Here is a 228,511-nt window from a genome sequence, read left to right on the forward strand (position 1 = left end):
CACGGGCGAGGGCTTTTTTGTTCGTTTTATAATCTAATTTGAGCCGGTTCACACTTTTCAATGAAAATGACTGAAAATTTTCTCGACGAGTTATGTAGACTGGCTGCCATTATTAATGAGGCACGTGTACATGACGACTGAGTTTGAAACCTCTTTTGCTGATCTGGGGCTGTCTGCTCCAATCATTTCCGCCCTGAACGATCTGGGCTATGAAAAACCATCTCCGATCCAGGCTGAGTGTATTCCTCACCTGTTGAACGGCCGCGACGTGCTGGGCATGGCGCAGACCGGTAGTGGTAAAACTGCAGCGTTCTCGCTGCCGCTGCTGCACAACCTGCAGGCAGACCTGAAAGCACCTCAGATCCTGGTGCTGGCGCCGACTCGCGAACTGGCGGTTCAGGTTGCCGAAGCGATGACCGATTTCTCCAAACACATGAACGGCGTCAACGTGGTAGCCCTGTACGGCGGCCAGCGTTACGACGTGCAGCTGCGCGCTCTGCGCCAGGGCCCGCAAATCGTTGTGGGTACCCCAGGCCGCCTGCTGGACCACCTGAAGCGCGGCACTCTGAACCTCTCCAACCTGAGCGGTCTGGTGCTGGATGAAGCCGACGAAATGCTGCGCATGGGCTTTATCGAAGACGTAGAAACCATCATGGCTGAGATCCCGGCTGAACATCAGACCGCGCTGTTCTCCGCCACCATGCCGGAAGCGATCCGTCGCATTACCCGCCGCTTCATGAAAGAGCCGCAGGAAGTGCGCATCCAATCCAGCGTGACCACCCGTCCGGACATTAGCCAGAGCTACTGGTCGGTCTACGGCATGCGTAAAAACGAAGCGCTGGTGCGTTTCCTGGAAGCCGAAGACTTTGACGCGGCGATCATCTTCGTCCGTACCAAGAACGCGACCCTGGAAGTGGCCGAAGCGCTGGAGCGCAGCGGTTACAGCAGCGCCGCGCTGAACGGCGACATGAACCAGGCGCTGCGTGAGCAGACTCTGGAGCGTCTGAAAGACGGTCGTCTGGATATCCTGATCGCGACCGACGTTGCGGCCCGTGGCCTGGACGTTGAGCGCATCAGCCTGGTTGTCAACTACGACATCCCGATGGACTCCGAGTCTTACGTTCACCGTATCGGCCGTACCGGTCGTGCGGGCCGCGCCGGCCGCGCGCTGCTGTTCGTGGAAAACCGCGAACGCCGCCTGCTGCGCAATATCGAACGCACCATGAAGCTGACCATCCCTGAAGTGGAACTGCCGAACGCAGAACTGCTGGGCGAGCGTCGTCTGGCCAAGTTCGCCGCGAAAGTTCAGCAGCAGCTGGAAAGCAGCGATCTGGACCTGTACCGCGCACTGCTGACCAAACTGCAGCCGGAAGAAGAGCTGGATATGGAAACCCTGGCCGCAGCGCTGCTGAAAATGGCTCAGGGCGAACGTCCGCTGATCCTGCCGCCGGATCCGGTCTTCAAACCGCGTCAGCGCCGCGAGTTCAACGACCGTGACGATCGTCGCGGTGACCGTCGTGACAGCCGTGACGGCGATCGTCCGCGTCGCGAACGTCGTGACGTTGGCGAAATGCAGCTGTACCGCATCGAAGTGGGCCGTGACGATGGCGTAGAAGTGCGTCACATCGTTGGCGCTATCGCTAACGAAGGCGACATCAGCAGCCGTTACATCGGTAACATCAAGCTGTTCGCTTCCCACTCCACCATCGAACTGCCAAAAGGCATGCCGGGCGAGATCCTGAATCACTTCACTCGCACTCGCATCCTGAACAAGCCGATGAACATGCAGCTGCTGGGCGATGCACAGCCGTTCGAACGTCGCGAGCGTCGTGACGGCGGCAACGGCGGCGAGCGTCGCGGCAACGGTCGTCCGTTCAACGGCGAACGTCGTGAAGGCGGCCCGCGTCGCTCCTTCGGCGAACGTCGTGAAGGCGGTAACGGCGGCGAGCGTCGCGGCGGCAACTACAACCGCGACGGCAAGCCGGCTCCACGCCGTGATGACGGCGCACCGGCGGCACCACGTCGTCGTTTCGGCGACGCGTAATCGCTGATTCGCCGTTCGCGGTGAAGCGCTCTGAAAAACCAGCCTGCGGGCTGGTTTTTTTATGCCTGAAAGTTGCCGTCAAACGCCCCTGAATGGCGTATCATTCATAAGGTTTTTTCTTACGGATGATATGCACGGGAGATGCCATGAGTTGGCAGCAGTTTAAATCTCAATACCTGGTGCGCTTTTGGGCGCCGCTGCCGGCGGTGATCGCCGCCGGGATCCTTTCTACCTACTACTTCGGCATGACCGGCACCTTCTGGGCGGTGACCGGCGAATTCACTCGCTGGGGCGGCCATGTGCTGCAGTGGTTCGGCCTGCACCCTGAGCAGTGGGGCTATTTCAAGGTTATCGGCCTGCAGGGCACGCCGCTGGAGCGCATCGACGGGCGCATGATCATCGGCATGTTCGCCGGCTGCATCGCCGCCGCGCTGTGGGCCAACAACATCAAACTGCGTCAGCCGCAGCACCGCATTCGCATCGTGCAGGCGCTGCTGGGCGGCATCATCGCCGGCTTCGGCGCACGCCTGGCGATGGGCTGCAACCTGGCGGCATTCTTCACCGGCATTCCGCAGTTCTCGTTGCACGCCTGGTTCTTCGCGCTGGCGACTGCCGCCGGCTCCTACTTCGGCGCCAAATTCACGCTGCTGCCGATGTTCCGCATCCCGGTCAAATTGCAAAAGGTGAAGGCCGCCGCGCCGCTGACGCAGAAGCCTGAGCAGGCGCGCCGCCGCTTCCGGCTGGGCATGGCCGTCTTCGGCCTGGCGGTGGCCTGGTCGCTGTGGACGCTGTTCGATGCGCCGAAGCTTGGCATCGCCATGCTGTTCGGCATCGGCTTTGGCCTGCTGATCGAACGCGCGCAGATCTGCTTCACCTCGGCGTTCCGCGATCTGTGGATCACCGGCCGCACCCACATGGCGAAAGCCATCATCATCGGCATGGCGGTGAGCGCCATCGGCATCTTCAGCTATGTGCAGCTCGGCGTGGCGCCGAAGATCATGTGGGCCGGCCCGAATGCGGTGCTGGGCGGTTTGCTGTTCGGCTTCGGCATCGTGCTGGCCGGCGGCTGCGAGACCGGTTGGATGTACCGTGCGGTGGAAGGACAGGTGCACTACTGGTGGGTGGGGCTGGGCAACATCATCGGCGCTACGCTGCTGGCCTATTACTGGGACGATCTGGCGCCGGCGCTGGCGACCGACTACGACAAAATTAACCTGCTCGACACCTTCGGCCCGATCGGCGGCCTGCTGGTGACTTACCTGCTGCTGGCGCTGGCCTTCGCCGCCATGCTGTGGTGGGAGAAACGCTTTTTCCGCGCCCGGCCTGAGGCGCAAGTGGTGAATTTGAGGAGCATGCCATGAAAGAGACGACGATAGTGCCGGACTACCGGCTGGACATGCTGGGCGAACCTTGCCCGTACCCGGCGGTGGCGACGCTGGAGGCGATGCCGCAGCTGAAGCCGGGGGAGATCCTGGAGGTGATCAGCGATTGCCCGCAGTCGATCAACAACATCCCGCTTGATGCGCGCAACCACGGCTACAAGGTGCTGGATATCCAGCAGGACGGGCCGACCATCCGCTATCTGATCCAGCGTTAACGCTAAGGCGGCGGGGTTCCCACCGCCTTTTCGCTTTTTAGCCCTTCACGATGTCGCCTTTCACCCCGGCGACGATCTCGAACGAACGCAGCCGCGCCTGATGATCGAAGATCTGGCCGTTGACCATGATCTCGTCGGCATCGGTTTCACGCAGCAGCGTTTGCAGCCCGTGACGCACCGTTTTTTCATCGCCGACGATCGACATCCGCAGCGCCTGTTCGACGCCGTACTGCTCGCCGGCGGTCCACAGCGCGTGGATGTTATCCACCGGCGGCGGCAGCGGGCCGGGCGAACCGCGGCGCAGATTGATGAATTGCTGCTGCATCGAGCTGAACAGGAAGCGCGCGTCGCTATCGCTTTCGGCGGCGATCACGTTGACGCACACCATGGCGTGCGGCTGCGCCAGCTGTTTGGAGGGTTTGAAGTTCTCGCGGTACAGCTGCAGCGCCTGGAACAGCATATCCGGAGCGAAGTGCGAAGCGAAGGCGAACGGCAGGCCGAGCTGCGCCGCCAGCTGGGCGCTGTAGAGGCTGGAGCCGAGCAGCCAGAGCGGCACATGCAGCCCCTGGCCCGGCACCGCCTGCACCGGCTGGCCGGGCTGCGCGTCGCAGAAGTAGTTTTGCAGTTCCTGCACGTCGCGCGGGAAGGTATCCACGTCGCCGGACAGGTGGCGACGCAGCGCCATCATGGTGCGTTGATCGGTGCCGGGCGCGCGGCCCAGCCCCAGATCGATGCGGCCGGGGTAGAGCGACTCCAGCGTGCCGAACTGCTCGGCGATCACCAGCGGCGCATGGTTCGGCAGCATCACGCCGCCGGAGCCGAGGCGAATGCTCTGGGTGCCGGCGGCCAGATAGCCCAGCAGCACCGAGGTGGCGGCGCTGCCGATGCCGGTCATATTGTGGTGCTCGGCCAGCCAGTAACGCTGGTAGCCCCAGCGTTCGGCGTGCTGCGCCAGATCCAGCGAACAGTGGAAAGCGTCGCGCGCCTTGGCCCCTTGCGGGATTGGCGATAAATCCAGTACCGAAAGCGGTACGGCAGTGTGTTCAGTCATGACATCGTCCATCAGAGAGTGGATCGCTTAAAGGGCGATTGCAGGAGTCTGCATACTAAAAGGCCGAAAAAAAGATGCTTTTTAGTGTTAAAAGCATAATCCAATTTATAGTTATAAAAGAGGAGATATGTGCTTGTGATATCCTCATGAGTGCAATGGTGTTTTTTGGAGCAATTTGAGACATGGAAATGATGATCCCCGCCCGCCGCTTACCGTTCCGGGAGCTGACATAATGAAAAAAAAGACGCTGTTTACCCTGTTGCTGATGTTGGCGGCGATCGCATTGGCGATCCTGTTCCGCGCGCACAATCAGGATCTGTTACTGCAGGGTGAAGTGGATGCCCCCGAAGTGATCGTCGCATCCAAGGCGAAAGGCCGAGTCGTTGAACGCCTGATCGAACGCGGCGACGACGTGAAAAGCGGCCAACTGATCATCCAACTCGACAGCCCCGAACTGATGGCGCAGCTGCGTTCCGCGCAGGCGACGCGCGACGAGGCCAAAGCGCAGCTCGAGCTGTCGCTGCACGGCACCCGTGAAGAGAGCATCCGCAACCTGCGCGCCAACCTGGCGCAGGCCGAGGCGCAGTACCGCAATGCGCAAAACGACTACAACCGTAACCTGAGCGTGGCCGGCAAGGGCTATATCTCGAAGTCCGAGCTGGACGCTTCGCGCCGGTCGCGCGACACCGCCTTCCAGCAGGTGCAGGCCGCCAAGGCCAACCTGGATGAAGGCATCAACGGCGACCGCGTCGAGCAGCGGCAGCAATATGCGGCGGCGCTGCGGGCGGCGGAAGAGAACCTGCTGCAGATCCAGGCGCAGAGCGACGATCTGCAGGTGAAAGCGCCGGTGGACGGTGAAGTGGGGCCGATCCCGGCCGAAGTGGGCGAATTGCTGAACGCCGGCAGCCCGCTGGTGACGTTGATCCGGGTGCCGGACGCCTACTTCGTGTTTAACCTGCGTGAAGACATCCTGGCCCACGTGCGCAAAGGCGACAAGGTCAAGCTGCGGGTGCCGGCGCTGAAGGACAAAATGATCGACACCGAGGTGCGCTACATCGCGCCGCTGGGGGATTACGCCACCAAACGCGCCACCCGCGCCACCGGCGACTTCGACCTGAAAACCTTCGAAGTGCGCCTGTATCCGTCACAGCCGGTGGACGGCCTGCGTCCGGGGATGAGCACCTTATGGCAATGGAAAGAGTAAGGGCCGGCTGGCGCTGCTTCAGTCACGCGTTCGACAAAGAGTGTCGCGTCGCCTTTCGCAGCCCGGTGGTGCACTGGCTGAGCTGGATCTTTCCGCTGATCCTGTTTGCGCTGATCAGCAGCAACTTCTCCGAAGGCACGCTGCTCGATCTGCCGGTCTCGGTGGTGGACAGCGATCACAGCCCGCTGTCCAAATCGCTGACGCGCCGGCTGGACGCCGGTTCGCACGCCCACGTCGAGGCTTACAGCGGCGGGCTGCCGGAGTCACTGAGCCGCCTGCGCAGCGCGCAGGATTACGCGCTGCTGTATATCCCGCCGGATCTTGAGGCCAACGCGCTATCGGGCAAACAGCCGAGCGTGGTGATGTACTACAATGCGTTGTTCTACGGCGCCGGGCTGTACTCCACTCAGGACTTCGGCGGCCTGATGAACGAAATCAACGCCAGCACCCGCAGCATCATCGCCACCGAGATGGGTAAAACCCTGCCGCCGTTGGCGGACGTGACGCTCTCCTACGGCAGCCTGTTCAACGCCAGCGGCAGCTATATCTATTACCAGCAGTTCGCCGCCACCATCCACCTGCTGCAGCTGTTCGCGGTGACCTGCATGATCTATGTGCTGGCGCGCAGCAAGTCGCTGCTGCAGGCCAAGCCGTTCAGCCTGGCGCTGCTCGGCAAGCTGGCGCCGTACACGCTGTGTTTCACCACCCTGCTGATGGTCGAGATCGCGGCGCTGGTAGGCATCTTTGACGCCCGCGTCAGCGGCAACCCGCTGTTTATGCTGATGATTGGCCTGTTCTACGTGATGGCGGCGCAGAGTATCGGCCTGCTGCTGTACACCTTTACCGGCAGCACCATCACCGCCTACAGCCTGATCGGTATTTTGGTCAGTATCGCGATGACCTTCTCCGGAATGGCGGTGCCTGAGCTGTCGATGCCGCTGCCGGCGCGCATCATTTCCAACATCGAACCGCTGACCCACGCGCTGTACGCGATGTTCGACGTGTTCCTGCGGCAGGTGCACGCCAGCGCCATCTTCAGCGTGTGCGCGCTGCTGGCGGTCTATCCGCTGGTGGCCGCGCTGCTGGTGCGCAATCGCCTGCCGGCGCGGCTGGCAAAAGAGGGGAACGCCGGATGAAGCTCTATTGGCAAACCTTCGTTAAGGTGCTGCTCGGCATGCTGGAGCGGCCGGTGTGGCTGATGCTGATCCTGTCGCTGTGCATCATGAGCCTGGTGTACGCCAACCGCACGGTGTGGGATCTGCCGGTGGGGGTGGTCGATCAGGATCACAGCACCGCCAGCCGCCAGCTGATCCGCCAACTGGACGCCACCTCCAAGATCGCGATTGAAACCTACGACAGCCTGGAACAGGCGCAGCGCGATCTCAGCTGGCGCAAGCTGTTTGCGGTGATCATCATGCCGGTGGATCTGGAGAAGAAAATTCTCAGCGGGCAAAACATCGTGGTACCGGTCTACGGCGACGCCACCAACCGCCTGGCCAACGGCCAGATCCAACAAGACGTGGTGGCGGCCTACCAGCAGCTGCTGACGGAGTACAACAACGGGCTGCTGCTGCGCAGCGGCTTCAGCGAACGGCAGGCGCAGATACTGCTGACGCCGATACTGGGGCAAACGCTGGACGTGTTCAACCCCGGCATCAGCTTCGCGGCGATCATCTTCCCCGGCCTGCTGGTGATGCTGTTGCAGCACTCGCTGCTGATCGCCTGTATCCGCGTCAATATCGCCATGAAGAGCATGCCCGGCGGCAAGGCGCCCCTGGCGGCGCACCTCGGCGGGCTGACGGCGCTGCTGCCGATCTGGCTGTTCCTGTCGATCGTGCTGTTTGTGCTGTGGCCGTGGGTATTGGGCTATCGGCAGACGGCGAACATCGCCGAACTGCTGCTGCTGACCTTCCCGTTCCTGCTGGCGGTATTGGGGCTGGGCAAGCTGGTGACCGAGTGCCTGCGCAGCGTTGAGATGATCTACCTGACGCTGGCGTTCATCACGACGCCGGTATTCTACCTGTCCGGCACCATCTGGCCGCTGCAGTCGATGCCGGCCTGGGTGCGCGCCATCTCGTACAGCATTCCCTCCACCTGGGGCACCAAGGCGATCGCCGGCGTCAACCAGATGGGGCTGTCGCTGAATGAAGTGTGGGGCGATGTGATGATGATGCTGGTGCTCGGCGTGGTCTACACCCTGCTGGGCTTCGGCGTCGGTTTCTTGCGCAACAGCGTGGCGCTGCGCGGGATGTTCAGGAAGCGGCGGGCGTAGGAGATAAATAAAGGCGCCATTTTCGGCGCCTTTATTATTTCGTATTATTGATATGGTTAAGGTGATTTATTTAGTGGGATGTTCACTCTTATTTTAATTTGATTTCTTATTTTGACTTTGGTAATTGTAATTGTCGACCTGCTTAGGGAATTAATGGTTGACGTTAATTTTATCTATAACGTGTTATTTAAAGGATGGAATAATATGTTAACAATAAGAATGCTTACATTTGACGAGATGAAACTGATTGGCGGTTGTGGCGATGGAAATAACGGCGGCGATCGTGATAGGCCAAGCAGAGGTGCGCCAAACTCTTGTGCCAATCAGGTTGGAATGGGCATTATCATTGGCGCATTTACCGGTTTTTCCGGCGGCCCGCCTGGGATGGTCGGCATGGCCGTTGCCGGTGGCTTAATGGGGGCGGTCTCTTGCGCAGATAACAGCCCAGCCGGGAATAATAAGAATAACGGTGGTGCTTTGGGCGGGAATAAAAACGCCAATAGCGTTAATGGGCAATGTCGCTGGTGATGAGTCAATCGCTTTTAGAGTGTCAAAAATAGAGGGTGGGTTATGGTTAACAGGCGTCTTTTAAACCCGCTTTGTAATATGATGGCGCTAACGTTGAGTATGTTACTTATCTCGTTCTCCTCATTGAGTATTATTTCATACGGAGAACATTTGGTAGATGCGGCCATCGCGGTTTTCACGTATTTTGGTATCAGAAGCTGCTGCCTGATGTGTGTAAGTTTATTCCATTGGTTCCACGGTAGAAATGATCGCATTAATCTTGATAAATAAACAGTGCCGGCAGCGTCCGCCGCCGGCACTGTCCTCGCTAAGACACCAACTCCAGTCCCGCCACGCGGCGCCAGTAACCGTTGCAGTCGGCGTGGTCGGTCAAAGTCAGCGGCTGCTCGCCATACTCGTTGGCGCGGAAGGCGTCGATTTGCGCCAGCGTCTCGGCGCCCTGCGGCGATAGCCGCACGATGTCCACCAGCCCTTGCATGCTCGGCAGCTCGTTGCCAAGGTTGTAGCAGTAGCCGCTCATGGTCTGGATGCCGTTGAGCACGAACACCTGCTGTTGCTCCTGCGAACGCATCATGCGGCCCTGCGGATATTTGATGCAGCAGGTTTCGCACTCGTCCTTGCCGCGGTTTTCCGAGCGGGCGGTGAAGCAGCGCGCCGAATAGGCCAGCGGCAGGTGGCCGTAACTCAGCACCTCCACTTCGAAGTCGTGGCGGAAGCCCAGTTCGTCGCACTGCGTCAGCAGGTTGGCCAGCCAGTCGCGCGACAGCTCGACCGGCATGCACCAGCGCATCATGCCCTGGCGGCGCAGCAGGCGCAGGGTATAGGCGTTGTAGCAGTTCAGCGCATGGCCGGCGACGAACGGCAGACCGCGCTCCGCCGCCATGTTGACCGCGCCCAGGTCGTTGGCTTCAAACAGAAACTCGCCGTTCTCCACATAGCGTTTCAGCTCATTCAGTTCGGACGGCGCCTGCAGCAGCGCCAACGTGGAGATCACGACCTGCTTGCCGCTGCGGGCGATTTCACGCGCCAGCGCCAGCCAGTCGCCGACCTTCATCTCGCGCCGCTTGGTGCAGACGCTCTCGCCGAGGTAAATGATGTCGGCGCTGCTCTCCGCCGCCTGTTGATAGAACGCCGCGATGTCGTTTTTCGGCCAGTAGTAGAGCACCGGCCCCAGTGCGTATTTCATGTTTCCTCCGGCTACTGCCATTTGCGGTGATAGGCGCCCAACGTGGTTTGGGTGCCCTCGGACATCGCGCCCAGCGTCTCCATCCAGGCGGCGTCGGCGCGATAGGCAGCCGGATCGGCCTGGCAACGGTCGATCGCCTGGCGCCAGACGCGCGCCACCTGGCTGACGTAAGCCGGGCTGCGCTGGCGGCCTTCGATCTTCACCGAGGCGATGTTGGCGGCCAGCAGCGCCGGCAACAGCTCCAGCGTATTGAGGCTGGTGGGCTCTTCCAGCGCGTGGTAGCGCACGTCGTCCACCAGATAGCGGCCCTTGCACAGCGTCGGGTAACCGGCGTTTTCATGGTCCTGGTAGCGGTCGATCAGCACGTCGTTCAGGCGCGACTCCATGCCCTGCGGGGTTTGCTGCCAGCGCACGAAACGTGCCGGCGAACAGGCGCCGACGGTGTTCGGCGACTCGCCGGTCAGGTAGGAGGAGAGGTAGCAGCGCCCCTCGGCCATGATGCACAGGCTGCCGAAAGCGAACACTTCCAGCGGCACCGGGCTGGTGCGCGCCAGCTGTTTCACCTGGTGCATCGACAGCACGCGCGGCAGCACCACCCGGCCGACCTCGAAGTTGCGTTGGTAGAAACGGATCGCTTCCTCGTTGGTGGCGGAAGCCTGCACCGAAACGTGTCGCTCCAGCTGCGGGTAGCGTTGGGCGGCATATTCCAGCATCGCCAGATCCGCCAGAATCAGGGCGTCGGCGCCCAGTTGGGCCGCCATATCCACCGCGCGCTGCCAGCGGGCGTAGCCGTCGGGATGGGCGAAGGTGTTGATGGCGATATGCAGTTTGCGGCCGTGGCGATGCACGTAATCGACCGCTTCCTGCAGCTTTTTCTCGGTGAAGTTGAGGCCGGCGAAGTGGCGCGCGTTGGTATCGTCTTTCAGACCGATGTAAACGGCGTCGGCGCCGTTATCCACCGCGGCCTTCAGGGCCGGCAGGTTGCCGGCGGGACAAAGCAGCTCCATAGATTTATCCTGGCTTAGCCGTACGCCCGGCCGGGCGCACGCTGTCTTTAAAGGTTGCCGGCGGCGGTGTTCCGCCGGCAAACGCGAATCGGGGAGGCCATTTTAGGCAAAGGGGCGCACACAGGTTTTGATTTGGGGCAGCTTATGGCGTATTGATAAACATGGCGGCGAAATGCACTATTTGTTGATATAGACCGCTGAAGCCGCGCGCCAGTGTGGCAAAATAGCGGTAGTCCGTATTGAAAGGAGTGGATGACCGTGTTGGAACAACTACGAGCACGCCTTGTGCGCCAGGGGCCGTCGCTGCTGCGCATCCCGCTGAAATTCACACCGTTCGCCCTGCAGCGCCAGTTGCTGCAACAGGTGCTGAGCTGGCAGTTCCGCCAGGCATTGGCGGATGGCGAGCTGGAATTTCTCGAATCGCGCTGGTTGAAGATCGAAGTTCGCGATCTGGCGCTACACTGGTTTATGACGGTAGAAAACGACAAACTGGTGGTCAGCCAGCACGCCGAAGCGGACGTCAGTTTCAGCGGCGACGCCAACGATCTGATCCTGATCGCGGCGCGCAAGCAAGATCCGGATACGCTGTTCTTTCAGCGTCGGCTGCAGATTGAAGGGGATACCGAATTGGGCCTGTATGTGAAAAATTTGATGGACGCCATCGAGCTGGAAAGCATGCCTGCGCCGCTGCGCATGGGGCTGCTGCAGTTGGCTGATTTTGTCGAAGCAGGGCTGCAGGAGGGCACGGCGTCGGTTTCCCGTGTGGCGGTATCATGCTGATCCGCGTAGAGATCCCGGTAGACGCGGCGGGCATTGACGCCTTGCTGCGCCGCGCCTTTGGCCGCGACGACGAAGCCGATCTGGTGCAGCAGCTGCGTGAAGACGGCCTGCTGACGCTGGGCGTGGTCGCCACTGACGACGAAGGCGGGGTAGTGGGTTACGCCGCGTTCAGCCCGGTAGACGTGGCCGGCGAAGACCGCCAATGGGTGGCGCTGGCGCCGCTGGCGGTAGACGAAAGCCTGCGTCGCCAGGGGCTGGCTGAAAAGCTGGTGTACGAAGGCCTGGATTCGCTGAACGAATTCAGCTACGTCGCGGTGGTGGTGCTGGGCGATCCGGCCTACTACGGCCGCTTCGGCTTTAAACCGGCCGCCGCCTATGGCCTGCACTGCCGCTGGCCGGAGACGGAAAGCGCATTCCAGGTGTATCCGCTGGCGGAAGACGCCCTGAATGGCGTCAGCGGCGAAGTGGCTTTTTCGGCGCCGTTTAATCGCTTCTAGCGCCCGGCAACAAATACTCCAACGACAGCGGCGGGTGATTCACCAGCCGCTCTTTTTGTATTTTGCTCAGCTGTTTGACGCGGTATTCCAGCTTCAGCGCCGTTGAGCGATCCCCCACCGGGCAGTGAAACGCCAGCGTCAATTCCCCTTTGCCGCGCAGCGCCTTGGCGCCTTTGCCGGCCTGATGCTGCGCCAGGCGGCGCGCCACGTCGGTGGTGATGCCGGTATACAGCATGCCGCTCGGTAAACGCAGCATATAGAGATACCAGTGGGGCAAGTCCATCATTGGGGTCCTGTGCAAGGGTAGAGATGACATCAGGCCGCCATAGCTAAGCGCGGCATCTCTATTTTGTCACGATTTAACGATGGATTTCACCACTGGCGGAACGGTTTGTTTATTCCGTCTTGACGATAAGGGACTATTTTACACCCACGGTAAATTTGTTTTCTTCCCCTTTATGATGCTGAATTGTCCACTCGCCACTGACGCGGAATGAAGCCGCGGAAGCATAGGTGTCTTCCATAAACTGGAAATAAACGATTTTTCCGTCTTTGACCTGCGCTTTTATTGCGAAAGGAGAGGTGAACTGATGGCCTAACGCTACTGAGGTATAGGTGAATTGACCAAATACGGCCACGGTGCCTCCGTCGGCAAGAATGTCACCGATCGTGAAGTCGTTTATCTCCCAGTAAGTGCCGACATTTGAAAAGGTGTCGATGTAAACCTGTCGCCCTTGAGAAGTGCCCGCCCAGGGCTCGATCTGTTTGAGCTCTTTGTTTTCAAAGTTCAGGGAAGTATAAACCGCGTTTTCATCGATAAGACGCATGGCGGCATTGGTGACGTCTTCCTTTGCTGTGTTCATCAAGAATGCATAAACCACATCTTTTGGCAGTTGAGTCTCTTCTGCTTTCACAATGAGTTTTTCATTGTTTTTCATATAAACCTCGTCACGTGACTTCCGGGGTGAATAATTGGCCGTTTATTCCGATGATGAGCCGGTGATTGGTTGTAAATCAACGATGATCATAGCACCGCCGGAAAGCAGAGCAGATGATAGAAAGTGCTTAGGCGTTCGGGAAATAAAGTCCCTCTAAAACGGCATTAATCATCCTAACGCCATATTTAATAAGGTTTTTTATTCATGCTGAAGGCATTGGCGCACATCGGGTGACGAAGCGAGAACGCTGTTTTAAATGGATTTATATAAGCGGTATCAATGATGTTTTGATGCTTTTTATTTATGAATGGCGGTAGTGAACAGGGATTATGCGTGGTGGCTTGGATTTACTGATAATAAAGCCCGAGAGCAAGAAAGAGAGTGAATCATTCCAGTCACTAGAGCGGCGTAGGCGACAGAGAGCGTCGGCTGGCCAGGGTTGTGATGAGGTGATATTGCGCCCCATCACAATCCTATCCCCGGCCGCCGGAGCCTTACCGCTTTACCCCTTTTTTCCCGCCAGCTCGAAGCGCGGCGAAACGATGCCGTACAGCGTCCAGCCGAGGAAGGTGGCGATGGCGCCCCACATCATCGCTTCTTCACCGGAGCTGTAGAGCGCATAGAAGCTGTACAGCGCGCCGATGCCGGCGATGATATTGGCGATGCGCGCCTTGTTGTCCGGCACCTTCGCCACTTTCTGAATAATCACCAGCGCCGCCATCGACAGGATGTAAGGGATGATGTTGGTCACCACCGCCAGGTTCACCAGCACGTTGAACTGCTTGTTCAGCGACGGGCTGATGGTCATCAGCGACAAACCGCTCTGGATGACGACGATGGTCAGCATGCCTTTAACCGGCGCGTCGGCCTTGCTCAGCTTGGAGAAGATTTTCGGGAAGAAGCCGCTGTCGGCGGAGGATTTGAACACCTGAGCGATGGTGAACTGCCAGCCGAGCAGCGAGCCGACGCAGGACATGACCATCAACGCCATGATGATCTTGCCGACCGTCGGGTTGAACATGTGGGAGAACGCCAGCCCGAACGGGGCGGTGGAGTTGGCCAGATCCATGTTCGGCACGATGCCGGCGATCACGTTGGTCGAAATGATATAGATCACCGCCGCGCTGAGGGTGCCGCCCAGTACGGCGATCGGCACGTTGCGCTCCGGGTTTTCCACCACGTCAGTGTTGGCGCAGGCGGATTCCAGCCCCAGGAACGCCCACAGGGTCATTGAGATCGAGGCGCCGATGGCTTCGAAGGTCGGCACCTGATGCGGGTTCCAGGCGGCGACATAGGCGCTGCCGCTGAACCAGTACCAGCCGATGACCGAGATGCCCACCACCGGAATGATCACGCCCCAGACGGTGATGCCGCTGATTTTGCCGGTGATGCGCGCGCCGCCGAAGTTGGCGACGGTCGCCAGCCACAGCACGCCGATGGTGGCGATGCAGATCCCGAGCGGGCTGAGCGTGGTGTCGAACAGCTCGGTGCCGTAGCCGACGGCGGAAATGGCGATGGCGATGTTGGCGATCAACAGCGAAACGCCGTAGGTGTAGTTCGCCATGAAGTTGCCTGATTTACCGAAGGCGTATTCGGCGTAGCCGCCCATGCCGCCGGATTTACGGCTGAACATGCCGCATTTGGCGAAGGCGTAGGCCAGCGCCATCGAGCCGACGGCGGTCACCAGCCAGGAAACGATCGAAATCGTGCCTACTTCGGCCAGCTTGGTCGGCAGCATAATTATGCCGGAACCCATCATATTCACGGCGGTCAGGATCGTTAATTGCACGACCCCCATTTTATTATTGGACTTACTCATGATCATTTTCTCTTTTAGGATGCGATCCGGGCGGCGAGAATAATCGCCGCCCCGTAAGGTGATTAATTTTTCATGACGTAGCCGTAAGCGCGGTTCCAGCCGTCCTCATCCTGTTGGATATAAACGCCCTGCAATTCCGGCGCGAACCCCGGCAATAAATTGATGCCTTCTTCCAGTGCCAGGAAATAACGCTGCGCGGCGCCGCCCCAAATTTCACCGGGAACCACGCACAGCACGCCAGGCGGGTAAGGCAGGGCGCCTTCGGCGGCGATGCGGCCCTCGGCCTTGGCCAGCGACACCAATTCCACATTGCCGCGCACGAACTCGGTATTGGCGTCCTGCGGATTCATTACCACGCGCGGGAAATAACTTTTGCGGAACATCTCTTTTTGCAGTTCTTTAACGTCATAGCTGACGTAAAGATCGTGCATTTCCTGGCACAACTGGCGGATGGTGTAGTTTTTGTAGCGCTGCTGGTGGTTTTTATAGACCGCAGGCAGCACCTCGCTGAGCAGGGAGTTTTGCTCGATGTGCTTCTCGAAGCGGGCGATCAGGGCCACCAGGTGCTGCATCTTGGCGATGTCTTCCGCCGGCGTCAGCAGGAACAGGATCGAGTTGAGATCGCATTTTTCCGGCACGATGCCGTTTTCGCGCAGGTAGTTGGCCAGAATGGTCGCCGGGATGCCGAACTCGCTGTAGCTGCCGGTGGCGGTATCGATGCCCGGCGTGGTGAGCAGCAGCTTGCATGGATCGACGAAGTACTGCGACTCGGCATAGCCCTCAAAGGCGTGCCACTTCTCGCCGGGCACGAAGTTGAAGAAGCGCAGATCGTTGGCCATCGCTGCGGTGTCATAGGCCTGCCACGGCTTGCCGTCGATCTGATCCGGCACGAACGGTTTGATCATCGTGCAGGTATCCAGCAGCATTTTGCGCGCTTCGATGCCCACGCGCACGCACTCTTGCCACAGGCGCTGGCCGCTCTTGCCCTCGTGCATCTTGGCGTTGACGTCCAGCGCGGCGAACAGCGGATAGAACGGGCTGGTGGAGGCGTGCAGCATAAAGGCGTTGTTGAAGCGCTTGTGGTTGCAGTAGCGGCTCTGCCCCTTGATATGCTTGTCTTTTTTGTGGATCTGCGAGGTTTGCGAGAAGCCGGCCTGCTGCTTGTGCACCGACTGGGTGACGATGATGCCGGGATCGTTCTCGTTCAGCTCCAGCAGCAGCGGCGAGCAGTCTTTCATCATCGGAATGAACTGCTCATAGCCCACCCAGGCGGAGTCGAACAGGATGTAATCGCACAGGTGGCCAATCTTGTCGACCACCTGGCGGGCGTTGTAGATGGTGCCGTCGTAGGTGCCGAGCTGGATGATCGCCAGGCGGAACGGGCGGGCTTCGTTGGCGCGTTCCGGCGCCACTTCGCGGATCTGTTGGCGCAGGTAGCGTTCGTCGAAGCAGTGCGCGTCGATGCCGCCGATAAAGCCGAACGGGTTGCGCGCGGTTTCCAGATAAACCGGCGTGGCGCCGGCCTGGATCAACGCGCCGTGGTGGTTGGATTTATGGTTGTTGCGGTCGAACAGCACCAGATCGCCGCGCGTCAGCAGGGCATTGGTCGCCACCTTGTTCGAGGCCGAGGTGCCGTTGAGCACGAAGTAGGTCTTGTCGGCGTTGAACACCTTGGCGGCGTGCTGCTGTGCAGCGCAAGGCGCGCCTTCGTGGATCAACAGATCGCCCAGTTTGACGTCGGCGTTGCACATGTCGGAGCGGAAAAGCGTTTCGCCGTAGAAGTCGAAGAACTGGCGGCCCGCCGGATGTTTGCGGAAGAACTCGCCGCCCTGGTGGCCGGGGCAGGCGAAAGTGGCGTTGCCCATTTCTACGTATTGCGTCAGCGTGTTGAAGAACGGCGGCAGCAGTTCGCTCTCATATTTGGCGGCGGCGGCCTCCAGCTGTTTGCCGTAGAACTGGGTATTCTTGCCGCACAGTTCAAACACACCGTGCAGCGCCGGCAAGACGGCGTTATCCAGCTCTTCTTCGCAGCAGACGGCGACGAACAGCGGAATGTTCAGGCCGTGTTCTTCGATGCGCGCCACCATGCCTTGCGCGACGTCCTCCACCGACAGCACGATGGCGGCGACGTCATTGAAATCGCTGTGATGCACATCGACGATGTCGCGTTCAGTTTCAAAGCAGCCGAGGGTTTGGGTGTTGGCGGCAATTTTTAATTTTTTCATTTTTCTCATTCTTCAGGCAAAGGCAGTCCGCCGGCAAATAATTCCATTTGCCGCTAACGCCTTCACGAAAATAAAGGTGTGCGAGAACCCAGTGATGCCAAAAGGCATTAACCGTGTTCACTGTTTTATTTAGCTTGGGTGCGCTTGGCCGAAATTAAAAATGAATTGCGTGTCCTTCCCGGTTAGCGAGAACGAGATATTATCACCGGGGTGCGGAGAATAAATAAAACGCAATGACACTCTTATCAACGGCGTAAGAGCGAGGGGAGAGGGTTATCTGTAGTTGAAGAATGCGAAACTAAAGCAGCTGCGATGAGCCATCATCATAATATGGGTTGTGCGCCTGATGTGCGCCATTTTTCGGTTATTGTTTTCCATTTTCTAATCCACCTTGCTGAGTGAAAAGATGGCGCTATTTTAACGCAAGGTGGGCTAAAAATCGTGATTAAAGTCACATAAATGCCGGTTTTGATAAATAACTATTCATAAGTTATGCAGTGAATTGCATAAACCGTGTTCAGGGAGTCAACTGGGTATGTAAATAAATTGCTAATCGGTGCCGGACGTGTGCGCTAAATTTGCGTGTCGTCAGGATGAGAACAATAAAATCGCTCGATTAACCGGTTGCATAACGATCAAATAAATCCGTCTTGTATTTTTTATGTTATAAATCCGCTTCGGGATTAAGTTAATAAAAATGCATTTATTGTGTTTTTATATTCAATTTTGTTTTTTGATGATTATCGTTATTTGTGACTCGCTTCAACAACGCAGGGTAAGATGAAGTGAGTGAACAGGGAGGCGAGTAACCTTGAATACCCCAGAACAACGGCAGCAGATTGCGGATTTCATCGGCAAGCAACACGTCTTGACGCTGTGCGCCGGCGACGGCCTCGACATGTGGTGCGCCAACTGTTTTTACGTGTTCGACGCCGCGACGATGGCGCTGTGGCTGATGACCGAACCGCACACCCGCCACGGTGGGCTGATGCTGAACAACGGCCGGGTGGTCGGCACCATCGCGCCGAAGCCGAAAAGCATCGCGCTGATCCGCGGCGTGCAATACCGCGCCGAGGCGGTGCTGCTGAGCGGCGAAGAGGCCGAGGCGGCGCGCGCGCGTTACTGCAAGCGCTTCCCGATCGCCAGGGCGATGAAGGCCTCGGTATGGCGGCTGGATCTGCACGAGGTGAAGATGACCGACAACACCCTTGGTTTCGGCAAGAAGCTGCACTGGGCGCGGTCTATACTTTAAGTCGACGTATTGATTACAACGGGAGATCGCATGGCGCGAGCACTGTTAGTCGGCGCAACCGGGCTGGTGGGGCGCGAATTGTTGCAGCTGTTGCAAAGCGATCCGCAGATTACGGCCATTGTGGCGCCGACGCGCACGCCGCTGCCGCCGCACGGCAAGCTGACCAATCCGGTCGGCGATGCGCTGTTCGAACTGCTGAGCGGCCTGCAGCAGCCGGTCGATCTGGTGTTCTGCTGCCTGGGCACCACCCGCCGGGCGGCGGGCAGCGCCGATGCCTTCCGCTACGTCGATTACCAACTGGTGGTGGAGAGCGCGCTGACCGGCCGCCGGTTGGGGGCGCAGCACTGTCTGGTGGTGAGCGCGTTGGGCGCCAACGCGGATTCCACTTTCCTGTATAACCGCACCAAAGGCGAGATGGAGCAGGCGCTGCGCGAACAGCGCTGGCCGCGCCTGACGCTGGTGCGGCCTTCCATGCTGGTGGGGGATCGCCCGGCGCCGCGCCTGACGGAGCGCCTCACGCTGCCGCTGTTCAGGCTGTTGCCCGGCAAATGGCGGGCGGTCGCCGCCAAAGATGTGGCGCAAACGCTGCTGCAGCAGGCGTTCACGCCGGGCGAAGGGGTCAGGGTGCTGGAATCGGATCGGCTGCATTGTTACCGAGACTGACGCTGAGGTGATCGAACGCCAGCTCCAGGCCGGCGGGCAGTTCATTGTCCAGCAGCCACCGATCGAGATGATGGCTGATGTGCGTCAGCAGCGTGCGTTTGGGCTGCAGTAACCGCTGCGTCTCCTGCGCGCGGGTCAGGTCGTTGTGGTTGCGCGGCGCCTGCGGCTGAGGCGGCAGGCTGCAGTCGAGCACCAGCAGATCCAGCGCCACCTTCTGCAGATAGTCGGCGGTGGCCGGCGGCAGGCCGACGGTGTCGGTCAGGTAGGCCAGTGAAGCGCCCGCCGCCTGGATCAGGTAGCCGTGGGTCAGTTTGGAGTGTTGCAGCGGCAGCGGGGTGATGCGCATGCCGCCCAGCTCGACGGTGGCGAAGGGGGCCAACGGCGGCTGAAACGCCAGAATGCCGGGGTGTTTGAACAGGTCGTCGCAGCCCTGTTCATCCGGCGGACCATACACCGGAATGGAATTTCCGCACCCCCAACGCAAAGGAAATAACCCCTGAACGTGATCCATGTGGTAATGTGTCAGTAAAAAACGTTGAATTTGCCCCGCCGAAAATCGCCGCTCCAAAGCCGGCAATCCCGCATCCAATAAGGTCGTTTCCCCCTGATAGTTAAGCATGGCGCTGCACGCTCGCCGCCGAAATGCCGGCTCGCGCCGCGCCCGTTGGCAGATCGGGCAGTCGCAGCCGAACACCGGCACCTGCTGCGCGCCGCCGGTGCCGAGAAAGGTCAGTTGCATCGTTCCCCCTCCGTTAAAGGTACTTCTGCGCAAAGCGGTTGGTGTCGCGAAAATCCGCCAGCCGCGCCTGCAGCGTGGCGTGATCCCAGTGCCACCACTGGCTGCGTTCGATACGCTCGATCAGCGCATCGTCAAAGCGCATGCCGATCTTTTTGGCCGCCACGCCGGCAACGATGCTGTAAGGCTCCACGTCCTTGGTAACCACCGCCGCGCTGCCGATCACCGCGCCGTTGCCGACGCTGACGCCCGGCATCAGGATGGCGTTATGGCCGATCCACACGTCGTGGCCGACGGTGACGTGGTGCTCGCGCCGCCAGTCGAAGAACGCCGCGTCGTCTTCCCCCAGGCCGTATTCGGAAGCGCGGTAGGTGAAGTGATGCTGCGCGATACGCTGGTAGGTCGGGTGGTTGCCGGGATTGATGCGCGCATAGGAGGCGATGGAGACGAACTTGCCGATAGTGGCGTAAAAGATCTGGTTGTGCCCGGCGGTGTAGGAGTAGTCCCCCATCTCCACCTCTTCCAGGATCGCATCGTCGGCCAGGTGCACATATTGGCCAAGCCGGGTGTGGTTAAGGGTCACGTTGTCGCCGATTTTCGGCTGGGCAAAGTCGTTCATGGCGTCGCATCCTGAGCTTGTCGGGTGGCGGTAGGCAGCAGCGCCAGCAGCGCCGCCAGGGTATCGTCGAGTGGGCCGTCGTTGTGCAGCACCCGGCAGCCGGCGGGCAGACTCTGCTGATATTCCGCCGCCCGCGCCAGCCGCTGCTCGATCTGTTCGGCGCTTTCCCGCCCCCGATCCTGCAGGCGCCGGCGCAGGATCGCGGCGTTGACCTGCAGGCATACCGGCAGCAGCTGCGCACCGTAGCGCTGCTGCGCCTGCGGCAGGTGGGCGCGCGAACCGTTGACCGCCACATCGATCCCCTGCAGCAGCCAAAGATCCACCTCGATCCCGAACGCGTAGCGCTGCTGGTGGGCCTGCCAGTCGAGCGCGAACAGCCCCTTGGCGCGGCGGCGCAGAAATTCGGGTTCGCTCAGCGCGATGTGATTCTCGCAGCCGGCGTCCGCCGGCCGGGTGATGTAACGGTGCGCCACCAGCGGCGCGCGGTCGGCGTCGGCCCGCAGCGCGGCCAGCAGGCTGTCCTTGCCTGCGCCGGAAGGCCCCATCAGATAGATGAGCCGCGCCATCAGAACACCTGCCTGCCCTGACGCCACACGTTCTGCACGTAAACGTGCTCGCCGTGCGGCCGCGCCAGCACCAGATCCGCCCGCAATCCTTCGGCGATGGCGCCGCGATCCTGCAGATCCAGCGCCCGCGCCGGGTTGCGGGTGATCATGCGCACCGCCTGGGGCAGATCGTAGGCGTTGCGCTCGTCCGCCGCGAGGCGAAACGCTGCGTCCAGCAGGCTGGCCGGGTAATAATCGGAAGAGAGAATATCCAGCACCCCCAGCGCCGCCAGGTGGTGCGCCGCCACGTTGCCGGAATGGGAGCCGCCGCGCACGATGTTCGGCGCGCCCATCAGCACCTGCAGGCCCTGCTGGTGCGAAGCGCGGGCGGCCGCCTCGGTGGTGGGGAACTCGGCGATGGCGCTGCCCAGCGCGCAGGATTCGGCCACGTGCGCGGCGGTGGCGTCGTCATGGCTGGCCAGCGAGATGCGGCGCGCGCGGCAGTGGGCGGCGATCGCCTCGCGGTTCGGCGCGGCCCAGCGGGCGGACAGGGCGACCTGCTGCGCCTCGTACTCGCTCATCTGCTGATCGTTGAGGTGGTATTTGCCCTGATAATATTCGCGGTACTTTTCGCGCGAGGCGAACTGGCGCTGGCCCGGCGAGTGGTCCATCAGCGACACCAGCGACACGCCCGGCTTGTCCATCAGCTGTTCGAACAGCGGCAGCGTGCTCTCGTGCGGCAGCTCGCAGCGCAGGTGCAGCCGGTGCTCGGCGCGGTTCACCCCGGCGCGCTGGCTGTGGATCACCGCGTCGATCATCTTCTGCAGGTTTTCCAGCCGGTGGCCGCCGTCGCGCACGTCGCCGATCGCCACCGCGTCCAGCACCGTGGTGATGCCGTTGGCCACCATCAGCGCGTCGTGGCTGCTCATCGCTGAATGGGCCGGCCAGTCGACGTTCGGGCGCGGGGTAAAGAACTTATCCAGGTTGTCGGTATGCAGCTCGATCAGCCCCGGCAGCAGCCAGCCGCCGTCGCCGTCCAGCGCCTGCGGCAGCCGGCTCGGGCCGTCGGCGAAGCTGCGGATCACGCCGTCCTGCATCTCCAGCGAGCCTTGCACCACCTGGTCATCCAGCACCAGCTTAACGTTATTGACGATCATCAGAGGGCCTCCAGCGCCTGCGGCGCCTGCATGTCATAAAGCCGGTCGGCGACCTGTCGGCGGACGCCTTCATCATGGAAAATGCCGACGATCGCCGCGCCGCGCGCCTTGGCGCGTTCGATAAGCTGCACCACCGCCGCGCTGTTGCGGCTGTCGAGCGAAGCGGTCGGTTCGTCCAGCAACAGGATCGGGTAATCGACGATAAAGCCGCGCGCGATGTTCACCCGCTGCTGCTCGCCGCCGGAGAAGGTGGACGGCGCCAGCGGCCACAGGCGCTGCGGCACGTTGAGCGCAGCGAGCAGCGCTTCGGCGCGTTCGCGGCACTCGGCGCGCTCGACGCCCTGTTCCAGCAGCGGCTGCATCACCACCTCCAGCGCGCTGATGCGCGGGATCACCCGCAGGAACTGGCTGACCCAGCCCAGCGTATGGCGGCGCACCGCCAGAATTTGGCGCGCGTCGGCGCTGACCATGTCCAGCCAGTCGCCCTGGTGGTTGATCCAGATATGGCCGCTGTCCGGCAGGTAGTTGGCGTACAGCGAGCGCAGCAGGGTGGATTTGCCGCTGCCGGAGTGGCCGTGCAGCACCACGCATTCGCCGCCGTGGACCGTCAGGTTGGCGTCGTGCAGCACCGGCAGCCGGGTGCCGTACTGCTGATGCAGCACAAAGGTTTTACTGAGATGTTCAACTCGGATTTGCATAGTCATCTGTTATCGCCTTGGGTTACGACAGCACCGAAGAAACCAGCAGCTGGGTGTAAGGATGGTGCGGATCGTCGAGCACCCGATCGGTCAGGCCGCTCTCCACCACTTCGCCCTGTTTCATCACCAGCAGGCGGTGGGCCAGCAGCCGCGCCACGCCGAGATCGTGAGTGACGATCACCGCCGCCAGCTGCATCTCCACCACCAGATTGCGCAGCAGATCGAGCAGGCGCGCCTGCACCGACACGTCCAGCCCGCCGGTCGGCTCATCCATAAACACCAGCCTGGGGTGGGTGACCAGATTGCGGGCGATCTGCAGCCGTTGCTGCATGCCGCCGGAGAAGGTGGTCGGCAGATCGTCGAGGCGCGACAGCGGGATTTCGACGTCTTCCAGCCACTGACCGGCCTGGCGGCGAATGTCGCCATAGTGGCGCTGGCCGATGGCCATCAGCCGCTCGCCGATGTTGCCGCCGGCGGAGACCTGCGGCCGCAGCCCGTCGAGCGGGTGCTGGTGCACCACGCCCCAGTCGGTGCGCAGCAGGCGGCGGCGATCGCTCTCCGCCATGGCGTACAGATCGTGTTCCTGGTCCGCCTGCGGGCGGTAAAGGATCTGCCCGCGTTGCGGCGCCAGCCGCGCCGAGATCGACTTCAGCAGCGTGGTTTTGCCGGAGCCGGATTCGCCGACGATGCCCAGCACTTCACCGGGGTAGATGTCGAACGACACGTCGCTGAAGCCCTTGCCGGGGGCGTACAGGTGGGTGAGCCGGTTCACCGACAGCAGCGGGGTGGTGCTCAAAGGGGTGGAAGTCATCAGTGCTGCGCCTCTTGCGAAGATTGCGCCAGCTGCTGCCGGCAGTAGTCGGTGTCCGAACAGACGAACATGCGGTTGCCCCGATCGTCGAGCACCACCTCGTCCAGGTAGCTGTGGCGCGAGCCGCACAGCGCGCAGGGTTCGTCCCACTGCTGCACGCTGAACGGATGGTCGTCGAAGTCCAGGCTCTCCACCTTGGTGAACGGCGGCAGGGCGTAGATGCGTTTCTCGCGCCCGGCGCCGAACAGCTGCAGCGCCGGCATCATGTGCATTTTCGGGTTGTCGAATTTCGGGATCGGCGACGGATCCATCACGTAGCGATCGTTGACCTTCACCGGGTAGGCATAGGTGGTGGCGATATGGCCGTAGCGCGCGATGTCTTCATACAGCTTCACCTGCATCACGCCGTACTCCTCCAGCGCGTGCATCTTGCGGGTCTCGGTTTCGCGCGGTTCGATAAAGCGCAGCGGCTCCGGGATCGGCACCTGATAGATCAGGATCTGGTCTTCGCGCAGCGCGGTTTCCGGAATGCGGTGACGGGTCTGGATCAGCGAGGCCTCCGGCGTGCGTTCGGTGGTGGCCACCCCGGCGACGCGCTGGAAGAAGCGGCGGATCGACACCGCGTTGGTGGTGTCGTCGGCCCCCTGGTCGATCACCTTCAGCACGTCGGTGCGGCCGATGACGCTGGCGGTGAGCTGAATGCCGCCGGTGCCCCAGCCGTAGGGCATCGGCATCTCGCGGCCGCCGAACGGCACCTGATAGCCGGGGATCGCCACCGCCTTCAGGATCGCGCGGCGGATCATGCGCTTGGTCTGCTCGTCCAGATAACCGAGGTTATAGCCGGTCAATACTTCACTCATCGCGGGCCTCCTGACGCTCGCTGTATTCCTGCCGCAGCCGCTTGAGCAGTTCCAGTTCGGCCTGGAAGTCGACGTAGTGCGGCAGCTTGAGGTGGGAGACGAAGCCGGCGGCCTCGACGTTATCGGCGTGGGCCAGCACGAACTCTTCGTCCTGCGCAGGGCCGGCGACGCCTTCGCCGTAGTCCGGGCTCTGCAATGCGCGATCCACCAACGCCATCGCCATCGCCTTGCGTTCGGCGCGGCCGAACACTAGCCCGTAACCGCGGGTGAAGTGCGGCGGATGGTCCTTTGGATCGACGAAGCCGTTGACCATTTCGCACTCGGTCAGCAGGATTTCGCCGATATCGATGGCGAAACCGAGCTCTTCAGGCACGATCTCCACCGAAACGTGACCGGTGCGGATCTCGCCGGCGAACGGGTGGTTGCGGCCGTAGCCGCGCTGGGTGGCGTAGCCGAGCGCCAGCAGAAAACCTTCGTCGCCGCGCACCAGCTGCTGCAGGCGCCCCGAGCGCGAGCAGGGGTAAACCGGCGGGTTGCGGGTGATGTCGTCCGGCGCGCTGCCGTCGTCCTGTTCCTCCCGCGCCAGCTGTTGGCGGCACAGCAGATCGAACACGTGGCCGCAGTTGTCCGGCAGCGGTTCGTCGGCCTGCGGCGCGCGCGGCGCCTCGCCTTCCGCCAGCAGCGCGAAATCCAGCAGCCGGTGGGTGTAGTCATAGGTCGGCCCCAGCACCTGCCCGCCGGGCAAGTCCTTGTAAACCGCCGAGATGCGCCGCTCCAGCCGCATGTTTTCGCTGGCCAGCGGCTCGCTGACCACCAGGCGCGGCAGGGTGGTGCGATAGGCGCGCAGCAGGAAGATCGCCTCCACCAGATCGCCGCTGGCCTGTTTGATGGCCAGCGCCGCCAGCTCGCGATCGTAGATGCCGCCTTCGGTCATCACCCGATCCACCGCCAGCCCCAGCTGCTGTTCGATTTGTTCCGCGCCGATCGCCGGCAGCGCCTCGTCGCCGCGCCGCAGCTGTTCCTGCAGCTGATGGGCGGCCTCAATGGCTTTTTCGCCCCCTTTTACCGCTACGTACATCAGCACACCTCCACGCGGGTGGTCCGCGGGATCGCCAGCAGGCGATCGCCGCAGGTCAGCAAGATATCCAGCCCGAGCGGGAAGCGCTGCGGGCGGTTGACGAGATAATCCAGCAGCGCCGGCGGCAGGCGCGGCGCAATCAGGCGATGATTCTCGATGCCGGGGCCGGTCAGGCGCAGCGCGGCGCCGTTCTCCAGCTCAGCAAGCTGCACCACCACCGTGGCGCCGCATTCCGGCGAGATTTCCGTGCCGTGCGGTAAGGCCTGCAGATCGGCGGCCTGCAGCTGCTCATCGAACAGGGCAAAACAGACCTCCTGCGCCGTGGCGGCCAGCGGCGCGCCGCTGTGAAAACGAATGTTGGTTAGCACTTGCTCACTTTTGAGCGCAGCGCACAGCTGCAGCGGCGTTTCCTGATCGGCCAGCGTCAGCAGCGCGGCGGTGCTGGCGGCGTTCAGCGGCGCCCAGGCCGGGCCGGACGGCAGCGTCACCCGATGGCCCGGTTCGCTCAAGGCTTTAAGAATCAAACGAAAAGCGTGCTGCGATTGGTCTATCGGTTGTTCAAAACCGGTCAATAAACTCATGGCTTAATCCCCTCGCACCAGCGTAAAGAAGTCCACCCGGCTGGCGGCGATCGCCCGGGCGCGCAGCTGGCGCTGCTCGTGCTGCAGCGCGGCCAGCGGCGCGATCAGCTGTTGTTGCAGGCGTTCGCCGTGTTCCGGCTGTTGCAGCAGCGCATCGGCCAGCGCGCACAGCTCGGCGTGCGCCTTGTCGCGCCCGGCGATATAGCTGTAGCCGTAGCCGCCGTTGTCCAGCTGCACCACCGCGCGGGTGACCGTCATGTCCCCCAATACGAAGCGGCGGCCGGTGGCGCCCATGCGCCCCTGCAGCTGGGCCAGGCCGATCTCCGGCGCGCGGATGCTGCGGTAACCCGGGCTGAGGTTCAGCGCCTGCCAGTGGCTGCGCAGCTGCTCGGGCCGGCTGTGCGCCAGCACCGACATCCAGCGTTGTCTCGACTCTAAGGCTTGCATTCAGTGCTCCATCGTCAGTTCAATCATGTCGGCGCGGGCCAGGCTGACGGAGTATTCCGCCACGTCTTCGCCGCCGCTGCGGACGTTAAGGGTGCGCACGCACAGCAGCGGCGCGTGGGTGGCGATCTCCAGCAGCCGGCTCTCTTTGGCCTGCGCGCGGCGCGCGCTGATGCGCGTCTGGCGGCGGGTCAGCGGCTGCTGCAGGTGCTGTTCGATAAACTGGTGCAGCGAACCGCTGTGGAACTGCTGCAGCGCCGGCCACCAGTCCAGATCGGGCAGATAATGGTCGATCACGCTCATCGGCACGCCGTTGACGCGGCGCAGGGTGCGCAGGTGGATCACCATTTCGCCTTCTTCACGCGAGAGTGCGCTGGCGACATGCCCATTGCACGGGCGCAAGACAGCGAGTAAGCGCTCACTGGTGGGATGGCTGCCCTGTTCGAACAGGTTCTGGCTGAAGCGGGTATTGGCGTGCAGCGGGTAGTCGTAAGGCCGCATCAACACCAGAATGCCGACGCCGTGGCGGCGCTGCAGCCAGCCGCGTTCTACCAGCTGATCCACCGCGCGGCGCAGGGTGTGGCGATTGACCTGATAACGCTCGGCCAGCTGCTGTTCCGAAGGCAGGTAGTCGCCGCAGCGGTACTGCGTGCGCAGCTCCTGTTCCAGCTGCGCGGCGATCTGCTGATAGCGGGTGGGGTAAGTGGTCGGATGTCTAGATAACTCCATCATAATAAAAACCTCGTCATGCCGATGGCGGTGCGATGAAGGCGGAAGCGGTGCGTTTCATCGTGCGTCTACCCTGTGGTTTTCACGTTGGCATCATGGTGACGGGCGCAGATGACAATCGCGTTACGCGTCGGTGGCGAACAGATGAACTATTTAGGACAGCCCGGGCGTGCACGGGCGGCGGCGGCGCGCTATGCTGGCGCCTTTGTTGACTGACTCTGGCCGCTACCATGCCGCAATCTCTGAATGCCCCTGAACCCGCCCCACGCGCCTGGCCGCTGTGGAAACCGATCCTGTTTCTGCTGGTGGTGGCCGTCGGCCTCTACTACGTCAAATGGCAGCCTTACTACGGCAAGGCCTTCGTGGCGGCGGACAGCCACTCGATCGGCAAATCGATCTTGGCCGACGGCGCTGCGAGCCCCTGGCTGGCGGCCTGGCAGTACGCGCTGGTCTACTTCACCGCGGTGTGGAAGGCGGCGCTGCTCGGGGTGCTGTTAGGCTCGCTGGTGCAGGTGCTGATCCCGCGCGACTGGCTGGCGCGCACGCTCGGCCACCGGCGTTTTTCCGGCACCGTGCTGGGGGCGCTGATCGCGCTGCCGGGCATGATGTGCACCTGCTGCGCCGCACCGGTTGCCGCCGGCATGCGCCGCCAGTCGGTGTCCAGCGGCGCTGCGCTGGCCTTTTGGCTCGCTAACCCGGTACTGAACCCGGCGACGCTGGTGTTTATGGGATTTGTGCTCGGCTGGCCGTTTGCCGCTATCCGCCTGGTGGCGGGCGTGGTGATGGTGCTGGGCATCGCCTGGCTGGTACAGCGCGTGACCGCCAACGATCCGCAGCCCGCCGCGCCGCAGCCTTTGGTGCTGACGGCGCAGAGCGAGGAACGGCCGTTCCTTGCCCGCTGGGGCAAAGCGCTGTGGGCGCTGTTTTGGTCGACCATCCCGATCTATGTGCTGGCGGTGCTGGCGCTGGGCGCGGCGCGGGTCTGGCTGTTCCCACACGCTGACGGCACCGTCGACAATAGCCTGCTGTGGATCATCGCGCTGGCGATCGTCGGCTGCCTGTTCGTTATCCCCACCGCGGCGGAGATCCCGATCGTGCAGACCATGATGCTGGCGGGCATGGGCGCCGGCCCGGCGCTGGCGCTGCTGATGACCCTGCCGGCGGTCAGCCTGCCTTCGCTGCTGATGCTCAACAAGGCCTTCTCCGCCCGGGCGCTGTGCCTGACGGCGGCGCTGGTGGCGCTGTGCGGCGCGGTGACCGGCGTGGTGGGGATGGGGTTGGTGTAACGGATTCGTGACTTGACGCTATCTCAATGGAGGAGATGGAAATGGAACAGCGGAATAAACCTGAAATGGACGTAGAGGCGATGTTCGTGGAGCAAGCGCTGCGTGAAAGGGTGGATGCCGCCCTTGAACGCTTAAGAAACGGCACCGCGGTTTATATAAGCCATTCGGAGGCAGAAAAACGAATGGCTTTATTCAGAGCGAAAATCCGGGGGCGTTATCGGCGAGAGTTTTGAGGGGGATTCGTTCAGGGTTGGGCTGGCAGCGTCTACAGATAGAACTGCCAGGCGGCTTTTAGCAGGGAGAATACGTGAATTTTTCATTGGCGCACAAGTCACACTAGAGGTATCTTCTTAATAAGAAGATGTGATAATTGACGGTTTATTTAGTGATATTCAGTTAGGTTTAAAAAGGAGTTTTTGTGGCATTATATAACATTTCCAACAAAATATTGACACCTTTAGAGAGAACCTCATTTTCTATTGAGGGATTGCAAGAACGTTATGATTTGCAAGCGGCAATTAAAAATAACATCACCATATTGGCACCCGATTGTCTTGTCATAGCCGAAGAATTTTCTGATTGGGAAGATAGTCGGAGAAGGATTGACATATTAGCTATTGATAAACAGGCAAACCTTGTAGTAATAGAATTAAAACGTGATGAGTTTGGTGCTCATATGGAACTCCAAGCATTAAGATATGCGGCGATGATATCTACTATGAGTTTTTCTAAAGCATGTGAGTATTATCAGGACTACCTTTCTAAAAATAATATTGATATTGATGCTAAAGAAAAAATACTAGACTTTGTTGAGCTTCAAGATACGGAGCTTGTCGACTTTGGTAAAGATATAAGAGTTATATTAGCATCGGCTGGATTTAGTAAGGAACTTACTACTACGGCGATTTGGTTAAGAGATAAAGGTGTTGATATTAGCTGCGTGAAAATTACACCTTATAATTTTAAAGGTGAGGTTCTAATTAATGCTGAACAGATAATACCGGTCCCCGAGCTGAACGAATACCAAGTTAGATTTAGAGAGAAGCGTATAGAGCAGATTGCCAACTCTAAAAAATCAGAAAAGGATTACTCAAGTTATAGATACAAAGGACTTGTCCTAAATAAAAGGAATCTTGCTTTGGAGATCTTTACTGATTGGATAGAGAAGAATAATCCTGCTAACTTCGAGGAACTGAGGGAAAAATTATTTGGAGTCATAAAAAATCGTACGATAGCTTTAGCTGAATGTATTAGTGATGAGAGAAAGAATAGATACCATATGAATGACGATGATCTTATTGAGCTCGAGTCAGGTGAAATAATAGTCATATCCAATCAATGGGGTATAGGTAACATTGAACGAGTTTTGGATTTTTTCCGCAAAGATGGCTTTGTTGTCGAAAAAGTTGAGGTTGAACAGAAATAATAACTCTTTTATTTTTGTATAAAGCTCTGGGAGCTGTTCTACCTACATTATTAACGTACCACAGTGTTAATAACGTCTGCTTTTGGCACAGATCCGCCTGTCAGATTGGCTCTGTGCCCAAGCTGCGCGAAGTCAAGCTAGAGCTAACACATGTTGAAATATGCACTATCAGCTCATCGCAACCTATGCACCACTTGGTTGCTGCTGCCGCGCCAGATCAGCGCCGGGTCTTTCAAATCCTGCACGAACTTGCCGTCGATCAGCACGTTGATCCTGTCCACTACCTGCATTTGCTGTGCGTCCAGTTCCGCCAGCCGGTAGCCGGTCCACAGCCAGATATCCTTGCCGGGGCATTCGGCGCGCACCCGTTTCACCAACTGCAAGATGCTCGGCACGTTGGCCGGATGCAACGGATCGCCGCCGGAGAGCGACAACCCCTGGCGCGGCACGCGCGCATCGTTCAGATCGGCGATGATGCGGTCTTCCAACTCCGGGGTAAACGGCTGGCCGGAGTTGAGCCGCCAGGTGCTTTTGTTGTAGCAGCCGGGGCACTGGTGCACGCAGCCGGCGGCAAACAGCGTGCAGCGGGTGCCGGGGCCGTTGACGACGTCAATCGGGTAGTACTGGTGATAATTCATGTGAGGCCTGCCCATCAGGCTATTTTACTGGCCATTTTGCCTCCGGGTAGTGCTCCCAATCCTCACGTACTGCGTGTACGGTGCGGTTGGTGCGCGCTGGCCGAAGGCAAACCGGCTGCGACAATCACGCCTGATGAACAGGCTTCTGCCTAGGTTGCACGGCGCTTTTCAGCCGAGCTGCCCGTTGCCGAGGTGTTTCACCCGGCGTTTCACCTCTGCCTGCTTGCCCGCGTTGAACGGCCGGGCATCGGGGCTGCCGAGATAGCCGCACACCCGGCGGGTGACCGAGACCTTGGCCGAGTCGTGGTTGCCGCATTTCGGGCAGGTGAAGCCTTTGCTGGTGCAGGAGAATTCACCGGTGAAGCCGCATTCGTAGCACTCGTCGATCGGCGTGTTGGTGCCGTAGTAAGGCACCCGGGTGTAGCTGTAGTCCCAGACGTCTTCCAGCGCCTTCAGGTTGTGCTGCAGGTTCGGGTACTCGCCATAGCAGATGAAGCCGCCGCTGGCCAACGGCGGGTAGGGCGCTTCGAAGTCCAGCTTGTCGTACGGATTGACCTTCTTCTCCACGTCAAGGTGGAAGCTGTTGGTGTAATAGCCCTTATCGGTGACGCCCGGCACCACGCCGAAATCGGCGGTGTCCAGCCGGCAGAAGCGATCGCACAGGTTTTCGCTCGGCGTGCTGTAGAGGCTGAAGCCGTAGCCGGTCTCGTCTTTCCAGGCGTCGACGGCGGCGCGCAGCCGCGCGACGATCGCCACCGCTTTGGCGCGCAGCGCCTCGTCGTCATACACGTGGTTTTCGCCGCCGAACAGCGCGTTGATGGTCTCGTGCAGGCCGATATAGCCCAGCGAAATTGAAGCGCGGCCGTTCTTGAAGATATCGGCGATATTGTCGTCGGCCTTGAGCCGCACGCCGCAGGCGCCTTCCATGTACAAGATTGGCGCCACCCGCGCCTTGATGCCTTCCAGCCGGGCGATGCGCGTCATCAGGGCCTTTTTCGCCAGCTGTAGGCGCTGATCCAGCAGCGCCCAGAAGCGCGACTCGTCGCCCATCGCCTCCAGCGCGATGCGCGGCAGGTTGAGGCTGATGACGCCGATGTTGTTGCGGCCGTCGTGCACCAGCTCGCCGTCCTGCTCGTAGGTGCCGAGGAAGCTGCGGCAGCCCATCGGCGTTTTGAACGAGCCGGTGACCTTCACCACCTGATCGTAGTTGAGGATGTCCGGGTACATGCGCTTGCTGGCGCACTCCAGCGCCAGTTGCTTGATGTCGTAGTTCGGATCGCCGTACTGGTGGTTGAGGCCGTCGCGGATGGCGAACACCAGTTTGGGGAATACGGCGGTCTTGCGGTTTTTGCCCAGCCCGGCGATGCGGTTTTTCAGGATCGAGCGCTGGATCAGGCGCGATTCCCAGCTGGTGCCGAGGCCGAAGCCGAAGGTGACGAACGGCGTCTGGCCGTTGGCGGTGTGCAGGGTGTTGACCTCGTATTCCAGCGACTGGAAGGCGTCGTAACACTCTTTCTCGGTGCGCGCCATGGCATAGCCTTTGGCGTCCGGGATCTGCCATTCTTCCGCCACCTGCAGGTGTTTGCGGAAGCTCTCGTCGACGAATGGCGCCAGGATTTCATCGATGCGGTTGATGGTGGTGCCGCCATAGATATGGCTGGCGACCTGAGCGATGATCTGCGCGGTCACGGCGGTGGCGGTGGAGATCGACTTCGGCGGCTCAATCTCGGCGTTGCCCATCTTGAAGCCGTTGGTCAGCATGCCTTTCAGATCGATCAGCATGCAGTTGAACATCGGGAAGAACGGCGAGTAGTCGAGATCGTGGTAGTGAATTTCGCCGCGTTCATGGGCCAGCACCACGTCGCGCGGCAGGATGTGCTGTTTGGCGTAGTGTTTGGCGACGATGCCCGCCAGCAGGTCGCGCTGGGTGGGGATCACCTTGCTGTCTTTATTGGCGTTCTCGTTCAGCAGCGCGCGGTTGCTCTGCTCGACCAGGCCGCGAATTTCCTGGTTCAGGCGGCCGCGCAGCTCGCGCGCCACGTCGCGATCGTGGCGGTATTCGATATAGGCGCGCGCCAGCTGTTTGTATTCGCCGGCCATCAGCTGGTTTTCCACCGCCTGCTGGATCTCGTGGATATCGACGCGCGGCTGCTGCTCCATGCGCTGAGCGACCACGCGGGCGACGGTGGCGCAGTAGTCGGCGTCGACCACGCCCACCGCCAGCGCGGCGCGCTCGATGGCCTGCGCAATGCGCGCTTCGTCAAAAGGTACCTGGCAACCGTCCCGCTTAATCACTACTGGTTTCACGTTGTACTCCTTGTTCCCCGAGGGAGCGTTGATACCCGCCTGACGCGGCGAGCAACCGTCAAATTTCGCTTATCCACAGGGCAAAGCCGCAGCGCGCAAGGGCTGTGGCGGCGTGTGGATGATTTTGTGGATGATTTTGTGGATAACTACTATATATAGGTGTTCGCAATTCTTAATGCACTATATATAGATATTGGCGCGATTCTTTTGATGTAGAACAAGGAAAACGGAAGAGCGTGTGCAAGCTGAACAGACGTCAATCGCCCACCGGCCGATCGCGAAAATGTTCCAGCAGAAAATCGACCCAGACGCGCACCCGCGGCGGCAGATCCGCCGAGGCGTAATAGAGCCACAGCTGCACCGGGCGCGGCCAGCATTCCGCCAGCACCGGCCGCAGCGTGCCCTGTTCGAAGTGTTTCTCGACGTACCAGTGCGCCAGGTTGACGATGCCCAGCCCGGCCAGCGCTGCATCCAGCAACATCTCCGGGCGGCTGACCACCAGGCGGCCGTTCAGATCCAGCGCCAGCGTTTCGCCTTTATGGCGCAACTGCCATTTGACGTGGCGGCCGTTGCCCGGGTTACGGTGCAGCAGGCAGTCGTGCCGCAGCAGATCGTGCGGCGTTTGCGGTTCACCGCGCCGCGCCAGATAGTCGGGCGACGCCGCCAGCACCATATGCATCGGGTAGAGTGGGCGGGCCACGAGCCGGCTGTCGGGATCGACCCGGCTGCCGATGCCGACGTCGAAACCTTCGCCCACCAGATTCACCACCCGGGCGTCCAGCGACAGATCGAGATCGATCTGCGGGTAGCGCGCCAGAAATTGCGGGATCAACGGCATCAGCATTTGGCGGCCGAAGCCGGGGATCATCGTGACGCGCACCACCCCGGCCGGCGCCTGGCGTTCACCGCCGGCGCTTTCCAGCGTCGCCGCCAACGCCTGCCACAGCGGCGCCACCTGCGCCAGCAGCGCTTTGCCCTCGTCAGTCAGCAGTACGTTGTGGGTGTTGCGCTGAAACAGCCGCAGCGCCAGCTTCTCTTCCAGCGCGCGGATGTTTTTGCTGACCGCCGCCGGCGTCACGCCCAGCTGGCGAGCGGCGGCGGAGAAATTTTGCGCCTGTGCGGCGGCGAGGAAGGCCGGCAGCAGGCGGTGCACGTCAAAGGGCAGCGACATAGTGGTTGATACTTTCGGTTGAAATTGAAGTGACCTTTAACAGCCTACACCCGCAGCGGCGGAAATGGAAAAATGCCCTCATCTTCTTATGACCGAGGAATCGTTATGTCACGCATTTTAGTGTTAACCGCCCACCGCACCCCCGACGAGTCACGCATCAACAAAGCGCTGATCGCGGCGCTGCGTCCGTTGCCCAACGTGACCGTTCACGAACTGATCCGCGCGTACCCGGATTACCGCATCGACGTGGCGCGCGAGCAGGAACTGCTGCAGAGCCATGATGCGGTAGTGATGTTGTTCCCGTTTTATTGGTACAGCTCGCCGGCGATCCTCAGCGAATGGCAGGATGCGGTATTAACCTACGGTTTCGCCTACGGCAGCGAAGGCACCCAGCTGCATGGCAAGCCGCTGCAGTTGGTGGTGAGCACCGGCGGCAACGCGCAGGCCTATACGGCGGAAGGGTATAACCGTTATCCGGTGCAGGATCTGCTGCTGCCGTTCCACGCAATGGCCAACCTGACCGGCATGGATTATCTGCCGCCGCATCTGGTGCAGGGCGTGAGCGACATGAGCGATGAGCAGTTGGCGCAAGAGGCTGCCGGGGTGGCGGCGCTGCTGGGGAAATGGTAGGGCGCAGCGCTCGCCGCGCCCTGCGGGGTTAGTCTTCGAGTAGCCACCACACCGCTTCGAACGGCCGCAGCGTCAGCGCCTGTGGCTGATCCGCTGAGTCGCTGTAGTTGCTCATCAGCGGGCGCCACTGCGCGGAGGCTTCCACGCCTTCCGCCGCCCAGGCCTGCGGCTCGCGGCTCAGGTTGGCCGCGACCAGCAGGCGCTGGCCGTTCCAGCTGCGCTGATAGCACCACAGCGCCGGGTGTTCCGGTGCCAGATCCTGATAGTCGCCGTGGGTCAGCAGCGGATACTGCTTGCGCAGGGTGATCAGCTGGCGGTAGGCGTAAAACACCGAGTCGAGATCGGCCAGCGCCGCCTCGGCGTTGATCTGCGGGTAGTTCTCGGCGCAGCCGATCCACGGCGTGCCGGTGGTGAAACCGGCGTGCGGCGCGGCGCTCCACTGCATCGGCGTGCGGCCGTTGTCGCGCGATTTGTCGGCCAGGATTGCCAGCAGTTCGGCATCGCTGCGGCCCTGAGCGCGCAGTTCAGCGTACATGTTCAGGCTTTCCACATCGCGATACTGTTCAATGGCGCGGAAGCCGGGGTTGGTCATGCCGAGTTCTTCACCCTGGTAGATATAAGGCGTGCCCTGCATGCCGTGCAGCACCATCGCCAGCATTTTGGCGGCCGGCGCCCGCAGTGCGCCTTCATCGCCGAAGCGCGACACGATGCGCGGCTGATCGTGGTTACACCAGAACAGCGCGTTCCAGGCGCGGTTATGCATCCCTTGCTGCCAGTGGCGGAAGATCTGCTTCAGTTCCACGTAATCCGGCACCGCCCGCGTCCATTTTTCGCCGCCGGCGTAGTCCACCTTCAGGTGGTGGAAGTTGAAGGTCATCGACAGCTCTTCGCCGCTCTGCGCCGCGTACTGCTGGCAATGCTCGAGCGTGGTGGAAGACATCTCGCCCACCGTCATCAGGCCGCGCGGCTGAAACACCTCGCGGCTCATCTCCTGCAGGAACTCGTGGATGCGCGGGCCGTCGGTATAGAAGCGGCGGCCGTCGCCCTGGCTGTCGGACGGGAAGTCCTGCTGTTTGGACACCAGGTTGATCACGTCGAGGCGCAGACCGTCGACGCCTTTGTCCGCCCAGAACTGACACACTTTCTTCAGCTCTTCGCGCACCGGCGGGTATTCCCAGTTGAGATCAGCCTGCTCGGCGGCGAACAGGTGCAGGTAGTACTGGCCGCTGTCGGCGTGCCACTGCCAGGCGTTGCCGCCGAACTTGGAGCGCCAGTTGTTCGGCGGCGTATCGCCTTCGCCGTCGCGCCAGACGTAGAACTGACGATACGGGCTGTGGCGATCCTGCGCGGCCTTGAACCACGGATGCTCGGTCGAGGTGTGGTTGAACACCATGTCCATCACAATGCGGATGCCGCGCTGGTGGGCGGCGGCGACCAGTTGCTCGAAGTCCGCCATCGTGCCGTAAGCCGGATCGATGGCACAGTAGTCCGCCACGTCATAGCCGTTGTCCACCTGCGGCGATACGTAGACCGGCGTCAGCCAGATGGCGTCGACGCCCAGCTCCTGCAGATAGTCCAGCCGCCGGGTCACGCCGGCCAAATCGCCGTAGCCGTTGCCGGTGCTGTCCTGAAAACTCTTCGGATAAATTTGGTAGATGACGCCGTTCTGCCACCAGGGGGTTGGGTTGCTCATAGCTGTATACCTTTGAATCGTGACAACGGGCCCGTACCCTTCATCTTTCAAATTGCAGCGTTGTTGGCTGCTGGCGCTGCACCCCAGTCACTTACTTGAGTAAGCTCCTGGGGATTACGAGCCTCGTCCGGAGGCTCGCCCTTTGGGCCAGCGTAGGCGCTGTTCAAATCGGTTCCCGACCGATTTGTTGCACCCTTGCCGCCTAGCTGCAGCTCGAAAGCTATAGGGTATTTCCAGCCTCTACATTCATGTTGCGTATTTTGCGTCAATTAAACCGGCAGCTCGCCGCGGGCGGCCTTGCGTTTGTAGACCATGATGGTCAGCACTAGCGGGATGACGATCGCCACCAGAATCGCCAGCGAGTAAATCAGCCAGAACTGCGGTTTGATAGACAGGATGCCCGGCAGGCCGCCGACGCCGATGCCGTTGGCCATCACGCCGTCCAGGCCGCAGATAAGGCCCGCGATCGCGGAGCCGATCATCGCGCACAGCATCGGGAAGCGGTATTTGAGGTTGATGCCGTACATCGCCGGTTCGGTCACGCCGAGGTAGGCGGAGATCGCCGCCGGCACCGAGATTTCACGCTCGTTGGCCTTGCGGCTGATGATGATGATGCCGAGCACCGCCGAGGCCTGCGCGATGTTGGACAGCGCAATCAGCGGCCATACCGGGGTGCCGCCCATGCTCTGGATCATCTGCATGTCGATGGCCAGCGTGGTCTGGTGCACGCCGGTGATCACCAGCGGCGCATACAGGAAGCCGAACAGCGCGGCGCCCACCGGCGCGAAGCTGCCGGTCATCACCGCTTTTACCGCCCAGGCGACGCCGTCGCCGATCATGCGGCCGAACGGCCCGATCAGCGCGTGCGCCAGGAACACCGCCAGCAGCAGCGAAACCACCGGCACCACCACCAGATAGAGATAGTCGGGGACGATCTTTTTCAGCCGGGTTTCGATCCAGCCCAGCGCCATGCCCGCCAGGATCGACGGGATCACCTGCGCCTGATAGCCCACTTTCTGGATCACGAACCAGCCGAAGTTCCACACTTCCGGCGTTTGCTGGCCGAGCAGGTAGGAGTTCATCAGCTGCGGCGACACCAGGGTGACGCCCAGCACGATGCCGAGCACCGGCGTGCCGCCCATCTTTTTCACCGTCGACCAGCAGATGGCCACCGGCAGGAACATGAAGATCGCTTCACCGAGCAGCCACAGGAAGTCGTAAACGGTTTTCCACGCCGGGTGCATCTGCGCCAGCGTTTGGCCGCCGGACATCGGGATGTCGCCGATCACGTTGCGGAAGCCGAGGATCAGACCGCCGCTGATCAGCGCCGGCAGCAGCGGGAAGAAGATTTCGGCGAAGTGGGAGATGGTGCGCTCAGACCAGGTCATGTTCTGGCGCGCGGCCACCTTGGCCTGTTCCTTGTCGGCCTCGTTGACGCCGGTGCTGGCGATCAGGGCCTGATAGTAGTCGCCGACGTCGGTGCCGATCACCACCTGGAACTGCCCGGCGTTGGTGAAGCACCCTTTGACCATCGGCAGCGCTTCGATCTCTTTCGGTTTCGCCTTATTGGGATCGTTGAGGACGAAACGCAGCCGGGTAATGCAATGGCTGACGGTGGCGATGTTCTCGCGGCCGCCGACCAAAACAATCAGGCGATCAATATCCTGCTGTTTTACTTTGCTCATTATGGGATACCTGCAGAGGTGTTGACTGAGTAATGATCAAAGCTTAGCCACTCGGCTTTTTGAATGAAATGGGAACGTTCCCGGTTTGGGGCGAGGATCACAAAATGACAAAAAATGGTCAACTTCTAAGCAGGTCGTCAGGAAAGTTTGCTGGGCACCACCAAGCGGCGGATCCCCTGTTCGCCGCTGAGCTGCGCCAGCAGCTGCTGCGCCGCCAGCAGGCCGGCGCTGCCGTAGCCGAACTCCACCGACAGGGTGTCGGGGAACAGGAAGCTGAGCAGCGGGGTGTTGCCGATGGCGCACACTTGAATGGCGCGCGCCGGCTGCTGCTGCAGGTACTTGATCGCCCCCAGGGCGATGCTGTCGGAGGCGCAGATCAGCGCGCTGGTATGCGCATCGATCACTTCGGCGGCGTGCTGGAAACCGCTCTGGTAGCTCAGCTCGCCCAGCGTGGCGCGCGGCGTGAGCGTGAGGCGTTCACAGGCGTCGAGATAGGCCTGATAGCGGCGCTGGCCGGTGGTGGCGTCGCTGAGCTGCACCCCCAGATAGCCAATATGCCGATGCCCTTGTTGATACAGGCGATCCATCAACAGGTTCACCGCGCCGGCGTCGTCATAGCAGACGGACGAGAAGCCGTCGTATTCGCGCACCATCACCACCATTTTTTCCTGCCACGGCTTGAGCATCGCCGCGGTCAGGCCGGTGAAGCCGAACAGGATCACGCCGTCGACGTTGCGCTGATGCAGTACGTGCAGATGCTCCTGCACCAGACGAGTTTCGAACTGGCTCTCCATCACGATCGGATCGAAGCCCTGCTGGTACAGCAACGGCAGCATGGTGCGCACCGCCTGGTTTTCCGACGGCGAATCGAGACGGGAAACGATGATGCCCACCACTTTGTCGCTCTGGCCGCGCATGGCGCGCGCCGACTTGGAGGGGGTAAACCCTTGCTGACGGATCACCGCTTCCACCCGTTCACGGGTTTGCGGGCTCACGCTGCCTTCATTGTTCAACACGCGTGAGACGGTGGATTTGCCTACGCCGCTCAGGCGTGCGATGTCCTTGATGGTCAGCCGGTTTTGCATGGTTTACTTTTCGTTGAAGTGGACAGGCGTAACATAATGGCCTGTAAAACAATGCCCGTCAGCATAGCTCATTTTCCTACGGGGATCTTGATGCAAAACGGGATTGTTGCACTGCGCTGAACGGCCGCTCCTGCCGCTCTGTTTTTCCCTTTACCGGAGGTTATTCCCCATATGGACCCCGACCCGACTGCTTTAGACACTCACTCGGTTCTCCGGTAAAACCTCTCCGCCTGGCGCTGCTGTTTTACCGGTGAAGTACATCACGGTAACCGGTAGCGCGCGCTTCGTCGTTCGCTCCTGCTGCTGAAAAAAATAATAAGGATCTGCGTTGGCAGAGGCTTTTTGGCGCACCCGCCATCCGCTCGGCCGATGACGATCCCCGTTTACCCGCTGCCGTGAGGCACCGGGCGACGAGGTGCGAACCATGAAATTGAAAAAACTCCCCCGTCAGCTGCTGGGCCTGTTCGCCCGCGGCCTCCCGCGCCGTTTGGTGCGCCGCGACAGCCTGCTGGACAGCGTCGGCGGCGCTGCGCGCGATATGCCGGCCGGCCTGGCTCAGCAGCGGCTGGCATGCGCCGCCGCAGAGACGATGCAGCTGTTTGAGCGTTTCCACAGCCACCCGGAAGGCATTACCGCCCATGAGGCGGAGCAGGTGCGCCAGCGCTGCGGCGAGAACGTCATCGACGATCAGCAGAAAGAGGCCTGGTGGCAGCACCTGTGGCACTGCTACCGCAACCCGTTCAACCTGCTGCTGACCGCGCTCGGCATGATCTCTTACGCTACCGAGGATCTCACCGGCGCCTTGGTGATCGCGCTGATGGTGCTGATCTCCACGCTGCTGAACTTCATCCAGGAGGCGCGCTCCAACCGGGCGGCCGATGCGCTGAAGGCGATGGTGAGCAACACCGCCACGGTGATCCGCAGCGACGCGCACACCGGCAAGAGCGAACACGTGGAGCTGCCGATCGCGCAGCTGGTGCCGGGCGACATCATCAAGCTGGCGGCCGGCGACATGATCCCGGCGGATCTGCGCGTGCTGTCGGCCAAGGATCTGTTCATCAGCCAGGCGGCGCTGACCGGCGAATCGCTGCCGGTGGAGAAATCCGCCACGCCGCAATTGCCGGCGGCCGATCCGCTCGACTGCCGGAACCTGTGCTTCATGGGCACCAACGTGGTCAGCGGCACCGCGCTGGCGATGGTGATCGGCACCGGCGGCGGCACCTACTTCGGCCAGTTGGCGCAGCGCGTCACCAGCCAGGATGAACAGCCGAACGCCTTCCAGAGCGGCATCAGCAAGGTCAGTTGGCTGCTGATCCGCTTTATGCTGGTGATGACGCCGATCGTGCTGCTGATCAACGGCTACACCAAGGGCGACTGGTGGGAGGCGGCGCTGTTCGCGCTGTCGGTGGCGGTCGGGCTGACGCCGGAGATGCTGCCGATGATCGTCACCTCGACGCTGGCCAAAGGGGCGGTGAAACTGTCGCGCCAGAAGGTGATCGTCAAACGGCTGGACGCCATCCAGAACTTCGGCGCGATGGACATTCTGTGCACCGACAAGACCGGCACCCTGACCCAGGACAAGATCGTGCTGGAGCGCCATACCGATGCGTTCGGCGCCGGCAGCGAGCGGGTGCTGCGCTACGCCTGGCTGAACAGCTTCTACCAGACCGGGCTGAAAAACCTGCTCGACGTGGCGGTGCTGAGCTGCGCGGAGCAGAACCGGCAGCCGGAGGCGCTGCAAAACTACCGCAAGGTGGATGAGATCCCGTTCGACTTCGTGCGCCGCCGCATGTCGGTGGTGGTGGCCAAAGACAACGAGTATCACGAGCTGGTGTGCAAGGGCGCGCTGGAAGAGATGCTGGCGATTTGCAGCCACGTGCGCCACGAAGACGAGGTGATCCCGCTGAGCGAGGCGCTGCTGGCGCGCATTCGCCGCATCACCGACGATCTCAACCAGCAGGGGCTGCGGGTGGTAGCAGTGGCCAACAAGATCCTGCCGGCGCAAACCCATGAATACGGCGTGGCGGACGAGTCGGATCTGATCCTCGAAGGCTACGTCGCCTTCCTCGATCCGCCGAAGGAAAGCACCGCACCGGCGCTGGCGGCGCTGAAACAGAACGGCGTCACGGTGAAGATCCTCACCGGCGACAACGAGCTGGTGGCCGCCAAAGTGTGCCGGGACGTCGGGCTCGAGGCCGATCATCTGCTGCGCGGCAGCGAGATCGAGCAGATGGACGACGAGCAGCTGGCGCAGGCGGCGGCGCGCACCACGGTGTTCGCCAAGCTGACGCCGCTGCACAAGGAGCGCATCGTCAAACTGCTGCGCCGCCAGGGGCACGTGGTGGGCTTTATGGGCGACGGCATCAATGACGCGCCGGCGCTGCGCGCGGCCGATATCGGCATCTCCGTCGATTCGGCGGTGGACATCGCCAAGGAAGCGGCGGACATCATCCTGCTGGAAAAAAGCCTGATGGTGCTGGAGCAAGGGGTGATCGAAGGGCGCCGCACCTTCGCCAACATGCTGAAATACATCAAGATGACCGCCAGCTCCAACTTCGGCAACGTGTTCAGCGTGCTGATCGCCAGCGCTTTCCTGCCGTTTCTGCCGATGCTGCCGCTGCACCTGTTGATTCAGAACCTGATGTACGACATCTCGCAGATCGCCATCCCGTTCGATAACGTCGACGACGATCAGATCACCCAGCCGCAGCGCTGGAACTCCGCCGATCTGGGGCGGTTTATGGTGTTCTTTGGGCCGATCAGTTCGATCTTCGACGTGCTGACCTTCAGCCTGATGTGGTGGGTATTCAAGGCCAATACGCCGGACATGCAGACGCTGTTCCAGTCCGGCTGGTTCGTGGAAGGGCTGCTGTCGCAGACGCTGATCGTGCACATGATCCGCACGCGCAAAATTCCGTTTATCCAGAGCCGCCCGTCCTGGCCGCTGTGCATCATGACGCTGGCGGTGATCGCCACCGGCATCGGCCTGGTGTTCTCACCGCTGGCCGGCTTCCTGCAGCTGCAGGCGCTGCCGCTCGGCTACTTCCCGTGGCTGGTGCTGATCCTCGCTGGTTACATGGTGCTGACCCAGTGCGTGAAAGGCTGGTTCGTGCGCCGCTACGGCTGGCAATAACCCGTTCGCCCCCTCCGGCCGGGAGGGGGCAACTGTGATCCCGTCCGCTTTTTCACCGCAACGGTTGGACATCTGTTCTGTGCTGAGTCTTTATCTACAGCGTTGGCTGTTTTCCCCTGCGCCTTTCAAGCCACCGCGTTGTTGGCTGTACGCCCGCCCCCCAGTGACTTAGCAGACCTAAGCGCCTGGGGATGCGGGCGCTTGCCGCCTAGCGGTGGTTTGAAATTCATTGGGGATATTTTGTTTTTTTCCTCTGAGGAATTTCCGATGCACAGACCTTTCCGTTATACGCTACTGGCTTCATCGTTATGGTTTTCTTGCGGCGCGCTGGCGCAGCCGGCTGGCGATCTGCCGCTGATGCCCTGGCCGCAGCAGGTGGAAGTGACGCAACCGGCGGGCAAACTGATTTTGGATCACCGGCTGTCGTTAAGCCTCCAGGGTGACGAACTGGGTGACGCGCTGCCGCGCTGGCGCCAGCGCATCGAGTTGCAGACCGGCTGGACGCTGGCGCCGAGGGAGGAAGCAAACGGCGCGGCGATCAAGGTGGTGATCAAGGATCGGGTGGCGGCGCAGCCGCTGCCGGGCAGCGATGAGAGTTACCGGCTGGTGGTCACGCCGCAGGGCGCCACGCTGACCGCCAACACCCGCTTCGGCGCGCTGCGCGGCATGGAGACCCTGCTGCAACTGCTGCAGACCGACGGGCAAAACACCTTCCTGCCGCTGGTGGATATTCGCGACGTGCCGCGTTTTCCGTGGCGCGGCGTGCTGCTGGATTCGGCGCGCCATTTCCTGCCGCTGCCGGACATTTTGCGCCAGCTCGACGGCATGGCGGCGGCCAAGCTCAACGTGTTCCACTGGCACCTGACCGACGATCAGGGCTGGCGCTTTGCCTCCGAGCATTATCCCAAGTTGCAACAGCAGGCCAGCGACGGCCAGTTCTACACCCGCGAGCAGATGCGGCAGGTGGTGGCTTACGCCACGGCGCGCGGCATTCGCGTGGTGCCGGAGATCGACATGCCGGGGCACGCCTCCAGCATCGCGGTGGCCTATCCCGACCTGATGAGCGCGCCGGGGCCGTATCGGATGGAGCGCGAGTGGGGCGTGCATAAGCCGACGCTCGATCCGACCCGCGACGAGGTGTATCAGTTTGTCAATACGATCGTCGGCGAGCTGGCGGCGATCTTCCCCGATCCTTATCTGCACATCGGCGGCGACGAAGTGGACGCCAGCCAGTGGCGGGCGTCGCCGTCGATTCAGGCGTTTATGCAGCAGAACGGGCTGGCGGATACCCATGCGCTGCAGGCCTACTTCAACCAGAAGCTGGAAAAGATCCTCGAGAAGCACCAGCGGCAGATGGTCGGCTGGGACGAGATCTACCATCCGTCGCTGCCGCGCTCGATCGTCATTCAGTCTTGGAAAGGGCAAGACTCGCTGGGCGCCAGCGCGCAGGACGGCTATCAGGGCATCCTCTCCACCGGTTTCTACCTCGATCAGCCGCAAAGCACCGCCTATCACTACCGCAATGAAATTCTGCCGCAGCCGCTGGGGGTTGAGACAGCGGTACAACCCGGCGAGCAGGCGCAAAGCTGGCGTTTCAGCATGCCGCGCCTGAAGGGCAGCGCGGTGGAGGGCAGCTTCACGCTGATCGAGGGCAAGCAGGGCTGGCGCGGCTTTATCGATTTCAACGGCAAGTCGCGCCGCGCGGTGCACGACATCGTCTGGCGCACGCCGCAGCAGGTGACGTTCCGCGTCGATACCTGGATGGGCGACACACGGCCGGTGTTTACGCTGCAACAGGACAAGCTCAGCGGCTATACGTTGGTCGGCAACGTGCGTTACCCCACCCAGGGCGACAAACTGGCGGCGGCGCCGGCGGGCAAGATGCCGGTGGTACCGGATGAGAAGGGGCAGGCCAACATTCTCGGCGGGGAAGCGGCGCTGTGGGCGGAAAACGTGCGCGCGCCGCTGATCGATCTTAAGCTGTGGCCGCGCGCCTTTGCGGTGGCGGAGCGGCTGTGGTCGGCGCAGGACGTCACCGATGAGAACAACATGTACCGGCGGCTGGCGGCGATCGACGCCTGGTCGGTGGTGTCGGTCGGCCTGCAGCAGCACGCGGAAACGGCGCGCGAATTCACCCGGCTGAGCAACAGCGTGCAGATCGTGCCGCTGCAGATCCTGGCCGAGGCGGTGGAACCGGCGCAGTATTACACCCGCCAGCATCTGAAGTTCCAGGCCGGCAACTATCACCAGTTCGAACCGCTGAACCGCTTCGCCGATGCGCTGCCGCCGGAGAGCGAGGCGGTGCGCGCCATGCATGCCCAGGTCGCGGCCTTGCTGAAGGATAAGCGCGATAAGGCGGCGGCGCAGGCGCTGCGCGAACGGCTGCAGCGCTGGCAGGCGAACGGCGCGGCATTGCAAACGGCGATCGCGGGCAACCGCACGCTGCGCGATCTGGCGCCGGTGGCGCAGGACGTGGATGCCCTGGCCGCATTAGGGTTAACGCTGCTGGAACGCCATCAGCAGGGCAAACCGCTGAGCCGAGCCGAGGCCGAACAAGCGCAGCGCCGGCTGGATGCGGCGGCGCAGACGCGCGACGAAGTGGTGATTGCCGCGGTGTACCCGCTGGAGGCGCTGCTGCGGGGGCTTAAAACGGAGTGAGGGTGACGGGGCTCGGCCAGTTGAGCCCCGGTTTTGTTACGCCTGTAGCGACAGCGGCGCATACCCGATGGCGTGCTGCAGGTAATTCAGCAGCAGCTGGCGGGTGAAGCGCGGCTCATCGATACCGCTGCCCTGCAGGAAGCGTTGCAGGTTGCTGCAGTCCCACCGATAGGTGTCTTGATAGAGCTCCACCGTCGATAGCTCGTCCACCATAGGATCCTTGAACAGGCTGAGCAGCGGGTACAGCGGCGCGTCGCTGTCGTTTTCCCATTGTGCCCGCCACTGTGCGAAGGGCACGGGACGAAAACGATAACCGAACTCGCGCTCCAGCAGGCTGAAAAACTCACGCAGCGTCAGATTATTGTCACCTTGATGGATCAGGTTGAATTTCTGCCCCAGCGCCTGCGGATTGCGAGAGACGTGGGCGATGGCCCGGGTCATGTAATCCACCGTGGTCAACCCTTCGCGCATATCCCGTAAATCCGGCACCGTGCCGCTGCTGATGCAGGTTTTCACCAGCCGTCCCCACCATTGATAATCGGCGTTGACGCCGGTACGGCTGTGGCAGGTGGCGTAGCCCAGGCGGAAGGTCATCAGCGGCAGGCCTTGCGCCGCCGCCAAATCGGCGATTTTCTCCATCACCCATTTGCTGCGCACGTAGCCAATATCGCGGCTGACCGCCGGCAGGTTTTGGTCGATATCGTCGCTTTCCCGCATCACCCGCTTGCCGGTGTGCAGATGCCCCCAGCTGTATACGGAGATGGTCGACAGCAGCATCAGCGGCTTGGTGCGGCTATGCGCCGCGAAGCGAATGATTTCCCGCAGGCCCTGCACGTTGTCGCGCTTCATGTAGGCGTAAGGCTGGATAAAATTCACCGCGCTGGCCGAATGGTAAATCAGATCGATATCTCGGCTTAACGCCCTGTAGGCCGCCGGCGTCAGCGAAAAGTCGTGTTTCGCTACGTTGCCAGGCACGATATGAATGCGCGCATGCTGGCTGGCGTTCAGCGCGATCCGGTAGCGCTGCAGCACCGCCTCCAGCCGCTGTCTCGGCGGCAGTTTGGCGCCGTCGCGCACCAGACAGTACAGCTCGGCGTCGGTGGTGCGCAGCAGATCGGCCAACAGATGCGCGCCGACGAAGCCGGTGGCGCCGGTCAGCAAAATGGCGCGCGGCGCGCTGATTTGCCGCGGAGCGAACGTCGGATCGATGACGAGATCCGACGGCAAATACACATCATCCTGCAAGGCACGCGCTTCGCCTTGCCGCTGTGTCGGTTGCCGGTCTCTGCGTTGTGCCAGTGCCTGCGCCAGGGCGCCCAGAGTGGGATATTCATAGATGTCGTGCACCGACGTCTCGACGGCAAATGCCTCGGCCAGCGCTGCCATCAGTTTGGCCGCCAACAGCGAATGGCCGCCCAGCGAGAAAAAATTATCGTCGGTTGCGGGCTGTTCCACTTTCAGCAACGAACGCCAGAGATCGGCGACGATGCGCTGATCGGCGGTCAGCGGCTGCGCAACGCCGGCGCTGACCGGTTGGTAATGCGCCAACAGAGCCGCTTTGTCGATTTTGCCGTTGTTGTTCAGCGGCATGTGTTGCAGTAAACGATAATCGGCGGGCAGAAATGCGGTGGGCAGCGTTTCTTTCAGTTTCTGTCGGACGCGTGCGATCACGTTTTCGCCGTCACACTCCGCGATCAGAAACGCCACGATTTTCTTGCTCAGCGGATCATCTGCCATCGCCACGACGGCCACCGCTTTACGGATGCCCGCAACCTGCAGCATGGCGTTTTCGATTTCGCCCAGTTCAATGCGATTGCCGCGGATTTTGACCTGATCGTCGATACGGCCCAGATATTGAATGCGGCCATCCGCCAGCCAACGAGCCCGATCGCCGCTGCGGTATAGGCGCAATCCGGCGAAGTGAGGCGGGGTGATGAAGCGCTCGGCGGTCAACGCCGGATTGTTCAGGTAGCCGCGGGCCAGACAGCGGCCGCTGATATACAGCTCGCCGGGGCGATCGCCGATCACGGGCTGCAGTCGGTCATCGAGGATGAAGATTTCGGTATCGCCGATGGGCCGCCCAATGCTGGCGGGCGGGTTTTGCGTGGCGCAAGCCACCCGGTTGCAGGTGGCGAATATGGTGGCTTCCGTCGGGCCGTAGTAATCGATCAATGCATAATCGATGCCGCGAAGATCGACCGGATGAAGTTTCTCCCCTGAGCTGAACAGATACCGCAGCGCCAGATTGGCCGGTTGCGGCGCGCCGACCACTTCGGCGACCAGTACGGCGGGCAGGCTGGCGTGGGTAATGCCCTGTTCGGCAAAGTAGGCCAGCAGGACTTCCGGCTGCAGGCGAGCGTCTTCCGGGGGCAGATACAATGTGCCGCCGCTGGTCAGAGGCGACCAGATCTCCCATTGCGCGACGTCGAAACTCAAGCCGGCGATCAGCGTAGAACGACTTTCGGCATCCATGACGAATTGCTTGTTATGCCAGAGAATTAAATGCAGCAGCGACTGATGTTCTATCAGCACACCTTTCGGTTTGCCGGTGGTGCCTGAAGTGAAAATGAGATAAACGATGGCATCGGGAGACGGAGAAATTAACGTTATATTCTCCTGCGGAGAAATTGATATATTATCAATATAAATAATATCCTCGCTGAAGTTATTTTCCGAAAGCGCTATCGTCGCATTGCTGGCGAGTATTAAAGGGGAACCGCTTTGCGTAACGATATCCTGTATTCTTTTTTCCGGGTAACGGGCGTCGATGGGAATATAGCCTGCGCCGGCTTTGACGATCGCCAACAAACCGATCAGCATTTCCGGCGTGCGCAGCGTAACGAGCGGCACATAGCTGCCGGGCGCCACGCCCCGCCGTAGCAACAGCGCGCACAGTGCGCTGCTGGCTTCATCCAATTGACGGTAGGTCAGGCGCTTATTATCGCCGACGACGGCAAGTTTTTCCGGATAACGGGAAACTTGTTGGATAAAATAATCCAATACGCTAGGTGCCATGGTTATCTCCTGTCATTATTCACGAAGTGAACGAAATGAAACAGCAATGACCCGGCCGGGTGAAAAACAATTATAGGCGTATTTTTATTGTGGAATTGTAAATGTGAGCAATATTGCGCTATCGCTATAAATTAATTGGATTAATAAAATTCTTATCAATAAAAACGGCCAGCCGAAGCTGACCGTGATTCGCGTGTGTGTCGATTAACGACGCACGGCGATGGCTTCGATTTCGATCTTCACGTCTTTCGGCAGACGCGCCACTTCTACGCAGGAGCGGGCCGGGAACGGCGCGCTGTGCTCGGTGAAGAAGGCTTCGTACGCGGCGTTGACGGTGGCGAAGTCGTTCAGGTCTTTCACGAATACGGTGGTTTTCACGATGTCGGCAACGATCAGGCCGGCGGCTTCGACGATCGCCTTGACGTTTTCCAGCGACTGGCGCGCCTGTGCGGCGACGTCGTCGGCGACGGCGCCGGTTTTCGGATCGACCGGGATCTGGCCGGAAGTGATGATCATGCTGCCCAGATCAACGCCCTGCACGTAAGGACCAATGGCTGCCGGGGCGAGTTCAGTGCTGATGTTACGTGACATGTTTTCTCCTGATAAACGAGGATTGTTCTATCCAGAAATCCCATTATAGGGCGTCACCGGGAGAATGACAGCGCCATCTCCCGGCGCCCATGCCGGGCTTAGTCCGCCTGCAACACCACCTGATGCTCGAACTCTTTTTCGCAGTAGCGGCATTTCAGGTGCACTTCGCCGCCGCGCGATTTGACGCTGAAGCTCGACGCCACCGGCTCGCTGCGGCTGATGCAGTTGCCGTTCGGGCAGGTCAGCACGCCGTCGATGTGGTCCGGCAGGCTGAGGGTCAGCTTGCGCACCACTTCATAGTTGTCGATGCGGTTTACCGTGGCCTTCGGCGCGTACATCGCCAGTTGGTTGGCCTGCTGCTCGGTCAGGAAGGTGTTCTCGATCTTGATCAGATCCTTGCGGCCCAGTTCGTTGGAGGGCAGGTTCAGGCCGATGGTGATGCGCTGGTCGGTGGCGGTCAGCTTGAACAGCGTCAGCAGTTTGAAACCGATCTGTGCCGGAATGTGGTCGATTACCGTACCGCATTTGATCGCTTCCACCTGCAGTTTGTTGTCATGAGTCATGGCGGTTCCCCCTTAAAGAGCCAAATCTGCGTTGAGCACCAGCGCCAGCAGCGCCTGACGGGCGAAGATGCCGTTGCCCGCCTGCTGGAAGTAGTAAGCGTGCGGCGTTTTATCCACGTCGGTGGCGATCTCGTCGATGCGCGGCAGCGGGTGCAGCACCTTGAGGTTGGCGCGCGCGCCGGCCAGATCCGCGGCGCGCAGCACGAACTGCGCCTTCACGTTGGCGTACTCGGACGGATCGAGGCGCTCTTTCTGCACCCGGGTCATGTAGAGAATATCCAGCTCCGGCACCACTTCTTCAATGCTGCCGTGCAGGCTGTACTCGATGCCTTTCTCTTCCAGCATTTTCAGGATGTAGGCCGGCATCGCCAGCGCGTCCGGGGCGATGAAGTAGAAGCGGTTGCCTTCGAACTTGGCCAGCGCCTGGGTGAGCGAGTGCACGGTGCGGCCGTACTTCAGGTCGCCGACCATGGCGATGCTGAGGTTGCTCAGGCGCCCCTGGGTTTCCTGGATGGTGAACAGATCCAGCAGGGTCTGGGTCGGGTGCTGGTTGGCGCCGTCGCCGGCGTTGAGCACCGGCACGTTGCCGGAGAACTCCGAGGCCATGCGCGCCGCGCCTTCCTGCGGATGGCGCATCACGATGGCGTCCACGTAGGTGCTGATCACCGAGATGGTGTCGGCCAGGGTTTCGCCTTTCTTGCCGAGCGAGGTGTTGCTGCCGTCGGCGAAACCGACCACCGAGGCGCCGAGGCGGTGCATCGAGGTTTCGAACGACAGGCGGGTACGGGTCGAGGCTTCGAAGAAGCAGCTGGCGATCACCTTGTGTTTCAACAGCTCCGGCTGCGGGTTGGCTTTCAGACCGGCGGCGGTGCGCAGCACCAGCTCCAGATCCTCGCGGCTGAGATCGTTAATAGAGATGATGTGTTTGTGATACAGCGGGTTGGCCATTTTTCACTCCTCCTCGACGCGTGCCCGTGGCGCGGGACTTTTTAAGGCAAAAAAAAGCCCCTCAATGAGGGGCTTGAAAAGATCGGTTTAGCAACAGGAGAAACAACGGCAGCTGGCCGCCGATAGGCAGTCGGTTTTGTCGATTGCGGCTAACAAAACAAACGTCGTTTTTCATGCTTTCTCCTGGCAAATTGTGGCGCATTATACTCGCGCTTTTCGCCACTGCAAGCGTTAAAACGCCGTTTTTTGCCGCCCCGCAATCGATTGGCCGGCGATGGCCGCTCGCCGGCTATTTGCTGACGCGATCGTAGTAGACCATGTCGGCGTTCAACCCTTGTTGATAGCCTTTGACGTTGTCGCGCAGCACCACTTCGGTTTTAGCCTGATCGATAAACACGTACGGCGAACTGCGCTGCAGCTCCTGCTGCATGGCGGTGTACAGCGCGCGGCGCTTGGCCGGATCGGCTTCGGCCAGCGCCGCCAGAGTCTGCTTATTCAACTGCGGGATCTGCCAGCCGTTCAGCCCGGCCACCGTGCTGCTCTTGCCGTCGTTGTAAGCGAAGGCGCTGGCGTTGGAGTGGGCGTCGAAGTAATCCGGGATCCACAGCCGGATCGCCGCCTGATGCTGCCTGGCGCGCACGCGCGAGTAAACCTGGCTGCCCGCGGCCGGCAGCAGCTCGATCTTCACGCCGGCGGCGGCGAAGCTGCCCTGCAGCGCCTGCGCGATGGTGATGAACGGCGGTTTGTTCTCCACGTCCAGCGTAATGGCGGCGTGGGTGATGCCCGCCTTGGCCAGAATGGCTTTCGCCTTGGCCGGATCGTAGCTGAACGGGTTGGTCTCCAGCGCGCCCGGCAGCCCGACCGGCAGGAAGCTCTGGTGCACGAAGTATTGGCCCTTCAGCAGATCCTTCGTGATGCCCTGATAATCCACCAGGTAGCGCGCCGCTTCCCAGAAGGCCGGGTTGTTCAACAGCGGATTGGCGCCGTTGCCGGTGTTGAACACCAGATAGTTTTGCTCGGCGGACGGGATCTCCAGCACCTTGACGCCCGGCTGATTCTTTAGCGTGTCGGTCTGGTCGGCGCCCAGTTCGCGGGCGATATCGGCGTCGCCCTGCTGGAGCAGCAGGCGGCGGGTGGCCGGATCCGGCACGTTTTTAATGATGATGTTTTTCAGCTGCGGCTTGTCGCCCGGCGTGGTGGGATTGGCGTCCAGCACGATCGCCTGGTGCGGCTGATAGACGCGCATCTTGAACGGACCGCTGCCGGCGGAGTGCATCTTCAGCCAGGCGTTGCCGAAGTCGCCGTCTTTGACGTTGGCCAGCGCCGCTTTGCTGTCGACGATCGAGGCGATCGGCGTCGAGAGGATATTCAGCGCCACCGCCGGGCTGACGTCCGCCGTCCAGCGCAGCTGCACAGTATGTTCGTCGATCTTCTTGAGCTGCGCGTCGATGTTGTCCGGCTGCCAGCCGAGCACGTTGAGGATAAACGCCGGCGACTTATTCATTTTCACCGCGCGGCTGTAAGAGAAGATCACGTCGTCGGCGGTCAGCGGGTTGCCGGAGGCGAACGCCGCCTGCGGCCGCAGCTTCACCGTCAGCGTTTTGGCCGCCGCATCGCCCCGCCAGCTTTCCGCCAGCACCGGCGCCACCTTGGCCGGATCGTCGCGATCCGCCTGCACCAGCCGCTGATACAGGCTGGGCACCGTCTGGATGCTGGAGAGTTCGTTGGCTTCCGCCGGATCGAGGCTGACGATGTCATCCAGCGATTGCACCACCACCAGCGTATTCGGCGGCGTGGCGGCTAACGCGGCGGCGGGCAGGGCGGCGAGCAGGAACAGCGGCAAGAGTTTGGCTTTCATCGGTGTGTATCCCCTGAAGGCGCCGCAGGGCGGCGCTGCGAACGGTTTGTTATCGTTGGTTTTTACGGCGCGGGCGCCGTCGGCCTGTCACGGTAGAACCTTTGCCGGCGGCGGGCAAAGGTCAATGCGCTATTTGATATTCCTGGAATATATTAGCCGCCCTGGCCGGGGGCGCCAGGGCGGAGGAGGAGGATTGTCAGAGGGTTTCGCTCAGCGTGGCGACCAGCACCGCCTTGATGGTATGCAGCCGGTTTTCCGCCTGATCGAACACCACGCTGTGCGCCGACTCGAACACCTCGTCGGTCACTTCCATGCCGCCGTGCAGATCGTACTGTTGCGCCATCTGCTTGCCGAGCGTGGTTTGGTCGTCGTGGAACGCCGGCAGGCAGTGCAGGAACTTCACGTTCGGGTTGCCGGTCAGTTTCAGCATCGCCATGTTGACCTGATACGGCCGCAGCAGCGCGATACGCTCTTGCCAGGTTTCTTTCGGTTCGCCCATCGACACCCAGACGTCGGTGTAGAGGAAGTCAGCGTCTTGCACCCCTTCGGCGATGTCTTCGGTCAGGGTGAGTTTCGCGCCGGTTTGCTGCGCCAGCGCCTGGCATTCGGCCACCAGCTCCGGCTGCGGCCAGCAGGCCTTCGGCGCCACCAGCCGCAGATCCATGCCCGCCAGTGCGGCGGCTTCCAGCAGCGTGTTGCCCATGTTGTTGCGCGCGTCGCCGACGTACGCCAGCTTCACTTCACTCAGCGCCTTGCCCGGCAGGTGTTCCTGCACGGTGAGCAGATCCGCCAGCAATTGGGTAGGGTGGAACTCGTCGGTCAGGCCGTTCCACACCGGCACGCCGGCATGTTCCGCCAGGGTTTCCACCAGCGCCTGGCCGTAGCCGCGATACTGAATGCCGTCGTACAGGCGGCCCAGCACCCGGGCGGTGTCTTTCATCGACTCTTTATGGCCGATCTGGCTGCCGCTTGGGCCGAGATAGGTCACCTGCGCGCCCTGATCGAATGCGGCAACTTCGAAAGAGCATCGCGTGCGGGTCGAGTCTTTTTCGAAGATGAGCGCAATGTTTTTGCCCTGCAGCCGGCGCGATTCCCGCCCCTGCTTTTTGGCCTGTTTCAGATCGGCCGCCAGCTTCAGCAGCGCCTGCAGCTCGGCGGGGGTGAAATCCATTAACCTCAGAAAGTGACGTTGGTAGAACGCATTGCCGGTGCTCATAGTCCGATTCCCTGATTGCTTAATTGAATTAAAATTCACTTTATATGTATGAATATTCAATTTCAACCCCGACGAGGAAATCTTTCACGTTTATCGTGGAAGCAATGTCGGCGGTGTGTGAAAATAGAAGGAATGAAGGCCATTTGACTTGAGGATATAGGCATGGCAAACCGCGAATTGCTGGAAGAACAACGTGAAGAGACCCGCCTGATCATCGAAGAACTGCTGGAAGACGGCAGCGATCCGGACGCGCTCTACACCATCGAGCACCATCTGTCCGCCGAGAAATTTGAGGTTCTGGAGCAGGCCGCCGTTGAAGCCTTCAAGCTGGGCTACGAAGTGACCGACGCCGAAGAGCTGGAAGTGGAAGACGGTTCGCTGGTGATGTGCTGCGACGTGATCAGCGAAGTCGGCCTGAATGCCGAACTGATCGACGCCCAGGTCGAGCAGCTGGTGGCGCTGGCGGAACGCTGCGGCGTCAACTACGACGGCTGGGGCACCTACTTCGAAGATCCGAACGGTGAAGACGGTGAGGATGACGAAGACGGCGACTACATCGACGAAGACGACGACGGCAAACGCCACTAATTAACCCCGCTTATTCACATGGGCCGGCTCTCGTCGGCCCCTGATATCCCCGTCGTCTTTCAAGCTGCAGCGTTGTTGGCTGCACTCTCTCACCCCAGTCACTTACCTGAGTAAGCTCCTGGGGATGAGTGAGCTGGCCGCCTAGCTGCAACTTGAAATACATAGGGCAATGAAGCCGATGACATACCAATCCCTGTTAGCCCCGATTTTAAGCTTCCTGCACTGTGAAACTCCCGACGCCTGGATCGACGCCGCGCGCCGTCCGGAAAACCTGCAGCTGTTGCTGACCGACCACCTGGTGTGCGAGCTGAAGGCCGCGCAGACCGGCATGTGGCTGATCCGCCGCTACGTGGCGGACAAAGAGAGCGGCGACGCGCTGTTGGCGCTGCTGCGGCCCTACGAGGCGTTTCTGCACGAGGCGCAGGGCGCGCCGGACACGCTGTTCCGCCAGGGCCAGTTCACCCGCAAGATCCTGCCGAAAAACGGCTCGGCCTACGGCCAGGATTTGGCGGATCGCATGGTGCTGTTGATCAAGGAAGAGCTGCATCACTTCTCGCAGGTGCTGGAGATCATGCAGGCGCGCGGGATCCCATATCGCAAGATCACCGCCAGCCGCTACGCTAAGGGGATGATCCGCGAGATCCGCACTCACGATCCGGCGACGCTGATCGACAAACTGATCTGCGGCGCCTACATCGAAGCGCGATCCTGCGAACGCTTCGCCAAGCTGGCGCCGCACCTGGACGACGAGCTGAACCGCTTTTACGTTTCGCTGCTGCGATCCGAAGCGCGGCATTACCAGGACTACCTGACATTGGCCGAGCAGATCGCCGGCGGCGACATCAGCGAACGGGTGGCGCATTTCGGCCGCCTCGAAGCTGAGCTGATCCTGTCGCCGGACAGCGAGCTGCGCTTCCACAGCGGCGTGCCCGCCGCCGCCTGACGTTGAGGCGCGCCCTTACTGCGGCGCGCCCAGCAACAAATCTACCGCTTTTTCCGCCAGCATGATGGTCGGCGCATTGGTGTTGCCGCTGGTGAGCTGCGGCATCACCGAGCAGTCGATCACCCGCAGCCGTTCAAAACCGTGCACCCGCAGCTGCGGATCGGTCACCGCGTCCTGTGGCGACGGCCCCATGCGGCAACTGCCCACCGGGTGATACACCGTCTTGCAGAAGTTGCGCACGAATTCTTCCAGCTGCGCTTCATCGCGCGTCCACTCCGGCTGCGGCATAAGCAGATCTTTGATCAGCGGCTTCAGCGCCGCGGTTTGCAGGAAATCCAGGCCGAACTTCACCGCGCGCACGCTGCCGGCCAGATCGTCCGGGTGGCCGAGGTAGTTGGCGTGCAGCTTGACCGGATCGCGCGGGTTGCTGCTGCGCAGCTGCACTTCGCCGCGCGCCTTCGGCTGCAGGTAGCCGACCTTGAGCGTGAAGCCGTGAATGTTCGGCAGCGGCTCGCCGGGCACGTCGTCCCAGCTGTCCAGCAGCGGCAGGAAGTGGATCTGCACGTCCGGCCGGCCGTCGCCCTGGCTGTCGGTGAAGGCGGCGCCTTCCAGCACGTTGGATGAGAGCACCCCGCTGCGAAACGCCAGCCACTGCGCGCCGTGGCTCAGCGCCTGCAGGCCGCGATCGGCGCCGAACAGGCTGATCGGCTCGCGGGTGCTGACGTTGATCGACATGTGCAGGTGGTCGTGGAAGTTTTTGCCCACCGGCAGATCCGCCCGCACCTCGATGCCCAGTTGCTGCAGGTGGTCGCGCGGGCCGATGCCGGACAGCATCAGCAGCTTCGGCGAACCGACCGCGCCGGCGCTGACGATCACCTCTTTGGTGGCGCGCGCGGTCACTTCGGCGCCGCCGTTCTGGCTGTAGACCACGCCGGTGGCGACGTTGCCCTCGAAGGTCAGCCGGTGCGCCAGGGCGTTCAGTTTCACCACCAGCCGCCGTTCGTCGCGCACCGCCTTCAGGTAGGTGCGGGCGGTGCTGGCGCGTTCGCCGTTGTGGGTGGTGGTTTGGTAGAAACCGACGCCGTGCTGGCTGTCGCCGTTGAAGTCGTTGCGATAGGGCAGGTTCAGCTCCTGGCCGGCGCGGATAAACGCCATGCTGAGCGGGTGGCGATAGCGGTTTTCGCTGACCGGCAGCAGCCCGTCGGCGCCGTGGTAGTCGTCGGACAGGCTTTCATTGGCCTCGGCGCGTTTGAAGTAGGGCAGCACCTCCCGGTAGCTCCAGCCGGTGCAGCCGTAGCGTTCGGCCCAGTCGTCGTAGTCTTGCGGCTGGCCGCGCAGGTAGATCATGCCGTTGACCGAACTGCTGCCGCCCAGCACCTTGCCCTGCGCGATCTGCATGCGGCGGTTGTTGGCGTGCGGTTCCGGCTCCGTCTCGTAGGGCCAGCTTTTTTTGGCGATGATCTTGGCCACCCCGGCCGGCATCTTGATAAACAGGTTATTGTCGTCGCCGCCGGCTTCCAGCAGCAGCACCCGCGCCTGGGTGCGGCGGATCAGCTGCGCCGCCAGCACGCAGCCGGCGGAACCGGCGCCGACAATGATGTAATCAAAGGTATTTTCCGACATGACGGCTCTCCGTGCGCGATTGGGATACTGGCAGAGTAACGCGGGGGAAAAGGCGGTCAATTTGCGATCGTTAATTTATTAACGAACTTCACATTAAATTTACATCGTGGTTTTTAACGTCAGTTTATCTGCTTGAAAAACGGCGTTATAGCGAGTTTTACTGATTGATTGTGATATTAATAAAAAGGCGCAGCAAGCTGCGCCCTGATGGAGAGGCAGGGGAGGATTACAGCGTTTTCAGCATGGTGACTTCACAATCGACGTGGCCGGTGGCGCCCATCGCGTGGTCGATGTGTTCAAAGCCCAGGTGTTCGTACAGCGCGACGGCCTGCGTCAGGCTGGCGGTGGTTTCGAGATAACAACAGCGGAAGCCGTGCTGGCGGGCGAAATCCAGCGCCTGCAGCGCCAGGCGTTTCGCCAATCCCTTGCCGCGCAACACCGGCAGGAAATACATCTTCTGCAATTCGCAAATATCGTCGGCGCCGCCCTGCAGCGGCGCGACGCCGCCGCCGCCGGCGACCTGGCCGTCCACCTCGATCACCCAGTAAGCGCTGCGCGGCAGGCTATAGAGCTGATACAGGGCGTCCAGGTTGGGATCGGAGACGGTATAGCCTTTATCCGCCGTCAGGCCGTGCTCGGCGGAGACTTCGCGAATGACGTGAGCAATGGCGGGATTGTCTTCCGCCGTGATGGGGCGCACCAGCAGGCGCGCCGGGGTTGCTGTTGTCATGTTTACACTCGCCATTGAAAGAGACCACGTTCGTTTTTCATTTTTATCGCAGCGCGAAACGCGCCGGGGGTTATTTCCCGGCGGCGTCCCTGCAGCAGTAATATCTTGTAATAACATCTAACCCGGCCCGGATGCAACGGCGATAAAAAAACAGCGGGGAAGACCCCGCTGTTTTCAGGCGTTGGCGTGAGCCGGTGGATTACAGCGCGGCGATGGTCGCCTGCTGTTCCTGCAGCTTCACTTTGCCTTCTTTGCAGGCCGCCAGACGATCGCGTTCTTTGGCGACCACCGCTTCCGGCGCGCGCGCCACGAAGCCTTCGTTCGCCAGCTTGCCTTCGATCGAAGCGATTTCCGCATCCAGTTTGCCCATCTCTTTGGCCAGACGCGCGATCTCGGCGTCCTTGTCGATGAAACCGGCCATCGGGATCAGCAACTCGGCGCCGTCCACCAGCTTGGTGACGGAGACCGGGCCTTTCTCACCGGCCGGCAGCAGCGCGATGGATCCCAGACGCGCCAGGCGGGCGATAAAGCTCTGGTTCTCCTGCACGCGGCGCTGGGCGTCGGCGCTGCAGTTGCGCAGCAGCACGTCGAGCGCTTTGCTTGGCGCGATGTTCATCTCGGCGCGGATGTTGCGCACGGCGATGATGGTTTGCTTGATCCACTCCAGATCGTTCAGCGCCTGCTCGTCTTCCAGCGCGGCGTCGTAGGCCGGGAACGGCTGCAGCATGATGGTGTCTGCGGCCGTGCCGGTCAGCGGCTTCACGCGCTGCCAGATGGTTTCGGTGATGAACGGAATGATCGGGTGCGCCAGGCGCAGCAGCGCTTCCAGCACGGTGATCAGCGTGTGGCGGGTGCCGCGCTGTTCCGCTTCACTGCCGTTGCTCACGACAGGCTTGGTCAGCTCCAGATACCAGTCGCAGAACTGGTTCCAGGTGAATTCGTACAGGATGTTGGCCGCCAGATCGAAGCGGTAGGTATCCAGCGCTTCGCGGTAGGCTTTCACCGTGCGGTTGAATTCGGCCAGGATCCAGCGATCCGCCAGCGACAGCACTTTCTCGCCGCCGTTGAAGCCGCAGTCGTGCGCTTCGGTGTTCATCAGCACGAAGCGGCTGGCGTTCCACAGCTTGTTACAGAAGTTGCGGTAGCCTTCCAGGCGCTTCATGTCCCAGTTGATGTCGCGGCCGGTCGAGGCCAGCGCCGCCAGGGTGAAGCGCAGGGCGTCGGTGCCGTGCGGCTCGATGCCGTTCGGGAACTGCTTCTCGGTGCGCTTGCGGATTTTCTCCGCCAGCTGCGGCTGCATCATATTGCCGGTGCGTTTTTCCAGCAGGTCTTCCAGCGAGATGCCGTCGACCATGTCCAGCGGGTCGATCACGTTGCCTTTCGACTTGGACATCTTCTGGCCTTCGTCGTCGCGGATAAGACCGGTCATGTAGACGGTCTTGAACGGCACCTGCGGCTTGCCGTTTTCATCCTTGATGAAGTGCATGGTCAGCATGATCATGCGCGCGATCCAGAAGAAGATGATGTCGAAGCCGCTGACCATCACGCTGGTCGGGTGGAAGGTTTTCAGCGCGTCGGTCTGCTCCGGCCAGCCCAGGGTGGAGAAGGTCCACAGGCCGGACGAGAACCAGGTGTCCAGCACGTCTTCGTCCTGGGTCAGCACCACGTCGGCGCCCAGGTTGTTCTCGCTGCGCACTTCTTCTTCGCTGCGGCCCACATAGACTTTGCCGTTCACATCGTACCAGGCCGGGATGCGGTGGCCCCACCACAGCTGACGCGAGATGCACCAGTCCTGAATGTCGCGCATCCAGCTGAAGTACATGTTTTCGTACTGCTTCGGCACGAACTCGATTTGGCCCTGTTCGACCGCTTCCACCGCCACTTTGGCCAGCGGCGCGGTGCGCACGTACCATTGGTCGGTCAGCATCGGCTCGATCACCACGCCGCCGCGGTCGCCGTAAGGCACCGTCAGGTCGTGCGGTTTGATCTCGTCCAGCAGGCCCAGATTTTCGAAGGCGGCAACCACCGCTTTACGCGCCGCGAAGCGCTCCAGGCCGCGGAACTCGGCCGGGATCTCGTTGCAGTAGTCGGAGCAGACTTCGCCCAGGGTGTTGAACACTTCCGCTTCCTGACGGATGTCGCCGTCGAAGGTCAGAATGTTGATCATCGGCAGGCCGTGGCGTTTGCCGACTTCGTAGTCGTTGAAATCGTGCGCCGGGGTGATCTTCACGCAGCCGGTGCCTTTTTCCATATCGGCGTGTTCGTCGCCGACGATGCGGATGCGGCGGCCGACCAGCGGCAGAATGATCTCTTTGCCGATCAGGTCTTTATAGCGCGGATCTTCCGGGTTGACCGCCACGCCGGTATCGCCCAGCACGGTCTCCGGACGGGTGGTGGCGACCACCAGGTAGTCTTTGCCCTCGGCGGTTTTCGCGCCGTCGGCCAGCGGATAGCGCAGGTGCCACATCGAGCCTTTGGATTCGCGGTTTTCCACTTCCAGATCGGAGATGGCGGTGCGCAGCTTCGGATCCCAGTTCACCAGGCGCTTGCCGCGGTAGATCAGATCTTCTTTGTGCAGACGGACAAACACTTCGCGCACCGCGTTCGACAGGCCTTCGTCCATGGTGAAGCGCTCGCGCTCCCAGTCCACGGAGTTGCCCAGACGGCGCATCTGACGGGTGATGGTGCCGCCGGATTCCGCCTTCCACTGCCAGATCTTGTCGATGAACGCGTCACGGCCGTAGTCGTGGCGGGTTTTGCCTTCTTCTGCGGCGATCTTGCGCTCCACCACCATCTGGGTGGCGATGCCGGCGTGGTCGGTGCCCGCCTGCCACAGGGTGTTTTTACCCTGCATGCGCTGATAGCGAATCATGGTGTCCATGATGGTCTGCTGGAACGCGTGGCCCATGTGCAGGCTGCCGGTGACGTTCGGCGGCGGGATCATGATGCAGAAGCTTTCCTGGCTGGTATCGCCGTTCGGCTTGAAGTAACCCTGACTCTCCCAGTGATCGTACAGCTTCTGTTCGATCTGTTTTGGGTCGTATGCGGTGTCGAGCTGACTGTTTGTCTTTTCCATTCTTTATCGTATTCAGTGAGTTGGCGGCGTAGCCGTGGTCAAATGGAAGCCGACGCTGCGATAGGCCTTGTAACGGTCGCGCGCCAACTGTTTCAGAGTGTCTTCGTAAGGAACGAAGTCTACCACTTCATGGAAAGCGGTAGCAAAGTCGGCAAACTGCGGCAGCAGGGCGATCAGCAGATCGCGCGGGGCATTGCCGCGCTTGCCGGGCCAGCACAGTTCCACCGGCGCGCCGTAGTGCGGCCCTTCGCCGGCCAGATTGTGCGGCACGAATTCATGCGGCTCGCGCTGCCACAGCGCTTCGTCCAGCCGCTGGGCCTGCTCCTGGCTCTCGCAGGCGATCAGCACCCGCTTGCCGGAACGCCAGCGTTCGGCGGCAACGGCGCAGGCCACGGCCTCATGGGCGCTGAGCGCGCCTGACGGTTCCGCGTTGTCGAGCAAATAAAACGTCGCCTGTTTCATTAAGGATCCACCGCTGCCGATAAAAAAACAGGGCACAACATGTAGGTTGCGCCCTTTTTGGGAACGGAGCAGATAACTCTACCCCTTCGCTGCTGAGAGGATTATATACCCAATAGATTTCAAGTTGCAGCTAGGCGGCAAGTTCGTTCATCCCCAGGAGCTGACATCAAGTCAGTGACTGGGGTGAACGAATGCGGCCAACAACGCTGCGGCTTGAAAGATGAAGGGTATTTAATCGTCGCCGTTCAGGCCTGCACGGTTGAGCAAGAACTGCGACAGCAGCGCTACCGGGCGGCCGGTCGCGCCCTTGGCTTTACCGGAGCGCCAGGCGGTGCCGGCGATATCCAGGTGCGCCCAGGTGTACTTGCGGGTGAAGCGCGACAGGAAGCAGGCGGCGGTGATGGCGCCGCCTGGGCGGCCACCGATGTTCGCCATGTCGGCGAAGTTGGAGTCCAGCTGCTCGTAATACTCGTCGGCCATCGGCAAACGCCAGGCGCGGTCGCCGGCCTGCTCGGAAGCGCCCAGCAGCTCGTGCGCCAGCGGGTTGTGGTTCGACATCAGGCCGGTGATGTGGTGGCCCAGGGCGATCACGCAGGCGCCGGTCAGGGTGGCGATGTCGATCACCAGCTCCGGCTCGAAGCGCTCGACGTAGGTCAGGGTATCGCACAGCACCAGGCGGCCTTCGGCGTCGGTGTTGAGCACCTCGACGGTCTGGCCGGACATGGTGGTCAGCACGTCGCCCGGACGGTACGCCCGGCCGCCCGGCATGTTTTCACAGCCGGCCAGCACGCCGATCACGTTCAGCGGCAGGTTCAGCTCCGCCACCACGCGCATCACGCCGTACACGGTCGCCGCGCCGCACATGTCGTATTTCATCTCGTCCATGCCGTCGGCCGGTTTGATCGAGATGCCGCCGGAGTCGAAGGTCAGCCCTTTGCCTACCAGCACGATCGGCTTAGCGTCCGGATTTGGGTTGCCCTTATATTCCATCACCGACATCAATGATTCGTTCTGCGAACCGGCGCCGACCGCCAGATAGGCGTTCATGCCCAGCTCTTTCATCTGCTGTTCGCCGATGACGCGGGTGGTGATGTTGGTGCTGAAGGCGTCCGCCAGCTGACGGGCCTGCGAGGCCAGGTAGCCGGCGTTACAGATGTTCGGCGGCATGTTGCCGAGATCTTTGGCCGCCTTGATGCCGGAAGCCACCGCCAGGCCGTGCTGGATGGCGCGCTCGCCGCTGGTGAGCTCACGGCGGGTCGGCACGTTGAACACCATTTTGCGCAGCGGACGACGCGGCTCCACCTTGTTGCTTTTCAGCTGATCGAAGGTGTAGAGCGTCTCTTTGGCGGTTTCCACCGCCTGACGCACTTTCCAATAGGTGTTGCGGCCTTTCACGTGCAGCTCGGTCAGGAAACAGACCGCTTCCATCGAGCCGGTGTCGTTGAGGGTATTGATGGTTTTCTGGATCACCTGCTTGTATTGGCGCTCATCGAGCTCGCGCTCTTTGCCGCAGCCGATCAGCAGGATGCGCTCGGAGAGAATGTTGGGCACATGGTGCAGTAGCAGCGTCTGCCCGACCTTGCCTTCCAGTTCGCCGCGGCGCAGCAATGCGCTGATATAACCATCACTGATTTTGTCGAGTTGTTCTGCGATAGGGGACAGGCGGCGCGGTTCGAAAACGCCGACTACAATACAGGCACTGCGCTGTTTTTCCGGGCTACCGCTTTTTACACTGAACTCCATGCACTCTCCTGAATCTTAAAGACAAAGGCGGACGCTACGGCTAGAATAATCGACTCCGTAACGATCTCCCGCCATTTGAGTTAACGGATTATGTTAACCTGAACGGCGTAAATTGCTCTGTTTTGGCGACTATAAGCAAGTTCCTATAGGACACCCAAACGGCTTGATGTTGTAATACTATTTTAGCTGTGAAGGTTGCCATATGATGAGAATAAATGGCGGATTAGCGATGAAATTATCGATTTTCCTGCAAAAAGACAAGTTTTCACAGGCGTAATAAGCGTGATCATCATAAGATATCTGGTACGGGAAACGCTCAAGAGCCAAATCGCCATCCTGTTCATCCTGCTTCTGATCTTCTTTTGTCAGAACCTGGTCAGGGTGTTGGGCGACGCGGTGGACGGCAATATCCCGACAAACTTAGTACTCTCTCTGCTCGCTCTGGGCGTGCCGAAGATGGCGCAGCTCATCCTGCCTTTGAGCCTGTTTCTCGGCTTGCTGATGACGCTTGGGCGGTTGTATACCGAGAGCGAAATCACCGTCATGCACGCCTGCGGGCTGGGCAAACGCACCCTGATTATCGCCGCCATGATCCTGGCGCTGTTCACCTCTGCGGTCGCGGCGGTGAACGTGTTTTGGGCCGGCCCCTGGGCCTCGCGCTATCAGGACGTGGTGGTGAACGAAGCCAAGGCCAACCCGAGCATCGCCGGGCTGGCGGAAGGGCAGTTCAAACCCTCGCAGGACGGCAACGCGGTGCTGTTTATCGGCAACGTGAAGGGCAGCACCTTTAACGACGTGTTCCTGGCGCAGCTGCGGCCGAACGGCAACCAACGCCCGTCGGTGGTGGTGGCCGAGCACGGCAACATCGTGCAGCAGAAAGACGGCTCGCAGGTGGTGACGCTCGACAAGGGCACCCGTTTTGAAGGCACCGCGCTGCTGCGCGACTTCCGCATTACCGACTTCACCGACTACAAGGCGGTGATTGGCCACCGCACCGTGGCGGCGGACAACACCGAATCCGAACAGATGTCGATGCAGACGCTGTGGGAATCCGACGATCCGGACGCGCGCGCCGAGTTCCACTGGCGCCTGACGCTGGTGGTGTCGGTGGCGCTGATGGCGCTGCTGGTGGTGCCGCTCAGCGTGGTGAACCCGCGCCAGGGCCGCGTGCTGAGCATGCTGCCGGCCATCCTGCTGTATCTGATCTTCTTCCTGCTGCAGACCTCGCTGCGCTCCAACGCCGGCAAGGGCAAGCTGGATCCGATGCTGTGGCTGTGGCTGGTTAACGGCGTTTACTTCGCGATCGCGCTGGCGCTGAACCTGTGGGATACCGTGCCGATGCGCAAGCTGCGCGCACGCCTGAGAGGAGCGGCCTGATGTTTGGCGTATTAGACCGGTATATCGGTAAAACGATTTTCAACACCATCATCATGACGCTGTTCATGCTGGTGTCGCTGTCCGGCATCATCAAGTTCGTCGATCAGCTGCGCAAGGTCGGCCAGGGCGAATACACCGCGCTGAGCGCCGGCATGTATACCCTGCTGAGCGTGCCGAAAGACATCGAGATCTTCTTCCCGATGGCGGCGCTGCTCGGCGCGCTGCTCGGCCTGGGCCAACTGGCGACGCGCAGCGAACTGGTGGTGATGCAGGCTTCCGGCTTCACCCGCCTGCAGATCGCCGGCTCGGTGATGAAAACCGCCATTCCGCTGGTGCTGCTGACCATGGCGATCGGCGAGTGGGTGGCGCCGCAGGGCGAGCAGATGGCACGCAACTATCGCGCCCAGCAGATGTACGGCGGCTCGCTGCTCTCCACCAAAAGCGGGCTGTGGGCGAAGGACGGCAACGACTTCATCTACATCGAGCGCGTCTCCGGCGATAAAGAACTCTCCGGCGTGAACATCTACCACTTCAACGATCAGCGTCGCCTCGAGACGGTGCGCTATGCGGCCACCGCCAGCTTCGAGAACGGCCTGTGGCAGCTTTCGCAGGTGGACACCTCGGATCTGACCAACCCGAAACAGGTGACCGGCACCCAGACGCTGACCGGCGAATGGAAAACCAACCTGACCCCGGACAAACTGGGCGTGGTGGCGCTGGATCCGGATTCGCTCTCCATCAGCGGGCTGCACAACTACGTGAAGTACCTGAAGCAGAGCGGCCAGGAAGCCAGCCGTTACCAGCTCAACATGTGGAGCAAAATCTTCTCGCCGCTGTCGGTGGCGGTGATGATGCTGATGGCGCTGTCGTTCATCTTCGGCCCGCTGCGCAGCGTGCCGATGGGCATCCGCGTGGTGACCGGCATCAGCTTCGGCTTCCTGTTCTACGTGCTGGATCAGATCTTCGGCCCGCTGAGCCTGGTGTACAGCATGCCGCCGGTGCTGGGCGCGTTGTTGCCGAGCATGCTGTTCCTGCTGATTAGCGTGTATATGCTGCTCAAACGCAAGTAGCGGAGCAAGCGGTAGTGAAGAAAGGCGTGGCCGCGGGGCCGCGCCTTTTTTGTGGGGGGGGGCATGCCCCCGCCTGCGGTTTTTGTCGTGCTATAGTCACTTCAGCAGCAATGCAGGAGAGGGAGCAGGCAGCCAATGGAAGACGAATATAATCTCAGCAACATTATCGGCAAGCGCCTGGAGGCGGCATTAGGAGAGTTGGGCGATCTCCTGTGGGCGTATGTGGTCCTATCCAAAAAAGACATTGCCTGCATCTTTGGCGTCACCAACTACCCGAGTGAATGGGTAAAAAAGTACCAAGAGCAGGGATTGCAGTACATTGATCCGGTAGTGCTTACCGCCCGCAACCGCCTGATCCCGTTCGCCTGGGACGAGCAAATCATGGCCGACGCGGGGCTGCACTTTCCTGAGTTGTTTGAACAGGCCCGCGAGTTTGGCGTAACGCACGGCTATACCTTCGTGCTGCACGATTACAACGACAATCTTGTCACGCTTTCCTTTGCCTTCAACCTTGAGCAAAGAGCGGAAGCCATCCAGGCGCTCACCGATCGTAAAGGTGATATTTCGGTATTGCTGGCCTCAATCCATGAGTCCTATCTGGCGCTGTCCCCACTGTCAGCAAAAAACGCCGCAGCCCTGGAGAGAAACGCCCGCTTTACCGACAGGGAAAACGAGATCCTCTATTGGGCCAGCGTAGGTAAAACTTACCAGGAAACGGCGATGATCCTCGGTATAAAGACCGGCACCATCAAGTTTCATATGTCCAACGTCGTCAAAAAGTTGGGGGTCACGAATGCCCGACATGCCGTGCGTCTGGGGATGGAGCTGCGGCTGATTAAGCCGGTGGAGTGACGGGCTAGTTAGCCCGTGGAATACTGAGGCAACGACTGCGCAGAACTCATCAGCCGGGATACGTCTAAAGAGAGAAAATACCGGCTGGCGAGCAGCGTCTTTCGAATCGGGAAATGACGGGCGTTAAATCGGTAGTGATTTGGCACTGAGGCGATTAACGTAAAGGCAGCAATAACGTATCGGCCCCGAACTCTGCGATATGAAATAATCACCTAGCTGAACTTATAAAGGTCTAGTAAGGGACTGTACTTTAGTCTAACTGGTTTCGCACCCCTTGAGGCGATACACTTTCCCGGTAATGTTTTGATAAAAAATACAAAAAAAAACCTGACCGCGTAGGGCCAGGTTGCCAATATTGGCCAACACCAGGGAAAATTTTCTTGCACCATCTTAAAGCTATTAACTCCGCAGAGGCAAGCGATCTCAGCTGGTTTTTAGGCATTAACCAGCCATTGTGTTAGGTATGTGCGCTATTTTATGGTGATTTTAGTTCGAAGCCTATCCAACCGAAAATACCGTCTCTTTTTTGATGGCGTTATTCCTCTCTTTATATTTTCCGTCTGATATTTACCAATGAAAAAATAGTGTTCTCGGAATGTTACGCAACCTCATTCTTTATTGGCTGACACATTGTTATGCAATTATTTGCAGCATTGTCATTGCGGCTGGGGATTATATTGTTTTTGCCAGGCGCAGGGTGAGGCAGTGGTGATGGGGGGCGGGTTGCGACCAACGACGTGCCGGGCTACTGAACGAATCTCGCTAGCGCGGTGAGCAGTGGGAGTGAATGACGTCCGGCACAGGAGCCATCATTGCTCTGTGCAACGACGCTGGAATCTGGAATCGGACGGCATTGCGTGAGCGTGGCGACTGATCCTGGATGCTCGTTGCAACAGCCTGCTCATCATCAACGTGGTTGGGAGGGGGGCACAGCGAGAGGATGGGGCGGGCAAACGCGCGTGGCGGCGGTTTTTTCGACACTTAACTCATTGAACAACGGATAAGTGTTGCGTGCTGGTCGCGGGAAGGTATAATTCACCCGTTTTCCGCATACTACTTCAGTGCCGAAGTGGCGAAATCGGTAGACGCAGTTGATTCAAAATCAACCGTAGAGATACGTGCCGGTTCGAGTCCGGCCTTCGGCACCATTCCACCTTCCGTAGTCGTCCGACGAAGTCCAAAAAATCCTTTAAAATCAATTAGAGTAGCCTTTCTGGCGTCCGCTGTTGTCCGAGACCGTCCGTTGAAATCCAGGGGGCACTGGGGGCATAATTGGGGGCATCTCCACTTCGATAGAAAATGTGCCCCCAAAATGAAGCTAAACGCCCGCCAGGTCGAGACCGCAAAGCCCAAAGAGAAAACCTACAAAATGGCCGATGGTGGCGGTTTGTATCTCGAGGTTACGACGAAAGGTTCCAAATATTGGCGAATGAAGTACCGCCGCCCTAACGATAAAAAAGAGGATCGGCTTGCTTTCGGTGTTTGGCCGACGGTCAGTCTTGCCGAGGCACGTAGCAAAAGAGACGAAGCCAAAAAGCTGTTGGTACAAGGATTGGATCCAAAAGCAGAAGAAAGGGAAGCTCAGGCTGAAACTGCGGGCGCATACACGTTCGAGACCATTGCCCGAGAATGGCACGCCAACAACAAACGTTGGAGTGAAGATCACCGAGCGAGAGTGCTTCGTTATTTGGAACTGTATATTTTCCCGCACATTGGCGCAGCTAATATTCGTGGCCTTAAAACCAGCCATCTCTTAGCACCGATTAAGGCCGTTGACGCCAGCGGTAAGCACGACGTAGCGCAGCGCTTACAGCAACGTGTTACGGCCATTATGCGTTATGCAGTTCAGAACGATTACATTGATTCTAATCCTGCCAGCGACATGGCCGGAGCATTGGCAACAACCAAAGCTCGGCATTATCCGGCATTGCCGCCTCATCGTTTCCCTGAGTTTCTCGCAAGGCTTGCCGCTTATCGGGGACGTCTCATGACACGCATCGCCGTAGAGCTTTCTTTACTCACCTTTGTGCGTTCTAGTGAGCTGCGCTTCGCCCGCTGGGATGAGTTCGATTTTGATAAAGCGTGCTGGCGCATACCGGCGCAGCGTGAAGAAATCAAAGGTGTACGCTACTCACACCGTGGCATGAAGATGAAAGAGGAGCATCTCGTCCCGCTAAGCCGTCAAGCGTTGGTCTTGCTGGAGCGTTTGAAGTCTTTGAGTGGCGATAACAAACGGTTATTTCCCGGCGATCACGATCCCGATAAAGTCATGAGCGAAAACACGGTGAATAATGCACTGCGTGCAATGGGATACGACACTAAAACAGAGGTGTGCGGTCATGGTTTTAGGACTATGGCTCGCGGTGCTTTAGGTGAGTCTGGGTTGTGGAGCGATGATGCGATAGAACGCCAGCTAAGCCATTCTGAGCGAAATAGTGTTCGAGCTGCTTACATCCATACGTCAGAGCATCTTGATGAGCGTAGGTTGATGGTTCAGTGGTGGGCCGATTATTTACATGCAAATCGTTATGGTTATGTAACTGCCTATGATTACGCAAAGAAAAATTAGATAACCCCCCTCAACTAGGAGGGGGGTATGTTATTCATCGCTACCTAATTGGCCTGTAATAATTCGCTCAAATTTCAATATTAATTTACTTATTTCTGGATCGGACGTTCTTTCCTCTGCTTGCTTTAATCTTGTTATTGCGTCATCAAATACTGCTATATCTTTTGACTTTCTGTAAAGTTCAAGCCCAAGTGAACAATAAGAACTCAAAATGTATTTGTGATCTGGATAACGCTGCAGAGCTATAATTGCTACCTTCTCTGCTTCTCGCAAAATTGAAATTCTATCTTCGTTCATTATGCCTGGTGTGTTTGCTGCTCTTGCTGTTAAGAGCGAAACTTTATAACGCATGATTGCACTATCAGATTTGAAATCTTTGTCAAAAATTCTTATTTCTGTTTCAGCTTTATCAAATTCACCTAAGTCAATCATATTTCTTATGAGCCTATGTCTAGGTAAGCGTTCTCCAGGCGCAATTGAAATCATTTTTCTCAGTAGTCGATTTTGAACTGTTTTATCCGAAATTCTTTGTAGTCCGTTTTCGATATTGCAAAGTTCTCTAATAGTACGAATTTCAATATCATATGTTGGTGAAATGCAATCAATAACCTTATCGAAAAGAGATATTATCTGTTCTGCATCTGAATATTTGTATTTTGCGATTATATCTACAATTACAGAATGTCTTCCTCTCCAGCCATAAATACCTTCCCGCTCACTAACGGTATACTCATTAATTATTTCTGATAAGTTAATTAAAATGGCTTGAATGGCATCACTAGGGATGCTTAGTAATCTGATGATTAATTGTCTGTGGACTCTAACCCCTGCACTTTCCATTGCGGCAACAATTTTATATATTTCTTGAAGTTCAGGCGATAAATTAGCATATTCCCGTAAGATAATATCATCAAATTTCTCTGAGGCGAATATATTCTTCAAACAAACAAACATATCAGACTCACATCTGACCGCTAGCCGCCTCTTTCTTTCTGGCCTAGAAAAACCACTGAAGTTTTCTTCAGTTAACCCCCTCATAGTTGGGTTGTTTTCGATTAGGAAAAGAAGTCGGTCTATTTCTTCACTTGACAATTGTGAAAGACTTACATCTTTGCCATGTTTATATATGTTTGGGGTTTTAATGCGCGGATTCCATAGGTTCTTAGATGAGGCGCAAATTATTTTTAAACTGAAAATATTGTCTGAGCGTAGTCTGTCAATTAACTCGTTAATTGCATTTAGTTGAGAGTGAGCCTCATCTATAAACAATACGCCTAACTTATCATTTTTTAAAAGCTCCTTACTTACATCCAACCACGCTAATGCTTCTAAATTGAAATCGTTTTTATGTTCCCAGCATATTATACCTTTATCTATGCATCTAACGAGCATTTGCCTGGCTGCGGTTGTCTTTCCTACACCACTCGCCCCTAGAATGATGAGTGATGTAATGTCCGATGAGTTAATTAACTCATCGCTAAGGCTGATAATATCTCGCTCAAATGTTAGCCCGGATTTAATATCAGAGTATAGGGCTGGCCAACCATTAAACATGGCAATTGCATCGCCATCTCCAGACATTAAGTGATTGACATCCTGGGTTGTTGCACGTAATTGTATAGTATTATAGAAATAATCTTGATCATTCCTTTGTGGCCCTACTTGAGGTTTCGCAGCAGCTAATTCGGCAAAAAAATCATCAATTCCACCAAAGCATACCTTGAAACCTCTTCTCTCATAAAGCATGGCTCTGTTATCATCTCTATTGTAAAGGAATAATGATACCTTACCAACGCCGGAAATAGCATTTATACTAGCTGTTTTTTCAATTAGCTCTTTAATGTGTGCGTCTGCAAGTGAATGCCCTATGATTATTAAGTGAGAGTCACCAATGTCATTTTTAAATCTATCCCAAAGTTTCTCTCTATATTCTACGGTTTGGTCGTAATCACCGTCACTTATGATTATTCGAGATTGAGTTCCGTCAACGATGTCTTTGTCTATGGTTCCGTGTAATTTAAAGTATTTTAGACTGTCAGCACTGCCGGTATTAGAAAAGTCGAAGTTTGAAGAAATGACTCTTATTCTTTTTTGAGATGAGTTGTAAGTCTGTTCTATTAATTCGTCGTAGTTTGTTGTGTATATTGACTTCCAATCATATAGAGGCGTATTTAGTATGCCTCCAGTGGGTTTGAGATCTTCAAATAGCTTCCTTAGCTCAGTTATCATCTCGAGTCTTGTATATTTTGTTTCTAATATGCTGGTAAACTCTCTGAGACTATATCCATTAGAATCTTCTTTGAATCTTCCTGCTAGTTTTTTTATTATCCCATCCACGCTGGGGGCTCTAGATGGTATGGATGATCCTGCGCCGAAAAATAAAACTGTTTTTTCCGGAGTTATATCATGAACTAATTGTTTTATATCTATAGGCATGTTAAATCCATTTTTTGTGAATTGGGGCTATTGTTTCTTCTAATCTTAAATCTCTTCTCGATTCTGTTTGATATTTTATTCCATATTTAATGATATATTCTGCATATTTTTGATATTGATCACAATATGCTCTTCTCATGAAGAGCGCAATACTTCCCCCGCCTCGCCTGCGCGCTTCATGTGTCGCTTTTCATGCAGTTGCATGAACGGCCGCAGGCCGCGCCAGTACTGGTGCGGCAGGGGATGAAAAGTGCATTTTCTTGCATGCAAAATCATGCACCCTATGCATGCACGCGCAATTTGAGGCTGGCTAGCCAGGAAAAAGGCTGTTTTGGGCGAGGCGGAAGGGGAATGCCCCGCGATGCTGTCGAGAGCGGCGGGGCTGAGGAGGGCGCTTAGTGCATGGTTGGATTGCTGCTGTAGCGGCGACAGCGGTTCAATGTCCTTTCCTTCGGCGGCGGTGGGGCGTTCTCGTCGGCCGGTTGTGCCTGTATCGGCTGACACAGGATTTTATCGACGCTTTCCACCGTCTTGAATGTGCAAGAACAAGTCAGGCTCTGACATTGGTAATACGCCTCTTTCGTTCGCTCCGTGATATAGCGGCTGGTGCGAGTATAGGACGCATGGGTGCACAACGGGCAGCGCATCATGATTGGGCTCCTTTTTCTTGCAGCAGACGGCGTTTTTCCGCCAGTTCTCTTGCCACTTGCATCTGGCGCATTGGACTTCTTTGTAGCTCCTGCAATACGCCAGTTTGTTCCGGTATCGTCAGACCAATCTCATTCAGCACCGGATGGTCGATATTTTGCATTGCCGTGGCAACGTTAATATGGCCCCGCAGTGTTCCCAGCAGATGTTGCTCAATCGCTTTCACCGGATCATCCCCATAAACGCTATACGCCTTTTTCGCCAGCGCGCAGGCCTTGACAATCTCAGGGCTGATAAGCGCCTTGCTCAGTGCTTCCACGGCTTGGCCCATTGCATGGTCAGCAAAGGTTGTGAGGGCGTCTTTATGCGCGTTCACCACCTTCGGGGCCGATCCTCCGCAATCAAGATGAAACTCTATTTTGTCCAGTTCCATCTCTTCAATCAGGCCGTCGAATTCCTTCGCCAGCTCCCGCTTGGAAATCCGGCTGTGGTGCTGCGCTTGCAGTTCCGGCGTCATTTCTCCGCGCAATTTGCGAAACAGGGTGCGCCACTGGCTTTCTGCCTCCTGGCTCTGCACTTCGGTGTCTTTCTTCTGTTGGTGGCAGCGGGCAATGCCTGTCACCACGTCGGTCAACGCCTGGTAGTTTTTGTCGTGGGCCGCGCGAGCGTCACGCAGGGCTTGCAGTTTATCGGTGATGTATTTCGGTAAGGCGGTGGTGCTCATGGTCGAGTCTCCGGTGTCAGTCAATGTGAAGCTATTCTGCTGACCGCCGTACAACATCGCCATTCATCCCGGTTGGACTGTCCCCAGGACAACAGCCTTGGGCACTGATGAGAAAACCATCAAGCCGTTTTTAGTTTTACCTAAAACTATTCACTACTGTTCACATAAATAAAAAATATATATAAATCAGTAAATAAGAGGGTGAACACTTCTCGCTAAACTCTTCACCCAGTGTTCACCACTGTTCACCCGGCCAAAACGACCTTTTCCCTGGCTAGCGGTGTTTGGCGGTTTTTCCCTATTAATCAACTGTACATTCATCGTTCAGGCTTTCCGGCCGGTTTGCCAACAACGGTCAATAAATGCCAATAAAGGCCAGTATCGGCCAACGTTGTCCACTTGATTGAAAAGTAAGCATAAAATCTGTTCCACCACACAACAACACCTTGTTGCCACCCTGGTAAATATTCACATAATAGGGCGCTACCGAAGTTCACACAGTCCCGGCCAGCGTTGGCCGGACACAAAGAGGTAGCGTTTTATGTTGACCGTTTCCACCCCCACCCCATCCACCCCGTCGCCGGTTATTCCTGGCAGTTACACCCCGCGCGAGCGCTTTATCCGCCTGCCGGAAGTGCTCTACACCACCGGCCTGTCCCGCTCCACCGTGTACGAGATGATGAGCCGTCGGCAGTTCCCGGCCCAGGTCTCCCTCGGCGGTAAAAACGTCGCCTGGCTGGCCTCCGAGGTCGAGCAGTGGATGGATGAACGTATCGCCAACCGTCACCAGGGGGCCGCCGTATGATGCAGTTAACCTTTGGTCGCCAGCATTTCACCCTCGATGAGCGCGACGCGCTGTTTGTGGCGGAAGCTATTTTGTTGCAGCGTAAAGAGCCTGGCGTCGTCTTGCCGGAGCACCGCAGTGAAAAACACGGCGTTATTCGTCTGGCGAGTCGCCAGGCCGAGCCGCGCCTGTTCCGTGCCGGGCCGGTGCCGCTGACCTGCGCGGCTGCTGATACCCGCAACGACCAGCTTACCGACTGTTGATCACTATGCGATCGATTGAACGTCCGGGGGCGTCTTACGGCTTGCTCCCACGTCCGGCCCTGCGCTATAGTCCTCCCGCTGCCGCAAAATCGGCAGCCGGGCGTGGAAACCCGAGTAACTCTAAGGCGACACAACACGCGCCATGCGTGTTTTTTTATGTCGCAGCCTTTGCTCGCTCATTTTTTGCGCGGTGGATGTTATGCTATCGCAGCAGTCAATCAATGGTGGCTCAGGCGGGGCTGACTTCGGTCAGGCCGGTATTCTTAGAGGCCGGTATTTCCACCCCCGTCTGGGCTACCACCCATAAGCGTGGAAACTTCGGTGGTAGCAATAACCTTTACTCTAAGGAGGCTGCCACCATGGCTACGACCCTCACCCCGACTCACCCTACATTCTGCTTTTTGTTTGCGGCCGTACGCCGTTCTGCGCTGACTGCCGCCCCGCGTATCGTGCGCACCGTGGCGGATTCTGAGCACAACGCTCGCCGCGTGCTGGCCCGTGATTACGTGTTGTCCTTTGCCGGTCGTCTGCCGGTTAAGGCGGTGGCATGAACACCCTGGCCGACCGCTACTACCGCGACACCCATTACCCTATCCCGCACGCCGATTTTCTGCGTCTTCAGCATGCGCACGCCACCGGCGTGCTGTTCCTCGACCTGCTGGACACCCTCGACCTCGGCGGGCAGCGCCCCGACGTCGCGCAACAGGCATCGTTCGCCTCGGTCATTGCCCTGCTGACTGACCAGCTCGGCCACGTCGTCAACACCTGTGAAACCCAAATCCTTGCCCGCATGGAGGCCACCGCCGCATGAACACCTCATCCTGTTTACCGATTGAAGTCCGTACCGCCGTTTTCCGCCGCGCCGTGGCGCAAGCCTATCTGGACACCTGCGCCTTTTACCGGGTGAGCCTCGGGTACACGCTGGACGAGCTGCAGATGACGATTGCCCTGCGTCTGGAAGGGCACTTTGTGCGTCAGTACGGCGCAGAAGACGGCATGGATATGGCGTGCACCATGCTGAGCGATATGGTGCAGCCGGACGTTCTGGTGGCTGCGCCGCGCCTGACCGCGCTCGGGCAAAAGATGATGGACGAGCTGTGCTGTGAGCGCCTGTCGGCATCGCAGAACGCCACCGTACACTGAGGAGAAGAGCATGAGCGCCCAGTTCGTTTCCCAGACCGTACGCACCGCCACCGGCCACTGGCCGGTGATACTCCCGGCCCTCGGCATCGCCTTGCAGCCGAGCGGCAAGCCGCAGCCGTGCCCGACCTGCGGCGGTAAAGACCGCTTCCGTTTCGACAACCAGGACGGACGCGGCACCTGGTTCTGCAATCAGTGCGGGGCCGGTGATGGCCTCAACCTGGTGGAAAAAGCCCTGTCACTGTCTGCCCGGGCCGCCGCTGAACAGGTGGCTGCCGTGATGGGGGATAATGCCAGCACTTTACCACCGGCCGCTAAGGCCGGTCATTCACCACAAGACAAGGCCGAGGCTCAGCGCAAGACCGCGCGACAGGCACAGGCTCTGGTGGCTGTCGCGCAGTCCCAGACCGGCAACGCCTATCTGAGCGCCAAAGGCTGGACGGAGGCAGAAACCCTGACCCTGCACGGCCAGCCGCTGCGCGTCGGGGGTATCACCTTCCAGCCCGGCGACCTGCTGTTGCCGCTGCACAATGCCGGGGGTGAGGTGGTCAACGTGCAGCTGATTAACGCCAGCGGGGACAAGCGCATGCTGGCAGGCGGGCAGGTGAAAGCCGCCTGCCACATTCTGAACGGCCCGGACAACGCGGTTATCTGGCTCACCGAAGGCTACGCCACCGGCCTCACCGTGCATCGCCTGACCGGTGAAACGGTGTGCGTGGCGCTCAGCGTCAACAACCTGGCGGCCGTGGCGGAGCAGGTACGCAGCCATTACCCGGATGCGCGGCTGCTGCTGGCGGCCGATAATGACCGCAGCGGCACCGGGCAGACCCGCGCTGCCGAGGCGGCCACACTCACCGGCGGTATCCCGGCGCTGCCGCCCACGGAAGGCGACTGGAACGACGTTTACTGTCAGCAGGGCGCTGAGGCCACGCGCGCGCAGTTCCAGGCGTTGAGCCAGCCGCCGCAGCCGAGCCCATTTGACACGCTGAGCGATGCCGACCTGAAAGCCATGAGCGCCAGCGAGAAGGCCGAACTGCTGGCTGAGCATTACGGCAACACCCTGGCGGTGCCGCCGGTGGGGGAAGAGCTGTGCCGCTATACACGTGGCGCCTGGCAGGTGCTGCCGCACCGGCAACTGAGCCGGGAGATTGCCGCGCTGTTCCAGAAGGTGCGCGCGCCGTTCTCCGCCGCCGGTATCAACAGCATTTTGGACACCCTCAAGCTGATGGTGCCGCAGATGGGCGAGCCTGCTCGCCGGTTGATTGGTTTTCGTAACGGGGTGTTTGATACCGTCAGCGGCCAGTTCAGCGCTCACCGGCAAGAACACTGGCTGCGCACCGTAAACAGCGTGGACTACACGCCGCCGCGCGCCGGGGAGAACCTGGCCGACCATGCACCGCACTTCTGGCAGTGGCTGACGCGGGCCGCCGGGGGCAACCACGATAAACAGGAGCGTATCCTCGCGGCACTTTTTATGGTGCTGGCCAACCGCTACGACTGGCAGCTGTTCCTCGAAGTGACCGGCCCCGGTGGCAGCGGCAAGAGCGTGATGGCGGCCATCGCCCGGCTGCTGGCCGGGGCTGACAACACCACTTCCGCGACCATCGATAACCTGGAGTCGGCGCGCGAGCGGGCCAGCGTGGTGGGTTACTCGCTGATTATCCTGCCCGACCAGGAAAAATGGAGCGGTGACGGAGCAGGCATCAAGGCTATCACCGGCGGCGATGCGGTCGCCATCGACCCGAAATACCGCGACGCCTACGCGGCGCACATTCCGGCGGTGATTTTGGCGGTGAACAACAATCCGATGCAGTTCAGCGACCGCAGCGGCGGCATCTCGCGCCGCCGCGTTATTTTGCCGTTCCCGGAAGCTATCGCCCCCGAAGAGCGCGACCCGTTGCTATTGGCGAAGATCACCGAAGAGCTGGCCGTGATTGTGCGTCACCTGATGCAACGCTTCGCCAACCCGAATGACGCGCGTGCACTGCTTCAGGCGCAGCAGAGTTCGGCGGAAGCCCTGGAAATCAAACGGCATGCCGATCCGCTGGTCGATTTTTGTGGCTACCTGACGGTGCTGGGTACCCCGGAAGGGATGATGATCGGCAACGCCAACATTACCCCACCGAATCCGCGCCGCTACCTCTACCACGCCTACCTGTCGTTTATGGCCGCTAGGGGTTATCAGCACGTGATGAACCTGACGGCGTTCGGCCAGGCGGTGCCGCAGACGCTCAAAGAGTACGAACACACGCTGCTGAAACGCCGCACCAAGCAGGGAATACAGACCAACCTGATATTGAGTGACGAGTGCGAAGCGGACTGGCTGCCTAAGTGCGGGGCGGTGTGACGGTGAGCGGGTCGATCGGCCGAGCCGATCAATAGGCCTTTATTGATCTGCCGAACCCATTGGACGCTCAATCGCCGCGCCGCCTATAGTGGCAGTGACCCGAATACATGCAGCAACACCAGGGCATCCTATCGGCCGCTGAACGGCCACTATCATAACGACAAGCGCTCCCAAAACCGGCTCAGGCCGGTTTTTTTGTGCCTGCGGTTCAGGCTGTTCACCCTGTAGGTGAACAGGGGTGTACACCGAGAAGGTAGCTATACATCCATCAATGCATTGAAATAAAAGGATAAAATAAAAAGGTGTATAGGGTGAACAGTTTTTCTATAAATCTTTTTTTTGTGGCAGTGAGTCCAAGAAATAAAGCTGCGATCAGAAAATAGCGACAGTAAATTTATGCGTAACAATATTTTTGGTTTGGGTTCGTGACACGGAACCTAACCGAACTCTTTGTATGGTTGAATTTTATGCTATTGTCAGAGCAATAGTCTAATCTTCCAGCGTTTCACGAAATTTATACTGGGGGCACAAAAGGGGGCATAACCGTACTTTGTTTTTAACAATTTCATATTTTTCAATGTATTGCATGGTGATTTGAGTCCGGCCTTCGGCACCAAAAGCATGCAAATGGACCTCAATTGAGGTCTTTTTTTATGCCAAAAATCCGCGCCACACAAGGCTTTACCCGCTTTCCTCCTCAACTAAAGTCAACCTGGGTCAACCCACATCAACAAGCTTGTGAGTATACTAATGAGTATATTTGCCGATTCGATATTGCTTGTATACTCACGATATACCTATGGAAGGAGGCCTATTATGGCCCTAACGGATACTAAAGTTCGTTCTGCAAAACCTGAGGAGAAAGAGTATTCACTTGTTGACGGCGACGGCATGTCCTTACTTGTAAAACCTAACGGCTCAAAGTATTGGCGATTTCGTTTCCGTTTTGGCGGTAAACAGCATTTGATGGCGTTCGGCGTTTACCCGAATGTTTCGCTGGCGGATGCCAGGAGGAAAAGGGAAGAAGCCAGAAAGCTGGTAGCTGCTGGTATCGATCCTCGTGAGCATAAACGTGCTGTGAAAGAAGAGCAGGCGAAAGAGATTATTACTTTCGAGAAGGTTGCCAGAGAGTGGCTCATTACCAATCAGAAATGGTCGGAAGATCATGCTAATCGCGTAAAAAAGAGCCTTGAGGACAATATCTTCCCGGCAATTGGCACTCGCAATATTACTGAACTGGGTACCCGCGATCTGTTAATTCCCATTAAAGCCGTAGAGACATCTGGACGTCTTGAAGTGGCTTCCCGTCTTCAACAGCGCACCACGGCCATCATGCGTTATGCAGTGCAAAGCGGGTTAATTGATTACAACCCGGCGCAGGAGATGGCGGGGGCGGTTGCTTCCAGTAATCGACAGCATCGTCCGGCGCTGGAGTTAAAGCGTATCCCTGAGTTACTCCAGAAAATAGATGGTTACACTGGCAGGCCGCTAACCCGTTGGGCAACGGAACTTACCCTGCTTATCTTTATTCGGTCCAGTGAGCTGCGTTTTGCTCGCTGGTCAGAGATCGATTTTGAAACGTCAATGTGGACCATCCCGCCAGAGCGAGAGCCTATTCCCGGCGTGAAACATTCTCAGCGAGGTTCAAAGATGCGTACACCGCATCTGGTGCCGCTTTCAAAGCAGGCGCTGGCGATTCTGAAGCAGATAAAACAGTTCTGTGGCGAACATGAGCTGATCTTTATTGGCGATCATGATCCGCGTAAGCCAATGAGTGAAAACACGGTAAACAGTGCGCTACGGGTGATGGGCTATGACACTAAAGTTGAGGTTTGCGGTCACGGCTTCCGCACAATGGCCTGTAGCTCGCTAATTGAGTCAGGACTATGGTCGAAGGATGCGGTGGAAAGGCAGATGAGCCATATGGAACGCAATTCGGTGCGGGCTGCATATATCCATAAAGCGGAACATCTGGACGAACGCAAGCTGATGTTGCAGTGGTGGGCGGATTTTCTGGATGCGAACCGGGAAAAAGGGATTACGCCGTTTGACTATGCGAAGATCAACCGGGGGAATGGAGAGTGAGTTGTTTAAAAGTGGACATGCGATCCTAAATTAAAAGCTGCTGATTTATCAAATGAGGAGTTGGTCGGTAGGGTCAAATAGACGAGTTTTCACTGAGGCAATACTTTCCATTGAGCCTAAGCGGCAGGAATGCGCCATGTAAGCCTAAATCTAAAGTCACGATTACTAGAAAACGGGAATGGGCTCTTGATTGGGCCCTACATCGTAACGAAGTTACAACAATTCGGCTATCATCAGGAGTGATAAGCTATTTATCAAGTTTTAATCTGATAACTAATTGAATCTTAAGGATTAGATTTCTTGCGTAAAATTGATAAATGTACTGGTGATGAAAGAAGCAATACCTTAATGTTATCGGTATAAAAAGGTTTGATTTCTTGTAAAGAGAGTATCAGTATGAATTTTAAGAAAAAACTTGAAGAGCATTTTAAGCAGTTCGAAGCATCCCCAGTGTTATTTGTTGGCTCCGGAGTGTCTCGTCGTTACCTTGGTGTGCCATGTTGGCAAGAACTTTTGAAGCATTTTGCTGAGGCTATTGGGGAAAATCATATAAAATTAAAAACAAAATCAAATGGTGACCTGCCCGAATATGCTCAATTATTGGTGTCGGCATATGCTGAGAAATGGTGGGATACTGAAGAAGGAAAATTAGCATTAAGTGAAAAAGAACAGGAGAAAACTTTCATTAACGAACAGTCTCCTTTGAAGTTGTCAATATCTAAATATATTGAGAATGCACATGAAAATATTATAGATAATGATGAGTTAAAACACGAAATTTCTCTTTTTGCGAAAGCAAATATTGATGGGGTTATTACCACAAACTGGGATGTTTTTCTAGAAAGCCTTTTTCCTAAATTTACAACCTTTATAGGCCAGGATGGATTGATTACTGGCAGGAGCCATGGTATTGCCGAAATATATAAAATACATGGTTGCTGCACTGAGCCTAACTCATTGATTTTAACATCAAGTGACTATGATAAATATAGAAAGAAAAACCCTTACCTATCATCTAAGTTACTAACTATGTTTATAGAGAGGCCTGTTATTTTCTTAGGCTACTCTTTAACAGATGAACATATAGCTGAAATCCTGGAAGATATAGTTAGTTGTTTTCCTGATGCCAGTTTGGATTTTTTACAGAATAAATTATTGTTTGTTGAATGGAAACCTGAACTTGCAGAGGCTGACATTAGTGACTCTGTTATTCATAAAAAATACCAGTAAAATATGTTCAAGCACCATCTTATAAAGAAATATTTGAGGTGCTGAGTGAAACTAAAAAAAGGATTCCAGCACATTTATTTCGAATGATAAAAGATGAGCTTTATGAGTTAGTCTTAACTGATGATCCGAAAGGAAAATTATATGTGAGGGATTCAGAGAAAATTGAAGAAGGGGTCAGTACAACGGAGTTTGTTGTGGGATATGGTGCTATTTCGATGGTAAAAAAATCGGAATCGATGGCAGCTAAAGGATTGGTTGGACTGGAACGTGTAGATCTTATCCGAGAAGTTGTATTTGAAAATGGACATTATGATTGGGAATGTGTTGTTAATGATGTTCTGCCAAATATATGTAAAGGCAATGCACGAATACCTGTTTTTCATTTCTTAAATCACGCTAATTTAATTAATCCCGATGGGAGTATAATTAATGAAACGGGACTCTCAGGTGGCGTTTTAACCCGATTACATATCACTCCTGTAAGTTTTCAGTCTCAAGGCTGGGATAAACGACGCTCTGAAACTGTTCCTGAAGTTAGAATTGGTGTCAATGAGTTATATCTTGCTCATGACTTCGGCTTTTTTTTAAGAATGATGCCATATATGGAACCGGGTTTAATCAAGCGTGATATGGACGAATTGCTTAAGATACTGAAAAAACATATTGATGAAGCGATGAGTATTCAAGCGTTATCAAGTAATTTTTGCAAATTAGTGTGTATTTATGATTATATTAAAAATAGTTACAGGTATTGAGTAAAAGACAATCTCCTTAGAGGGAGAGATAATAAGTAATGGCGTTACCTAAGGATAACGCCTTACTTGTCTAAAATATGTTCATTTCATCTAATAAATTGATGTTCATTTCGATATAAAGGGTTTAAAAATCCATTAATCTCTTCTGTAGTGATAAAAATTGAGTTTCTAAATAATTCGATGATATTTCTATTTTTTCTTTAATTTTTTCAATTTTAGCTAATCTAGCAAGTATTTCATCTTGATAGTATAGAGGAGGAAGAGGTACATTAAAATTGTTTAATAGTTCAAGGTTTACGCCGGTTTGCCCCGCTGTTCTTTCAGAGTTTTTTACAACGACATCATGATATTCCGGAAGTTGTAGAAGATAAAATATAAATCCCTTTCTAATATTTTCTTTAGGTGAAGCTTTCATTAAAGCTACATTGTAGCTACCGGATAAACCTCTAAGTATTTGAAACACAGGTGGTCCATAACGGGCAATCATAACATCATCAACTTCGAAAATACGCTTTGCTTTTTCTTGCGGAATATAAGTTGCATATTTATCGGATTTAAAATCTCTAATTTGCACTAACCTAATATAACCCTGTTGAGCTTCAAAAATAAAATCACTTTTAGGTGGTTGATTTCCACCTTTAAATTCAATAATATCTCCCATAAGATGGACAGGCCATTTTTTAGGATTTTTGATAGGATTCCCATACATTGTAGAAAATGTAGATCGAATAAGAGTATTTATAAGTTCAATAACTTTCTTGCGCTTTCGTATTACTGTATTTACTCTTCCAAGAATGGTTGCAATACGTTTTTGTTCTTTCATTGGTGGAACAGGTACTTTTAATCCCCGAAGAAAAGGGAGAGTAATACCTTTGACAGTAGCCCCTTTTCCTTCATTCTCAATAAAACCACTTTGAGATTGTAACCATCCAAAGAGATATTCTCTATCAATGACGTCATGATCTTTAATTAAAAGTGCTTTTATATCTTGATTTATTGCAACATCAATAGTATTGATTGCTACCTTACCTAATGCCATTCGTGTAGGGATTAATATATTACCAGCAGCGATAATATTCGTAGCAGAGTTCTTTAGACCGAGGTGTGTGATTGAATCAATGGTAGAGTCAATAGTATTTTTTTTGAAATCCTTGACTGAAGCCCATGGGATTTCACCGTTCCAATATTCAGAGTTACTTTTCTCAGGAGTACCGCCACCTTTTATATCAACAAGGTCTCCTAATGAAATCATCTGCCAACTCACAGCATATCCTCCAAGTCATCCAAATCCGCCAGAATCTCTTTCTCAAGGTCCTTCAGCCGCTTCAGTATCACCTTCGGATCTTCATACTCCTCCGCCTGATACACCACTTCTTTATAACGATTGATAGAGAGATCGTATTTTTGCGCAGCAATATCTGCTTTCGGCACCACAAACGCCGACTGAGTGCGGTCTTTAAAATCAACGCCAGCATCAATTCCTTCCGGGTACTGCTGCTTCAGCAACGAAGCAAATTTATCGCCCATGAAGTTATCAACGGGTAGTCCGCGTAATGCACGGTACTGCTTCCAGCTTGCCAGCAGATGCGGAAGATCGTTGTCTTTTATCGGGTTACGCTTGTCATCAAGGCTGTAGCCGTCATTTTGTAGATCGTAGAACCAGACCTCATCCGTCTGGCCGCCTTTGGTAAAGATCAGGATCGCCGTTGCCACGCCAGCGTAAGGCTTAAATACACCGGAAGGCAGGTTGATCACCGCTTCCAGTTGGTTATCTTCCACCAGCGTTTTACGCAGCGACTGGTGCGCCTTACTGGAACCAAACAATACGCCCTGCGGCACGATAGTGGCACTGCGTCCGCCAACTTTCAGCATTTGCAGAATGCGCGCCAGGAACAGCAGCTCAGTTTTCTTGGTTTTCACCATCGCCGACAGCGTGGCGTCGATATCTTCCTCATCCAGTGAACCAGTAAACGGCGGGTTCGCCAGAATCAGGTTGAATGCGTTTTTACTGGCCTGAGGGAAATTGGTGCTGAAGCTTTGGCTCATGGTGTCCTGATAGTGAATATCCGGCTCTTCCACTCCGTGCATAATCAGGTTCATGGCGGCAATACGCAGCATGGTGGTATCAAAGTCGTAACCGTGGAACATGTTGTTATCCACATGGTCACGCCACGGCGTCAGCAGATCGCCGGTAAAGATTTTTTGCTCTTCTAATTCGCCGCGTTCGTTGGTGCCAATTTCGGTATGAATGGACTCCAGCGAGCTGTATTTTTCCAGCAGGTACTCATAGCTGGTCGCCAGAAAACCGCCTGTACCACAGGCCGGATCGCAGATCGTTTCACCACGTGCCGGGTTTGGCTCCATCATTTCAACCATTGTGCGGATAATGTGGCGTGGCGTGCGGAACTGACCGTTAATCCCGGCAGTAGTCAGCTTGCTTAACAGGTATTCGTAGAGATCGCCTTTGGTGTCGCCACGATCCAGCGGCAGGTTTTTGATCACCTCGACGGCTTTGGTCAGCAGTGACGGTTTAACAATCTCCAGGCGAGCATCTTTCATAAAGTTGCCCAGCAGCGTCACTTTCGTATCTTCAGCTTGTCCAAGCTGACGGAAATGCTGGAATACGCCGTCGCGCACTACTTCCATCATCTCGTCCGAGCCAAGGTTGCTGTAGTGGCTGAACCGGAACTCCTGCTGCTCAGGTGCAAAGCGTGGTTTAAAATCAACGCCTGCAATTTGCTTACGCTTCTCGTCCCGTTGTTCCTGGGTATCCAGCATCCTGGAGTACATCAGGTAGGTGATTTGTTCGATTACGGTCAGCGGGTTAGTGATGCCACCCACCCAGAAATCTTCCCATAGTCCGTCGATTTTACTTTTTAAGTCACCAGTAATCATTGTTAACGTCTATACCCTGTTATAAATACAAAAGCCCCGCTGCCGGGGCTTGTCATGTGCGTATTATACCGTCGCTACGTCGGTCACAACACCCAACTCTTCGACTATCTTTTGCAACCGGGCGATCTGCTCTATGTCTGGGAAAACACCAGTAACACCTTCGTTGTGGATGTGTGTAAACGGCTGTTCAAAGAGCTGTCGCATTTCAATGGTGCCGTAATCGCGGATGTGGTTTTTCAGCAATGACAGGAAACGCAGTTGCTGGCTAGTCAGACTGTTGTCAGCGGCGAACTGTGCAAAACGTACTTCTACCGCGTCGCTGTCCATCCCGATAATGGTACGCAAAAGTTTATCCAGGCTTGCGGTTGCCTGCGGGTAGAACTCTTTTAGCGCTCGGATATCAACGTTGGGGTTTTGGATCAGTACCAGTTTTGCCAACTCATCCAGTTCACCTTGTGTTACCGGATCGCCGTTGCGGATTTTTTTCAGTACCGGATTTTGCTGAAACAGGGGCTCCAACGCTCCTTGAACCTGCTGACGATAGAGTTTGAAATCAATCGAGCGGATATTGGTTTTGCGGGTCTCCGTCTGGATCAGGTTCGCATCTTCGGTAATATCCACCTGTATCGAACCAAATTTCGGCGTCGCGTCTTTTTCCATCAGGTGCATGATGCCGCGCAAATGAATGCGGATATCCTCCAGTTCTTCCAGGCTGGCTTGCTTCCACCAGCCTAAATCACGAAGTTGATTAATCCGTTGTCCTTGCTGTTGCACCTGAGTCAGATGCGGCGGCAGACGTTCCACTTTCTCGATGATGACCGGCCAGAGCACATCAAGCTCTTCCGGGTTGGTATAACGGGCAGTTTGCGCCGCCAGAATATCCATATCAAAGCGCATGGCATCGCTTTGCCCGCGAACATCCAGCCACTGCGTCAGCGGGGCCAGGACAGATAGCAGATCCTGCTGTGTTTTCGGGGAAAGCTGGCGCAGCACTTTTTCATCGCTGTACTGCGCTTTTTGCTGCCACTTCTCCTGTACGGCAATCGACTTTTCATCCAGCGCGTTGATCTGCTCGCGGAGCTGGTGAGCGACTAAATCCACCGCCTGTTTGTCGAACTTACGCTGTGCAGCAGCCCCCAGCCTAACCCACGCTTCGAAGCGTTTTTGCGCCAGCGATTTTGTCGCTGTGACTTCGGCTTCTTCGGTATGCAGCTCGTGATACTCAAAATTGCCCCAGTGATCGAAGATGCGGAATTTTTGTTTATCCAGCGGTTTGCCGTTGTCATCGTAGCCGTACAGCCCCGCGCAGAGGCGCGTACCACGGCCAATCATCTGCCAGAACTTCACTTTCGATTTGACCGGCTTGGCAAAGACCAGATTCACAATTTCCGGGACATCAATACCGGTATCGAGCATGTCAACAGAGATAGCGATGGTTAGCTCTTTGTTAGTGCTTTCATCCAGCCCTTTAAAATCGTCGATCAGTTGCTCGGCGCGAGGATCGTAGTTGTCGATGACCTGACAGAAGCGTCCAGCAAACTGCGGGTACATGTCGTCGAACAATTCATTCAACAGCAGCGCGTGTTTGTGGTTACGGGCGAAAATGATGGTTTTACCGGGCAACTGGCCGTCCTGATCTTTCAGGCCATTTTCCATCAGGTTACGCAGAATATAGCGGTTAGTATCTTTGTTATAAATTGCTTCATCAAGCGCCTTGCCGTCAAATTCCAGCGTATTGGGATCGATACCCTGTTCTTCCAGCTCGCGGATTTGAGCGTCGCTTAATCTCTCCCGTTTTATGCCTTCGCGCAGGAATTCTGTGGTATGCGTGACAACCTCATAGGGAACCAGATTGTTATCGGCGATGGCATCTTCCAGGCTGTAGTTGGCGGTAGGGATACGTCCTTCACAACCAAACAGGCCGAAAGTAGTTTTACTCACCATGTCGATCGGCGTGGCCGTCAGGCCAATCTGGAGGGCATCAAAATACTTAAACAGATCGCCGTAGACGTTGTAGATAGAGCGGTGGGATTCATCGGCGATGATCAGATCGAAATAACCGACATCGAAATTGTCCATGATTTTCATCATGCCAGGATAGGTAGCGATGTAGATCCTGGCATTCTGCGTGTCTGCTTTCTTCGATTTCCCGACCACATACAGCGGCTCATTGGTGAACTGATTGAAGGCATTTGCTGCCTGTTTACGTAACTCTTTGCGGTCACAAAGAAACAGGACTCGTTTTACCCAGCGAGCATCAATCATCAGTTTGCTTAGCGCAATCGCTACACGGGTTTTGCCTGTACCAGTAGCCTGAACGATTAACGATTGTCGGTACTTGTTAGTAAACCGTTCGCTGACGCGGGCAATGGTTTCAAGCTGATACAAACGTCCAGCAACGGCCTTACCTTCGTTGTCTTTTACATGCGGCACACTGTTCAGTGGCAGACGGGTTTCACGCTGTTGAATAAGATATTGCAGGCTTTCCTTGCTGTAGAAACCAAATACTCGACGCGGGGGATAACCATGAGTTTTATGGTCGTCCCACAGCCAGATATCGTAGCCGTTGGTGTAGAAGATGACCGGACGCTGACCATATTCTTTTTCCAACCAGTCGGCATACAATCGAGCCTGAATTCGTCCTTGCTCGGCATTGAAGCTGGTTTTTTTTGCTTCCACCACCGCCAGCGGTTTATGCGCCTCATCCCACAAGACATAATCCGCATAACCGTCACCGGTTGCAGTAGGTTGTTCTTTAACGGGATGTTCCTGCGTAACCTGATCGGTATTATTAAGCTCTTCCCCTACATTCCAGTCGGCGGCAAGCAGGCGGGAGTCAATCAGGCGACGGCGGGTTTCCGCTTCATCAATAGATAGGATATCGGCAACATGCTGGTTGCGAGCTCTGGCTTCATTCAGGCGCTGAGTAAGGTGTTCGGCCTTTTCCTGCTCTTGCTGTAGTGCGCGTTGTAACGCGAGTTCGCGCTCACGGCTTTCATCTTGAGCCCTGATTGCATCTTCCAGACGTTTATCATCTGCACGACCTGAAGATTGCGTTAACGGAGGAAGAGAAAATTTGGGGCAGTCATCAACATTACCGTGGGCGTAGCGAACATACAGCCAGATCCCTAATAAATAAGCTTCCTTAAGCAGCCAGTAGGTATCTTTGGCTTTGATACGTCCACCGTGCGCGGCGCGGTTGCCGTGGATACGCAGCGCATCCATTTTCATGATGATGGCTTCTGGCATCATGCTGGTGAAGACATCGGCGTTCATTAAATCATACAGATTTGCCTTGATGCCTTCAGGTAGCCGTTCCTGACGATATAACCAACGCACCATCAATTCGGTGTAGTTGCGTAGCTTAACCAGACTGCTTTCCGGGTCGGTGTGAACGTAACGTTCCGCCATACACGCGAGTTCTGCCAGTTCCGGCCACTGGCTGCGCAACATTTCAAAATTGAGAGACTGCTCCATCAATCATCGCCTTATATCGTGGATACAACAGCATTTCTGGAAAGGATATCACATTACTTTTGGCAGCAAAGCGAGAGGGAGTCATAGCTGATGCATCCTAAGACAAATAGATGACTGCTGATCATTTTATTAGTCTCCAAAGCAATTCTTTATTTGAGATTGGACGCACTTACTACTGATCAAAATAATCACTATCTAACTTTGGTACTTTGACCAAAGTCGAACTAACACCCACCTCGTTGTCCATCATTAGATACACCAGTCGGTTACCGTCGATAAGTACCATGCCTTCTACCGATTGCGCGTAAGCAACTGCATGTTTGGTAAAGCCAGATGTCGTGATGAATATCCCTCGTTTAGCCTTTTGTCCCACAAGTGCACCGTAGAAGGCATGCAACTCAGGGCGGCCTACGGTGTTTTGCCAGCGTTTGGCTTGTACATACACTTTTTCTAAGCCGAGCTTGTCTAAAGAAATTACGCCATCAATCCCCGCATCACCGCTGCCTCCGACACGCTTTAAATCATCGCGGTGGCCGCCGTAGCCTAAACGGTGCAGTACATCCAGCACGATAACTTCGAAGCGGCCTGGGGATACCTGGCTAAGGTTCTCCAGCAGTTCCGTTGCTACCGCATCGCGGATCTCTTTGATTGATTGTTCCAGGCGATCGTCTGGGCTATTTGTTAACATCGCTTCGGTGAGAAGGGGTTCTGTAACCGGGTCCAAATCTACCGCATCACTATTTTGTTGAAGTTTGACGTTGGTATAAGCCAAAGCGAGATGCTCGACTTCTGCTGCAGTGAGCGGGTTTGGATGCTGCTTTAACCAGTCGATGCCTTTGGCGGTTAAGCACCATTTGCCTCTGGATAAGCTGTGCGAGAGCCCAGCACGTTTCAAACGATCGTGAGCCCAGCCGGTACGGTTCTTATAAACCAATTGGCCGCTGGCAATGGTCTCTGCCCGTTGTTCTTCGTTTAGGTTGAGTATGTCTGCTGCTGCATCTTGCACATCTCTAGCAAGTGCGCCTTCGGGCTTGGTTGCCAAAAAGCGAAGCACTGGCTCGATGAATTGGTCGTAGGTAGGTACTGACATGCTGAGGTTCCCTGTTATTCTTTATTATTCCTATGATACTGCACAAACCCGGTTTTGAAGTTGACAGGTAGCACGCTGTTGTCGGCAACTTTTAACCGATAGCGGCCTCTTTCATCTCCAACTTCACCATCAGCTGCTTGTTCACCTCTTTCCCATCCACCCCGCTGTGAATCCGCCGATGGCAAGTCGGGCAGATGGCGCCCACCCACTGCGGGTGATCGGGGCCTTCGTCGGCTAAGCGTTTGGTGTGGTGAGGTTCGAGGTAGGGCTCGCCGTTCCTTTTCTTGAACGGTGCCGGCTGGTCGCAGGCTTCGCAGATGCCATTGGCGCGCTTGAGCACGTATTTTTTACGTCTTCGCTGCGTTTGAACCAGGATTTTTTGCTGTCGCTCTGTTGGCGCTGGCCCGATTGCTTTGAGGACTGCAGTGCCTTCTTGCGTAACTGTTCGAGCGTTTCTGTCTGCGTATCGGCTTCATCGGTGTCTGCATCTTCTTCAACCGCGTGCAGTGACGAGACTTTGAACAGGTTAAAGGTAATGCCTTGGCGCATGTTATTTTCTAAGTCTAAGCACTGAATATGATCCCAAGAATCACACTCGAACATGCCAAGATAGCGAACGCCTTTTTCTTTCTTGTTGTCTTCGAACAGGAAGATGTCTTTGCCATCTTTTTTATGGTCGCGGATGGATTTATTACCTCGAATAAATTCCATATCGCCTTTTTGGCCTTCCCCCGTATAAGAGAAGCTGCCTTCGGCTGTCCATCCATCTTTGTAGCCGTAGGTTTCGCCGCTTTCTCCGGTGAAGATAAAGATTACCGGGAATTCCCGCGGGGTCCAGATACCGCCTTGCAACTGCCCGCCGTAGAGCTCGATAAGCGCTTTGCGTGTGTATAGTTTGCCTTCGGTTAAATAGTCAAAAGGATGTGGCGTTTCGACGATCTCAAAACCGAGCTCTTTGAGAAATTGGATGGCTTTTTCTGTTCCGCTATCGGCGTTGATTCCCTTAAACGGATAGCCATGCTGCTCACTGTATGCTCTAGCGGCAATGCCTCGGATGTCGTACTTCTCGCCATTATAATGAAGGGTGTATTTTTTAAATCGTTTTATTTCATGTTGTTTTAAGAATTCATCTCGGCCAAGTTTTTTATATTCTTCGATGGCTTTTAAAACGGATTCTTTTGAAGATAACGCCTCTATTGCAGTTGCCAAAACCACTCCCTCATATTACCGAGTAGGCTCTGGGCAATGTGCTTGCTGACGAGAGCAGTATGCATCAATACCCAGCAGTTAACTCATCGATTTACCGAATGCGTTAACTATGCCAGGTAGGGGAGGAAATGCCTACCTTGATGAATGCTTTTGTTGTGATATGTCAGTCAGATCTATTGGAAATCGTGGGTGGGAAGGGCGATGAGCATCGCCCTGATTGCCATTTACGTTAGCCGCAGGCTTCCATCTCCCGCAACGCCCGCCCATAAAGGTTACACAACGCAGGAACCAGATGCGCTGTAGCGTTGAGGTAGCGATTCAGCTTTTCCCAGCCTTCAGCGTCCAGTTGTGGGTGCTTTTGTAGTAAATGGCCGAACAGCATCAGCCCGTGGCACAGCCCTTCAGCCTGCTCGGCAGAGAGGGCGGCCAGGTCTAAGAGTTCTGAAGGGTTAAAAGCGCTGAGATCGAGGTGGTTAAACAGTTGGCGATAAAGGGTGAGGGTACTTGTGGTGAACTCGGTGGTAATGACATTTTCCATGTGTCTTTATCCTTAGTGTGTAGTATGTGTACTACCACATGAGACGCTAAACCCATGGTGGTAGCCCAAGCGGAGTTAGCGTTACCGGACACGAAGGAAACCGGCGCTTCTTGCGAAGCCCCCACTTGGGCCACCATAATTCTGGATGTTTAAAGCCCCAACATTATATACATAATGCTGCCTTGTGTAAGTGTTCGGAACGCTAACTCCGGCTGCGGATTTTTCCGCAGCAGAAAAACTATAGCGTTATCAGTAAAAGTAAAAAATAAGCTGTATGGAATTACAGTTTGTTTGCTTTCAGCATTGGAATACAGATCGCAGTTATTTATGGTGCTCTTTTATATTTGTAATGTTGTCTATATATAGTGAATATAATTCATGACATTCCATTCTCTAAATGAATGTTATGCTCAGTAATCCTCTATTCGCGCTACGAAGTGTTAACCGTTCCAGTATTTATCCTTTCTAGAGCTTATGCTAATCATACGGCTTTGCTAATTCACGGATGAACGAACATGGCGAATGAAGATGAGTTGCGTATTGCCTTGTCGCCAGTGCAGCTTGCGGCGGTACTGTCTGATGAAAGCGTCACTGAAGGTGAAACGTTCAGTAACCGTCTGCTTGGCGGTTTGGGGCTTGCCGGTGGTGTCGTTGAGCTGATGGGGGCGGGGGTGTTGTGCTATGCGCCGGATCCGACGTTTATCACCAAAGTCGGGTGTGTGGTGGTGGGAACGCATAGCCTGGACAGCATCAAAGCCGCTTCCAATCAGATGATTACCGGGCATCCAACAACTACCGATACTTATCAGTCTGCCGTTTTATTGGCGCAAACATTAGGTGCCGATCGGGAAACGGCCTATAACGTCGGTTTAACGGTCGATATTGCCGTGCCTTTAGTCTTTGCCGGAGCGGTTGGCGCTGCCAGAGTCGCATCCGTGCGCATGGGGCGGGTAAAGCTGGTTGAGCATGAGTCCGTTAGCGGTAAATATCCGGGCGGGCACACATTGGCTCGGCATATAAACATAGCTCCGGAAGCGCTTATTGCCAGGCTAGCCAGGCGCCCGAAACTGATCGCAGCAAGCACCTTCAGATCGGTAAAGGAGGCCGAAAAGTATGTATCTGTCACGCTAAAGGCGAACCGTGCAGATATTATGAATTGGGTAAAGTACGCATCTCCCGGCAGCCGTTTGAGCGTGTATCATAATTTTTCAGAGTCAGTAGGTTACGGCGTATTGCGCGGCAACACTGACGTTTATCAATGTCATCGGGTTGGCGTCGTGATTGAGTTTACCCGCTATAATGGCAAACCTTACTTTATCCTTAGCGCTTTCCCTGCGAGATAAGCCGATGAAAACCAGCGAACTTGATAACCTGATCGTTGTTTATTTTGGTCAAGATTATGACTTGATAAATGCAGAGGGCGATATTACTGCGCTGATAGCAGAGTACATTCGTCTGGCGACTCATCAGCAGCGCGAGGCTTTGATCGAGGAGATAGATGCGTTATTGGCGCAGGATAATGTGGAGTCCTTATTCAACCAACGTTTCGGCTTTACCTTCAGCCCGGAGCTATGGGGAACCACCGTTCCCGCATTCCTGCAACAGGCCAGAAACGCTGCGGTTAAAGCGCTTTGAGCACTATCGTGATTCGCAATCACTTCAGCGAGCTCAGTAGCTTATTCAGTATCTACTTCGGTCAGGATTATGATCTGTTTACTGATGCCGAAACGGCCGAAGGTGTGATTGACGGCTTCCTGGAGCAAAACGGCACTCAAGTCATCCGCGATATCCTCGAGGAGACTAAAGAGTTTCAGGCTACTTATGCAGGGCGTATAAACGAAGGTATGGCGGAGCATTTTTCAGATGAATTTATGCCGGAGAGCTGGGGTACTACAGCGGTAGCGTTCTTTACCATGTTGCAACGAAAAGCAGAGCAAAAGCTGGGGCAGCTTAAACGAATTTAAGCCCCCCAACCCCACCGCCCAAACCTACCCCAAATCCCCCCCATTGCTGGCGATCACCTTCTTATACCACCAGAACGATTTCTTGCGGGTGCGGGCGAGGGTGCCGTTGCCCTGGTCGTCGCGGTCGACGTAGACAAAGCCGTAGCGCTTGCTCATTTCGCCGGTTGAGGCGGCCACCAGGTCGATGCAGCCCCAGGTGGTGTAACCCAGCACCGGCACGCCGTCGGCGATGGCGTCGGCCATGGCGCGGATGTGTTCGCGCAGGTAGCTGATGCGGTAGTCGTCTTCTATCTCGCCTGCTGCATTGAACTCGTCGTGTGCGCCCAGGCCGTTTTCCACCAGGAACAGCGGCTTTTGGTAGCGGTCGTACATCATGTTCATGGTGATGCGCAGCCCCAGCGGATCGATGCCCCAGCCCCAGTCGCTGCGCGGAACGTGCGGGTTCGCCAGCGATTTCACCACGTTGGCGGCGCTGCTGTTGTTGTCGTTCATATCGGCGGAGGCGCAGCGCGAGGCGTAGTAGCTAAAGGAGACGAAGTCGACGGTGTGCTTCAGGATGTCGGCGTCTTCCGGCGCCATCGCGATGCTCACGCCTTTCTCGCGGAAGACGCGGGCGGCGTAGGAGGGATAAGCGCCGCGCGCCTGCACGTCGATAAAGAACAGGTTCTCGCGGTCTTTCTCCAGCGCGGCCCACACGTCTTCCGGCTTGCTGGACCACGGGTAGAAGTTGCCGCCGGCCAGCATGCAGCCCACCTGGTTGGCGGGGTTCACTTCGTGGGCGATGCGCGTCGCCAGCGCGCTGGCCACCAGTTCGTGGTGCGCGGCCTGGTATTTCACCTGTTCGGGGTTTTCGTCCGTTTCAAACACCAGCCCGGCGCCGGAGAACGGGCTGTGCAGCAGGATGTTGATCTCGTTGAAGGTCAGCCAGTATTTAACCAGTCCGTCGAAGGCTTCGAAGCAGGTGCGGGCGTAGCGGGTGAAAAACTCCACCATCTTGCGGCTGCGCCAGGAGCCGTATTCGGTCACCAGGTGCATCGGCACGTCGAAGTGGCACAGGGTGACCAGCGGCTCGATGCCGTATTGGCGGCACTCTTCGAACAGGCTGCGGTAGAAGGCGATGCCCTCGGGGTTGGGCGCCAGCTCGTCGCCGTTGGGGTAGATGCGGCTCCAGGCGATGGAGGTGCGGAACACGGTAAAGCCCATCTCCGCCATCAGCGCGATGTCGTTGCGGTAGCGATGGTAGAAATCGATGGCGTCGTGGCTGGGGTAAAACTCGTCGTCGCGCAGGCTAAAGCGCTTCTCCAGCCCGAGTTTGACCGCCATGCGGTTGGCGCCGTGCGGGATCATATCGACGGTGGTCAGCCCTTTGCCGCCCTCGCGATAGCCGCCTTCCGCCTGGTTGGCGGCCAAAGCGCCGCCCCATAAAAATCCTTTAGGGAATGTTGAGTCAGACATGCAATCCTCTGGTGTCTCAATGCGTTGCGCTGGCGGCGTTCGCCGCCGGTGCGATTTGGCCGGGCGCGGCGGCGTTTTCCGGCAGATCCTCGAAGCCCAGCATCAGCGTGAGCGCGAACGACAGCACCACCGAGAGCGCCATCACCGCCACCACCCACACGATGCTCATCGGGTTGGCCGGATCGAAGAACTGCACGCTGGTGAACAGCCCGGGCGAGGCCATCGAATGGCTGGCCAACCCGCCGATGCCGGCGACCGCGCCGCAGACGAAGCCGCTGATCAAGCTGGCGACCAGCGGCCGCTTCAGGCGCACCGCCACGCCGTACAGCGCCGGTTCGGAAATCCCCGCCACGATGGCGGAGGCCGCGGCGGCTAGCGCGGTCTGGCGCAGTTCGCGGTTCTTGGTTTTCAGCGCCACCGCCAGCGAAGCGCCGCCCAGCGACAGGTTGGCGCCGATCTCCGAAGGCATCACCATGCCCTCTTTGCCGGTCTCGGCGATGGTCTGGATGATGGTCGGGGTGAATACCCGGTGCATGCCGGTGATCACCAGCAGCGGCCAAATCGCCCCCATAATGGCCACGGAGAGCCAGCCCAGGTAGCCGTGCACGGTGTAGACCAGCGCAGAGATGCCGCTGCCGATCCAGATGCCGAGCGGCCCGATAAGCAGAATGGCGATCGGCGCGGCGATCAGCACGATCAGCATCGGCTTGAGGAAGTTCTTGGTCACCGCCGGGGTGATGCGATCCACTCCGCGTTCGATGTGCGACAGGATCCAGGTCATCACCAGCGCCGGGATCACCGTGTAGGTGTATTTCACCGCCGTCACCGGGATGAAGGCGAATTCCACCGCCTGGCCCTGCGCCGCCTTGGCCATCAGATCGATAAAGTTGGGATGCACCAGCACCCCGGCGATGGCGATCGCCAATGACATGTTGGTTTTGAACTTCAGCGCCGCCGAGGCGGCGACCATCACCGGCAGGAAGAAGAACGCGCCGTCGCCGATCACGTTGAGGATGACGAGGGTCGAGGAGCCTTTCTCGAATACCCCGGCCATATCCAGGATCATCGCCAGCAGCTTCACCATCGAGCCGCCGATGATGGCGGGGATCAGGGGCGACATGGTGCCCACCAGCGCGTCGAGAATGCCGGCGCCGATGCCCTTCAGGGTGAGCTGGCGTTTCACCGGGGGGGCGGGGGCCGCCGCGCCCGGCATGCCGAGCGCCAGCACCGCCTGATAGGCCTTGGCCACCTCGTTGCCGATGATCACCTGGCACTGCTCGCCGCTGTGCACCACGCCCAGCACGCCGTCGATGGCCTTCAGCGCCGGGGTGTCGATCCGCGCTTTGTCTTTCACCACGAATCTCAGGCGGGTCATGCAGTGGGTCACGGCCTCGATATTGCCCGTGCCGCCCAGGGCGGCCACGATGGCGTGCGAGATCTCTGCGTAGTTCTTCGGCATGGCGTGTCGTCTCTCAGATAGCAATTCGGATAGCCCAAAGGCGAATATTTACTGCCTGGGCGATCCGTCGTTCCATTCGTATGAAACGCCCATAAGAAACCGGTTTCACAAAATCATGTATTGGTGTTTTGTTGTTGGCAAGAACTATGGTTTTTGGCGTTTCGTTTTCGTGATCTGGATCGTCAGGGATAAGTGAGTGCCGACGCGCAGGGGCGCGAAAGCGTTCCAAACGCCGGGCGTCTTGGGTAGACTGCGCTGAACCCATGGATTTTGGCGGCGCACAGATGGCAACGATACTCGAGGTGGCGAAAAAGGCCGGCGTTTCAAAGGCGACGGTGTCGCGCGTTTTGTCCGGCAGCGGCTATGTCAGCGAGGAGAAACGCGCGTTGGTGGATAAAGCCATCGCGGAAACCGGCTATCGGCCCAACCTGCTGGCGCGCAGTCTGGCGACCAACACCACCCAAACCCTCGGCCTGGTGGTCACCAATACCCTCTACAGCGGCAACTATTTCAGCGAACTGATGGCGCAGTCGGCGCGCATCATGGAGGCGAACGGCCGTCAACTGATCCTGGCGGACGGCAAGCACACCGCCGAAGAGGAGCGGGCCGCCATTCAGTTTTTGCTGGATCTGCGCTGCGACGGGGTGATCATCTATCCGCGTTTTCTGTCGATCGCGGAAATGGACGAGATCGTCTCCCAACACCGCCAGCCGATTCTGGTGATCAACCGGCGGCTGCGGCTGAACGACAGCTACTGCATCTTCAGCGATCAGCACGCCGCCGGCGCGGCGGCGGTGGCGCACCTGATCGCGCGCGGCCATCGCGACATCGCCTTTATCACCGGCTCGCTCGATTCCCCCACCGGGTTGGAGCGGCTTTCCGGCTACAAATCCGCGCTGGCGCAGCAGGGCATCGCGGTTAACGAGGCGTTGATCGTCGAGGGGAAATGGCACGCGCAAAGCGGCGTGGCGGCGGTCGATGCGCTGCTGGCCGGCGGGCAACCGTTCAGCGCCATCGTCGCCGGCAACGACGAAATGGCCATCGGCGCGATGAAGCGGCTGACAGAGCGCGGCGTGGCGGTGCCGGAGGCGGTATCGGTCATCGGCTTCGACGACATCCCGCTGGCGCCCTATACCGTGCCGTCGCTGTCGAGCATGAAGATGCCGGTCACCGAGATGATCCAGGAGACCATCAACCGCCTGCTGTCGATGCTGGACGGCGGTGAACTCAGCAAGCGCCCCAGTTTCCCGGCCAGCCTGATCGAGCGCGAGTCGGTGGCGGCGGGGCCGTACGAGCGGGATTGAACCCGGAAATGCGTCCGGGGGGGTTAAGGTCCAGGCTGGCCGCCTAAGCCCTCGTCACTCGGCGCCGCGATGTCATCCTGCCACCATGCTTTTCCGCGGCGGCGTTTCAGCCGTTTCCCCTTACCACCCTGAGTAATAATCTGAAAGAGCGCCCCAAGACTGCTCTTTCGAGCCGCTATACGTTATGTTATCCCCCGAAAGTTTGGCCGTTCCCACCCGCCTTTAGCAGTTGAAAGCATCGCGCTTTCTTCTGTCTCGGCATGGCTTCCGGCGTTGCGTCGGTGAACGGTTTCACTGGCCAGCCTTGCGGCCCTGCGGATGAATGGCCTGAGCATGTCGCCGTCCGGCGGCAATACCCGAGCGACCACCAGAGATTGGCGTCTGTGAGCCAAGGGCGGTAGCGTAGCCATCCGACGTTTCCGGCGACAATATCCGAACACGACGGTTGCGTGCCGACCTAAAACCAACAGAGCTGCGATGCAGCTCTGTTGGTTTTAGGGGCTTGCTCGCGGCGGCGTGGCGGGAGTGTTGTTATTCGATTACCGGCAGGGTGTTTACCCAGGAAAAAGCCTTTAGCCGTTTTATGCGCATGTAAAACAATGTGGCGATGAAATGACCACGGCGTATTTTAGAGGATTCTATGAAAATTATCGTTACCGGCGGTGCCGGGTTTATTGGCTCGGCCGTTGCCCGCCATATTATCAATGATACCGCTGATCACATTTTGGTGCTGGATAGCCTGACCTATGCCGGTAACCTCGAATCCCTGGCGCCGATCGCCGATAGCGATCGTTACTCCTTCGAGCAGGTCGATATTTGCGACCGTCAGGCGTTGGATCGCGTGTTCGTCGCCTTCCAGCCCGATGCGGTGATGCACCTGGCCGCCGAAAGTCACGTCGATCGTTCTATTGACGGCCCGGCCGCCTTTATCGAAACCAACATCGTCGGCACCTACACCTTACTGGAGGCGGCTCGCCAGTATTGGCACGCCTTGGACGCCGAGCGCAAGCAGGCGTTCCGTTTCCATCACATCTCCACCGACGAGGTGTACGGCGATCTGCACGGCACCGACGATCTGTTTACCGAAACAACGCCTTATGCGCCAAGCAGCCCATATTCCGCCTCCAAAGCGGCCAGCGATCACCTGGTGCGCGCCTGGTTGCGCACCTACGGTTTACCGACCATTGTCACCAATTGTTCGAACAACTATGGCCCTTACCATTTCCCGGAAAAGCTGATCCCGCTGACGATCCTGAACGCGCTGGAAGGCAAGTCGCTGCCGGTATACGGCAACGGTGCGCAGGTGCGCGATTGGTTATATGTAGAAGATCACGCGCGGGCGCTGTATAAGGTGGTCACCGAAGGTGCGGTGGGTGAAACCTATAATATCGGTGGTCACAACGAGCGCAAAAATATCGAAGTGGTGCAAACGATTTGTGCACTGCTGGATGAGCTGGTGCCGCACAAACCGGGTGATATCGCGCATTATGCGGATCTCATCACCTTTGTGACCGACCGTCCGGGCCACGATATGCGCTATGCGATCGACGCCGCCAAGATCGATGCGGAGTTGGGGTGGAAGCCGCAAGAGACCTTTGAAAGCGGCATTCGCAAAACCGTGGAATGGTATCTAGCGAACGAAGCCTGGTGGAGCCGGGTGAAAGACGGCTCCTATGCCGGCGAGCGTCTGGGTTTGACCCGTTAATCGAGTTTTAAGGAAGAAGAATGAAAGGCATTGTTTTAGCGGGCGGTTCCGGCACGCGTCTCTATCCCATCACGCGTGGCGTTTCCAAGCAGTTGCTGCCGATTTACGATAAGCCGATGGTCTATTACCCGATCTCGGTGCTGATGTTGGCGGGTATTCGGGATATCCTGATCATCTCCACTCCGGAAGATATGCCCTCCTTCAAGCGCTTGCTGGGCGACGGCAGCCGTTTCGGCATCAATCTGAGTTATGAAATTCAGCCGAGCCCGGACGGCCTGGCGCAGGCCTTCCTCATTGGCGAAGCGTTCATCGGTGGTGACAGCTGCGCGCTGGTGCTTGGCGACAACATTCACTTCGGCCAGGGCTTCGGCAATAAGCTGGAGTCGGTGGTGAAGCGCAGCGAAGGGGCGACGGTTTTCGGCTATCAGGTGATGGACCCTGAACGTTTCGGCGTGGTGGAGTTCGACGATAACTTCCGCGCGTTGTCGCTGGAAGAAAAACCGGCCGTGCCGAAGTCCAACTGGGCGGTCACCGGGCTTTATTTCTATGACCATCACGTGGTTGAGATGGCCAAGCAGGTGAAGCCGTCGGCGCGCGGTGAGCTGGAAATCACCACGCTCAACCAGATGTATCTGGAGCGCGGCACGCTGAACGTCGAGCTGCTGGGGCGCGGTTTCGCCTGGCTGGACACCGGCACGCACGACAGTTTGATCGAGGCCTCTCAGTTTATACACACTATTGAGAAGCGTCAGGGCTTCAAGGTCGCTTGTCTGGAAGAGATCGCCTACCGAAAAGGCTGGTTGACGCGCGAGCAACTGGCCACCGAAGCCAAGCTGCTCGGCAAAACGCTGTATGGCCAGTATCTGTCGCAGCTGATCGCGGAAAAATAACCCCGGCTCGCCGTGCTTTGAACACCCGGAGCGCGGCGGGGCACTGGACGAACCTGAATATAGAGCGGATATGAGCACTGTACATATTTGTCCTCTGGATAAATTTATTCCTTCATTCATTGAATTTGTGAATGAGAAATTCGATCCCTATGAACACACGTTTTGGGTCTATGGCGATAAGGTGCGTTTCGCTTTGCCGCCGGCGGACAACGTTCACTATCTCGGGGCGGATCTGTTTGGTAACGTCAAGCCGACGTTGAAGTTGATGAAGGCCATTCAACGTCACGATCGGGTGATTCTGCACAGCTTCCACGGCATCAAGATGGCGCTGTTGCTACTGTTGACCCCCTGGGTATTAAAAAAATGCTATTGGTTCATATGGGGTGGTGACCTTTACCAATACCAAATCGGCAAGCGTAACTTCAAATGGCGCCTGACAGAGCTTCTCCGCCGCTTGGCCATTAAGCGTATAGGCAACTTTGTCACTTACATCAAGGGCGATTACGAGTTGGCTAAAAAGTGGTACGGCTGCGCCGGCCAGTGGCATGAGTGCCTGCTGTATACCAGCAACGTATACAAGAAAAACGTCATCGATGAACGTGCGGCGGGCGAGGACGGTAAAACCACCATTCTGCTGGGTAACTCTGCCGATCCAACTAATAATCATTTTTCCGCGTTTGATATATTGGAAACGTACAAAAACGAGAATATTGAGCTCGTCGTACCGCTTTCCTACGGTAATAAACGCTATGCGGCAGAAGTAGTGGCCGAAGGCACGCGGCGCTTTGGTGAGAAATTTGTACCATTAACCGACTTTATGCCTTTCCAGCATTACCTGACGCTGCTGGGGAAAGTGGATATCGCGGTGTTCAACCATCATCGCCAACAGGCGATGGGTAACACCATTTCCCTGCTAGGGCTGAAAAAAACGGTGTTTTTGAATCCAGGCACCACGCAGTGGGACTTCTTTCAAGAAAAGGATATCCAGGTATTGGATCTTCAAACGTTTTCGCTACGCAGCCTGAGCGCGGCGGAAAAGCATGACAACGAGCAAAAAATCGAAGCCTATTTCTCCGCTGAGAACCTTACCGCGCAGTTAAAGGCCGTCTTTACTTCCTGATGCCGCACGGCACATCGCCCCGGCATGCATTCAGAATCGACAACAAGGGATAACATGATACCGTTCAACAAACCACCGGTAACCGGCAACGAAATTCAATATATCAATGCGGCGTTGGAGAATGGGAAATTGTCGGGCGACGGCCCGTTCGGCAAACAGTGCCAGAAATGGTTTGAAAACAAGCTGGGGTGCAAACACGCACTATTGACCCCGTCTTGCACCGCCGCGCTGGAGATCGCCGCGCTGCTGGTCGATATCCAGCCGGGCGACGAAGTTATCATGCCAAGCTACACCTTCGTCAGTACCGCCAATGCCTTCGTGTTGCGCGGCGCGAAAATCAAATTCGTCGATATCCACCCTGAAACCATGAATATGGATGCAGCGCTGGTGGCTGCGGCGATCACCGATAAAACCAAAGCCATCGTGCCCGTACATTACGCCGGCGTCTCCTGCGATATGGATGCGATCATGCGCCTGGCCGACCAGCATAACCTGCTGGTGGTCGAAGACGCCGCTCAGGGTGTCATGAGTAAATACAAGGGCGATTTCGTTGGCGTTAAAGGTCACTTGGCGGCTTTCAGCTTCCATGAAACCAAAAACTACACCAGCGGCGGTGAAGGAGGCGCGCTGGTGATCAATGATGAGCGTTTTATCAAACGCGCCGAAATTTTGCGTGAGAAGGGCACCGACCGCAGCCAGTTCCTGCGCGGCCAGGTGGACAAATATACCTGGGTCGATTTCGGCAGCAGCTTCCTGCCGGGTGAACTGCAGTCGGCTTGCCTGTGGGGGCAACTGGAACTGGCGGATGAGATCAACGATAACCGCCTGGCGACTTGGCACAAGTACTACGCGAGCTTTGCGCCGCTGGCGGTGAAAGGACTGCTGACGTTGCCGACTATTCCGGCGGATTGTGAGCATAATGCGCATATGTTCTATGTGAAGCTGAAGGATATTGAGCAAAGAACGCAGTTCATCGCTCACCTGAAGGCCTGTGGCGTGATGGCGGTATTCCATTATATTCCGCTGCACTCGGCGCCGGCGGGCAAGGTCTTCGGCACCTTCATTGGCGAAGACAACTACACCACCCGCGAAAGCGAGAGATTGGTTCGCCTGCCGCTGTACTACAAAATGACCGATGCCGATCAGAATAAAGTTATTGAAAGCGTAGTGAGGTTCTTTGAGTGAACGCCCGCAAGATCCTGGCGTTCGCCATCGGGCCGATCGGTAATGCCGCGCTGGGGTTGTTGACCCTGCCGGTCATTACCTGGCTGTTTTCGGCGGACGACGTAGGCCGAATCAGCATGCTGAACGTGGCCGTGTCTTTCTGCGTGCTGTTTTTCAGTTTGGGGCTTGATCAGGCTTACGTTCGGGAATACCACGGTGAAACCGATCGCGGGCAGCTGTTGAAGAACGTCGCTTTCCCCGGCTTGCTGATGATTGTAGTCATCAGTGCGGTGTTCCTGCTGTTCCCCGGCAGTTTGTCCGCGTTGCTGTTCGAACAGAAAGACACGGCGATAAGCTGGCTTATCATGTTGATTCTTTTGGCGTCGTTCATCAACCGTTTCTTGTCCCTGATACTCAGGATGCAGGAGAAGGGGATGGCGTTTTCGCTCAGTCAACTGATGCCCAAGCTGATGACGCTGATCGTCATCGGCCTGTGCTATGTTCTGTTTACCCAGCATACGCTGATGCAGCTGGTGGTGGCGAACGCCGTCGGTTTTATCGCCGTATCGCTGATGCTGATGTGGTCTTCCCGGGCGGATTGGATAGCCGCGCTGCGCAGTTCGCTGGACTACGGCAAACTGAAAGCGATGCTCAAGTTCGGCTATCCGCTGATCTTGGGCGGGTTGGCGTTTTGGGGGTTAACCACTGTCGATAGGATGTTCGTGCGAGCCTATTCCGGCTTTGAACAGCTGGCGATCTTCTCGGTGGCGGTTAGCTTCGCCGGCGTGGCGAGCATCCTGCAAAGTGTGTTCTCTACCGTTTGGGCGCCGATGGTGTACAAGCTGGCGGAGTCTAACGAAGGCGGCGAACAGCAGATGGTAACCAAGGTCACGCAGTGTATGCTGATTGCCGTGGTTTGCCTGTTCAGCCTGGGTGGGCTTTTTTCTTGGATTACGGATTATGTTTTGCCCAAAGAATACATTGACGTTAAGTATGTTCTTATTGCTTGTCTGGGCGCTCCATTGCTTTATACGCTTTCCGAGACCACGGCGGTGGGGATCGGTTTAAGTCGAAAAACGCTCTATTCTATGTTTGTTTCATTAGTTGCTTTGGTCGTCAATATCACCTCAAACGCATTGCTGGTGCCACGTTTCGGCGCCGGTGGCGCGGCGGTAAGCACCTGTCTGGCCTTCTGGGCATTTCTGATCTTGAGAACGGAGTTCTCGATTATCAGCTGGAAGACCATGCCACGTTTTGAAATGTATTTCTTCACTTTCCTCTGTCTGGCGGGGGCGTCGGTTTCAGCGCTGGCAGGCGAGAAAATGAAATACGAGCTGTTTGTCTATTGGGGTGTCTTACTGGCCGTGGTGCTGGTGAGGAACCTCAGGTTCCTTAAGTCGTTCGCCAAACGATAACGCTTTCGGTCAGGCAACCCATTGCGGGTTGCCGCCGTTTTCCCCATTTCTCCTTCTCATCATGACAGCGCGATCTCGCTGACGTCTCCTCTTGCTCAACGCAGCCGCTCCCGAATCTCCTCCTCCGGCAGATCCACACCAATAAATACCAAGGTGCTCTTGCGCTCTTCCTCCGGCAGCCATTCCCGATCCCAGTCGGCGTTATACAGCCGTTGCACGCCCTGGAACAGCAGGCGGCGCGGCTCGTCTTCGATAGACAGAATGCCTTTGTAGCGCAGCAGGTTGTCGGCGTATTCCAGCAGCAGGCCTTCCATCACCTCGGAGATTTGCATCAGCGGCAGCGGGCGCTCCAGCGTCACCACGATCGAGCGGATGTCGCTCTGCGGCTGCGGGATGAGGCGGAACAGCGGGGCGGGCGGCGTCAGGTTCAGCTTGTCGTTCAGCGTAAAGCCTTCGATGTCGAACAGCACGCTCAGATCGATATCGCCGTGCGTCACCTTGTAGACCGGCGCGCGGGCGTTCATCCGCTGCAGCCGCTGGATCAGCGCTTCGCAGTCCGGCGCCACGTCGGTTTTGGTCAGCAGGAGGCGGTCGGCGTAGCCCACCTGCGCCTGGGCGATGCTGAACTGGCTCAGCTGCTGCTCGGCGTGCGCCGCGTCCACCAGGGTGATGATGCCGTCCAGCAGGAAACGCTCGCACAGGATCTCGTGCGAGAAGAAGGTCTGGGTAATCGGGCCGGGATCGGCCATGCCGGTGCATTCGATGATCAGCCGGTCGAACGCCAGCTGGCCGCTGTCGACGCCGTCCAGCAGATCCAGCAGCGCGTCCGCCAGTTCGTTGGACTTGCTGCAGCAGATGCAGCCGTTGCTCAACGTGGTGATGCGGCTGGCGCGATCGCCGATCAGCGCATCGTCGATCGGCACTTCGCCGAACTCATTCTCGATGACCGCGATTTTATAGCCGTGTTCGGCGTTCAGGATGTGGCGCAGCAGGGTGGTTTTGCCGGCGCCCAAAAAGCCGGTCAGGATGGTGACTGCAATGGGTTTCATACGGGTCCTTGTGACTGCGGGTTAACAGCAGCGCATGCCGCCTTTGCCGTCGCCGCCGTAGCGCGCTTGCTGGCGCTCGCGGAAAAATTCTTTATAGGTCATCACCGGCTTGTCCGGGTGGTTGTCTTTCATGTGCTGGACGTAGGTATCGTAGTCAGGCACGCCCACCAACATGCGCGCCGCCTGCCCGAGATATTTCCCCGCCTGGCCGAGATTTCCGAACATAAGCCTTCTCCAACTTTACCCTGCATCACTACAGCGCTTGCTTAAGCCTGATATTAGGGGAAGCCGGGGGATGGGGTTCCCGCAGGGATGCCCCACCTCCGGGTCGCCCCGGGTATCTCGATTGCATCGCGCCGCACGCCTGGTATCTTGCGATACGTAGGCCGTGCGGCTTTGGGTACTACTTAACGTTCATTATGCAGGGTATCCGTTAAATCACATCAATGCTGGGTCGAAACTTTGACCTCCCCCTCAGTTACGCCGTCGGCGGGCGCGGCCTGCGGCACCGGCACGTAAGGCGTTTCCTGGTCGGTGCGTTTCGGGTTCTTGTGCGCCGCCATCGCGGTTTTCACCCCGTAGAAGATGATGCTGTACACCACCAGCAGGAACAGAATGCTCAGCCCGGCGTTGGTGTAGTTGTTCACCACGATGTGGTTCATGTTGGCGATCTGCTGGGCGCTCAGCTCGGCGCCGCCCTCGGCGATTTTGCGTTTGTATTCGCCGGCCAGGAAGAAGAAGCCTTCCAGCTGCGGGTTGTCGCTGAACAGCTTCAGGCCCAGCGCGTAGGTGGTGCAGATCAGCAGCCACACCGCCGGCAGCACGGTCACCCAGATGTATTGCGCGCGCTTCATCTTAATCAGCACCACGGTGCCCAGCACCAGCGCCACGGCGGCCAGCATCTGGTTGGAGATGCCGAACAGCGGCCACAGGCTCTTCACGCCGCCGAGCGGATCCACCACGCCCTGATACAGCAGGTAGCCCCATAGCCCGACGCAGCCGGCGGTGCCGACGATGCCGGCCACCAGCGAGTCGGTTTTCTTCAGGAACGGCACGAAGTTGCCCAGTAGATCCTGCAGCATAAAGCGGCCGGAGCGGGTGCCGGCGTCCAGCGCGGTCAGGATGAACAGCGCCTCGAACAGAATGCCGAAGTGATACCAGAAGCCCATATTGGCGCCCGGAATGATCTGGTGGAACACGTGGGCGATGCCCACCGCCAGCGTTGGCGCGCCGCCGGCGCGGTTCAGCACCGAAGGTTCGCCGATGTCGGTGGCGGTCTGCAGGATCTGTTCCGGGCTGATGACGAAGCCCCAGGAGCTGACCGCCGCCGCCGCGTGCACGGTGACGTCCTTCAGCGAAGCCATGATCATCGGCGCGTCTTCGGTGCCCAGGCGGTGCAGATCCGGCATGGTGATGCCCAGCGCCGCCGGCGGGGTGTTCATGGCGAAGTACAGGCCCGGCTCGATGATGGAAGCCGCCACCAACGCCATGATGGCGACGAAGGACTCCATCAGCATCGCGCCGTAACCGATAAAGCGCGCGTCGGTCTCATTGGCCAACAGCTTCGGCGTGGTGCCGGAGGCGATCAGCGCATGGAAGCCGGAGACCGCGCCGCAGGCGATGGTGATGAACAGGAACGGGAACAGGGTGCCTTTCCACACCGGGCCGGTGCCGTCGACGAACTGGGTCACCGCCGGCATTTTCAGCTCAGGGTTGAGGATCACGATGCCGATCGCCAGCCCGACGATCACGCCGATTTTCAGGAAGGTGGCCAGGTAGTCGCGCGGCGCCAGGATCAGCCACACCGGCAGCAGGGCGGAGACAAAGGCGTAGCCGATTAGCGTGAAGGTGATGGTGGTGTCTTTAAAGGTCAACGCCGGGCCCCAGTACGGGTCGTGCGCCACCACGCCGCCGAACCAGATGGCGGCCACCAGCAGCACGATGCCGATGATCGACACTTCACCCACGCGGCCGGGGCGCAGATAGCGCATGTAGATGCCCATAAACAGCGCGATCGGCACGGTGGAGCAGACGGTGAACACCCCCCACGGGCTTTCCGCCAACGCTTTCACCACGATCAGCGCCAGCACCGCCAGGATGATGATCATGATCAGGAAGCAGCCGAACAGCGCGATGGTGCCCGGTATCGGCCCCATCTCTTTTTTGATGATCTCACCGAGCGAGGCGCCGTTGCGGCGCGAGGAGATGAACAGCACCATAAAGTCCTGCACCGCCCCCGCCAGCACCACGCCGCCCAGCAGCCACAGCGTGCCGGGCAGGTAGCCGACCTGCGCGGCCAGCACCGGCCCCACCAGCGGCCCGGCGCCGGCAATGGCGGCGAAGTGGTGGCCGAACAGCACGTTCTTGTTGGTCGGCACGTAGTTGAGGCCATCGTTGTTGACCACCGCCGGGGTGGCGCGGCCGGCATCCAGCTTCATCACCCTGGTGGCGATGTACAGGCTGTAGTAGCGGTAGGCCACCAGATACACCGCCACCGAAGCGACGACGATCCACAGCGCGCTGATGTGTTCGCCGCGGCGCAGCGCCACCACGCCGAGGCAGGCTGCGCCGAGTATCCCCAGCAGCATCCACGGAATGTGCTTTAAAATCCCCTCTCGTTTCATGAGGTATCCTTAATTCCAGTCTGCAAAATATGAATGAACTCATCCGCTTGTAAGAGATGTCAGAGTGGCGCGGCGAGCCGTAGCGTCTTTCCCGAGGTAAGGCGGGTTTAGGAACAGCTCATCATCGCCGGGGGTAAGGGGGGAAGACAGGCGTATTTCGCTCAGCGGTCAGATCCGCCGGGTGAACGGTTGGATTGGCGGGGTGAGCGGTTTGCTGCATAACCAACAGCCGCCTGCCAGCCGCTGTTGCCAATGCAGCACTCGCTTTAACCCGCCGACTTTAAACCCTCGGTTTATCAGCCGGATGCCTTAACGCGGCGGTTGGCACGCATTCTGCTATCGGATTTATAACCAAAACAAGATTTTCAATATTTGTAAATCAATAATGGTTATATGCGCGCCGCATCACGGCGCCAACGAGCAGAGGGAGAGAAGCATGTCAGCAACAAACCACTCGCAGCAGCCTATTCAGTTCGCCTACTGGGTGCCGAACGTCTCCGGCGGCCTGGTGATCAGCAACATCCCGCAGCGCACCGGTTGGGACATCGGCTACAACCGCAAGTTGGCGCAGATTGCCGAGCGCGCCGGTTTCGACTACGCGCTCACCCAGATCCGTTTCACCGCCGGTTACGGCGCCGACAACCAGCACGAGTCGGTGTCGTTTTCGCAGGCGCTGCTGGATTCCACCGAGAAGCTGAAGGTGATCGCCGCGCTGCTGCCGGGGCCGTGGAACCCCACGCTGGCGGCCAAGCAGATCGCCACCATCAGCCACCTTTCGCAGGCGCGCATCGCGGTCAATATCGTCAGCGGCTGGTTCCGCGGCGAGTTCAAGGCCATCGGCGAGCCGTGGCTGGACCACGAAGAGCGCTACCTGCGTTCGGAAGAGTTTATCCGTTGCCTGCGCGGCATCTGGGCCGAGCCCAGCTTCAGCTTCGCCGGCGATTTTTATCGCTATCGCGACTACTCGCTAAAGCCCAAGCCGCTGGATCCGCTGCCGGAGATCTTCCAGGGCGGCAGCTCGCGGGCGGCGCGCGACATGGCGGCGCGGGTCTCGGACTGGTATTTCACCAACGGCAATAGCGTGGAGGGCATTCGCCAGCAGGTGGACGATCTGCAGACCAAGGCCAGGGCCAACCAGCACCGGGTCAAGGTGGGGGTGAACGGCTTCGTCATTGCCCGCGATACCGAGCAGGAGGCGCAGGCGGTGCTGCAGGAGATTATCGATCACGCCAACCCGGAGGCGGTGCAAGGATTCGGCCACGAGGTGAAGAACGCCGGGGCGGCTTCGCCGGAGGGTGAGGGAAACTGGGCCAAATCCTCGTTTGAGGATCTGGTGCAGTACAACGACGGCTTTAAAACCAACCTGATCGGCACGCCGCAGCAGATCGCCGAGCGCATCATCGCGCTGAAAGACGCCGGGGTGGATCTGATGCTGTTGGCGTTCCTGCACTTCCAGGAAGAGGTGGCGTTCTTCGGCCGCGAGGTGATCCCGCTGGTGCGCGAACTGGAGCGCCAGCGGGCGGCGGCCTGAGTTCAGTAAACCTGCCTGCCGTTGATGCCGGCGGGGAAAATGCCGGTGGCGAAGAGATGCCCGTTGGCCTGGATCTGGTCGTCGGGCAGCATCTCCAGCGGGAACTCGCCTGACAGGCAGCTGAGAAAGGCGTTGCGATCGTCCGTGGTGGTAAAGCCGATCAGATCGTAGAACAGCAGCGAAGCGATCAGCTGGCGATGTTCCGGGATGCGCCGCAGCAGCGCCGCCGACGGGAACGGCAGGTGGAAGAAGAACGCGCAGGCATTCAGCAGCCCCTGCTCCTTCAACGCCTGGGCGCAGGGCAGCAGCTGGTAGTCGTCGATACAGACGATGTCGCCCGGGCACAGGTGCTCGCAGGCGATATCGGCGAAACGGCAGTTCAGCTGCCGGTAAGCGCGGTAGTTTTCCGGCGTGAAGTGCGCCTTCTCCGGCTGGTTGTGGAACACCGGCCACAGGCCGTCGTGGTAGTAGCCCTGATAGTGGTGGCGAAACTCCTCGATCGACAGCGGGAAGGTCACCTGATCGTAACCGGCGCGTTGGCGGCAACTGATCGGGCGCTGCGCGAAATTCTGCACGTCGCCGTTCCAGCCGAGCCACAGCCCCGGTTCGGCGTCGGCCGCCAACGTCCGGCCGGCGCAGGCCAGATCCTTGCCGTCGCACTGTTTGTTGGAAATCAGCACCAAACGAGACATCGGGTTCTCCTTATCAGTGCAGGGCGCGCGGGGCGTGCGCCGCGCAGTCGGCGCGCCAGGGCGCTTGCAGCGCGGGCAGCGTGACGCGCAGGCCGCGCAATGCCGGATGCGCCAGGCAGCAGCGCGTCAGCCAGCTTCCCAGCCCGACGCCGCGGTATTCGGCGCTGACGAACAGCTCGCTCACCGAGGCGAAGGTGGCGTAATCGGTCACCATACGGGCGAAGCCGAGCTGGTGGCGTTTGCGGTACAGGCCAAAGCACAGGCCGTGGCGCGCCAGGCGCTCCGCCGCCGCCCGATCCGGCAGGCTGAGGAAACGCTGGATCGCCTCGAGATCCAATAACTGCCGATCGGTGCTGATATGAAAAACGCCTTTGCGCCAGCAGAGCAGCGGCTGTACGGGGGCAAATTGCGGTTGCATGTTCATGATTATCCTTAGGTTAACGAATCAGTGGACGGTTACAGCATCCAGCCGAGTTCGGCGGCGGTGACCTGTTCCTCGAAGCGGCGCAGTTCGGCGCTTTTGCAGGTGTGCCACAGGGTGCAGAACGCCGGGCCGAGCAGCTCGCGCAGCGGATCGCTGTGGCGGAACAGCGCCAGCGCCTCCTGCTGGCCGAGCGGCAAGGGGGCGGCGTTGTCGCTTTCGCAGCCGTGGGCGGCGGGCGGCAGCGGCAGCGGGTGTTCCAGCCCGTGCAGCAGGCCGCCGAGCATCACCGCCAGCGCCAGATAGGGGTTGGCGTCGGCGCCGGCCAGGCGGTATTCGATACGCTGATTGGCGCTGTCGGCGCAGGGCAGGCGCAGCGCCACCGTGCGATTGTTGTGGCCCCAGGAGGCGCGCAGCGGCACGTGCATGCCGGGGCGGAAGCGGCGAAACGCGTTGATGTTGGGCGCCAGGATCGCCATCGACGCGGGCATCAGCGCCAGCATGCCCGCCATCGCCTGCTGCATGTTGTCGCTCAGTTCGCCCGGCGCGCCGGTCAGCAGGTTCTCGCCGTGCTCGTTCTGCAGGCTGATGTGAAAGTGCAGTCCGCTGCCGGCGGCATTGGCGCAGGGTTTGGCCATAAAGCAGGCGTGCTGGTGATGCTGCTCGGCAATCTGCCGCGTCAGGCGTTTCAGCGCCATGATCTGGTCGCAGGCTTCCAGCACGCGCCGGGTGTGATGCAGGTTCAGCTCGTACTGGCCGGAGGCGGCTTCGGCCACCACGCCGGTCAGCGGCAGGTTTTGCAGCCGCGCGTGCCGTTCGATGTCGCTCAGCAGCGCATGGTGGCGCTCGGGCGCATCCACCGCGAAGCTCTGCGTCGGGCAGGCTTCCGCCTCGGCGGGGCGCAGCGGATCCTGCAGGTAGAACTCCAGCTCGGCCGCCACCACCGGGAAGCAGTTGCGCTCGTGCAGGCGCTTCAGCACCCGTTGCAGCACCACACGCGGCTCCAGCTCGCAGGCGTCGCCGTCGGCGTTTTGCATCGTCAGCAGCAGCTGGGCGTGGCGTTCGGGATCGCGCGCGCAGGGGCGCAGCGTGCCGGGCACCGGCAGGCACAAGCGGTCCGGCTCGCCCGCCCGTTGCCCCAGCCCGCTTTCTTCAATCACCCGGCCGTGCAGATCCAGGGCGTAGATCGACAGCGGGAAGTAGCAGCCTTTTTCCAGCCCAAAGGCTTCGGCGATCGGCAACCGCTTGCCGCGCAGCTGGCCGTTCAGATCGTGCAGATAAATATCCAGCTGTTCGGTATCCGGATAGCGCTGCAGGTAGTGTTCCAGCTCTTTGCGGAAGGTGCGCGTCGGCGAAGCGGGCAGCTCCGCCAGCAAAGGATTGAACCCGATGATATTAGCATGCATGGCGCGCTCCAGAATGAAGACCGGTCACGGCCAGAGGCAGGGATAAACGCATGAGACAACTCTCTTGTGAGGCCATAGCGGCGATGTGGAAAGGGTATCTGCGGCGGCAAAAACTGTCTGTAAAAACGCCGTAACGTTAACGGGGCGCGGAATAAAAATGCCGTAAAGAGCGCGGCGGGTTGGCCGGGGCGGCACGGTCTATACTGGCGAGACGGGCCGTAGAAGGAGAGATAACGATGAAGAGAATAGGGCTGCTTATCGCCGCGCTGGCCGCGTTCCACGCCACCGCGTCTTCCCCACAGGCGTGGGCCGAGAGCGAACGGGCGATGCGCGCCGCCTGCCTGAAAGCCAGCGGGCTAAAAAACGCCAGGGTGGAAGGGGAGATTATTCACTACGGTGATGACGTCGGCTATTCGGCGCTGTTTATCGGCGGGCGCTACCCGCAGCCGTTTATGAAAAACCAGCCGGGCAGGGAGCTGTGTTTATATCAGCGCGCCACGCAGAAGGCGGCGGTGCAGGCGGTGGAGGGGAGCAACGCGTCTGCTCAACCTTGATGTTTGATGAGATAAATAAAAATATAACCCACCGTGATAATAATGGCCTCTATGAGCAAGAGTATAAAATCCATCGCCAGCCACTTTTGTAGCTCAGGAGAGGCGGTTTTTTGCACGAAATCGTAGGTTTTCGCATCGAGCCAAACCTGATCCCTAATCTTGATTTTTTTCCTCTTCAGGATCCAAAGAAACCACTGTGCCTTCAATGAGGTACCTGGCATGCCAAGGCCATCGGCAATTGCGACGTGAGCAGGGACAAAGTGGCCCTGTTGGGTATAGCGTTGATAAAAACATCAAACTCGCGTTTATAGCGACGAGAGTAAATATATTGAGCAAGCCAACAAACTAAGAGCAGCGCAGCTGCAATAAGTGATGCTGTTTTCATAAGCCCCCGGCTAAGGTTCAAGGGGCGTTATGCCTTACTCAAAAAAGCAAAAATACACATCAACGCCAAACACCCCATTTTCAGCACGCTTAAGATGAAGTCTTTTCGAATCCAGCTCTTCAGATGTTGAGATGTGTTTTCATTCACGAATTCGTAGGTTTTAGGGCTCAGAAAAGCGTTTTTCCCTATCTTTATTTTTCTGCCATTCAATACCCAACGGAACCATTGTGCTTTGATAGATACACCGAGCAAACCAAGGTTATCCGCGAAGATGACAAATGGAGGCAATGGATGGGCGCTTTGCACATAACGTTGATAGAATTCAGTAAATTCGTCTTTATAGCGCTGATAGTAAAGGTACTGCACTAGGGCGCTAATCAATGTCAGAGTGAAGAACAGGGTTGTGTTCATTTAAATGCTAACTGTATGCTTTATTAATGCAATAAATCATAATGCACATGAATATCAGGATCGCACCTTGCAGCATTAATAGCCAAAAGTCATTACGGAGCCAACGTTGTAATCTTTTCGATGCAGTGTTCTGTACAAATTCGTAGGTTTTTCTGTCCAGATAGGTATTACGACCCACCTTTATCTTACGATTGTTTAATAGCCAGAGAAACCACTGAGCTTTGAGTGAGACGCCAATAAAGCCGAGATTATCAGCAAAAACAACAAAAGGGGGAACGAGAAATTTGCTAACAACATAATTTTGATAGAAATTATCAAACTCTGTACGAATTCGGCGATAGTAAAGGTACTGAATCAATACACAAAGCAGCAATAGTAGAAAACATATGATGACAATAAGCTTCATCATTCACCTAAAATGTAGTTGGTTAAGTAATCAGAAGTGGCACCGCCAGCGGTTGAGCCAAGAGCTCCCCCGATTGCCGCGCCAGCCACGCCACATGCCAAGGCACCAATGCCTGCGGTTACGGGGCCAAGTACTATTGCGCATGCCCCCATACCTAGCGCGGTCCCAAACCTTCCGCCAATGATCCCCGCCGCAGTACTTGCCGCAAAATGACTGTATCCCTTCACCGCGATCTTGGCGCACTCCTGTTCGCGGCCGGTGGTGCAGGCGTTGTAGACGTCGTTGGTGGTATTCAGCCCACTCAACCCGATGCCAATCCAGCCGCCGGCTTTCATAAACTTGGCCGCCCGGCTGGCGCTGTCGACGTAGTTCGAATAACCCTTGATGGCGCCGACGCCGGCGGTGCTCCATTCATGCACCAGCGATTTACTGGAGAGCCCCAGCGCGTGTTTGATTTGCGCATACTCTTTCATATTGAGTTGAGCACGAGTAAGGCGATTCAGTAACGGTTTTAATGTACCGAACAGCCGCGCTCGTTCCACCTGAAACTGGGTGCCAATCAACGCGCCACTCGTGCGGAACTGATTTTGGTAGGTTTTTTCAATCTCGACTAGGATATTTTTGATCTGGCTGAAGTAGCGTTCTCCGGCATCCGAAGCCAGCCCGACGACCGTTTCCCCATAGCTGGTGAAGGCGGCGATAGCGGCGTAATTGCGGTGCAAGAAGGTGGAGAAATCGCTGTCACCGGCTTTCACCGCTTTGCTGGTGCGGCTCTTGGCCTGCATCAGGGCGGCGATCTGCGTAGATTGATTATGATTGCGCGGATCGGCGACGATCAGCATTTGCCCCGGTTGAACCAGCGGCGTATCGGCATTGAGCTGCATAAAAAAGCGTGCCGCTTCCGATGGCTTGCCACCGAACAGGTAGTTGGCGTGGAAGGCGAGCGGGCCGGGTTGTTGGGCGATGCAATAGCCCGGTGCGATGCTGTTGGACTTCTGTTCCATGTCGAAAAGCCTCCTTATTTTTAGGAAACTTAACATTTTCTACAGGGTGGTAACAGGTTCTGGCTCACGCTCTCGATCGGAGAATCATCTGAAAATGCTGGTGCCGCCTTACCCGCCACTCCCCGCCATCTCCCGTTCGATCACCGTCGCCAGCGCCTGCGCGGCGGAAGAGAGCTGGTGCTGCGCCAGGCGGATCAGGCCCACGCGCCGTTCGATGATCGGGCCGATCAGCGGCACGCAGACCGCCCCCAGCTCATCCATCTGTCGCTCGCACAGCGCCGGCACCGCGCTGGCGCCGAGGCCGTTGGCCACCATGCGCCCGACCGTCACCAACTGGTGGCTCTCAAACGCCACCTCCAGCGTTCGCCCGCTGCGGGCCAGCTCCTGCTCCAGCAGCAGCCGCACCGCCGATGGCCGCTGCAGGGTGATGAAATCCAGCGTCAGCAGCTCCTTCCAGCTGATCTGCGCCTTGCGCGCCAGCGCCGAATCCTTCGGCACCACCGCCATAAAGCGATCGCGGCACAGCGGGGTAAAGTGCAGGGTGTCGCTCGGCTCCGGCTCGAAGGCGATGCCCATCTCCACCCGGCCTTCGCGGATCATTTCAAATACCTGCTCGTTGATGACGTCGTGCACCGCCACGTTGATGCCGGCGTAACGATCGCGAAACGCCTTGAGGATCGGCGGCAGCGGGTTGCCGGCGAACGACGGCATGGCGGCGATCGCCACCTTGCCCATCTGCAGGGTGAAGCGCTGGCGCATCGCCTCTTCCGCGTTGTCCCAATCCGCCAGCAGCTGGCGCGCCATCGGAAAGAAGGTTTCCCCCTCCGGCGTCAGCGTCACCCGACGGGTGGTGCGCAGCAGCAGCGGCCCGCCCAGTGCGTCTTCCAGCCCACGGATCGCCAGGCTGAGCGCCGGCTGAGAAATATTCAGCCGCTCGCTGGCCTGGGCGAAATTCAGAGTGTGAGCTACCGCTAAAAACGCGCGTAACTGTTTGATGCTCATTTTCATTTTGGTTGGCGTTAACTCTTTGTTAATTGTCGGTTAACGGCTGATTAATAAAAATTCTAAATGAATGCGGCATAAAAACAAAATTAACAAATCATTTTTGTGACCTGAAGATGCCCTCACGCAAGCCAGGGCATTTCGCCCTGCGCCGCAACATGCAGGGGCAACGATATGGCAGGGCTCGACAAACGCGTCGGCAGCTACCAGGAAGCGCTGGCAGGCCTGACGGACAACATGACGGTGCTGGCGGGCGGCTTCGGCCTGTGCGGCATCCCGGAAAACCTGATCGAAGAGATCCGCCGGCGCGGCGTGCGCGGGTTGACGGTGGTCTCCAACAACTGCGGCGTCGACGGGTTCGGCCTCGGGCGGCTGCTGGAAACCCATCAGATCCGCAAGGTGGTGGGATCTTACGTCGGTGAAAACGCGCTGTTCGAGCAGCAGGCGCTTAGCGGCGAGCTGGAGGTGGATCTCACGCCGCAGGGCACGCTGGCGGAGAAGATCCGCGCCGGCGGCGCCGGCATCCCGGCGTTCTTCACCGCCACCGGTTACGGCACGCCGATCGCCGAAGGCAAAGAGGTGCGCGAGTTCAACGGCCGCCCCTACATCATGGAAACCGCCATCACCGGCGATTTCGCCATCGTGAAAGGCTGGAAGGCCGATCACTTCGGCAACGTCATCTACCGCCACACCGCGCAGAACTTCAATCCGCTGATGGCGACCGCCGGGCGCATCACGGTGGTGGAAGTGGAAGAGATCGTGGCGCCGGGCGAGCTGGATCCGGCGGCGATCCACACCCCCGGCATTTACGTCGATCGGCTGATCCAGGGCACCTTCGAGAAGCGTATCGAACAACGCACCCTGCGGGCATAAGGAGAATTCGCATGCTTACCCGTGAACAAATGGCGCAGCGCGTGGCGCAAGAGTTGAGGGACGGTTACTACGTCAACCTGGGCATCGGCATCCCGACGCTGGTGGCCAACTACGTGCCGGCGGGCATGGACGTGATGCTGCAGTCGGAAAACGGCCTGCTGGGGATGGGCGAGTTCCCGACCGAGCAGCAGCTGGACGCCGACATGATCAACGCCGGCAAGCAGACGGTCACCGCGCGCCTCGGCGCGTCTATTTTCGATTCGGCGCAGTCGTTCGCCATGATCCGCGGCGGCCATGTCGATCTGACCGTGCTGGGGGCGTTTGAAGTGGACGTCGAGGGCAACATCGCCTCGTGGATGATCCCCGGCAAGATGGTCAAGGGCATGGGCGGCGCGATGGATCTGGTGGCGGGGGCGGAGAACATCATCGTGGTGATGACCCACGCCTCGAAGGGCGGCGAGTCCAAGCTGCTGCCGCGCTGCACGCTGCCGCTGACCGGCGCCCGCTGCATTCGCAAGGTATTGACCGATCTGGCCTACCTGGAAATTGAAGACGGCGCCTTCGTGCTGCGCGAACGCGCGCCGGGCGTCAGCGTGGCGGAGATTGTCGCCAAAACCGCCGGCCGGCTGATCGTGCCGGAGCAAGTGCCGGAAATGCGTTTCTGAAACGGGAGGTGAATGTGCAACAACGTGAAGTGGTGATCGTGGCGGCGACGCGCACGCCGGTCGGCAGTTTTCACGGCGCGCTGGCGCCGCTGACGGCGGTGGAACTGGGCGCGGCGGCGGTGCAGGGGCTGCTGGCGCAAAGCGGCGTGCCGCCGCAGCAGATCGATGAAGTGATCCTCGGCCAGGTGCTGACCGCCGGCTGCGGGCAGAATCCGGCGCGCCAGACCGCGCTCAACGCCGGGCTGCCCGTTACGACGCCGGCGCTGACCATCAACAAGGTGTGCGGCTCCGGTTTGAAGGCGGTGCATCTGGCGGCGCAGGCGATCCGCAGCGGCGACGCCGAGGCGGTGATCGCCGGCGGCCAGGAAAGCATGAGCCAGTCGCCTTACCTGATGGCCGGCGCGCGCGCCGGTCTGCGCCTCGGTCACGCGCAGATGGTGGACAGCGTGATCCACGATGGCCTGTGGGACGCGTTCAACGACTACCACATGGGCATCACCGCCGAGAACCTGGCGGAGAAATACGCCATCAGCAGAGAAGAACAAGACAGGTTCGCGCTGCGTTCGCAGCAGAAGGCGCAGGCGGCGCAGCAGGCCGGGCGTTTCGCGCAGGAGATCACGCCGGTGACGGTGCCGCAGCCGAAGGGGGAGGCGCTGAGAGTTGAGCGCGACGAACAGCCGCGCGACACCAGCCTGGAGGCGCTGGCGCGGCTGCGTCCGGCGTTTCGCAAGGAGGGCTCGGTGACCGCCGGCAACGCCTCGTCGCTCAACGACGGCGCCGCCGTGGTGTTGCTGATGAGCGCGGAAAAAGCCGCTGAGCTGCGCTTGCCGGTGCTGGCGCGCATTGCCGGTTACGCCTCGTCGGGCGTCGATCCGGCGATCATGGGCATCGGCCCGGCGCCGGCCGCGCGCCGCTGCCTGGAAAAAGCCGGTTGGCGGCTGGAGGAAGTCGATCTGATCGAAGCCAACGAAGCCTTCGCCGCGCAGGCGCTGGCGGTGGGTAAAGAACTGGGCTGGGAGGCGGAGCGGGTCAACGTCAACGGCGGAGCGATCGCGCTGGGGCATCCGATCGGCGCCTCCGGCTGTCGCATTTTGGTGTCGCTGCTGTACGAAATGCAGCGCCGCGGGGTGAACAAGGGGCTGGCGATGCTGTGCATCGGCGGCGGGCAGGGGGTGGCGCTGGCGGTAGAGCGCCCGTAAACAACCGAGGAGGGCACCATGCAGTCATCTGACTATGCGGTATTGGGCGCCGGGCTGATGGGGGTGGGCATCGCCACCCACTTTATTCGCCACGGCCATGAGGTGCTGCTGTATGACCCGGATCCGCAGCGCCTGGCGGAAGCGCCGGCGGTAGCAAGCGGCATTCTGGCTGAGCTGAGCGACGTCGGGCAGTTTGATCGCGGTGAGCGCGACGTGGCGCTGGCGCGCCTGCGCGTGACCGGCAATCTGAACGACGTGGCGCGCGCCCGGCTGCTTATCGAGGCGATCCCGGAACGGCTCGAGCTGAAGCACGCGCTGTATGAGCAACTGGAGGGGCTGATCGCCGACGACGCGGTGATTGCCAGCAACACCAGCGGCCTGCCGCCGGACGAGCTGGCGGCGCGCATGACCCATCCGCAGCGGCTGCTGATCGCCCACTTCTGGCACCCGCCGCACCTGATCCCGCTGGTGGAGATCGTGCCCGGCCGCGCCACCGATCCGCGCCATCTGGCGGCGGTGCAGGCGCTGCTCGGCGGGATGGCGCTGGAGGCGGTGCTGCTGGAGCGCGCCGCGCCGGGGTTTGTCGGCAACCGGCTGCAGTTTGCGGTGCTGCGCGAGGCGCTGCACATCGTCCACAGCGGCATCGCCAGCGCCGAGGTGGTGGATCAGGTGATGCGCGCCTCGCTGGGGCGACGCTACGCCATGGTCGGCCCGCTGGAGGCCGCCGACATGACCGGGCTGGCGACGGTGGCGGACATCGCCCGCCACCTGTTCCCGGAACTGGCGACCGGCGACGAGATGATGGCGCTGGTGGAACAGCGGCTGCAGCGCGGCGATAGCGGCCAGCGCAGCGGCCGGGGATTTTATCTGTGGGATGAAGCGCGCAGGGAACGCATTCAACGGCGGCGGGCGCATCAGCTGCGCTTTGCGCTGAAACCGTAATTTCGCACGCCGTACCTGACAATAACAACGATAGCGAGGTGCCCGATGAGCGTTTTGATTGCCCTGGCAGCACTGGGATTACTGATGCTGGCCGCCTACCGCGGCTACAGCGTGATTTTGTTCGCCCCGATCGCCGCGCTGGGCGCGGTGCTGTTGACCGATCCCGGCGCGGTGGCGCCGACCTTCACCGGGCTGTTTATGGAGAAGATGGTCGGCTTCGTGAAGCTCTACTTCCCGGTGTTCCTGCTGGGGGCGGTATTCGGCAAACTGATCGAGCTGTCCGGCTTTTCCCGATCGATCGTCGCGGCGGCGATCCGCATTCTCGGCCGACGCCACGCCATTCCGGTGATTGTGCTGGTATGCGCGCTGCTGACCTACGGCGGGGTGTCGCTGTTCGTGGTGGCGTTCGCGGTCTATCCGTTCGCCGCCGAGCTGTTCCGCCAGAGCGGCATCCCCAAGCGGCTGATCCCGGCCACCGTAGCGCTCGGCGCCTTCTCCTTCACCATGGACGCCTTGCCCGGCACGCCGCAGATCCAAAACATCATCCCGACCAGCTTCTTCGGCACCAACGCCTGGGCCGCGCCCTGGCTGGGGCTGATCGGCTCGCTGTTCATCATCGCAGTCGGTTTGCTGTATCTTGAACGCCAGCGGCGCAACGCGCAGTTGAAGGGGGAGGGTTACGGCACCGAGCTGCTGAACGAACCGGAAACCCCGGACGACATCAACCTGCCTAACCCGCTGATCGCCATCTTGCCGTTGATTTTGGTCGGAGTATTCAACCTTGGCTTCACCCATTGGATCCCGCAGTGGTACGGCGCCAGCCACGATCTGACGCTGCCGGGGCTGGCCAAGCCCATCACCACCGATGTGGCGAAGATCACCGCCATCTGGGCGGTGGAAGCGGCGCTGGTGTCGGGTATTCTGCTGGTGGTGGTGTTCGGCTTTCGCAATATTCGCGGCCGGCTGGCGGAAGGCAGCAAGACGGCGGTCGGCGGCGCAATTCTGGCGGCGATGAACACCGCCTCCGAATACGGCTTCGGCGCGGTGATCGCCGCGCTGCCGGGCTTTTTGGTGCTGTCGCAGGCGCTGTCGGCGATCCCCAACCCGCTGCTGAACGAAGCGATCAGCGTCACCCTGCTGGCCGGCATCACCGGTTCGGCCTCCGGCGGTATGAGCATCGCGCTGGCGGCGATGGCCGATAACTTCGTGGCCGCCGCCCATGCGGCACACATTCCGCTGGAGGTGCTGCACCGGGTGGCCTCGATGGCCAGCGGCGGCATGGACACCTTGCCGCACAACGGCGCGGTGATCACCCTGCTGGCGATCACCGGCCTCAGCCACCGGCAGGCCTATGGCGGCATCTTCGCCATCACCCTGATCAAAAGCGCTGCGGTGCTGTTCGTGATCGGCGTGTTCTACCTGACCGGCATTGTTTAAAGGAGCGATACCATGAGTGTACAAGGCAAAACCGCGCTGGTGACCGGCTCGACCAGCGGCATCGGCCTCGGGATAGCGTCCGCGCTGGCCGCCGCCGGCGCGCGCGTGATCCTCAACGGCTTCGGCGACGTGGAGCAGGCGCAAATGCAGGTCGCGCGGCTGGGCGCCGCGCCGGGGTATCACGGCGCCGATCTCGGCGATGCGGCCCAGATAGCGGACATGATGCAGTATGCCGAGCGTGAGTTCGGCGGCGTGGACATTCTGGTGAACAACGCCGGCATTCAGCATGTGGCGCCGCTGGATCAGTTCCCGGTGGAGAAATGGAACGCCATCCTCGCCATCAACCTGTCGGCGGTATTCCACACCTGCCGATTGGCGCTGCCGGGGATGCGCGAGCGCAACTGGGGGCGCATCATCAACGTGGCGTCGGTGCACGGGCTGGTGGCGTCGAAAGACAAGTCGGCCTATGTGGCGGCCAAGCACGGCGTGGTGGGGCTGACCAAGACGCTGGCGCTGGAGACCGCGCGCACGCCCGTCACCTGCAACGCCATCTGCCCCGGCTGGGTGCTGACGCCGCTGGTGCAGCAGCAGATCGACAAACGCATTGCCGCCGGGACCGATCCGCAGCAGGCGCGCGATGAGCTGTTGGCGGAGAAGCAGCCTTCGCAAGCGTTCGTCACGCCAGAGCAACTCGGCGAGCTGGCGCTGTTCCTGTGCAGCGATGCGGCGGCGCAGGTGCGCGGCGCCGCCTGGAACATGGACGGCGGCTGGCTGGCGCAGTAGTGAGATTTTACCCGGAGCGCGCAACGCGCTCCGTCGTTATTTCCCGCCTTTAATTAATTCCCTCGCGTGACGGTTTACCTGCGGCAATAATATTTATTTGTTATTTGCTATCTTTATTTCCAGATAATCACGAAGGGTTATTTTGGGTGAAGCGTGCGGATTGGTTTATTTCGTGCTGCGATTATTACATTGTTTTTCTTTGTGTTACAGGTGAACATGTTTTTGCTGAAATTAAATCCAACCTGAAATAATGGCAGGTTATGGCGTGAATTTTTATATCTTGCGTGCGATGTTCACATCGGTTAATTATTTCTGCGTGGCTTAAGACCACCGCGTTTATAACAATAATTTTTTCGGGCAGGGGTAATAATGAGAAAAAATACAACGCCAATATTCATTGGCGGCGTCTTGCTGTCGGCGTTATCCGCCGGCGCACAGGCCGAGATCACCATTCTGGATAAAAACCCGCAGAGCAATGTGTTGCTGGCGCCGCTCAGTTTAAAGGTGGGCGGCAGCATTCGCCCCGAGTGGATCTTCAATAACGGCCCGGAGCCGGGCTATGACAAAAACGGCCACGACGGCGGCACGCGTTTTCGCTTCAGCGGCGATTATGCGCTGACGCAGGACACTTCGATCATCGGCTATTACGAGTGGGGCGTCGATCTGGCGCACGCGCTCAGCTGGGACGGGCATTATAACGAAGACGGCAAGCGCGACTATCAGCGCCAACTGTACGCCGGTTTCAAGGACGATCGTTACGGCACCCTGACCTATGGCCATCAATACGGCATCTATTATTCGGTGGTCGGCATTAAAAGCGACGTCTGGGATAACGATGGCCATGCGGGCGGCACCGGCATCGGCATTTCCGGCGACTATGACGGCGGCAATAAACCGAAAAACAGCATCAAATACACCAATGATTTCGGGCCGGTCACGCTGTACGCCAACTATTTATTGCCGGAAGACGATCTGCACACCGCGGATAATCTGATTTACCGCCGCAAGGGCGGTGGCGGGCTGGGCTTCGATTACAAGGTGACGAAGGATTTCACCTTCAGCGCGGCCTACAGTTATACCGACGCGAAGATCAAAGACAATCTGTACCACGAACAGGATTATCACCAGCAGCTGTCCGGCACCGCGTTGACCTGGCAGCCGAACAACTGGTACATCGTCGGCACCGCCAGCTATTACAAAGATTATGTGCCGAGCACCCGCCAGCGCACGCTGTCGCACTTCTTCGCCGGTGACGGCTACGGGCTGGAAGGCTTCGTCGGTTATACCTTCAATATCGACAAGCCGTTCCTCAAATCCGTCCAGCCTTATGTGGCGGCGGACTCGCTGCGGCTGAAGGGAGACGAGGCGTATCACGCCAACCACGTCTATCTTGGCGCGGGCACCACCATCGGTTACGGTCTGTCGGTGTATGTGGAGCGCACGCTGGCCAACAGCAGCGACAACGAGCCGGATTCCACCTGGATAACGGTGTTCTACGATTTCTGATTTTCACCTGCTCCAAGCCGGCGCTTGCGCCGGCTTTTTCACATGGTGATCGCGCCGCCCAGGGTTTCTCCAGAGGCGTTGCGCTCCGCCAGGTAGCGCGCCGGCGGTTTGCCCACCGCCTTTCTGAACATGGTGACGAAGCCGCTGGCGCTCTCGTAGCCCAGATCCAGCGCCACCGTCTGTACGCTCTCGCCCTGCGTCAAGCGCTGCAGCGCCAGCATCACGTGCAGCTGGCGCCGCCAGTGGCCGAAGCTCATGCCCATCTGCTGTTGCAGCGTGCGGCTGAGGGAGCGTTCGCTCATGCCGATGCGCTGCGCCCACTGCCCGAGGGTGGATTTGTCCGCCGGGCTGCTCAGCATGCCTTCGGTCAACTGCCGGATGCGCGCGTCGTCGGACACCGGCAGATGCAGATTCTCGATCGGCGCGGCCGCCAGCTGATCCAGCAATACCGCCGTCAGACGCCCTTCGGCGCCCTGTTCGTCGTAAAGCGGCTCGAAGGTGCTGGCCTGCAGCAGCAGCTCGCGCAGCAGCGGCGAGACCGACAGCGTGCAGCAGCTTTGCGGCAGGCCGGCGGCGGCATGTTGATCGACGAACAGGCAGTAGGCCTCGGTGGAGCCGGCGCCCTGGGCGTTGTGCAATACGTTGCCCGGCATCCACAGCGCGCACTGCGGCGGCACCAGCCACAGCCCGTTTTCCACTTCGCAGCGGATCATGCCGCGCACGGTGTAGATCAGTTGCGCCTTCCGGTGGCGGTGCGGCTCGACTTCCCAATCCTGTTCGAGGGTCGACCCCTGCAGGGCAAACAGCGGGCGTGGCACTTGATCGATATCCAGACAGTGGCGGGGGATCTGTACTTTCATGAGAATAGTTCTCAATTTGGCGGAATTGAAAAGTATTATGTCCTGATTGCGCAATGCGGTCTAGCGCCGGTGCCGATAAAGTAAGCGCCAGTCCTAAACCCTTTCGCGAGGAAACTGATTATGTCATTGGATACCACCGATTTTCCGCTGGTGTGGATGCGCCGAAACGGGCGCGATACCCAGGCCGAGCTGGCCGAATTCAGCGCGCTGCTGGCGCGCGCCGAACCTTTTGTTCTGATCACCGACCGCAGCGTCGGCGATGAAGAAGAAGAACATGACCGCGATGCTCGCACCCAGGTGGCGCTGTGGAAACGCGATAACCGCGAGGCGCTGAAGCGGTGGGTGAAAGGCATGATCATGCTGGAGCCGGACGACGCCAAACGCGCGGCGGCGGAAGAATTCGCCGAATACGGCGCCAAATTCTGGGGCTATCCGGTGCTGGTGGCCGCCAATGAAGCCGCAGGCCGGGTATTGGCGCAGACGTTATTGATCAAATAAGGGGAACACCATGCACCAGCAACAGGTGATTGAACAGCTGCTGGCCTGGATCGAGCAGAGCCTGGATCAGCCGCTGACGCTGGACGACATCGCCGCCAAGTCCGGCTACTCCAAATGGCATTTGCAGCGGATGTTCAAGCAGCATACCGGCCATATTCTCGGCACCTACGCGCGCCGCAGAAGGCTGACCGCCGCCGCGCGTGAACTGCGCCTGACCGGCACCAGCGTGGCCTGCATCGCCGATACTTACCAGTTCGATTCGCAGCAGACCTTCACCCGTTGCTTCCGCAAGCAGTTCGGTCTGCCGCCGGCCAGCTATCGTCGCAGCCAGGATTGGTCGAGCTATGGCCTGCAGCCGCCGCTGCGCCTGACCGAAGCGCCATTGCCGCAGGCCGATATCGTGACGCTGCCCGCCATGCAGTTGGTGGGCCATACCCAGCGCCGCAGTTTTACCCTGGGGCAACTGGCGGCCTCCAAGTGTGAGCTGCGCCGCCACGCCTGGCGGCAGTTGCTGCAGCCGCAGGCGCTGCCGGAGGTAGTATACGGCCTTACCAGTCTGGAAGTTGACCGGCGCCGCCGGGGCAGCCCGCGCATGGCCTACACCGCCGCTCTGCCGGACGAAGGGGCGCCGGGAGAGCGGGTGACTATCGAGCAGGGCGAGTATGCCCGTTTCACCTACCAGGGACAGGCGGAGGGGTTACAAAACTTTATTGTCCGGCTGTATGACACCGCCATGCCGCAGATGAACGCCATCCGCCGGCCGGGGCAGGATATCGAGCGTTTCTACCCGGCGCAGGAGGGCAGTTGCCCGCTCGGCGGCGCGGCGATCCGCTGTGAATACCTGATCCCGATACGGCGGGTGGAAGCGTTGGCCGCCGCCAGCTAGGCGGCGGTTCTCGCAAAAAATCGCCTTCGTGGCGCGTCAGGTTACAAAAAATTGCGATATTACATCGGTAATGGTTCACACTTTGATTGATGTGCACATATAATGCGCATCCGGTCCAATCCCCCTGTTTTTCAGGCCGCAGCGAGTGGCTGCCGGCTGAAACTCATCGGGGCGAAGTGGCCGTAGAAACCGATATCCCTAATCGCCAGTGGCCTTGACCAACACGAAGATGAAAATGAGCATTCGCGCGTTATTAACCCTGTTTACGGCACTGGTTGCATTCAGCCAGGCTGCCTTCGCCGTCGTTTACCCGCTGCCGCCAAAAGACAGCCGTTTGGTGGGCGAGAATATCCAAATCACCGTACCGGAAGACAGCAAACTGCCGCTGGAGAGCTTCGCCGCCCAGTATCAGATGGGGCTGAGCAACATGCTGGAGGCCAACCCGGGCGTGGATCCGTTCCTGCCGAAGGCCGGCAGCACCCTGACTATCCCGCAGCAGCTGATCCTGCCGGACGCGCCGCGTGAAGGCATCATCATCAACAGCGCCGAAATGCGTCTGTACTATTACCCGAAAGGCTCCAACACCGTGGTGGTGCTGCCGATCGGCATCGGCCAGCTGGGTAAAGACACCCCGCTGAACTGGACCACCACCGTGCAGCGCAAGAAAGACGGCCCGACCTGGACGCCGACCGCCAAGATGCGCGCCGAATACGCGGCTGACGGCGAGATCCTGCCTGCGGTGTTCCCGGCCGGCCCGGACAACCCGATGGGGCTGTATGCGCTGTATGTCGGCCGCCTGTATGCCATCCACGGCACCAACGCCAACTTCGGCATCGGCCTGCGCGTGAGCCACGGCTGCGTGCGTCTGCGCGCCGACGACATCAAGTATCTGTTCGAAAACGTGCCGGTCGGCACCCGCGTGCAGTTCATCAACGAACCGATGAAAGCCTCCGTCGAACCGGACGGCTCGCGCTACGTGGAAGTGCACAACCCGCTGTCGGCCAACGAAGAGCAGCTGCAATCGAAAGATCCGGTGCCGTTGACCATCTCCGCGCCGGTCGGCAAAGTGCTGATGGACGCCGGCGTCAACCAGAGCGAAGTGGACGCGGCGATCAAGGCCCGTTCCGGTATGCCGGTGAAAGTGAACTGATCGCCTCGGGCTCAGTGACAATGCCAAGAAGACGCCTGCGGGCGTCTTTTTTTGTGCTTGTAAAACATGTTGTTGCGTGTGCGTTCGCAATGATGCCCTCAGCGTTGCACAGAAAGAAGTCATGATGCGCGCCATCATGCAAATCGGGTTTCCCATGGTGGCCATCATCGACGTTTGAGGTGATGCTGGCGAGAAGGAATGCTCTGGAAAAGTGTTTCACTCAGTGCTATGTTTTATGGGGGAGTCATTGCAATGCGTACATTTAAAACTCGTTGGTTTAGCAAGAAGGCTCAGGCGCACGGCATTACCGATAAGGCATTATGTCGGGCGGTACACGATGTACAACGGGGTTTGGCTGTGGATTTAGGCGGTGGTGTATTTAAAAAACGTCTTAATCATAATCGCGACCGTGCGTTGGTATTAGCGAAAAACGGTCGGCATTGGGTGTATGTTTTTTTGTTTGCCAAGCAGGTCCAGGCCAATATCTCTGGGGCGGAATTGCAAGCTTTTCGCAAGTTGGCGGTGCATTTTGGCGCGTTGAGCGACGAAATGCTCCAATCCTTGGTCGTAAAGAACGAATGGATGGAGATTTGCCATGAAGAAGGAAAAAACGTTTCGGAGTCCGGCCTTTGAGGCGATTCACAGCGCGGCTGAAGGATTGCATCGTACTGGCGCCATTTCTCTGGAAACCCTACGCAGTTTCGACGAGTCTTGCCTTGCTCCGGTCGAGATGTTGCAGCCCCAAGAGATCAAAGCCTTGCGTGAGCATTTACGTTTAAGCCAACCGGTTTTTGCCCGTTATCTGAATACCAGCGTGTCGACCATACAGAAGTGGGAGACGGGGGTGAAACGGCCCGGCGGCGTGTCGCTCAAGCTGCTTTCGATCGTACGTAAGCACGGGCTTGAGGTCTTGTTGTAGTGACCGTATGGGCTGTCACTATTCTCACATTATCCTCTCTGGCTTTGGCTCTCTGAAATACCCCATCGCAATTATTCCAATAAAAACTATCGCTAATTAATAAGTTATATCTACTCCCTTATCGCCTGCCATTGAAAAAATTCTCGCAAAAAATCCGTACTGTGAAAATAAGATCACACAAGCGTAACAAAAGGTAAACAAACCCCTCCTATATTGGCTGCTTCGCTTTTGGAGGGAGTGTCATGCGTAACTGGAACGAACCGAAAAAGAACAAAGCGCACATCGAACTGATCCCGATGATCGACGTGATGATGTTTTTATTGGTGTTTTTCGTCTTGATCAGCCTGAACGTCATCCCGGCGCTCGGGCTGAAAACGCAGTTGCCGTCCGCCGGCAGCGCGCAACAGCTGAAACCGCAGAAGAAAGCGATCATCACGCTGGGGGCCGACGAACAGCTGCAGCTGGATGGCCAGCCGATCGCGCTCGACGCGTTGGTCAACACGCTGAAACAACAGCAGCAGGCCAACCAGACCACCACCATCATCGTCAACAGCGATAAAGGCGTGGCGGTCGAGCGGCTGGTGGCGGTCATGGACAACCTGCGCCAGGGCGGCTTCTTCTCCGTCTCCATCGCGACACGGAAGCTGTGACATGTATCTGCTCTATCGCTCACGTCATCTTTTCAGCTGGTTGCCGGCGCTGATTGTCGCCGGTTGCCTGCTGTTCGCCAGCCAACAGGCGGCGCTGAAGATCCAGCCGCGCTACGACGAAACCGCCATTGAACTGGCGCTGGTGGAACCTGAACCGGCGCCGGAACCCCAACCGGAAACACCGCCGGAACCTCAGCCCGAACCGCCGCCGCCCGAGCCGGAGCCGATCCCCGAACCGGTGGTGCCGGCGCCGGAACCGATCGTGGAAGCCAAGCCGGTGCCGAAGCCACAGCCGAAGCCCAAACCCAAACCGGTGAAAGAGAAAGCCAAACCGGTAGAGAAACCCAAACCGACGCCGGCGCCCGCCGTACCGCGCGCGCTGGCCAGCAAACCGGCGGCGCAGCCCGCACCGGCCGCTCCCGCGGCGCCGAAGGTGAACGCGCAGGCGATAGAAAACGGCTACCTGCTGGCCTTGCGCCGTGAGTTGGAACAGCGCAAGCGCTACCCGAGCGGGCGGCAGGCCTCGCTCGAGCGCCCGCAGGGCAACGTCGAGGTGTGGTTGGAGGTCGATCGCAGCGGGCGGGTGCTCTCTTCCGGCATCGCCAACAAAGCCGCCAGCATGCTGCTGAATCGCGCGGCGATGAGCAGCCTGCAAAGCATCAGTTCAGTGAAGCCGTTCCCGAGCGAGGCGTTCGCCGGGCAAACAACCAAAAGATTTACCGCGACGTTCAATTATCAGGCGCCTTAGCGCAAGGGTTAATCGTTTGATTTTTATGGGATGCACACAATGAAATCGTTTAATCGTTCTGGGATCTATCTGGCGGTGATGCTGCCGGGCGCCGCGCTGGCGGCCGACGCCACCGATGTCGGCACCATCAGCGTCAAGGGGCAGTCGCTCGGCGGCGGCATGATGGTGCAGGATGACAGCGCCAAGGCGCGCTCCACCGTCACCAAAGAAGCGATGGACAAAATGCCGTCGGCGGCCAACGCCATCGATAAACTGAAATACACGCCGGGCCTGAACGTCAACAGCAACGACGCCAGCGGCCTGAGCGGCGTGGACTACACCATGCGCGGCATGAACTCGGATCAGATCGGCCTGTCGATGGACGGCATCCCGATCAATGACTCCGGCAACTACGCGGTCTACCCGAACCTGCTCGGCGATGCGGAGAACCTGGAAGAGGTGTTCGTCACCCAGGGGTCTTCCGAAGCGGACGGCCCGCACATCGGCTCCAGCGGCGGCAACATCGGCCTGGTGACGCGCCGCCCGGCGAAAGACTTCGGCGGTTTCGTCAAGCAGACGCTGGGCAGCAACAGCCTGAGCAAAACCTTCGCCCGCCTGGAAACCGGCGAGTACAACGGCTTCAGCAACTGGCTCTCCTATTCGCACACCGAGGCGAAGAAATGGCGCGGCGAGGGGCGGCTGTACTCCGACAAGTTCGAGATGAACTCGCTGTATGAAGACGGCAACGGCAACAGCAGCAATCTGGTGATGAAGTACAACCGCCAGAACAACACCAACTACAACACCCTGAGCAAGGCGCAGTTCCAAAACGACGGTCGTGACACCGATTATGTCACCTCGCCGGAGTACAACAGCAAAGGGCAGTTGAACAAGTATTACAAGATTGAACGCAACCCGTTCGAGAACTTTACGCTGTCGTTCACCCAGAAACTGCAGCTGCGCGACAACCTGTCGCTGACTCTGCAGCCCTATTACTACTGGGGCAACGGCGGCAGTTTCAACGGCCAGACGGCGTCGGTATTGTCCAGCACGTCAGACAGAGCCGGGCAGTATGACCTCAGCAACCTGCAGTCCAACACCTATTACCGCCCGTCGTGGACCCAAACCTGGCGGCCGGGCATCACCACCAAGCTGAAGTGGGACATCAACGAGCAGCACAGCCTGGACGTCGGTTATTGGTACGAGCGCGCGCGCCAGTTGCAGACTCAGCCGTTCATCAGCATCAAGGGCGACGGCAACCCGTCACAGATTTGGGGGAAACCTGGCGGTTCCGATCAGGTGAAGGACGCCAACGGCAACACCGTGCAGGGACGCAACCAGTACACCATCACCCCGGCGCAGAAAGTGTGGCTGCAGGACACCTGGTTCGCCACGCCGGACTGGACCTTCGTCGGCGGCCTGGCCTATCAGTATGTGGAGCGCAAAGGGGACAACCGCGGCAGCCTGTACAACGTGCCGGAGAAGCGCAAAGCCACCTATCACGAATTCCTGCCGAACTTCAGCGCCAGCTATAAGGTGAACCAGGAAAACCAGGTGTTCTACAACCTGACGCGCAACATGCGCACGCCGCCAAACTACGTGCTGTACAACGTCGGCGACTCGCTCAGCACCAAGCCGGAACTGAGCTGGAACCACGAGCTGGGCTGGCGTTTCCAGCAAGAGGACATGCTGCTGAGCGCCACGCTGTTCTACATGCGCTACAGCGATCGCCAAATCTCCACCACCAACGCGGCCGGCGACTACGAGATGATGAACATCGGCAACGTGGAGAACAAAGGGCTGGAGCTGGAGTGGAGCGGCCAACTGCCGCATAACTTCAACTACTACACCTCTTATACCTATACCCAATCGAAGCAGAAGAGCGACATCGTCAGCAATGGCGGGCAGCCGCTGCCGACCTCCGGCAAAGAAGTGCCGAACGTGCCGAAAAACCTGCTGAACATGACGTTGGGTTATGACGACGGGCTGTATTACGGCAGCGTCAGCGGCAAGTACGTCAGCGCGTTCTACGGCGATCTGACCAACGACGAGAAGATCGGCGGCCGCACGGTGTTCGATCTGGCGGCGGGGGTGCATCTGCCGGTGGACAAGAAAATCGTCAAAAGCGCCGCGCTGCGCTTTGGCATCAGCAACCTGTTTGACAAGGAATACCTGACCTCGGTGCGCACCACCACCTTCAACGCGGCGCCCTACGGCGGTGTGAAGGCCAGCACGCCGTATTACAACGTCGGCGAAGAACGCACCTTCAGCGTCTCGCTGGAAGCCACCTTTTAACTGAATACCCCGCTGCCTGCCGTGCGGCGGGGAAGAGGAAACCTGTATGGACGCCAATCTGTTGCACGACATTATTTTCTACGTGATGTACGCCGCGCTGGCGATTGCGCTGGTGATCATCATCGAACGCACGCTGTACTTCGCCTATACCCAGCGCCAGGCGCGCCGGCTGGAGCAGGCGCTGACGCCGGAGGTGCGCCGCGCCGCCGATTTGCCCGACGCGCTGACCCAGCGCAACAGCCTGCCGATGGCGGTGATCGCGCCGGTATTGGCGCAGAAGCACCGCGCCGGCGACCGCGAGGCGATCGGCGATCTGATCGACGCCCAGTACCTGCTGAGCAAGCCGCCGATGGCGCGCGGCCTGTGGCTGCTGGAAACCGTGGTCACCGCCGCGCCGTTGCTGGGGCTGCTGGGTACGGTGATGGGGATCATCGAAACCTTCAAGGCGCTGGCCGCCTCGGGGGTGTCCGAGCCGAGTCTGGTGTCGGCCGGCATGGGCACCGCGCTGTACGCCACCGGGCTGGGCATCGCCATCGCGCTGCTGTGCCTGGTGGCCAACAACTTCCTGCAGAGCCGCATGGAGCGCATCAACGAACTGCTGAAGGTGCTGCTGATCCGCGCCGGTCAACCGGCCAGCCGCCCGGAGAGCGGCAGCGGCGAACAATGGGTTGACAGCGGAGCGCCGCGCTATGCCTAATGGCCATCCAGCACGGCGGCCGAGAGGCCGCCTTTATACGGCATTGTGGAGCGGTTGTTTGTTGATGTTGAGCCAGAGCGCTGCGGCGCGTTTTGCGATTCCCGGTTACGAGCTGGTGTACACCGCGCCGGTGGAAACCGCGCTGCAGGCCGACGACCTGCGCAACACCGCCGAGGTGTGGCGCGAGATGTTCGACGCGGCGAAAACCCGCATCGACCTGGGGCAGTTCTACGTAGCGAATCAGGACGGTTCGCTGTTGGACGGCGTGCTGCAGCACCTGAAGGCGGCCGGCGAGCGCGGGGTGAAAATCCGCTTTTTGGTCGAAGAGAAGGGCCTTCGCATTTCTACCGCCGAAACGCTGGAACAGCTGAAGGCGATCCCCAATCTGGAGCTGCGCATCATTCCTTATCAGAAGCTGAGCGGCGGCATCCTGCACGCCAAGTATCTGCTGGTGGACGGCGAGCAGGCGTTCGTCGGCAGCCAGAACTTCGACTGGCGCGCGCTGGAACACATTCACGAAACCGGGCTGCGCATCAGCGACGCCAGGGTGGTGGGGCAGATCCAGGCGATCTTCGAACAGGACTGGCGGGCGCAGGCGCTGCTGGCGCAGGATAAGCCGGTGCCGGCGCTGCCCGACTCGCCGCCGACCGCGCCCCCGCAGGGCAACTATCTGGTGGCCAGCCCGCGCGCCTACAATCCGGCAGGGGTGATCGACTCACAGGCCGAGCTGCCGCGCCTGCTGGCCGACGCCAAACGGCGGGTGCGGGTGCAGGTGATGGACTACGCGCCGCTGTCGTTCGGCCCGGAACGCAGTCGCCCCTTCTACGCGGTGATCGACAACGCGCTGCGCAGCGCGGCGGCGCGCGGCGTGCAGATCGAGCTGATGGTGGCCAACTGGAACACCAAAAAGCCGGATATCGCCTGGCTGAAGAGCCTGGCGCTGGTGCCGAACGTGCAGATCAAGGTGGTGACCATTCCGCCGGCCAGCAGCGGCTTCATCCCGTTTGCCCGGGTGATCCACAGCAAGCTGATGACCATTGATGATGAGATCGCCTGGGTGGGCACCAGCAACTGGACCGGTGGCTATCTTGACAACTCGCGCAATCTGGAGCTGGTGCTGCACAGCGCGGCAATGAGCGGGCGGTTGGACCAGCTGTACCAACAGCTGTGGAACAGCGTCTACGCCGAACCGTTGCGGCTGGATTACGACTACCCGACGCCCAAGCCGGGCGGCGAATCTTGATAATCAGGGCGCGGTTAACCCCCGCGCCCTGTGTTTTTTTACCGCCGCCAGCCGGCTTTCTCCAGCGCCGTCACCAGCTGTTCGGCGCTCAACCCTTCCGCCCGATGGCCGTTACCGCTGACGGTATTGGCCGCCAGCAACGCATTGACGATCGCTTCTTCCACCGCTTCCGCCGCCGCGGCGAACAGCGCCGAAATGTAGTCGTTGTTCACCATGCGCAGCGGCGTGGTGAAATCGCCTTTATTGGCGTAGTCGGCGGGCGGCAGGCCGTCGTTGCCGGTGGCGAAGGCGATGAAAATGTCGCCGCTCGAATCCTCGGTGCCGCCGCCGGTGCGGGCGATGCCGATGCTGGCGCGCTGCGCCAGCCGCGCGCACTGGTGCGGCAGCAGCGGCGCGTCGGTCGCCAGCGCCACCACGATGGAGCCCATGCCGGGATGCGGCAACTGCGGCGTGAACGGCGAGGGGAGATGCCCCAGGTGGCGGCCCACCGGGTAGCCGCCCACCAACAGCGACTCGCGCTTGCCGTGGTTGGCCTGCACGATGGCGCCCACCGTCCAGCCGCCCTGATCGGCGGGCAAGCGGCGCGATGCGGTGCCGCTGCCGCCTTTGAATTCATGGCAGATCATGCCGCTGCCGCCGCCGACCGCGCCTTCCTGCGGCAAGCCGCTCCGGGCCGCCTGCTGCGCTTCGCGCACGTGTTCGGCTTTGACGTGAAAGCCGTTGATGTCGTTGAGCAGGCCATCGAAGGTTTCCATCACCACCGGCATATTCCAGTACACCGCGTTGTCGCTCGCGGGCAGCGCTTCACGTTCCAGCGCGATCAGCGCATCGCGCACTACCCCCACGCTATGGGTATTGGTGAAGGCGATTGGGCTGGTCAGCAGGCCCGCTTCGCGCACCCATTCCAGGCCGGTGGCGTCGCCGTTGCCGTTCAGCACGTGCACGCCGGCGAAGCAGGGCGCGTGGCGGGCGGAGCCGGGGCGCGGTTCGATCACCGTCACGCCGGTGCGCACGCTGCGCCCGTCCGCCAAATCGGCATGCAGGCTGGCATGGCCGACGCGCACGCCGGGCACGTCGGTGATGGCGTTCAGCGGGCCGGGCGTGCCCTGGCCGATGATGATGCCCAGATCCTGAGCGCGCTGCGTCATGGTTATTCTCCTTCTATTGAGGGGGCGGCGAGGGGCGCCGTCTGGCGGCCGCGCAGATGGTTCAGCGCCAGCCCGAAGCCGATGATGCCGGCAATGATGATAAAGTCTTTCAGGCTGCTGGCGATCAAAATCGTCCACAGTACGTACAGGCAGCACAGCAGCGCCGCCACCACCGGCAGCGGCCACAGCGGCATCAGATACGGGTGGGGGAAGTGGCGGCGACGGCGGCTGATCAGCGCCGCGACCGCCATGATGATGTACACCAGCAGCAGCAGGATCACGGTGAACGAGGTCAGCGATTCGAGGTCGGAGCAAAACGCCAGCAGCGCCGAGGGCACGCCGAACAGCAGGGTGGCGATCCAGGGGGTGCCGAAGCGCGGATGGATGATTTTCAGCGCCCGGTTGAACGCCGGCAGCCAGAAGCCGTCGCGTCCGCTGGCGAACATCATGCGGCTGAACTGCGCCACGATGGCGATGATGGCGTTGAACACCGACAGATAAATCGCGCCGCTCACCACCCGCGCCAGCGTCGGGCCGCCGAGCTCGGTGACCACATAGCCGACCGGATCGGCCTGTTTGGCCATCTCCGTCAGCGACGGCGAGCCGATCAGCAGGGCGGTGAACGGCACCAGCTCCACCAGCACCACGATGGCCAGCGTCAGCATGATCGCGATCGCCATCGGCCTGCCCTGTTCGCGCATGTCTTCCGCCATGTACACCGCCGCGCCGTAGCCGTTGTAGGAGAACAACGCGACCCCGACCATGGCGACGATCAGCGGCAGCGATACCGGCGCCAGGCTGCCTTGCGCGTCCAGCATCACCGGCGCGGTGAGGATCTCCGCGCTTTGATGCGGGTGGCTGAAGCCGAGCCAGGCGATCAGCGCCAGCACCGCCACTTCCACCACCAGAAAGGCGCCGGTCAGCAGGGCGTTGGCCTTGATGTTGAAAATGGCGCAGATACCGCCGACCAGCACGGTGAGCATGCCGGCGGTCGAGGCGTCGAATTGGGTGCCCAGCGCGGTATTCAGGTAGGGCACTGCGCCGGTGGCCAGCACCGCCGGCACGAACAGCGAGGCGCTGAGGATAAACAGGTAGGTCTGCAACCCGCATAGGGTGCCGAACAGGCGCTTGATGATGCTGTATTCGCCGCCGGCGCTGGGGTGTGCGGCGCCGAGCTCGGCATAGCACAGCGCGATGGCGGCGGCGACGCAGGCGGCGATCAGAAACGACAGAAAGGCGCCGCTGCCGGCGTTGGCGATCGCCAGCGGCGCGATGACGAAGATCGAACTGGCCGGCGTCACGCCGGACGCGGTGATCATCACCACGTCGAGGACGCTGAGATTGCCTTTGAAGGTGTGTTCAGGGGCGGACTCTTTCATTGGGAACTACTCCATTAACGCTTGGGTGAATTGTTGTTGCCGCCAGAAGGGCGACTCTGTTGTCCTGCGTAAAGATGAAATGGAGCGCGTGGAAATACCGGGGAAGTGAACTTCCCCGGAAAGGACTTTTCGTTATTCTGGGATTACCCCTGCCCCGACGGGAAGCTGAAGCTGGCGAGCCGGGCGTCGCCGGAGGCCGGCCAGCGCTGGGTCACGGTCTTGCGTTTGGTGTAGAACCTGACGGCGTCCGGGCCGTAGGCGTGCAGATCGCCAAACAGCGAGCGCTTCCAGCCGCCGAACGAGTGGTAGGCCACCGGCACAGGCAGCGCCACGTTGATACCCACCATGCCGACCTGAATGCGGCTGGAGAAGTAACGCGCCGCTTCGCCGTCGCGGGTGAACAGGCAGGTGCCGTTGCCGTATTCGTGGGCGTCGATCAAGGCCATCGCCTCCGGCAGCGAGGCCGCGCGCACCACGCCGAGCACCGGGCCGAAGATCTCCTCCTGATAGATGCGCATGCCGGGCGTCACGCGATCGAACAGCGTCGGGCCGAGGAAATACCCCTGGCTGGGGCGGCCGTCGGCGCCGATCACGCTCAGTTCGCGGCCGTCCACCAGCAGCTCGGCGCCTTCGGCCACGCCCTGCTCGATATAGCCTTTCACCTTCTGATAATGCTGCTGGGTCACCAGCGGCCCCATGTCGTTGCGGTTGTCGCTGCCGGGGCCGACGCGCATGGCGGCCATTTGTTGCCGCAGCCCGGCGATCAGCGCGTCGGCGGTGCCGTCGCCCACCGCCACCACCAGCGGGATGGCCATGCAGCGCTGGCCGCAGGAACCGAAGGCCGCGCCCATCAGCGCGCCGACCGCGCCGGGGATATCGGCGTCCGGCAGCACCACCGCGTGGTTTTTGGCGCCGCCCAGCGCCTGCACCCGTTTGTTCTGGCCGCAGCCGGTGTGATAGATGTGCTCCGCCACCGGCGTCGAACCGACGAAGCTTATCGCTTTGACGCGCCCGTCATGCAGCAGCGTCTCCACCGCTTCGCGGTCGCCGTTGACCACGTTGAGCACCCCCGGTGGCAGCCCGGCCTCCGCCGCCAGCCGCGCGATATACAGCGCGGCGGAAGGCACGCGCTCGGAAGGCTTCAGCACGAAGGTATTGCCGCAGGCGACCGCCATTGGCCACATCCACAGCGGCACCATCGCCGGGAAGTTGAACGGGGTGATGCCCGCCACCACTCCCAGCGGCTGAAACTCGCTCCAGCTGTCGATGCCCGGGCCGGCCTCTTTGCTGTGTTCGCCTTTCAGCAGTTCCGGCACATAGCCGGCGTATTCGATATTCTCGATGCCGCGCTGCAGTTCGCCCAGGGCGTCGCTGAGCACTTTGCCGTGCTCGGCGGTGATCAATTGGCAGACGGCGTCGGCATGTTGCTCCAGCAGATCCTTGAGCTTCATCATGATGCGCGCGCGTTTCAGCGGCGGGGTATCGCGCCAGGCGGGATAGGCCTGTTCGGCGGCGGCGATGGCGCGCTCCACCGTGGCGCGGTCGGCCAGCTGCACCTCCTGCGCCGATTGGCCGGTGGCCGGGTCGTAAACCGGCTGGCTGCGTTCGCCCCCGGCGGCGGGCTCGCCGTTGATCCAATGGGTGATGGTCATGATTCTCTCCTTATTCGGTGGCGTTGAGGGCGTCGCCGACGGCGTTGATCAGCGCATCGATCTGCGCCTCGCTGCTGATGAACGGCGGCGCCAGCTGCAGGGTGTCGCCGCCGTAGCGCACGTAAAATCCGCTTTCCCAGCAGCGCATCGCCGCCTCGAAGGGGCGCCGCGCCGGTTCGCCGGGCCGCGCCGCCAGAGTGATGCCGGCCGCCAGGCCGATATTGCGAATGTCGGCGACGTGTTTGGCTCCTTGCAGGCTGTGCACCGCGCGTTCGAAATAGGGCGCCAGCGCCTGTACGCGCTCCACCATCTGTTCGCGCTGCAGGATGTCCAGCGTCGCCAGCGCGACAGCGCAGCTGACCGGATGGGCGGAGTAGGTGTAGCCGTGCGGGAATTCGAGCTGGTAGTCCGGCTCGCCGCCGTTCATGAAGGTGTGGTAGATCTCCGGCCGCACCACCACCGCGCCCATCGGCTGCGCGCCGTTGGTCACCTGTTTGGCGATGTTCATGATGTCCGGCGTGACGCCGAACGCCTCGGCGCCGGTCATCGCGCCGCAGCGGCCGAAGGCGGTGATCACTTCGTCGAAGATCAGCAGAATGTCATGCTGGGTGCAGATCTCGCGCAGGCGCTGCAGATAGCCGACCGGCGGCACAATCACGCCGGCGGAGCCGGAGAACGGTTCGACGATCACCGCGGCGATCGTCGAGGCGTCGCGCAGCGCGATGATGCGGTTGAGCTCTTCCGCCAGCTCCGCCCCCTGTTGCGGCATGCCGCGCGAAAAGGCGTTGCCGGCCAGCAGGGTGTGCGGCAGGTGATCCGCCTCGGCGCCGGCGCCGAACGCCTTGCGGTTGCCGGCGATGCCGCCGACCGAGATACCGCCGAAGTTAACGCCGTGGTAGCCCTTTTCCCGGCCGATAAAGCAGGTTTTGCCCGCCTGACCTTTGGCGCGCCAGTAAGCGCGCGCCATTTTCAGCGAGGTGTCCGCCGCTTCCGAGCCGGAGCCGGTGAAGAACACGTAATCCAGCCCCGCCGGCGTCATCGCTTTGATCTGGTTGGCTAGCTCGAACGACAGCGGGTGGCCGAACTGAAACGCCGGCGAGTAATCCAGCGTCGCCAGCTGGCGCTGGGCGGCGTCGGTGATTTCCTGCCGGCCGTGCCCCAATCCGCAGCACCACAATCCGGACAGGCCGTCGAAAATCTTTCTGCCGTCGTGGCTGGTGTAATACGCCCCCGCGGCTTGAGTAATGATGCGCGGCTGCGCTTTAAAATTGCGGTTGCCGGTAAAAGGCATCCAATGGGCCTCTAATCCTGCGGCATCGAGGTTATTTAGCGGGTGATTTTCAGCGGCCATGTTTTCCTCCGAACAGGAAAATAAGAGCGATTAATGAAATAAACTGAGTTGTTAACGAATTGTTGTGCGAAATTGACTATGTACCGCTTGTTCTCTACTGTGAATAATCATATGTCGAAACTTACTTAAGGTTTTATGCAAGTAAAAAAGCGCGCGCTGTTAGGACAATTGTCGGATATGGATCTGCGTTTGCTGCGGGTATTCAAGGCCGTGGTCGACTGCGGCGGCATGAGCGCCGCCGAACTGGAGCTGAACATCAGCCTGTCGACCATCAGCAAGCACATCAAGGATCTGGAGCAGCGGCTGGGCCTGACGCTGTGCCAGCGCGGGCGCGAGGGCTTTGCGGTCACCGACGAGGGGCTGATTATCTACCAGGAAACCGTCAACCTGCTGGCGGCCACCGAGGCGTTCCGGCGCGGGGTGGACGAGGTGCACCAGCGCATGGGCGGGCAGCTGCACGTGGCGATATTCGACCATACGGTCAGCAATCCGCAGGCGCAGATCGGCCGGGCCATCGCATTATTCAGCGAGCGCGCGCCGGAGGTTTCTTTGCAAATGTACGTGGAGCCGATTAATACCATTGAACGCGGCGTCATTGACGGGCAATTTCAGGTTGGCGTTATTCCCATGCACCGCAGCGCGGAAAGTTTATCTTATCATTCGTTATTCAGTGAGAGGATGTTCTTATATTGCGGCGCGCAGCATGAATTATTTTCCGGCCCCCATGAAACATTAAATTGGGATCTGCTGCACAATTATGCCTTCGCCGGATTAGGCTATCATTCGCCGAATATGGAACTGAGCCTGCAGCAACATTTGCATCGCAAGGCGACGGGGTTTGCGCAGGAGTCGATAGCGACGTTAATTCTGTCCGGCAAATACGTCGGCTTTTTGCCTGATCACTACGCGGCGTTTTTCGTGGCGCAGAATATGATGCGGGCGATCAAACCGGCGCTATTCCGCTATCACTGCGAATACTCCAGCGTGCTGCGCCGCTCGCCGGTGCCGCAGCGGGTGGTGAAGCTGTTCCATGAGTGCCTGCTGGCGGCCCACGGAACAGCGTGACGCTTACTGTTCTTTCTTCTTGCCGAAGATTCTGATCAGCGCGCCGACCAGGATGCCGACCGCGATGCCGGCAAAGATCCAGCCGATGATGCCCATTTCCTTAACTCCTGCTAGTGCGTTGATCTGATTATATAATCATTCGACGCGAAACGCCTCTTCGATCATCCGTTGCCGCTGCGCCGGTGCATAATCAATCCAGGAATTCTTGCTGTTGGATTTCTCCAGCGCCACCGCCAGCTCCTGGCCGGAAATCGGCAAATCGTCCTGCCAGAACGGCGCGATGGCGTGGCGGGTGATGAAGTCGGTCAGGTAGCTCTCCGGGCTGCCCTGCCAGTGCGGGTACAGGCGCGCGGCCAGCTCGGCCATCAGCGCGCGTTGCTGCGGCTGTTCGCTGTTTTCCAACAGGGCGAGGAACGGCAGGAGCAGGCGGCCGCAGACCTGCCCGTGGTGGTAGTCGCGCAGTGCGCCGATCTCGCCGGCGATGCCGTGAATGACCCCCAGCCCGGCGGCGCTCAGCGTCAGCCCGCCGAGGTAGGAAGCCTGCATGATCGCCTCGCGCGCCGCGTCGCTGCGGTTGAGCGCCGGCCAGGCGGCGAGGAAGTGGCGGATGCCGCTCAGCGACATGTCGCGCGTCATGGCGCCGGCGGTTTTCGACAGATAGGCCTCGAACAGGTGGGTGAAGGCGTCGATGGCGCAGTAGGCCAGCACCTTGTCCGGGGCGCCCGCCAGCAGCTGCGGATCGAGAATGGCAGTGTGCGGCACGAAGTTGTTATGGCGCAGCGAAGCTTTCACCTTGCTGATCTGGGTATCGGTGATCACCGCGTTCTGCGTCACCTCGCTGCCGGTACCGGCGGTGGTGGGAATAGCGATCAGCGGCAGGGTGGCGCCGCTGATTTTGCTGTCGCCCACCTTTTCCATATAGCGCAGCGTCGGCAGCGGATGCTCCACCAGCGCGGAGAACGCCTTGGCGGCGTCCAGCACGCTGCCGCCGCCGATGGCCACCACGCGCCGCACCTGTCCGCGCCAGCGCGCCACCCAGGCGTCGATTTCCTGCGGCGACGCCTCGTGGCTGACGATCTCGGTGCCGATGAACAGCGGCGCCAGCGATTCGCGCAGGCCGGCGTACACCGGGCCGTTGAGAAAAGATCGGCAGCTGAACAGCAGCGTCGGCTGCGGATCGGCAAGCAGCAGCGGCGACAGCTGTTGGATGCTGCCGTGGCCGAACCAGGTCTGGCGGTTGGCGATGATGTGGCTGACGGACATGAGGTCTCCTTGACGGCGTTGCAGATCGCGATGCCACAGCATAAGCCAGCGGGCGCGGAGCGGCCACCGCTTTCCCCGCCGCGGCAACCTGTGAGTTGTTTAACATGTAAACGATCGCGTTCTTGCATTTCGGCGCTGCGGATGCTTTTTTTAACAGTACCGGCCGCCATGCGGCCAACCCCATCCGGAATCGGTAGATTGTTAATGTATTAATAATGGCGAGGCGGGTATGGAAATTCAGGTTGAACGCTTGTCTGCGGTGATCGATGCGGTGGCCAGCCCGCGCTTTTATCCCAGCCTGTTGAATTGGCTGGAAGGGTTCTTCGCCTTCGACAACGCCATCGTCTATGCCTTCGAACGCGGTCGGCCGCCGCATTGCCTGATCAAAACCGAGCGGGAAAACAGCGATGCGGTCAACCAGCTCTACCAACAGGGCGCCTACCTGCAGGATCCGTTTTACCGCGCACTGAGCGACGGCGGCGAAGGTGAGGTGCTCACGCTGCGCCAGCTGGCGCCCTGCGGGTTTTATCACAGCGACTATTACCGCAATTTTTATCGCAAGACCGGCTGGCACGACGAGGCCGGCGTGCTGCTGCAGCTGACGCCGGAGCGCGGGCTGGGGGTGTTCTTCGGCTCGGCGCGCCGCACGGTGGCGGTGCGCTACCCGCAACGGGCGGATCTGCGCAGCGCGTTGACGCTGGTGAAAAGCGTGGCGCGGCTGCACGGTGAGGTGGTGGCGGCGCCGGCCGAGGCCGCGACGGTGAACAGCGACGGCGCGCAGGCGCGTTATCTGCTGACGCCGCGCGAGCGCGAGATTGTCGATCTGATCCTCGCCGGCTGCAGTTCGCAGCAGATTGCCGACCGGCTGTTCATCAGCCTCGGCACGGTAAAAAACCACCGCAAGAACATCTACGGCAAGCTGAACATCGGTTCGCAGGCCGAACTGTTCAGCCTGCTGCTGACCGTCCCGCAGCGACGCAGCGCGTGAATGTTAATTTTTTGTAGCGAATGTCCCTAAGGGGACATAGCGAACGATCCCACTGCTCCCGATAATCCGATGTCATGGCATAGGCAATCGGGAGTGCGGCAGTGAACAACGAAATCGAGTCCTTAACCTACTACGCGGCGACCAAAAAATACGATCTGCGCTTCCCGACGCTGGAAGAGGATCTGGACGTCGACGTGGTGATCATCGGCGGCGGCTTCTCCGGCATCAACACCGCGCTGGAGCTGGCGGAGAAGGGCATCACCAACATCGCCATTCTCGAAGGCCGCTATCTGGGTTACGGCGGCACCGGGCGCAACGGCGGCCAGGTGATGGCCGGCATCGGCCACGATCTGGAGAAGATCAAGCGCCACGTCGGCCCGGCCGGGCTGGAAACCATCTTCAAAATCAGCAATCTCGGCGCTGGCATTATCCGCGAGCGCATCAAGAAATATGACATCGACGCCGACTTCTGCTTCGGCTACGGCTATCTCGGCAGCAACGCGCGCCAGGAGAAGACCCTGCGCGGCTGGCTGAAGGAGTTCAAGGCGGTAGCGCCGCAGGAGGAGATTGAGCTCTACACCGGGGCGGAGGTGAAGCAGGTGGTGGGCTCCGACGCCTACACCTGCGCGCTGAAACACATGGGCGGCGGCCACGTGCATTCGCTCAACCTGTTGCTGGGCGAGGCTAAGGCGCTGAGCGGCTACGGGGTGAAAATTTTCGAGAACAGCAGCGTGCTCGACGTGGAGTATGGCCCGCGCATCACGGTGCGCACCGCCATGGGCTCGGTGCGCGCCAACAAGATGTTGTGGGCCTGCAACGGCTTTCTCAACGGCATGGAGCCGCAGATCTACCGCAAGACCATCAATACCTACGCCTTCCAGCTGGCCACCGAGCCGCTGTCTGACGATCTGATCCGCCAGATCAGTCCGATCCGCGGCGCTTACAGCGACATCCGCCCGGTGATCGACTATTACCGGGTGACCAACGAAAACCGGCTGCTGTTCGGCAGCGCCACCCGCCTGATCGAATATTTCCCGTCGGATCTCAAGGCCTGGAACCGCAACCTGATGCTGAAGGTGTTCCCGTACCTGAAAGACGTGAAGATCGATCTGGCCTGGGGCGGCCCGCTGTGCTGCAGCGCGAACCTGTTCCCGCAGATCGGCACGCTGCCGGATCGCGACAATGTGTTTTACGTGCAGGGCTACTCCGGCTTCGGCGTGACGCCGAGCCACATCGTGTGCAAGGTGCTGGCGGAGGGCATGAGCGAAGGATCCGATCGGTACGATCTGATGAGCTCGATCCCGCACGTCAACATCTTCGGCAAGGACAAGCTGCGGCGGGTGATGACCACCGCCGGTAAGGTTTGGCACCAGACATCCGGCTACTGGAAAGGCCGCCGTTAACCCTCAGAGGAGAATGACATGAAACCGTTACTGCTTAAACAACCACTGCCGGAACTGCTGGAGATCGGCAGCGTCAGCAACCTGGGCGCCACGGTGATCGCTGGCACGCCAAACGTCGGCGTGGCCAGCATCTTCGGCGAACCGACCGACAACCTGAACTGCGGCGTGTTCAGCTGCACCCGCGGCAGCTTCGTGATGGAGTATCCGTTCGCCGAGCACGCCACGGTGTGGGAAGGTAGCGCGACCCTGACCAACGAACGCACCGGCGAATCGGTGCAGTATCAGGCCGGCGACTCCTGGTTCGTCGAGAAGGGCACTCCGGTGCGTTGGGACATCACCTCGGATCGCTTCGTCAAACACTACCTCGCCATCGTCGAGGGCTGACGCCGTCATGCCCCCCTCAGCAGGCTGAATGCCGAGGGGGAGCGCCTTAGCCTAACGCCCGCGTAATAAAATCGGTCACCCGCTTGAGGATTTGATCCTTATTGGTTTCGTTAAAGCTCTCGTGCCGCCCGCCCGCATTGATCATCCGTTCGAAATCGTCGCCGCGCAGACGATCGAGCGCGGTTTGCGTTTCGCTCATCAGCACCAGCCGATCGTCGTCGCCGTGGATCCACAGCGTGGGCAGCGCGCCGAAGCCCGGCCCGGCGTTGATGGCGGCGAGGATCCGCTGCATGGCGCGCAGGGTGGGGCGCTTGAACGGCCCGTGCCACACCAGCGGATCTTCCTGATACGCTGCGCCGACCGCCGGATCGCGCGCCAGGGTGGCGGTATCCAGCGGCGCGTCGGGGATCGTCGGCAGTTCGGCCAGATCGGAGATCGCCGTTCTGTCGCCGAGCAGCGGGCCGGACAGCACCAGCGCGCGCACTTCCTCGCCATGGCGCTGCACGTAGCGGGTGGCGATCATGCCGCCCATCGAGTGGCCGATCGCCACCAGCGGCAAGGTGGGGTATTGCTGCCGGAAATGGCTGACCACGCGCTGCACGTCGTCGACCACGGCGTCATAATCTTCGATCAGCACGCGCTCGCCCTGCGACAGGCCGTGGCCGAGATGGTCGGGGCCGAACACCCGCGCGCCCTGCGCCTGCAGCGTGCGCGCCACGTATTGATAGCGGCCGAGGTGCTCGCCGTAGCCGTGTATCAGCAGCGCCAGATAGCGCGGCTTGTCGTTTCCCCAGTCGTGCACGGCGATGTCGCCGTGACGGCCTTTGATAAAGCTGACGGTTTGTTCGGACATGTTATTGTTCTCATGGTGGTAGGGTTGCCCTTCAGCGTAGCGGCTGGCGGCGAGCTTGTCAGGGGCGCCGGATGCGGCGCCCGCAGAGAGGGGATTACAGGTCGAACTGGCGCGCCAGTTCGTCGAGCGCTTCGCGCTGGAAGCGGTTGAAGGCGTCGCGCGGCTGCTGCTGCTGGATGAACGCCAGCAGCGGATCCTGCACTTCCGTGCGCACGCCGCTCAGCTGTTCCATTACCGCCAGCCCGCAGAACGGCACGTAGGATTCGGCGTAGCCGCCTTCGTGCACCATCACCAGCTTGCCGCCGCACAGCCGGTCGGCGGCGTCCTGCACCAGCGCGGTCATGGCGCGGAAGCTGTCGCTGTGCAGCTGCATGCGCGCCAGCGGATCGAGGGCGTTGGCGTCGTAGCCGCAGGCGACGATGATCAGCTCCGGCTCGAATTTTTCCAGCGCCGGGATGATGATGCGCCGCATGGCGTGCAGGTAGCCGTCGTCGCCGGCGCCGGCCAGCATCGGCACGTTAACGTTGCAGCCCGCCCCGTCGCCTTCACCGCGATCCTGCTCGCCGGAATAGCCCGCCGGGAAGCAGCCGTCCTGATGCAGCGACAGCGTCAGCACGTCGCCGCGCTGCCAATAGATGTGCTGGGTGCCGTTGCCGTGGTGCACGTCCCAGTCGAGCACCGCCACTTTTCCGAGGCCGTAACGGGCCTTGGCGCGCTCGATGGCGATGGGAATATTGGCCAGGAAGCAGAAGCCCATCGATTGATCCGGCAGGCAGTGGTGGCCCGGCGGGCGCGACAGCGCATAGGCATTATCCAGTTCGCCCTGCAGCACCGCCTCCACCGCCGCGCAGGCCAGCCCGGCAGAGAGTTTGGCGATTTCATAGCTGCCCGGCCCCAGCGGCGCTTCCTCCCCCAGCAGGCCGCCGCCGCTGTCGCTCACCTGTTTGAAGCGCTGCAGGTAGTGGGCGGGGTGGATGCGCAGCAGGTCTTCTTCCGTCGCCGGTTCGGCGCTCAGCAGGGTGAGCCGGCGCGACAGGCCGGATACGTCCATCAGGTTCTTCATGCGCCGTTTGGTTTCCGGCGATTCGGCATGGCCGGCGCCTGAGGGCGGTTGCACCCAGCCGCCGACCGGCAGGGTGGTGGCGTGCAGGCCGGTGCTGTGCCAGAAACAGCGTTCATCAAACAAGAAACCGGTTGTTCTTTTCACCTTTCTCCTCCTGTTATACGGCGCGGTGCGCGCGGTGAAGCCAGCGAAATCAACAGCAGCGACAGCAGCGCGCAGCCCAGCGCGCCGAGCAGCAAGGCGTTGAAACCGCCGGAAGATTCGATCAGAGAGCCGGCCAGCGTCGGGCCGATGGCCATGCCGCCGCCGATCACCAGGTTGATGCCGTTCATCAGCTTGCCGTCGTTATCCAGCCCGGCGACCCGCGCCAGAATGAACGGCAGCACGAAGGTCCAGGTGAATTTGAACAGCAGGGCGGCCAGGGCGAAGCGCAGCAGCAAGGGTTGGCCCGTCAGCAGCGCCACGCTGGCCAGCAGCAGGGCGTACCCCAGCACGATCAGGCGCCCGCCGCCGAAGCGCGCGCCGATCAGCGCCGCGGCGCCGGCGCCGACGATGCCGAGCAAGGTGGCGACGGCCAGCACCTGACCACTGTGAGCCGGCGACAGCCCGGCGCCGGCGGCGATGCCGCCGATAAAGGTCCAGACCGCGCTCAGGCTAATGTAAAAGGTCAGCACCGCCAGCACGGCGCACAGCTTGCGCGCCAGCGAGGCGGCGGGGCCGCTGCGGGCGGCGCGGGCGGCGGTGAAACCGTTGGGGAACGCCGGGATGAGCGGCAGGCAGCACAGCATGATGGCCGCCAAAATCAGGTAGACCGCCATCAGGCCGAAGTGCGCGAATAGCGGCGGCAGCACCAGCAGCCCGACCGCGCCCAGCACCAGCTGGCCGAGCACCCAGAAGGCATAGACGCGGCTGGGATTGGCGGTGCCGGCGGCGCAGGTGATGCACAGGATCATCAGGGTGCCGCCCGCCAGCGAGGCGATAAAGCGCAGTGGCAGCAGCAGGGTGAAATCCTGCACCAGCGCCGAAGCCAGGTTGCCGGCGATAAACACCAGCGCCGACAGCGTAGCGACCCGCCGCCAGTTGATGCGCCCGATCCACCACCACGCCGGCAGCGTGGCCAGGCTCATGGCGCCGAGTTCGGTGGAGAACAGGTGGCCAATCTGCGCCGGACCGAGCTGCCACTGCGCGGCGAGCTGGGCGGCCACGGCGGGGGCGGTCATCAGAATGCCCGGCGCGATGGCGGCGAAGACGATAATGGCGGTCAGCAGCCGCGGCGGGCAGGGGAGCGCCGCGCCGACGGCGGGCGCGGAAACCGAATCACTGGACATAAACCTTATTCCCCAAGCGTTAAGTGACGATGAAATATCCCGCTCGGCCCGATTGCGGGCAGGGGGAAGCCGCGCCATAAATGGCGAATACGTTCTGGCGTTATTTTCCGGCCGTCGGCAGCGGCGGCCGCTATCGGGCGTTAACCGTGGGCGAGAAAACCGCCGGCGACCAGTTCAGTGCGGTTCACCACGTCGGTTTTGGCGAAAATATTGCGCATATGGGTTTTCACCGTGGACAGCGAAATGCCCAGCTTCAGGGCGATGCGCTTATTGCTGGCACCTTCGCGCACCAGGTTGACGATCTCTTGCTCTTTGGCGGTCAGCAGCTGCGCCTCGCTGTCGGGCAGCAGATCGCGCGTCGCCAGCTCGATCAGCGGCAGCACCGCGCGCAGTCGGCCGCGCTCCGCTTCGGTAAACGGCGTATCGCGGATCAGCGATACCCCGGCGACGATGCGCTTGCGCTGGCGGATGAAGATCTCCGTCATGTCGCGCATGTCGTTCGGCAGCATAAAGTCGTGGTAATAGCGGCGGTTGCCGGCGATCGCCGCCGGGCTCATGCCGACCATGGTGATGTCCTGGCGATGGAAATTGGCCGGCTGCAGCGGGTCTATCTGCTGGAAGTGGTTCAGGTACTGCTGATGCGTTTTATCGGGCATGCCGTGCAGGATGTAGTGATCCGGCCGCAGGTCGCGATCGACCAGATAAAACACCCCGGCGGACACCGGGATCAGGTGCGTAATGGTCGCCAAACAACTGTTGATAAAGGCATCGGATGCGGTGCTGTGCATGATTCGTGTTCCTCCCTTTATCGTTCAACTGGAGAATGTTGGCGGTCAATATATGAACGATACAAGCATAGTTGTAGCAATTTGGCAACACAATAAAAACATATTAACAACGTGAGGCCGATTGCAATAAAACACATAAATAACAAGATGACACTGCGTTAGTCAGGGCTTTTCAGGCTGTATTCATCGCGATTTTCATTAATAGGTTAATGAAATAATTCACCGCTTTTCCCGCTGAATTTACAGCGCTTTTCAATGCTTGCCTGGGCGAAGCCCTCGCCGCTCTGCGCGTGCTACAACCGGCGCGACCGTCGCCGTCCCTCGTTCTTAAGAACGATAGCCAGGCTTTTCCACCGCTTCCTACACTGCGAATTGAAGATAGCGCCAGGCGGCGCCAAACGTATAAGACGAAAAAATGATGACCTTTCTCGGGCTGAGGCGTCGGGTTGTTCAGTCCACATGACCATACGGGGAACGAACGATGCAGAAAAAAACGCTGGCGGTGGCGTTGAGCGGCGCCTTATCGGGCCTGGCTCAGGGGGCGGACGCCGATCGCCCCAATGTGCTGATCATTCTGGTGGACGACATGGGCTACTCCGACATCAGCCCGTTCGGCGGCGAGATACCGACCCCCAACCTGCAGGCGCTGGCCGAGCGGGGCGTGCGCATGAGCCAGTACTACACCTCGCCGATGTCGGCGCCGGCGCGGTCGATGTTGATGACCGGCAACACCAACCAGCAGGCCGGCATGGGCGGCATGTGGTGGTATGAGAGCACTGCCGCGCAGCCGGGCTATGAAATGCGGCTGACCGACCGCGTGACCACATTGCCGGAGCGCTTTCGCGACGCGGGTTACGCCACCATGATGGCGGGCAAATGGCACCTGGGCTATGTCGACGGCGCCAAACCGACCGATCGCGGCTTCGAGCGCGCCTTCGCTTTCATGGGCGGCGGCACCAGCCATTTCGACGATGCGAAACCGCTGGGCACCGTGGAGGCGTTCCACACCTTCTACACCCTGAACGGCAAACGCGTGTCGTTGCCCAAAGATTTCTACTCCAGCAAGGCCTATGCCGATCAGCTGGAACAGTGGATCCGCGAGACGCCGCAGAATAAGCCCGTCTTCGCTTATCTGGCGTTCACCGCGCCGCACGATCCGCTGCAGGCGCCGGATGACTGGATCGCCAAATTCGACGGCAAATACGACGCCGGCTACCAGCAGGCCTATCAGCAGCGCATTCAACGCCTGAAAGCGCTGGGGTTGATTTCCGATCGCACGCCGATGCCGACGCTGGCGCTGGATAAGGCCTGGAACGCGCTGACGCCCGAGCAGCAAAAATATGAAGCCAAGACCATGCAGGTGTACGCGGCGATGATTGCCTATATGGACGATCAGGTCGGCGCGGTGCTGAACACCCTGAAGCAGACCGGTCGCGATAAAAATACGGTGATCGTGTTCGCCACCGACAACGGCGCCAACCCGGCCAGCGGCTTCTACTACGGCTCGAAGCCGGAGTATTGGCGGCAGTTCGACAACAGCTACGCCAACCTCGGCCGCAAGGGATCGTTCATCTCCTACGGGCCGCACTGGGCCAACGTCAGCAATGCGCCGTATGCCAACTACCACAAAACCACCAGCGCGCAGGGCGGCATCAATACCGATTTCATCATCTCCGCGCCACAGCTGAAAGGGCGCGGCGGCATCGACCGCACGCCGATGGCGGTGTATGACATCGCGCCGACGCTGTACGACTATGCCGGCATCGACGCCAACAAACCGCTGAAGGCGAAACCGACGCTGCCGATGGTCGGTGTCAGCTTCAAGCGCTATTTCAGCGGCGAGGCCAACGGCGTGCCGCGCGCGGCCTACGGCGTGGAGCTGCATAACCAGGCCGCCTATGTAGACGGCATCTGGAAGCTGCGGCGGTTGGTGAAGGCCGGGCCGACGGCGCAGATGGCGCCGTGGGGGCTGTTCAACCTGCATGACGATCCGCTGGAAACGCGCGATCTGGCCGCCGCTAACCCGGATCAAGTCAAACGCCTAAGCGAGGCGTATCGCCGCTTTGCGCAGCAGGGCATGGTCATTGAAGCCAAAGGCGCAGCGATCGACTATCTCGGCGTAGACGCCAGCACCGGCGACTACATCGGCCTGGATCCGCAGACCCACAAACCGTTGCCGCAGGCGGCGCCATGAACCTGGCCCAGCTGCGCGCGCAGCAGATCCCGGTAGAGAGCGAACCGCGCGCGGCGGCGCCTTTTCATTTGCTGGTGAAGCCGATCGGCGCCGGCTGCAACCTGGGTTGCCGCTACTGTTACTACCCGCAGCGCCAGCAAGAGCGGACGCGCAAGATGGACGACGACCTGCTGGCGGAGTTTATCCGCGGCTACATCGCCGCCCAGCCGCGTTACAGCCGCGAGATCAACTTCGTCTGGCAGGGCGGTGAGCCGCTGCTGGCGGGGATCGGTTTTTACAAGCGGGCGCTGGCGTTGCAGCGCCGCTATGCGCCGCCGGGCGTGCGGATCAGCAACAGCCTGCAGACCAATGGCACACTGCTGAACGACGCCTGGTGCCGGCTGTTCCGGCAGCATCACTTTATCCTCGGCGTCAGCCTGGACGGCGATCGCGAGGTGCAGGACGCCCACCGGCCGGACAAGCGCGGCGGCGCCAGCTATGACGCCGCGCTGCGCGGCATTGCGTTGTTGCAGCGTCATCAGATCGACTTCAACCTGCTGATGGTGGTGCACGACGGCGTCGCGGATCGCGCCGAGGCGATCTACGATCATGCGGTGGCGATCGGGGCGCGTTATTTGCAGTTCCAGCCGCTGATGCTGGAAGGGGATGCGCCCACCGCCGGTTACGGACTGAGCGCCGCCAACTGGGGGCGCTTCATGCTGGCGGTATACCGCCGCTGGCGCAGCCGCGGGCACGTTGGCCAGGTCTTTGTAATGAACATCGAACAGGTCTACGCGCAGTATTTCACCCATGTCAGCCCCAGCTGCGTGCACGCCGAACGCTGCGGAGGCAATCTGGTGATGGAGCCGGACGGGCGGCTTTACGCCTGCGATCATCTGATCAATGCGCAGCATCTGCTCGGCCATGCCGATCGCCACACGCCCCTCGCCACCCTGGCGGCAAGGGCGGCAGAGATGCCGTTCGGTAAAAACAAAAGCCTGCGCCGCGAGTGCCAACGCTGCAGCGTGAAAAGCGTCTGCCAGGGCGGTTGCCCGGCGCATGTGGGCGAAGATCGCTACAACCGGCTGTGCGCCGGCTATTACGCCTTCTTTTCCGCGTTGCTGGCGCCGCTGCGCGCCTACCCGCGCAGCCCGCAGGGGGCAATGCAGTGGCGCGCCGCCGTGAGCGCCACCGCAGGTTGAAACCGTCTCGTCCTTAAGGACGATAGTCAGCATTTTCCTTTCCTCTCTATAGTGAGATGACCGCCGCTGGCGGTGAAAAACCTGCAAGCACCTGCATGCATCAGGCCAAAACTATAAGAGGAAATAACCATGAACCTGTCGTCGCGGTTGCACGCCCACCTGGCTCGAGGCAAGGTCGGCTTTCCCACCACCCTGGCCAGTTCGGTCGGGGTGATCATGGCTAGCCCGGTGATCCTGACGGTCACCAGCGGCTTTGGCATCGGCGGCGACACCTTCGCGCTGGCGATGCTGATCGCTTTCGTCATGATGCAGGCGCAGCTCACCACCTTCTCCGAAGCGGCGGCGCTGCTGCCGACCTCCGGTTCCGTTTACGACTACATTTCCTGCGGCATGGGGCGCTTTTTCGCCATCACCGGCGCGCTGTCGGCCTACCTGATCGTGCATATCTTCGCCGGCACCGCCGAGACCATTCTCTCCGGCATTATGGCGCTGGTGAACTTCGAACACCTCAACACCCTGATGGAAAGCCACAACGCCTCCTGGATGGTCGGCGTCGGGCTGGTTGTCGTGTTCGGCATGCTCAACGCGTTCGGCATCGAGGCCTTCGGCAAGGCGGAGATCGTGCTGACCTTCGCCATGTGGAGCACGCTGGTGATTTTCGGCATCGTCGGGCTGCTGTCGCCGCATGCGGTGCCGCTCGAGGGCTGGTTCGGCAGCACGTTGAACCTGAACGATCCCTTCTCAGTGTTCAGCCTGATTGGCATGGCGATGTTCATGTTCGTCGGCTGCGAACTGGTGACGCCGATGGCGCCGGAGATCAAACGCTGCGATCGGGTGATCCCGCGGGCGATGGCGCTCGGGCTGTGCGGCGTGGCGGTGTGCATGGCGCTGTACGGCGCGGCGCTCAGCCACCAGGTGGAAAACGTGGTGATCGACGCCGCCAGCGGCACGCGCCTGCTGGAAACGCCGATGGCCATCCCGGCCTTCGCCGGCCAGGTGATGGGCCAGTTCGGCAAATACTGGCTGGGCGTCGGCCTGCTGCTGGCGGGCGCGGCGACCATCAACACGCTGATGGCGGCGGTGCCGCGCATTCTGTACGGCATGGCGCTGGACGGCGCGTTGCCGCGCATGTTCGCCTATCTGCACCCGCGCTTTAAGACGCCGGTGGTCGGCATTCTGGTGGCGGTCCTGATCCCCTGCGTACACGCCTTCGCCATTCAGGGCAACCTCGACAAGATCATTCCGTTGGTGCTGGCGGCGGTGTGCGCCTGGGGCGTGGCCTACCTGCTGGTGACCTGCTCGGTGGTGCTGCTGCGCCTGCGCCGCCCCGATCTGCCGCGCGCCTATAAATCGCCGTGGTTCCCGCTGCCGCAGATCGTCTCCAGCGTCGGCATCGTGCTGGCCATCGTTTACATCACGCCGCCGGGGATGAATCCGCGCGACGTCTACATTCCCTTCGGCTGGATGATCGGCCTGACCGCCGCCTATGCGCTGTTCTGGACGCTGTGCGTGCAGAAAGTGAACCCGTTCAAGCCGGTGCCGGTCGAGCAGGTGCTGGAGAACGCCTTCGCCAAGGGCGAAAACGAGGAGGCGCAGTTTGATCGGCTTACTTCCCTCACTTAATCGCGCCTGGCGGCGAGCGCCGTCGGGCTATCGGCCGGGCGCCGCGTTGGATCGTCTGGCGCGCAACCTGGAACCCTACGCGTGCGAACGCCTGGCGCCGGGCCTGCTGCGGCTGACGCTGCCGCAGGGGCCGCAGATCGAGGTCAGCGAACAGGTGCAGGGGCTGTTTATGGCGCATATCGTCAGCCACCGTTTTCGGCTGCAGGGCGCATGCGCAGCGCAGCCTCCGCTGACGCTGGACGTGGTGGCCGGCGGTTGGCTGCGGCGACGCGGGGTACGCTATCTGCTGCGTCAGCGCCATACGGCCGCGCAGCGGTTGCTGGCCGGCCTGCAGCGCTACCCGCAGATCGGCGAGACGCTGGCGCAGCTGGATTTTCGCCGCGTGCGGCTGACGGTGAACGACGGGCGCTGGCAGGCGGATATCGAGCATTTCGCCGCCTCGGAGGTGGTCAGCCGCGTGCCGGCCGGCCGCCGCTATCTGCGGCTGGATGCCGAACAGCGGCGGCTGCTGTTGAGCAGTCTGCTGATGATCGGCCAACTGATGGAGAAGCTGAATCATGAATAGAGTGGTTGTGATTACCGGCGGCGGCACCGGCGTCGGCGCCGCCTGCGCCCGTCTGCTGGCGGCGCAGGGCGATCGGGTGTTCATCATCGGCCGCCGTCCGGAACCGCTGACGGCGCTGGCGCAAGAGATCGGCGCGCAGGCGCTGGTGGGCGACGCCGCCAGCGGCGAGAGCTGGGCCCACACGCTGCTGCCGGCCATTCTGCGCGACGCCGGGCGCATCGACTGCCTGATCTGCAGCGCCGGCGGCATGGGCTTCAAGCGCATTACCGAGATGACCGACGCGCAGTGGCAAGGGGCGATGGACAGCAACCTCAACAGCGCTTTCGCCAGTGCGCGCGCCTGCCTGCCGGAGCTGATCAAGAGCGGCGGCAACCTGCTGTTCGTGGCCTCGATCGCCTCGCTGGCCGCCGGGCCGGAGGTTTGCGGCTACGTTACCGCCAAGCACGCGCTGATCGGGCTGATGCGTTCCATCGCCCGCGACTATGGCCCGCTGGGCGTGCGCGCCAACGCGGTGTGCCCGGGCTGGGTGACCACGCCGATGGCGGACGAAGAGATGCAACTGCTGATGGACGCCCATCAGATTTCGCTGGAGCAGGCCTACCAAATGGTCTGTCGCGACGTACCGCTGCGCCGGCCGGCCAGCGCCGAGGAGATCGCCCGCGTCTGCCGTTTCCTCTGTTCCAGCGAAGCTTCCATCATTACCGGCGCGGCGCTGGTGGCCGACGGCGGCTCCACTATCGTCGATGTGCCGACCCTGGCTTTCACTTCCCTGTAAGGAGCATTTCCATGAGTTCAGAAGCGGTATTCATTCAGGTTGGCGCGCTGGCGGAAGGTTTTGCGCCGCACAGCAACACGCTGGAACGGCAGCACGGCCTGGCGGGCGCCACGTTGACGCTGCGCTTTAGCGACGGCGCGACGCAGCGCTGTCGGTTTACCGATGAGCAGACGCTGGAGTGGGGTGAGCGGCGCGGTATCGCCTATCGCGCCACCAGCATTCGCCCCGGCGTGTTGTTCATCGATTTTCTCGATCCCGCCCGCGCCAACGCCAGCATTACGCTGGTGTGCGACCGCAATCAGGGCAACTTCAGCGCGGTGTACGGCCAACTGCCGGACGAAGCGCAGACGCGGCTCGACGCCTTCAGCCGGGTGGAACAGGGGCTGCCGCTGACCGCGGTCGAGGCCGAATTCCGCTTCGGCACGCTGGATGACGCCGACGTGGCGCCGCCGGGCTTTACCGATGAGCTGATCGGCATGCGCAATATGTACACCTACAGCCCGACCGAACGGTACGAGCACATCTACCTGAACGACAACTTCTACGCCTGGCAGTGTCTGGACGGGGTGGAGAAAGGGCTGGCGGATGTCGATCGCTGCCACTACGTGAAGGTGGCGGAGCAGCTTTATCTGTTCGTCTGGCGCGAGAAGATCATTCCGACGCTGGGGGTGGTGATGATCGATCTGCAGGGCATGCGCACCGACGGCAAGATCCTCGGTTATCAGGGCAGCGATTTCAGCGCGTTGAGCAACTTTGCGGTGGGTGCCCATGCGCAGGTGCTGAACACCACGCGCCACCCGCGAGGATAGGCCGATGAGCGCAACCTATGCGGCCGATGCCTTTGCAGGGCAGGTGGTGCTGGTGACCGGCGGCGCGCAGGGCATTGGGCTGGCGATCGTCAGCGCCTTTGCCCGGCTGGGCGCCGAGGTGACGATCGCGGACGTGCAGTTGCCGCAGGCGCAGGCGGCGGCGCAAACGCTGCGGGACGAAGGGTTGAACGTGCAGGCGCTGGCCTGCGATCTGGCCGAGCCGGGGCAGATAGCCGAGTTGGTGGCGGCGGTGGGCGAGCGGCATCAACGGCTGGATGTGGTGATCCACAACGCCGCCTATTTTCCGCTGACGCCGTTCGCTGCCATCGACGCGGCCCTGTTGCAACGCACGCTGAGCGTCAATCTGATGGCGCCGTTCTTTCTGGCGCAAACGGCGCTGCCGTGGATGCGCCGCGCCGGCGGCGGCAGCCTGCTGGTGACCTCGTCGGTGACCGGCCCGCGGGTGGCGTATCCGGGGCTGGCGCACTACGCCGCCTCCAAGGCCGGGGTGAACGGGTTTATTCGCGCGGCGGCGCTGGAGCTGGCGGCGGAGAATATTCGCGTCAACGGCGTGGAGCCGGGGATGATCCGCACGCCGGCGATGGCCAACCTGGGCGATGCGCAGGTGAATCAGGCGATCGCCGCTGCGGTGCCGCTCGGGCGGCTGGGGGAACCGGAAGACATCGCCGCGGCGATGGTGTTTCTCGCCTCGCCGGCGGCGGCCTATATCACTGGCCAGACGCTGGTGGTGGACGGCGGCGCGCTGTTGCCGGAAACGAATTCTCTGCTTACTTGACGCTGCAGCGTTGTTGGCTGCAACGCCAATTAATTTGAGAATTCCGGTTGGTTAAATCACTGCTTGGCGGGATGCGCGGTGACGTTGGCGGGCAGGCTGTCGCCCAGGGTGATCAGCTCGTCCAGCAACGTCATCAGTTGGTCCATTTTCTGCCGCGAGAAAGCGGCTTCAATCTCGGCGTAGCCCTGTTCCACCTGGTGGCGCGCCACTTCATACAGATCCTGGCCCTGTTGGGTCAGCGACACGTACAGCTTGCGCTGATCGTTAACCGGCTTGAGGCGGAAGATCAGCTTATCACGCTCCATGCGCGACAGAATGCCGGTCAGGCTGGGACGCAGGATGCAGGTTTCCGCCGCCAGTTCGTGGAATTCGATCGAACGGCTGTTGGCCAGCACGCGGATGATGCGCCACTGCTGTTCGGTCAGGTTGTGGCTTTTCAGGATCGGGCGGAAGAACCCCATGGCGGTTTCACGCGCCTGCAGCAGGGCGATGGTTAACGATTCATGCATAAGTTTGGCCTTAGCTATCAAGGTGTTCGCTGTTACGGCGCTCGTCATGGGGGCGCCTGCCCCGCAAAGCCCGATTTTGTTAATAACTTAATAGTAGCCAAAGTTACCCGTAGGGATAAAGCAAAAATGCGCGGCGCAGCGAAAAATGGCGAGAAAAATGATTAATGCGTTGAATAATCACGCCAATGTTCGTTGTTTGTGAATATTTTGTTATCACGATCACAAATCATTCCAAGCGCGTTGCGTAAAAGCTGCACAGCGTATAAAAGTAATCATTAATATGTTAATGAATGCCGGTTGTCATGTTTTGCCATTGGAGGAGTTCGCATGAAAGGCACCGTATTTTCCGTTGCGCTGAACCACCGCAGCCAACTGGACGCCTGGGATCAGGCGTTTCACCAGCCGCCGTATCAAACCCCGCCCAAAACCCCGGTGTGGTTTATCAAACCGCGCAACACCCACCTCGCCAACGGCGGGGCGATCCCGTTTCCGGCCGGTGAAACCGTGCAGAGCGGCGGCACGCTGGCGGTGATCATCGGCGATACCGCGCGCAAGGTGCCGGCGGCGCAGGTGGGCCGTTATCTGGCCGGGTATGCGTTGGCCAACGACGTCAGCCTGCCGGAAAGCAGCTTCTACCGCCCGGCGATCAAGGCCAAATGCCGCGACGGGTTCTGCCCGCTGGGAGAGATCGGCCAGCTGGAGAATGCCGATCGGCTGGAGATCGTCACCGAGATCAACGGCGTGGAGCAGGATCGCTGGTCCACCGCCGATCTGGTGCGCTCGGTGCCGGAACTGATCGCCGCCATCAGCGATTTCATCACCCTGCAGCCGGGCGATGCGGTGCTGATCGGCACCCCGCACCAGCGGGTGGAGATCAAACCGGGGGATGAGGTGACGGTGCGCGCCGCCGGCCTGCCCACTCTCACCAACCGCGTCACCCAGGCAGGAGCTGCATCATGAAACATGCCCGTATTCGCCATCATGGCCAGATCGTCAACGTTCAGGTGGACGACCAGCTGCGCGTCACGCTGCCGAACGGCGAGGTGCTGCAGGAGCGCGAAGTGGAATGGCTGCCGCCGGCGCAGGGCACGGTGTTCGCCCTGGGGCTGAACTATGCCGACCACGCCAGCGAGCTGGAATTCAAGGCGCCGGAAGAGCCGCTGGTGTTCCTTAAGGCGCCGAACACCCTGACCGGCCACCGTCAGGTGTCGGTACGCCCGGCCGGCGTGGAGTACATGCATTACGAAGCCGAGCTGGTGGCGGTGATCGGCAAGACCGCGCGCAACGTCAGCCGCGAGCGCGCCATGGAGTATGTGGCGGGTTACACCCTGTGCAACGACTACGCCATCCGCGACTACCTGGAGAACTACTACCGGCCGAATCTGCGGGTGAAGAGCCGCGATACCCTGACGCCGATCGGGCCGTACATTGTCGATCGCGACGACGTCGCCGATCCGCACCGGCTGGCGCTCAGCACCTACGTCAACGGCGAGCTGCGCCAGCGCGGCAGCACCGCCGACATGATTTTCGACATTCCGTTCCTGATCGCCTACCTGAGCGAATTCATGACGCTGCAGCCGGGCGACATGATCGCCACCGGCACGCCGAAAGGGCTGGCCGACGTGCAGCCGGGCGATGAAGTGGTGGTGGAGATCGAGGGCATCGGCCGTCTGGTTAACCACATTATCAGTGAAAAAGATTACGAGGAGAGCCTGCGATGAAAACCATCAACCACTGGATCAACGGCAAGAACGTCGCCAGCAAAGAGTATTTCACCACCACCAACCCGGCGAACGGCGAGGTGCTGGCAGAAGTGGCCTCCGGCGGTCAGCTGGAGATCGACCAGGCGGTGGCGGCCGCGAAAGAGGCTTTCCCCAAATGGGCCAACACGCCGATGAAAGAGCGCGCGCGCCTGATGCGCCGTCTGGGTGAACTGATCGACCAGAACGTGCCGCAGATCGCCGAAATGGAAACCGCCGACACCGGCCTGCCGATCCATCAGACCAAAAACGTGCTGATCCCGCGCGCTTCGCACAACTTCGAGTTCTTCGCCGAGGTGTGCCAGCAGATGAACGGCAAGACCTACCCGGTGGACGACAAGATGCTCAACTACACGCTGGTGCAGCCGGTGGGGGTGTGCGCGCTGGTGTCGCCGTGGAACGTGCCGTTCATGACCGCCACCTGGAAAACCGCGCCTTGCCTGGCGCTGGGCAACACGGCGGTGCTGAAGATGTCCGAACTGTCGCCGCTGAGCGCCGATCGCCTGGGCGAGCTGGCGCTGGAGGCCGGCATTCCGGCCGGGGTGCTGAACGTGGTGCAGGGCTACGGCGCCACCGCCGGCGACGCGCTGGTGCGCCATAAAGACGTGCGCGCGGTCTCCTTCACCGGCGGCACCGCCACCGGCCGCCGCATCATCGAAAGTGCCGGGCTGAAGAAATTCTCCATGGAGCTGGGCGGCAAGTCGCCGGTGCTGATCTTTGAAGACGCCGACATCGAGCGAGCGCTCGACGCCGCGCTGTTCACCATCTTCTCGATCAACGGCGAACGCTGCACCGCCGGCTCGCGCATCTTCATTCAGGAGAGCATCTACCCGGAATTCGTCAAACGCTTCGCCGAGCGCGCCAACCGTCTGCGCGTGGGCGATCCGCAAGATCCCAACACCCAGGTGGGGGCGCTGATCAGCCCGCAGCACTGGGAAAAAGTCTCCGGCTATATCCGCCTCGGGGTGGAAGAAGGGGCGACCCTGCTGGCCGGCGGCCCGGATAAACCGGCCGGTTTGAGCCACGGCAACTTCCTGCGCCCGACGGTGCTGGCGGATGTCGACAACCGGATGCGCGTGGCGCAGGAGGAGATCTTCGGGCCGGTGGCCTGCCTGTTGCCGTTCAAGTCGGAAGAAGACGGCCTGCGCATGGCCAACGACGTGGAGTACGGCCTGGCGTCGTACATCTGGACGCAGGATGTGAGCAAGGTTCTGCGCCTGGCCCGCGGCATTGAAGCCGGCATGGTTTTCGTCAACACCCAAAACGTGCGCGATCTGCGCCAGCCGTTCGGCGGCGTGAAAGCCTCCGGCACCGGCCGCGAAGGCGGCGAATACAGCTTCGAAGTGTTCGCCGAAATGAAGAACGTGTGCATTTCCATGGGCGACCACCCGATCCCGAAATGGGGCGTTTGAGCCTCAGGCCACAATAATAACGAAAGAGATGAGAACAATGACGACAAAACTGACCACTGATGCTGTCCCTGCTCCCGACGTCGTGCGCTGTGCCTACATGGAAATTCAGGTCACGAACCTTCAAGCCGCACGCGAATTTTACGTCGATATCCTCGGCCTGGTCGTGACCGCCGAAGAGGATAAAACCCTCTACCTGCGTTCGATGGAGGAGTTCATTCACCATAACCTGGTGCTGCGCGAAGGCCCGGTCGCCGCCGTGGCGGCGTTTGCTTTCCGCGTGCGCACGCCGGAAGACGTCGATCGCGCCGAAGCGTATTTCAAGGCGCTTGGTTGCCGCACCGAGCGGCGGGTGAACGGGTTCGCCAAAGGCATCGGCGATGCGGTGCGGGTAGAGGACCCGCTCGGTTTCCCGTATGAGTTTTTCTACGACGTGCAGCACGTCGAGCGTCTGGCCTGGCGCTACGATCTGTATACGCCGGGCGCGCTGGTGCGCCTCGACCACTTTAACCAAATCACCCCTGACGTGCCGCGCGCCGTGGAATACATCCAGGGGCTGGGCTTCCGCGTGACGGAAGACATCCGCGATGAAGACGGCGTGGTTTACGCCGCCTGGATGCGCCGCAAGGCGACGGTGCACGATACCGCGATGACCGGCGGCGCCGGGCCGCGCATGCACCACATCGCCTTCGCCACCCATGAAAAGCACAACATTTTGGCCATCTGCGACAAGCTCGGCGCGCTGCGAAAATCCGATGTGATCGAACGCGGCCCCGGCCGTCACGGCGTCTCCAACGCGTTTTATCTCTACCTGCGCGATCCCGATGGCCACCGCGTGGAAATCTACACGCAGGATTACTATACCGGCGATCCGGACAACCCGACCGTGACTTGGGACGTGCATGACAACCAGCGCCGCGACTGGTGGGGCAATCCGGTGGTGCCGAGCTGGTACACCGAAGGCTCGTTGGTGCTGGATCTCGATGGGCAGCCGCAGCCGGTCATCGAGCGCAGTGCGCCCAGCGAAATGGCCGTCACCATCGGCGCAGACGGTTTTTCCTATACCCGCGAGGGCGATACGGAAAAAGGTTTCAAACTTGGCAATACGCTGTAAATGCCGCTGCGCGGGCCGCGCCCGCGCCTATGCGCCGTCTGGAGAACGCTATGCCCCATTTTTACGCTGAATGCACCGACAACATCCGCCGTGAGGCGGATTTGCCCACCCTGTTCGCCAAGGTCAACGAGGCGCTGGCGGCGACCGGCATCTTCCCGCTGGCCGGCGTGCGCAGCCGCGCCATCTGGCTCGACACCTGGCAGATGGCCGACGGCAAACAGGATTACGCCTTCGTGCACATGACGCTGAAGATCGGCCACGGCCGCAGTCTGGAAAGCCGGCAGCAGGTGGGCGAGATGCTGTTTACGCTGATCAAGGAACACTTCGCCGCGCTGATGGCGCAGCGTTACCTGGCGCTCTCTTTCACCATGGAAGAGCTGGATCCGGTGCTGAATTACAAACAGAACAATGTCCACGCGCTGTTCAACAAGGCGTGAATAAGGGGTCGTAAATGCTGGATAAAGAGCAGGTTAACCGCGCCGTGCAGCGCCTGCATCAGGCGGAAAAGAGTCGTGAGCAGATCCGCGCCCTGTCGCTCGATCATCCCGAGATCACCATTGAAGACGCCTATGCCATTCAGCGGCAGTGGGTGGAGCTGAAGATCGCCGAGGGGCGCACGCTCAAAGGCCACAAGATCGGCCTGACCTCACGGGCCATGCAGGTGAGTTCGCAGATCACCGAGCCGGATTACGGCGCGTTGCTGGACGACATGTTCTTCAACGACGGCAGCGACATTCCGATCGATCGCTTTATCGTGCCGCGGGTGGAGGTGGAACTGGCGTTCGTGCTGGCCAAGCCGCTGCGCGGGCCGAACTGCACGCTGTTCGACGTCTACAACGCCACCGACTACGTCATTCCGGCGCTGGAGATCATCGATGCGCGCAGCCACAACGTCGATCCCGAGACGCAGCGGCCGCGCAAGGTGTTCGACACCATCTCCGACAACGCCGCCAACGCCGGGGTGGTGATGGGGGGGCGGCCGATCAAGCCGGATGCGCTGGATCTGCGTTGGATCTCCGCGCTGCTGTACCGCAACGGCGTGATTGAAGAGTCCGGCGTGGCGGCCGCGGTGCTCAACCACCCGGCCAACGGCGTGGCCTGGCTGGCCAACAAGCTGGCGCCGTATGAGGTTGAGCTGGAAGCGGGGCAGGTGATCCTCGGCGGTTCCTTCACCCGGCCGGTGCCGGCGCGGCGCGGCGATACTTTCCACGTCGACTACGGCCCGATGGGCTGCATCAGCTGCCGCTTCGTCTAATAAGCCGGCTCGGCGAACCGGGCCGCAATAACCGGGCGGGGGCCACGCGGCGCACCCGCTTGTCAGGGAGAATGCGATGTTAACCAACCACTTCAAGCGAGCGCTGCAGGAAAAACGCCCGCAGATCGGGCTGTGGCTCGGCCTGTGCAGCAGCTACAGCGCCGAGCTGCTGGCCGGCGCCGGTTTCGACTGGCTGCTGATCGACGGCGAACATGCGCCCAACAACGTGCAAACGGTGCTGGGGCAGCTGCAGGCGGTCGCGCCTTACCCGAGCCAGCCGGTGGTGCGGCCGCCGTGGAACGACGCGGTGATCATCAAGCAGCTGCTGGACGTCGGCGCGCAAACCTTATTGATCCCGATGATTCAAAACGCCGAACAGGCGCACGACGCGGTGCGCGCCACGCGCTATCCGCCGCACGGCGTGCGCGGCGTCGGCAGCGCTCTGGCGCGCGCCTCGCGCTGGAACCGGGTGCCCGATTACCTGCAGCAGGCCGATGAGCAGATGTGCGTGCTGGTGCAGATTGAAACCCGCGAAGCGGTGAAAAACCTCGACGCCATTTTGCAGGTGGAAGGGGTGGACGGCGTGTTTATCGGCCCGGCTGATCTCAGCGCCGACATGGGCTTTGCCGGCAATCCGCAGCACCCGGAGGTGCAGCGCACCATCGACGACGCGATTGCCCGCATCCGCGCCGCCGGCAAGGCGCCGGGCATTTTGATGGCCAACAAGGCGCTGGCGCAGCGCTATCTGGAAGCCGGCGCGCTGTTCGTCGCGGTAGGGGTGGATACCACTCTGCTGGCGCGGGCGGCGGAAGCCCTGGCGAACGAGTTCAAACAGGGCGGGGCGCAAGCGCCTTCATCGGGAGTCTACTGAACCATGAACCACGTCGATTCGCTGCCGCCGGCCAACCCGGCGCAGCAACATAAAGCGTTAACCGCCGCCGAGCAATCGGTGATTAAAAAGTTGTTTCGGCGCCTGATCATTTTCCTGTTCGTGTTGTTTGTTTTCTCTTTCCTCGATCGTATCAACATCGGCTTCGCCGGGCTGACGATGGGCAAAGATCTCGGCCTCAGCTCGACCATGTTCGGGCTGGCGGCGACGTTGTTCTATGTCACCTACGTGATCTTCGGCATTCCCAGCAACATGATGCTGAGCCGGGTCGGCGCGCGGCGCTGGATCGCCACCATCATGGTGCTGTGGGGCATCGCTTCCACCTGCACCATGTTCGCCACCGGGCCGACCAGCCTGTACGTGCTGCGCATGATCGTCGGCATCACCGAGGCCGGCTTCCTGCCGGGCATTTTGGTGTACCTCACCTACTGGTTCCCGGCGTTTTATCGCGCTCGCGCCAACGCCTTGTTCATGATCGCCATGCCGGTGACCATGGCGATCGGTTCGCTGGTCTCCGGCTATATTCTGGCGCTGGATGGGGTGATGAACCTGAAGGGCTGGCAGTGGCTGTTCCTGCTGGAAGGCATTCCGTCGGTGCTGCTGGGCGTGGTGGTGTGGTTCTATCTCGACGACACGCCGGCCAAAGCCAAGTGGCTGACCGACGAGGAAAAAACCAGCCTGAAGGCGATGATGGAGGCCGACAAGCTGCAGCTGGTGCAGCCCAACGGGCCGAGCAGCCACCGCGCGCTGCAGCAGCGCAGCCTGTGGCGTGAGATCTGCACGCCGATTGTGCTGATGTACACGCTGGCCTATTTCTGCCTGACCAACACCCTGAGCGCGATCAACATCTGGACGCCGCAGATCCTGCAGAGCTTTAACCAGGGCAGCAGCAACGTGACGATCGGCATCCTGGCGGCGATCCCGCAGATCTGCACTATCGCCGGCATGGTGTGGTGGAGCAAACGATCCGACAGGCTGCAGGAGCGCAAGCATCACACCGCGCTGCCGTACCTGTTCGCCGCCGCCGGCTGGCTATTGGCGTCCGCCACCGATCACAGCCTGATCCAGCTGCTGGGGATCGTGATGGCGTCGGTCGGTTCCTTTACCGCCATGGCGATCTTCTGGACCACGCCGGATCAGTCGATCAGCCTGGAAGCGCGAGCGGTGGGGATCGCCGTGATCAACGCCACCGGCAACATCGGATCGGCGCTCAGCCCGCTGCTGATCGGCTGGTTCAAGGATCTGACCGGCAGCTTCAACTCCGGGCTGTATTTCGTCTCGGCGCTGTTGATCGTTGGCGCCGTGCTGGTGTGGCGCATCCCGATGAAGGATTCGCGCCCGAGAGCGACGCCTTGATACGCAGATAGTCAGGATTGCAGGAGGTCATGAGGTGCGGAAAAGTACCGGCTTTATCGCCAACATCGATATTTGCAAAGAGTATGACGCGCGCTACGCCGCCGACGAGGTGCACTACGAAACCTTCGCCGGGCTGGCGGCATTCTTCGGCCGCGACATGCAGGTGCACTGGCACGACTGCTTCTTCCAGGTGCATTTCCTGGAGACCGGCAAGATAGAGCTGCAGCTCGACGATCAGCACTATTCGGTGCAGGCGCCGCTGTTCATCCTCACGCCGCCGTCGGTGCCGCATGCGTTCTTCACCGAACCGGACAGCGACGGCCACGTGCTGACGGTGCGCCAGGAGCTGATTTGGCCGCTGCTGGAGCGCCTGTACCCCGGCAGCAACCTGGCGCTGGACATGCCGGGCATCTGCCTGTCGCTGGCCGATGCGCCGCAGGAACTGACGGCGCTCAGCCACTACTGGGCGCTGATCCGCCGCGAGTTCGCGCAGAACCTGGCCGGGCGCGAACAGACGTTGGCGCTGTTGGCGCAGGCGGTGTTCACGCTGCTGCTGCGCAACACCGCGCTGGAAGACAGCGCCAACAGCGGCGTGCGCGGCGAACTGCAGCTGTTCCAGCGCTTCAACAAGATGGTGGACGAGCGTTTTCGCGAGCACCTGCCGGTGCCGGAGTATGCGCAGGCGTTGGGGGTGACTGAATCGCGGCTCAACGATCTGTGTCGGCGCTTCGCCAACCGGCCGCCCAAGCGGCTGATCTTCGATCGGCTGCTGCGCGAGGCCAAGCGCATGCTGCTGTTCAGCGCCTGCACGGTGCATGAAACCGCCTACAGCCTCGGCTTCAAGGATCCGGCCTATTTCGCCCGTTTTTTCAATCGGCTGGAAGGCTGTTCCCCCTCGACCTACCGCGCGGCGCAACACGCCCTTTCGTAACCGCGATCACAGTTTGCCGCGAAAGCGGCAAACTGACCTGAAAAGTACCGGCGATTGCCGCAAAAGTCTCTTCTCGAAACCGGCTTTGGCAGCTTCAATTAAGCAACCAAAAGAAAACATTATTTTAACAAATGGCCGACTCCACGGCCTGAAAAATGCCGATGACGAGGAAGACCCGATGAAACCAGAAGACTTTCGTGCCGACAGCAAACGCCCGTTCACCGGCGCCGAATACCTGAAAAGTTTGCAGGACAGCCGCGAAATCTACATTTACGGCGAGCGCGTAAAAGACGTCACCACCCACCCGGCGTTCCGCAACGCGGCGGCGTCTGTCGGCCAGCTGTACGACGCGCTGCACGATCCGGCCAGCCAGGATCGCCTGTGCTGGAATACCGACACCGGCAACGGCGGCTATACCCACAAATTCTTCCGCTACGCCCGCAGCCCGGAAGAGATGCGTCAGCAGCGTGACGCCATCGCCGACTGGTCGCGTCAAAGCTACGGCTGGATGGGGCGCACGCCGGATTATAAAGCGGCCTTCGGCTGCGCGCTGGGCGCTTATCCGGAGTTCTACGGTCAATTCGCCGATAACGCGCGCCACTGGTACAAACGCATTCAGGAAACCGGGCTCTATTTCAACCACGCCATCGTCAACCCGCCGATCGATCGCCATAAGCCGGTCAACGAGGTGAAGGACGTCTACATTCAGGTGGAGAAAGAGACCGACGCCGGCATCATCGTCAGCGGCGCCAAAGTGGTGGCCACCAACTCGGCGTTGACCCACTACAACTTCATCGGCTTCGGTTCAGCGCAGGTGATGGGCGATAACCCGGACTTTGCGCTGATGTTCGTGGCGCCGATGGACGCCGAAGGGGTGAAGCTGATTTCACGCGCCTCCTACGAGCTGGTGGCCGGCGCGACCGGTTCGCCGTTCGACTACCCGCTGACCAGCCGCTTCGACGAGAACGACGCGATCCTGATCATGGATCATGTGCTGATCCCGTGGGAAAACGTGCTGATCTACCGCGATTTCGACCGCTGTCGCCGCTGGAGCACCCAGGGCGGTTTCGCCCGGCTGTTCCCGCTGCAGGCCTGCGTGCGCCTGGCGGTGAAGATGGATTTCATCACCGCGCTGCTGCAAAAGAGCCTCTCGTGCACCGGCGTGCTGGAGTTCCGCGGCGTGCAGGCCGATCTGGGCGAAGTGGTGGCCTGGCGCAACCTGTTCTGGTCGCTGAGCGACGCGATGTGCGCCGAAGCCACTCAATGGGAAAACGGCGCTTACCTGCCGGATTCCGCCGCGCTGCAAACCTACCGCGTGATGGCGCCGATGGCCTACACCAAGGTGAAACACATCATCGAGAAGAACGTCACCAGCGGCCTGATCTACCTGCCGTCCAGCGTGCGCGACATGAACAACCCGGAGATTGACAAGTACCTGGCGCGCTACGTGCGCGGATCGGACGGCATGGATCACGTCGAGCGCATCAAGATCCTCAAGCTGATGTGGGACGCGATCGGCAGCGAATTCGGCGGGCGCCACGAGCTGTATGAGATCAACTACGCCGGCAGCCAGGATGAGATCCGCCTGCAGTGCCTGCGCCATGCGCAGGGATCCGGCAACATGGATCGCATGATGCAGATGGTCGACAAGTGCCTGGCCGATTACGATCAGCACGGCTGGAAGGTGCCGCACCTGCGGAACAATGACGATATTAATCAGTTGGATAATCTGCTGAAGTAATTCAGGAGGAGGTTGTATGTCTCAGGAAAATGAACAGCGGCTGCGCTTTCGCGACGCGATGGCCAGCCTGTCGGCGGCGGTGAATATCGTCACCACCGACGGCCCGGCGGGGCGCTGCGGCATCACCGCCACGGCGGTGTGCTCGGTGACCGATACGCCGCCGACGCTGCTGGTGTGCATCAACCGCAACAGCGCGATGAACCCGGTGTTTCAGGAAAACCGCAGGCTGTGCGTCAACGTGCTCAACCATGAGCAGGAGCTGATGGCGCGCCACTTCGCCGGCATGACCGGCGTCAGCATGGAAGATCGTTTCCGGCTGGAAGAGTGGCAGCTCGGCGCGCTGGGGCAGCCGGTGCTGCGCAATACCCTGGCCAGCCTGGAAGGGGAGATCGAGCAGATCCAGAGCATCGGCACCCACCAGATGTATCTGGTGCAGATCAAGCAGATCGCGCTGAGCGAAGCCGGCAACGGCCTGATCTACTTCAAGCGCAACTTCCATCCGGTGATCCATCAGATGGCGGTGCCGGCCTGAGGCGTTGGGGCGCAGCAGGCTGCGCCCCGCATATCAGCTCTTGTTGGCCGCCAGATCGCTCACCAGGCGGTTGACCGGATCGCTCATGTTGGTGAACTTGCTCAGCTCCGAGCGGGTCACCACCACGAACACCCCGACGTTTTTCGCCGGGATCATCGCCATGTAGGTAATGAATCCGCCGCCGCCGCCGGTCTTCTGAATGATGCCCGGCAGCCCGTCCTTCGGCGCCATATACACCCAGCCCAATCCCAATGCATCCGCTTGCCCCGGCACGTCCATGCCCTTCAGCGACACCAGATCGTGGCGCTGGAAGTACATGGTTTGCTCGCTGGCGGCGGTGGCTTTGCGCGGGCCGCTGGCGCTGGAAGAGAGGAACTGCTGCATCCAGCGCTGCATGTCACGCGGGGTGGAGTAGACCCCGCCGCTGCCGGCCGCGGCGGTGGTGTCGCGGCAGGCGCTCGGGCCGGCCGCCGCCACCATCAGGCGCGAGCACTGTTCGGGGCTCGGCGTCAACGTGGTGTCCACCATGCCGAGCGGCGCGGTGATTTTCTCTTTCAGCAGCGCGCTGTAAGGCTTGCCCGCGGCGCGCGACAGCGCGTCGGCCAGCAGATCGTACGCCAGGTTGGAATAAGCGGCGCGCACACCCGGCGGCACCGTGACGTTGGCGTGCGCCAGCCACTGCCAGCGCTGGGCCTTGGTCGGCCAGGTGAACACTGGCGTTTTCGGCGGCTTCTTGCCCGGCTGCTCGCGCGGCAGCGCGCTGGTGTGGGTCGCCAGGTTCAATAACGTGATCGGCTGGCCGGCGTTGTAAGACGGCACATAGGCGCCCTTGGGAGCGTACTTGCGCAGCGGATCGGTCAGCTTGACCTGACCTGCCGCCGCCATTTTCACCATCACTTCGCTGGTCATCAGCTTGGTGATCGAGGCTATGCGGATCAGCGAATCCGGGCGCGGGCGCAGGTTATTGCCGGGCTTGGTGTCGCCGAAGCTGCGGTTAACCACCTGATTGCCGTCGATCACCACCAGCGCCATGCCGGTGGCGCCGCTGTTGTAGAAAATATGTTCGGCATACTGGTCGACGATTTGCGAAGCCAGCTGCGGGGGCGCGGCCTGCACGGCCAGCGGCGCGGCGCACAGGCCCAGCGCCAGCAATAAAGCGGAGACAGAGTTCTTCAACGGTCGTTATCCATTTAACAATGCAGCGGGAAAGGGCGTAATCCATCGCCCAGTGTAATGTGCCCGCCCCTCCGCTGCATGTAGAAAAAAGAGCGGTGGCGATAAAATTTTTTCACCGCCGGCGGCTTACTGCGCGCGGGCGAAAATGGCGATCACTTCATCCAGGTGCGCCTTCATCGCTTTGCGGGCGCCGCGCACATCGCGCGCTTCGATCGCCGCCAGGATCGCCCGGTGTTCCAGCTCGGAGCGGTGCGGCATGTCGTCCGGCGTATAGTGGCGCTGCAGCACGCGGAACATGCTGCCGTAGCGGTGGCCGAGCAGATGGCCGATGATGAACGCGTAAGCCGGGTTGCCGCTGGCCTGGGCGATGCGGATGTGGAACAGTCGATCGCCGGGGTGGGTGGCGGAGCCGGCGCGGTTATCGCGGCAGTTCTGCTCATAGGCGGCGCGGATGCCCGCCAGCTCCTCGTCGGTGGCGTGGCGCGCGGCCAGCGCGGCGGTCTCCGGTTCGATCAGCAGGCGGGTTTGCAGCAGTGAAAACGGCGGCAGCTCGGCGTTGAAATCCAGCTCGATATTCAGTTCGTCGTCGATCTCCGCCCACTGGTTGCGGCCGGCCTGGACCATCACCGATTCCTGCGACGCCGCCGGCGGCGTTTGCGAACGCACGATCACCCCGTTGCCCACTTTGACGTCCACCAGGCCGATCACTTCCAACGCGATCAGCGCCTCGCGCACCGACGCGCGGCTGACCTGCAACTGCTGGGCGAGATCGCGCTCCGAGGGCAGGCGGCTGCCAGGCGGAAATTCGTTATTCTCGATAAGACGTTTGAGCTGGTCGGCTATCTGTCTGTAAATCCTTGGGTTTTCCAGTCGGGTAATCGGCATTTTTGACCTTTGACGATTCGGCGTTCAGTGATTTGGCGCACAATTATGCGACAAGGCGCTTGAGTAATCGTTATTCAAGTGTAAAAAAATGGTTAATTGAAATGTGGTTTCAAGGCTGTTTTATTAACTTCTTCCCCCAACGATAACGCGTAAAGCGTCTTTTGTCATGTTAGAGGCCTGACCTTTAATCGCCCTTAGTGGCCTGACCATTAGACCTTTAGGCCGAGGAGTCAAGATGGATTTAACCGGGAAACGCGTACTGATCACCGCCGCCGGGCAAGGGATCGGATTCACCACCGCCAGGCTGTTCGCCGCCGCCGGCGCCGAAGTGATCGCCAGCGATATCAACCTCGAGCGCCTGCAGGGCTGCGCCGGGATCCGCGCGCTGACGCTGAACGTCACCGATCCGGCCGCCATCGCGGCGGCGGCGGAAGCGATCGGCCCGATCGACGTGTTGTTCAACTGCGCCGGCGTAGTGCACAGCGGATCGATCCTCGATTGCAGCGAAGATCAGTGGGCGTTCGCGCTCGATCTCAACGTGACCGCGATGTTCCGCATGATCCGCGCCTTCCTGCCGGGCATGTTGGCGCGCGGCAAAGGCTCGATCATCAACATGTCTTCGGTGGCCTCGAGCGTGAAAGGGGTGCCGAACCGCTTCGCCTACAGCGCCAGCAAGGCGGCGGTGATCGGCCTGACGCGCTCGGTGGCGGCGGATTACGTCACCCAGGGCATCCGCTGCAACGCCATTTGCCCCGGCACGGTCGAATCGCCGTCGCTGCGCCAGCGCATCGCCGAGCAGGCGCGCGAACAGGGGCGCAGCGAGCAAGAGGTGTATCAGGCGTTTGTCGCCCGTCAGCCGATCGGGCGCATCGGCACCACCGAGGAAATCGCCCAATTGGCGCTGTATCTGGCCTCCGACGCCAGTTCGTACACCACCGGCACGGTGCAGATCATCGACGGCGGCTGGAGCAACTGATCCGCCATTTTTGAGAGAGGAACGCATGAAACTTTTACGTTATGGGCAACCTGGGCAAGAGCGCCCCGGCATGTTGGATGCACAGGGCCGCCTGCGCGATCTGTCGCAGCATATCGTCGACGTGGGCGGCGCCGCGTTATCGCCGGCGTCGCTCGCCAAACTGCGCGCGCTGGACAGCGCCGCATTGCCGCTGGTCGAGGGGGAGCCGCGCCTCGGCGCCTGCGTTGGCGGCATCGGCAAGTTCATCTGCATCGGCCTGAACTACGCCGATCACGCGGCGGAAACCGGCGCGGCCATTCCTGAAGAACCGGTGGTGTTCAACAAATGGACCAGCGCGGTGGTCGGCCCCTACGACCGGGTGGAGATCCCGCGCGGCTCGCAGAAAACCGACTGGGAAGTGGAGCTGGGCGTGGTGATCGGCCTGGGCGGGCGCTACATCAGCGAAGCGGATGCGATGCGCCACGTCGCCGGTTATTGCGTGATCAACGACGTCTCAGAACGCGAATATCAAATTGAGCGCGGCGGCACCTGGGACAAGGGCAAAGGCTGCGACACCTTCGGGCCGATCGGGCCCTGGCTGGTGACCGCCGACGAGATCGCCGATCCGCACAGCCTGAATTTGTGGCTGGAGGTGGACGGCAAACGCTATCAGGACGGCAACACCAGCACCATGATCTTCCGCATTCCGCAGATCGTCAGCTACCTCAGCCGCTTTATGAGCCTGCAGCCGGGCGACGTGATCTCCACCGGCACGCCGCCGGGCGTCGGCATGGGGCAGAAACCGCAGCCCATCTACCTGCGGGCGGGCCAGACGATGCGTCTGGGCATTGAAGGGCTGGGCGAACAGCGCCAGCAAACCGTACAGGCTTAACCGGGAGCGCCGCCATGACCACCATTACCGCACTGCGGGTTGAAGACATTCGTTTCCCCACCTCGCTGGGGCTGGACGGATCCGACGCCATGAATCCGGATCCCGACTATTCCGCCGCCTACGTGATCCTGGAGACCGATCGCGCGGATCTCAGCGGCCACGGACTGACGTTCACCATCGGCCGCGGCAACGAGATCTGCTGCGCGGCGATCCGTGCGCTGGAGCATCAGATCGTCGGTGAGCGGCTGGAGACGATCGCCGCCGATATGGGCGCCTTCTGGCGGCGCTTCACCAGCGACAGCCAGCTGCGCTGGATCGGGCCGGACAAAGGCGCCATTCACCTGGCGACCGGCGCGGTGGTCAACGCGGTGTGGGATCTGTGGGCCAAATCGGTCGGCAAACCGGTGTGGCGGCTGGTGGCGGAGATGACGCCGGAGGAACTGGTGCGCTGCATCGACTTCCGTTACATCACCGACTGCATCACGCCGCAGGAAGCGCTGGCGCTGCTGAAACAGCGGGCCGAGGGCAAAGAACGGCGCCTGGAGCGGCTGCTGCAGGAAGGTTACCCCTGCTACACCACTTCGGCAGGTTGGCTGGGGTATCCGGACGACAAGCTGCGCCGCCTGTGCCAGGAAGCGGTCGACGCCGGTTTCTCCTACCTCAAACTGAAGGTCGGGCGCGATCTGGAAGATGACATTCGCCGGGTGCGCATCGCCCGTGAGGTGATCGGCCCGGATCGCCGGCTGATGATCGACGCCAACCAGGTGTGGGAGGTGGACGAAGCCATTCCGTGGGTGAAACATCTGGCGTTTGCCAACCCCTGGTTTATCGAAGAGCCGACCAGCCCGGACGACGTCGAAGGGCATCGCCGCATCCGCGAAGGGGTGGCGCCGGTCAAGGTGGCCACCGGTGAGATGTGCCAGAACCGCATCATGTTCAAGCAGTTCATCATGCGCGGCGCGGTGGACGTGGTGCAGATCGACGCCTGCCGTCTCGGCGGCGTCAACGAAGTGCTGGCGGTGATGCTGATGGCGGCCAAATACCAACTGCCGGTCTGCCCGCACGCCGGCGGCGTCGGGCTGTGCGAATACGTGCAGCACCTGTCGATGATCGACTACCTGTGCATCGCCGGCACCCACGAAGGCCGGGTGATCGAGTACGTCGATCATTTGCATGAACACTTTGTCGATCCCTGCGTGATCAACGGCGCGGCCTACATGCCGCCGAGCCGGCCCGGTTACTCGATCGAGATGCACCCGTCGTCGATCGAGCAGTATCGGTACCGCGGGTGAGGCGGGAGGATCGCATGCCGCGCATCGACGCTCACCAGCACTACTGGCGCTACCACCCGCAGCACTACCCGTGGATCGACGAGCGGATGCGCGTGCTGCGGCAGGATTTCGATCCGCCCCGGCTGCGGCCGCTGTTGCAGGAACACGGTTTCGACAGCGCGCTGGCGGTGCAGGCGCGCCCCAGCGAGGAAGAGACGCTGGCCTTGCTGGCGCTGGCTGAGCGGAGCGAAGGCGTATGCGGCGTGGTGGGCTGGTTGGATATCGCCGCGCCGCAGCTGGCGCAGCGTCTGGAGGCCCTGAGGCCGCGCGCTGCGCTGCGCGGGGTGCGCCATCAGGTGCAGGACGAAGCGGATCCGGCGGCCTGGTTGGCGCGGCCGGAGGTGGAACGCGGCATGCAAACGCTGCAGCGCGCCGGGTATGTGTACGAGATCCTGGTGACGCATCGGCATCTGGCGGCCGCGGCGTCGTTCGCCGCCCGCCATGACGAGCACTGGCTGGTGCTGAATCACCTCGGCAAGCCGGACATCGCGCGCGGCGTGCGGCACTGGGCGCAGCAAATCCGGCCGCTGGCGGCGCTGCCGCACGTGGCCTGCAAGCTTTCGGGCCTGATCACCGAGGCGCCGGGCGGCCGGTGGCGGGCGGAGGAACTGCTGCCGTTCTTCGACGCCGCGCTGGAGGCGTTCGGCCCGCAGCGGCTGATGTTCGGCTCCGACTGGCCGGTGTGCCTGCTGGCCGGCGACTACCGCCAGGTGGTGCAACTGTGCGAACGGGCGCTGTCGACGCTGGGGGCTGCCGAGCAGGCGGCGATTTGGGGCGACACCGCCTGGCGAATTTACGGTTTAACGGAGTCTGGTTATGGATCTGTATCTGCAAGATAAGGTGGTGCTGGTCACCGGCGGCGGTGCCGGCATCGGCGCGGCGATTTCTCATGTGCTGGCTGAAGAGGGGGCGATCCCGGTGCTGGTCACCAACGCCGCGCCGGAGGCGGCGCTGCTGGCCGATTTGCAGCGGCTGCAGCCGCGCACCGAGGTGATCCTCACCGAATTGTGCGATGAGGCGGCCTGCCGCCGCGCGGTCAGCCAGACGCTGGCGACCTTCGGCCGCATCGACGGACTGGTGAATAACGCCGGGGTCAATGACGGCGTCGGGCTGGAGGCGGGGCGTGAAGCGTTCGTCGGTTCGCTGGAAAAGAACCTGGTGCACTACTACCTGATGGCGCACCTGTGCCAGGCGGCGCTGCGGGAGAGCCGGGGCGCCATCGTCAACATCGCCTCAAAGACCGCGCTCAGCGGCCAGGGCGGCACCAGCGGCTACACCGCCGCCAAGGGCGCGGTGCTGGCGCTGACGCGCGAATGGGCGGTATCGCTGCGCCATGACGGGGTGCGGGTGAACGCGGTGGTGCCGGCGGAGGTGATCACCCCGCAGTACCAGCGTTGGCTCAACACCTTCGCCGAGCCGCAGCGGCAGATGGAGAAAATCACCGCGCGCATTCCGCTCGGGCAGCGCATGACCACGCCGCAAGAAATCGCCGATACCGTGGCGTTTCTGCTGTCGTCGCGGTCATCGCATACCACCGGGCAGTGGCTGTCGGTGGACGGCGGCTACCTGCATCTCGATCGGGCGCTGACGTGAGCGGCGCGGCGGCAGGGCGGCGCCGTTTCTGCCAGGCGCTCGATCTGATTGACTCACCGGCGCTGATTGCGGAGTACCAGCAGCGTCATCAGCGCATTTGGCCGGGCATCGCCGCGCATTTGCGCGAGCACGGCATTCTGGACATGGAAATTTACCGGTTGGGCACCCGGCTGTTCATGATCGTGGAGGTCAGCGCCGATTTCGACGCCGCGCGCTTTGACGCCGCCAGCCTGAACAACCCCGAAGTACAGCGATGGGAAGCGCTGATGTGGCACTACCAGGCCGCCACCCCCTGGACGCCGCAGGGCGAAAAATGGGTGGAAATGGCGCGGATTTTCTCTCTGCAACAGCAATAACGCCAACATCATCATCGCCAGACGATACGAGGGTATCACCATGCTTGCTGAAAAAAGTGCGGCCTCCGCGCAGCCGGGCGTCCCCGTGACCGCCAATCTGCGCTGGGCCTTTATCCTGGTCACCAGCCTGTTCTTCATGTGGGGGCTGTCCTATGGCCTGCTGGACGTATTGAACAAACATTTTCAGGAGACGTTGCACGTCACCAAGGCGCAGTCGGGGCTGCTGCAGGCGGCCTACTTCGGCGCCTACTTCCTGGTGGCGCTGCCCGCCGGGTACTTTATGGATCGCAAGGGCTATAAGGCGGGCATTCTGGTCGGGCTGTGCCTGTACGCGCTGGGGGCGTTGCTGTTCGTGCCGGCGGCGTCGGCCAACAGCTTCGGCGTATTCCTGTTCGCGCTGTTCGTCATCGCCAGCGGCCTGGGGTGCCTGGAAACGGCGGCCAACCCGTACGCCACGGTGCTGGGCGACGCGCAGGGCGCCGAACGGCGGCTCAACCTGGCGCAGTCGTTCAACGGCCTCGGGCAGTTTATCGGCCCGCTGATCGGCGGCACGCTGTTCTTCTCCGCCAGTCAGTCCGCCGGCGACGGCGATCAGAGCGCGGTGAAGATGACCTATGTGGCGATCGCCGCGCTGGTGCTGCTGATCGCGCTGTTGTTCAGCCGCACCCGGCTGCCGGCGATCCGCGAAGAGGAAAAGCCGGTGCACGGCGTGATAGCGCAGGGATTATGGCAGCATCCGCATTTCGTCGGCGGGGTTATCACACAGTTCTTCTACGTGGCGGCGCAGGTGGGCGTCGGGGCGTTCTTCATCAACTACGCTACCGAGCACTGGCGCGAGGTGTCTAACCAGAGCGCCTCTTACCTGCTGTCGATCGCCATGATCTGCTTTATGGTCGGGCGCTTCTTCAGCACCTGGCTGATGGGGCGAGTCAAACCGGCGACGCTGCTGGCGGTCTATGCGCTGATCAACATCGCGCTGTGCGGCGTGGTGATGCTGAGCGTCGACGGCGTATCGGTGGTGGCGCTGATCGCAGTGTTCTTCTTTATGTCGATCATGTTCCCGACCATTTTCGCCCTGGGGGTGAAAAATCTGGGCAAGCACACCAAGCGCGCCAGCTCGTTCATGATCATGGCGATCGTCGGCGGCGCCATCATGCCGTACTTTATGGGGGCGCTGGCCGACCGTTACAGCACCGCGCTCTCTTATCTGCTGCCGCTGCTGTGCTTCGCGGTGGTGCTGGTTTACGGCCTGCGGCAGCGCCGCGGCTGATTCAACCCGGCGGCGAATCGGCCTTCGCCGCCGTTGTCAGCGCCTGCGGGCGGGTTCGCATCAGGATCGCCAACGCCAGCAGCAGCACCATTCCGGACAGCACGCCGTTTATCGTCAGGCCTCCGGCGTCCACCACCAGCCCGCCCGCCAGCGAACCGCAGGAAATCGCCAGATTAAACAGCGCGATATACAGCGAAGAGGCGACCTCGACCGCATTGGGCGCCGCCTTGAGCATCCACGCCATCAACGCAACGGAAACGCCGCCGTAGGCGATGCCCCACAGCAGGAGGAAGGCGCCGCCGCTCAGCGGCGCGTGGCCCAGCAGCGGCAGCAGCAGGACGGCGAGCGCCAGCCCGAGGGCGATCAGCGCCAGGGTGCGGCGCAGCCGTTTGGCGGCGGCCTGGCCGGCGATGAAATTCCCGAAGATGCCGGCGACGCCGTAGGCGAACAGCAGCGGCCCCACCCAGCGGCTCTCGATGCCGGCGACCGTCTGCAACAGCGGGCGGACAAAGGTGTAAGCCATAAAGTGGCCGGCGACCAGCAGAAACGTCAGCAGCAGCCCGGTCAGCAGCCGGCGATTCGCGCGCTGCGCGGTGAACGACCGCCAGCTTATCGCCTGCGTGACCGGCAGCGGCGGCAGCACGCACACCAGCAAGAGCAGGGTCAGCGCCGCCAGAACGGCGACCGCCAGAAACGCCATGCGCCAGCCCAGCGTTTCGCCGAGGAATACCCCGAGCGGCACGCCGAACACCGAGGCCGCCGCTACGCCGCCGAAGATGACGGACAGCGCCAATCCGACGGAGGCCGGCGGCACCAGACGTTCCGCCAACCCGCCGGCGATGGCCCAGATACCGCCGATGCAAAAACCCAGCAGGATGCGCGCGGCGAACAGCAGCGCCAGGGAGGTGGCGGCGGCGGCCAGCAGGTTGGCGGCGATCAGCAGCAGCAGAAAGCCCGCCAGCAGGCTGCGGCGATCCGTGCGCCGGGCGCCCAGCACCACCAGCGGGGCAAACAGCGCGGCGAACAGGGCCGGCAGGGAAATCAGCAGCCCGGCGCGGCCGATCGTCGCGTTCAGAGTATTGACGATCGGGGTCAGCAGCCCGACGGGCAGCATTTCTGCCGTGACGACGGTAAAGGTGGACAGGCCGATGGCGAAGGTCGCCAGCCAAGACTTTGCGCCGCCGCCGGCGTGTAAGGCACTCATAAGGATCCTCCCAACAGATGAAGAACCTCAGTGTATCCGCGCCAAAATGGCTGATAAACTGGCATAAATGCGCAACATTGGGGACGAATCGTGGCTAATTTACCGTCTATGCCGTTGGATAACCTGACCGACCTGCTGGTGTTCATTCGCGTCGCCGACGCCTGCAGTTTCACGCTGGCGGCCGAGAGGCTGGGCATCTCCCGTTCGGCGGCGGGCAAATGCGTGACCCGATTGGAGGCGCGATTGGCGACCCGGCTGCTGCAGCGCACCACGCGCAGCGTCAGCCTGACCGAAGACGGCGCGGTGTTTTACGAGTATGCGCAGCGCATCCTGTCGCAGGCCGAAGAGGCGGAAACGGCGCTCAATACGCGGCGGCAAACCCCGCGCGGGCGGCTGCGGCTGGATGTGCCGGTCTCGCTGGGGCGGTTGCACATTTTGCCGATTTTGCGGGAGTTTTTGACTCAGTGGCCGGAGGTGGACGCCGACGTCAGCTTTTCCGACGATTACAGCGATTTGGTGCGCGACGGCATCGACGTGGCGATCCGCGTCGGCGGCAGCGACGACAGCCGACTGGTGCGGCGGGTGCTCGCGCCGCATCGCCTGATCACCTGCGCGGCGCCGGATTATCTGGCGCGGCACGGCGCGCCTGCGAAACCGGAGGCGTTGGGCGATCACGAAACACTGGTCTTCAGCCATCAGGGGCTGCCGGCGCCCTGGCGCTATCGGGTTAACGGTCAACTGCACGAACAGCCGGTGCGCGGCCGGATGCGTTTCAACAACGTCGAGGCCTTGCGGGATGCCGCCATCGCCGGGGCCGGTCTGTGTCAGGTGGGGGCATTTCTGGTCGGCAAGCAGATTGCGGCCGGCACGCTGGTGCCGGTGCTGGAACGCTATTGTCGCCCTGGGCCGCCGATCTGCGCCGTCTATCCCAGCCGGCGCCATCTCTCCCCCAAGGTGAAACTGTTCCTGGCGGCGATCGAACGGCGCTGGCAGGGCAAGGCGATTTGGGAAAGCGCCTAGTGTGTCAATTCCTGCGGTTGCAGCAGAGCGGGCTCGACGTTTTGCGCCAGCTGAATATTGTTGCGGCCGCTGTGCTTCGCCAGATAGAGCGCGGCGTCGGCCGCGCCGATCGCTGACTCGACGTCCAGCCTTTCCAATGCCGAGATGCCCGCGCTGAGCGTCAGCGTGCCGCTGTGCTGCGGGCTGGCGCCGTGCGGGATATTCAGTTCCGCCACGCGTTGACGCACCCGTTCGGCCAGCTGCGCCGCATAGCCTTCGTGCACGTTGGTCAACAGCACCAAAAACTCTTCCCCGCCGTAGCGCACCACGATGTCGCGCGAACGCACCGCATCGCGGATGGCGATCGCCACCTGCACCAGCGCCCGGTCGCCCATGGCGTGGCCGTAGCTGTCGTTGTAGACCTTGAAGTGGTCGATATCCAGCAGCAGCACGTAGTGGCGGCCGGTTTGCGGTTCCAGCAGCATAGTGATCTTATTCTCCAGCCCTCGACGGTTATAAAGGCCGGTCAGGGGATCAAGCATGCTCAAATTATTGAATTTGTCCCGCTCGTTATACAGGTTGGCCACCAGCGCGTGGGTAAAGATTTCACTGCGTTTCAACATCAGGTGATGAATGGAGAAAGCGATAATAGGTAATAGCGTGGTGAATAATATCCGCAGGGTATTATGCATGCCGTCTAAAGCCAGGATCATCATTGCGGAAGGTACGGCGTGTAAACAAAAGGCGGTAAAGTTATCCGTCAGAGAAATAGCGCTGATAAAAAAGATGCTAAACAAACTAATTAATAAAAAATCTTGGTTATTCGGTAGGCAATATTGACTTTTAACGTAAATATGTGCGGCCCAGAGCAGGCCGAGCACGCTGGCGAACAGGTTGAGTTTGCACAAATATTTACGTGGCGTTTGCAGAGAAAATAGCGCTGCTACCAGACAAAATAGCGGTATACATAATAAAGGTAGGGTAAATGCGGGCGTATCCCTAAAAGGGAACAATAATGTAAATACGGAAGAGGCGGCATTCATTATCAGAAAAAGAAATAATGCCAGGCGCTGCTTGCTGTTCAGTAATTCCTGATAAGAACGGGCGTTCATACGGAGGTCACTCTTTGCAAAGTCGTTCTGTCGAATAATTAAGGTTGAGAAGCATTCCCTTGGCGCGAATATCCACTTGAATTGCATGGTTGAGGGTTGTGATTATTATCATGCAAACAGGACTAGGAATTTTCTTATGTCAAATTATCATTTTTTCCTGCTGGTGTCATCTGAGTTTGGTCAGCGCAGTGAAAATGATGCGGCGGCCAAAAAAGTGTTATATGATATTGGTTATCATTATCACTTAAGGAGGTTGTCATGCTCACTGCCATGATTGCCGCGTGCGGGCTGTGGGGCGTCAGTTGGTGCCTCGGGGATCGCCTGGCCAGCGCCTGGGGCGTCTTGCTGCCTTGTGCTTTGATGCCGCTGCTGGCCCTGATCAACCTGGATATGCTCCAGTTGCGCACCCTGATCGTGATAGCGATGTTGGCCACGCTGGTGATGCTGTTCAACAGCCGGCTGCGCCACTATCTGCTGTTGCCTTCCTGCATGGCGCTGGCGGGCGGCCTGGCGGCAGTCAGCCTCAACTTCAGCTTTGGGTGAAACGCCAGAAACGGCAAAACCACGCTTAAGCGTGTTTATCATCAATGCGTTGGGATTTTTTCGAAGGAACCGCCGGAGAGATCATCAATTGGTGCGAAGAGAGGGACTTGAACCCTCACGTCCGTAAGGACACTAACACCTGAAGCTAGCGCGTCTACCAATTCCGCCACCTTCGCACAGTCGATGTTGTTGCTTTGATTTATATTACGTCGCCAGCTTGGTGCGAAGAGAGGGACTTGAACCCTCACGTCCGTAAGAACACTAACACCTGAAGCTAGCGCGTCTACCAATTCCGCCACCTTCGCATCGATGCTGAGTGCAATATAAATCATGTGGTTATTTGGTGCGAAGAGAGGGACTTGAACCCTCACGTCCGTAAGGACACTAACACCTGAAGCTAGCGCGTCTACCAATTCCGCCACCTTCGCGTACCAGAAACATTACCGGAGTAACGTTACCACGGAGGCGAATTCTAGAGATTTTGGCGGGCACGTCAACAGTTATTTCCCCGCTTTGCGGGCGTTTGCTGGAAAAACAGCCATATCGCCGCTTTTCTGCTGGTCAAACAGCCAAATCAGCCAATCAATCAACACCCTGACCCGTGGCGCCAGGAAACGGCCGGGTGGATACATGATGTAAATCGGCATCGGCGGGGGCGGCGTGTCCGCCAGCACTTCCACCAGTTCGCCCTGTTCCAGCCAGGGGGCAAGCGAATAGCGCGCCGCCTGAATCAATCCCATGCCGGCCCGCGCGCCGGCGATGTAGGCGTCGGCGCCGCTGACGCTGAGCCGCGCGGGTAGCTCGCGCAGTTCCAGCTTGCCGCCGCGGCAGAATTCCAGCGGGTAATCGCGGTTGTTGGCCAGGGAAAAATACCCCACCGCGCGATGCGGTTCCAGGCGATCGATGTCGAGCGGCGTGCCGTGGGCCTGCAGATAAGCGGGGGAAGCGCAGGTGACCTGCGGCAGCTGGGCGATGCGCCGCGCTACCAGACTGTCGTCTTCGGTTTCCCAGGCGCGCAGCACGCAGTCCACGCCTTCGCGCAACAGATCGACGTGGGTGTCGTTGGCGCCCAGTGCCAGGGTGATGTCGGGATAACGCCGGTAAAAGTCGTCCAACGCCGGAATGACGATCTGGCGCGCCAGCGAATGGGGCATATCGATGCGCACCTTGCCGGACGGCTGCAGCTTATGGTGACTGAACAGCGTGTCCGCCTCCTCCAAGGCCCCCAGCAACTGCACGCAGCGTTGATAGTAGAGGCTGCCTTCACTGGTCACCTGCACCTGGCGGGTGGTGCGGATCAGCAGGCGCACGCCCAGCCGTTGTTCCAGCCGTTTCAACGCGTTGCTGACCGTGGCGCGCGGCAGCTGCAGGCGTTCGGCCGCCCGACTGAAGCTGCCCAGTTCGACGATGCGGGTAAAAATGCGCATGGCTTGAACCTGATCCATGTCCACTCCGGATTGTTGGTGATTTTTGAACAGTGATGTGCAATCTGCATTATTTATCTTTGTCGCGTAAACAACCAGACTTTGCTGCGTTATCCATTCACCGCATGAGGGCAGCACAATGCAACAACGTAAACTCGGTTCCAACGGTCCCGTCGTCTCCGCCCTGGGGCTGGGGTGCATGGGCATGAGCGACTTCTACTCCACCGGCGCCGATCGGCAGGAAGCCATCGCCACGCTGCACCGGGCGCTGGAGTTGGGCGTCACGCTGCTCGACACCGCCGACATGTACGGGCCGCACACCAACGAAGAGCTGGTGGGGGAGGCGATCAAGGGCAAGCGGCAACAGGTGTTCCTGGCCACCAAGTTCGGCATTCTGCGCGATCCGGCGGATCCGTCGGCGCGCGGCGTCAGCAGCCGGCCCGAGTATATCCGGCGCTCGGTGGAAGGCAGCCTGCGGCGCTTGGGCGTGGAGGAGATCGATCTCTATTATCGGCACCATCCTCTCTTCCTGTAACGTCCGAAATAGTCCAATAACTCACTGAGTAACAATGAATTAGCTGGTGTAGTTGTTCGTAATTGTCCGGTGCTGTCCGGTAGAATCCGGTATCAGGTGTGTGTAGAATTGCGTGTACCCGAGTTCGATCTTAAATTCCTATACACATGCGACTTAACAACTTACAAATCCGTAATGCCAAACCTGCCCCTAAACCTTACACGCTGAGCGATGGATTAGGATTGTCTCTTCTGGTTGAACCCAACGACAGTAAAAGCTGGCGCTTTCGTTATCGCTTTGCCGGTAAGCCCAAGATGATTTCACTTGGTGTTTACCCTGCCGTTTCGTTGGCCGACGCCCGGTCAAAACGCGATGAAGCCAGAAGGCAGGTTGCCGAGGGGCAGAACCCCAGTGCACTCCGCAAAGAGAAAAAGCTGGCACAGTTATATGGGGATGCGAATACCTTTGAAGCGATCGCCAGGGAGTGGCACCGGTCAAAATTGGCGACATGGTCGACGGGTTATGCTGCGGAGGTTTTGCGTGCCTTCTGCCTCGATATTTTCCCCTACTTGGGGCAACGTTCTATATCGACGATAAAGCCACTTGAGCTGCTCACTGTGCTGCGTAAGATTGAGGCGCGTGGCGCGCTGGATAAAATGCGTAAGGTCAGGCAGCGCTGCGGTGAGGTTTTTCGCTATGCCATCGCGACGGGGCGTGCTGAATACAACCCGGCCGCAGATCTTTCCAGTGTGTTACCTGGACCCAATACGACCCACTATCCGTTCTTGACTGTCGATGAACTCCCCGATTTCTTATCAGCCCTTGAGGGATACTCTGGCAGCTTGTTGGGGAAGTTGGCGACGAAGCTACTGATGTTTACCGGGGTTAGGGGCGTCGAGCTGCGTATGGCGCAGTGGCAGGAGATTGACCTGGATAATGCGCTTTGGGAGATCCCGTTGGCGCGTATGAAGATGCGCCGGGCTCATCTCGTGCCGCTATCGACGCAGGTGGTGGCCATCCTGAACGAGTTAAAAGCTTACACGGGCCATTATCGCTATGTCTTCCCGGGACGGGCGGATGTGAACAAGCCGATGAGTGATGCGTGTATCAACCAGCTCCTTAAGCGTATCGGTTATCACGGTCGACTCACTGGCCACGGCTTCAGGCACATGATGTCCACGATTTTGCATGAGCAGGACTTCAATACCGCCTGGATAGAGATGCAGCTCGCCCACGTGGACAAGAACGCCATTCGCGGTACCTACAACCATGCGCAGTACCTTGAGAAGCGTCGTGACATGTTGCAGTGGTACGCCGATTTTATCGCGGGCCTTGCTCGTCAGTCCCACCGCCAATAAATCGTTAAAACCCCCTGGCGCGCAATGCTACCCCCGCCTCGCCTGCGCGCTTTGTGTGTCGCTTTTCATGCACCTGCATGAGAGGCCGCAGGCCGCGCCACTGCTGGTGCGGCAGGGGATAAAACTTGCATTTATCCGCATGCAAAATCATGCACCCTATGCATGCACGCGCCACTTGACACCCGCTAGCCAGAAAAAAAACCTTTTTTGATGACGGGGCGAGAGGCTGTTGCACCTGGCGTTGTCGTACGTCACCGCAAACCGGTGACCGAGGATGATTTCTGACGCGGGGGAGATGTACCGAGCACTGACGATAATCACATCTGAAGTTTTTATTTTTATTACTCACTCTTCATACTGTTCACCAAAATAAAAAAATAGAGATAAATCAGTAGGTAGTGGGTGAAGAGTGGTCGCTGTATCCGTTCACCCGGTGTTCACGCCTGTTCACCGGCTCTCGCAAGGCCTTTTCCCTGGCGAGCGGTGTTTGGCGGTTTTTCCCTATTAATTAACCGCCCATTCATCGCTCAGGCTTTTCGGCCAGTTTGCCAACAAAGGTCAATAAAGGTCAATAAAGGCCAATGTAGGTCAATATGTCCACTTGATTGAAAAATAAGCATAAAATCTGTTCCACCACACAACAACGCCTTGTTGCCACCTCGATAAATAGCCACATAATAGGGCGCTACTGAAGTTCACACCGTTCCGGCCAGCGTTGGCCGGACACAAAGAGGTAGCGTTTTTATGTTGACCGTTTCCACCCCCACCCAATCCACTCCGTCGCCGGTGCTTCAAAACGGCTATACCCCACGCGAGCGCTTTATCCGCCTGCCGGAAGTGCTCTACACCACCGGCCTGTCCCGCTCCACCGTGTACGAGATGATGAGCCGCCGGCAGTTCCCGGCCCAGGTCTCCCTCGGCGGTAAAAACGTCGCCTGGCTGGCCTCTGAGGTCGAGCAGTGGATGGACGAACGTATCGCCAACCGTCACCAGGGGGCTGCCGTATGATGCAGCTAACCTTGGGTCGCCAGCGTTTCACCCTTGATGAACGCGACGCCTTGTTTGTGGCCGAAGCCATCTTGTTGCAGCGCAAGCACCCGGATATCGTCTTGCCTGAACATCGCAGTGAAAAACACGGTGTGATTTGCCTGACGAACCGGCAGGCAAAGTTGCGTCGTATCTGTGCTGACGAAGTGGTTGAGCACAATGCGATCGATTGAACGTCCGGGGGCGTCTTACGGCTTGCCCCCACGTCCGGCCCTGCGCTATAGTCCTCCCGTTGCCGCACAATCGGCAGCCGGGCGTGAGAACCCGAGTTACTTCAAGGCGACACAACACGCGCCAGGCGTGTTTTTTTATGTCGTAGCCTTAGTGCGCTCATTTTTTGCGCGGTGGATGTTATACTATCGCAGCAGTCAATCAATGGTGACTCAGGCGGGGCAGCCTTCGGGCTGGCCGGTTCCCTTGAAGGCCGGTTTCTCACCCCCGTCTGGGCTACCACCCTTGCGTGAGAACTTCGGTGGTAGCAATAACCTTTACTTCAAGGAGGCTGCCACCATGGCTACGACCCTCACCCCGACTCACCCGACATTCTGCTTTTTGTTTGCGGCCGTGCGCCGTTCTGCGCTGACGGCGTCACCGCGTATGGTGCGCACCGTGGCGGATTCTGAGCACAACGCCCGCCGCCTGCTGGCCCGTGATTATGTGTTGTCCTTTGCCGGTCGTCTGCCGGTTAAGGCGGCAGCATGAACACCCTGGCTGACCGTTATTACCGCGACACCCATTACCCTATTCCGCACGCCGATTTTCTGCGTCTCCAGCATGCGCACGCCACCGGCGTGCTGTTCCTCGACCTGCTGGATACCCTCGACCTCGGCGGGCAGCGCCCCGACGCTGAGCAACAGGCATCGTTTGCTTCGGTCATTGCCTTGCTGACCGACCAGCTCGGCCACGTCGTCAACACCTGTGAATCCCAAATCCTTGCCCGCATGGAGGCCACCGCCGCATGAACACCTCATCCTGTTTACCGATTGAAGTCCGCACCGCCGTTTTCCGTCGCGCCGTGGCGCAAGCCTATCTGGACACCTGCGCCTTTTACCGGGTGAGCCTGGGGTACACGCTGGACGAGCTTCAGATGACGATTGCCGTGCGCCTGGAAGGGCACTTTGTGCGTCAGTACGGCGCAGAGGACGGCATGGACATGGCGTGCACCATGCTGAGTGACATGGTGCAGCCGGACGTTCTGGTGGCCGCACCGCGCTTGACCGCGCTGGGGCAAAAGATGATGGACGAGCTGTGCTGCGAGCGCCTGTCGGCATCGCAGAACGCCACCGTACACTGAGGAGAAGAGCATGAGCGCCCACTTCGTATCTCAGACCGTACGCACCGCCACCGGCCACTGGCCGGTGATACTCCCGGCCCTCGGCATTACCTTGCAGCCGAACGGCAAGCCGCAGCCGTGTCCGACCTGCGGCGGTAAAGACCGCTTCCGCTTCGATAACCAGGACGGGCGCGGCACCTGGTTCTGCAATCAGTGCGGGGCCGGTGACGGCCTCAACCTGGTGGAAAAGGCCCTGTCACTGTCTGCCCGGGCTGCCGCCGAACAGGTGGCTGCCGTGATGGGAGAAAACACCAACACCCTGCCACCGGCCGCTGAAGCCCGCCATGCCTCACTGAAGGGCGGTGGGCAAGACAAGGCCGAGGCTCAGCGCAAGGCCGCGCGACAGGCACAGGCTCTGGTGGCCGCTGCCCGCCTCCAAACCGGCAACGCCTACCTGAGCGCCAAAGGCTGGCCGGAGGTGGACACCCTGACCCTGCACGGCCAGTCGCTGCGCGTCGGCGGTATCACCTTCCACCCCGGCGACCTGCTGCTGCCGCTGCACAATGACGGGGGCGAGGTGGTCAACGTGCAGCTGATTAACGCCCACGGCGACAAACGCATGCTGGCAGGCGGGCAGGTGAAAGCCGCCTGCCACACCCTAAGCGGCCCGGACAACGCGGTTATCTGGCTCACCGAGGGCTACGCCACCGGCCTCACCGTGCACCGTCTCACCGGTGAGACGGTGTGCGTGGCGCTCAGCGCCAACAACTTGGCGGCGGTGGCAGAGCAGCTGCGCAGCCATTACCCGGATGCGCGGCTGCTGCTGGCGGCCGACAATGACCGCAGCGGCACCGGGCAGACCCGCGCCGCCGAGGCGGCCACACGCACCGGCGGCACTCCGGCGCTGCCGCCCACGGAAGGCGACTGGAACGACGTTTATGGCCGGGAAGGGGCAGACGCTACGCGTGCCCAGCTCCAGGCGTTTAGCCAGTCGCCACAGCCGAGCCCGTTCGACACGCTGAGCGATGCCGATTTGAAAGCCATGAGCGCCAGCGAGAAGGCCGAACTGCTGGCCGAGCACTACGGCAACACCCTGGCGGTGCCGCCGGTGGGCGAAGAGCTGTGCCGCTATACGCGCGGCGCCTGGCAGGTGCTGCCGCACCGACAGCTGAGCCGGGAGATTGCCGCGCTGTTCCAGAAGGTGCGTGCACCGTTCTCTGCCGCCGGTATCAACAGCATTTTGGACACCCTCAAGCTGATGGTGCCGCAGATGGGCGACCCGGCCCGCCGGTTGATAGGCTTTCGTAACGGGGTGTTTGATACCGTCAGCGGGCAGTTCAGCGTCCACCGGCAAGCGCACTGGCTGCGCACCGTCAACAGCGTGGACTACACGCCACCGCGTGCCGGGGAGAACCTGGCCGACCATGCGCCGCACTTCTGGCAGTGGCTGACGCGGGCCGCCGGGGGCAAGCACGACAAGCAAGAACGTATCCTCGCGGCGCTCTTTATGGTGCTGGCCAACCGCTACGACTGGCAGCTGTTCCTCGAAGTGACCGGCCCCGGCGGCAGCGGCAAGAGCGTAATGGCGGCCATCGCCCGGCTGCTGGCGGGAGCCGATAACACCACCTCCGCCACCATCGATAACCTGGAGTCGGCGCGCGAGCGGGCCAGCGTGGTCGGCTTCTCGCTGATACTCCTGCCTGACCAGGAGAAGTGGAGCGGTGACGGCGCGGGTATCAAGGCCATCACCGGTGGCGATGCGGTCGCCATCGACCCCAAATACCGCGACGCCTACGCGGCGCACATCCCGGCGGTGATACTGGCGGTGAACAACAACCCGATGCAGTTCAGTGACCGCAGCGGTGGCGTATCACGGCGGCGGGTGATACTCACCTTTCCGGAGACGATACCGCTGGCCGAGCGCGACCCGCAGTTGCTGGACAAAATCACCCAGGAGCTGGCGGTGATTGTGCGCCACCTGATGCAGCGCTTCGCCAACCCGAACGAGGCCCGCACCCTGCTTCAGGCGCAGCAAAGCTCGGACGAGGCGCTGACCATCAAACGCCAGGCGGACCCGCTGGTCGATTTTTGCGGTTACCTGACGGTGCTGGGCACCCCGGAAGGGATGATGATAGGCAATGCCAACATCACCCCGCCGAACCCGCGCCGCTATTTGTACCACGCCTACCTGTCGTTTATGGCGGCACGGGGCTATCAGCACGTGATGAACCTGACGGCGTTCGGGCTGGCGGTGCCGCAGACGCTGAAAGAATATGAGCATACGTTGCTCAAACGCCGCACCAAACTGGGTATCCAAACCAACCTGCGGCTGAATGATGACTGCGACGTGGACTGGCTGCCAAAATGCGAGGCATAACAGACGCAACAAAGGAGGCGACGATCGGCCGTGCCGATCAATGTGACTTTATTGATCTGCCTAACCCATTGGACGGTCAATCATCACGCAGCCTATAGTGGTGGCGAACAAACATTCCGCCACACCAGGGTATTTCTTCGGGCAGTGTTTATCAGCCCCCTCATAACAACACGTGCGCTCCCAACCGGCTTCGGCCGGTTTTTTGTTTTGCGGGGCATCAGTGTGTGTGCCGGTCGTGGTGGGCGCTGGTCCTCCCTCAGACGCATTCCATGCGCGGCGTTCGCGCCGAACGGTGACGCGAAAGGCACGTCTGGCGACTTACATTTTTATAATTCAGATTTATCCTTTCTATTTCGCTTATCTTATAGTGAAAAATGCTAATGTGTTTGGGGTTTTATTCATTTTTTGATGAGGTGGCATGAGCCAGCGGAAGTATTTGACGCAGTCCGAAGTGGAGCGTCTGTTGCAACAGGCCTTGGCAGGGGGAAATGCCGAGCGTGACTATTGCCTGATTTACATGAGTTTTATCCACGGCTTTCGCGTCAGCGAAGTGTGCCATTTGCGGTTGTCCGATTTGGATTTGCGGGGGCACAGTTTGTATATCCGGCGAATAAAGAGCGGGTTTTCGACCAGCCACCCCTTGCTGAAGGATGAATTGCGGGCCATCAGGGCCTGGCTGGCGGTGCGGGCGGGACTGCCGGGGGCGGACAGCGACTGGGTGTTTTTGTCGCGCCAGGGGAACGCGTTGACGCGTCAGCGGGTGTACCAAATCATCAGCCAGTTGGGTCAGGCGGCAGACATTTCCGTCGTGCCGCATCCGCATATGCTGCGTCATGCCTGTGGATTTGCGCTGGCGGACCGGGGAATTGATACGCGGCTGATACAAGATTACCTGGGGCATAAAAACATCCGTCATACCGTGCGGTATACGGCGAGTAATGCAGAACGGTTTGAAGGGGTCTGGCATCGCCCAAAAAACAAGCGAAAGAGTAGACAGTTAGGACCAAACTGTAAAGTAGTATACGCAACGCGTTGAAATAAAGTACAGCCTCGCAAGAAAAAAATCACCGAAAAATTATTATCCGATTGAATAATAATGAAATCCACTCCTCTTTAGGCACTCTCCCCCCTTTTGCCCTTTCGGGCATGTTGCACCGTATCAACGGTTATTCCCGCATCTCCCCTCGGCAAGGAAACAGTTTTTTATTCCACTCTTCAGGGGTATTGGCCCATCTATTAAGCATTAAATAGATTTTATATCTAAATAAGCCCTTTTTTTGTTGTTTTTACCAACTGGTCAAAATGGTCCTAATTGTTAAGTTCGACGCGTGCGGCGCCCGCGCTCAGGGCGGGCCCGTGATGTCCGTGTATTGCCCACGACGCTGGTGACTCCGCGTCGTGCGGTAGCCATGGCGACGCGCCGTCAGGGATTGGGGCTTTATGTCGGTGTCGTGTGATTGGGGGCGCTACCGTCAGGTTTGCGGATGACCAGGGAGGAGATGTTTGCGCAGTGGTGTCGCCGACCCCAGCGGCGTGATCGACGTTGCGCACGTTACACAGCAAAGCAAAGAGCCGCGGGGTTTCAGGAGAACGGAAACCCCGGACGATTTTTGACTCATCATCGGTGAAAACAATGAAAAACAAACACACAGGCCATGCTGGCGTCTTTTCGCGCCGACTCAGGGCGCTGACCTGGGTAAACATTGGCATACAAGCGTGCTTTCCGCTGGCGGTGGCGTTTACGCCAACAATCGCGGCGGCCGGCGGTTTCCTGCGGGATAATGGCAGTAAAACGGTGGCGAAGACCCAGATATATACCTTGGCGGCCGGAGAAACGACAGCCTCGGTGGCCCGAAAATTCGGTATCAGCATTGCAGAATTACGCAAGATGAACCAGTTTCGTACGTTTGCGCATGGCTTTGACCATCTGCAACCGGGAGACGAACTGGATGTGCCGGCGGTGCGCGCAACGGGTGATGCGTCCGGCAAGAAAACGGCTGCGCCGCACGAGGATGCACAGGCGGTGAAGGTGGCCGGCATTGCCTCGCAGGCCGGCTCTTTCCTGGCCAATAACCCCAACGGGGAGGCGGCGGCGTCGATAGCACGCGGCATGGCGATGGGGGAAGCCACGAAGGAAGTGCAGGACTGGTTGGGCCAATTTGGCACGGCGCGTGTGCGATTGGACGCGGACCAGCATTTCTCGCTGAAAAACTCCCAACTGGATCTGTTGGTTCCGGTGTTTGACCGGGACGATACCCTGGTCTTCACGCAGGGCAGTCTGCACCGTACGGATGACCGGACGCAAGCCAACCTGGGGGCTGGCGTGCGCTGGTTCAACGATGGCTGGATGCTGGGGGGGAACACTTTCCTGGATTACGACCTGTCACGCCAGCATACTCGCCTCGGGATAGGGGTAGAGTATTGGCGCGACTTCATGAAATTGGGTGCCAACAGCTATTTGCAACTGAGCAACTGGAAAGATTCTCCGGACTTCAGTGATTATAAAGAGCGCCCTGCCAATGGGTGGGATATTCGCGCGCAAGGGTGGTTGCCGGCGTTGCCGCAACTGGGCGGCAAACTGACGTATGAGCAGTACTACGGTGATGAGGTCGGGCTGTTTGGTAAGGACCATCGCCAGAAGGATCCGCACGCGTTCACTGCGGGCATCGAGTATACGCCGGTGCCGCTGGTGACGTTACGTGCTGAGCAGCGGCAGGGGAAAGACGGCGAGAACGACACCCGTTTTGGCGTGGACTTCCGCTATCAATTGGGGGCACCTTGGCAACAACAGGTTGACCCAGGCGCGGTACAGGCGATGCGTAGCCTGGCGGGCAGCCGTCATGACCTGGTGGAGCGTAACAACAATATCGTCCTGGAGTACCGCAAGAAAGAGACCATCCGCTTGCATGCCGCGTCGCTGGTGACCGGGTATGCCGGGGAGAAAAAGTCCCTGGGCGTCTCCGTCAACAGTACCCATGGCCTGGACCGCATTGACTGGTCGGCACCGGCGTTGCTGGCTGCGGGCGGGAAAATCGTCCAGGATGGTCCGCAGGCTTACAGCGTGGTGCTGCCAACCTACCAGTATGCCCCGGGCATCAACAATTACACCGTCAGCGGCGTGGCCGTGGACAAGAAGGGGAACCGGTCAAACACCAGTGAGACGCAGGTGAGTGTGCGCGCACCGGAAATTAATAAGGGGAACAGCACATTTACACCACTTGATAGCATGCTGGTCGCTGATGGCAAGAGCACTCAACATCTGACCTTGAGCGTCAGGGATGCGCAAGGCAATGCGGTGGATGTGCCTGTCTCGGAAATCAGTATCGATACGGGGAATCTGAAGTCAGCATCCGTCTCTTCGCCGGTGAAAAAAGCGATCGGGGAGTTTGAGGTAACGGTGACGGCCGGGGTGGATGAAGAAATCGTCACCCTGACGCCAAGCGTAAGTGGCGTGAAGCTTGATACAGCGCGTGTGGCGATAAACAAGGCGTTTCCAAGCAGCGTCAACTCGACGTTTGCGGCATCGCCGAAGAGTATCGCGGCGGACAACACCGCGACCTCGACGCTGACGTTCACGGCGAAGGACGCGGACGGCAACCTGATCACCACGCTGAACGCCGGTGACGTGAGCTTCGGTATCACGGCAGCGGGGGGCGACGCCAGCAAGGTGACGCTGGGTGCGGTGACCAAGGTGAGCGATGGCGTGTTCACGGCGACCCTGAAGGGGACGCTGGCGGACACCTACACCATCGTGCCGGCGGCGAACGGGACGCCGGTGAGCGGCCTGAGCGACACGGTGACGCTGACGGCGGGCACCACGCCGGATGCCGGCGAGGGCAACTCGACGTTTGCGGCATCGCCGAAGAGTATCGCGGCGGACAACACCGCGACCTCGACGCTGACGTTCACGGCGAAGGACGCGAACGGCAACCTGATCACCACGCTGAACGCCGGTGACGTGAGCTTCGGTATCACGGCGGCGGGTGGCGACACCAGCAAGGTGACGCTGGGTGCGGTGACCAAGGTGAGCGATGGCGTGTTCACGGCGACCCTGAAGGGGACGCTGGCGGACACCTACACCATCGTGCCGGCGGCGAACGGGACGCCGGTGAGCGGCCTGAGCGACACGGTGACGCTGACGGCGGGCACCACGCCGGATGCCGGCGAGGGCAACTCGACGTTTGCGGCATCGCCGAAGAGTATCGCGGCGGATGACACCGCGACCTCGACGCTGACGTTCACGGCGAAGGACGCGAACGGCAACCTGATCACCACGCTGAACGCCGGTGACGTGAGCTTCGGTATCACGGCGGCGGGTGGCGACACCAGCAAGGTGACGCTGGGTGCGGTGACCAAGGTGAGCGATGGCGTGTTCACGGCGACCCTGAAGGGGACGCTGGCGGACACCTACACCATCGTGCCGGCGGCGAACGGGACGCCGGTGAGCGGCCTGAGCGACACGGTGACGCTGACGGCGGGCACCACGCCGGATGCCGGCGAGGGCAACTCGACGTTTGCGGCATCGCCGAAGAGTATCGCGGCGGATGACACCGCGACCTCGACGCTGACGTTCACGGCGAAGGACGCGAACGGCAACCTGATCACCACGCTGAACGCCGGTGACGTGAGCTTCGGTATCACGGCGGCGGGTGGCGACACCAGCAAGGTGACGCTGGGTACGGTGACCAAGGTGAGCGATGGCGTGTTCACGGCGACCCTGAAGGGGACGCTGGCGGACACCTACACCATCGTGCCGGCGGCGAACGGGACGCCGGTGAGCGGCCTGAGCGACACGGTGACGCTGACGGCGGGCACCACGCCGGATGCCGGCGAGGGCAACTCGACGTTTGCGGCATCGCCGAAGAGTATCGCGGCGGACAACACCGCGACCTCGACGCTGACGTTCACGGCGAAGGACGCGAACGGCAACCTGATCACCACGCTGAACGCCGGTGACGTGAGCTTCGGTATCACGGCGGCGGGTGGCGACACCAGCAAGGTGACGCTGGGTGCGGTGACGAAGGTGAGCGATGGCGTGTTCACGGCGACCCTGAAGGGGACGCTGGCGGACACCTACACCATCGTGCCGGCGGCGAACGGGACGCCGGTGAGCGGCCTGAGCGACACGGTGACGCTGACGGCGGGCACCACGCCGGATGCCGGCGAGGGCAACTCGACGTTTGCGGCATCGCCGAAGAGTATCGTGGCGGACAACACCGCGACCTCGACGCTGACGTTCACGGCGAAGGACGCGAACGGCAACCTGATCACCACGCTGAACGCCGGTGACGTGAGCTTCGGTATCACGGCGGCGGGTGGCGACACCAGCAAGGTGACGCTGGGTGCGGTGACCAAGGTGAGCGATGGCGTGTTCACGGCGACCCTGAAGGGGACGCTGGCGGACACCTACACCATCGTGCCGGCGGCGAACGGGACGCCGGTGAGCGGCCTGAGCGACACGGTGACGCTGACGGCGGGCACCACGCCGGATGCCGGCGAGGGCAACTCGACGTTTGCGGCATCGCCGAAGAGTATCGCGGCGGACAACACCGCGACCTCGACGCTGACGTTCACGGCGAAGGACGCGAACGGCAACCTGATCACCACGCTGAACGCCGGTGACGTGAGCTTCGGTATCACGGCGGCGGGTGGCGACACCAGCAAGGTGACGCTGGGTGCGGTGACCAAGGTGAGCGATGGCGTGTTCACGGCGACCCTGAAGGGGACGCTGGCGGACACCTACACCATCGTGCCGGCGGCGAACGGGACGCCGGTGAGCGGCCTGAGCGACACGGTGACGCTGACGGCGGGCACCACGCCGGATGCCGGCGAGGGCAACTCGACGTTTGCGGCATCGCCGAAGAGTATCGCGGCGGATGACACCGCGACCTCGACGCTGACGTTCACGGCGAAGGACGCGAACGGCAACCTGATCACCACGCTGAACGCCGGTGACGTGAGCTTCGGTATCACGGCGGCGGGTGGCGACACCAGCAAGGTGACGCTGGGTACGGTGACCAAGGTGAGCGATGGCGTGTTCACGGCGACCCTGAAGGGGACGCTGGCGGACACCTACACCATCGTGCCGGCGGCGAACGGGACGCCGGTGAGCGGCCTGAGCGACACGGTGACGCTGACGGCGGGCACCACGCCGGATGCCGGCGAGGGCAACTCGACGTTTGCGGCATCGCCGAAGAGTATCGCGGCGGACAACACCGCGACCTCGACGCTGACGTTCACGGCGAAGGACGCGAACGGCAACCTGATCACCACGCTGAACGCCGGTGACGTGAGCTTCGGTATCACGGCGGCGGGTGGCGACACCAGCAAGGTGACGCTGGGTGCGGTGACGAAGGTGAGCGATGGCGTGTTCACGGCGACCCTGAAGGGGACGCTGGCGGACACCTACACCATCGTGCCGGCGGCGAACGGGACGCCGGTGAGCGGCCTGAGCGACACGGTGACGCTGACGGCGGGCACCACGCCGGATGCCGGCGAGGGCAACTCGACGTTTGCGGCATCGCCGAAGAGTATCGTGGCGGACAACACCGCGACCTCGACGCTGACGTTCACGGCGAAGGACGCGAACGGCAACCTGATCACCACGCTGAACGCCGGTGACGTGAGCTTCGGTATCACGGCGGCGGGTGGCGACACCAGCAAGGTGACGCTGGGTGCGGTGACCAAGGTGAGCGATGGCGTGTTCACGGCGACCCTGAAGGGGACGCTGGCGGACACCTACACCATCGTGCCGGCGGCGAACGGGACGCCGGTGAGCGGCCTGAGCGACACGGTGACGCTGACGGCGGGCACCACGCCGGATGCCGGCGAGGGCAACTCGACGTTTGCGGCATCGCCGAAGAGTATCGCGGCGGACAACACCGCGACCTCGACGCTGACGTTCACGGCGAAGGACGCGAACGGCAACCTGATCACCACGCTGAACGCCGGTGACGTGAGCTTCGGTATCACGGCGGCGGGTGGCGACACCAGCAAGGTGACGCTGGGTGCGGTGACCAAGGTGAGCGATGGCGTGTTCACGGCGACCCTGAAGGGGACGCTGGCGGACACCTACACCATCGTGCCGGCGGCGAACGGGACGCCGGTGAGCGGCCTGAGCGACACGGTGACGCTGACGGCGGGCACCACGCCGGATGCCGGCGAGGGCAACTCGACGTTTGCGGCATCGCCGAAGAGTATCGCGGCGGATGACACCGCGACCTCGACGCTGACGTTCACGGCGAAGGACGCGAACGGCAACCTGATCACCACGCTGAACGCCGGTGACGTGAGCTTCGGTATCACGGCGGCGGGTGGCGACACCAGCAAGGTGACGCTGGGTGCGGTGACCAAGGTGAGCGATGGCGTGTTCACGGCGACCCTGAAGGGGACGCTGGCGGACACCTACACCATCGTGCCGGCGGCGAACGGGACGCCGGTGAGCGGCCTGAGCGACACGGTGACGCTGACGGCGGGCACCACGCCGGATGGCACGCGGTCGACGTTCAGCTCGGATGTCGGAGCCATTATCCCGGACGGCACGGACACGGCGACCCTGAGCTTTGTCGCGAAAGATGCGTATGATAATGCCATCAGTGGTCTGGCTGGGTTGACCTTTGTTGCGACGCCGTCCGGCGCAACACTGAGTGCTGTCACGGAGGTTGGTAATGGTATCTACACGGCGACGATGACCAGCACCCAGACCGGTAGTTACACGGTCGTACCGCAACTGAATGGCAGTCAGGTTGGTAGCCTGGGCGAGACGATATCCGTCGCGACGGTCGCTACGGCGGTGCAGGACATCCTGGTGAATGGTTACACGTACGCTGTGGACGCGGGTTTCCCGAAAACCGGGTTTGCGGGGGCGAAGTTCACCGTACAATTGAATGGCGGTGAGCCGACGGACTACACCTGGACGTCGAGTGCGTCCTGGGCGTCGGTTTCCGCAGGCGGGGAAGTGACCTTCACAGGCAAGGGTGACAGCACGCCGGTCACCGTCACAGCCACGTCAAAACTCGACCCGACCAAGGCATTTGAATATACCTTCACGCTGAACGACTGGTACATCAATAACGGGTCAACGATCATGACATGGTCTGCGGCCAACACGTACTGCACGAATCAGGGCGCGTCTCTGGCGACCCGTCTGCAACTGGGCGGCCCACAACTGACCACTTATCAGTACAACGTTCGCGGTACGGTTGGTTCGCTGTGGAGTGAGTGGGGGGATGTGAGTACGTACACCGGCTCGGGCTTCCCGAGTAGCTCCGGCACCTGGACGTCCGAGGTCTTCAGCAGTGGTCTCCACTACTCCGTCGGCGTGGCCACGGGCTTCGTCGACTACTACCCCGACAGCAACAGCAGCTACGTTGCGTGTCGGCAGGGTCTTTAACCTTTAGCGTTTAGATTTTAACCTTGGTTTTTATTGTTCCTTGACCGGCACCTTTGGGTGCCGGTCCGAAATAAAGGAGACGGCATGAATATTGAAGAAAAATTAGGCTTAAGTGCAAGAAAGGGGAAAATAACCCTATTGAGGGAGGGATTGTTCTTGCGGTGTTATGAGGAGTCTCTTTATGCAGTGATTAATGGTCCATACCCCACGTTAAGCGTGATAAGTCGAGCATTCAAAAATCTCAATGGTCGTCGTGTATTATACGGCGGATTTCCGGAGCCTCAACTTCGCAAAATCCTTCCTGACGCCATTGAAATGGAGTGGGGATATGAATGCGGCTGTCATGATATAGACACCGAGAAATATCGTGCCTGGTGGGACAATATTGTACATCACATGGACATGGCAAATAATGAGAAGGTGCAGGAGCAAAACGGTGTACAGATTTTATTGGATGGTGAGTGCTGTCGATTTTTGGCATCATGGCAACCAGAGGCCTTTCCGTCTGCTGTTGATGCGGGATTTATTGCCGCCGTAAAGAAAAAAGCGGGGGTGTAGTCATTACAATGACTCGTTGCAAAAGGCGGGATTGAGCAGTGGTGCAGGCGGTGCGTAAGGACTGTATCGCCAAGGCGTAACAGGAATATGCTATAAAAGAAGACCGACCCACCCCACGACCTCCCTATTGGCGAGGGCGTTATAAAGGGGCAAACTTCGAAAGAGGGTAAGCTGAAATAAAGAGGGAGGGTAAGTGAGCGCCGGGTGTGAGTTCGGCTCGGGCTTCCCGAGTAGCAACAACACCTGGACGTCCGAGGTCAACAGCAGTGGTAACCACTACAACGTCAACTTGACCACGGGCAACGTCAACAACAACAACGACAGCAACAGCAACTACGTTGCGTGTCGGCAGGGTGTTCTTACCCTCTGTACTGCTGCACAATCCAGTCTTGTTTACAGTATTGTTTGATACGTATGGCGCCGTAGTTTGCGTCAGCGGGGATAAACCATGTTTTAAGTAAACCTGCATAACGGTGCCATATTTGCTTGCGAAGGCGCCAGTGTTGCGTGTGTTGCATCATGCCCAAATAACTATTGATGACTGACTGAATTTGAGTGAGTAGTTCATAGTGGGGTGTAATGGGGGTACCGTTGAGATAGGCTGCCCACTTGTGGACAAAGGCGTCTGAGTTATTATGCGTGTGCCTCGGGGGATGCCCCGATAGTACTTGATTAAAGAAATGCAGTCGGTAAATGAACCGGCGAATGTTACGGTTTCTCATGTGGAGATGATGAGGATAAACGCGATACCCCAAATAATCTGCACCTTGACTGCATTTTTGAATGCTTTGTTTTTTCGGGTGTAAAGTGAGGCTTAATTCGCTCGCGCAGAACGAGGCGATAAGTTCTCGCCATTGAGACATTTTTTTTGATGAGCTGCCGAGTAGAAACAAGTCATCCATATACCGAACGTACCCTCGGGCTTTAAGTGAATGTTTAATGAAGTGGTCCAAGGGGCTTAGCCATAAATTAGCGAACATTTGACTTGCTGAAGAACCTAGTGGGAGTCCTTTGTCACTTCCTGCACCGAGTAGGGTTTTGTGTGGGGGGATGGTGTTCAGTAATCGCCTGTCGCCAGAAACAGTCCATGTGCATCGCGCTACTGGGTGGAGAATGCATCGCTCTAAAATGAAATCCAGTGTTTCATAGAGCGGGCTTTCTGATAGATAACGTTGTGTAATGGATTGGCATTGAGTCAGCAATGGGGTGCGCGGTATAGCGTTAAAAAAATTCTGGATATCTAACTGAAGATAATATGTGTGGTCAGGTTGGCGCATGAAGCGCTGGACTCGCTGTACCGCAGCCAGCGTGCCTTTGTTTTTCCTGTTTGCAAACGTGTCATCGATTAGCACACGTTCAACATACGGGTTTATGTGATAAACCAGCCAGCATTGCACCAACCTGTCACGAAAGGAAGGGGCATAGATTTCTCTCAGCTTTGGATCTGTGACGGCAAAGCGTGAATAAATCGACGGTTGATAACGTTGCGAACTGATTTCATCTGCCAACGTTCGACATGTTTGGGAAATTGATTCTGTGTTTAACGATTTATGTATGCTTCTGCCCATTTTAACGACGCACTGTAAAAGTTCATAATTAATTTGCTTGGCGAGTGATACCTTGAAATCCATATTTAAGCATCCAAAGGTGTATGATGATTTACTGCGATTATATAAGGCATATTGGAATGTGCATAAGCACTTGCCGCGTACGTTCAGAATAACGACAGGTGATGTTATATTGCAAACTATAACGGCATGTATAGCAGAGGTCATTTCAGCCAACCACCTGGATAAGCATGTGGCGGAGCAGCGAGCTTTGTCGGGCGAGTGCCTGGGGAGAGGTCGAACGCAGCTCGTTATTATTAGGGGGCTGCTCACGGTGGGGTGGGATATGCGTTTCATTCCCCATGGTTCATTCATGCATTTAACGTTTCAACTCGATGAAATCGAAAAACAGGTAACGAAATGGCAAGCCTGGTTTATGAATGGCTCAGCAGGCATGTAACATCATTTATCATTACCTCTCGCTTCACGTTGCATATTTCATTGGCAGAACGATGGTTATTGCATGGCGATAAAGGCCGTCGGTATTAAATAGTCGGTATTAATACGGTGTTTTGATTGCGGATGCACCTGATGTCACTACGGTGAGCAGGGCAACAGGTTGTCAAAAAGGAGCGTGAATATGACACATAATACCCTCTCCCCAAAAGATTTGCCTTCTTCTGACGGGGGCGGTACAGGTCGGTATGTTACACCGCGTCAGTCCAATCATGAGGTGTATACGTTGCCTGAATGCCTGGCCAATTTTCCACCCATGCCCCTCTATTTAGCGGTGGCGCATTTTGGTCTGCTGAGCGGGCGACCGCTGTCACGAGAAGACATTTCCCAGGCTTTTCATATCGACAGGCGTCGCGCATTGGAGGTTATGCGCTATTTGGTTAATAACGCTCCACGGGTCACCTGCAAGTGCCTGTCCCTGATGAAAGGGCGAGGATATTGCCTGCACATTATCGATATTGCTTCACCTGAGCAGGGGACTGGCGAGCCTCCCTCATGTTCAGCGCGCCCGCGTGGCAGCGCGGCTAAGCGTGAGCGAGCACAGCAGCAGATGCGGCAGTGGTTTTTGCAACGTCCCAATCCTTAGGCGGCAGTCACGGGCATCAGGGTACTCTCCTCTGGAAATAACTCCTCTATAGCGTGATGTTTGGTGTTTTGCTTACCGGTGGAATGGTGCGCATTTTGCAGCAGTAACGGCATGCTCTGGTTTGTTGCGATGCGCAACCACGGATATCCATGGTCTTGTTATGGCAGATGGAATAATGAAAGAAAGTGAAAGAATGATGAGGTTAGACGTTGGCGATTTTTTGCCTGGTGTCCACACCATGTCGACACCCAGGGCGCGTTTTCGTGTGGCAATGCGCCAGGCCGCCATGCTGGAGCGTAAGGGGTGTTTCAACGAGGCCGTGTCCTATTGGCAGGAGGCGTTGACGTTGGCGGTATCGGAGCGCGAGCGTCATTGGTGTGAGTCACGAGCGCACCTGTGCCAAAAACGCAGTATGCAGGGGGAATAACAGAATGCGTTGACTTCCCGGCAGAAAAAAAGGAGGGAAGCACAGCATCGCTTGTCAAACATAGTGGTTACATGAAGGCGAAGGTAATGAGATGAATGTGGAAAAAAGCAGTTTGCGCAGTCCGGATCGAGGAAAAGAAATGAGGCATAGCCTGTGGTGTCGGATAAGTCGTCGATGGATGTGGTTTGGGGTGGGGGCGGTGAGTGTGATGATATGGGGGATGTTGTTGGGACTTATTGTGGTGCTGGCATAAGCTCTTGCCGTACTCAGATAGTCTGCCCATTCTGAATGATGATTTGCTTCGACATTCTTGCGACCCCTTTCCGTTCGTGTCGCTTGCTCTGGCCGGAGAAGAGGACAGGAGCTTAACCGATACGGTGCGAGAATGGCCGCATAAAACACGAACGTCTTGTCTGTCTGAATAATGCAAGGGAGGAAGGTTTGAGTTTGCTGCTCAGTAATATTTACTCGCTTGATGGCTGATTATTATCGCGAACATTGTGAGATGCTATGTGCTAATAAATTAATTTGACATCGAATACCTCCCGTCAGGAGTCTTGCTCCGATCTTCTGGTGAATTATGGGGTAGGTGCCCTTTTTCTGTTTATATCGACTTTTGTGTAAAAGAGGATGTGTCGCGTCTGGCGGTGTTGTTTTTGTGTGTTAAAGATATGAAGGTGACATGATAAGACGCGTTGTTTTTATTACTCGAATTGAAAGCGCATAAAAATAGGGATTGGATTAATTGTGGAAACAAGATAGCGATTATTGCTCGTTTATATTCCCCCTTATTATTGAAGGTGCGAAAAATGGAAGGTGCGACGGCGGGAGCCTGGATATGGCTGTGGGTACTGTGGCTGAGCCTCAGTGTGTTGTTGTTGGGCGGGATGCTGTCGCTGCCCCCCAAAGACGTGGTAACTCCCCTGCCTGCCCGGCTTCCTCCCTGGGTTTTGCGGTTTGTGCAAGGGGAGATGGCGGTGGGCGGCACGGTGCGCATTGGCCTGGGGCTGGGCGGGGCCGGGTGGTGGTGCGGTGCGGCGGGCTTGTTGGTGTCGGACCTGTCTCGCAGCCTGTTGGTGGTCGGGGGTGGTACTCTGGTGCTGATAGCGCTGTTTAATGCCGGGCGTCGGGGGGTGCAGTCCCTCGTTGGGTTGGTCGTGCTGTCTGGCTTTCAGGGGGCGGGATGGGTCGTACTTCTGCTGATTGTGCTTCAGCTCTACGGGTTGTCGGTGCGATGAGAATAAGAGGGGCGGGACAATGGCAGTGAGTACAGGCAGTGAGTGTTTCAGTGGGCAGATTGCAACCGCTTCCCGCGGTCGTGTCTCGGCCCCTCTGTCGATAGCGGTGGTTGATGCATGTCAGTTCGGGCTTATTGGGTTGCACGGCTTGTTGACCCTTCCCGCGCTTTCACCGACAGCGATAGCTGTCAGTGCTCATGAGCAGGTAGAAAGCGCGCTGGTTGCTGTACACCTTGGGCAGGCAGGCATGGGGTATGGCGGTGGGGAACGGTGTCTGGTTTTGCGGCTGTCGGCGCACCCGGCGCAGGCCTTGCAACAGTTGTTGTATCTGGAACATGAACTGATGGTGCGAGCGGGTTTTCGGCGCTTGGTTGTTCTTTCACCCTTCGGGGTCAATAACGCCGTCCGGCAGGTGCTGGTCTGTGGCGGGGTGCGCCTACCGGTACGCATTGTGGATGCACGCAGCCCGGTAATGTGGTTGCGTCGCGTGGTGTTGTCGCAGGCCGGGGAGGATGAATTGCTGCCCCAGATGCCAGCGTTGATATTGTCCGCCCCCGAGCGTTGGGTTCTTGTCAGGACATTAATGGAAATCTCCATTCACCAGCAGGCGCGATTACAGCACCGCAACAACAAGACGTTGTACGCACAGCGGCACAATGCGTTGCGAAAACTCCACGCATCCGGGGTGGCAGACCTGTTGCGGCGATTTGTTTCGATGTGAAGGCATGAGGCGTTCAGTGATGTGGAGGTGGGTAATGCGAAGAAGGCAGCGAGGGCGGCGACATTATGTACTTGAACAAACGGACTATTTTCGGGAGCGGATATTGAAACGCGTGGTGTTGTGGGTGCTTTTGCCACTTCTGGCTGCGCTGTTGGTGGTGTTATGGAGGACAGGGTGATGTGGAAGCGTGCTGGGGAAGAGAAAAATGACGGCGGGCATTGGCCTGAGTTGCATGTCATGTCGACACCTGGCGAGCGCTTGCGTGCGACGTTGCAGCAGGCGGCGGCGTTGGAACGGGCCGGGTGTTTTGATGATGCGGCAAATTACTGGCTGGCGGGCCTTGAATTGGCCCGGCACGGGAATGAGCAGCACTGGTGTGAGGTGCGGGCGCTGCTGTGTCAAAAGCGAAGCGCGGAACCACGACGTTAATCGTGCTGACCCGTCAGCGTGTGCGGCGGGCTAATCATTTCGCCTGGACAGCTGTGGTTATCTGGTTGTTTCTCGGGGCTGTGGTGGTGATGTTTTGGTCTGGGCGTGGTGTGGGGCGCTGGTTGTCCCGGCTGGGGCATGGCGTGATAAGTGGATTGATGTAGGTGGCAGAGTCTTCGGTAAGGGGGAAAGATGCAAAGATGTCGGCAACGGCATGTCTATGTCCGAAGGTTGCGAATGATGGGGCGTCGTATGGTGTGGCTGGGTGTGGTGACGGTAATCATGGTGATATGGGGGCTGTTGCTGGGGCTTATCGTATGGCTGGAGTGGTGAGACGTGGTCCTTCCGGCAGTGACGCCAGTAGGCCAGCGCAATCAAAGTAATAAACAGCGCATTGAACGACAGCCAGATAAACACGATGACCATCACTGTTCCCATGAAATCATTTCCTCAACGTTAAACGGGGGAGTCCATCAGGTGCGAGGCGGGCTCGGTGTGATGGTGTTCATGGAGTGACATTATTATCGGGAGAATTGATAAGTAAAGTTTATGTTTTTGGTGTGTTGTGGATAGTGATAGAGCGCACGTTAATTGATGGAAAAATACAGGGTGGTGCTATTTTGGCGAGTTGGCGATTGAAAAGGCATCGCTAGAAAAGGTATTCAACGCGAGGTGGCAAAATGAAATCAGTAATATTGTTAAGTTTTTTTTGTTGTTTTTTCGGGGGCGGTCTCGCCCATGAGCTATGCACAAGATGAGGGTGCAGCGTTTCATGTGGCTGCGGGGGTGGCGACAGAACCGGCCTATGTCGGGTCATCGCATTATGTCGCGCAGCCGGTATATGACGCAGGCGGCAGTTATCGCAACGCCACATGGGGCACGTTTGAGCTCGGTGTTTTACAGGGAGCCCGCTGGCAATTGCCGTTGTCGTCGCCACTGGGTGTGGCGTTACTGATGGCTTACGATGCCGGTCGTGACGAGCGCATACGTACGCTTGGCGGCCACAATACGCAGTTGCGCGGTATGGGGGACTTAGGGGGAGCATTGGAGGCCGGTGCCGAGTTGAGTTATCAGTTTGCGCCGGCACGGGTTTATGTCAAGGGGATGCAGGCACTGCGTTCGCGCGACTACGGCGATGAGGCGCTTGGGCATACGGCCTAGTAGACCTGGGGGGCGACGGTGAACATGACCTTGACGCGCAATGGACGCTGAGCAGCAAGTTTTACGCGACCTGGGCCAATGGCGGTTATCAGCGCGGGTATTTTGGCGTGACGCCGGCGCAAGCGGCACGAACGGACTTTGCGGCTTATCATCCTAAATCCGGCATCAGGCAGGTGACGGCAGAAGCGGCATTGAACTACCAGTGGACATCCAGCGTGGCATTACAAGGGGGCGTGGAAGTGTATCGGCTGACCGGTGATGCGGCGGACAGCCCATTGGTGGAGAAGAGCCTGGCCGGTATGGCGTTTCTGAGTGCCAGTTATCAATTTTAAGCGAGAAGCCACATGTCCCGTGCTTCGATAACGGTCGATGCCACGGGTAACGTAATAAGGTATGGCGTTGCAACTGACGTCAACGCCAAATCCCGGTGGCCATTTCCAATAGGAGGCGTAAATGTCGGTGTGATGGCCAAAGACTGCTTGCGAGGTGTGTTATGCGTATATTTTGGGGTTTTATGATGGCGGGCTCAATCCTGCTTTTGTCGGCTTGTGCTGAGAAACCGCAGGTGACCGCCGATTACGATCATGGCGTCAATTTCAGTCAGTATCACACCTACGGTTTTGCTGCCAAAGAAGAAAAGTACCAAACGCTGACGGATGAGTACATTCGTCTGTCTGTTGCTCAGGAAATGCAGCGACGAGGTTATACATTCAGCGCCCGTCCCGACCTCTTGATTTATTGGCATGCTTCTACACAGAACAAAGTGCAGATGGATGATGAGCCCTCTCTAATTGGCCGTGTCGGGTACGCTGGCTGGGCAGGGTATAATCAAAGCCTATGGACGTATACCGAGGGCATGTTGACAGTGGATCTGGTTGACAGGAATAAGCGCCAACTGGTGTGGCGCGCGACAGCCAGCCATGTCCTGGATGCGGATAAGGCGGTGAGTCAGGAAGATATCGGGCAAACGGTTACGGCTTTATTTTCGGCCTATCCAGTTCCGGGGGCTGAGTAAACGCCGTTATAGCGAGGGCTAAATGCTGCGAATAAGGTTTATTGATGTGATGGGCATTATTGTTTGTGGCGAATGTTTTCCGAAAGACAGGGGTATCATTAAAAATATTTGACTTTGCACGCCTCCCGTGAGGAGGATTAATGCATCCCTTGGGGATGATGTGAAATGTGTATTCCTTTTGCCAGACTTCCCTGTTGGTCACCCCACAATGTCGGGGTGACATTTTTTCTACTTCCTCGCTGATGCTTTTTGCTGTTTCAATAATGTATAAATGGAATGGGTGAATGACCAAAGTAATGATAATCGGATTACTGTTGTTTTCTGCGGTTTTTATTGGCCTGTGTATTTATTTTCAGGATAAAGAGGGCGCCATGTTTGATAAATTGAGTCAACAACGCCAATCTGTCGGTGGTGGTGTGTTTACCGCGGGCGACTATAAGCCTGGGCTTTTAAAGCATATCGTGCTGTTTAAATATAAAAAGACCATCACGCAAGCCCAGCGGGATGCAGTGACGAGTCGGTTTTTATCGCTCAAGCGCTCAATGCGACCGGGGGCGGATGCGCCTTATATTCTCTCTATTGTTGAAGGTGTGCAAAACAGTGGGGAAGGGGTGGATGGCGGATTTGAACAGGGATTTATTGTGACGTTCAAGTCTGAAGGTGACCGCAATTATTACGTGGGAAAACCTCTGGTAGATACAGAGGGGGATTACGATGAGGCCCATGACGCGTTCAAGCAATTTGTGGCCCCCCTGCTCAGTGACGATAACGGCGTGCTGGTGTTTGATTTTTCACTGAGGTGATGACGTCAGTGATGTGAGAGTTTTATGGAGAAAACACGATGAACAGAATGATAACGGTCCATACCTCGCTTGATGATACCCCCTTTTTTTTTCAATCATTGACCGGCAAGGAAGCCCTGTCATCACTGTACACCTTCCATGTCGACGTGCTTTGCGAAGCGCAACCTGTCGACCCTAAAAAACTGCTGGGGCAAACGCTGACGGTGGGATGTTACCAAACCCCGCTGACCCCACCACGCTATTTGTCGGGCATCATGACGCGGGTTGAGGTCAAGGGGCGGGACAGCAATGACCGCTATGACCGTTATACCCTTACCGTCAAACCCGCCTTGTGGTATCTGGGGCAGGGACGGGATTGCCGGATATGGCAAGAGAAAAGCGTGCCGGACATCATCACCACACTGTTGCGTGAGCAGAATATTGCGTTTGAGAACCGCCTGAGCTGGGATTATCGGTGTTGGGAGTATTGCGTGCAATATCAGGAAAGCGACTTCGATTTTATCAGCCGCCTGATGGAGCATGAAGGTATCTATTACTACTTCCTGCACGATAACGGGAAACACACGCTGGTGCTGGCTGATGCACCCGAGCAGCACGAGGTGCTCAGTGGTTTCGCCACCTTCCCGTGTATTGACGAGACGGCGAGTGATGTCTCCGAGCTGGGGATTGCACACTGGCGGGTGTCCGAGACGATGTCCGCGTCGCTGTATCTGACTGACGACTATGATTTTCGCCGGCCGCGTGCCAACCTGCTGCAAGCGAGACAAAATCCCGCCCCTGACGGCCAGCAAGAGGCCGTCGTGTTTGACTGGCCGGGGCGGTATACCCGGCATGACGACGGGGCATTTTACGGTCGAATTCGCCAGCAGGAGCTTGCGTGTGCACAGGCACAGATGTCGGGGGAAACCCCGTCGCTGGGCATGGCACCAGGGCATGCCTTTACCCTGACGCGGGCGGCGCGCCCGGAAGATAACCGGACCTATATCGTCAGCGGTGCAGAGTATTTTTTCAGTGAGGCCGGTTATTACAGTCAGGATGACGAAGAGGCGACACCGGTACATCGCACGGTCTTTACCGCCCACCCGGCGGCCCTGAGCTGGCGTCCAGCCCGGCAAACTGCCTGGCCGCGGACATACGGCCCGCAAACAGCGGAGGTGGTGGGGCCACAGGGGCAGACCATCTGGACCGATGAATACGGGCGCATCAAACTCAGGTTCCGTTGGGACCGCCATAACGCCCCCGGTAATGACCAGGCAGCCTGCTGGGTGCGTGTGTCCAGCGCCTGGGCCGGATGGGGCTATGGCAGTCTCCAGGTGCCTCGTGTCGGGGAGGAGGTTATCGTCGATTTTATCAACGGTGACCCGGACCGTCCCATCGTCACCGGCCGCGTGTATAACCAGGACAGCATGCCGCCGTGGGATTTGCCGGCGGATGCGACCAAAATGGGCTTCATGACGCGTTCTGCGGGCGGAACCCCCGAGAACGGCAGCTTTTTGGTGTTTGACGATGCACCGGGGCGTGAGACGTTTGACATGCACGCCGAACGTGACATGAGCATGAGCACTGAACGTGACCTGACGGTGAATATCGAGGGGGCACGGACCACGCGGGTGAAGGGCGAAGACCGCTACACGTTCGATGATAGCCAGCGTGTACGTATCGCCAAGGGGCGGCAGGTTGATATCGCGGCGGGCGGTGATAACCGAGAGGTCACGGGGGACAGCACGACTACCTTGCACGGCAAGCAGACGGTTATCATTGACGGCGAGCTGGTTGAGGAATACCGGGACGGGCAAACAACCACCCTCACCGCCGGTGGCCAAACGCTGAAGATACACGCCGGTGGCCAAACGATAATCATCAGCGAGGGTGGTCGGTCCATTGACATCGTTGGCGATGCAAAAAAAAAGATAACCGGCAACGAGCGCGAGGACACGACGGGGGAATGGACGAAGTCGGTGACGGGTACCATTAACATCCTGTCCGATGCGGATGTGAACATTAAAAGCGCCACGAAAATCACGCTGGATGCGCCCAATCAAAAGGCCACTACCGGCAAGGGGCACAGCGAAAGCTTTACCGGCCACTCTTTCAGCATGACGGGTGCATCGGAAAGCTTTACCGGCAGTTCGGTCAGTTTTACCAACTCATCGGTCAGTTTTACGGCGTCGAGTGTTTCGATGGGCATGTTCTCCATCAGTAACACGCCGTTTAAATTATCAAAACATGATAACCATCTTGAATTTGTCAGCGGTAATAAAACGCTCACCAGTACTCTTCTCTCTTTCAAGAGTGATTACAGTGCGTTTGTGAGCGCCCTGACGACGATTGCGTGAAGGGGAATGGTGTGGGTATGGTCAATGTTGCGTTCTGGTCAAATGTGGCCCTTATCCTGGCGCTATTGCTGCTGGTCATGGTGGGGATTTGGAACGCTTGCCGAGCGGCCCGAAAAAATCGGGTCATTATGAAGCATGGAAAGGAAACCCGTGCGCTGATTGTGAATGCTACGCCACATAAGAGACAGGTTGTGGTGGGGAAGGTGTCGGTGAAATTACAACTGACTTATACGGTAGATAGGGTGGGGTATTATGTTCTGAAGGATGTCATTGTATCGCCCTATTATGTGAACGCATTTAAGGCCGGAGAGGAAGTACTTATTCGCTATAGCGAGAGATGTTCGGGCGATATTATTATAGTAGGCGAAGTGGATAATTAGCGTTGCTGTGTTGTGAAGTTAGCGGTGGAGGTTTTTGTCTTTTTAAAATTGGCTTGGTGTCGCCAGGCATTAATGGCGCTTAATAAATAAGCAGGTGTAACTATTCATTAGTTGTGGAGTGCGAGTTTTTGTGACTGGCAGGGGCTGCCTGTGTTTCTATAAGTGGATTGATTTATCATGGTGCATTATAGTGCTGTGACTGAAATTGTTGATATTATTGTCTTAATTATATCAAATAAAACAAAATCCCTTTTCAAGTCAGGCGTTGCTGCTACCTTCAATACCGAACCGATATAAGACTACTCCTAAATGGTGAGGGTGTGATGAAGCGCAAATATCTAACTGGGGAAGAAATAACAAGGCTACTTAAGACTATTTCTATGAATATGGTTTCTGTTCGTGATTATTGTATGACAAGCATGGCGTTTTTGCACGGCCTCAGGGTCAGTGAGTTGACGGCTTTACGACTGGCGGATTACGACCCGTTGTCCAGGAAGATTTATATCGCCAGACTCAAAGGCGGGATGAGTACCAGTCATCCCTTGCTGCCGGAGGAGAATGCGGCCTTGCAGGTGTGGCTTGCTGAACGACAGGCGTTGACGGGGCAATGCCAGCCCTGGTTATTTTTGTCGCGTAGGGGCAATCGATTGTCACGGCAAGGGTTTTACCAGTTACTGCGGCGTTATGGTGAACGTGCCAATTTATCGCTTCCAGTTCATCCTCATATGCTCAGGCACGCCTGTGGATATAATCTCGCAGAGCGGGGGAATGATACGCGGTTGATACAGGATTACCTTGGGCATCGCAATATTCGACATACCGTGCTGTATACGGCGGCGAATGCCGCACGCTTTAATCACGTTTGGTTGAAAGATGCGGGGTTACCGCTGATGTCGCCATTACAGGAATCGTTGCCCCGCAATGTGCTCCATAACACCAATTAATCGAAACAGCTTGTTTAAGGTATTGTTAAACGGGTGCGAGGCTTCTTGATGAACAGGAGGGGAGGCAGGAATGAAAAAGAAACAGGAAGCCCCTTGTGTTCAGGAGGCATCACCACCATTGGGCGAAGCGGGCGTTATCGTGATGCGGGGGAGTGAGCACACTCCTCTTTATCAGCGGGTGGCGCTGCTGGCGTCTGGGAAAGCCTTTTAGTCGTCATGATGTGGCGAAAACGTTTGGAATAAATCTCGACAGTGCAGGAAATGTGATGTCTTACTTGCGCCGGGCGTGCCCTGACGTGGTGAAAAGTTGGCAATGGTATGAGCGGGGAGCAAGAGGGGCGCGCAAGCGTTATATGCAGATACTTTCAGCGCCAAATGTTGACGGAAAGCCGGTCAGGATGATGCCGGTTCATTTGTTGGGTGGAAAGAAAGAGGGCTCTCTGCAGGATATGCGTCGCCGATTTATTCGAGGAACAGCCGCAGGATTGGGGGAGGACTGAATGCAGGTCTGTACATGAGGAGAGTCTGTTGGCATGGTCGGCTTGCGTGTTGATTCAGACTTTTTTTTCGCAAGAGACAATGGCCCTGCATCGAAAGGTGTAGGGCAGTGAATGGTGACTACAGGAGTATTAATCACTTATCATATTGATTTAAATAAATAAAAATGTTTGGTGTAGAGGGTGCATAGTTTTACCTAAAATCTTTTTTTTCAGGAAATCGGTTTAGATAATAACGGGTGAGTACGATTTTTAGTCGTTTGTTTCAATGAGCTATTAGTTCGAGTAAGTGTGTATATCTATGTGTGTAATTTTTATTTTTGTTTTTATTTTATCTAATATTATCAATATTTTTGTGGTGTAGTTTTATTCCTATTATCAGCACCGGGTCGATCCGCAAGTGCCGATCGAGGACGTCGTGGGCACGATGGCGGATCTGATCCGCGAAGGCAAGATCCGCCACATCGGCCTGAGCGAGGCGTCGGTCGCCACGCTGGAGCGGGCGCACAAGGTACATCCGATCACCGCGCTGCAGACCGAGTATTCGCTGTGGACGCGCGACGCCGAGCAGGGCGTACTGGCGGCCTGCGAGCGCCTGGGCATCGGCTTTGTGCCCTACAGCCCGTTAGGACGCGGTTTCCTCACCGGCGCTATCCGGCGGCCGGAGGATCTGGCCGAGGACGATTTCCGCCGTGGCAACCCGCGCTTCCAGGGGGAAAACTTCGCCCGCAACCTGGCGCTGGTGGAGAAGGTGAGCGAGCTGGCGGCGCAGAAGGGCGTCAAACCTTCACAGCTGGCGCTGGCCTGGGTATTGGCGCAGGGGGAACACATCGTGCCGATCCCCGGCACCAAGCGCCGTCGCTATCTGGAAGAGAACGTCGCTGCGGCGGAGATCGCGCTGAGCGCGGCTGAACTGGCGGCGATAGAAGCGGTGTTTCCGCTGAGCGCGGCGGCCGGCGATCGCTACGGCGCGGAGTCGATGACCTACATCAACGGTTAAAAAAAAGCGCGGCCTGCAGGCCGCGCTCTGTCGTTTTCCGCCAACGGCGAATTATTTCTTCTTCGGCGCGCGCGGCGGACGGCCGACGGTCGCTTGGTACACCTTGAAGCGGCCGTTTTGCGCCAGCACTTCGTGGCTGCCGAAGGTGGCGTCCAGAATGTCCGGGTAGGGCAGGAAGGCGTTGGCGACGATGCGCAGCTGACCGCCGATCGGCAGGTGCTTCACCGCGCCGCGGATCAGGGTTTCGGCAGCGGTCAGGCTGGTCTGCAGCCCGTCGTGGAACGGCGGGTTGGAGATGATCATGTCGAAACGGCCGGTGATGTCGGAGTAAACGTTGCTGACGATCACTTCGCCTTCGATGCCGTTGGCGGCCAGCGTCGCGCGGCTGGACTCCACCGCGGCGGCGTTGACGTCGCTGAGGGTCAGTTTCACCTTCGGCGACAGCTTGGCCATCACCGAGGCCATCACGCCGGCGCCGCAGCCGATGTCCAGCACCTTGCCTTTCATGTGTTTTTCCAGCGTCGATAGCAGCAGTGAGCTGCCGACGTCCAGGCCGTCGCGGCTGAACACGCCCGGCAGCGTTTTCACTTCCAGATCGTGCAGCTGATAGCTGTCCCACCAGTCGTTCAGGTCGAACTCGGTCTGCGCGTCCAGGCGGCCGTGATACAGGCCGCAGCGGCGCGCGCTGTCGATTTTCACCAGCGTGACGTGGCCTTCCAGCGTCGGCTCGGCGCTGCGCACGCCGCTGCGGTTTTCACCGACCACGAACACGTCCGCGCCCACCGGCAGCAGCGCCAGGAGGTTGCACAGCTGGAATTGCGCTTCCTGTTTGCTCTTCGGCCAGTAGTACACCAGCGTGTCGCAGTCGGCGACGAAAGCGGGATCGACGGTCAAACCGAACTGCACGTTATCGCCCATCGTCCGGTTCAGTAACTGCCAGTGATGGTATTGCTGTGTGTGGACGCGCACGTCCGCGGCCTCGAATTGGGCCGGCAGGCTGTCCTGCAGGTCGCCGGCAAACAGCACGCGGCGTTCGATAAATTCATCACTGTGGCGCAGCATGACTTCACTGGCGGGGGTTAATGCAGACATCAGATATTGGCTCCTGGAAATGAGACCGGGGATTATAGAGCTTTGTGGCGATATGTTCGACGGGTTTGTTGGCGCGGGCTGCACGGGTTTGTTAGCATAGCGCGGCGCATGGCAGGCATGGCGCACCACAACGGGTAGGAATCGGCATGGCATCAAAACGCGACTGGCTGTTACAACAACTGGGTATTACGCAGTGGACATTGCGCCGCCCGGGCGTGTTGCAGGGCGAAGTGGCGGTCAGTCTGCCGCCCGAGACGCGCCTGCTGGTGGTGGCGCAGACGCTGCCGGCGCCCGACGATCCGCTGTTTTGCGACGTGCTGCGCAGCCTGGGGCTGACGCCGGCGCAAACTTACAGCCTGACGCCGGAACAGGTGGCGATGCTGCCTGCAGAGACCGCATGTAACAGTTGGCGGCTGGGCGTGGCGGAGCCGCTTGCGGTCGCCGGCGCGCAGCTACACAGCCCGGCGCTGGCCGAGCTTTCTCAAGACGCGGGGGCCAAACGCGCCCTCTGGCAGCAGATTTGTCATCATGAACACGATTTCTACCCTGACGGCGGCCGACCTGGCCACGGCCTTCACCATTGAGCAAGCCAGCCACGCTTTCCCCTGGACGGAAACCACCTTTGCCAGCAATCAGGGCGATCGCTACCTTAACCTGAAGCTGAGCGCCGATGGGGAGATGGCGGGGTTCGCCATCACGCAGATCGTGCTGGACGAAGCCACGCTGTTCAACATCGCCATTCATCCGCAGCACCAGCGCCGGGGCTTTGGCCGCCTGCTGCTCAACGCGTTGATCGAACAGCTGGAGAGCCGCGGCGTGGTCACGCTGTGGCTGGAAGTCCGCGCCTCCAACCAGGCGGCGATCGCGCTGTATGAAGATCTCGGTTTCAACGAAGTCACCGTGCGCCGCAATTATTACCCGAGCGCCCACGGCCGCGAAGACGCGATCGTGATGGCGATGCCGCTGGGGTAATCAGCCCGGTCGGAAAAAGCATTGATTGTCACCGGTTGGCAAATCGGCGAAAATGCCCGGCTGTTATCTTTTATTCACCGCTTTGCCCGGCGCCGCGATCGGCGCGTTCTGATGATGTCGCAGGGCGGACTAACCGTAGAACCTGAAAACCATGTCTCCTAGTGAATTTGCCCGCGAAGTCTCCAAAAGAAGAACTTTCGCCATCATCTCGCACCCCGATGCCGGTAAAACCACCATTACCGAAAAAGTGCTGCTGTTCGGACAGGCGATCCAGACCGCCGGTACGGTAAAAGGCCGCGGCTCCAGCCAGCACGCCAAATCCGACTGGATGGAAATGGAAAAGCAGCGTGGGATCTCGATCACCACCTCGGTGATGCAGTTCCCGTATCGCGACAGCCTGGTCAACCTGCTGGACACCCCGGGGCACGAAGACTTCTCCGAAGATACGTATCGCACCCTGACCGCGGTCGACTGCTGTCTGATGGTGATCGACGCCGCCAAGGGCGTTGAGGATCGCACCCGCAAGCTGATGGAAGTCACCCGCCTGCGCGACACGCCGATCCTGACCTTCATGAACAAGCTGGACCGCGACATCCGCGATCCGATGGAGGTGATGGATGAAGTCGAACGCGAACTGAAGATCGCCTGTTCGCCCATCACCTGGCCGATCGGCTGCGGCAAGCTGTTCAAGGGCGTTTACCACCTGTACAAGGATGAAACCTACCTGTACCAGACCGGTAAAGGCCACACCATTCAGGAAGTGCGCATCGTCAAGGGCCTGAACAACCCTGAGCTGGATGCGGCGGTGGGCGAAGATCTGGCGGCGCAGCTGCGCGATGAGCTGGAATTGGTGCAGGGCGCTTCTCACGAGTTCGATCAGGAGGCTTTCCTGAGTGGCGAGCTGACGCCGGTGTTCTTCGGTACCGCACTCGGCAACTTCGGCGTGGATCATATGCTGGACGGCCTGGTGGCCTGGGCGCCGGCGCCGATGCCGCGCAAAACCGACACCCGCGAAGTGACGGCGGCGGAAGAGAAATTCACCGGCTTTGTGTTCAAGATCCAGGCCAACATGGATCCGAAGCACCGCGACCGCGTGGCCTTTATGCGCGTGGTTTCCGGCCGTTATGAGAAGGGCATGAAGCTGCGCCAGGTGCGCACCGGCAAAGACGTGGTGATCTCCGACGCGCTGACCTTTATGGCCGGCGACCGTTCGCACGTGGAAGAAGCCTACCCGGGCGACATCATCGGTCTGCACAACCATGGCACCATTCAGATCGGCGATACCTTCACCCAGGGTGAAGACATGAAGTTCACCGGCATCCCGAACTTCGCGCCGGAACTGTTCCGCCGCATCCGCCTGCGCGATCCGCTGAAGCAGAAACAGCTGTTGAAGGGGTTGGTGCAGTTGTCCGAAGAGGGCGCGGTGCAGGTGTTCCGCCCGATCGCCAACAACGATCTGATCGTCGGTGCGGTCGGCGTGCTGCAGTTCGACGTGGTCGTGGCGCGTTTGAAGAGCGAGTACAACGTGGAAGCGCTGTATGAGTCGGTCAACGTGTCGACGGCGCGCTGGGTTGAGTGCGACGACGTGAAGAAGTTCGAAGAGTTCAAGCGCAAGAACGAGATCAACCTGGCGCTGGACGGTGGGGACAACCTGTCCTACATCGCGCCGACCATGGTGAACCTCAACCTGACGCAGGAACGTTATCCTGACGTGACCTTCCGCAAAACCCGCGAACACTGATCAATCGGCAGGGCGCCCGGTGCGCCCTGCACGCTCCTCCCACCCTAACTGCGCTAATTAATAAACCTTACTCATATTTTACCCTGCGAACAGATGTCGCCAGGCGGCGTTCGTTCGGCCTGCATTTTCCGTCTGATGGTCTATCTTTAACAGGATGTTCGCACATTGCTTGAGAGTAAATCACTGCAATACGTTGCTTGTTTGGTGAGTTATTCTGATGTGTTGCCGATAGGAGACAGTCAGTATCTTTAAATATCAATGAGATAGGCATATTTCAGTTTTGTGTGGCTTAGTCTGTCGTCAATAGACGACAGTTTGTTGATTAAAAATCCAACTGAAGAATTTTTCTCTTTGATAAATAAGGTATTTATTGGATTGGCACGGCCGTTGCAATACTCCTGTCGTGAACGCTTAATCGTATAGCGATGATGAAGTATTTACCGAGAGGCCGCGTGAAGGCGGCTGAAGGGTTCCGGCGCTTTGGCGCTGCGGGCCCCCAACAAAAGGAAGAGATCGATGAAAAAGACCAAATTTGCACACTCGCTGATGGCTGTTGTTTTGGGTTCTGCTTTGGTGAGCGGCACTGCACTGGCCGAAGACAGCCTGTTAAACAAGGCGTCTAACGCCGCGGATAGTGCCGGTGCCAAAATCGATAGCTCCATGAAAAAAGTTGACGGTTACATGGATGACAGCGCGATAACGGCTAAAGTTAAAAGTGCGTTGGTGGAAGATAAGACCATCAAAAGCGCTGACATTTCGGTGAAAACCGAAAAAGGCGCCGTGATCCTGAGCGGGTTTGTCGGCAGCCAGGCGCAGGCGGAACATGCGGTCGCGGTTGCCGGTAAGGTGGAAGGCGTCAAGACCGTCAGCGACAAGCTGCATGTGAAGGACGAAGCCAACCAGTCGATCAAATCGTATGCCGGCGACACCGCCACCACCAGCGAGCTGAAAGCCAAGCTGCTGGCCGATGACATCGTGCCGTCGCGCAATGTGAAAGTGGAAACCACCGATGGCGTGGTGCAGCTTTCCGGTGAGGTGAAAACGCAGGCGCAGTCTGAGCGTGCCGAAAGCATCGCCAAGGCCATCGACGGCGTGAAAAGCGTGAAAAACGACCTGGTGGTCAAGCCGTAATCCCGCCAGGCGCCCGTAACAAGTAACAACAAGCCGCATCTGTCGGGCCGTGAAGGCGGCCCGACATGTACCACCAAAAAAAGAAACTGATTTGCCGTCGACGTCCCGTTGTCGGGGCGGCAGACAGCAGCGAATTTTTTCACAATGGTAAGGAGAAGCTTATGTTTCGTTGGGGCATTATCTTTTTAGTCATCGCGCTTATCGCTGCGGCACTGGGATTCGGTTCGCTGGCGGGCACCGCCGCCTGGGCCGCCAAGGTGGTGTTCGTTGTCGGCATCATCCTGTTCCTGGTCAGCCTGTTCACCGGCCGTCGGCGCCCTTAGCCGGTCGGCATTTTCCCGTAAACTGTAACAAAGCTTAATTCCTTTTCTCACCTCGGGGAGGGCCGGCCATGAACAGCGACATCATCGTTGGGCGCTGGAAACAGCTGAAAGGCCAGGTATGGCAGGCGTGGGCCGAATGGTCCGGCAGCGATTGCGCCTGGCTGGCCGGCAGCAACGATTTCCTCGCCGGTGTACTGCAAGAGGATTACGGAAGAGAGCGAGACGCGGTATCCTCGGAGAAAACGTCTCACTGAGGATGCCAAGTTGGGATACAGAATACCCATCACGCTCGGCAATATAGAACCGCTGGCGTCTAAACCCTTTCGGCCAGGCAAGATGGCGCTGGTCTGCGAAGGCGGCGGCCAGCGCGGCATTTTCACCGCCGGCGTGCTGGACGAGTTTCAGCGCGCGGGCTTTAACCCTTTCGATCTGCTGATCGGCACATCGGCCGGCGCTCAGAATCTGTCTGCCTATATCTGCGGGCAGATGGGCTACGCGCGCCGGGTGATCACCCGTTACACCACTTCGGCACAGTTCTTCAATCCGCTGCGCTTCGTGCGCGGCGGGCATCTGATCGATCTCGATTGGCTGGTTGATACGGCGGCGGCGCAGATGCCGCTGGCGATGGACGTGGCGGAACAGCACTTTACCGACGGGCGCGAATTCCTGCTGTGCGCCTGCCGCAGCGACGATTTCGAACCGGCCTATCTGCCGGCGCAGCGCGAACGCTGGCTGCCGGCCATCAAGGCGTCCAGCGCCATTCCCGGCTTCTACCGTCAGGGCGTGGAGTTGGACGGCGTCAGCTATCAGGACGGCGGCATCAGCGATGCGATTCCGGTGGAAGAGGCCTATCGCCGCGGCGCCGACACCATCGTGGTGATCCGCACCGTGCCTTCGCAAATGTACTACACCCCGCAGTGGATGAAGCGTATGGAGCATTGGCTGAGCGACAGCAGCCTGCAGCAGATGGTGCGCATCCTGCAGCATCATGAGCAAAGCTATCACCGCATCCAGCGCTTTATCGAGAAGCCGCCGGGCAAGCTGCGCATCTTCGAGATCTTCCCGCCTAAGCCGCTGGCCAGCAATGCGCTGGGCAGCCGACTGGGGGCGCTCAATCAGGATTATCACCTGGGGCGCCGCTGCGGCCGCTACTTCCTGGCCACCGTCGGCCAGTGGATGGCGCAGCAGGAACCGGACGGCATCAAGGTGCGAAAATCGTTGTCGCGCCGCCTGATCCAGCCCGAGAATGTCAGAATGCCTTCGCCGATCGTGACCGACATCGCCATGTCGCCCGATCTCGCGGCGCAGCCGGAGGCTGCGGTGGCGGCGCCGAAACTCATTCTGCCGGGCGATCTGCCGCCGGGTGAAGGGGGCGCGCTGTGAGCTACGCCTTTACCGACACCCACTGCCATTTCGATTTCCCACCCTTTACCGGACACGAGGCCGAAAGCCTGACGCGGGCGGCAAGCGCTGGCGTGCAGCGCATCATCGTCCCGACGGTCACTGCCGATCGCTTTGCGCGGGTGCTGCGGCTGGCGCAGGATCACGCGCCGCTGTTCGCCGCGCTGGGGCTGCACCCGCTGTATATCGCGCAGCATCATGAGCCGCAGCTGGAACAGTTGGCGGCGCTGTTGGCCGAACGGCCGCGCAAGCTGGTGGCGGTGGGGGAGATTGGGCTCGATCTGTATATGGACAACCCGCAGTTCGAGCGCCAGCAAAGCGTGCTGCTGGCCCAACTGAGGCTGGCGAAACAGCATGACCTGCCGGTGATCCTGCACTCGCGCCGCACCCACGATCAGCTGACCGCGGCGCTGCGGCGCATGCAACTGCCGCGCCGCGGCGTGGTGCACGGCTTCGCCGGCAGCCTGTCGCAGGCGCAGGCGTTTATCCGCCTCGGCTATTACATCGGCGTGGGCGGCACCATCACCTATGAGCGGGCGCAGAAAACGCGCGGCGTGATGGCGCAGCTGCCGCTTGAGGCGCTGCTGCTGGAGACGGATGCGCCGGACATGCCGCTGGCCGGCTATCAGGGGCAGCCGAATCGCCCCGAGCGCGCCGCCGAGGTGTTTCACACGCTGTGCGAGCTGCGGCCGGAACCGGCCGACGAGATCGCCGCTCACCTGCAACGCAATACCCAGTCACTGTTTGCCATGCCGGATTGACGAGCTTATAACGTGACCTGCGTCACGTTATAAGATTTTCATTTGCGTCTCGTTGTATACATTTGTGACATAAATCGGTGCGAGGGTGACCTCGCTCAGTATAATCCCCCCGAAACTCTCCAATAGCAGACCTCTCTTCATGAGCAGGGATGTATTTTATTTTTTGCAACAGGGAAACTTTGCATGCAACTCATCATGAGTCTGGTCGGTATGGCGGTGCTGATCGCCATTGCGGTGCTGCTCTCCAGCAACCGTCGGGCCATCAAATTGCGCACCGTCGTGTGGGCGTTCATCATTCAGGTCGGCATCGGCGCGCTGGTGCTGTACGTGCCGCTGGGCCGCAGCATCCTCGGCAGTATGTCTAACGGCGTGGCAAACGTTATCGCCTACGGCAATCAGGGCATTTCGTTCATTTTCGGCGGGCTGGTGTCCGACAAGATGTTCGAGGTGTTCGGCGGCGGCGGCTTCGTGTTCGCGCTGCGCGTCCTGCCGGTGATCGTGTTCTTCTCCTCGCTGATTGCGGTGCTGTACTACCTCGGCATCATGCAGTTGGTGATCCGCGTGCTGGGCGGCGGCCTGCACAAGCTGCTGGGCACCTCGCGCACCGAATCGCTGTCGGCGACCGCCAACATTTTCGTCGGCCAGACCGAAGCGCCGCTGGTGGTGCGCCCCTATATCGCCACCATGAGCCAGTCAGAACTGTTCGCCGTGATGTGCGGCGGCCTGGCTTCGGTAGCCGGTTCGGTGTTGGCGGGGTACGCGCAGATGGGCGTGCCGCTGGAATACCTGATCGCCGCATCCTTCATGGCCGCGCCGGGCGGGCTGCTGTTCGCCAAGCTGATGGTGCCGGAAACCGAGCAGACCCACGATAAAGACGATGCGATGAAGCTGATCGCCGAAGAGGATCGTCCGGCCAACGTGATCGATGCGGCGGCTTCCGGCGCGGCTTCCGGCATGCAGCTGGCGCTGAACGTCGGTGCGATGCTGCTGGCGTTTATCGCGCTGATCGCCTTGCTTAACGGCATTCTCGGCGGTATCGGCGGCTGGTTCGACTATCCGCAGCTGTCGCTTGAGCTGATCCTCGGCTGGGTGTTCTCACCGATCGCCTTCCTGATCGGCGTGCCGTGGAGCGAAGCGATGACCGCCGGTTCGTTCATCGGGCAGAAGATCATCGTCAACGAGTTCGTCGCCTACATGAACTTCGGCGCCTATCTGCGCCCGGACGACGTGGTGGCGGCGGAAGGCCTGCAGGTGCTGTCGACGCACACCAAGGCGATCATCTCCTTCGCGTTGTGCGGCTTCGCCAACCTCTCCTCGGTGGCGATCCTGCTGGGCGGTCTGGGCAGCATGGCGCCCAACCGTCGCCACGACATCGCGCGCTTCGGTCTGAAGGCCGTGGCGGCGGGCACGCTGTCCAACTTGATGAGTGCCACCATCGCCGGCTTCTTCCTGGCGCTGTAAGCCATCACGGAGCCCGCGACGGCGCGACCGATCGCGGGACTCCGCCTATACTCTAAGCAACGCGGGTGCTTGCCGCATCCGCGATCTTCAGCCGCTTCTTTAGCGAATTTGTGAACGATATCGCGTTATTTTGTGATGTTCTTCACATATAATTCCGGTCTGTTACAGTGCTATTTCATATAGTGTGACGATGAACGCGAATCGCCTTCGGCATTCGTGTTCAAATAGCTATTACTGGCCGGCCGCAAGGCGGGTGGCCATGTGCGGTGAGAAGGATCTCAGTTGCCGCCGCGGGAACGCCGTTCCCCAGCGCTATCTTCATGGAACCAAGTCCGCTCGCCAACACCCAGGTACTCAGTTGGAGAGTTTTATGACCGAATTAACCGCAGCAGCGCAACGTGCGCTGAACTTGATGGATTTAACCACGCTGAATGATGATGACACCGACGAGAAAGTGATCGCGCTCTGTCGTCAGGCCAACAGCCCGGCCGGCCACACGGCGGCCATCTGCATCTACCCGCGTTTTATCCCGGTGGCGCGTAAGGCGCTGCGCGAGCAAGGCACGCCGGACATCCGCATCGCCACCGTGACCAACTTCCCGCATGGCAATGACGATATCGACATCGCGCTGGCGGAAACCCGCGCGGCGATCGCCTATGGCGCGGATGAAGTGGACGTGGTGTTCCCATACCGCGCGCTGATCGCCGGCAACGAACAGGTCGGCTTCGAGCTGGTGAAACAGTGCAAGCAGGCTTGCCAGGCGGCCAACGTGCTGCTGAAAGTGATCATCGAAACCGGTGAGCTGAAACAGGCCGATTTGATCCGCAAGGCGTCCGAGATCGCCATCAAGGCCGGGGCGGACTTTATCAAGACCTCCACCGGCAAGGTGCCGGTCAACGCCACCCTGGAGAGCGCCGAGCTGATGATGTCGGTGATCCGCGATATGGGCGTGGCGAAGACGGTGGGCTTCAAGCCGGCCGGCGGCGTGCGCACCGCGGAAGACGCGCTGCATTATCTGCAACTTGCCGATCGTATTCTGGGCGAAGGGTGGGCCGATGCGCGGCATTTCCGCTTTGGCGCTTCCAGCCTGCTGGCCAGCTTGCTGACCGCGCTGGGCCACCAGACCCAGACCGCCGGCGGCGGCTACTGATCGATTTCGTTGGCGGGCGCCAGGCGCGCCCGTCTGCACCGACTCTCGGCGACACAGGGGGATGCCTTGTTCCTGGCTCAAGAAATTATTCGTAAGAAACGCGACGGCCAGCCGTTAAGCGAAGCGGAAATCCGCTTTTTCATCAACGGCATTCGCGACAACGTAGTGTCGGAAGGGCAGATCGCCGCGCTGGCGATGACCATTTATTTCCATGACATGAGCATGCCGGAGCGCGTGGCGCTCACCATGGCGATGCGCGATTCTGGCACCGTGCTGGACTGGAAGAGTTTGGCGCTGAATGGCCCGATCGTCGACAAGCATTCGACCGGCGGCGTGGGCGACGTGACCTCGCTGATGCTCGGCCCGATGGTGGCGGCCTGCGGCGGCTATGTGCCGATGATCTCCGGCCGCGGCCTGGGGCATACCGGCGGCACGCTGGACAAACTGGAAGCCATTCCGGGCTTCAATATTTTCCCGGACGATAACGCCTTCCGCAAAATCATTCAGGACGTCGGCGTGGCGATCATCGGCCAGACCAGCTCGCTGGCGCCGGCGGACAAGCGTTTTTACGCCACCCGCGACATCACCGCCACCGTGGATTCGATCCCGCTGATCACCGCCTCCATTCTGGCCAAGAAACTGGCGGAAGGGCTGGATGCGCTGGTGATGGACGTGAAGGTTGGCTCGGGCGCCTTTATGCCGACCTATGCCCTGTCGCAAGATTTGGCGCAGGCGATCGTCGGCGTGGCCAACGGCGCGGGCTGCAAGACCACCGCGCTGCTGACCGACATGAACCAGGTGCTGGCTTCCAGCGCCGGCAACGCGGTGGAAGTGCGCGAAGCGGTGCGCTTCCTGACCGGCGAATACCGCAACCCGCGCCTGCTGGAAGTGACGCTGGCGCTGTGCGTGGAGATGCTGCTGTCCGGCGGCCTGGCGCAAGACGAGGCCGATGCGCGCGCCAAGCTGCAGGCGGTGCTGGACAACGGCAAAGCGGCTGAGGTGTTTGGCCGCATGGTGGCGGCGCAGCAAGGGCCGATAGACTTCGTCGAACGTTATGATAGCTATCTGCCGGCGGCAACGCTGAGCAAGCCGGTGTATGCTGAAAAGCCGGGTATCATCAGCGCCATGGATACCCGCGCGCTGGGTATGGCGGTGGTGTCGCTGGGCGGCGGCCGCCGCCGGGCGAGCGACGCCATCGATTACAGCGTTGGCCTGACCGAGGTAGCGCGTCTGGGCGATAAGGTGGATACCCAGCAACCGCTGGCGATGATCCACGCCAACGATGAAGAGAGCTGGCAACTGGCGGCCGATGCGGTGCGCAGCGCAATGACGCTGAGCGACAAGGTGCCGGAGGCGACGCCGGTGGTGTATAAGCGCATCACTCAAGCGTGATGACCCTCGTCTTTCAAGCCGTAGCGTTGTTGGCTGCACGCGTGCACCCCAGTCACTTACTTGAGTAAGCTCCTGGGGATACACACGCTAGCCGCCTAGCTACAACTTGAGATCCATTGGGTATAAATTTAGAGAATAAGGGCGATTGCAGTTTTGCGGTCGCAATAGCGTGAGAACACGCAGGAGAGCACAGATGAAACGCACATTTATTATGGTATTGGACTCCTTCGGCATCGGCGCCAGCGAAGACGCCGAACGTTTTGGCGACCAGGGTTCCGACACCCTGGGCCACATCGCCGAGGTTTGCGCGCGCGGTGAAGCCAACGTGGGCCGCCAGGGCCCGCTGACGCTGCCTAACCTGAGCCGTCTGGGCCTCGGCAAAGCGGCGGAAGAGTCCACCGGCAACTTCCCGCAGGGGCTGGATCGCAACGCCGACATCATCGGTGCTTACGCTTACGCCAGCGAGCTCTCTTCCGGTAAAGACACGCCGTCGGGCCACTGGGAAATCGCCGGCGTGCCGGTGCTGTTCGACTGGGGCTACTTCAAGGACGAGCACAACAGCTTCCCGCAGGCGCTTCTGGACAAACTGGTCGAACGCGCCAATCTGCCGGGCTACCTGGGCAACTGCCACTCATCCGGCACCGTGATCCTCGATCAGCTGGGCGAAGAGCACATGAAAACCGGCAAGCCGATTTTCTACACCTCCGCTGACTCGGTGTTCCAGATCGCCTGCCATGAAGAAACCTTCGGCCTGGATCGTCTGTATGAGCTGTGCGAAATCGCGCGTGAAGAGCTGACCGAAGGCGGTTACAACATCGGTCGCGTGATCGCGCGTCCGTTCGTCGGCGATAAGCCGGGCCACTTCCAGCGCACCGGCAACCGCCACGATCTGGCGGTAGAGCCGCCGGCGCCGACCGTGCTGAAAAAGCTGGTGGACGAGAAGGGCGGCGAAGTGGTGTCGATCGGTAAAATCGCCGACATCTACGCCAACGTCGGCATCACCAAGAAGGTGAAGGCGACCGGCATCGATGCTCTGTTTGACGCGACCCTGATTGAAATGGAAAAGGCCGGCGACAACACCATCGTGTTCACCAACTTCGTGGACTTCGACTCCTCTTACGGCCACCGCCGCGACGTGGCGGGGTACGCCGCCGCGCTGGAGCTGTTCGACCGCCGCCTGCCGGAGCTGCTGAAGCTGGTGAAAGACGAAGACATCATCATCTTCACCGCCGACCACGGCTGCGATCCGACCTGGGCGGGCACCGACCACACCCGCGAGCACATCCCGGTGCTGGTTTACGGCCCGAAAGTGAAGCCGGGCTCGCTGGGCCACCGCGAGACCTTCGCCGACATCGGCCAGACCGTCGCCAATTATTTTGGCCTGTCGCCGATGGATTACGGTAAGACCATGTTCTAAGCCCTGTCTTTCAAGCCGCAGCGTTGTTAGCTTCACGCGTGAACCCCAGTCGCTTACTCAAGTAAGTTCCTGGGGATTCACCCGCTAGCTGCCTGGCTGCAACTCGAAATTCAAGGCTTAGATGTTTGACGTTTTTATTAAATAAGATTTCTAAAGGAAGAAAATTATGGCTACGCCGCACATTAATGCTGAGATGGGTGATTTCGCTGATGTAGTACTGATGCCGGGCGACCCGCTGCGCGCAAAATACATCGCCGAAACCTTCCTGGAAGGCGCGGTGGAAGTGAACAACGTGCGCGGCATGTTGGGCTTCACCGGCACCTACAAAGGCCGCCGCATCTCCGTAATGGGCCACGGCATGGGCATCCCGTCCTGCTCCATCTATGCGCGCGAGCTGATTGCCGAATTCGGCGTGAAGAAGATCATTCGCGTCGGTTCCTGCGGCGCGGTGCGTGACGATATCAAACTGCGTGACGTGGTGATCGGCATGGGCGCGTGCACCGACTCCAAGGTGAACCGTCTGCGCTTCAAGGATAACGACTACGCGGCGATCGCCGACTTCGACATGGTGCGCAACGCGGTCGACGCGGCTGCTGCGCAGGGCATCCCGGCGCGCGTGGGCAACATCTTCTCCGCCGATCTGTTCTACACCCCGGATCCGGACATGTTCCAGGTGATGAAGAAGTACGGCATCCTGGGCGTGGAAATGGAAGCGGCCGGCATCTACGGCGTGGCGGCGGAGCTGTACGAAGAGTTCGGCTGTAAGGCGCTGACCATCTGCACCGTGTCCGACCACATCCTGCGTCACGAAGCGACCACGGCGGCGGAACGCCAGACCACCTTTAACGAAATGATCGTTATCGCGCTGGAATCCGTGCTGCTGGGCGACAAAGCGTAATACCGCGGCGGGCGTCGTCATGGCGCCCGCCCGTCAATCTATTCATTCCGCTTGGCCAGTTTTGGCTAACGCTTTACCTTTCAATTGGTTGTGGATCCCGTTGTTACGGACAATCTATTCACCGAAAGGACAAGAAATCGGCACGAACGCATTCAACGCCTGGCCTGAGTTATTCCTTCTTCGGCGCCTCCTGCTTTGTTTCCGGCGCATCCTCTTCGTCGTCTTCCACTGTATTGCCTTCTTCCAGTGGCGTGTTGGCGGTCAACAGGTACGGCGACTGCTGCCAGCGGCTGCGGCGGTGTTGCAGCAGGGTACGCGCCAGAATGATGCCGATCGCCAGCGCCAGCAGGATCATCAGGCGCAGCAGGTTGGTGGTGTTGTCCACCTGCTTGGATTCGGTCGCCAGCACGTGGGTGTCGAGGGTGATGCGGATAAAGCCGATCGGGCCGTCTTTGCCCTGAATGGATTCGACCAACTGGTGGTTGAAGTAGCTGCCGGCGCGTTTGCCGTCGAGCGACAGGCGATCGCGTATACTTATCTGTTCCCCGGCGTGGGAGACCAGCGTGCCATCCAACTGATACACGCTGACGTCGAGAATGCGGCTGTGATCGGTGAGCTGCTTGAGGATGGCGTCGATGCGCGGGTTGTTGCCGTCGTCGTCCAGCAGCGGCGCCAGGCTGTAGGCGACCTGTTTGGTCAGCGTCTGCGCCAACTCTTCCACCTGCTCGGATCGCGCCATTTGGTGACTCAGGCTAAAATAAGAGGCGCCCTGCATCAGCAGCACCAGCAAAGCCAGGCAAATCAGGATAATAGCGGTGCGGTGCAGGCGAAATTTCAGTTTAGCGCGAGCCATGCAGGTTCCTTGGGCATCGGGGACACTTTATGTTGCCAGAACCGCTGGCGATAGGATAGCTTGATGCGTCGTTTTATCATGCAGCGTTTTTGTCCATTCAGGAGTCAATGATGTCAAACAGTCTGACCTATTGCGATCTTCCGGCGGAGATCTCTCAATGGCCGGGTCTTCCCCTTTCGCTCAGCGGCGACGAAGTGATGCCGCTGGACTACCGGGCGGGCAATACCGGGTGGCTGTTATACGGCAGAAAGCTGGACAAGGCGCGCATTACGCAATTCCAACGCAAGCTGGGCGCGGCGATGGTGATCGTCACCGCCTGGGGCGTGGACGACTATCAGGTCGTGCGCCTGGCGGGCACCTTGACGCCGCGCGCCAAGCTGCTGGCGGCGGAGAGCGGGCTGGACGTGGCGCCGCTCGGCAAGATCCCGCACCTGCGCACGCCGGGGCTGCTGGTGATGGATATGGATTCGACGGCGATCGAGATCGAATGCATCGATGAGATCGCCAAGCTGGCGGGCGTCGGCGAACAGGTGGCGGAAGTCACCGAACGCGCGATGCGCGGCGAGCTGGACTTTACCGCCAGCCTGCGCCAGCGCGTCGGCACGCTGAAAGGGGCCGACGCCAACATCCTCAAGCAGGTGCGCGACGAGCTGCCGCTGATGCCGGGGCTGACCAGCCTGGTGGGCAAGCTGCAGGCGATGGGTTGGCATGTGGCGATCGCCTCCGGCGGTTTCACCTACTACGCCGAATACCTGCGTAACCGGCTGCGGCTGGTGGCGGCGGCGGCCAACGAGCTGGAGATCCGCGACGGCAAGCTGACCGGCGAAGTGCTGGGGCCGGTGGTGGACGCGCAGTTCAAAGCCGATACGCTGCTGCGGCTGGCGGAGAAGCTGGAGATCCCGCTGGCGCAGACCGTGGCCATCGGCGACGGCGCCAACGATTTGAAAATGATGCAGGCGGCGGGGTTGGGCATCGCCTACCATGCCAAGCCGAAAGTGTATGAAAAAGCGCAGGTGGCGATCCGGCATGCGGATCTGATGGGCGTGCTGTGTATTCTCACCGGCAGCCTGAAACACGAAGTGCGATAACGAAAGATTGAGGTAAGACGTGGCAAAAGCGGCAAAACGGGCATTTGTGTGCAATGAGTGCGGGGCGGACTATCCGCGTTGGCAGGGGCAGTGCAGCGCCTGTCAGGCCTGGAACACCATCACGGAAGTGCGTTTGGCCGCGTCGCCCGCAGCGGCGCGCAACGATCGCCTCAGCGGCTATGCCGGCGACGCCGGCGTCAGCAAGGTGCAGAAGCTGTCGGAAATCAGCCTGGAGGCGCTGCCGCGCTTCACCACCGGCTTTCTCGAATTCGACCGCGTGCTGGGCGGCGGCGTGGTGCCCGGCAGCGCCATTCTGATCGGCGGCAACCCCGGCGCCGGCAAGAGCACCTTGTTGCTGCAGGTGCTGTGCAAACTGTCTGAACAGATGAAAACCCTGTACGTCACCGGCGAGGAATCGCTGCAGCAGGTGGCGATGCGCGCCCACCGTCTGGGGCTGCCGACCGGCGGCCTGAACATGCTGTCGGAAACCAGCATCGAGCAGATCTGCCTGATCGCCGAGCAGGAACAGCCGAAGCTGATGGTGATCGACTCGATTCAGGTGATGCACATGGCGGACATTCAGTCTTCGCCGGGCAGCGTGGCGCAGGTGCGGGAAACCGCCGCCTACCTGACGCGCTTCGCCAAGACGCGCGGCGTGGCGATCGTGATGGTCGGCCACGTCACCAAAGACGGCTCGCTGGCCGGGCCGAAAGTGCTGGAACACTGCATCGACTGTTCGGTGCTGCTGGACGGCGACGCCGATTCCCGCTTCCGCACCCTGCGCAGCCACAAGAACCGCTTTGGCGCGGTCAACGAGCTGGGGGTGTTCGCCATGACCGAACAGGGGCTGCGCGAAGTCAGCAACCCGTCGGCGATCTTCCTTAGCCGCGGCGATGAAGTCACTTCCGGCAGCTCGGTGATGGTGGTGTGGGAAGGCACCCGGCCGCTGTTGGTGGAGATCCAGGCGCTGGTGGATCACTCGATGATGTCCAACCCGCGCCGCGTGGCGGTGGGCCTGGAGCAGAACCGGTTGGCGATCCTGCTGGCGGTGCTGCACCGGCACGGCGGGCTGCAGATGTCGGATCAGGACGTGTTCGTCAACGTGGTCGGCGGGGTGAAGGTCAGCGAGACCAGCGCCGACCTGGCGCTGCTGATGTCGCTGGTCTCAAGCCTGCGCGATCGGCCGCTGCCGAACGATCTGGTGGTGTTCGGCGAAGTGGGGCTGGCGGGGGAGATCCGCCCGGTGCCGAGCGGCCAGGAGCGCATCTCTGAAGCGGCCAAGCACGGCTTCAAGCGCGCCATCGTGCCGCACGGCAATATGCCGAAAAAGCCGCCGGCCAACATGCAGGTGTTCGGGGTCAAGAAGCTGGCGGACGCGCTGGACGTGCTGGAAGGGTTTTATTAATGTCGCCGACGGCGAGCAAGATATGCTATTTTGTTTAGCATATTAAACGGAGGTGGCCATGCCGCAATTTGATTACCTGAAGACGTCCATCAAGCAAAAGGGCTGCACGCTGCAGCAGGTGGCGGATGCCAGCGGCATGACCAAGGGCTATCTGAGCCAGCTGTTGAACGACAAAATCAAAAGCCCGAGCGCACAAAAACTTGAGGCGCTGCACCGTTTTCTCGGGCTGGAGTTCCCGCGCAAAGAGGTTAAAGTCGGCGTGGTGTTTGGTAAATTTTACCCGCTGCATACCGGCCACATCTATCTGATCCAGCGCGCCTGCAGCCAGGTGGACGAGTTGCACGTTATTTTGTGCCACGACGAACCTCGCGACCGCGAGCTGTTCGAGAACAGTTCAATGTCGCAACAGCCGACGGTCAGCGATCGCCTGCGCTGGCTGCTGCAGACCTTCAAGTATCAGAAAAACATCCATATCCACTCGTTCGACGAGCAGGGCATCGAACCCTATCCGCACGGCTGGAACGTGTGGAGCGACGGCATGAAGGCCTTTATGGAACAGAAGGGGATCGTGCCGAGCTTCATTTATTCCAGCGAAGCGCAGGATGCGCCGCGCTACCGCGAGCATCTGGGCATCGAAACCATTTTGGTCGATCCCGAGCGTTCGTTCATGAACATCAGCGGCAATCAGATCCGCCAGGATCCATTCCGCTATTGGGATTACATCCCGACCGAGGTGAAGCCGTTCTTCGTGCGCACCGTGGCGATCCTCGGCGGCGAGTCGAGCGGAAAATCGACGCTGGTCAACAAGCTGGCCAACATCTTCAACACCACCAGCGCCTGGGAATATGGCCGCGATTACGTGTTCTCGCACCTGGGCGGCGACGAGATGGCGCTGCAATACTCCGACTACGACAAAATTGCCCTCGGGCAGGCGCAATATGTGGATTTCGCGGTCAAGTACGCCAACAAGGTGGCGTTTATCGATACCGATTTCGTCACCACCCAGGCGTTTTGCAAAAAGTACGAGGGGCGTGAACACCCCTTTGTGCAGGCGCTGATCGACGAATACCGTTTCGATCTGGTGATCCTGCTGGAAAACAACACGCCGTGGGTGGCGGACGGCCTGCGCAGCCTCGGCAGCACCGCCGATCGTCTGGCGTTCCAGCGCCTGCTGGAGGAAATGCTGCGCGCCAACGACATCGAGTATGTGCACGTTGAGTCCAGCGATTACGAAGAGCGTTTTCTGCGCTGCGTCGAGCTGGTGCAACAGTTGCTGGCGGCGGACGCCGGCCGGTTGGCGAACGCGCCCGCCCAGCATCACGCCGCAGGCTGAGAAAATTAGCGGAATGTGCGGTCGCGGCGGCAGAAACGGCCGCCCGGGCGCACATTTAACGGCTTGTTTAAACATGGTTCATTCGACAGCGACTACGGTAAGATTTTCTTTACCATAACGCTCAGAAGAAGACATGTCTTATCGCTTGCTCGCTCTTTGGTTGGTCTGCTATGCCGCAGCCTGGACGCTGCTGACTGTTCATCTCGATCCTACCCTGCCTTACGACGCCGTCGAGGCGCTCAACTGGGGCCTCAACGGTGAGTGGGGCTCACCGAAAAACCCGTGGCTGGTCGGGGCGGCGATGCAGCCGGCGATCGGGTTCTCGTGGCTGCCGCTGAACCTGTACTGGTATGGCGGGCACTTCATCGCCATCGCCATCGGCATGTTGGGCGTCTGGCTGTTGGCGCGCCGGCTGAGCGGCAGCACCTCGCTGGCCTGGATGGCGCTGTTGACGCTCAACCTGTCCGGCATCATCAATTTCGACATCATTCCCTACAACGACAATTACCTGTTGGTGATGCTGTGGCCGTGGATGGCGCTGTTTTTCCACCTGGCTATTTCGCGTTCGGCCAACTGGTGGCCGGCCTTCGCGTTGGCCGCCGGGCTGGCGATGATGGCGAAGTACTCGACCTTCGCCTTTGTCTATTTCGCGGCGCTGTCGACGCTGTTCGTGCCGCAGATCCGCCGCTGCTATCGCCAGCCGCAGTTCTATCTGGCGGTGGCGATCTGGTTGGCGCTGGTGCTGCCGAACGTGTTCTGGTTGTGGAACCACGACTTTGCCGCCTTCAAGTGGGTGGATTCGCAGATCAAGATGCAGCTCAACCTCGATATGCTGCAGTCGCTGCTGCTGGTGTTCTATCCGTCGCTGGTGCTGTGGGGGATCCTGCGGCGCAGCGGGGCGGTGCTGGCCTGGCCACCGGCGTTGCCGATGCGGGTGTTGCTGTGGGTCTATCTGTTGCCGCTCGGCATCATTACCTTCTGGTTCTCTTTCAACGTCGGCGGCCGGCTGACCGAATGGCTGCAGCCTTTCTTCATGCTGGCGCCCGCGCTGCTGGTCGGTTGCGTGCGCCAGCCGCCGGTGCGTTCGCTGCGCGCGGCAACCATTGGGCTGATGTGTGCGGCGCTGGCGGTCTATCTGGGGTATGCCGCGGTGATGCTGGGCAACGTGCGCAACGCCGGTCAGAAAATGGTGGGTATCAAGGCGTTCAGCGCCGGGGTGGAGCGGCAGTGGCAAGAGCGGTATGGCGTTGAACTGCGCTACGTCGGCGGCGAATACCTGTCGCAGTGGATGACGGTGTACGCCGGTTCCCGGCCGCGGACCATTACGCGTTGGTCCAATCATGCGCGGCCGAATATCTACAACGTCAACATCAGCTATCCGCAGATTGCGCAGCACGGCGTCGCCCTGTTCGGGCGGTTGGGTGAAGACTGCGCGCACAGCGACTTTGGCGGCGAGTTGGCCCACTGGCCGAAGATGCGCCTTGATTGGCAGCAGACGCTGAGCTTCCGCGCCGATCCGCATAGTGACGAGCAGATGCTGTGCGTCGGCTTCGTTCGCCCGCAGTAACGGCGGCGCGCTGCGCCGCCGCGATTCAGGCTCAGTAAGCGATGACCAGCTTGCCTTGCATATGGCCGCCGAGCAGCTGTTGATGCGCGGCGGTCAGCGTGTCTACCGACAGCCCGTGCAGGGTTTCGCTCAGCGTGGTGCTCAGCTTGCCCTCGTCCAGCAGCTGCGCCACCTGCTGCAGGATCTGGCCCTGCTGCGCGATGTCCGGGGTGGTGAACATGCTGCGGGTGAACATGAACTCCCAGTGCAGCGCGGCGCTTTTCAGCTTCAGCGCGTTTTGATCCAACGGCTGCGCGTTCTCGACGATGGTGCAGATATGGCCGAGCGGCGCGATCAGTTCGGCCATCGCCGGCCAGTGGCCGTCGGTATCGTTCAGACACAGGATGTAATCCAC

211 protein-coding genes, 4 tRNA genes and 3 pseudogenes (1 of these 218 cut by a window edge) are annotated in these 228,511 nt (G+C 59.6%); 136 read left to right on the plus strand and 82 right to left on the minus strand.

Going from position 1 to position 228,511, the window contains the following annotated elements; translation table 11 throughout:
• Positions 1 to 66 precede the first annotated feature (66 nt).
• The 4 genes from yrbN to yedF all read left to right on the plus strand — a co-directional run bounded on the left by yrbN (position 67) and on the right by yedF (position 3,641).
• Entirely contained in the window at positions 67 to 141 is a 75-nt protein-coding gene (yrbN, locus tag J0F90_RS24860) for a protein YrbN (RefSeq protein WP_223182019.1), read from the plus strand.
• Entirely contained in the window at positions 131 to 2,044 is a 1,914-nt protein-coding gene (locus tag J0F90_RS02130; RefSeq protein ID WP_033638901.1) for a DEAD/DEAH family ATP-dependent RNA helicase, read from the plus strand. Before yrbN ends, J0F90_RS02130 begins: the two co-directional genes overlap by 11 nt.
• 146 nt (positions 2,045 to 2,190) lie before the next feature.
• Positions 2,191 to 3,405 (plus strand): selenium metabolism membrane protein YedE/FdhT, encoded by a 1,215-nt coding sequence (gene yedE, locus J0F90_RS02135; protein WP_016929320.1) that lies wholly within the window; start codon positions 2,191 to 2,193, stop codon positions 3,403 to 3,405.
• Entirely contained in the window at positions 3,402 to 3,641 is a 240-nt protein-coding gene (gene yedF / locus J0F90_RS02140) for a sulfurtransferase-like selenium metabolism protein YedF (protein WP_004933486.1), read from the plus strand. The genes yedE and yedF overlap by 4 nt, the downstream gene beginning before the upstream one ends.
• Positions 3,642 to 3,678: 37 nt before the next feature.
• On the opposite strand, the gene J0F90_RS02145 is transcribed toward yedF, so the two are convergent.
• Positions 3,679 to 4,692, minus strand: a complete 1,014-nt coding sequence (locus J0F90_RS02145; protein WP_025305059.1) for a luciferase-like monooxygenase — start codon at positions 4,690 to 4,692, stop codon at positions 3,679 to 3,681.
• Positions 4,693 to 4,924: 232 nt separating this feature from the next.
• Here J0F90_RS02145 and J0F90_RS02150 point away from each other — a divergent pair, with 232 nt between their 5' ends.
• From J0F90_RS02150 to J0F90_RS02165, 4 genes are all read left to right on the plus strand, one after another.
• Positions 4,925 to 5,896, plus strand: coding sequence for an HlyD family secretion protein (locus J0F90_RS02150; RefSeq protein ID WP_033638900.1), 972 nt, complete (start codon positions 4,925 to 4,927; stop codon positions 5,894 to 5,896).
• Complete coding sequence (locus J0F90_RS02155; protein WP_033638899.1) at positions 5,878 to 7,032, plus strand: ABC transporter permease; 1,155 nt, start codon at positions 5,878 to 5,880, stop codon at positions 7,030 to 7,032. The genes J0F90_RS02150 and J0F90_RS02155 overlap by 19 nt, the downstream gene beginning before the upstream one ends.
• Positions 7,029 to 8,168 carry an ABC transporter permease gene (locus J0F90_RS02160; RefSeq protein WP_025305062.1) on the plus strand — a complete coding sequence of 380 codons (1,140 nt, stop codon included), beginning with the start codon at positions 7,029 to 7,031 and terminating at the stop codon, positions 8,166 to 8,168. Before J0F90_RS02155 ends, J0F90_RS02160 begins: the two co-directional genes overlap by 4 nt.
• A 153-nt stretch (positions 8,169 to 8,321) precedes the next feature.
• The gene (locus J0F90_RS02165) at positions 8,322 to 8,696 is read left to right on the plus strand and encodes a hypothetical protein (protein WP_126186726.1); all 375 of its coding nucleotides are present in this window, start codon (positions 8,322 to 8,324) and stop codon (positions 8,694 to 8,696) included.
• Positions 8,697 to 9,003: 307 nt separating this feature from the next.
• Here the strand turns inward: J0F90_RS02165 and J0F90_RS02170 are convergent, their stop codons facing one another.
• Complete coding sequence (locus tag J0F90_RS02170) at positions 9,004 to 9,882, minus strand: U32 family peptidase (RefSeq protein WP_033638898.1); 879 nt, start codon at positions 9,880 to 9,882, stop codon at positions 9,004 to 9,006.
• A gap of 11 nt (positions 9,883 to 9,893) precedes the next feature.
• Positions 9,894 to 10,889, minus strand: a complete 996-nt coding sequence (gene ubiU / locus J0F90_RS02175) for a ubiquinone anaerobic biosynthesis protein UbiU (RefSeq protein WP_033638895.1) — start codon at positions 10,887 to 10,889, stop codon at positions 9,894 to 9,896.
• A gap of 258 nt (positions 10,890 to 11,147) precedes the next feature.
• Between ubiU and ubiT the strand changes: the two genes are divergently transcribed.
• Positions 11,148 to 11,669 (plus strand): ubiquinone anaerobic biosynthesis accessory factor UbiT, encoded by a 522-nt coding sequence (gene ubiT / locus J0F90_RS02180; protein WP_028127577.1) that lies wholly within the window; start codon positions 11,148 to 11,150, stop codon positions 11,667 to 11,669.
• A complete protein-coding gene (locus J0F90_RS02185) occupies positions 11,663 to 12,166 on the plus strand; it encodes a GNAT family N-acetyltransferase (RefSeq protein ID WP_033638893.1) in 504 nt (167 codons plus the stop codon). The genes ubiT and J0F90_RS02185 overlap by 7 nt, the downstream gene beginning before the upstream one ends.
• On the opposite strand, the gene J0F90_RS02190 is transcribed toward J0F90_RS02185, so the two are convergent.
• The 5 genes from J0F90_RS02190 to speFL all read right to left on the minus strand — a co-directional run bounded on the left by J0F90_RS02190 (position 12,153) and on the right by speFL (position 17,526).
• Positions 12,153 to 12,449: a GIY-YIG nuclease family protein gene (locus tag J0F90_RS02190; protein ID WP_033634297.1), complete on the minus strand. Its 297-nt coding sequence runs from the start codon at positions 12,447 to 12,449 to the stop codon at positions 12,153 to 12,155. The two genes, J0F90_RS02185 and J0F90_RS02190, sit on opposite strands and share 14 nt — an antisense overlap.
• Positions 12,450 to 12,585: 136 nt before the next feature.
• Positions 12,586 to 13,104: a nuclear transport factor 2 family protein gene (locus tag J0F90_RS02195; RefSeq protein ID WP_004933453.1), complete on the minus strand. Its 519-nt coding sequence runs from the start codon at positions 13,102 to 13,104 to the stop codon at positions 12,586 to 12,588.
• A 502-nt stretch (positions 13,105 to 13,606) separates the two neighbouring features.
• Positions 13,607 to 14,923: a putrescine-ornithine antiporter gene (gene potE, locus J0F90_RS02200; RefSeq protein ID WP_025305085.1), complete on the minus strand. Its 1,317-nt coding sequence runs from the start codon at positions 14,921 to 14,923 to the stop codon at positions 13,607 to 13,609.
• 62 nt (positions 14,924 to 14,985) lie between these two features.
• Positions 14,986 to 17,148, minus strand: a complete 2,163-nt coding sequence (gene speF, locus J0F90_RS02205; RefSeq protein WP_016929309.1) for an ornithine decarboxylase SpeF — start codon at positions 17,146 to 17,148, stop codon at positions 14,986 to 14,988.
• A 273-nt stretch (positions 17,149 to 17,421) separates the two neighbouring features.
• Complete coding sequence (speFL, locus tag J0F90_RS02210; protein ID WP_004933443.1) at positions 17,422 to 17,526, minus strand: leader peptide SpeFL; 105 nt, start codon at positions 17,524 to 17,526, stop codon at positions 17,422 to 17,424.
• Positions 17,527 to 17,959: 433 nt separating this feature from the next.
• Between speFL and J0F90_RS02215 the strand changes: the two genes are divergently transcribed.
• Positions 17,960 to 18,400: a YhbP family protein gene (locus J0F90_RS02215; protein ID WP_015376428.1), complete on the plus strand. Its 441-nt coding sequence runs from the start codon at positions 17,960 to 17,962 to the stop codon at positions 18,398 to 18,400.
• Between the two features lie 30 nt (positions 18,401 to 18,430).
• Positions 18,431 to 19,063: an NAD(P)H-binding protein gene (locus J0F90_RS02220; protein WP_033638891.1), complete on the plus strand. Its 633-nt coding sequence runs from the start codon at positions 18,431 to 18,433 to the stop codon at positions 19,061 to 19,063.
• Here the strand turns inward: J0F90_RS02220 and phnP are convergent.
• Genes phnP through phnF form a run of 11 tightly spaced genes read right to left on the minus strand, consistent with a single transcriptional unit; the run spans position 19,020 to position 27,324 of the window.
• Positions 19,020 to 19,802, minus strand: coding sequence for a phosphonate metabolism protein PhnP (gene phnP / locus J0F90_RS02225; RefSeq protein ID WP_033638890.1), 783 nt, complete (start codon positions 19,800 to 19,802; stop codon positions 19,020 to 19,022). The genes J0F90_RS02220 and phnP overlap by 44 nt on opposite strands.
• A gap of 13 nt (positions 19,803 to 19,815) precedes the next feature.
• Positions 19,816 to 20,418, minus strand: a complete 603-nt coding sequence (locus J0F90_RS02230) for a DapH/DapD/GlmU-related protein (protein ID WP_033638889.1) — start codon at positions 20,416 to 20,418, stop codon at positions 19,816 to 19,818.
• The gene (gene phnN, locus J0F90_RS02235) at positions 20,415 to 20,984 is read right to left on the minus strand and encodes a ribose 1,5-bisphosphokinase (protein WP_016929305.1); all 570 of its coding nucleotides are present in this window, start codon (positions 20,982 to 20,984) and stop codon (positions 20,415 to 20,417) included. Before phnN ends, J0F90_RS02230 begins: the two co-directional genes overlap by 4 nt.
• Positions 20,984 to 22,120 (minus strand): alpha-D-ribose 1-methylphosphonate 5-triphosphate diphosphatase, encoded by a 1,137-nt coding sequence (gene phnM / locus J0F90_RS02240; protein WP_033638888.1) that lies wholly within the window; start codon positions 22,118 to 22,120, stop codon positions 20,984 to 20,986. The genes phnN and phnM overlap by 1 nt, the downstream gene beginning before the upstream one ends.
• Positions 22,120 to 22,824, minus strand: coding sequence for a phosphonate C-P lyase system protein PhnL (gene phnL / locus J0F90_RS02245; RefSeq protein ID WP_019453319.1), 705 nt, complete (start codon positions 22,822 to 22,824; stop codon positions 22,120 to 22,122). The genes phnM and phnL overlap by 1 nt, the downstream gene beginning before the upstream one ends.
• Before the next feature lie 16 nt (positions 22,825 to 22,840).
• Complete coding sequence (gene phnK / locus J0F90_RS02250; protein ID WP_015376435.1) at positions 22,841 to 23,629, minus strand: phosphonate C-P lyase system protein PhnK; 789 nt, start codon at positions 23,627 to 23,629, stop codon at positions 22,841 to 22,843.
• Positions 23,629 to 24,489, minus strand: coding sequence for an alpha-D-ribose 1-methylphosphonate 5-phosphate C-P-lyase PhnJ (locus tag J0F90_RS02255; protein WP_033638886.1), 861 nt, complete (start codon positions 24,487 to 24,489; stop codon positions 23,629 to 23,631). Before J0F90_RS02255 ends, phnK begins: the two co-directional genes overlap by 1 nt.
• Positions 24,482 to 25,567, minus strand: coding sequence for a carbon-phosphorus lyase complex subunit (locus J0F90_RS02260; RefSeq protein WP_033638885.1), 1,086 nt, complete (start codon positions 25,565 to 25,567; stop codon positions 24,482 to 24,484). Before J0F90_RS02260 ends, J0F90_RS02255 begins: the two co-directional genes overlap by 8 nt.
• The gene (gene phnH / locus J0F90_RS02265) at positions 25,567 to 26,148 is read right to left on the minus strand and encodes a phosphonate C-P lyase system protein PhnH (RefSeq protein ID WP_033638884.1); all 582 of its coding nucleotides are present in this window, start codon (positions 26,146 to 26,148) and stop codon (positions 25,567 to 25,569) included. The genes J0F90_RS02260 and phnH overlap by 1 nt, the downstream gene beginning before the upstream one ends.
• 3 nt (positions 26,149 to 26,151) lie before the next feature.
• A complete protein-coding gene (phnG, locus tag J0F90_RS02270; protein ID WP_019453314.1) occupies positions 26,152 to 26,595 on the minus strand; it encodes a phosphonate C-P lyase system protein PhnG in 444 nt (147 codons plus the stop codon).
• Complete coding sequence (gene phnF / locus J0F90_RS02275) at positions 26,596 to 27,324, minus strand: phosphonate metabolism transcriptional regulator PhnF (RefSeq protein WP_015376439.1); 729 nt, start codon at positions 27,322 to 27,324, stop codon at positions 26,596 to 26,598.
• A 227-nt stretch (positions 27,325 to 27,551) separates the two neighbouring features.
• Between phnF and J0F90_RS02280 the strand changes: the two genes are divergently transcribed.
• From J0F90_RS02280 to J0F90_RS02290, 3 genes are all read left to right on the plus strand, one after another.
• Positions 27,552 to 28,607, plus strand: coding sequence for a permease (locus J0F90_RS02280; RefSeq protein ID WP_033638882.1), 1,056 nt, complete (start codon positions 27,552 to 27,554; stop codon positions 28,605 to 28,607).
• A gap of 41 nt (positions 28,608 to 28,648) precedes the next feature.
• A complete protein-coding gene (locus J0F90_RS02285) occupies positions 28,649 to 28,840 on the plus strand; it encodes a hypothetical protein (protein ID WP_033641321.1) in 192 nt (63 codons plus the stop codon).
• Between the two features lie 185 nt (positions 28,841 to 29,025).
• Positions 29,026 to 30,033, plus strand: coding sequence for a PDDEXK family nuclease (locus J0F90_RS02290; protein ID WP_033638881.1), 1,008 nt, complete (start codon positions 29,026 to 29,028; stop codon positions 30,031 to 30,033).
• 173 nt (positions 30,034 to 30,206) lie between these two features.
• Here J0F90_RS02290 and nrdG read toward each other — a convergent pair whose 3' ends face one another.
• From nrdG to J0F90_RS02305, 3 genes are all read right to left on the minus strand, one after another.
• Entirely contained in the window at positions 30,207 to 30,671 is a 465-nt protein-coding gene (gene nrdG, locus J0F90_RS02295; RefSeq protein ID WP_033638880.1) for an anaerobic ribonucleoside-triphosphate reductase-activating protein, read from the minus strand.
• A 168-nt stretch (positions 30,672 to 30,839) separates the two neighbouring features.
• Entirely contained in the window at positions 30,840 to 32,978 is a 2,139-nt protein-coding gene (gene nrdD, locus J0F90_RS02300; RefSeq protein ID WP_033638879.1) for an anaerobic ribonucleoside-triphosphate reductase, read from the minus strand.
• A 256-nt stretch (positions 32,979 to 33,234) separates the two neighbouring features.
• Positions 33,235 to 34,149, minus strand: coding sequence for a LysR family transcriptional regulator (locus tag J0F90_RS02305; protein ID WP_033638878.1), 915 nt, complete (start codon positions 34,147 to 34,149; stop codon positions 33,235 to 33,237).
• A 105-nt stretch (positions 34,150 to 34,254) separates the two neighbouring features.
• Here J0F90_RS02305 and J0F90_RS02310 point away from each other — a divergent pair, with 105 nt between their 5' ends.
• The gene (locus J0F90_RS02310; protein WP_033638877.1) at positions 34,255 to 34,779 is read left to right on the plus strand and encodes an NAD(P)H-dependent oxidoreductase; all 525 of its coding nucleotides are present in this window, start codon (positions 34,255 to 34,257) and stop codon (positions 34,777 to 34,779) included.
• A gap of 28 nt (positions 34,780 to 34,807) precedes the next feature.
• Here J0F90_RS02310 and treC read toward each other — a convergent pair whose 3' ends face one another.
• The 3 genes from treC to treR all read right to left on the minus strand — a co-directional run bounded on the left by treC (position 34,808) and on the right by treR (position 39,242).
• Positions 34,808 to 36,472, minus strand: coding sequence for an alpha,alpha-phosphotrehalase (treC, locus tag J0F90_RS02315; protein WP_033638876.1), 1,665 nt, complete (start codon positions 36,470 to 36,472; stop codon positions 34,808 to 34,810).
• A gap of 269 nt (positions 36,473 to 36,741) precedes the next feature.
• The gene (gene treB, locus J0F90_RS02320) at positions 36,742 to 38,157 is read right to left on the minus strand and encodes a PTS trehalose transporter subunit IIBC (RefSeq protein ID WP_033638875.1); all 1,416 of its coding nucleotides are present in this window, start codon (positions 38,155 to 38,157) and stop codon (positions 36,742 to 36,744) included.
• A 137-nt stretch (positions 38,158 to 38,294) separates the two neighbouring features.
• Positions 38,295 to 39,242, minus strand: a complete 948-nt coding sequence (gene treR, locus J0F90_RS02325; RefSeq protein ID WP_016929286.1) for a trehalose operon repressor TreR — start codon at positions 39,240 to 39,242, stop codon at positions 38,295 to 38,297.
• 424 nt (positions 39,243 to 39,666) lie between these two features.
• Here treR and mgtA point away from each other — a divergent pair, with 424 nt between their 5' ends.
• Together mgtA and J0F90_RS02335 are read left to right on the plus strand one after the other, a co-directional pair.
• Positions 39,667 to 42,375: a magnesium-translocating P-type ATPase gene (gene mgtA / locus J0F90_RS02330; protein WP_033638874.1), complete on the plus strand. Its 2,709-nt coding sequence runs from the start codon at positions 39,667 to 39,669 to the stop codon at positions 42,373 to 42,375.
• A gap of 267 nt (positions 42,376 to 42,642) precedes the next feature.
• On the plus strand, positions 42,643 to 45,033 hold the full coding sequence (locus J0F90_RS02335) for a beta-N-acetylhexosaminidase (RefSeq protein ID WP_033638873.1): 2,391 nt from the start codon (positions 42,643 to 42,645) through the stop codon (positions 45,031 to 45,033).
• Between the two features lie 36 nt (positions 45,034 to 45,069).
• On the opposite strand, the gene J0F90_RS02340 is transcribed toward J0F90_RS02335, so the two are convergent.
• From J0F90_RS02340 to argF, 6 genes are all read right to left on the minus strand, one after another.
• On the minus strand, positions 45,070 to 48,048 hold the full coding sequence (locus J0F90_RS02340) for a non-ribosomal peptide synthetase (RefSeq protein WP_033638872.1): 2,979 nt from the start codon (positions 48,046 to 48,048) through the stop codon (positions 45,070 to 45,072).
• Between the two features lie 204 nt (positions 48,049 to 48,252).
• Positions 48,253 to 48,639: a 2-iminobutanoate/2-iminopropanoate deaminase gene (gene ridA, locus J0F90_RS02345; protein WP_004933379.1), complete on the minus strand. Its 387-nt coding sequence runs from the start codon at positions 48,637 to 48,639 to the stop codon at positions 48,253 to 48,255.
• Between the two features lie 98 nt (positions 48,640 to 48,737).
• Complete coding sequence (pyrI, locus tag J0F90_RS02350) at positions 48,738 to 49,202, minus strand: aspartate carbamoyltransferase regulatory subunit (protein WP_004933377.1); 465 nt, start codon at positions 49,200 to 49,202, stop codon at positions 48,738 to 48,740.
• A gap of 12 nt (positions 49,203 to 49,214) precedes the next feature.
• Complete coding sequence (gene pyrB / locus J0F90_RS02355; protein WP_004933375.1) at positions 49,215 to 50,150, minus strand: aspartate carbamoyltransferase; 936 nt, start codon at positions 50,148 to 50,150, stop codon at positions 49,215 to 49,217.
• A gap of 289 nt (positions 50,151 to 50,439) precedes the next feature.
• Complete coding sequence (locus J0F90_RS02360; protein WP_033638871.1) at positions 50,440 to 52,008, minus strand: ABC transporter substrate-binding protein; 1,569 nt, start codon at positions 52,006 to 52,008, stop codon at positions 50,440 to 50,442.
• 196 nt (positions 52,009 to 52,204) lie between these two features.
• Complete coding sequence (gene argF / locus J0F90_RS02365) at positions 52,205 to 53,224, minus strand: ornithine carbamoyltransferase (protein ID WP_033638870.1); 1,020 nt, start codon at positions 53,222 to 53,224, stop codon at positions 52,205 to 52,207.
• A 162-nt stretch (positions 53,225 to 53,386) separates the two neighbouring features.
• On the opposite strand from argF, the gene rraB reads away from it, so the two are divergent.
• Complete coding sequence (gene rraB / locus J0F90_RS02370; RefSeq protein WP_004933365.1) at positions 53,387 to 53,812, plus strand: ribonuclease E inhibitor RraB; 426 nt, start codon at positions 53,387 to 53,389, stop codon at positions 53,810 to 53,812.
• A gap of 178 nt (positions 53,813 to 53,990) precedes the next feature.
• Positions 53,991 to 54,755 (plus strand): tRNA isopentenyl-2-thiomethyl-A-37 hydroxylase MiaE, encoded by a 765-nt coding sequence (gene miaE, locus J0F90_RS02375; RefSeq protein ID WP_015376459.1) that lies wholly within the window; start codon positions 53,991 to 53,993, stop codon positions 54,753 to 54,755.
• A 15-nt stretch (positions 54,756 to 54,770) separates the two neighbouring features.
• Here miaE and J0F90_RS02380 read toward each other — a convergent pair whose 3' ends face one another.
• From J0F90_RS02380 to pepA, 5 genes are all read right to left on the minus strand, one after another.
• Entirely contained in the window at positions 54,771 to 56,378 is a 1,608-nt protein-coding gene (locus tag J0F90_RS02380; RefSeq protein WP_033638869.1) for a GMC family oxidoreductase, read from the minus strand.
• Positions 56,379 to 56,604: 226 nt separating this feature from the next.
• On the minus strand, positions 56,605 to 57,108 hold the full coding sequence (locus J0F90_RS02385) for a GNAT family N-acetyltransferase (protein WP_033638868.1): 504 nt from the start codon (positions 57,106 to 57,108) through the stop codon (positions 56,605 to 56,607).
• Positions 57,109 to 57,307: 199 nt separating this feature from the next.
• Positions 57,308 to 60,184: a valine--tRNA ligase gene (locus tag J0F90_RS02390; protein WP_033638867.1), complete on the minus strand. Its 2,877-nt coding sequence runs from the start codon at positions 60,182 to 60,184 to the stop codon at positions 57,308 to 57,310.
• A gap of 12 nt (positions 60,185 to 60,196) precedes the next feature.
• Entirely contained in the window at positions 60,197 to 60,646 is a 450-nt protein-coding gene (locus J0F90_RS02395; protein WP_016929275.1) for a DNA polymerase III subunit chi, read from the minus strand.
• Between the two features lie 231 nt (positions 60,647 to 60,877).
• Positions 60,878 to 62,389 (minus strand): leucyl aminopeptidase, encoded by a 1,512-nt coding sequence (pepA, locus tag J0F90_RS02400; protein WP_004933352.1) that lies wholly within the window; start codon positions 62,387 to 62,389, stop codon positions 60,878 to 60,880.
• Between the two features lie 282 nt (positions 62,390 to 62,671).
• Between pepA and lptF the strand changes: the two genes are divergently transcribed.
• From lptF to J0F90_RS02425, 5 genes are all read left to right on the plus strand, one after another.
• Entirely contained in the window at positions 62,672 to 63,766 is a 1,095-nt protein-coding gene (gene lptF, locus J0F90_RS02405) for an LPS export ABC transporter permease LptF (protein ID WP_004933351.1), read from the plus strand.
• Positions 63,766 to 64,836, plus strand: coding sequence for an LPS export ABC transporter permease LptG (lptG, locus tag J0F90_RS02410; RefSeq protein ID WP_004933350.1), 1,071 nt, complete (start codon positions 63,766 to 63,768; stop codon positions 64,834 to 64,836). The genes lptF and lptG overlap by 1 nt, the downstream gene beginning before the upstream one ends.
• 135 nt (positions 64,837 to 64,971) lie before the next feature.
• Positions 64,972 to 65,688 carry a LuxR family transcriptional regulator gene (locus tag J0F90_RS02415; protein WP_033638865.1) on the plus strand — a complete coding sequence of 239 codons (717 nt, stop codon included), beginning with the start codon at positions 64,972 to 64,974 and terminating at the stop codon, positions 65,686 to 65,688.
• 1,063 nt (positions 65,689 to 66,751) lie between these two features.
• Positions 66,752 to 66,836 (plus strand) — tRNA-Leu (locus J0F90_RS02420).
• Positions 66,837 to 67,000: 164 nt separating this feature from the next.
• Complete coding sequence (locus J0F90_RS02425; protein ID WP_033638864.1) at positions 67,001 to 68,257, plus strand: tyrosine-type recombinase/integrase; 1,257 nt, start codon at positions 67,001 to 67,003, stop codon at positions 68,255 to 68,257.
• A 30-nt stretch (positions 68,258 to 68,287) separates the two neighbouring features.
• On the opposite strand, the gene J0F90_RS02430 is transcribed toward J0F90_RS02425, so the two are convergent.
• The 3 genes from J0F90_RS02430 to J0F90_RS02440 form a co-directional block, all read right to left on the minus strand.
• Entirely contained in the window at positions 68,288 to 70,693 is a 2,406-nt protein-coding gene (locus J0F90_RS02430) for an SIR2 family protein (RefSeq protein WP_072009637.1), read from the minus strand.
• Positions 70,694 to 71,088: 395 nt separating this feature from the next.
• Positions 71,089 to 71,343 carry an ogr/Delta-like zinc finger family protein gene (locus J0F90_RS02435; protein WP_072009635.1) on the minus strand — a complete coding sequence of 85 codons (255 nt, stop codon included), beginning with the start codon at positions 71,341 to 71,343 and terminating at the stop codon, positions 71,089 to 71,091.
• Positions 71,340 to 72,065 (minus strand): hypothetical protein, encoded by a 726-nt coding sequence (locus tag J0F90_RS02440; protein ID WP_033641320.1) that lies wholly within the window; start codon positions 72,063 to 72,065, stop codon positions 71,340 to 71,342. The genes J0F90_RS02435 and J0F90_RS02440 overlap by 4 nt, the downstream gene beginning before the upstream one ends.
• A gap of 541 nt (positions 72,066 to 72,606) precedes the next feature.
• Here J0F90_RS02440 and J0F90_RS02445 point away from each other — a divergent pair.
• From J0F90_RS02445 to J0F90_RS24650, 10 genes and pseudogenes are all read left to right on the plus strand, one after another.
• Positions 72,607 to 72,870: a helix-turn-helix transcriptional regulator gene (locus tag J0F90_RS02445; protein ID WP_033638863.1), complete on the plus strand. Its 264-nt coding sequence runs from the start codon at positions 72,607 to 72,609 to the stop codon at positions 72,868 to 72,870.
• Complete coding sequence (locus J0F90_RS02450; protein ID WP_033638862.1) at positions 72,867 to 73,112, plus strand: hypothetical protein; 246 nt, start codon at positions 72,867 to 72,869, stop codon at positions 73,110 to 73,112. Before J0F90_RS02445 ends, J0F90_RS02450 begins: the two co-directional genes overlap by 4 nt.
• 5 nt (positions 73,113 to 73,117) lie before the next feature.
• Positions 73,118 to 73,447: pseudogene (locus J0F90_RS24865) on the plus strand (ash family protein); the annotation flags it as partial.
• 24 nt (positions 73,448 to 73,471) lie between these two features.
• Positions 73,472 to 73,663: a host cell division inhibitor Icd-like protein gene (locus J0F90_RS24870; RefSeq protein ID WP_412103733.1), complete on the plus strand. Its 192-nt coding sequence runs from the start codon at positions 73,472 to 73,474 to the stop codon at positions 73,661 to 73,663.
• Positions 73,660 to 73,923, plus strand: coding sequence for a hypothetical protein (locus J0F90_RS02460; protein ID WP_033638860.1), 264 nt, complete (start codon positions 73,660 to 73,662; stop codon positions 73,921 to 73,923). Before J0F90_RS24870 ends, J0F90_RS02460 begins: the two co-directional genes overlap by 4 nt.
• A complete protein-coding gene (locus tag J0F90_RS02465; RefSeq protein WP_033638859.1) occupies positions 73,920 to 74,255 on the plus strand; it encodes a DUF5375 family protein in 336 nt (111 codons plus the stop codon). Before J0F90_RS02460 ends, J0F90_RS02465 begins: the two co-directional genes overlap by 4 nt.
• A gap of 10 nt (positions 74,256 to 74,265) precedes the next feature.
• A complete protein-coding gene (locus J0F90_RS02470) occupies positions 74,266 to 76,599 on the plus strand; it encodes a primase-helicase zinc-binding domain-containing protein (protein WP_033638858.1) in 2,334 nt (777 codons plus the stop codon).
• An 816-nt stretch (positions 76,600 to 77,415) separates the two neighbouring features.
• Complete coding sequence (locus J0F90_RS02475; RefSeq protein WP_033638857.1) at positions 77,416 to 78,684, plus strand: tyrosine-type recombinase/integrase; 1,269 nt, start codon at positions 77,416 to 77,418, stop codon at positions 78,682 to 78,684.
• Between the two features lie 396 nt (positions 78,685 to 79,080).
• Positions 79,081 to 79,914 carry an SIR2 family protein gene (locus J0F90_RS24645; protein WP_080286899.1) on the plus strand — a complete coding sequence of 278 codons (834 nt, stop codon included), beginning with the start codon at positions 79,081 to 79,083 and terminating at the stop codon, positions 79,912 to 79,914.
• Between the two features lie 38 nt (positions 79,915 to 79,952).
• Positions 79,953 to 80,669 carry a hypothetical protein gene (locus tag J0F90_RS24650; protein ID WP_080286898.1) on the plus strand — a complete coding sequence of 239 codons (717 nt, stop codon included), beginning with the start codon at positions 79,953 to 79,955 and terminating at the stop codon, positions 80,667 to 80,669.
• Positions 80,670 to 80,793: 124 nt separating this feature from the next.
• Here the strand turns inward: J0F90_RS24650 and J0F90_RS02485 are convergent, their stop codons facing one another.
• From J0F90_RS02485 to J0F90_RS02515, 8 genes are all read right to left on the minus strand, one after another.
• Positions 80,794 to 81,933, minus strand: a complete 1,140-nt coding sequence (locus tag J0F90_RS02485) for a restriction endonuclease subunit S (RefSeq protein WP_206640390.1) — start codon at positions 81,931 to 81,933, stop codon at positions 80,794 to 80,796.
• Entirely contained in the window at positions 81,930 to 83,564 is a 1,635-nt protein-coding gene (locus tag J0F90_RS02490) for a type I restriction-modification system subunit M (protein WP_033638856.1), read from the minus strand. Before J0F90_RS02490 ends, J0F90_RS02485 begins: the two co-directional genes overlap by 4 nt.
• Before the next feature lie 63 nt (positions 83,565 to 83,627).
• Positions 83,628 to 87,041: a DEAD/DEAH box helicase family protein gene (locus J0F90_RS02495; RefSeq protein ID WP_033638854.1), complete on the minus strand. Its 3,414-nt coding sequence runs from the start codon at positions 87,039 to 87,041 to the stop codon at positions 83,628 to 83,630.
• 172 nt (positions 87,042 to 87,213) lie between these two features.
• Positions 87,214 to 88,131, minus strand: a complete 918-nt coding sequence (locus J0F90_RS02500; RefSeq protein WP_033638853.1) for a restriction endonuclease — start codon at positions 88,129 to 88,131, stop codon at positions 87,214 to 87,216.
• 91 nt (positions 88,132 to 88,222) lie between these two features.
• Positions 88,223 to 88,471: an HNH endonuclease signature motif containing protein gene (locus J0F90_RS24655; RefSeq protein WP_227944648.1), complete on the minus strand. Its 249-nt coding sequence runs from the start codon at positions 88,469 to 88,471 to the stop codon at positions 88,223 to 88,225.
• Positions 88,366 to 89,340 (minus strand): SRA domain-containing endonuclease, encoded by a 975-nt coding sequence (locus J0F90_RS02505; protein WP_227944649.1) that lies wholly within the window; start codon positions 89,338 to 89,340, stop codon positions 88,366 to 88,368. Before J0F90_RS02505 ends, J0F90_RS24655 begins: the two co-directional genes overlap by 106 nt.
• Before the next feature lie 229 nt (positions 89,341 to 89,569).
• Complete coding sequence (locus J0F90_RS02510) at positions 89,570 to 89,878, minus strand: hypothetical protein (protein ID WP_033638852.1); 309 nt, start codon at positions 89,876 to 89,878, stop codon at positions 89,570 to 89,572.
• Entirely contained in the window at positions 89,773 to 90,015 is a 243-nt protein-coding gene (locus J0F90_RS02515) for an ash family protein (protein WP_072009633.1), read from the minus strand. The genes J0F90_RS02510 and J0F90_RS02515 overlap by 106 nt, the downstream gene beginning before the upstream one ends.
• A gap of 378 nt (positions 90,016 to 90,393) precedes the next feature.
• Between J0F90_RS02515 and J0F90_RS02520 the strand changes: the two genes are divergently transcribed.
• The 3 genes from J0F90_RS02520 to J0F90_RS02530 are packed head-to-tail and all read left to right on the plus strand — an operon-like array spanning position 90,394 to position 91,842.
• Complete coding sequence (locus J0F90_RS02520; protein ID WP_033638851.1) at positions 90,394 to 91,221, plus strand: RNase A-like domain-containing protein; 828 nt, start codon at positions 90,394 to 90,396, stop codon at positions 91,219 to 91,221.
• A 4-nt stretch (positions 91,222 to 91,225) separates the two neighbouring features.
• Positions 91,226 to 91,513 (plus strand): contact-dependent growth inhibition system immunity protein, encoded by a 288-nt coding sequence (locus J0F90_RS02525; RefSeq protein ID WP_033638850.1) that lies wholly within the window; start codon positions 91,226 to 91,228, stop codon positions 91,511 to 91,513.
• Entirely contained in the window at positions 91,510 to 91,842 is a 333-nt protein-coding gene (locus J0F90_RS02530; RefSeq protein ID WP_033638849.1) for a contact-dependent growth inhibition system immunity protein, read from the plus strand. Before J0F90_RS02525 ends, J0F90_RS02530 begins: the two co-directional genes overlap by 4 nt.
• 24 nt (positions 91,843 to 91,866) lie before the next feature.
• Here J0F90_RS02530 and J0F90_RS02535 read toward each other — a convergent pair whose 3' ends face one another.
• Together J0F90_RS02535 and ascF are read right to left on the minus strand one after the other, a co-directional pair.
• On the minus strand, positions 91,867 to 93,297 hold the full coding sequence (locus tag J0F90_RS02535) for a 6-phospho-beta-glucosidase (protein WP_033638848.1): 1,431 nt from the start codon (positions 93,295 to 93,297) through the stop codon (positions 91,867 to 91,869).
• 16 nt (positions 93,298 to 93,313) lie between these two features.
• Positions 93,314 to 94,756, minus strand: a complete 1,443-nt coding sequence (gene ascF, locus J0F90_RS02540) for a PTS cellobiose/arbutin/salicin transporter subunit IIBC (RefSeq protein WP_033638847.1) — start codon at positions 94,754 to 94,756, stop codon at positions 93,314 to 93,316.
• A gap of 284 nt (positions 94,757 to 95,040) precedes the next feature.
• Between ascF and J0F90_RS02545 the strand changes: the two genes are divergently transcribed.
• The 6 genes from J0F90_RS02545 to J0F90_RS02570 all read left to right on the plus strand — a co-directional run bounded on the left by J0F90_RS02545 (position 95,041) and on the right by J0F90_RS02570 (position 102,354).
• A complete protein-coding gene (locus tag J0F90_RS02545) occupies positions 95,041 to 96,060 on the plus strand; it encodes a LacI family DNA-binding transcriptional regulator (RefSeq protein WP_126186439.1) in 1,020 nt (339 codons plus the stop codon).
• A gap of 640 nt (positions 96,061 to 96,700) precedes the next feature.
• Positions 96,701 to 97,765, plus strand: coding sequence for a dTDP-glucose 4,6-dehydratase (gene rffG, locus J0F90_RS02550; RefSeq protein ID WP_033638845.1), 1,065 nt, complete (start codon positions 96,701 to 96,703; stop codon positions 97,763 to 97,765).
• Between the two features lie 20 nt (positions 97,766 to 97,785).
• Positions 97,786 to 98,655, plus strand: a complete 870-nt coding sequence (gene rfbA, locus J0F90_RS02555; RefSeq protein ID WP_015376482.1) for a glucose-1-phosphate thymidylyltransferase RfbA — start codon at positions 97,786 to 97,788, stop codon at positions 98,653 to 98,655.
• A gap of 70 nt (positions 98,656 to 98,725) precedes the next feature.
• A complete protein-coding gene (locus tag J0F90_RS02560) occupies positions 98,726 to 99,775 on the plus strand; it encodes a TDP-N-acetylfucosamine:lipid II N-acetylfucosaminyltransferase family protein (RefSeq protein WP_033638843.1) in 1,050 nt (349 codons plus the stop codon).
• Positions 99,776 to 99,829: 54 nt separating this feature from the next.
• Positions 99,830 to 100,960, plus strand: coding sequence for a dTDP-4-amino-4,6-dideoxygalactose transaminase (gene rffA / locus J0F90_RS02565; protein WP_033638842.1), 1,131 nt, complete (start codon positions 99,830 to 99,832; stop codon positions 100,958 to 100,960).
• Positions 100,957 to 102,354: a lipopolysaccharide biosynthesis protein gene (locus J0F90_RS02570; protein ID WP_033638841.1), complete on the plus strand. Its 1,398-nt coding sequence runs from the start codon at positions 100,957 to 100,959 to the stop codon at positions 102,352 to 102,354. The genes rffA and J0F90_RS02570 overlap by 4 nt, the downstream gene beginning before the upstream one ends.
• A 95-nt stretch (positions 102,355 to 102,449) precedes the next feature.
• Here J0F90_RS02570 and yjiA read toward each other — a convergent pair whose 3' ends face one another.
• From yjiA to J0F90_RS02585, 3 genes are all read right to left on the minus strand, one after another.
• Positions 102,450 to 103,403, minus strand: a complete 954-nt coding sequence (gene yjiA, locus J0F90_RS02575; RefSeq protein WP_033638840.1) for a GTPase — start codon at positions 103,401 to 103,403, stop codon at positions 102,450 to 102,452.
• A gap of 21 nt (positions 103,404 to 103,424) precedes the next feature.
• On the minus strand, positions 103,425 to 103,628 hold the full coding sequence (locus tag J0F90_RS02580; protein WP_004953088.1) for a YbdD/YjiX family protein: 204 nt from the start codon (positions 103,626 to 103,628) through the stop codon (positions 103,425 to 103,427).
• Between the two features lie 218 nt (positions 103,629 to 103,846).
• Positions 103,847 to 106,027: a carbon starvation CstA family protein gene (locus J0F90_RS02585; protein ID WP_033638839.1), complete on the minus strand. Its 2,181-nt coding sequence runs from the start codon at positions 106,025 to 106,027 to the stop codon at positions 103,847 to 103,849.
• A gap of 436 nt (positions 106,028 to 106,463) precedes the next feature.
• On the opposite strand from J0F90_RS02585, the gene sfnG reads away from it, so the two are divergent.
• Positions 106,464 to 107,558: a dimethylsulfone monooxygenase SfnG gene (gene sfnG / locus J0F90_RS02590; protein ID WP_033638838.1), complete on the plus strand. Its 1,095-nt coding sequence runs from the start codon at positions 106,464 to 106,466 to the stop codon at positions 107,556 to 107,558.
• Positions 107,559 to 107,560: 2 nt separating this feature from the next.
• Here sfnG and J0F90_RS02595 read toward each other — a convergent pair whose 3' ends face one another.
• From J0F90_RS02595 to J0F90_RS02605, 3 genes are read right to left on the minus strand one after another with little or no spacing between them, the layout of a single operon-like run.
• Positions 107,561 to 108,250: a trehalose-6-phosphate synthase gene (locus J0F90_RS02595; protein ID WP_033638837.1), complete on the minus strand. Its 690-nt coding sequence runs from the start codon at positions 108,248 to 108,250 to the stop codon at positions 107,561 to 107,563.
• A gap of 13 nt (positions 108,251 to 108,263) precedes the next feature.
• Positions 108,264 to 108,674, minus strand: a complete 411-nt coding sequence (locus tag J0F90_RS02600) for a GNAT family N-acetyltransferase (protein ID WP_033638836.1) — start codon at positions 108,672 to 108,674, stop codon at positions 108,264 to 108,266.
• A 32-nt stretch (positions 108,675 to 108,706) separates the two neighbouring features.
• Entirely contained in the window at positions 108,707 to 110,077 is a 1,371-nt protein-coding gene (locus J0F90_RS02605) for a glutamine synthetase family protein (RefSeq protein WP_033638834.1), read from the minus strand.
• A gap of 236 nt (positions 110,078 to 110,313) precedes the next feature.
• Between J0F90_RS02605 and J0F90_RS02610 the strand changes: the two genes are divergently transcribed.
• Entirely contained in the window at positions 110,314 to 110,631 is a 318-nt protein-coding gene (locus tag J0F90_RS02610) for a hypothetical protein (protein WP_033638833.1), read from the plus strand.
• Here the strand turns inward: J0F90_RS02610 and J0F90_RS24825 are convergent.
• From J0F90_RS24825 to J0F90_RS02630, 4 genes are all read right to left on the minus strand, one after another.
• Positions 110,622 to 110,852 carry a hypothetical protein gene (locus J0F90_RS24825; protein ID WP_314725499.1) on the minus strand — a complete coding sequence of 77 codons (231 nt, stop codon included), beginning with the start codon at positions 110,850 to 110,852 and terminating at the stop codon, positions 110,622 to 110,624. The two genes, J0F90_RS02610 and J0F90_RS24825, sit on opposite strands and share 10 nt — an antisense overlap.
• A gap of 191 nt (positions 110,853 to 111,043) precedes the next feature.
• Positions 111,044 to 111,427, minus strand: coding sequence for a hypothetical protein (locus tag J0F90_RS02620; protein ID WP_033638832.1), 384 nt, complete (start codon positions 111,425 to 111,427; stop codon positions 111,044 to 111,046).
• A 405-nt stretch (positions 111,428 to 111,832) separates the two neighbouring features.
• The gene (locus tag J0F90_RS02625) at positions 111,833 to 112,837 is read right to left on the minus strand and encodes a hypothetical protein (RefSeq protein ID WP_033638828.1); all 1,005 of its coding nucleotides are present in this window, start codon (positions 112,835 to 112,837) and stop codon (positions 111,833 to 111,835) included.
• A gap of 108 nt (positions 112,838 to 112,945) precedes the next feature.
• Complete coding sequence (locus J0F90_RS02630) at positions 112,946 to 113,845, minus strand: LysR family transcriptional regulator (protein WP_033638827.1); 900 nt, start codon at positions 113,843 to 113,845, stop codon at positions 112,946 to 112,948.
• Positions 113,846 to 114,013: 168 nt separating this feature from the next.
• Between J0F90_RS02630 and J0F90_RS02635 the strand changes: the two genes are divergently transcribed.
• The 7 genes from J0F90_RS02635 (at position 114,014) to J0F90_RS02665 (ending at position 121,244) form a co-directional block, all read left to right on the plus strand.
• Entirely contained in the window at positions 114,014 to 114,712 is a 699-nt protein-coding gene (locus tag J0F90_RS02635) for a CoA transferase subunit A (RefSeq protein ID WP_004933280.1), read from the plus strand.
• 11 nt (positions 114,713 to 114,723) lie between these two features.
• Entirely contained in the window at positions 114,724 to 115,377 is a 654-nt protein-coding gene (locus J0F90_RS02640; RefSeq protein WP_016929227.1) for a CoA transferase subunit B, read from the plus strand.
• Positions 115,378 to 115,391: 14 nt separating this feature from the next.
• Positions 115,392 to 116,576: an acetyl-CoA C-acetyltransferase gene (locus J0F90_RS02645; protein ID WP_033638826.1), complete on the plus strand. Its 1,185-nt coding sequence runs from the start codon at positions 115,392 to 115,394 to the stop codon at positions 116,574 to 116,576.
• A gap of 18 nt (positions 116,577 to 116,594) precedes the next feature.
• Positions 116,595 to 117,518, plus strand: a complete 924-nt coding sequence (locus J0F90_RS02650) for a 3-hydroxyacyl-CoA dehydrogenase family protein (protein ID WP_033638825.1) — start codon at positions 116,595 to 116,597, stop codon at positions 117,516 to 117,518.
• Positions 117,519 to 117,563: 45 nt separating this feature from the next.
• Positions 117,564 to 118,955, plus strand: a complete 1,392-nt coding sequence (locus J0F90_RS02655; protein WP_033638824.1) for a GntP family permease — start codon at positions 117,564 to 117,566, stop codon at positions 118,953 to 118,955.
• Positions 118,956 to 118,967: 12 nt separating this feature from the next.
• Positions 118,968 to 119,738, plus strand: coding sequence for a 3-hydroxybutyrate dehydrogenase (locus J0F90_RS02660; protein ID WP_033638823.1), 771 nt, complete (start codon positions 118,968 to 118,970; stop codon positions 119,736 to 119,738).
• 369 nt (positions 119,739 to 120,107) lie between these two features.
• A complete protein-coding gene (locus tag J0F90_RS02665) occupies positions 120,108 to 121,244 on the plus strand; it encodes a porin (protein ID WP_033638822.1) in 1,137 nt (378 codons plus the stop codon).
• A 38-nt stretch (positions 121,245 to 121,282) separates the two neighbouring features.
• On the opposite strand, the gene J0F90_RS02670 is transcribed toward J0F90_RS02665, so the two are convergent.
• A complete protein-coding gene (locus J0F90_RS02670; RefSeq protein ID WP_004933266.1) occupies positions 121,283 to 122,104 on the minus strand; it encodes an AraC family transcriptional regulator in 822 nt (273 codons plus the stop codon).
• A gap of 120 nt (positions 122,105 to 122,224) precedes the next feature.
• On the opposite strand from J0F90_RS02670, the gene J0F90_RS02675 reads away from it, so the two are divergent.
• From J0F90_RS02675 to J0F90_RS02720, 10 genes are all read left to right on the plus strand, one after another.
• On the plus strand, positions 122,225 to 122,602 hold the full coding sequence (locus tag J0F90_RS02675) for a hypothetical protein (RefSeq protein WP_033638821.1): 378 nt from the start codon (positions 122,225 to 122,227) through the stop codon (positions 122,600 to 122,602).
• A gap of 10 nt (positions 122,603 to 122,612) precedes the next feature.
• Entirely contained in the window at positions 122,613 to 123,488 is an 876-nt protein-coding gene (locus tag J0F90_RS02680) for a helix-turn-helix domain-containing protein (protein WP_033638820.1), read from the plus strand.
• 229 nt (positions 123,489 to 123,717) lie between these two features.
• A complete protein-coding gene (locus J0F90_RS02685; protein ID WP_033638819.1) occupies positions 123,718 to 124,638 on the plus strand; it encodes a L,D-transpeptidase family protein in 921 nt (306 codons plus the stop codon).
• Between the two features lie 252 nt (positions 124,639 to 124,890).
• A complete protein-coding gene (locus J0F90_RS02690; RefSeq protein ID WP_033641319.1) occupies positions 124,891 to 125,271 on the plus strand; it encodes a type II toxin-antitoxin system RelE/ParE family toxin in 381 nt (126 codons plus the stop codon).
• On the plus strand, positions 125,234 to 125,557 hold the full coding sequence (locus tag J0F90_RS02695) for a helix-turn-helix domain-containing protein (protein ID WP_033638818.1): 324 nt from the start codon (positions 125,234 to 125,236) through the stop codon (positions 125,555 to 125,557). Before J0F90_RS02690 ends, J0F90_RS02695 begins: the two co-directional genes overlap by 38 nt.
• Before the next feature lie 242 nt (positions 125,558 to 125,799).
• Entirely contained in the window at positions 125,800 to 126,207 is a 408-nt protein-coding gene (locus J0F90_RS02700; protein WP_004933244.1) for an ExbD/TolR family protein, read from the plus strand.
• Between the two features lies 1 nt (position 126,208).
• Positions 126,209 to 126,955 (plus strand): energy transducer TonB family protein, encoded by a 747-nt coding sequence (locus tag J0F90_RS02705; RefSeq protein WP_033638815.1) that lies wholly within the window; start codon positions 126,209 to 126,211, stop codon positions 126,953 to 126,955.
• A gap of 39 nt (positions 126,956 to 126,994) precedes the next feature.
• The gene (locus tag J0F90_RS02710; protein ID WP_016929216.1) at positions 126,995 to 129,229 is read left to right on the plus strand and encodes a TonB-dependent receptor family protein; all 2,235 of its coding nucleotides are present in this window, start codon (positions 126,995 to 126,997) and stop codon (positions 129,227 to 129,229) included.
• 46 nt (positions 129,230 to 129,275) lie between these two features.
• Positions 129,276 to 129,926 (plus strand): MotA/TolQ/ExbB proton channel family protein, encoded by a 651-nt coding sequence (locus tag J0F90_RS02715; protein ID WP_016929215.1) that lies wholly within the window; start codon positions 129,276 to 129,278, stop codon positions 129,924 to 129,926.
• A complete protein-coding gene (locus J0F90_RS02720) occupies positions 129,919 to 131,169 on the plus strand; it encodes a phospholipase D-like domain-containing protein (RefSeq protein WP_033638814.1) in 1,251 nt (416 codons plus the stop codon). The genes J0F90_RS02715 and J0F90_RS02720 overlap by 8 nt, the downstream gene beginning before the upstream one ends.
• A gap of 38 nt (positions 131,170 to 131,207) precedes the next feature.
• On the opposite strand, the gene J0F90_RS02725 is transcribed toward J0F90_RS02720, so the two are convergent.
• The 4 genes from J0F90_RS02725 to aptA all read right to left on the minus strand — a co-directional run bounded on the left by J0F90_RS02725 (position 131,208) and on the right by aptA (position 136,699).
• Entirely contained in the window at positions 131,208 to 132,317 is a 1,110-nt protein-coding gene (locus J0F90_RS02725; RefSeq protein ID WP_033638813.1) for a DmpA family aminopeptidase, read from the minus strand.
• Between the two features lie 2 nt (positions 132,318 to 132,319).
• The gene (locus J0F90_RS02730; RefSeq protein WP_033638812.1) at positions 132,320 to 133,696 is read right to left on the minus strand and encodes an APC family permease; all 1,377 of its coding nucleotides are present in this window, start codon (positions 133,694 to 133,696) and stop codon (positions 132,320 to 132,322) included.
• A gap of 143 nt (positions 133,697 to 133,839) precedes the next feature.
• Entirely contained in the window at positions 133,840 to 135,348 is a 1,509-nt protein-coding gene (locus tag J0F90_RS02735; RefSeq protein WP_033638811.1) for a CoA-acylating methylmalonate-semialdehyde dehydrogenase, read from the minus strand.
• A gap of 10 nt (positions 135,349 to 135,358) precedes the next feature.
• Positions 135,359 to 136,699: an omega-aminotransferase AptA gene (aptA, locus tag J0F90_RS02740; protein ID WP_033638810.1), complete on the minus strand. Its 1,341-nt coding sequence runs from the start codon at positions 136,697 to 136,699 to the stop codon at positions 135,359 to 135,361.
• Between the two features lie 135 nt (positions 136,700 to 136,834).
• On the opposite strand from aptA, the gene J0F90_RS02745 reads away from it, so the two are divergent.
• The gene (locus tag J0F90_RS02745) at positions 136,835 to 137,764 is read left to right on the plus strand and encodes a LysR family transcriptional regulator (protein WP_016929209.1); all 930 of its coding nucleotides are present in this window, start codon (positions 136,835 to 136,837) and stop codon (positions 137,762 to 137,764) included.
• 135 nt (positions 137,765 to 137,899) lie between these two features.
• Here the strand turns inward: J0F90_RS02745 and J0F90_RS02750 are convergent, their stop codons facing one another.
• Positions 137,900 to 139,027: an iron-containing alcohol dehydrogenase gene (locus J0F90_RS02750; protein ID WP_033638809.1), complete on the minus strand. Its 1,128-nt coding sequence runs from the start codon at positions 139,025 to 139,027 to the stop codon at positions 137,900 to 137,902.
• A 229-nt stretch (positions 139,028 to 139,256) separates the two neighbouring features.
• Here J0F90_RS02750 and J0F90_RS02755 point away from each other — a divergent pair, with 229 nt between their 5' ends.
• The 3 genes from J0F90_RS02755 to J0F90_RS02765 all read left to right on the plus strand — a co-directional run bounded on the left by J0F90_RS02755 (position 139,257) and on the right by J0F90_RS02765 (position 141,802).
• Positions 139,257 to 140,015 carry a helix-turn-helix transcriptional regulator gene (locus J0F90_RS02755; protein ID WP_033638808.1) on the plus strand — a complete coding sequence of 253 codons (759 nt, stop codon included), beginning with the start codon at positions 139,257 to 139,259 and terminating at the stop codon, positions 140,013 to 140,015.
• 101 nt (positions 140,016 to 140,116) lie between these two features.
• On the plus strand, positions 140,117 to 141,418 hold the full coding sequence (locus tag J0F90_RS02760) for an NAD(P)/FAD-dependent oxidoreductase (protein WP_033638807.1): 1,302 nt from the start codon (positions 140,117 to 140,119) through the stop codon (positions 141,416 to 141,418).
• An 18-nt stretch (positions 141,419 to 141,436) separates the two neighbouring features.
• Entirely contained in the window at positions 141,437 to 141,802 is a 366-nt protein-coding gene (locus J0F90_RS02765; protein ID WP_015376517.1) for a cupin domain-containing protein, read from the plus strand.
• Positions 141,803 to 141,848: 46 nt separating this feature from the next.
• On the opposite strand, the gene J0F90_RS02770 is transcribed toward J0F90_RS02765, so the two are convergent.
• The 4 genes from J0F90_RS02770 to J0F90_RS02785 form a co-directional block, all read right to left on the minus strand.
• A complete protein-coding gene (locus J0F90_RS02770) occupies positions 141,849 to 142,655 on the minus strand; it encodes an alpha/beta hydrolase (RefSeq protein WP_033638806.1) in 807 nt (268 codons plus the stop codon).
• A gap of 94 nt (positions 142,656 to 142,749) precedes the next feature.
• Positions 142,750 to 143,862 (minus strand): class II histone deacetylase, encoded by a 1,113-nt coding sequence (locus J0F90_RS02775; RefSeq protein ID WP_033638805.1) that lies wholly within the window; start codon positions 143,860 to 143,862, stop codon positions 142,750 to 142,752.
• Complete coding sequence (locus J0F90_RS02780; RefSeq protein ID WP_025305177.1) at positions 143,859 to 145,046, minus strand: MFS transporter; 1,188 nt, start codon at positions 145,044 to 145,046, stop codon at positions 143,859 to 143,861. The genes J0F90_RS02775 and J0F90_RS02780 overlap by 4 nt, the downstream gene beginning before the upstream one ends.
• 140 nt (positions 145,047 to 145,186) lie before the next feature.
• On the minus strand, positions 145,187 to 145,834 hold the full coding sequence (locus J0F90_RS02785) for a helix-turn-helix transcriptional regulator (RefSeq protein WP_033638804.1): 648 nt from the start codon (positions 145,832 to 145,834) through the stop codon (positions 145,187 to 145,189).
• Positions 145,835 to 146,315: 481 nt separating this feature from the next.
• Between J0F90_RS02785 and J0F90_RS02790 the strand changes: the two genes are divergently transcribed.
• The 7 genes from J0F90_RS02790 to J0F90_RS02820 all read left to right on the plus strand — a co-directional run bounded on the left by J0F90_RS02790 (position 146,316) and on the right by J0F90_RS02820 (position 153,777).
• A complete protein-coding gene (locus tag J0F90_RS02790) occupies positions 146,316 to 148,028 on the plus strand; it encodes an arylsulfatase (protein WP_033638803.1) in 1,713 nt (570 codons plus the stop codon).
• A complete protein-coding gene (locus J0F90_RS02795; protein WP_033638802.1) occupies positions 148,025 to 149,209 on the plus strand; it encodes an anaerobic sulfatase maturase in 1,185 nt (394 codons plus the stop codon). The genes J0F90_RS02790 and J0F90_RS02795 overlap by 4 nt, the downstream gene beginning before the upstream one ends.
• A gap of 129 nt (positions 149,210 to 149,338) precedes the next feature.
• Positions 149,339 to 150,832, plus strand: coding sequence for an APC family permease (locus J0F90_RS02800; protein ID WP_033638801.1), 1,494 nt, complete (start codon positions 149,339 to 149,341; stop codon positions 150,830 to 150,832).
• Entirely contained in the window at positions 150,807 to 151,397 is a 591-nt protein-coding gene (locus J0F90_RS02805) for a DUF3156 family protein (protein WP_033638800.1), read from the plus strand. Before J0F90_RS02800 ends, J0F90_RS02805 begins: the two co-directional genes overlap by 26 nt.
• A complete protein-coding gene (locus J0F90_RS02810; RefSeq protein ID WP_033638799.1) occupies positions 151,390 to 152,172 on the plus strand; it encodes an SDR family NAD(P)-dependent oxidoreductase in 783 nt (260 codons plus the stop codon). The genes J0F90_RS02805 and J0F90_RS02810 overlap by 8 nt, the downstream gene beginning before the upstream one ends.
• Before the next feature lie 11 nt (positions 152,173 to 152,183).
• Positions 152,184 to 152,981 (plus strand): MoaF C-terminal domain-containing protein, encoded by a 798-nt coding sequence (locus J0F90_RS02815; protein WP_016929195.1) that lies wholly within the window; start codon positions 152,184 to 152,186, stop codon positions 152,979 to 152,981.
• Positions 152,982 to 152,985: 4 nt separating this feature from the next.
• Positions 152,986 to 153,777 carry an SDR family oxidoreductase gene (locus tag J0F90_RS02820; protein WP_033638798.1) on the plus strand — a complete coding sequence of 264 codons (792 nt, stop codon included), beginning with the start codon at positions 152,986 to 152,988 and terminating at the stop codon, positions 153,775 to 153,777.
• A gap of 56 nt (positions 153,778 to 153,833) precedes the next feature.
• On the opposite strand, the gene hpaR is transcribed toward J0F90_RS02820, so the two are convergent.
• Positions 153,834 to 154,286, minus strand: a complete 453-nt coding sequence (gene hpaR, locus J0F90_RS02825; RefSeq protein WP_004933183.1) for a homoprotocatechuate degradation operon regulator HpaR — start codon at positions 154,284 to 154,286, stop codon at positions 153,834 to 153,836.
• A gap of 327 nt (positions 154,287 to 154,613) precedes the next feature.
• On the opposite strand from hpaR, the gene J0F90_RS02830 reads away from it, so the two are divergent.
• From J0F90_RS02830 to hpaC, 11 genes are all read left to right on the plus strand, one after another.
• The gene (locus tag J0F90_RS02830; protein WP_025305184.1) at positions 154,614 to 155,246 is read left to right on the plus strand and encodes a fumarylacetoacetate hydrolase family protein; all 633 of its coding nucleotides are present in this window, start codon (positions 154,614 to 154,616) and stop codon (positions 155,244 to 155,246) included.
• On the plus strand, positions 155,243 to 156,007 hold the full coding sequence (locus J0F90_RS02835; protein ID WP_016929192.1) for a fumarylacetoacetate hydrolase family protein: 765 nt from the start codon (positions 155,243 to 155,245) through the stop codon (positions 156,005 to 156,007). Before J0F90_RS02830 ends, J0F90_RS02835 begins: the two co-directional genes overlap by 4 nt.
• Positions 156,004 to 157,458, plus strand: a complete 1,455-nt coding sequence (hpaE, locus tag J0F90_RS02840) for a 5-carboxymethyl-2-hydroxymuconate semialdehyde dehydrogenase (RefSeq protein ID WP_033631722.1) — start codon at positions 156,004 to 156,006, stop codon at positions 157,456 to 157,458. The genes J0F90_RS02835 and hpaE overlap by 4 nt, the downstream gene beginning before the upstream one ends.
• Before the next feature lie 37 nt (positions 157,459 to 157,495).
• On the plus strand, positions 157,496 to 158,569 hold the full coding sequence (hpaD, locus tag J0F90_RS02845; RefSeq protein ID WP_025305186.1) for a 3,4-dihydroxyphenylacetate 2,3-dioxygenase: 1,074 nt from the start codon (positions 157,496 to 157,498) through the stop codon (positions 158,567 to 158,569).
• A 50-nt stretch (positions 158,570 to 158,619) separates the two neighbouring features.
• Positions 158,620 to 159,006, plus strand: coding sequence for a 5-carboxymethyl-2-hydroxymuconate Delta-isomerase (locus J0F90_RS02850; protein WP_033638797.1), 387 nt, complete (start codon positions 158,620 to 158,622; stop codon positions 159,004 to 159,006).
• Between the two features lie 14 nt (positions 159,007 to 159,020).
• Positions 159,021 to 159,824, plus strand: coding sequence for a 2-oxo-hept-4-ene-1,7-dioate hydratase (gene hpaH, locus J0F90_RS02855; protein WP_004933170.1), 804 nt, complete (start codon positions 159,021 to 159,023; stop codon positions 159,822 to 159,824).
• A gap of 76 nt (positions 159,825 to 159,900) precedes the next feature.
• Positions 159,901 to 160,695, plus strand: coding sequence for a 4-hydroxy-2-oxoheptanedioate aldolase (gene hpaI / locus J0F90_RS02860; protein WP_033638796.1), 795 nt, complete (start codon positions 159,901 to 159,903; stop codon positions 160,693 to 160,695).
• A 3-nt stretch (positions 160,696 to 160,698) separates the two neighbouring features.
• Entirely contained in the window at positions 160,699 to 162,069 is a 1,371-nt protein-coding gene (gene hpaX, locus J0F90_RS02865; protein WP_016929187.1) for a 4-hydroxyphenylacetate permease, read from the plus strand.
• 34 nt (positions 162,070 to 162,103) lie between these two features.
• Positions 162,104 to 163,000, plus strand: coding sequence for a 4-hydroxyphenylacetate catabolism regulatory protein HpaA (gene hpaA, locus J0F90_RS02870; protein WP_004933161.1), 897 nt, complete (start codon positions 162,104 to 162,106; stop codon positions 162,998 to 163,000).
• Between the two features lie 178 nt (positions 163,001 to 163,178).
• Complete coding sequence (hpaB, locus tag J0F90_RS02875) at positions 163,179 to 164,741, plus strand: 4-hydroxyphenylacetate 3-monooxygenase, oxygenase component (protein WP_004933158.1); 1,563 nt, start codon at positions 163,179 to 163,181, stop codon at positions 164,739 to 164,741.
• A 16-nt stretch (positions 164,742 to 164,757) separates the two neighbouring features.
• Positions 164,758 to 165,273: a 4-hydroxyphenylacetate 3-monooxygenase, reductase component gene (gene hpaC, locus J0F90_RS02880; RefSeq protein WP_016929186.1), complete on the plus strand. Its 516-nt coding sequence runs from the start codon at positions 164,758 to 164,760 to the stop codon at positions 165,271 to 165,273.
• Between the two features lie 33 nt (positions 165,274 to 165,306).
• Here hpaC and ampH read toward each other — a convergent pair whose 3' ends face one another.
• Both ampH and J0F90_RS02890 read right to left on the minus strand, forming a co-directional pair.
• Positions 165,307 to 166,449, minus strand: a complete 1,143-nt coding sequence (gene ampH, locus J0F90_RS02885; protein ID WP_015376541.1) for a D-alanyl-D-alanine-carboxypeptidase/endopeptidase AmpH — start codon at positions 166,447 to 166,449, stop codon at positions 165,307 to 165,309.
• Positions 166,450 to 166,575: 126 nt separating this feature from the next.
• Entirely contained in the window at positions 166,576 to 167,334 is a 759-nt protein-coding gene (locus tag J0F90_RS02890) for a FadR/GntR family transcriptional regulator (RefSeq protein WP_033638795.1), read from the minus strand.
• Between the two features lie 235 nt (positions 167,335 to 167,569).
• On the opposite strand from J0F90_RS02890, the gene J0F90_RS02895 reads away from it, so the two are divergent.
• Genes J0F90_RS02895 through fucP form a run of 7 tightly spaced genes read left to right on the plus strand, consistent with a single transcriptional unit; the run spans position 167,570 to position 173,731 of the window.
• Positions 167,570 to 168,310, plus strand: a complete 741-nt coding sequence (locus J0F90_RS02895) for an SDR family oxidoreductase (protein ID WP_016929185.1) — start codon at positions 167,570 to 167,572, stop codon at positions 168,308 to 168,310.
• Between the two features lie 25 nt (positions 168,311 to 168,335).
• The gene (locus J0F90_RS02900; RefSeq protein WP_033638794.1) at positions 168,336 to 169,181 is read left to right on the plus strand and encodes a fumarylacetoacetate hydrolase family protein; all 846 of its coding nucleotides are present in this window, start codon (positions 168,336 to 168,338) and stop codon (positions 169,179 to 169,181) included.
• 14 nt (positions 169,182 to 169,195) lie between these two features.
• Positions 169,196 to 170,473: an L-fuconate dehydratase gene (locus J0F90_RS02905; protein WP_033638793.1), complete on the plus strand. Its 1,278-nt coding sequence runs from the start codon at positions 169,196 to 169,198 to the stop codon at positions 170,471 to 170,473.
• Between the two features lie 14 nt (positions 170,474 to 170,487).
• Positions 170,488 to 171,351: an amidohydrolase family protein gene (locus J0F90_RS02910; protein ID WP_033638792.1), complete on the plus strand. Its 864-nt coding sequence runs from the start codon at positions 170,488 to 170,490 to the stop codon at positions 171,349 to 171,351.
• Positions 171,329 to 172,105, plus strand: a complete 777-nt coding sequence (locus tag J0F90_RS02915; protein ID WP_033638791.1) for an L-fucose dehydrogenase — start codon at positions 171,329 to 171,331, stop codon at positions 172,103 to 172,105. Before J0F90_RS02910 ends, J0F90_RS02915 begins: the two co-directional genes overlap by 23 nt.
• Positions 172,102 to 172,461 (plus strand): L-rhamnose mutarotase, encoded by a 360-nt coding sequence (locus J0F90_RS02920; RefSeq protein ID WP_033638790.1) that lies wholly within the window; start codon positions 172,102 to 172,104, stop codon positions 172,459 to 172,461. The genes J0F90_RS02915 and J0F90_RS02920 overlap by 4 nt, the downstream gene beginning before the upstream one ends.
• Before the next feature lie 40 nt (positions 172,462 to 172,501).
• Positions 172,502 to 173,731 carry an L-fucose:H+ symporter permease gene (fucP, locus tag J0F90_RS02925; protein WP_016929180.1) on the plus strand — a complete coding sequence of 410 codons (1,230 nt, stop codon included), beginning with the start codon at positions 172,502 to 172,504 and terminating at the stop codon, positions 173,729 to 173,731.
• Position 173,732: 1 nt separating this feature from the next.
• On the opposite strand, the gene J0F90_RS02930 is transcribed toward fucP, so the two are convergent.
• Positions 173,733 to 174,935, minus strand: a complete 1,203-nt coding sequence (locus tag J0F90_RS02930; protein WP_033638789.1) for an MFS transporter — start codon at positions 174,933 to 174,935, stop codon at positions 173,733 to 173,735.
• A gap of 108 nt (positions 174,936 to 175,043) precedes the next feature.
• Between J0F90_RS02930 and J0F90_RS02935 the strand changes: the two genes are divergently transcribed.
• Positions 175,044 to 175,955 carry a LysR family transcriptional regulator gene (locus tag J0F90_RS02935; RefSeq protein WP_033638788.1) on the plus strand — a complete coding sequence of 304 codons (912 nt, stop codon included), beginning with the start codon at positions 175,044 to 175,046 and terminating at the stop codon, positions 175,953 to 175,955.
• Here the strand turns inward: J0F90_RS02935 and J0F90_RS02940 are convergent.
• Entirely contained in the window at positions 175,952 to 177,046 is a 1,095-nt protein-coding gene (locus J0F90_RS02940; RefSeq protein WP_033638787.1) for a GGDEF domain-containing protein, read from the minus strand. The genes J0F90_RS02935 and J0F90_RS02940 overlap by 4 nt on opposite strands.
• Positions 177,047 to 177,304: 258 nt before the next feature.
• On the opposite strand from J0F90_RS02940, the gene J0F90_RS02945 reads away from it, so the two are divergent.
• Positions 177,305 to 177,589: a DUF1435 domain-containing protein gene (locus J0F90_RS02945; RefSeq protein WP_004933115.1), complete on the plus strand. Its 285-nt coding sequence runs from the start codon at positions 177,305 to 177,307 to the stop codon at positions 177,587 to 177,589.
• Positions 177,590 to 177,678: 89 nt separating this feature from the next.
• On the opposite strand, the gene J0F90_RS02950 is transcribed toward J0F90_RS02945, so the two are convergent.
• The 4 genes from J0F90_RS02950 to J0F90_RS02965 form a co-directional block, all read right to left on the minus strand.
• Positions 177,679 to 177,765, minus strand: a tRNA-Leu gene (locus J0F90_RS02950).
• A 42-nt stretch (positions 177,766 to 177,807) separates the two neighbouring features.
• A tRNA-Leu gene (locus tag J0F90_RS02955) sits at positions 177,808 to 177,894 on the minus strand.
• 36 nt (positions 177,895 to 177,930) lie between these two features.
• A tRNA-Leu gene (locus J0F90_RS02960) sits at positions 177,931 to 178,017 on the minus strand.
• A gap of 72 nt (positions 178,018 to 178,089) precedes the next feature.
• Positions 178,090 to 179,034: a LysR family transcriptional regulator gene (locus J0F90_RS02965; RefSeq protein WP_033638786.1), complete on the minus strand. Its 945-nt coding sequence runs from the start codon at positions 179,032 to 179,034 to the stop codon at positions 178,090 to 178,092.
• Between the two features lie 118 nt (positions 179,035 to 179,152).
• Between J0F90_RS02965 and J0F90_RS02970 the strand changes: the two are divergent.
• From J0F90_RS02970 to J0F90_RS03020, 11 genes and pseudogenes are all read left to right on the plus strand, one after another.
• Positions 179,153 to 179,530: pseudogene (locus J0F90_RS02970) on the plus strand (aldo/keto reductase); the annotation flags it as partial.
• Between the two features lie 164 nt (positions 179,531 to 179,694).
• Positions 179,695 to 180,885, plus strand: a complete 1,191-nt coding sequence (locus tag J0F90_RS02975; protein ID WP_033638785.1) for a tyrosine-type recombinase/integrase — start codon at positions 179,695 to 179,697, stop codon at positions 180,883 to 180,885.
• Between the two features lie 744 nt (positions 180,886 to 181,629).
• Positions 181,630 to 181,893, plus strand: coding sequence for a helix-turn-helix transcriptional regulator (locus J0F90_RS02980; RefSeq protein WP_033638784.1), 264 nt, complete (start codon positions 181,630 to 181,632; stop codon positions 181,891 to 181,893).
• On the plus strand, positions 181,890 to 182,105 hold the full coding sequence (locus tag J0F90_RS02985; RefSeq protein WP_033638783.1) for a hypothetical protein: 216 nt from the start codon (positions 181,890 to 181,892) through the stop codon (positions 182,103 to 182,105). Before J0F90_RS02980 ends, J0F90_RS02985 begins: the two co-directional genes overlap by 4 nt.
• On the plus strand, positions 182,092 to 182,634 hold the full coding sequence (locus J0F90_RS02990) for a host cell division inhibitor Icd-like protein (protein WP_042707118.1): 543 nt from the start codon (positions 182,092 to 182,094) through the stop codon (positions 182,632 to 182,634). Before J0F90_RS02985 ends, J0F90_RS02990 begins: the two co-directional genes overlap by 14 nt.
• Positions 182,631 to 182,894, plus strand: coding sequence for a hypothetical protein (locus J0F90_RS02995; protein ID WP_033638781.1), 264 nt, complete (start codon positions 182,631 to 182,633; stop codon positions 182,892 to 182,894). Before J0F90_RS02990 ends, J0F90_RS02995 begins: the two co-directional genes overlap by 4 nt.
• Positions 182,891 to 183,226 (plus strand): DUF5375 family protein, encoded by a 336-nt coding sequence (locus J0F90_RS03000; protein ID WP_103086432.1) that lies wholly within the window; start codon positions 182,891 to 182,893, stop codon positions 183,224 to 183,226. Before J0F90_RS02995 ends, J0F90_RS03000 begins: the two co-directional genes overlap by 4 nt.
• 10 nt (positions 183,227 to 183,236) lie before the next feature.
• The gene (locus J0F90_RS03005) at positions 183,237 to 185,582 is read left to right on the plus strand and encodes a primase-helicase zinc-binding domain-containing protein (RefSeq protein WP_033641315.1); all 2,346 of its coding nucleotides are present in this window, start codon (positions 183,237 to 183,239) and stop codon (positions 185,580 to 185,582) included.
• A 418-nt stretch (positions 185,583 to 186,000) separates the two neighbouring features.
• Positions 186,001 to 186,618 carry a tyrosine-type DNA invertase gene (locus J0F90_RS03010; protein ID WP_033641316.1) on the plus strand — a complete coding sequence of 206 codons (618 nt, stop codon included), beginning with the start codon at positions 186,001 to 186,003 and terminating at the stop codon, positions 186,616 to 186,618.
• 852 nt (positions 186,619 to 187,470) lie between these two features.
• The gene (locus J0F90_RS03015) at positions 187,471 to 193,974 is read left to right on the plus strand and encodes an invasin domain 3-containing protein (RefSeq protein ID WP_327279476.1); all 6,504 of its coding nucleotides are present in this window, start codon (positions 187,471 to 187,473) and stop codon (positions 193,972 to 193,974) included.
• An 84-nt stretch (positions 193,975 to 194,058) separates the two neighbouring features.
• Positions 194,059 to 194,532: a hypothetical protein gene (locus J0F90_RS03020; protein WP_033641211.1), complete on the plus strand. Its 474-nt coding sequence runs from the start codon at positions 194,059 to 194,061 to the stop codon at positions 194,530 to 194,532.
• 359 nt (positions 194,533 to 194,891) lie between these two features.
• Here J0F90_RS03020 and J0F90_RS03025 read toward each other — a convergent pair whose 3' ends face one another.
• Entirely contained in the window at positions 194,892 to 196,163 is a 1,272-nt protein-coding gene (locus tag J0F90_RS03025; protein WP_072009632.1) for an RNA-directed DNA polymerase, read from the minus strand.
• A gap of 556 nt (positions 196,164 to 196,719) precedes the next feature.
• Between J0F90_RS03025 and J0F90_RS03030 the strand changes: the two genes are divergently transcribed.
• From J0F90_RS03030 to J0F90_RS03090, 14 genes and pseudogenes are all read left to right on the plus strand, one after another.
• Positions 196,720 to 197,181, plus strand: a complete 462-nt coding sequence (locus J0F90_RS03030; RefSeq protein WP_072009631.1) for a CaiF/GrlA family transcriptional regulator — start codon at positions 196,720 to 196,722, stop codon at positions 197,179 to 197,181.
• A 238-nt stretch (positions 197,182 to 197,419) separates the two neighbouring features.
• Positions 197,420 to 197,608 (plus strand): ANR family transcriptional regulator, encoded by a 189-nt coding sequence (locus tag J0F90_RS03035; RefSeq protein WP_151250762.1) that lies wholly within the window; start codon positions 197,420 to 197,422, stop codon positions 197,606 to 197,608.
• Positions 197,609 to 198,303: 695 nt separating this feature from the next.
• Positions 198,304 to 198,846 carry a hypothetical protein gene (locus tag J0F90_RS03040; RefSeq protein ID WP_126186566.1) on the plus strand — a complete coding sequence of 181 codons (543 nt, stop codon included), beginning with the start codon at positions 198,304 to 198,306 and terminating at the stop codon, positions 198,844 to 198,846.
• A gap of 19 nt (positions 198,847 to 198,865) precedes the next feature.
• Complete coding sequence (locus J0F90_RS03045; protein WP_033641207.1) at positions 198,866 to 199,567, plus strand: hypothetical protein; 702 nt, start codon at positions 198,866 to 198,868, stop codon at positions 199,565 to 199,567.
• A 177-nt stretch (positions 199,568 to 199,744) separates the two neighbouring features.
• Positions 199,745 to 199,996 carry an ANR family transcriptional regulator gene (locus tag J0F90_RS03050; RefSeq protein WP_033641206.1) on the plus strand — a complete coding sequence of 84 codons (252 nt, stop codon included), beginning with the start codon at positions 199,745 to 199,747 and terminating at the stop codon, positions 199,994 to 199,996.
• Positions 199,997 to 200,734: 738 nt separating this feature from the next.
• Complete coding sequence (locus J0F90_RS24780) at positions 200,735 to 201,157, plus strand: MipA/OmpV family protein (RefSeq protein ID WP_261140115.1); 423 nt, start codon at positions 200,735 to 200,737, stop codon at positions 201,155 to 201,157.
• Positions 201,158 to 201,204: 47 nt separating this feature from the next.
• Entirely contained in the window at positions 201,205 to 201,489 is a 285-nt protein-coding gene (locus J0F90_RS24785; protein ID WP_261140117.1) for a MipA/OmpV family protein, read from the plus strand.
• A 161-nt stretch (positions 201,490 to 201,650) separates the two neighbouring features.
• Positions 201,651 to 202,172 (plus strand): DUF4136 domain-containing protein, encoded by a 522-nt coding sequence (locus tag J0F90_RS03060; RefSeq protein WP_033641205.1) that lies wholly within the window; start codon positions 201,651 to 201,653, stop codon positions 202,170 to 202,172.
• Positions 202,173 to 202,456: 284 nt separating this feature from the next.
• Complete coding sequence (locus tag J0F90_RS03065; protein WP_033641203.1) at positions 202,457 to 202,975, plus strand: Dabb family protein; 519 nt, start codon at positions 202,457 to 202,459, stop codon at positions 202,973 to 202,975.
• 38 nt (positions 202,976 to 203,013) lie between these two features.
• A complete protein-coding gene (locus J0F90_RS03070) occupies positions 203,014 to 205,311 on the plus strand; it encodes a type VI secretion system Vgr family protein (protein WP_033641202.1) in 2,298 nt (765 codons plus the stop codon).
• An 11-nt stretch (positions 205,312 to 205,322) separates the two neighbouring features.
• Positions 205,323 to 205,691, plus strand: coding sequence for a hypothetical protein (locus tag J0F90_RS03075; RefSeq protein WP_126186564.1), 369 nt, complete (start codon positions 205,323 to 205,325; stop codon positions 205,689 to 205,691).
• Between the two features lie 323 nt (positions 205,692 to 206,014).
• Positions 206,015 to 206,635, plus strand: coding sequence for a tyrosine-type DNA invertase (locus J0F90_RS03080; RefSeq protein ID WP_080286895.1), 621 nt, complete (start codon positions 206,015 to 206,017; stop codon positions 206,633 to 206,635).
• A gap of 70 nt (positions 206,636 to 206,705) precedes the next feature.
• Positions 206,706 to 206,846 carry a hypothetical protein gene (locus J0F90_RS03085; protein ID WP_154232127.1) on the plus strand — a complete coding sequence of 47 codons (141 nt, stop codon included), beginning with the start codon at positions 206,706 to 206,708 and terminating at the stop codon, positions 206,844 to 206,846.
• Between the two features lie 659 nt (positions 206,847 to 207,505).
• Positions 207,506 to 208,132: pseudogene (locus J0F90_RS03090) on the plus strand (aldo/keto reductase); the annotation flags it as partial.
• Positions 208,133 to 208,183: 51 nt separating this feature from the next.
• Here J0F90_RS03090 and rsmC read toward each other — a convergent pair.
• Positions 208,184 to 209,224 (minus strand): 16S rRNA (guanine(1207)-N(2))-methyltransferase RsmC, encoded by a 1,041-nt coding sequence (rsmC, locus tag J0F90_RS03095; RefSeq protein WP_028127873.1) that lies wholly within the window; start codon positions 209,222 to 209,224, stop codon positions 208,184 to 208,186.
• Between the two features lie 146 nt (positions 209,225 to 209,370).
• Here rsmC and J0F90_RS03100 point away from each other — a divergent pair, with 146 nt between their 5' ends.
• The 13 genes from J0F90_RS03100 to deoD all read left to right on the plus strand — a co-directional run bounded on the left by J0F90_RS03100 (position 209,371) and on the right by deoD (position 221,871).
• Positions 209,371 to 209,808: a DNA polymerase III subunit psi gene (locus tag J0F90_RS03100; protein ID WP_016929171.1), complete on the plus strand. Its 438-nt coding sequence runs from the start codon at positions 209,371 to 209,373 to the stop codon at positions 209,806 to 209,808.
• Positions 209,753 to 210,196, plus strand: coding sequence for a ribosomal protein S18-alanine N-acetyltransferase (gene rimI, locus J0F90_RS03105; RefSeq protein ID WP_033641213.1), 444 nt, complete (start codon positions 209,753 to 209,755; stop codon positions 210,194 to 210,196). The genes J0F90_RS03100 and rimI overlap by 56 nt, the downstream gene beginning before the upstream one ends.
• 151 nt (positions 210,197 to 210,347) lie before the next feature.
• A complete protein-coding gene (gene prfC, locus J0F90_RS03110) occupies positions 210,348 to 211,937 on the plus strand; it encodes a peptide chain release factor 3 (RefSeq protein WP_004933094.1) in 1,590 nt (529 codons plus the stop codon).
• A 516-nt stretch (positions 211,938 to 212,453) separates the two neighbouring features.
• Positions 212,454 to 213,068 (plus strand): molecular chaperone OsmY, encoded by a 615-nt coding sequence (gene osmY / locus J0F90_RS03115; RefSeq protein ID WP_016929169.1) that lies wholly within the window; start codon positions 212,454 to 212,456, stop codon positions 213,066 to 213,068.
• A 161-nt stretch (positions 213,069 to 213,229) separates the two neighbouring features.
• The gene (locus J0F90_RS03120) at positions 213,230 to 213,391 is read left to right on the plus strand and encodes a DUF1328 domain-containing protein (protein WP_004933089.1); all 162 of its coding nucleotides are present in this window, start codon (positions 213,230 to 213,232) and stop codon (positions 213,389 to 213,391) included.
• Positions 213,392 to 213,459: 68 nt separating this feature from the next.
• Positions 213,460 to 213,645 (plus strand): CsbD family protein, encoded by a 186-nt coding sequence (locus J0F90_RS03125; RefSeq protein WP_025305210.1) that lies wholly within the window; start codon positions 213,460 to 213,462, stop codon positions 213,643 to 213,645.
• Positions 213,646 to 213,655: 10 nt separating this feature from the next.
• Positions 213,656 to 214,774 (plus strand): patatin-like phospholipase family protein, encoded by a 1,119-nt coding sequence (locus J0F90_RS03130; RefSeq protein ID WP_033641214.1) that lies wholly within the window; start codon positions 213,656 to 213,658, stop codon positions 214,772 to 214,774.
• A complete protein-coding gene (locus J0F90_RS03135; protein WP_033641215.1) occupies positions 214,771 to 215,553 on the plus strand; it encodes a TatD family hydrolase in 783 nt (260 codons plus the stop codon). The genes J0F90_RS03130 and J0F90_RS03135 overlap by 4 nt, the downstream gene beginning before the upstream one ends.
• A gap of 183 nt (positions 215,554 to 215,736) precedes the next feature.
• The gene (locus J0F90_RS03140) at positions 215,737 to 217,014 is read left to right on the plus strand and encodes a NupC/NupG family nucleoside CNT transporter (protein WP_004933076.1); all 1,278 of its coding nucleotides are present in this window, start codon (positions 215,737 to 215,739) and stop codon (positions 217,012 to 217,014) included.
• A gap of 370 nt (positions 217,015 to 217,384) precedes the next feature.
• Positions 217,385 to 218,164 carry a deoxyribose-phosphate aldolase gene (gene deoC, locus J0F90_RS03145; RefSeq protein ID WP_016929165.1) on the plus strand — a complete coding sequence of 260 codons (780 nt, stop codon included), beginning with the start codon at positions 217,385 to 217,387 and terminating at the stop codon, positions 218,162 to 218,164.
• A 66-nt stretch (positions 218,165 to 218,230) separates the two neighbouring features.
• Positions 218,231 to 219,556: a thymidine phosphorylase gene (gene deoA / locus J0F90_RS03150; protein WP_033641216.1), complete on the plus strand. Its 1,326-nt coding sequence runs from the start codon at positions 218,231 to 218,233 to the stop codon at positions 219,554 to 219,556.
• Positions 219,557 to 219,749: 193 nt separating this feature from the next.
• Positions 219,750 to 220,973, plus strand: coding sequence for a phosphopentomutase (gene deoB, locus J0F90_RS03155; protein WP_033641218.1), 1,224 nt, complete (start codon positions 219,750 to 219,752; stop codon positions 220,971 to 220,973).
• A 166-nt stretch (positions 220,974 to 221,139) separates the two neighbouring features.
• The gene (gene deoD / locus J0F90_RS03160) at positions 221,140 to 221,871 is read left to right on the plus strand and encodes a purine-nucleoside phosphorylase (RefSeq protein ID WP_004933059.1); all 732 of its coding nucleotides are present in this window, start codon (positions 221,140 to 221,142) and stop codon (positions 221,869 to 221,871) included.
• A gap of 169 nt (positions 221,872 to 222,040) precedes the next feature.
• On the opposite strand, the gene J0F90_RS03165 is transcribed toward deoD, so the two are convergent.
• Positions 222,041 to 222,724 carry a YtjB family periplasmic protein gene (locus tag J0F90_RS03165; protein ID WP_004933054.1) on the minus strand — a complete coding sequence of 228 codons (684 nt, stop codon included), beginning with the start codon at positions 222,722 to 222,724 and terminating at the stop codon, positions 222,041 to 222,043.
• A 110-nt stretch (positions 222,725 to 222,834) separates the two neighbouring features.
• Between J0F90_RS03165 and serB the strand changes: the two genes are divergently transcribed.
• The 4 genes from serB to J0F90_RS03185 all read left to right on the plus strand — a co-directional run bounded on the left by serB (position 222,835) and on the right by J0F90_RS03185 (position 228,117).
• Entirely contained in the window at positions 222,835 to 223,812 is a 978-nt protein-coding gene (gene serB / locus J0F90_RS03170) for a phosphoserine phosphatase (protein WP_016929162.1), read from the plus strand.
• 19 nt (positions 223,813 to 223,831) lie between these two features.
• Entirely contained in the window at positions 223,832 to 225,217 is a 1,386-nt protein-coding gene (gene radA / locus J0F90_RS03175) for a DNA repair protein RadA (protein WP_028127870.1), read from the plus strand.
• Between the two features lie 58 nt (positions 225,218 to 225,275).
• Complete coding sequence (gene nadR, locus J0F90_RS03180) at positions 225,276 to 226,550, plus strand: multifunctional transcriptional regulator/nicotinamide-nucleotide adenylyltransferase/ribosylnicotinamide kinase NadR (protein ID WP_016929160.1); 1,275 nt, start codon at positions 225,276 to 225,278, stop codon at positions 226,548 to 226,550.
• Between the two features lie 133 nt (positions 226,551 to 226,683).
• Complete coding sequence (locus tag J0F90_RS03185) at positions 226,684 to 228,117, plus strand: glycosyltransferase family 39 protein (RefSeq protein ID WP_033641220.1); 1,434 nt, start codon at positions 226,684 to 226,686, stop codon at positions 228,115 to 228,117.
• 31 nt (positions 228,118 to 228,148) lie between these two features.
• Here the strand turns inward: J0F90_RS03185 and J0F90_RS03190 are convergent, their stop codons facing one another.
• Positions 228,149 to 228,511 carry the final stretch of a zinc-binding alcohol dehydrogenase family protein gene (locus J0F90_RS03190; RefSeq protein ID WP_033641221.1) on the minus strand. The gene runs 639 nt beyond the window's last position, so 363 of the gene's 1,002 nt are visible here — the last part of the coding sequence; its start codon lies beyond the right edge, outside the window — the gene reads right to left on this strand; the stop codon is at positions 228,149 to 228,151.

The organism is Serratia marcescens subsp. marcescens ATCC 13880 (genome assembly GCF_017299535.1).
Taxonomy (GTDB): Bacteria; Pseudomonadota; Gammaproteobacteria; order Enterobacterales; family Enterobacteriaceae; genus Serratia; species Serratia marcescens.

What these genes read in the sequence shown, in the direction of transcription:
- J0F90_RS02430 (WP_072009637.1), bottom strand. Translation starts at nt 70,693, where the DNA reads ATGCCTATAGATATAAAACAATTAGTTCATGATATAACTCCGGAAAAA.
- J0F90_RS02260 (WP_033638885.1), bottom strand. Translation starts at nt 25,567, where the DNA reads ATGTACGTAGCGGTAAAAGGGGGCGAAAAAGCCATTGAGGCCGCCCAT.
- J0F90_RS02915 (WP_033638791.1), top strand. Translation starts at nt 171,329, where the DNA reads ATGGATCTGTATCTGCAAGATAAGGTGGTGCTGGTCACCGGCGGCGGT.
- yjiA (WP_033638840.1), bottom strand. Translation starts at nt 103,403, where the DNA reads ATGAAACCCATTGCAGTCACCATCCTGACCGGCTTTTTGGGCGCCGGC.
- J0F90_RS02130 (WP_033638901.1), top strand. Translation starts at nt 131, where the DNA reads ATGACGACTGAGTTTGAAACCTCTTTTGCTGATCTGGGGCTGTCTGCT.
- J0F90_RS02255 (WP_033638886.1), bottom strand. Translation starts at nt 24,489, where the DNA reads ATGAGTGAAGTATTGACCGGCTATAACCTCGGTTATCTGGACGAGCAG.
- J0F90_RS02460 (WP_033638860.1), top strand. Translation starts at nt 73,660, where the DNA reads ATGAACACCCTGGCCGACCGCTACTACCGCGACACCCATTACCCTATC.
- J0F90_RS02395 (WP_016929275.1), bottom strand. Translation starts at nt 60,646, where the DNA reads ATGAAACAGGCGACGTTTTATTTGCTCGACAACGCGGAACCGTCAGGC.
- J0F90_RS02155 (WP_033638899.1), top strand. Translation starts at nt 5,878, where the DNA reads ATGGCAATGGAAAGAGTAAGGGCCGGCTGGCGCTGCTTCAGTCACGCG.
- deoB (WP_033641218.1), top strand. Translation starts at nt 219,750, where the DNA reads ATGAAACGCACATTTATTATGGTATTGGACTCCTTCGGCATCGGCGCC.
- J0F90_RS02665 (WP_033638822.1), top strand. Translation starts at nt 120,108, where the DNA reads ATGAGAAAAAATACAACGCCAATATTCATTGGCGGCGTCTTGCTGTCG.
- pepA (WP_004933352.1), bottom strand. Translation starts at nt 62,389, where the DNA reads ATGGAGTTCAGTGTAAAAAGCGGTAGCCCGGAAAAACAGCGCAGTGCC.
- phnP (WP_033638890.1), bottom strand. Translation starts at nt 19,802, where the DNA reads ATGCAACTGACCTTTCTCGGCACCGGCGGCGCGCAGCAGGTGCCGGTG.
- J0F90_RS02945 (WP_004933115.1), top strand. Translation starts at nt 177,305, where the DNA reads ATGCTCACTGCCATGATTGCCGCGTGCGGGCTGTGGGGCGTCAGTTGG.
- J0F90_RS02820 (WP_033638798.1), top strand. Translation starts at nt 152,986, where the DNA reads ATGAGCGCAACCTATGCGGCCGATGCCTTTGCAGGGCAGGTGGTGCTG.
- phnF (WP_015376439.1), bottom strand. Translation starts at nt 27,324, where the DNA reads ATGATGGAGTTATCTAGACATCCGACCACTTACCCCACCCGCTATCAG.
- J0F90_RS02910 (WP_033638792.1), top strand. Translation starts at nt 170,488, where the DNA reads ATGCCGCGCATCGACGCTCACCAGCACTACTGGCGCTACCACCCGCAG.
- J0F90_RS03045 (WP_033641207.1), top strand. Translation starts at nt 198,866, where the DNA reads ATGGCAGTGAGTACAGGCAGTGAGTGTTTCAGTGGGCAGATTGCAACC.
- J0F90_RS02600 (WP_033638836.1), bottom strand. Translation starts at nt 108,674, where the DNA reads ATGAACATGCAACCGCAATTTGCCCCCGTACAGCCGCTGCTCTGCTGG.
- J0F90_RS02160 (WP_025305062.1), top strand. Translation starts at nt 7,029, where the DNA reads ATGAAGCTCTATTGGCAAACCTTCGTTAAGGTGCTGCTCGGCATGCTG.
- J0F90_RS24825 (WP_314725499.1), bottom strand. Translation starts at nt 110,852, where the DNA reads ATGCCAGGTACCTCATTGAAGGCACAGTGGTTTCTTTGGATCCTGAAG.
- J0F90_RS02745 (WP_016929209.1), top strand. Translation starts at nt 136,835, where the DNA reads ATGCAAGTAAAAAAGCGCGCGCTGTTAGGACAATTGTCGGATATGGAT.
- J0F90_RS02560 (WP_033638843.1), top strand. Translation starts at nt 98,726, where the DNA reads ATGAGCACTGTACATATTTGTCCTCTGGATAAATTTATTCCTTCATTC.
- J0F90_RS02535 (WP_033638848.1), bottom strand. Translation starts at nt 93,297, where the DNA reads ATGTCTGACTCAACATTCCCTAAAGGATTTTTATGGGGCGGCGCTTTG.
- yedE (WP_016929320.1), top strand. Translation starts at nt 2,191, where the DNA reads ATGAGTTGGCAGCAGTTTAAATCTCAATACCTGGTGCGCTTTTGGGCG.
- J0F90_RS02145 (WP_025305059.1), bottom strand. Translation starts at nt 4,692, where the DNA reads ATGACTGAACACACTGCCGTACCGCTTTCGGTACTGGATTTATCGCCA.
- J0F90_RS02450 (WP_033638862.1), top strand. Translation starts at nt 72,867, where the DNA reads ATGATGCAGTTAACCTTTGGTCGCCAGCATTTCACCCTCGATGAGCGC.
- hpaR (WP_004933183.1), bottom strand. Translation starts at nt 154,286, where the DNA reads ATGCATGAATCGTTAACCATCGCCCTGCTGCAGGCGCGTGAAACCGCC.
- J0F90_RS03035 (WP_151250762.1), top strand. Translation starts at nt 197,420, where the DNA reads ATGTCGACACCCAGGGCGCGTTTTCGTGTGGCAATGCGCCAGGCCGCC.
- J0F90_RS02985 (WP_033638783.1), top strand. Translation starts at nt 181,890, where the DNA reads ATGATGCAGCTAACCTTGGGTCGCCAGCGTTTCACCCTTGATGAACGC.
- J0F90_RS03065 (WP_033641203.1), top strand. Translation starts at nt 202,457, where the DNA reads ATGACCAAAGTAATGATAATCGGATTACTGTTGTTTTCTGCGGTTTTT.
- J0F90_RS02835 (WP_016929192.1), top strand. Translation starts at nt 155,243, where the DNA reads ATGAAACATGCCCGTATTCGCCATCATGGCCAGATCGTCAACGTTCAG.
- phnH (WP_033638884.1), bottom strand. Translation starts at nt 26,148, where the DNA reads ATGAGTTTATTGACCGGTTTTGAACAACCGATAGACCAATCGCAGCAC.
- ubiU (WP_033638895.1), bottom strand. Translation starts at nt 10,889, where the DNA reads ATGGAGCTGCTTTGTCCCGCCGGCAACCTGCCGGCCCTGAAGGCCGCG.
- J0F90_RS02660 (WP_033638823.1), top strand. Translation starts at nt 118,968, where the DNA reads ATGAGTGTACAAGGCAAAACCGCGCTGGTGACCGGCTCGACCAGCGGC.
- fucP (WP_016929180.1), top strand. Translation starts at nt 172,502, where the DNA reads ATGCTTGCTGAAAAAAGTGCGGCCTCCGCGCAGCCGGGCGTCCCCGTG.
- J0F90_RS03020 (WP_033641211.1), top strand. Translation starts at nt 194,059, where the DNA reads ATGAATATTGAAGAAAAATTAGGCTTAAGTGCAAGAAAGGGGAAAATA.
- J0F90_RS02190 (WP_033634297.1), bottom strand. Translation starts at nt 12,449, where the DNA reads ATGGACTTGCCCCACTGGTATCTCTATATGCTGCGTTTACCGAGCGGC.
- hpaB (WP_004933158.1), top strand. Translation starts at nt 163,179, where the DNA reads ATGAAACCAGAAGACTTTCGTGCCGACAGCAAACGCCCGTTCACCGGC.
- hpaX (WP_016929187.1), top strand. Translation starts at nt 160,699, where the DNA reads ATGAACCACGTCGATTCGCTGCCGCCGGCCAACCCGGCGCAGCAACAT.
- J0F90_RS02495 (WP_033638854.1), bottom strand. Translation starts at nt 87,041, where the DNA reads ATGGAGCAGTCTCTCAATTTTGAAATGTTGCGCAGCCAGTGGCCGGAA.
- J0F90_RS02725 (WP_033638813.1), bottom strand. Translation starts at nt 132,317, where the DNA reads ATGACGCAGCGCGCTCAGGATCTGGGCATCATCATCGGCCAGGGCACG.
- sfnG (WP_033638838.1), top strand. Translation starts at nt 106,464, where the DNA reads ATGTCAGCAACAAACCACTCGCAGCAGCCTATTCAGTTCGCCTACTGG.
- J0F90_RS02905 (WP_033638793.1), top strand. Translation starts at nt 169,196, where the DNA reads ATGACCACCATTACCGCACTGCGGGTTGAAGACATTCGTTTCCCCACC.
- J0F90_RS02640 (WP_016929227.1), top strand. Translation starts at nt 114,724, where the DNA reads ATGCTTACCCGTGAACAAATGGCGCAGCGCGTGGCGCAAGAGTTGAGG.
- J0F90_RS24645 (WP_080286899.1), top strand. Translation starts at nt 79,081, where the DNA reads ATGAATTTTAAGAAAAAACTTGAAGAGCATTTTAAGCAGTTCGAAGCA.
- deoD (WP_004933059.1), top strand. Translation starts at nt 221,140, where the DNA reads ATGGCTACGCCGCACATTAATGCTGAGATGGGTGATTTCGCTGATGTA.
- J0F90_RS02185 (WP_033638893.1), top strand. Translation starts at nt 11,663, where the DNA reads ATGCTGATCCGCGTAGAGATCCCGGTAGACGCGGCGGGCATTGACGCC.
- pyrI (WP_004933377.1), bottom strand. Translation starts at nt 49,202, where the DNA reads ATGACTCATGACAACAAACTGCAGGTGGAAGCGATCAAATGCGGTACG.
- J0F90_RS02625 (WP_033638828.1), bottom strand. Translation starts at nt 112,837, where the DNA reads ATGGAACAGAAGTCCAACAGCATCGCACCGGGCTATTGCATCGCCCAA.
- J0F90_RS02585 (WP_033638839.1), bottom strand. Translation starts at nt 106,027, where the DNA reads ATGAAACGAGAGGGGATTTTAAAGCACATTCCGTGGATGCTGCTGGGG.
- argF (WP_033638870.1), bottom strand. Translation starts at nt 53,224, where the DNA reads ATGAGCACCGGCAATGCGTTCTACCAACGTCACTTTCTGAGGTTAATG.
- J0F90_RS02975 (WP_033638785.1), top strand. Translation starts at nt 179,695, where the DNA reads ATGCGACTTAACAACTTACAAATCCGTAATGCCAAACCTGCCCCTAAA.
- J0F90_RS03010 (WP_033641316.1), top strand. Translation starts at nt 186,001, where the DNA reads ATGAGCCAGCGGAAGTATTTGACGCAGTCCGAAGTGGAGCGTCTGTTG.
- speFL (WP_004933443.1), bottom strand. Translation starts at nt 17,526, where the DNA reads ATGGAAAACAATAACCGAAAAATGGCGCACATCAGGCGCACAACCCAT.
- treC (WP_033638876.1), bottom strand. Translation starts at nt 36,472, where the DNA reads ATGAGCAACCCAACCCCCTGGTGGCAGAACGGCGTCATCTACCAAATT.
- phnL (WP_019453319.1), bottom strand. Translation starts at nt 22,824, where the DNA reads ATGACTATGCAAATCCGAGTTGAACATCTCAGTAAAACCTTTGTGCTG.
- treB (WP_033638875.1), bottom strand. Translation starts at nt 38,157, where the DNA reads ATGAGCAAAGTAAAACAGCAGGATATTGATCGCCTGATTGTTTTGGTC.
- J0F90_RS02695 (WP_033638818.1), top strand. Translation starts at nt 125,234, where the DNA reads ATGAAGAAGGAAAAAACGTTTCGGAGTCCGGCCTTTGAGGCGATTCAC.
- J0F90_RS02605 (WP_033638834.1), bottom strand. Translation starts at nt 110,077, where the DNA reads ATGCATGCTAATATCATCGGGTTCAATCCTTTGCTGGCGGAGCTGCCC.
- J0F90_RS03030 (WP_072009631.1), top strand. Translation starts at nt 196,720, where the DNA reads ATGACACATAATACCCTCTCCCCAAAAGATTTGCCTTCTTCTGACGGG.
- J0F90_RS02770 (WP_033638806.1), bottom strand. Translation starts at nt 142,655, where the DNA reads ATGTCCGAACAAACCGTCAGCTTTATCAAAGGCCGTCACGGCGACATC.
- J0F90_RS02670 (WP_004933266.1), bottom strand. Translation starts at nt 122,104, where the DNA reads ATGAAAGTACAGATCCCCCGCCACTGTCTGGATATCGATCAAGTGCCA.
- J0F90_RS03005 (WP_033641315.1), top strand. Translation starts at nt 183,237, where the DNA reads ATGAGCGCCCACTTCGTATCTCAGACCGTACGCACCGCCACCGGCCAC.
- phnG (WP_019453314.1), bottom strand. Translation starts at nt 26,595, where the DNA reads ATGCAAGCCTTAGAGTCGAGACAACGCTGGATGTCGGTGCTGGCGCAC.
- J0F90_RS03015 (WP_327279476.1), top strand. Translation starts at nt 187,471, where the DNA reads ATGAACCAGTTTCGTACGTTTGCGCATGGCTTTGACCATCTGCAACCG.
- aptA (WP_033638810.1), bottom strand. Translation starts at nt 136,699, where the DNA reads ATGGCCGCTGAAAATCACCCGCTAAATAACCTCGATGCCGCAGGATTA.
- J0F90_RS02705 (WP_033638815.1), top strand. Translation starts at nt 126,209, where the DNA reads ATGTATCTGCTCTATCGCTCACGTCATCTTTTCAGCTGGTTGCCGGCG.
- J0F90_RS02280 (WP_033638882.1), top strand. Translation starts at nt 27,552, where the DNA reads ATGCCGCAATCTCTGAATGCCCCTGAACCCGCCCCACGCGCCTGGCCG.
- J0F90_RS02830 (WP_025305184.1), top strand. Translation starts at nt 154,614, where the DNA reads ATGAAAGGCACCGTATTTTCCGTTGCGCTGAACCACCGCAGCCAACTG.
- J0F90_RS02425 (WP_033638864.1), top strand. Translation starts at nt 67,001, where the DNA reads ATGAAGCTAAACGCCCGCCAGGTCGAGACCGCAAAGCCCAAAGAGAAA.
- J0F90_RS02815 (WP_016929195.1), top strand. Translation starts at nt 152,184, where the DNA reads ATGAGTTCAGAAGCGGTATTCATTCAGGTTGGCGCGCTGGCGGAAGGT.
- J0F90_RS02465 (WP_033638859.1), top strand. Translation starts at nt 73,920, where the DNA reads ATGAACACCTCATCCTGTTTACCGATTGAAGTCCGTACCGCCGTTTTC.
- J0F90_RS02700 (WP_004933244.1), top strand. Translation starts at nt 125,800, where the DNA reads ATGCGTAACTGGAACGAACCGAAAAAGAACAAAGCGCACATCGAACTG.
- J0F90_RS03070 (WP_033641202.1), top strand. Translation starts at nt 203,014, where the DNA reads ATGAACAGAATGATAACGGTCCATACCTCGCTTGATGATACCCCCTTT.
- J0F90_RS02440 (WP_033641320.1), bottom strand. Translation starts at nt 72,065, where the DNA reads ATGAGCACCACCGCCTTACCGAAATACATCACCGATAAACTGCAAGCC.
- J0F90_RS02795 (WP_033638802.1), top strand. Translation starts at nt 148,025, where the DNA reads ATGAACCTGGCCCAGCTGCGCGCGCAGCAGATCCCGGTAGAGAGCGAA.
- J0F90_RS02470 (WP_033638858.1), top strand. Translation starts at nt 74,266, where the DNA reads ATGAGCGCCCAGTTCGTTTCCCAGACCGTACGCACCGCCACCGGCCAC.
- J0F90_RS02150 (WP_033638900.1), top strand. Translation starts at nt 4,925, where the DNA reads ATGAAAAAAAAGACGCTGTTTACCCTGTTGCTGATGTTGGCGGCGATC.
- J0F90_RS03050 (WP_033641206.1), top strand. Translation starts at nt 199,745, where the DNA reads ATGTGGAAGCGTGCTGGGGAAGAGAAAAATGACGGCGGGCATTGGCCT.
- J0F90_RS03060 (WP_033641205.1), top strand. Translation starts at nt 201,651, where the DNA reads ATGCGTATATTTTGGGGTTTTATGATGGCGGGCTCAATCCTGCTTTTG.
- rraB (WP_004933365.1), top strand. Translation starts at nt 53,387, where the DNA reads ATGGCAAACCGCGAATTGCTGGAAGAACAACGTGAAGAGACCCGCCTG.
- J0F90_RS02380 (WP_033638869.1), bottom strand. Translation starts at nt 56,378, where the DNA reads ATGTCGGAAAATACCTTTGATTACATCATTGTCGGCGCCGGTTCCGCC.
- lptG (WP_004933350.1), top strand. Translation starts at nt 63,766, where the DNA reads ATGTTTGGCGTATTAGACCGGTATATCGGTAAAACGATTTTCAACACC.
- J0F90_RS02630 (WP_033638827.1), bottom strand. Translation starts at nt 113,845, where the DNA reads ATGAAAATGAGCATCAAACAGTTACGCGCGTTTTTAGCGGTAGCTCAC.
- J0F90_RS02385 (WP_033638868.1), bottom strand. Translation starts at nt 57,108, where the DNA reads ATGACAACAGCAACCCCGGCGCGCCTGCTGGTGCGCCCCATCACGGCG.
- hpaH (WP_004933170.1), top strand. Translation starts at nt 159,021, where the DNA reads ATGCTGGATAAAGAGCAGGTTAACCGCGCCGTGCAGCGCCTGCATCAG.
- J0F90_RS03125 (WP_025305210.1), top strand. Translation starts at nt 213,460, where the DNA reads ATGAACAGCGACATCATCGTTGGGCGCTGGAAACAGCTGAAAGGCCAG.
- J0F90_RS02305 (WP_033638878.1), bottom strand. Translation starts at nt 34,149, where the DNA reads ATGTCGCTGCCCTTTGACGTGCACCGCCTGCTGCCGGCCTTCCTCGCC.
- potE (WP_025305085.1), bottom strand. Translation starts at nt 14,923, where the DNA reads ATGAGTAAGTCCAATAATAAAATGGGGGTCGTGCAATTAACGATCCTG.
- J0F90_RS03165 (WP_004933054.1), bottom strand. Translation starts at nt 222,724, where the DNA reads ATGGCTCGCGCTAAACTGAAATTTCGCCTGCACCGCACCGCTATTATC.
- phnN (WP_016929305.1), bottom strand. Translation starts at nt 20,984, where the DNA reads ATGGCGCGGCTCATCTATCTGATGGGGCCTTCCGGCGCAGGCAAGGAC.
- J0F90_RS02710 (WP_016929216.1), top strand. Translation starts at nt 126,995, where the DNA reads ATGAAATCGTTTAATCGTTCTGGGATCTATCTGGCGGTGATGCTGCCG.
- J0F90_RS02360 (WP_033638871.1), bottom strand. Translation starts at nt 52,008, where the DNA reads ATGAAAGCCAAACTCTTGCCGCTGTTCCTGCTCGCCGCCCTGCCCGCC.
- J0F90_RS02685 (WP_033638819.1), top strand. Translation starts at nt 123,718, where the DNA reads ATGAAAATGAGCATTCGCGCGTTATTAACCCTGTTTACGGCACTGGTT.
- hpaE (WP_033631722.1), top strand. Translation starts at nt 156,004, where the DNA reads ATGAAAACCATCAACCACTGGATCAACGGCAAGAACGTCGCCAGCAAA.
- J0F90_RS02520 (WP_033638851.1), top strand. Translation starts at nt 90,394, where the DNA reads ATGGCGAATGAAGATGAGTTGCGTATTGCCTTGTCGCCAGTGCAGCTT.
- J0F90_RS03120 (WP_004933089.1), top strand. Translation starts at nt 213,230, where the DNA reads ATGTTTCGTTGGGGCATTATCTTTTTAGTCATCGCGCTTATCGCTGCG.
- J0F90_RS02750 (WP_033638809.1), bottom strand. Translation starts at nt 139,027, where the DNA reads ATGTCCGTCAGCCACATCATCGCCAACCGCCAGACCTGGTTCGGCCAC.
- yedF (WP_004933486.1), top strand. Translation starts at nt 3,402, where the DNA reads ATGAAAGAGACGACGATAGTGCCGGACTACCGGCTGGACATGCTGGGC.
- J0F90_RS02635 (WP_004933280.1), top strand. Translation starts at nt 114,014, where the DNA reads ATGGCAGGGCTCGACAAACGCGTCGGCAGCTACCAGGAAGCGCTGGCA.
- J0F90_RS02650 (WP_033638825.1), top strand. Translation starts at nt 116,595, where the DNA reads ATGCAGTCATCTGACTATGCGGTATTGGGCGCCGGGCTGATGGGGGTG.
- J0F90_RS03000 (WP_103086432.1), top strand. Translation starts at nt 182,891, where the DNA reads ATGAACACCTCATCCTGTTTACCGATTGAAGTCCGCACCGCCGTTTTC.
- J0F90_RS03100 (WP_016929171.1), top strand. Translation starts at nt 209,371, where the DNA reads ATGGCATCAAAACGCGACTGGCTGTTACAACAACTGGGTATTACGCAG.
- J0F90_RS02730 (WP_033638812.1), bottom strand. Translation starts at nt 133,696, where the DNA reads ATGAAAGAGTCCGCCCCTGAACACACCTTCAAAGGCAATCTCAGCGTC.
- miaE (WP_015376459.1), top strand. Translation starts at nt 53,991, where the DNA reads ATGACATACCAATCCCTGTTAGCCCCGATTTTAAGCTTCCTGCACTGT.
- ascF (WP_033638847.1), bottom strand. Translation starts at nt 94,756, where the DNA reads ATGCCGAAGAACTACGCAGAGATCTCGCACGCCATCGTGGCCGCCCTG.
- J0F90_RS24780 (WP_261140115.1), top strand. Translation starts at nt 200,735, where the DNA reads ATGAGCTATGCACAAGATGAGGGTGCAGCGTTTCATGTGGCTGCGGGG.
- J0F90_RS02165 (WP_126186726.1), top strand. Translation starts at nt 8,322, where the DNA reads ATGGTTGACGTTAATTTTATCTATAACGTGTTATTTAAAGGATGGAAT.
- prfC (WP_004933094.1), top strand. Translation starts at nt 210,348, where the DNA reads ATGTCTCCTAGTGAATTTGCCCGCGAAGTCTCCAAAAGAAGAACTTTC.
- J0F90_RS02965 (WP_033638786.1), bottom strand. Translation starts at nt 179,034, where the DNA reads ATGGATCAGGTTCAAGCCATGCGCATTTTTACCCGCATCGTCGAACTG.
- J0F90_RS02790 (WP_033638803.1), top strand. Translation starts at nt 146,316, where the DNA reads ATGCAGAAAAAAACGCTGGCGGTGGCGTTGAGCGGCGCCTTATCGGGC.
- J0F90_RS02735 (WP_033638811.1), bottom strand. Translation starts at nt 135,348, where the DNA reads ATGACCATCACCCATTGGATCAACGGCGAGCCCGCCGCCGGGGGCGAA.
- J0F90_RS02995 (WP_033638781.1), top strand. Translation starts at nt 182,631, where the DNA reads ATGAACACCCTGGCTGACCGTTATTACCGCGACACCCATTACCCTATT.
- J0F90_RS02895 (WP_016929185.1), top strand. Translation starts at nt 167,570, where the DNA reads ATGGATTTAACCGGGAAACGCGTACTGATCACCGCCGCCGGGCAAGGG.
- J0F90_RS02890 (WP_033638795.1), bottom strand. Translation starts at nt 167,334, where the DNA reads ATGCCGATTACCCGACTGGAAAACCCAAGGATTTACAGACAGATAGCC.
- J0F90_RS24870 (WP_412103733.1), top strand. Translation starts at nt 73,472, where the DNA reads ATGGCTACGACCCTCACCCCGACTCACCCTACATTCTGCTTTTTGTTT.
- phnM (WP_033638888.1), bottom strand. Translation starts at nt 22,120, where the DNA reads ATGATCGTCAATAACGTTAAGCTGGTGCTGGATGACCAGGTGGTGCAA.
- J0F90_RS02850 (WP_033638797.1), top strand. Translation starts at nt 158,620, where the DNA reads ATGCCCCATTTTTACGCTGAATGCACCGACAACATCCGCCGTGAGGCG.
- hpaC (WP_016929186.1), top strand. Translation starts at nt 164,758, where the DNA reads ATGTCTCAGGAAAATGAACAGCGGCTGCGCTTTCGCGACGCGATGGCC.
- J0F90_RS02545 (WP_126186439.1), top strand. Translation starts at nt 95,041, where the DNA reads ATGGCAACGATACTCGAGGTGGCGAAAAAGGCCGGCGTTTCAAAGGCG.
- deoC (WP_016929165.1), top strand. Translation starts at nt 217,385, where the DNA reads ATGACCGAATTAACCGCAGCAGCGCAACGTGCGCTGAACTTGATGGAT.
- J0F90_RS02780 (WP_025305177.1), bottom strand. Translation starts at nt 145,046, where the DNA reads ATGTCCAGTGATTCGGTTTCCGCGCCCGCCGTCGGCGCGGCGCTCCCC.
- J0F90_RS02810 (WP_033638799.1), top strand. Translation starts at nt 151,390, where the DNA reads ATGAATAGAGTGGTTGTGATTACCGGCGGCGGCACCGGCGTCGGCGCC.
- J0F90_RS02930 (WP_033638789.1), bottom strand. Translation starts at nt 174,935, where the DNA reads ATGAGTGCCTTACACGCCGGCGGCGGCGCAAAGTCTTGGCTGGCGACC.
- J0F90_RS03080 (WP_080286895.1), top strand. Translation starts at nt 206,015, where the DNA reads ATGAAGCGCAAATATCTAACTGGGGAAGAAATAACAAGGCTACTTAAG.
- J0F90_RS02415 (WP_033638865.1), top strand. Translation starts at nt 64,972, where the DNA reads ATGGAAGACGAATATAATCTCAGCAACATTATCGGCAAGCGCCTGGAG.
- hpaI (WP_033638796.1), top strand. Translation starts at nt 159,901, where the DNA reads ATGTTAACCAACCACTTCAAGCGAGCGCTGCAGGAAAAACGCCCGCAG.
- J0F90_RS02765 (WP_015376517.1), top strand. Translation starts at nt 141,437, where the DNA reads ATGAAACCGTTACTGCTTAAACAACCACTGCCGGAACTGCTGGAGATC.
- hpaD (WP_025305186.1), top strand. Translation starts at nt 157,496, where the DNA reads ATGACGACAAAACTGACCACTGATGCTGTCCCTGCTCCCGACGTCGTG.
- rffG (WP_033638845.1), top strand. Translation starts at nt 96,701, where the DNA reads ATGAAAATTATCGTTACCGGCGGTGCCGGGTTTATTGGCTCGGCCGTT.
- J0F90_RS02580 (WP_004953088.1), bottom strand. Translation starts at nt 103,628, where the DNA reads ATGTTCGGAAATCTCGGCCAGGCGGGGAAATATCTCGGGCAGGCGGCG.
- J0F90_RS02690 (WP_033641319.1), top strand. Translation starts at nt 124,891, where the DNA reads ATGCGTACATTTAAAACTCGTTGGTTTAGCAAGAAGGCTCAGGCGCAC.
- J0F90_RS02475 (WP_033638857.1), top strand. Translation starts at nt 77,416, where the DNA reads ATGGCCCTAACGGATACTAAAGTTCGTTCTGCAAAACCTGAGGAGAAA.
- J0F90_RS02500 (WP_033638853.1), bottom strand. Translation starts at nt 88,131, where the DNA reads ATGTCAGTACCTACCTACGACCAATTCATCGAGCCAGTGCTTCGCTTT.
- J0F90_RS02445 (WP_033638863.1), top strand. Translation starts at nt 72,607, where the DNA reads ATGTTGACCGTTTCCACCCCCACCCCATCCACCCCGTCGCCGGTTATT.
- J0F90_RS02800 (WP_033638801.1), top strand. Translation starts at nt 149,339, where the DNA reads ATGAACCTGTCGTCGCGGTTGCACGCCCACCTGGCTCGAGGCAAGGTC.
- nadR (WP_016929160.1), top strand. Translation starts at nt 225,276, where the DNA reads ATGCCGCAATTTGATTACCTGAAGACGTCCATCAAGCAAAAGGGCTGC.
- rfbA (WP_015376482.1), top strand. Translation starts at nt 97,786, where the DNA reads ATGAAAGGCATTGTTTTAGCGGGCGGTTCCGGCACGCGTCTCTATCCC.
- J0F90_RS02755 (WP_033638808.1), top strand. Translation starts at nt 139,257, where the DNA reads ATGGAAATTCAGGTTGAACGCTTGTCTGCGGTGATCGATGCGGTGGCC.
- J0F90_RS02285 (WP_033641321.1), top strand. Translation starts at nt 28,649, where the DNA reads ATGGAACAGCGGAATAAACCTGAAATGGACGTAGAGGCGATGTTCGTG.
- mgtA (WP_033638874.1), top strand. Translation starts at nt 39,667, where the DNA reads ATGAAATTGAAAAAACTCCCCCGTCAGCTGCTGGGCCTGTTCGCCCGC.
- J0F90_RS02655 (WP_033638824.1), top strand. Translation starts at nt 117,564, where the DNA reads ATGAGCGTTTTGATTGCCCTGGCAGCACTGGGATTACTGATGCTGGCC.
- treR (WP_016929286.1), bottom strand. Translation starts at nt 39,242, where the DNA reads ATGCAAAACCGGCTGACCATCAAGGACATCGCACGCCTGAGCGGCGTA.
- J0F90_RS02170 (WP_033638898.1), bottom strand. Translation starts at nt 9,882, where the DNA reads ATGAAATACGCACTGGGGCCGGTGCTCTACTACTGGCCGAAAAACGAC.
- J0F90_RS02340 (WP_033638872.1), bottom strand. Translation starts at nt 48,048, where the DNA reads ATGGCACCTAGCGTATTGGATTATTTTATCCAACAAGTTTCCCGTTAT.
- J0F90_RS02435 (WP_072009635.1), bottom strand. Translation starts at nt 71,343, where the DNA reads ATGATGCGCTGCCCGTTGTGCACCCATGCGTCCTATACTCGCACCAGC.
- nrdG (WP_033638880.1), bottom strand. Translation starts at nt 30,671, where the DNA reads ATGAATTATCACCAGTACTACCCGATTGACGTCGTCAACGGCCCCGGC.
- J0F90_RS02595 (WP_033638837.1), bottom strand. Translation starts at nt 108,250, where the DNA reads ATGTCTCGTTTGGTGCTGATTTCCAACAAACAGTGCGACGGCAAGGAT.
- J0F90_RS02680 (WP_033638820.1), top strand. Translation starts at nt 122,613, where the DNA reads ATGCACCAGCAACAGGTGATTGAACAGCTGCTGGCCTGGATCGAGCAG.
- J0F90_RS02220 (WP_033638891.1), top strand. Translation starts at nt 18,431, where the DNA reads ATGGCGCGAGCACTGTTAGTCGGCGCAACCGGGCTGGTGGGGCGCGAA.
- J0F90_RS03085 (WP_154232127.1), top strand. Translation starts at nt 206,706, where the DNA reads ATGAAAAAGAAACAGGAAGCCCCTTGTGTTCAGGAGGCATCACCACCA.
- J0F90_RS02310 (WP_033638877.1), top strand. Translation starts at nt 34,255, where the DNA reads ATGTCACGCATTTTAGTGTTAACCGCCCACCGCACCCCCGACGAGTCA.
- J0F90_RS02720 (WP_033638814.1), top strand. Translation starts at nt 129,919, where the DNA reads ATGCCTAATGGCCATCCAGCACGGCGGCCGAGAGGCCGCCTTTATACG.
- speF (WP_016929309.1), bottom strand. Translation starts at nt 17,148, where the DNA reads ATGAAAAAATTAAAAATTGCCGCCAACACCCAAACCCTCGGCTGCTTT.
- J0F90_RS02990 (WP_042707118.1), top strand. Translation starts at nt 182,092, where the DNA reads ATGCGATCGATTGAACGTCCGGGGGCGTCTTACGGCTTGCCCCCACGT.
- J0F90_RS02490 (WP_033638856.1), bottom strand. Translation starts at nt 83,564, where the DNA reads ATGATTACTGGTGACTTAAAAAGTAAAATCGACGGACTATGGGAAGAT.
- J0F90_RS02335 (WP_033638873.1), top strand. Translation starts at nt 42,643, where the DNA reads ATGCACAGACCTTTCCGTTATACGCTACTGGCTTCATCGTTATGGTTT.
- J0F90_RS02620 (WP_033638832.1), bottom strand. Translation starts at nt 111,427, where the DNA reads ATGAACACAACCCTGTTCTTCACTCTGACATTGATTAGCGCCCTAGTG.
- J0F90_RS02195 (WP_004933453.1), bottom strand. Translation starts at nt 13,104, where the DNA reads ATGAAAAACAATGAAAAACTCATTGTGAAAGCAGAAGAGACTCAACTG.
- J0F90_RS03025 (WP_072009632.1), bottom strand. Translation starts at nt 196,163, where the DNA reads ATGGATTTCAAGGTATCACTCGCCAAGCAAATTAATTATGAACTTTTA.
- phnK (WP_015376435.1), bottom strand. Translation starts at nt 23,629, where the DNA reads ATGACTTCCACCCCTTTGAGCACCACCCCGCTGCTGTCGGTGAACCGG.
- rffA (WP_033638842.1), top strand. Translation starts at nt 99,830, where the DNA reads ATGATACCGTTCAACAAACCACCGGTAACCGGCAACGAAATTCAATAT.
- J0F90_RS02510 (WP_033638852.1), bottom strand. Translation starts at nt 89,878, where the DNA reads ATGGAAAATGTCATTACCACCGAGTTCACCACAAGTACCCTCACCCTT.
- J0F90_RS03140 (WP_004933076.1), top strand. Translation starts at nt 215,737, where the DNA reads ATGCAACTCATCATGAGTCTGGTCGGTATGGCGGTGCTGATCGCCATT.
- serB (WP_016929162.1), top strand. Translation starts at nt 222,835, where the DNA reads ATGTCAAACAGTCTGACCTATTGCGATCTTCCGGCGGAGATCTCTCAA.
- J0F90_RS02935 (WP_033638788.1), top strand. Translation starts at nt 175,044, where the DNA reads ATGCCGTTGGATAACCTGACCGACCTGCTGGTGTTCATTCGCGTCGCC.
- J0F90_RS02610 (WP_033638833.1), top strand. Translation starts at nt 110,314, where the DNA reads ATGAAGAGAATAGGGCTGCTTATCGCCGCGCTGGCCGCGTTCCACGCC.
- J0F90_RS02675 (WP_033638821.1), top strand. Translation starts at nt 122,225, where the DNA reads ATGTCATTGGATACCACCGATTTTCCGCTGGTGTGGATGCGCCGAAAC.
- J0F90_RS02515 (WP_072009633.1), bottom strand. Translation starts at nt 90,015, where the DNA reads ATGGTGGCCCAAGTGGGGGCTTCGCAAGAAGCGCCGGTTTCCTTCGTG.
- ridA (WP_004933379.1), bottom strand. Translation starts at nt 48,639, where the DNA reads ATGTCACGTAACATCAGCACTGAACTCGCCCCGGCAGCCATTGGTCCT.
- J0F90_RS02980 (WP_033638784.1), top strand. Translation starts at nt 181,630, where the DNA reads ATGTTGACCGTTTCCACCCCCACCCAATCCACTCCGTCGCCGGTGCTT.
- pyrB (WP_004933375.1), bottom strand. Translation starts at nt 50,150, where the DNA reads ATGGCCAACCCGCTGTATCACAAACACATCATCTCTATTAACGATCTC.
- J0F90_RS02715 (WP_016929215.1), top strand. Translation starts at nt 129,276, where the DNA reads ATGGACGCCAATCTGTTGCACGACATTATTTTCTACGTGATGTACGCC.
- J0F90_RS02525 (WP_033638850.1), top strand. Translation starts at nt 91,226, where the DNA reads ATGAAAACCAGCGAACTTGATAACCTGATCGTTGTTTATTTTGGTCAA.
- J0F90_RS02390 (WP_033638867.1), bottom strand. Translation starts at nt 60,184, where the DNA reads ATGGAAAAGACAAACAGTCAGCTCGACACCGCATACGACCCAAAACAG.
- J0F90_RS02900 (WP_033638794.1), top strand. Translation starts at nt 168,336, where the DNA reads ATGAAACTTTTACGTTATGGGCAACCTGGGCAAGAGCGCCCCGGCATG.
- rimI (WP_033641213.1), top strand. Translation starts at nt 209,753, where the DNA reads ATGAACACGATTTCTACCCTGACGGCGGCCGACCTGGCCACGGCCTTC.
- osmY (WP_016929169.1), top strand. Translation starts at nt 212,454, where the DNA reads ATGAAAAAGACCAAATTTGCACACTCGCTGATGGCTGTTGTTTTGGGT.
- J0F90_RS02230 (WP_033638889.1), bottom strand. Translation starts at nt 20,418, where the DNA reads ATGAACGACTTTGCCCAGCCGAAAATCGGCGACAACGTGACCCTTAAC.
- J0F90_RS02785 (WP_033638804.1), bottom strand. Translation starts at nt 145,834, where the DNA reads ATGCACAGCACCGCATCCGATGCCTTTATCAACAGTTGTTTGGCGACC.
- J0F90_RS03185 (WP_033641220.1), top strand. Translation starts at nt 226,684, where the DNA reads ATGTCTTATCGCTTGCTCGCTCTTTGGTTGGTCTGCTATGCCGCAGCC.
- rsmC (WP_028127873.1), bottom strand. Translation starts at nt 209,224, where the DNA reads ATGTCTGCATTAACCCCCGCCAGTGAAGTCATGCTGCGCCACAGTGAT.
- J0F90_RS02940 (WP_033638787.1), bottom strand. Translation starts at nt 177,046, where the DNA reads ATGAACGCCCGTTCTTATCAGGAATTACTGAACAGCAAGCAGCGCCTG.